Genomic DNA, 230,686 nt, shown 5'->3' on the forward strand with positions numbered 1-230,686 from the left:
AGATACAAAAACGATTCTTACAAAAGTTCTTGATGATAGTAATCTTGCAGATTTCGAGGAAGATCTTAAAGATGCTGGCATTAAGTTGCCTGATGGTGCAAAGGTCGTAAAGGGTGGTACAGCCTCATATGGCTTTACTTATAAAGAAAAATGGTCTGGTACTACGCGAGTCCGTATTGGTTTTGCAGCTGCTGATCGCATTCTGCCCTATGTTGCTGGTGGTATTGCTTATGCACAGATGCAAGGTATCTCTACCGTTACAGGAACAATAGCAGTGATAGCACCAGCAGTGGCAGCACCATATGATGATCCAGATGTAGCAAATAATAAACTAAAAACGGTTTCTGGTACTTTGCTTGATAAAACAACAATGATGATTGGCTACACCCTTGGTGGGGGTATTGATTATGCAATGACTGATAATGTTCTGGTGCGTGCGGAATACCGTTATTCAGATTTTGGTAAAAAGAAATTCCAAGATGATGGTGCTGAGTTTAACTACAAGACTAATGATTTCCGTGTTGGTGTAGCCTATAAATTTTAATATAGAGGCTTAAATTAAGGAGAAGTTCCATCCGTGTGGTGGGACCTCACATGTTTTTCTGTTGCTATATTATTACATAGCCCATATTCTTATGCATGTGGAATGGTGTTATTCATCGATTTTGGTAAAAGAAAATTCGTAAATTAAAAGTAGAAATTTAAACTTAATTTCAGTAATTTGAATTTATATAATAATAAATTATAATTATAAACTGTCATGCAAATAAAATTATTAAGAAGCTTAAGCTTCTCAAGAGGGTTTCTGTTTTGTGTAATTGTGTCGTTTTTACTACAGATTTTTGCCAAGGTGTATAATATTGCATCCTAAAATAAATAGGAGCAAATAAATAGGAGCAAAATTTGTGAAAAATATTTAATGGCAACTGCTGTTATCATTTTGATTGCAGCTTCTGTGGCGTAGCCTGCTGATGTTATTGTTTCGCATGAAGTAACACCAGCAGTTATAACTGCTTCTACCTTTTCTTGGACAGGTTTTTAGATTGGTGGTCAGATTGGTAGTTTTTTGAGTAAAATTGCCTTGAGTTATAAAAGGATAATGACACTTCAATTTATAAAGATCTCTCACCTAAATTTTCAGGTTTGATTGGTGGTCTGTATGCAGGATCCAATTTTTGTCTTGGAAGAAATCTTGTCTTGGGTGTTGAAACGGATCTGGTTTGGTCTAGAAAAAAATACAGTAGCGCTTGAACAACCTGCAAAACTTGAAGCTGGAAATGCAGGAGCCGGAGTTGAAGATGTAGAAGTTGTGAAGCTCTTAGCTGTTTCAGATTCAGTTCAAGGTACTATATTGTAAAAACAAAGCGTTGAATTTAAACAGAACTGGTCTAGTACTACATGCGTGCGTATTGGTTTTGCTACTGTTGATCCCATTATGCCTTATGTTTCTGGTAGTGTTGCTTATATGCAGCTAGCGGTCAAGGGTGGAATGCTGGAGAAAAAAAGAACTCATCTTCTGAAACAGGGACAATGGTTGGTTTCACTATTGATGTTGATTTTGTAATGACTGATAATGTTCTGTTGCGTACAGAATACCGTTACTCAGATTTTGGTAGAAAGAAATTTTTTAAAGAAGAAAAAAGAATATAATTTCAAAATCAATGATTTCCGTGTTGGTGTAGCTTACGAATTCTAATTTTGTAAAAAATAGAATTACTAAGAGGTTCTGTCTTTGACAGGGCCTCTATTTTTTTGTGAATGTGATATTTTTGCTACAGATATTTTAAAACAGATTCACTATATACAATCCGTTTTGGATATTTGGAGATATTTTATGAATATGAATCGTTTACTAACAACATCTATTTTTGCTCTGATTTCAGCTTCTGCAGTGCAGGCAGCTGATGTGACTGTTCCTCGCCAACCAGCGCCAGTTGCTTCGTCAGCTTTGGTCGCTCCTAATTTTACATGGACGGGCTTTTACCTTGGTGGTCAGATTGGTGGTTTTTCAAGTAAAACGGATATGGGTATTATTAGTAAAGATAAAACTGTACCACTGAGTAAAGATTTATCACCTAAACTTTCAGCTTTTGAGAGTGGTTTTTATACAGGTGCGAATATTGATCTTGGCAATAATTTTGTTTTTGGTATCGATACGGATTTAATCTGGTCTGGACAAAAATACACAAAGACTGTTACTATAGGGGCCTCTGATAATGCTGTAGTAGACAATTTAGTAGCAAGATCTCGTAGATCAGCGCGATCATTATCAGGGACTCCATCATCAACAACACTGGCGCCAACATCACAAAGAACAACACAAACGAATGCAGTAGCGGGACCAAAAGCAGCAAAACCAGCAGCACCAAGGCCAGTACAAGCGAAATCAGTAGTAGGAAGAACGGTATCAGTAAAAGCGGTAATAAAACAGCCAGAAGTTGCAAGATCAGAGACAGAAACAGCTCCAGTGACAGTTCCAGTAGCGCCAACACAAACGCAAACGCCAGCTCCAGCAGCGTCAAGAACTCCAGCGAAGGCAGCGCAAGGTCCAACAGCTCCAGCAGAAAAACCGGTAGCTGCAACAACAGAAACAACAGTATCTGCGAAATCAACAACAGGAGAAACAAAAACACCAGCCGTATCACCGGGATTAGGTGAAGGGAGATTATTATTGCTAGGACGATCAAGAACACAAGCAGCATCAGAACCAGAATTAGTCCTGGCAAGATCAGGATCTTCATCTGCAGCAGTAACAACACAAAAAGAAGGACTATTACCAGCAGCAAAGCAGACAGTACACACTGTCAACGGGACAGATCGCACAACCTACAGTTATCATGGTCATGGTGCATCTCATGGAGTTGGACATGGTGCTAGTGCTAATCCCCAGGTTACTAATTCGCGCGCCTCTAATCCGCATGGTGCACAGAATGGAGCTGGGCATGGTACGCAAGGTACACAAGCTGGGGATCAGAACGGTTCCAGTGTATATGGTATAGAGCAAATAAAAGAGATGGTCTCTGAACTTGGTCTTGAGTATAGTGATAGCGCTGAAACTTTCAGCCATACTTTGAAGCAAAATTGGGCAGGTGCTACACGGATGCGTATAGGTTTTGCTTCTGATCGCTTTATGCCTTATGTTGCTGGTGGTATTGCTTATGCGCAGCTCCAAGACACTGTATCCATATCACTTAAGAAAGAGGATGGAACAGGCCTTTCTTCTAAGAACTTAACCGATGAAACGAAGACAATGGTTGGTTATACTCTTGGTGGTGGAATTGATTTTGCAATGCTCGACAATGTCATTGTGCGTGCGGAATATCGTTACTCTGATTTTGGTAAAAAGAAATTTGCAAAGGAAAAACTTGAAATGAAATATAAAACCAATGATTTCCGCGTTGGTGTCGCTTACAAATTCTAATTTGCCTTAAGAATAAGTTGCTAAGAGGCTCCACCACTAGTGGAGCCTTTATTTTTTGAGAAGATTATTTTTGGGTTTCCTTTCTTGATAATTTCATGATAAAGCCCATAAAATGTGACAATATATCTTCTTGATCGCTGCTTAATACGAATGAAAAGCTCGGCTTTCCCTATAGATCAAAAAAACAGAGTTGCAGGGTTCAGGGAAGTTATGCAAAAATGAAATCGTAAAAGTGGACAGGAATTTCACAATGACTGTGAAAAATGAAACAAGAGATTATTCGAAAACCCTTTATTTACCACGAACAAATTTTCCTATGCGTGCGGGGTTGCCGCAAAAAGAGCTTGAATTGATGGCGCGGTGGGAAGATATGGGGCTTTATACGCAGTTGCGCCAACAAGCAAAAGAGCGCCCACTTTATATTCTTCATGATGGTCCACCTTATGCAAATGGCCATATTCACATTGGCCATGCTTTGAATAAAGTTCTAAAGGACGTGATTGTTCGTTCATTCCAAATGCGCGGTTTTAACGCAAATTATGTTCCTGGTTGGGATTGTCATGGACTCCCCATTGAATGGAAGATTGAAGAAAAATATCGTGCGAAAGGGAAAAACAAAGACGATGTACCCCTTCACGAATTTCGTCAAGAGTGCCGTGAATTTGCACAACATTGGATAACTGTTCAAAGTGAAGAGTTTAAACGCCTTGGCGTTATCGGAGACTTTAATACTCCTTATACCACAATGGCTTTTCATGCAGAAGCACGCATTGCCAGTGAGTTGATAAAATTTGTTATGTCTGATCAGATTTACCGTGGTTCAAAACCTGTAATGTGGTCTGTTGTTGAGCGCACGGCTTTGGCTGAGGCAGAGATTGAATATCATGATCATGAATCAGAGGTTATTTGGGTCAAGTTTCCAGTTTCTGAAGCAGATTCTAGCGATTTATATGATGCCTATGTCGTGATTTGGACAACAACTCCGTGGACAATTCCAGGGAACCGTGCGATTAGTTATTCTTCGCAGATTTCTTACAGTCTTTACGAAGTTGAAAGTGCGGAGAATGATTTTGGTCCTCAAGTTGGGGAAAAACTTCTTTTTGCTGATGCGTTGGCCATGAGCTGTGCAGAAAAAGCAAAACTTGTTTTGAAACATTTGCGTGTTGTTTCGGCTGATGAGCTAAAAACGCTTATCCTTTCTCATCCACTTAAAGGTTTAGCTGGAAGTTATCATTATAAGATTGCGCTGCTTGATGGTTCGCACGTAACAGAGAGTGCGGGTACAGGTTTTGTTCATACCGCACCCAGCCATGGGCGTGAAGATTTTGAAATTTGGAATGCTTATAAGCCTCTATTGGAACAGGCGGGGATTGATACGTCGATACCATTTCCTGTTGATGATGCTGGTTTTTATACGAAAGATATTCCTGGTTTTGGGCCGGACCGTAAAGGAGGTCCTGCACGCATTATTGATGACAATGGGAAGATGGGAGATGCCAATAAAGAGGTTATTGACGCTCTAATTAAAGCGAATCGATTGTTTGCACGCGGTCGTTTAAAGCATTCCTACCCTCATAGTTGGCGCTCAAAAAGGCCAGTTATTTTTCGTAATACACCACAATGGTTTATTGCAATGGATAAAGATCTTGGTGATGGTTCAACTTTACGTAGCCGAGCTTTGAAAGCTATTTCTGTGACGCGTTTTGTTCCTTCTTCTGGTCAAAACCGGTTGGCTTCTATGATAGCGGATCGTCCTGATTGGGTCCTTTCTCGTCAGCGATCTTGGGGCGTTCCAATTTGTATTTTTGCCAATGAGGATGGTGTTGTTCTTAAAGATGAGCGTGTGAATGAGCGCATTTTGCGAGCTTTTGAAGTAGAAGGGGCAGATGCCTGGTTTGCTGAGGGAGCACGTGAACGTTTTTTAGGTGAACGTGCGCATGAGCCTTGGGTTCAGGTTCATGATATTCTTGATGTTTGGTTTGATTCTGGCGCGAGTCATCGTTTTGTATTGGAAGATCGGGCTGATTTACAATGGCCTGCCGATGTTTATTTTGAAGGATCTGATCAACATCGCGGGTGGTTCCAATCTTCTCTTTTGGAAAGCTGTGGTACGCGCGCTTGTTCTCCTTATAAGACAGTGATCACACACGGTTTTACTCTGGATGAGAATGGCAAGAAAATGTCTAAATCTTTGGGGAATACGGTCATTCCTCAAGAGATCATTAAAACATCTGGTGCTGATATTTTTCGTCTCTGGGTGATGACAACTGATTATTGGGAAGATCAGCGTTTAGGCAAAAACGTTCTTCAAACAAATGTTGATTCTTATCGTAAACTCCGGAATGCTATTCGTTGGATGCTTGGAACTTTAGCGCATGATGAAGGAGAAGAAATACCTTATTGTGCACTACCGGATCTTGAAAAATTTATATTGCATCAGCTTTTTGAACTCGATCAATTGATTAATCGATCCTATGACGAGTTTGATTTTAAGAAGATTATGCGTGCATTGTTAGACTTTTCGATCATTGAGTTATCGGCATTTTATTTTGATATTCGCAAAGATTCCCTTTATTGTGATGCACCTTCATCAAAAAAACGTAAAGCTTCTTTGCAGGTTATTCGTGAGATTTTTGAGCGAATGGTAACGTGGCTTGCTCCAATGTTGCCTTTTACTATGGAAGAAGCTTGGTTGGAGCGTTATCCAGAAAGTCATTCGGTACATTTGGAGCAATTCCGCCCTGTGCGAGAAGAATGGCAAAATGAATCTTTAGCGGAACGTTGGAAGAAAGTTCGGCAGGTTCGTAAAGTTGTGACAGGTGCTTTAGAGCTTGAACGTGCTGATAAGCGTATTGGATCATCTTTGGAAGCAGCACCTATTGTTTTTATTTCTAATCCAGCTTTATTGAAGGCATTAGAAAATTTGGATATGGCGGAAATTTGTATCACCAGTGCTCTAACAATTACACAAGGCATACCACCCTCTGATGCTTTTACTCTAAGCGATGTTGAAGGTGTTGGGGTCTATCCGGGGAAGGCATTAGGAAAAAAATGTGCCAGGTCGTGGCGTTATACACAAGATGTTGGATGCGACCCAGCTTATCCTGATGTATCTGCTCGCGATGCAGCTGCTTTACGAGAGTTACAGATACTCGGAAAGATTTAAAATTTGGAGTCAGAAGGGAGAAAAATAGGATTTAAAACAGCATTGTAATCATTTTAATTCTTTTTTTTATGCGTATAGTTTTTTGTAGTACAAAGAACTCTCTTTGTTTTGTCTATATGTGGAGTTGATATCTATAAATCACAAGAATATCAAATCAGCCATATACTGAAAAAAATGAATAAATGATGAGAAGATCTGACATGAAAATATTTTAAATCAGCATCTTAGGTTTATACTTTGTTTTAACGGGATGTAGTATATCTGCTCCCACTTATGGTACAGGTAAAGCGGCTTTGTTACAATTTTTTGGAGATATTGCCAACATTACTTCGCTAACACCTACAAACAACAAGAGTCAGATTGTTATAAAGCCCCATCCAGAACTCCAAAGCTTGACTCACGCTTAGTTTTACCACTACCATCAGAAAGGTGGAGTACATACAAGATAGTTCTATTGTTGGGACAGTAACACTAAAGAAATATTTTTGTGATGGCAGAGTTTCTGTTTTTCCAAAAAAGTATTTTTAGATAATGACCATTAATAATCTCTCTGGTTTGCAAAGTGTTTCTTGGTTCAGTAAAAAACAGTGACAGGAATATTTCTGCCATCAGAGAGCACGAGTGGAAAGTGTGCAGTATCGTTGATATTTCACCGAGTTGCTTTTAAGTTATCGTCAACCGGCAAGGATTGTACTTTTTTGTCAACAGAGTAAGGCGAAGTGCTAAAAAAGCGTCAGAGAAAAAGTGCTTGGAAAGCAGGTGCTGGAAAAAGAGCTGGTAATTTTTTAAAGGGAATTGAATATTGTTTTAAAAGGGGAGGTTATAGATAAGAAGAGGAGTTGTTTTTAACGCCGCTTTTGTGCAAAAAAATCTTTAAGAAGTTGAGTAGCTTCTTTTTCTTTAAAACCAGAATAAACCTCAGGCCTATGATGACAGATTGGTTGCTGATAGAGGTGTGGGCCGTGTTCGATAGCGCCTCCTTTAGGATCGCTTGTTGCATAGTAGAGACGCCTAATACGTGCGAATGAAATAGCTGCAGCACACATAGCGCAAGGTTCAAGCGTTACATAAAGGTCGCAATCAGGAAGCCTTTCACTTTGGCTTGTTTCACAAGCCATACGGATAACACGCATTTCTGCATGTCCTGTAGGATCATATGCGGCTTTTATATAGTTCCCAGCGCGTGCAATGATTGTTTTACCGCGTGTGATAACAGCGCCTACCGGGACTTCATCTTTTTTTTTTGCCCATTGGGCTTCTAAGAGGGCTATTTCCATGGGAGTCAACGTCATAAAGTTCTTTCTGCAAAAGCGTAGAGATTCGAAAGGTTTCTCCGTAGAGAAGAGTAATATAAAATGAGTGAGCTATGATCCTTTTATAACAAAGGGGCATCATTTTTAAAATGTTTAAAACGAACTTGCAAGTAAACCGATACATTATTGTTGTTAAAGGATAGAAAATGATAAATGATTGTGTTACTCCCTCCCTTTTTAGGATAAGCGGTATGGTACGGGGCGACGATTTGCTGAACGTACGGGAAGAGATTGGTATAAAAAGCAAATGAATGAAAACAGTGAGAGTGAGCGGATTGCCAAAAGGTTAGCGCGTGCTGGTGTTGCTTCACGGCGTGATGCTGAAATGATGATTTTTGCAGGTCGTATTGTTGTTAATGGTAAAGTTGTAACGACACCCGCTTTTAATGTTACCCGCTCTGATGTTATTAAAGTTGATGGCAAACCTTTATCTCCCATAGAACGAACGCGGTTATGGCTTTATCATAAGCCTGTAGGATTTGTCACCACTAACCGTGATCCTGAAGGTAGATCAACAGTATTCGAAAATTTGCCGAAAGGAATGCCTCGTGTCCTTTCTGTGGGGAGGCTTGATATTAACACAGAAGGGCTTTTGCTATTAACCAATGATGGTGGTTTAGCACGTGTTTTGGAACTTCCGTTAACGGGGTGGGTGCGCAAATATCGGGTTCGTGCTTATGGAAGAGTAAAACAAAGTACTCTTGATAGCCTTAAAAATGGTATCGCGGTTAATGGTATTTTCTATGGTTCGATTGAAGCGTCGATTGAACGTGAACAAGGGGCAAATGTATGGCTTTCTGTGGCTTTGCGTGAAGGAAAAAATCGTGAAATAAAGAACGTTTTAGGTGCATTAGGATTATCGGTTAATCGTTTAATTCGTATATCTTATGGTCCGTTTCAGCTCTCTGACTTGGAAGAAGGAGCCGTTCGTGAGATAAAGGGTCGGATGCTGCGTGAGCAATTGGGTGAGCGTTTAATTATGCAAGCCAATGCAAATTTTGATGCTCCTATCCTTAAGCCGTTTTCAAATTCTGCAGTTGTTGCGGAAAAACGAAGCAGTAAAGATTCTTCTGTCACAAATGATAGTTGGGTTTTTTCAAGTGGGGGAGGCACACAACGCAAACAGCGAGACGGTTCTGCTAAGCACACTCAATCACGATTAGATACAAAATCTGATGAAAAATTTATGTGCAAAGGCCAGGGTAAGGATGGAGAAGCGGAGCGTTTTTTGCCTCGTTACCGTCGTTCTAATGTTTGGATGGCTCCTGGTGCACGTCCACAAAGTGCGTGTAAGAAGTCTTCCTATAATGAGAAGTCCCCTCATGAACGTAAAAGTAATTTAGCTGGTCAGAGATCTTTTCATCGAAGCAAGGAAAAGCTATCAGACGTTCAGTTGCGGAAAGAGAAGGGTGCTCCTTTTGATCAAAAAGGTGGTAAAAAACCTTTTAGTAAAGCGCATGTTTTTGGCAAGAAGGAGTGTTTTTTTAAGAAAGAAGAAAAGGTTATGAAAGGCAATAATGATGCGCGTTCTTTTGAGAGTAAGCGTAGGGTTAAATCATTTGATGGTGCCATGAAAAAATCTAAAGCGTATCGTGGTGATGCGAAAGCAGCGAAGAAATTTGGAGGACCACGTGCGAATCGTCGGCGGTAAATTTGCTGGACGTGTGTTGTTTGCGCCTATGGGGCAGTCGATTCGTCCAACGAGTGATCGTACACGCGAAAGTCTTTTTAATATTCTTGCTAGCCGAGAAGAACAATTTTGGACCAACAAACGTATTCTTGATCTTTTTTCTGGAACTGGTGCTTTAGGTATAGAAGCTCTATCACGTGGTGCAAAAGCTGCTGTTTTTGTTGAAAGTTCTGTTGAGGGACGTGGACTGCTGCAAAAAAATATTGAAGCTTTTGAATTACAGTCTATTGGGCGTATCTTGCGTCGTGATGCAACAAAACTGGGTAATATTGGGACAATGCTTCCATTTGATGTTATTTTTGCGGATCCTCCCTATGGCTATTCTTTAGGTGAACGTGCTTTTGTGGAGGCGCTAAGGGGAGGGTGGGCAAAAGCTGATACGCTCTTTGTGCTTGAAGAAAAGAAAGATGCAATTATTCATTTACCTGATGTATTTTGTCTCGATGATGAGCGTTTTTATGGTGAGACAGCAATCCGTCTTTATAAACTACGATGATAGCTTCAGGTTTGAAAAAGTTCTCATTTTTATCCGATAGGATGAGAGATATTATTTATAGATCTTTTTTCACTGCTCTTTTTATGGAGCGATTGCTTTATGAATCAACAGTCGTTTCTAAAACCAATCAAAAATGGGGAAAGATTTTATACGACTATTTTTATCACTAACATACAATTTCTTATTTCTACACACGATGCATCTAAAAATATATGGCATGGTTTAAATGAGCTTTTCATGATCATTACAATAATTTAATTTTAGGCCAGCAATATAGGCAGTATAGAAAGTGTAACTGCTCTTTCAATGTTGCTGTATTATCCAAATTTTTGATAATATTATACCAAGTTGCAATCTTTAAAATCGATGATGCGATAACTTTCTATGCTTTTGTAAAAAATATCTACGAAGTGTAACGATGAAAAAATACATAAAAATATTTTAAAATAAATAAATCTGCAATTTGCTACATCATTGATATAATATCAGCCTAAATTTTATCAGATTCAGTATCCTCTTTATCATGCAAATTATCTTATACGTTCAAAATAAGGGATAAGTAAGATATAAAATTGCGATTTGCGGGTTCTATTTTAACCTTCTGAGAGGGGAGACAGTATGGCTTATGCAACCTAATAAAGCAGATATTTACGATGCAATCTAAGCTCTCCGTTTGCGTCTTAAAATACTTGATCTCATTAGAAAAGCAAATTCCGGTCACACAGCTGGGAGTTTTTTCCGTATTGATTTCATTTATATCTTATACGAATATATTCTTCAACTAAATCCAACGTGTATCCATGATCGCAATCACGATCGATATATCCAAAGTAAGGGACATGCGGTCGATGCGTTGCATGTTGCATATTGTATTATCAGAAATGGGATATTTAATCCTCAACTTCTTGATACTTATTTAAGCTTTGTGTCAAATTTTATTGGTCATGTCACCAAAAAAGTTCCTGGCATTGAGCAAAGCACAGGTTCTCTTGGTCGTGGCTTGTCTCCCTGTGCAGGAATGGCTCTTTCTGGACAGCTTAATTCTCAATTCTACCGTGTTTTTGTGCTTCTTTGCGATGGTGAAATGACAGAGTGATTTATCTGGGAGGTTGCATTTTTTCGGCGCGCTATAAAATCAGCAATCTCATTGCAGTTGTTGATAGAAATCGGCTCTAAATTATACTGACACAACGGATGTCTTAATGAAAACAGAGTCCTTGGCAGATAAATTTACAAGTTTTGGCTGGCATGTTGTCGAAATTGATGGTCACGATATAACACAACTGAAAACATCATTAGAATCACTTCCCTCCCATAAAGACAAACCAACAGCAATAATTAGGAACACAATAAAGGGGAGTGGAATTTTCACCATGGAAAATGAAATAACCTGCACAATAAAGTTCCAACAGATGAGGAATATAATCTTGCTGTCAAGGAAATTGAGTCAAAAATTCAATTAATGGGGAGCATAGCCGTGGATAATCTTCATCACCAGACACAAACTGCCGTGAAATTTTCAAACCTCGAAATTTTAAATCAGACTCTTATAAAAGTAGCGCAAGATATTGTCGTTTTGACGGCTGATTCACGCCTATCTGGAAAGATTGATCAATTTGCAAAGCTCTATCCCGAACGTATCATAGAAGTTGGAATTGCTGAACAAAATTTGGTAGTTATTGCTGCTGGTCTTGCTTTGTGTGGAAAAAAACATTTGTTGTTTCGCAGGCTTGTTTTTTAACAATGCGTGCACTTGAACAAATAAAGGTAGATGTTGCTTATTGCAAAAATTCTGTTTGACTGATTGGTATTAATACTGGGATTAGCTATGGGCCGCTCGGGGCAACCCATCATGCTATTTCCGATTTTGCTTCGCTTTGCGCTATTCCTAACATACGCATCACATTGCTCCTGCAGAATAATTAAAGAAACAGAAGCTGCAATTCTATCGACACTAAGTAATTCTAAGCCTGCTTATATACGTTTAGGAAAGCATGCTATTACAAATATTCATAGTAATGCTGTAAAAATCGATATCAGTAAAGCTTCTGTTATAAAAAAGGGAAAAGATCTTCTCTTGCTTGCCACTGGTGAGACTGTTCAGATTTGTCTCGATGTCATTGAAGAACTCCAAAAATATGAAGTTATACCAACGATTGTTAGTGTACCAACAATTCGATCTTTAGATAATGCATCTGTGCTAGAATTCTGCAAATCTCACAGATCTGTTATTGTCTGTGAAGAGCAGAGCATCAATGGAGGGCTTAGAGAAGCAATTGCTAGATTGCTTATGTAACAGAACATTGCGTGTAAATTTGTATCGTTAGGAATAGCGAATGATCCGATCTGCAATTGAAGCCAATAGGATGTTTTGGCAAATTATGGAATCAGTCGAGAGAGGGTATAACGAAAACTGCTTTAGTGCTGAAATAAGAAATAACAGATAAAACATTCAATTGTATCTGAATATGTTCGCACATGAAAAATATCATAAACCATTGAGGAGATGAAAAAATAAGAGGCATATAAACATACTAAACCGCGCTTTTCCAGTTTTCAATGAACGAGTAGTTTCTCTTTTCCGAAGAGAGTAAGCGTGCTTTCTTCATTGCTCGAAAGTAGTTGTAGTTGCTAAACTCTCACGTGTGATTTGTTTAATTGCGGGTACACCAGTCAATGTCATAGCGACTCGCATCTCATTCGCAAAAAGATTAAGGAGGTGTGTCACACCTTTTTCACCCGCTGCTGCAAGCGCATAAACAAAAGCACGACCAATCATAACGGCATCCGCACCTTGTGCTATCATCCGTACAACATCAAGGCCAGAACGAACACCAGAATCTGCTAAAATAGTCAAATCACCCTTCACAGCCTCCGCAATTGCTGGCAAAGCTCTTGCAGTTGATAAGACACCATCAAGTTGACGCCCTCCATGATTGGAAACGACAATACCATCCGCACCAAATTGTACCGCTTCTCGTGCATCTTGTGGATCAAGAATACCCTTCAAAATCATTTTTCCTTTCCAAAAATCTCGAATCCATTGCAGATCACGCCAACCAATTGATGGATCAAAATTTGCACCAAGCCAACCAACATAGTCTTCCAATGAAATTTGCTTTTTTAGATAAGTAGAAACATTTCCAAGATCATGGGGACGTCCCATAACACCAACATTCCAAGCCCAATGTGGATGGGTAAAAGCTTGTAAAATACGGCGTAACTTAGCATAAGGTCCAGACATTCCCGAATGCGCATCACGATAACGTGCACCAGGAACCGGCATATCAACTGTAAAGACCAGCGTCCGCACACCAGATGCCCAAGATCGCTCTAATGCATCACGCATGAACCCGCGATCTTTGAGAACGTAAAGTTGAAACCAAAATGCACTTCCAACCGCTTTTTGAACTTCTGCAATGGGGCAAACTGAAACTGAGGATAGGGTAAAGGGAATACCTTTTGCAACGGCTGCACGTGCGGCTTGTACCTCACCACGGTGCGCATACATGCCAGTTAATCCAACGGGTGCAAGTATAATCGGCAAATCAAGTGTTTGATCAAAAAGCTTGGTTGAAAGATCAACTTTACTCATCTGCCGTAGAATCCTTTGACGTAGTGCAAGTGCTTGAAGATCTGTATAATTGCGTCGCATTGTTTCTTCAGCATAAGCCCCGCCATCAATATAATGAAAAAGAAAAGGTGGAAGCCGACGTCTTGCCGCTTCGCGATAATCAAGTGTTGAGGAGATAATCATAACGATACCATGATTCCATAAACGAAAAACTGAAGCACTTTCAAACTAACAAGTCCCAACCCACGCGTCTCTTCTTAGACGCCCCAATAGAATGCTCCATTCAGTAGATGGAGGCAATTAAGATTACAACATAAAAACATCCATAAGAACAACATTTTATTGTTCTTATCCAGTTATTGTTCTTATCCAGATTAAGAATCTAACGGTGATAAGTCTTATCAATAACTTACAAATGCATAGGTTGTTAGTATCCAAGAATTAAGACATGATAGCCTTGTTATAACAACTGCTCTTTAAGAGACTTTTTGGGTCATCGATTCCAATTTCAAAGCGATATTCTTTCTTCTGAATGATAAAGATATTTCACATTACAGTCAAAAAAGTTATAGAGCCAACTATTGAGTATAAAACATGAAATCCTCCCTATAAATATGAAAAAGAGCATTAATAGACGAACGCAACGTTTCATATGAATCCAGTGCTTTCTTTCGCGGGTTTCGGACTGAGCACAGTTTATAAAAAGTACATTCTTTGATCTATTTAGGGATTTTGAAAGAACTTTAAATAAATATGAATACAGATAAATAAAAAAATAGCATATTTGATAAAACTATTTTCTAATCATACTATAAATTGATTATACACAAAGAGCCTGATTTATATAAAATTATCAAAATTTTATTTAAATCAAAGATAGGATACATTTAAAAAATTATAGATAATGCTCCATTGGAAAAATTTGTTATTGTTCTTTTCCTGAAAACTTACTTTTTTACCGTTTAAGGATATTCTTTGTGAAATAAAATACATGATAGCTTTATTTAAAATTTTTAACATGGAGAAAATGTGGCAACCATTCATTTTGAGAAACAAACAAATTGACAGTGCACGCCCTCTGCAAAAAACTGAAGCTCTTCCTTTGCTCAAATATGCTTTTTGCAAATATTTTATCAGAGTTTGTGTTTTCAAATCATTTAAAATGCTTAGATAATTTTAATCCCTGCGCTTGATAATGTGATCCAGCATCATGCCCATAAAGTACTAACGGCCGATTAAGCATATGTTCATATACTAAACGGCCGATAATTTGACCATGCTCCAAAATAAACGGAACTTCATGGCTGCGCACTTCCAAAACCGCTTTTGCTCCATTTCCACCTGTCTCTCTATGCCCAAATCCTGGATCAAAAAAACCTGCATAATGCACTCTAAATTCACCAACTAAGGGATCAAAAGGGGTCATTTCAGCTGCGTAAAGTGGAGGAACATGGACCGTTTCTCGCGAAACTAAAATATAAAACTCATCAGGATCAAGGATCAGTTCCTTTTGACCACGGTCAAAAAGAGGTTCCCAAAAATCTAGAACGTGTGCAACAGCACGTTTATCGATATCAATAACACTTGTATGACGTTTACCACGATAGCCTACAAGCCCATTTTTATCTCCCTTCAAATTAATAGAAAGTCCAATACCACTTGCACTAATATTAGGCAGATCATCCGATATTAGCAATTCTTTCCTATGTAGAGCATGCAACTCAATTTCATTTAAATAACTGTGTCCCTTGCGAAATCGAAGCTGAGATAAACGTGAACCGGTACGTACCAAAATTGGAAATGTCCTTGGACTAATTTCAAGATAAAGTGGACCATGATAACCGGCATAAATCTTATCGAATTCCTGAGCATTATCGGTAATCACACGCGTAAAAACATCTAATCGTCCGGTAGAACTTTTAGGATTGGCAACTGCTGATAAAATTTCCGGTAAAGCCAAATTTTCCAAAAGAGGAACAATATAAACGCAACCCGTTTCCAAGACTGCTCCGTTGCGCAAATCAAATTCGTGTAACTTTAACCGTTCGAGTTTATCTAAAACTTTTATATCTGATCCTGGCATAAAGGAAGCACGTATACGATAAGCTTTCTCTCCTAAACGAAGATCAAGACTTGCCGGCTGTATTTGGTTTGTATCAAATGGCCAAAGAGCCTTGAGAATGTCATTCTCAATCAAAGTTTTTATATCCCTATCTGCTAAAATACCGCTTATACGCACCATATATTTTGCCTTCCATTTTTACTTCATTTCTTTTTGGCTCAAATGATTGATTGGTGCAAGCTATTTGGAGAAATCAAAACTATTCTCCTCTGATTTTTCCAATCAATTAGCTGCTATAATTCATATGAGAATGATACAAATAATGAACCAGCAATTGGTACAATATTCTTTGAAAATACAGAATAGTTATTTTGAGAATAAAACCTTTCCCATATTCTCATTCTTGAATGTTGGATAAATAATGCTATCATAATTGAAAACTTCTATAGAATCCGCAGGAATCTTGTTAGAATTTATTATGATCATACGTCATCTTAGCGAAAATATTATTAATCAAATTGCTGCCGGTGAAGTTATTGAACGGCCAGCAAATGTTGTCAAAGAACTTGTTGAAAATGCCATTGATGCTGGAGCAACCCGAATCGAAATTGTTATAGCAAACGGTGGAAAAAACTTTATAAAGGTGAGCGATAACGGCTGTGGTATCCCTGCAGATCAGTTAACATTAGCAGTTTCTCGTCATTGTACCTCAAAAATCACTGATGATGTGCATAATATTTGCTTCCTAGGGTTTAGAGGAGAAGCCTTACCCTCCATTGGTTCTGTTGCTAAACTTAAACTAACTTCACGAACGCAAGATGCTGATAACGCTACTGAAATTATTGTCACAGCAGGAAAGATTGTCGGACCAAGACCAGCGGCGGCGAATCCTGGAACGATTGTTGAAGTTCGTGATCTTTTCTTTGTTACTCCAGCACGGCTAAAATTTATGAAAACTGATCGTGCTGAGGCGAATGCCATTACCGATATGATTAAACGAATTGCTATCGCATTTCCACAGATCCGTTTTTCTCTTTCAGGTCCAGATAGAACTTCTATGGAATTACCTGCTACGGAAAATAATACCCAAGGACAATTACAACGTATTACCCAAATTATGGGCAAAGAATTTGCTCCTAACAGCATCGTCCTGAATGCTGAACGTGAATCAGTTCGTTTGACTGGGTTTGCTTGCTTGCCATCGTTCAATCGTAGTAATAGCCTTCATCAATTTGCTTATGTTAATGGACGCCCAGTGCGTGATAAATTTCTCTGGGGAGCAATTCGAGGAGCCTATGCTGATGTCATGGCGCGGGATCGTTATCCTGTATCCATTCTTTTTATTGATTTACCCCCCGCTGATGTGGACGTTAACGTCCATCCGACCAAAGCAGATATACGCTTTCGTGATTCAGGGCTCATTCGCGGTTTAATCATTGGAGCAATTCGTGAAGCATTGCATCAAACTGGTGTTCGTCCTACTTCAACGTGTTCTGAAGCAATTTTGGCCGCATTTCAGACCCAACAGCCATTGAAAACTTTTAAAACCACGAATTCGCTTTCTTCTTACAAGCCACCATCCCCTTATTTTGCATCCGCATCAACGATTCATAAACCATTAGATATTACCAGTTCTTTTGGTTTAAAAGAAGATGCTACTTCTCTTATAGAGGGTTTAGATACACCAAGTAGTGATGCTTATATTCCAAATACAGCACCTTCATCAGAAGAATTATCTTATCCACTAGGAGCTGCTAGAGCACAAATTCATAAGAACTACATTATCGCTCAAACTCAAGATAGTTTGGTTATTGTTGATCAGCATGCTGCTCATGAACGATTGGTTTATGAAGCACTTAAGAATGCGCTTTATTCCAAGCCACTTTCTTCACAATTATTGCTTATCCCTGAAATTGTAGAACTCTCTGAAGAAGATGCAACATGCCTTTTAACGCACAAAGATGCTTTGCAGAAATTTGGTTTGGGTATAGAACCATTTGGACCTGGAGCAATCGTTGTGCGTGAAACACCCTCAATGTTAGGAGAGGTTAATGTACAATCTCTCATTAAAGATCTTGCAGATGAAGCTGCTGAATATGACACGACAGACAATTTGAAAGCAATGCTTGATTATGTTGCAGCCACTATGGCCTGTCATAGCTCAATAAGGTCAGGACGTCTTTTACACCCAGAAGAAATGAATGCACTGTTACGACAAATAGAAGCAACACCTAATACAGGAACGTGTAATCACGGTCGTCCTACTTATATTGAACTCAAATTGGCTGATATAGAAAGGCTTTTTGGGAGAAAATAAATTACCATTTACCGTTACGGAAAAAAATATTTTTTAATTTGCTCTCGACTTTATAATGTACCTTATGGCACTTTACTTGTATAACCTCTCATAAAAATAGAAAGGGAGTATAAAGCAATGTTTTCCAGTGATGAACGCGAAGCGAAAATTCATTATTCTAATAATGGATATAAAATCATACAATATGGAACCTATACCCTTTGTGCCGTCAGCGGACAAAAAATTCCAATCGAGGATTTAAAATATTGGAATCATCACCGCCAAGAAGCCTATGCTAGTTGTGAAATTTCCTATCATCGCGAACTTGAATGCAATCCGTATCTCAGTCAATTATTAAAAACGCAGAAAAAATGACCCATTGAAAACTATAAATTCAATTCTTTAAAGGAGATATTTGCGCTCTTTAAAACGAGTCGTGACCTTCTCAAGGACTATACGGCAGAAGTCTTTTTGAATAAAATCGACTTTAACATCAAATACAATAAGATTTTTTAAGCTTTTTTGTGCACTGCTTGTTTGTATACGTGTATAATCCTTAGCAGTTGTAGCCAGCCATAAATTTTGAGTTTTAGCTTTTTGTGCAAGATTTTTTAAATCTGTATCACTAAAAAAATAGTGGTCAGGGTAAGAATAAGTTTGCACAACATGACCGGATAGTTCTTTAATGGATTTAAAAAATTTATCTGGATTGCCAATACCTGCAAATGCCAAAAATGATTTTCTTGCAACTTCATCAGACGCCAATGATTGAAGGTGCGCATGATGTAAAGGTTTTTCAGTATGCCTGACAAGGAAAGTAATCTTATCACACTTATCCGAATGACCAATCAATAAAACACTGTCCGTTAAAGAAAGCTGTGTTTTTAACGATACACGCAAAGGCCCTGCTGGAAAAACAGCTCCATTTCCAAAACCACGCATCGCATCTACAACTAGCAATGCATAATCCATATAAAGACGGCGGCTTTGAAATCCGTCATCCATTAAAATCAAATTACATCCTTTTTGCTTGAGTCGTTGTGCTGCTGCATAACGATCGGCTGATAGAGCAACAAAAGCATGCCGTGCAAGTAAAAGGGCTTCATCTCCAACATCACGCGCATTATCATATTCCTCATTGACAAGATGCACTCCCTTAAATGCTCCACCATAACCACGCGATACAACACCAGGCACGAAACCAAGCTCTTTAGCCACTTGAGAAAAAGCAATAACAACAGGCGTTTTACCAGCACCACCACATGTAAAATTGCCAATACACAAAACTGGAAGATCAATAACGGGGGGCTGTCTTGCCATACGGCGACGTGAAAAATAACCATATACCCAGGAAACTGGCGTTAACAAAACACGCAAAAAGCTTCTCTCTTTCCACCAAAAATGTGGCGCGCTAATGGGCATATCTACTCCGATGCTGACTTAAACCTGTTTGTATCACGAGAGGTTGCAAAAATGGATCAAGAACTTTTAATGTGCGCTCGAGTGCACCTGCCATGTCTGTTGCAACTTCATAGGCTTTATCAACCATTTCTTGTCGTAATGCTTCATTTGTTAAAAGCTTATACACTTGAATAGCAAGCTGTTTTGTATCTTGAATCATATAGGCTGCATCACGGGTTAAGAATTGTTCAAACATCTCTTGAAAATTTGAGATATAAGGTCCTGTCAAAATGGCTGAACCAAGAAAAGCCAATTCTAATGGATTGTGTCCACCATCCCCACACAACGACTTACCAATAAAAGCAACTTTCGATAAACGAAGAAAAAGCCCCATTTCTCCAACGGTATCTCCCCACAAAACGTCCGTATTTATATCTGGCTTAGCATTGTTGCTTCTGCGAATAAAACGCAAACTCTTATTGACGCATTTTTTAATGAGATCTTCTACCCGTTCAGGGTGACGGGGAACAATGATTGTTAATAAATCTGGCAAATAATTTTTAAGAATCTTATGAACTTCAAAAGCAATTTCCTCTTCCCCTTCATGGGTTGAAACAGCTGCCCAAACTGGGCGATTGCCAATAGCACTGCGATAATGTGTAAGCAATATTTGATCTTCAACCGGTAAAACATCAGCCTTAAGATTGCCAGAAAATGCAACAGATTTTACCCCAAGCGCATGGTAGTAAGCAACATCTCTTTCATTTTGACCAATAGCCAAGTCGATATGTTTAAAAATATGTTTGGCAAGAACATACCGTCTTTGCCAAGCTTTAAAAGAACGTTCGGACATATGGGCATTAACTAAAATCTGTGGAATCTGCATTTTGGCAAGTTCTTTAATACGTAGAGGCCAAATCTCCGATTCACAAATCAATACCAAATCAGGTTTCCAATGACTGATAAAACGACGCACTGCTAAATTTAAATCCAATGGAGCATATTGATGAATTAACCGATTACCAAACTGCTTTTTCACAAGGGAAGCAGATGTTACAGTGCATGTTGTTAATAATATATGGATTTCCAATGATAAAATATAATTAATAAGCGGGACAAGGGCAAGCGTTTCTCCAACACTTGCCGCATGCAACCAAATTAATGGACTTTGAGGACGTGTTTTATGACTTTTACCCAAACGCTCTTTTTGGCGACCACGCTCTTCTTTTCCACGGATAGTGCGAAGAAACAAATAAAAAGGAATAACAGGACGTAAGCAAAAGCCAATCATCCGATAGATTAAAAGAGCCATATGTGCCTTTAGTTCCATCATGAAAACCACCTCATTCATTTGTTTTGAGACGTTTATCAGCTTTTCCTATTAAATGATTCATTACCCCTGTTTATTACATTTGTTTTTTCTATCGAATAGAAAAATATCCTTTGCATTTTAATTCATGAAAAGTGCTTTACTTATGAGAAGATTGTAGGGAAGTAAAATCGCAATTTTATCCTATATTTTTTAAGAATCTTCTCCTATAAGAATGCATGTACACAAAGTATAATAGGATAGGTAAATAATTTAGCTAATAAAACAGTCTTTTTTTATTTTACGCGCTTTATATCTACAATTATAGTATCTTTTGTCAGATTTAAGAACATTTTGAACATTAAAAATTTCCATACGCATCATTTTATGAACGTGGAATATTTTCTCGTTCTCACGAACTCTACATCAATTTAAGCTCTCACTTTTTTACAAATTAAGCATTGATTTCTAAATAAACAAAATGAAAAAATATGACCACAACTTTTTTATTTTGAAAAAGAAGAAAGGATTCTATAATATGCTATCCATGCAAAAAAGTGATAAGAACATAAATTATAAATACTCTGTGTTTTCATAAACATTATTTAAAATTTTCAATGATAAATTTATCCAAGAGACGAAATGCGAATAAGCTAGCCACACAGCAAAAAACTATACAATTTTTTTTCCAATAAGTATTGTTCTCTGATCAGAAACACTAAAATACACTGCTTTTGTTCTGATTTTTTTATTCATTCTGATATTCAATCTTTCTGCTCGCGCAAAACTTAAGAAAATGATGATCGGATATTCAAATTCTATTATGTATCGCTTGTTTCAGTGTCAAGAAGTCGATGCAAGTCTAGGATGTAATAACGTTGTAATGCATTATCTACACTGCTTTGTGCTTTTGCTTGCCATGTCTCTTGAGCTGATTTGTAATCTGGGAAAATACCAACCACATCTAAGTCATCAATATTCTTAAATTGATTACTGTTAAGATTTTTTAACTCCCCGCCAAATACAAGATACAAAGATTGTTTTTTTTTGTTGATTTCAGTCATATATGCCTCCATATCATTAAAAAACGTTAGCCCGATTTTTATGTGATTAAACTAACTTTACTTTACGAACAATATCTAGCATATCTTTACAGCAATTATTTTTACCAGCAATTAAAAGCCCATACTGATAAGGTACAATCCCGTAAGATATAAAAGATGCATCAAGCGATAGAAAACATCCTCCGCATTCTCGTAAAATAAGATCAGCCGCAGCAATATCCCACGCATGACAATTGGGACGAACTAGTACGATATCGATCTCATTTTGAGCAGCAAGAACAATACGATACGTAAGGGAGGGAATGTCTTGGTAAAAACTGACTTTATTACGAAAATCATCCGGCAATTTTTGTGCTAGCGATTTATCAAGTGAGATTTTGTATTTTCTATTAATCTGAGATGCCAAAAGAGGGAGCTCTGTGCCATTTAATGTTGCTCCTCCACCAGCAACAGCTGCATAAATATCTCCCTGCGCTGGACATTGTACAACACCTACGATAGGATACTTATTTTCAATAATAGCAATCGAAATACACCAATAGGTACTGCCAGAAAGAAAACCACGCGTTCCGTCAATAGGGTCAACGACAAAGTAGCGTTCATAAACTTCTTGTCCCCGATCATCTTTTGTTTCTTCTGAAATCCATCCGTAATTTGGGCGTGCTCCAAGAAGTTTTTCCTTCAAAAAGTGATCAACTGCGAAATCTGCTTCACTGACAGGTGAATTACCTTCCTTGATCCAGACGTTCAGTGCACTTCCAAAATACCCCATTGCTAAATCTCCTGCTTCTCGACAAACATCAAGCAAAAGGTTTAAATCAGAAGAATGATGCGTGTTATTTTCCTGCAAGTGTCATCCCTTCAATTAATAATGTTGGAGCTGCTATACCATAACGCCGATCAATATCGTTTGCAGGTGTTAAATGCGCTAGCATATGGAGTAAGTCAGAACCTAGTGTCACTTCACTTACTGGATAAGCGACTTCGCCATTTTCGATCCAAAAACCAGAAGCTCCACGACTATACTGCCCCGTAACAAAATCAATGCCATGTCCGAACAGTTCGGTGACATAAAACCCCCTTTGCAAATCTTTTATCATATCACCAGGTGATATTAAACCCGGCTCAATAGAAAAATTGGTACTGGACGGCTGGACCAATGACGCTGAACGCACACCGTGACCATTGGTTTTAAGTCCTAATTCACGGGCTGAAGATGATGAAAGAAGCCAGTATTTTAAAATACCATTTTCAATGATATTTAATACTTTCCCCTCTACTCCCTCTCCATCGAAAGGACGAGAAGCATTCCCACGCAATCGCAAAGGTTGATCTATCACATTGACATGTGGTTTCATCACCGGTTTTCCTAAGAGATTTTGTAAAAGACTTGTTTTGCGAGCCACAGATGCTCCATTCACCATAGATGCGATATGTCCAGCAATTCCGCGAGCCGTACGCGGATTAAAAATAACATCAACCGTTCCTGTAGCAGCACGAACTGATCCCAAACGTCGAACTGCTCCAACACCTGCATTTTTTCCCACAGTTTCTGCTGCTTCCAAATCAGAAAAATGTAAGGCCGTGGTATAATCATAATCCCGCTCCATTGCTGTACCCTCACCAGCAAGTGCACTGCAAGAGCGTGAAAAATAACTGGAACGATAACTCCCACAAAAACCATCGCTGGTTACAAGAACAAATCCGCTATGGCCGTAAGCTGTTGCGGCTCCACCAGAATTGCTCACTTCTTTAACATCAAGGGCTGCAGCTTCTATTTTTAAGGCATCTTCTGTTAGAAACTGACTGTGCGGAACAAAATCATCAAAAAGATCGAGATCTTTAGGATTTTTAACCAAAGATTCTTTATCTGCTAAACCTTCAAATAAACTGTCAGGAGAAGCTTTTGCCATCGCAACAGCGCGTTCTGCAAGTTCTTGCGGATAAGATGCTAAATTAGCAGAAACACTTGCTACTTTTTTGCCGACAAAAACCCTTAATGTAAAATCATTGCTCTCTGAAGCTTCTGTCGATTCGACTTTCCCAAAACGAACAGCTACACTGGTAGAATGTGCGCTAACAATAACAGCATCAGCAGCATCTGCTCCAGAACGCTTTGCCGATTCAACCAATGAAGCAGCTTTATCAATCTGGTTCTTGTCAGTCATCATGGACTCCCTTAAGTATTAATTCGTTCAGATGGGTAGGTAATTAACAAGTTTACACAAAATGTAGTTCTCGTATGTTCACCCATAAAAAACTATGCGTCATTAACGCATTCTTTTTCTTTCAATGAATTGAGCAATTTCTCTTTTAGCTTCTTTTCAAAAAGGTGCAAGATCTTATCAACTTTTTAGGTTTTAATCATTCCAATCTACTTCATGTTATTGTACAAGAAAAATACGTCTTTATAATCAAATTAATAGATAATCAAATTAATAGAAAATTGTGCGATAACACTTGACTTTAACCTCAAATTTTTAAACGCTTCAAGAATTGAAAGATGTCTAAAACCATATGCTCCTTGGCCATGAAGTACTAAACCGATTTTTATGTTATCTTCCCTATAGATTCTTACGCAGACATAAGGAAGGTTTTCACTATAATATGCCTTCTTGACATTTATAAGCTTTTTCTCCATGAGCTCAATAATCTTGTCAATGAAACAAACTATAGACAGCGTAAAAGATAACTTTTTTATTATTGGTTTTATTGCGATTGAGATAAGCAGGCATAAATTTCTTTGACTTTGCATGCACGATATCAGTACAAGCTCTCTTTTTATATCTATTGAAAATAAATTATAATTATGACATATTTTTTCGCTGCTAGTGCGTATAAATAATAGCATCTTATCATTTTTATACGCGTAATAAATTGGCTTATTTTTCATTAAACAGAAAAATCTGATGTACTTCCCCTGTGTTTAACTCTCAACTTAGCTTGAGAGTTAAAGTCTTGATTCAGTTATTCCTACAGAAATCATAATTTATAATTTTTTTAACAACTAAAGAGCTTTTTACCAGTAACGAACCATCTCTACGCATAAAAAATCAATCGTTTTTGAAGAAATGCAAACAATAGAGTCAGGTCAATTTTTATAAAGCAGGTATTGCGCTTATTTTATTACCTCGGACCTTTCAATTTCACCCGCTAAAAGTATTACTAAAGAAGAAATTATTTAGCTTTTTACGCTTTTTATAGAATAACAATTAATAGCTACAGCTTTCTTATTTTCAATAAAAAAGCATTTTATCAATTTTTTACGATAAAATAGAATCCAGTGCTTTTTATATAAAAGCTTCAGGGTACAATCGATTTTACACAATGGTCTCATTAGGTTTAAACAAATAACTCTAAGATGCTTTGTGGGTGTATTGGTTTGTAAAATACCCATGGTTCAAAGACTTAATTCTCACGTGGGGTATGATGCCTACATCATTTCTTTTTGAAAAAATATCAATTTTCTTTATGAAGAGGTATCATTACGCGATAGTTTTATTTCCAGTAAGAGATGCCGGCTCATTTCAACTATTGCATCGCGACGGTGTCGCTTAATTTTTGTTCCAATAATCATTCCAAATAAGGGAACAAGTAAGCCAGACAGAGTTACCGTATGACGAATTTTATTTTTTGAAGAATCAGACTCCGTTGAAGCAATATACTCATGATTAAAACTCATGCGTGTAAAAGGGAGTTTAGCATAATCAGAAAACCAAATATTTTTTATAACTTTATCAAGTGTAAAAGTTACTTTTGGTCCTTTTTTAGGTTTCATTTACCCTGTAGCTCCTTCTTTGAAAGCACCAGGAAGCTTCTACTCACTCAAGTTCGTGGTCCCAACAAGGCCAAGTTGCCGCGTTTTCCCACATAGCCCAAATTTGTTCAGAACTTGCTTCTGTATTAATTTCTTCGCTATGTATCCATTTAAACATGAAAGTTCTCCTTATTTTACAAAAAAATTCCCGTTTCAGTAATTAAATACATAATATTCAGGCTAAAAGAAATTTTTAAATTTAAGGCACTTCCTCCTGTTGCAGTTGAGCTCTGAACAGCAGTGTCATTACAAATAGTGAGATGATACCAACACATTATTTTAGACCATGCTTTAATTAAACAAAGCCCCTCAGTTTCTAAAAGAAATCTTCTTTAGATACTTGATCAAAAATAAGAAATAACCAAAACAGTTGAATAATTAGACATAAGGAATCCCCATTGCTTCGCGAATGAGCGTCGCATTGTAAGCTGTCATTTCAAAAAACTCGTTGCGCTAACATTCCTCCCGTGGGGATTGGTTAAAAATTCAAGACCTTGACTTCTTTTAAAACAAAAAGTTGTGCTTGTTTATTAAAAATAACATCTTTTCAAAAAGATATGAAATTAGGCGCTTGCTCCACTTGATAAATATGGTTACCCTTAAAATAATTGGAACTCTATTGGTTTGAAGAATCTGCCTAATGCCTATTGTGATCGTGGACAGTAAATAAAAGTTTCATCTTCCTTAAACGTTTTTCGAAGTGGTTCAGCCTTATCATGATAGATTTGAAGAAAGTTGAATTCGGTCGCAAGACATATGTGCTCTCGGGAAATCACTGCTATCCAATGTTTGATTTTATGTTCACTTTTTCATAAAGTAAGCAATATTTTCTCTACTAAGTGCAGTATCTCTTTTAAAGTTATTCGAGAACCAAGGTGGGCTTTCCTCACCTTTGACTGTATAGGTGAAATTGAGTAAATTAAATCTGTAAACTTCTGATAAGCTGTTAATAATCCTGTCTAGGTAAAAAGAAATTTAACAACAAGAAGTCATAACACTTGTCATAAAGTGTCATCCCTCAATGAGAAGATTCCATAAACAGTTATTGAGTAAAAAGTAGGCTTCAGGATTACTAAAAACTCCAAGAAATAAAACACTCTTCAGTACATTCGTTTTTAAAAAGATGCATTCATCGTTGTTAAACATCTAGCTCACACTACATCTACTACACTTTAAAATATAAAACATAGGAAGTCTGATGCGAGTATCAAAAATATACGAGGAAATAATTTTATTTGAAGTGATCGTAAATCTTTGATGAAAAGATAAAATTTTAACGATTTTTTCTGCAGCTTGTGCCAGTGAGCAAATACAACTTATATGTACAGGCAATTTTATGGTATTACGCAATTGAAAATCATGCAATAGTCTGAACGACAGTTTTCAAAATCCTGTTGACATAATTCTGATGGATACATCACAATTAAAACAAGTTTTTTTGATTTTCTCATTCATAATAATGTGAATTTGCTAACAGTTTTGTATGGTATACAGCAGGATTTAATCATATATCAAAAGGTGGATGAGTAGGTAAGTTAAAATAACTAAAGGTGAACAACCTGTCATCTATTTCAACGTATTAAAAACACAAAATGGTGCCGCATGCCGGATTCGAACCAGCGACCCCATCATTACGAATGATGTGCTCTACCAACTGAGCTAATGCGGCATAGGCTTGTACATTAATTAAAAAATTCAGTTCGAGCGTAATAACCAAAAATACGCACAAAAGCAAGTATGCATTTTTTTCAGTAATTTATAAGATGCGGTAATTATTGGGATAGGAGGGTGAAGCGTGAAGATCAGGAGCAGAACAGTATTTTTTGATCTTGATACTATAAAATGCTTTCCAATTTGCAGCCGTGTTCAACGTTGGAAGTTTGGCTGAAAAGCGCCTTTTTAAGGTGGAAAATGATGACAAGATATCTTTGTAAAGATAAACATATCTGCAGCTTCTATGGAAAGGAGGAAATTTATTGGGCAAGGATTGGGGGAATAAAAGATATCATCAACCACGCCGTGAAGATAAGATCCGTGGAATTGGTAGAAAAGTTACTTCTCATTCTTATAGAAATGGGGATAAAAGGGATGATTTAATAAAATTAAACACGTTTTTCTATTTAAAATGGAGTAAGAACCATGTCGGATGAAAATCGGCTGATAGAACTAGAAACGAAGCTAACTTACCAAGAAAAGCTTATTGACGAACTTTCTTGCGTGGTCACTGATCAATGGAAAAGTTTAAATGAGATATCTAAAAAATTGGATATCTTAACGAGGCGATTTTCGGATTTAGAAGAACAGGGTGTGTTTGAAGCTATTATTCCATCATCTCTTCATCGATAGGTATGCTGGATACTTTTTTGAAGTTTTCAAATTTCTTCTAGTAATTGCTTTTTGGATTTTTTAAAAATATGACGGGCAGTAGGTTTCAATGGTGGGTATTTTTATCACAATTATCGTTGTTTACTGCTCAGTTTTTCCTTGTAGGCATGTGGTATAGTTTTTATAAGGTTTAGAATTTTCCTCATCATCATTTCAAGAATTTTCAATTATATAAAAATGCTGATATTATTAGAAAGCCTTTTTGAGGAGATAAAAAAGCAATCATAAAAAGGTTAATTATTTCAATATATTCGAGCTTCTCTGCGCAAATTTTTTATAAGTAGGATGAGAGCTTAAACTGAATAGCTAATTGCTTTTAATTGATAAAAAATTGATCCCGTAGTCGTTTATAGCAATCATGACTTTAATGTAGATGCTTATAAGACGGTACTTTTAATCTGTTCCTATTAATAAAATAGCTTTCCGTTATTTTGGTAAGATAAAGTTTTCTAAAGTGTAACAATTGTATGTATTACAATGGACTTGAGAAGAATCTTTGCAATAGAAAAATCAAATATATTCTTCTTTTAAATATACGATATTTTATGAAAAGGCTTTTGTTTTTCGTGATTCAAGATACAAAATGCTATCGCCAAAGCACCAAAGATAGACCATGCTGGCAAATAAGTGAGGGCAATGCAAATGGAGGACAAGAAAGTTGGTATGATATTACGTATAGACTGATTAAGCTCAGAGGTATCTGTTTGCAAAAGGTTTGCCAATATTTTATTCAGGGGGGTCGTCGTCCAATGTGCCGTGCTCACAGAGTGTACGCTATCAGTGACTAATACTATAATTGTTAGCGTAACGAAAATGAAAGCAATTAATTTGCGTAGAGGATGGAGCATATTTCTTCCCACAATTTTAATGGAACATTTGCATAATGCATAGAAAAACAGGGAGTTGCATTGTAACCAGAAAATAAATTTACGTTCGTTTTATGTTTTTTTTGAAAAAGATTCATAAAAACAATGTGTATTTTACTGCAATAAAAATTTATGTTGAATCCAAAAAAAGTAATGAGGGATGATGTTTAAGGGTAAGAATGATGAATTGAAGCGTAGCCTTCAAAATCGCCATATTCAAATGATTGCTTTGGGTGGTGTTATCGGAACGGGTCTTTTTTATGGATCAACAGAGGCAATTCAATTGGCTGGCCCTTCAGCTATTTTAGCTTATCTTTTTGGGGGGCTTATTATTTATTTTATTATGCGAATGCTTGGTGAAATGTCTGTAGAGGAACCAATTTCAGGTGCTTTTAGTTTTTTTGCCTATAAATATTGGGGAAACCTTGCTGGTTTCATAACAGGTTGGAATTATTGGTTTCTTTATATTCTTGTGAGCATGACCGAGCTTACAGTGATTGGATTTTATCTTGATCATTGGATTTTGATTGATCATTGGAAGGCTTCTTTTATTGTTCTTTTGTTTGTTACATTCATTAATTTATTTAATGTTCGTTTTTACGGAGAATTTGAATTTGGTTGCGCTTTGATCAAAGTTGCTGCTGTTATTGGTATGATTATTTTGGGGATGTTTCTCATTGTAACTGGAATGAATGATAGCCAAGCGAGTGTTCATCATCTTTGGAAGCATGGCGGTTTTTTTCCTTATGGAGCGATAGGGGTTATCTTGGCTACTTCTGTAGTGATGTTTTCTTTTGGTGGAACAGAACTTATTGCTATTGCCGCTGGAGAGGCATCTAATCCGCAAAAAACAATTCCAACTGCTATTCGTCAAGTTATGTGGAGGATTATAATTTTTTACATTGGTTCTATTAGCGTGATTATGATGATAAGCCCATGGAATATGATTGGTAAAAATGGTAGTCCTTTTGTCACAATTTTTGAAACTGTAGGAATTCCTGCTGCTGGTCATATTTTAAATTTTGTGGTCATTATGGCTGCCATTTCGGTTTATAATAGTGGCATTTATTCCAATGGTCGTATGCTTTATAGTTTAGCTATACAAAAAAATGCTCCACATATTTTTAGTAAATTGAGTATTGCTCGGGTTCCTTATGTTGCTATCCTTTTTTCATCGATCTGTACTGCGTTGATTATCGTCGTTAATGCTCTTGTTCCTGATAATAGTTTTATGCGGATCATGGCTCTTGCAACTGCAGCAGCTGTTATTACTTGGGCTATTATTGTTATTGTTCATTTGAAATTTAGAAAGGCCCATAAGGACAGAAAGGAAACGTTTATTTATACGTTTGGCTTGTATCCTTACGCCAACTATTTTTGCCTCTGCTTTCTTGCTTTATTATTTTGCATTATGTTTTTAAGTGGCTTTAGGCAAAATGGCTTAATGATTCAACTTTTTGATATGATAGGAATAAGGGTATCTTCTCTTGAAATATATATCCCTGTGCAGATGCCTGATATGAGTTTGGCAGTTATGATTATTCCTATATGGTGCTTGTTTTTACTCTTGGGCTATAAACTTAAGCGACAGTGATAGAAGAGGTAATATAGAGGGATTGATTAAAACAAATGTTGGGGATGATAAAGTTTGATAAAGTGACACAAGTTTTTGGTGATTTGTGCGTTTTGAGGGATATTACTGTACAGCTTACCGAAAGACGAATCGCCATTATTGGTGCGAATGGTTCTGGAAAAAGTACATTTGTTCGTCTTATCAATGGGCTACAATTACCATCGCATGGTTGTGTAAGCGTTGATGGGCTTGATACAAAGCGTGATGCAAAAGCAGTAAAGCGTAAAGTAGGATTTGTTTTTCAAAATCCTGATAATCAAATTGTTTTACCATTAGTGGAGGAAGATTTATCTTTTGGTCTAAAAAATCTAAAACTTAGTAAAGATGAAATTAAGGAGCGTGTAGATGAAATTTTACAGCGCTATGATCTTCAAAATTTCAGAAATCACGCAGTTCATTTATTAAGTGGTGGACAAAAACAACTCGTTGCCATTTCCAGTGTCGTAGCAATGAAACCAGACTATATTGTTTTTGATGAGCCAACGACGTTACTTGATTTGCGAAATAAGCGTCGTGTTACGCAAGTTATAGAGGAATTATCTCAAACGGCGATTGTTGTATCGCATGATTTGCAGTTTCTAGAAAAGTTTGATAGAGTGCTAGTCTTTGATAAAGGGGAGATAATTATTGATGATATACCTTCTGTTGCGATCAAAGAATATGTAAGAAGAATGTCGTGATCGGATTATATCTTCCTGAGGATACGTTTGTTCATAGACTGAGACCAGGGGTTAAGCTTTTATTGCTCACGGTATGTGCAACTATGCTATTGATGGTATCATCAATACCTATTCTGTTACTTTTTTTGTTGTTTATGGCTTTATTGTATAGAGTTGCTAAGATTCCTTTTAACAATGTATTAAAGCAGCTTAAATCAATAGGCCTGTTTTTAGTCCTTATATTTGTTTTTCAAGTTTTTTTTAAGAGTTGGATTACAGGTTTTGAAATCATATTGCGTCTTATTTCTCTTGTTTTTTTAGCATCACTTGTGCCTTTAACGACTAAAGTTTCAGATATGGTGAGTACAATTGAAATGTGGCTTCAACCATTTCGACGTTTTGGTATCAATCCATCAGAATTTAGTATGGTAGTCTCTATGGCAATCAGATTTATTCCGGTTGTTAGTGAAAAATTCAATGAAGTACGTGAAGCACAGCGAGCGCGCGGATTTGATACCAACATTTTTGCTCTTGCAATGCCGTTAATTATACGAACGATAAGAATGGCTTCAGAGGTTGCTGAAGCACTAGATGCGCGTTCTTATAATAGTGATCCTGATGATAAAATATCTAACGATGATACAACTTTCATAGTAAAGGAATAATTCAATGAATACAAAAGATCTCGTCTATATTGCATTATTTGCTGCTATTTATGCAGTTTTAGGCCTTTTCCCTCCTATTCTTCTTCCTATTTTTCTTGGAATTCCTATTACAGCCCAGTCTATGGGACCGATGTTAGCAGGGTCTATCCTTGGAGCGAAAAGAGGGGCTTTAGCATCGATTCTTTTCCTTGTACTTGTTGCTATTGGATTGCCACTATTAGCTGGTGGGCATGGAGGCATTGGCGTTTTTTTAGGACCTAGTGCTGGTTATTTAATTGGTTTTCCAGTTGCTGCATTTTTTATTGGCTTCATGGTTGAGTTATTTTGGCAGCGATTAAATTTTATAATATTATTTGTGATAAATACTGTGGGTGGTATAGGGATTGTCTACGCTTTTGGAATACCATGGATGGCATATATTACTCAAATCCCTCTCTTAAAGGCTTTAATGATTTCATCAGGTTTTTTGATTGGCGATTTTCTGAAAGTATTGATTGCATCTTTTGTAGCACTTACAGTTAAAAAATCCGTTCCTCTCATTTCGTTAAAGGAAAAGACTCGTTCCTAACTTTAAATGAGATTTTCTATTGCGATACATTTGAAGATAAAAAGGGGAGAAGTGATAACATGAGTTTCTTATTTCATTTTTTGCGCTTTAATGAAAGAGAATATGCAGGATAAAAGAAGTTTATTGTATGTCATCTAATTGATCATCTCAAAAGACAGTACAATACGATCCCTTGATAAGCTGCGAAGCCTATTTATGCTTTATTGGGGATGATATTATTGCTGAAAATTTAGATGATGTGTTGAACGGAAATCGTGCAAATCGTTCTTTTTTTGTGAGAAGATTTGTAGGCTTTTTGTCGAAAGGGGAAAGTAATGATTGGCGCTCTGGTAGTATTTTTATTTATAGTTTTTAATTTTATTTAGATTTTTTAAATAATTATTTATTATATACACAACAAAATGGGATGTAACATTGTTTATTTCAAGAATATTATTTTAATTTTTATAGTTATATTACTTATAATATCTATACATAAAATAAATTTGTGGTAAAATTATTACTTATATTTTAAAATAATAGAAATAAATATATCAATATAAGATATTGTTTTGTTATTTGCACTATGCATAAGAATGGCATCAGAAGTGGCTAAGGGATTGGAGCTACGCTCTTATAGGCTGATATTGTTGTTAAACTATCTGATGATAAAAAAACACCTATAATGAAAGAATAATTCAATGAATACAAAAGATCTCGTCTATATTGCATTATTTGCTACTATTTATGCGGTTTTAGGCCTTTTTCCTCCTATTCTCCTTCCTTTTTTTCTTGGGGTTCCTATTACAGCCCAGTCTATGGGACCGATGTTAGCAGGGTCTATCCTTGGAGCGAAAAGAGGGGCTTTAGCATCGATTCTTTTCCTTGTACTTGTTGCTATTGGATTGCCACTATTAGCTGGTGGGCATGGAGGCATTGGCGTTTTTTTAGGACCTAGTGCTGGTTATTTAATTGGTTTTCCAGTTGCTGCATTTTTTATTGGCTTCATGGTTGAGTTATTTTGGCAGCGATTAAATTTTATAATATTATTTGTGATAAATACTGTGGGTGGTATAGGGATTGTCTACGCTTTTGGAATACCATGGATGGCATATATTACTCAAATCCCTCTCTTAAAGGCTTTAATGATTTCATCAGGTTTTATGGTTGGCGGCTTTGTCAAAGCGTTGATTGCATCTTTTGTAGCACTCGTGATTAAAAAAACAATTCCCCTTATTGTGCTCAAAAAAGGATAGTTTTTTGCTTTGAATGAGGGGTTTATATAGTGATATACTTAGAGAAAAATGATAAAATTCTCTATCTTGTTTTTTTGCATTTTAATTGAGAGCAAATATGTAAGATAAAAGAAGCTTATTATATGTTATCTAAGCGATCATCTCAAAAATAAGTAATATACAATTTGTATCTCTTCTTATTAAGAGATATTAAAAGAACAACATTATCATTGAAAATTTAGGTGACGTTTTGAAAACAAGTCGTGGAGCTTATTAGTTTTATATAAGAAAATTTTCATGATTTTTTTCGAAAAAATGGAGTAAAAACTAAAACTCTGGTCATATTTTTATTTAAATCCTAGGAATGATTGATTTATATGCGAATGTATAGGGTATAATATATTTCAATATCTGTATTATAATAAATTATAAAATATTTTTTTATTATTGTAATTATGTCATTTCTAATATATAAATACATATTAATACTTATATTAAATCCATTTTAAATTATTTAATAATCTAAATTTGTAAAATTAAAGCCATGAATGTAAGATATTTTTTTGCTGTATTCGCTATTATTTTATTTATTTCTTCTGATGTGAAAGCATCAGATCGTATTATTATTCAAGAAAAGACACATTTTATTACATCTCTTACTGTTTATAAGATAAGTTTATTTCATAGTAAAAAGGTTAGTCCTTTATTGAATAAAGTTTTTCTACCTGCTCATCCAGGTAATCATGCTGTACTTTGGAAAAGTTTAACGTCATTTTGGGGGAGAGTGGGGGTTGTGTACGCTAAGTTATGGCGATATTTATGTGCATCCATATTTTTTATATTCAAGTAAGGATAGAAGAGTATAGTATTCTTTGTTTTAGTTTTTGCATTAAAAATATGAAAAATATGCTTTAGGGAATGCTCAAATCTTTTTGAGAGAGGAACTTTAGGATGCCTATCAAGGTAAAAAGTTGGGGATGTGCACAGTATGTATACATGAATTTATGTGTTATAATCTGGTGCATTAAACAATGCTTTGCAGGCATAAGTGATTACAGGTTTGCAAGTAGAAGTGGTTACAGGTGAGATCACTAAGCTTTTCTAATAGTTCAGAATAATTTTGCTGATCTGGCAAAAAAAAATAGAATGGCTCATTTGTTCAAAAAAATATTTTTTATTTTGCACAAATTGGTTCTGGTGATTTTCTTTTTGTAAGAGTAACACGTTTTTATTGTTGCAATGCTGTTCTATTTAACAAAAAGACTAAAAATATTTCAACTTTTCTAAAAAAGATCAGTTACTTTCAATCCAGAAGAGCTTTTAAAAAAAATGAAGTGGGTTAAGCAAAATCACTTTATATAAATTAAAATTTTTTATGGGAACGTGTTGTTGATTTTTATATCTTTATGATGCTTCAGAGAATTTATTTATTTAGATCTTCTGTGTTTTTTCAAGGGTGATTACTCTTCTTCGAGTGCAGATGATATTCATCAATATAATGCGTATGCGCAAAGTGATCCACAAGGCAGTTTGTGTTAGATTTTAACGATTATGATGTGATATGAGAGATCTTAAAATATTTTTATTTTTTAGCAACCAAAAAAGTTTGGAGGTCTGGTACAACTAAAAATGGCTTAAAAAGAAGTTTTGATTCAAAATATGACGTTTAGGTGAATTGCTATGTGTTACGGCATAACGGATCCAAAACCATAATTTCCGCAAAAATTATTAAAAATCTCGTTCCATAGTAGACATTATATAACACATAATGGAGCTTTTATTATAGGTACAATGCACGTCAATGAACGCGTTAAAAAATATCGCAATGTACAAAGAAAAGTGGGATTGCGCTTAATGCAAATTTGGGGGCTAGCTACACATCAGCTGAACTTTGCAGAAGAGTGCCATTGCCAGTGTCGCTTAGTAGCAAAATGGATAAAGCTGAAACATCTATGCAATTGTTTATGGATTAATCTTTAATGGTTATAATAGTTTGACAGAATAATGTGTGGATCTCTCGTAACAACTAGCTATGCAGGATGAGTTTGGTAAACCAAACCAGCATTGATAATTCAGGCTAATCATTTGAGTGAGCATACAATCGTAACGGTTTTACCAATTACATGTACACTTGTTATGGTGTTATTATTCCCCATTCCTCTTCAGCCAGATAGCAAAAATAGTTTAAAAAGCCTTCGCAAGTAATGGCTGATAAGATTATAACGGTAAGGTGTGATAAAGTAAGTACAAGTTTTAACTCTATTCATGCAGATAAAATGATAAAGATTGAACGTTGTTTGGTTGTTTTTTAGGGATAGTAAAATGAAAACGAATGTCTTTTCCTTTTGGATAGGAATATACTTTTACCAATTATAGCCATAAAGGAAATAAAAATGGAAATCACCAAATTTAATACAAGTGAATATTTCAAAACATTTGAGACTCAAAAATTCTTTTACAAGATGCTCTTGAAAGAAAAGATAGCAAGTATCTTGCACATGTTCTTGGCGTAATAGCTAAAAACCAAGAAACGAAAAAAATTGCTTAAAACTCAGGGCTATCAAGAGATTCTCTCTATCGTTTTTTAAGTGATAAAGGTGATCCACGGCTTTCTATTTTTCTTAGTGTTTTTTGAGTGCTTTAGATTTTTAAATCAGTTTAACACATAGCTCAAATAATTATAAAGAACGAACAGAGTTAGAAAAGGCATCTCAACTCCCTTACCATTTTAAGAACGGGAAGGGGGATTTGTCGTCACTTAAACTTAAGCAGTTTTTATGGTCTTTTTTGCAGACTGAACTGCATTTATGATTGAAGCCATAATTTATAGAGTGAGAGCGTTTGCTAAACTTCCTTCTTTATCATAATGATTTTTTAATTTTTTGAGAACCATTACTTCAAATGCACATAGATGTTATTTGGTTTTTTGTTCACGTTTCCACCCACATAGACGCTCACCTTGTTCGTTATGCTTTAGAATATCTCTCGCCAAATTTGGGCTAATCACATTGATATCTTGCCGATTCAAATAAATTGGCAGTCACCCAACACAAGAAGTTCGTTCATTCATTGCGCATCCAGTCAGAAAGTTTAGCACGCACATCAGCATCACTTTTCTTGTTAATTTCATTTTCTATCTCTAATCGTGTTTTAGCTGTCTTTAAAACCTTCTCTGTTTATTTTTGCTACTCAATTTTTTTCCCAAGGAAAAAAGCTCTCATTAAAGCCACAAAAAAAGCTGCTAAGACTGTTACTGTTATCATGAAATATTTTTTATCCATAAAATCATAGACGATGCTTCTGAAAGCGTTTAGCAATATACACCAAGCTGTACAAGCAGCCAAAACCATAATGCCTGCTAAAGCCCATTGAACAGGACCATTGCCTGCGAAGAGTTCTCCAAGTCCCGAAAAAGAACCAATGATTGGTGCAAGAGCTTCTAATTTACAAATACCCGTTACACCTTGTGATTCTACTGTTTGGTAATTTGGAGATACATAAGTACTTTGAGCCCATAACTCTGCTTCGGCTGCTCGACGATTAACAAGACCTTTGTGACGCTTTCCTCCTACTTTTGTCCATTTATGCAATTCAATAGGTACAGCTTCATAATTCCCTTCATTAAGTTTTTTAGGAGTGTAGAGCGACGAAAAGCTTCTGTTCCAACATTATAAGAAAAGGAAACAAGCGCGATAAATTGTTCATCAGTTAAAGGAACGGTAACAGTTTTTTCAACAACGCTTTCAAATTGTTTCAAGTCTTGACAAAGAATCTTTTTCGACTCCTTTTCTGTAATCTGCATGTCTTTGTGGACATGAGGAGCCCCAGCGGCGCTTGGTGTGTCCATAACCAATGGTCCATATACCGCCAGAATCCTCGTAGGCTCGTAACTTCAATCCCTCCCACCGCTTAATCAAGACAAGCTCTTCTTTTGATATTCTTCGTATTACTTTTATCCTATAAAAAAGCCTGATACAAAGCAGGACATAAATAAAAATTAAAAAACACCCTCGCCCATTCTAAAGAGTGGGACAACAAAGTGGTTGAGTAGAGCTAAAACACCCCTACAGTAAAGTTTGTTAAAATCTATACCGCTTTTTCATTAGAAAAAAGATTAGATTAATTACTATTTACTCTGTAACAATCAGTTTTTTCTCTGCTTAAAAGACGATGATTTCCAATAAATCCAATCTCAAATACCTATTGTTTAAAGGAGAAATCATTCTTCAATAACACATCAAAAAATATGAAAAGCAGCTAAAAAGCTGTATACATTTTACAGCTCTCAAGGATAATTTTTACTCCATGTCAGATAAATGGAAATTCACAGGTTACACCAATAGAGAGACCATTGATTTTGTAGCTAATCTCAGTTTTTTTCTTTGCAAACTTTTTTAACAAAAAACTGAGTAATAATACTCCGTGCACACAGCAATATTACCGATTATCGTAAAGTTAACACCAATGCAAAAGGTATAATCAACCATCATCTTCCCATTATCCTCTTTACCAGATTACATTCACATCTTCACCAACATTCGAAATAAAATCATTTCCAACGTTGATATTAAAAATTATACAAAAACCACCTCTAAATTATAAAGGTTTAGGTAACAAATTTTTATCAACTCATCTCCATCTTCCAGCACTAACACTTTTAGTGTCATCGAACGCAATCTTACTTGAAAAAATTTATCTTTCTAGAAAAGTAAAAATCTACCCAAGGAACAAGTAAGGATTACAATACCTATTGCTTACAATACAGGAGCTGTTGTAAAAGCGAAAACAAATATTAGAGTTAAACATTTTGTACTCATAAAGTACTTTATAATCCACATTCAAAACACATAACGTTTTATACATGTCTTAATTGAAAAATCTACAATTAACAATTAATTTGATTATTCGTTATTTTTCTCTTTAATCGCCGCAAAAAATAAATTCATTAAGAAGTCTAAGTAAAATTCTTTATAAACCAATATATAAAATAAAAAAACTTAATGGATATTTTCTATTCATCTTTTATGATATTTTTTTATGATATTTTTTTCAATTAAAACAATTATTTTGTCGGGAAGTAAATAATATATATGCCAATGATAATTTCAAAATAGTAATATCACTTATAAATAATATATACCGTAATGGTATTTAAAGGACGACAGTTTTGTTTATCTATCTTCTTAATTCATATAGATGACACCTTCACTTTCATCGTATGATGCATCAGGTGGAGTGTTTGATCAATGGTATAGTCTTTTTGTCTGGTATTGTGTTTACAACTTGCCCAATTTATTTGGATAGGCAAGATTTATTGTCATCAGTTCGAACTTAGCAAGAGAGATCTTAAAACATAATACGCAACGTGAACGCTTGTGTGGGTGTAAACATGGTTAGAAAAAAAACGAAAAAACATACCGAGCTTACAGAAGCAGAAAAAGAAATGCTGCAAGAAACGATCATAACCGACCAAAATGTGAAAATGATGTCTTGTTTTATGAAATGGGGTACATTATTTATCTTTTTGCTTATCCTTGATTTTGCCCGTCTCATGGATGCGATAGACAATATCTTTGCCCATTTAAAACAGTGGTTCTCAAAGAATTAGTTTCTCCATATCTCTCTCAAAATTGCTAAAATGCCCCGAAAAGAAGCCCTGATTCGTAATAACTGGGAGAAATAGTTTTTTCAAATATGCTAGAATAAGAATGAAATAATTATAGGATTTTTTAGATGCTCACACCCTCTGGTAAAACATTATGCAAGCTTCGTATTGATCACTCAGAACGTATTTTAGATATGGCTAAGAATTAGTTAGCTATATCTGTACTATTTTTATCTTCTGTAGAGATTGGCAAAAAGCCTGTTCCAGTTGGCATGGAAGAAAAGATCATAAAAGTCTATGCTTTAGATCAAGAGACTGCAGCTAATTTAAGAAAAGAAGCTGATGCTTCTCGCGAAAATTCTTACAATAAAACCTTCTGATCCATTGAGTTGTGAGATTGTTGGCATGTTTGTCAGAACGTTGAAGTGTTTTTCATACCAAAATTTAGCAGAATTCAAACAATTATTAGAGAAAGTTGGCAAAAAAAGCGCGCTTTGTCGAGGTATATTTAAAAATCTTATTCCCTCACTTTAATTTATGCATCCCTCACCTTAAAAAAGATTAATAAAAACAAAAAATTATGCGCAATGAAAAAGAGAATGGTGCCCAGACGCGGATTCGAACCACGGACACGCGGATTTTCAGTCCGCTGCTCTACCAACTGAGCTATCTGGGCACGTTTCACAAAACATGTGAAACGTGTGCGGTTATAACATTAAAATTTTCTCTGTCCAGTCATCAAAAGAAAAATAATTGATTTTTTATAATTTTATCTCCGTAGTCTAGGCAATTATAATTACTCTTTTCATAAAATAAACTTGATAGCTATACCACGATACGTTACGGTATTTTTATCAAGAAATTGTCTTATCGTGGAGATGATTTGGGTGAAGCCTTTTAAAAGACCAAAATCTAGAATCGTGATTGAGAGGGACTTTTAAAAGGTTGTGCGTATTTTAAGCTATGAAATAAATAGAAAACATTTTTGATTTTGTCTTACAAAGACTATTGGCACAGTCTTTATAAGAATCTGTTTTTCTTTAAAGAAAGGCAAGCCATTTAAAAGGGGAGAAATAATGTTACGAAAACCAAATTATCGTCCAAATAATTCTAATTTTTCTTCGGGTCCTTGTAGCAAAAGACCTGGTTGGACTCCGGAAGTGCTTAAAAATGCATTAGTTGGACGTTCTCATCGGTCTAGAGAAGCAGAATTAAGACTTGCTGAAGTTGTTAATTTAACTCGTGAGATTCTTGAAGTGCCTTCCGATTATCGTATAGGGATTGTGCCTGCTTCAGATACCGGTGCTGTTGAAATGTCTTTATGGTCTTTATTAGGTGAGCGTGGTGTCGATATGGCGGCATGGGAAAGTTTTGGATCGGGGTGGATTGCCGATGTTGTTGAGCAATTAAAACTTTCTGATGTGCGTCGTTTTGAAGCACCTTATGGTGAACTGCCAGATCTAACACAAATTGATTTTGATCGTGATGTTGTTTTTACGTGGAATGGGACAACTTCTGGTGTACGAGTCCCAAATGCAGATTTCATTCCAAAGAGGCGAGCAGGACTGACAATTTGTGATGCAACATCAGCAGCTTTTGCACAAAATCTTGATTTTTCAAAATTAGATGTTGTTACTTTTTCATGGCAAAAAGTTTTAGGAGGTGAGGCAGCCCATGGTATGTTGATTTTAAGTCCTCGTGCTGTTGAGCGGCTTGAAAGTTATGTTCCGGTTTGGCCCATTCCACAAATTTTCTGTATGACACAAAATGGAAAGTTGAATGAACGTATTTTTAAGGGGGTAACAATCAATACACCCTCTCTGCTTTGTGTTGAAGATTTTCTTGATGGCTTAAAGTGGGCAAAGTCGCAGGGTGGTTTGCAGGCATTAATGGCGCGCGTTGAGAAAAACTTTTCTGTACTTGATGCTTTTATTCGTAAAACACCATGGTTAGAATATTTGGCAAAAGATCCTCAGGTGCGTTCTAATACATCTATTTGTTTAAAGATTGTGGATCCAGTTATTACTGCTTTGGATATTGAAAAGCGAACATCTTTTATAAAAGCGGTAGTGAATCGTCTTGATGAGGAAGGTGTCGCTTATGATATTGGTTCGTATCGAGATGCTCCTCCAGGACTTCGGATTTGGACCGGTATAACAATTGAGGCTTCCGACCTTGAAATTTTAACAGAATGGCTTGAATGGGCATTTCAGGTTGAAAAAACTCGGCTTTAAGGTACTATTAACAATTTTTATAACGCAGCTAAGAGAAGTTGAGGGAATGTGAGAGATTATAAGAATTTTCCATATTCTTGTATTAGACAAACGGTCTTCAAATAGCGCATAGATCACAAAAATTACGAAGCTAGTCTAAACAATTTTTCAGATGTTGGTGAAGACAGAAAATAAAAGCGCTAAGTTTTTTTACTTTTTACAGAAAAATGACCGATCGAGAATGAAGATATATTTTATATCCTAATATTGCTTTTATTATCAAGAATATAAAAATTTAATCGCTTGAAGATTGGGAGAAAGCTGAAATGAAGAGTCGCACTTGCTCTAAGGTTTCGTTATAAAGAAGCATTTGTTTTTAAATGCTGGTTTTATTTGACCAAACACGACGGAGAAAGTTATGGCCAATGTAGTAGTTGTTGGTACACAATGGGGCGATGAAGGTAAAGGTAAAATTGTAGATTGGTTGTCTGAGCGGGCAGATATTGTTGTAAGATATCAGGGTGGCCATAATGCCGGTCATACATTGGTTGTTGAGGGAGCCAGTTATAAATTATCACTTTTACCGTCTGGTTTAGTTCGTGGGAAGTTATCAATTATTGGTAATGGTGTTGTCGTTGATCCCCATCATTTTGTAATAGAATTAAAGAAACTGCGTGATCAAGGTGTGAAAATTACACCGAAAATTTTACGTATTGCTGAAAATGCTCCCTTGATTCTTTCTTTGCATCGCGATCTTGATGCAATTCGAGAAAGCAGTTTATCAGGTTTAAAAATTGGGACGACAAAGCGTGGTATTGGTCCGGCTTATGAAGATAAAGTGGGGCGTCGTGCTATCCGTGTGATGGATTTAGCCGAAACTGATACGCTTATGGCTAAGATCGAACGACTTTTAGTACATCATAATGCTTTACGGCGTGGGATGGGTGTTACAGAGATTGATTCTCAAGCGCTTTATGATGAGTTGATGCAAGTGGCGGATGAAATTCTACCCTTTATGGATTGTACGTGGCGTCTTTTAGATGAAAGTTATAGGATGGGAAAGCACATTCTTTTTGAAGGTGCGCAAGGTGCTTTATTAGATAATGATTTTGGGACTTATCCTTATGTTACATCATCAAACACAGTTGCTGGCCAGGCATGTACTGGTTCAGGTATGGGGCCTAGATCAATTCACTATGTTTTGGGCATTGCGAAAGCTTATACAACACGAGTTGGAGAAGGGCCATTCCCAACAGAGCAGATAAATGATATTGGCGAATTTATTGGAATGCGTGGCAAAGAATTTGGGGTTGTGACTGGTCGAAAACGTCGATGTGGTTGGTTTGATGCTGTCTTAGTACGTCAGATGGTAGCCATTTGCGGTGTTCAGGGTATAGCATTGACAAAGCTTGATGTTTTGGATGGTTTGGATGAAATTAAAATTTGTATTGGGTATGAGCTTGATGGGAAAAGAATTGATTATTTACCCTCTTCTATGGGAGCACAAGCCCGTGTGAAACCCATTTATGAGACATTGGAAGGTTGGAATGAAGCTACAGCGCACGCATTGAGCTGGGAAGATTTACCGGTGCAGGCTATCAAATATATAGGCTATATTGAAGAACTGATTGGCACACAGGTGGCTTTATTATCTACTAGCCCTGAGCGTGAAGATACAATTCTTATTACTGATCCTTTTGCAAATTAATTATTATTTTGAAGTTTCCGTATAAGCATTCAGTTCGTCTCTTCGTGTTTTTCTACGAAGAGAGACTTAAAAGCGAGTGAGAGCAAGGTGCACAAAATAACATTGTTTATTTTTCATATTCATTTTAAACTATTACAATAGTTATACCAAGATAAAATGACAATTAATTTAGCAGGCTAAAATAAAGGCATTTTTGGCCTTACGGCTGGGATTTTTCTCAGCTTGAGAAAGATTATAGAGGATATGGTAGATTTCGTTGGAATCTTAAAAAAGGCAATCAATGCGCAGAATAGTACCACATCGCAAATGCGTAAACGGATTTATAGACGAGCTATCGAAACACTAGAACATCAGTTTGTAGTAGCGACAGTATCACAAGCAATGGCAGATGAGCAAAGGAAGGTTTTACAAAATGCTATTGCAACTGTTGAAGAAGAATATTTAGCGATTGAAAAGAAGTTGCTTTCTTCAGTTATTGGGTGGAGCCCTACAGCTATAACTGAAGATGACAGGTCCACACAAAGTTCTATCTCGCAACAAGGTAATATATTTTTAGGACGTGAAATAGAAAAAAAACAGGGTTCTATTACAAGTCCAAAGGACAGCAAGGCGTTTGATGAGTCTTATGTATCAGGGATGCCAGATGCAGAGCTTGTCAATATGGAAGCTTATTTGGCTTCTCAGAATGTTGACGACAGTGTGTTAAAAGTAGCTTCTTTAGAAGCTTCTTCGCAAAGGGATAATCCGCACATTGTTTCGTATATTTTTTCTCAAGCCGCACGTCGTGCTAATCGGTCGTCGATGCAAAGGCGTATTGTGATAGGTTCTGCTGTTGTTGCCAGCTTTGTCATCTTAACTTTTAGTATTTGTTTTGTTGGTGGACGTATATTTGTATCAAATGATCATCAGTTTCCGGGCGAAAGTCTTCAATTGTCTCATACGTTACCAAAGGCACTTTCGATTCACCGAAAGTTAACGAAACGTTTATTAGAGGATGGGAGTGAAATTGATGTCGGTTTAGATCAAATGGTAAATTCTTCAAATGAAGAAGGAACTTCAAAAGCTGTTGTTAGCAATTTGCAGTCAATTGAACAGTCAGGCGAAGCTATATTTTATCAAGCGCGGACAAACTATGATGCAGAAAAAGTGGCTACGGGGAGTGCTCGTTGGACGCTTATAAAGGAATCTCCTGCGAAAGGAGCTCCAGAAGAGTCGGCTATACAAGGTGATATAACAATTCCGGATGAAGGGTTATCATTACGGTTAATTTTACGTCGTAATACCGATCTGTCTTTTTCTGCTGCCTATATTATGGATCTTATTTTTATTCTTTCTGATAAATTTTCAGGGAAAGCTATAAGCAATGTTCAAGCATTAACTTTTAAAGCAAGTGAACACTCCATTGGACAGACTTTAGCAAGAACCGTTGCAGAAAAGATTAACGATGATTTTTTTCTTATTGCATTGAGCGGCAATCCCCAAATTCTTGACCGCAATTTACAATTAATGAGAGAGTTGGATTGGATGCGTTTAGTGTTAACGGATAAAAATGGACGTATAAACGAATTAACTTTTACAAAAGGTCCAACAGGTGAATCTATTTTTAATCAAGTTATTGGGCAATGGCTTGCACCATCAGATAAACTAACAGTTCTTGGTCAGAAAAAATAAAGCATCGAGGCTGATAATATAAAAGATTGTAAAGAGAACTTCAACCGTTAAAAAGTTTTTGTAGATTGATTTAAAAGTATAGAGCCAATACATATTCGCTTTTCTTTACTTTAAAAGTGCGCATGCAATTGGCTTTACACTTAAGTTTTTCAAGCACTATACTTTAATTTGGGATAGAGCAGACGCTTTGATAGAATTTTGTACTTTTTCAAAAGCACGCATTTCAATTTGCCTTACACGCTCCCGACTGATATTAAATTCGCTTGAAAGCTCCTCTAGCGTCAGTGGGTTATCACTTAAACGACGTGCTTTGAATATACGCTTTTCACGCTCATTCAGATTATCCATGGCGTTTATAAGCATAGAACGGCGGTTTTCCAATTCACTTTGCTCGATCAAAGTTTGTTCCTGATTGTCCGATTCATCTACCAACCAATCTTGCCATTCACTACTTTCACCTGTTTTTGTGCGAAGAGACGCATTGAGTGAGGTATCACCCCCAAGTCGTCGGTTCATTGAGACGACTTCATCTTCTGTGACATTCAAACTTGTAGCAATTTCTTTTACTTGTTCTACATTAAGATCACCATTATCAAGTGCTTGAAGTCTATTTTTTACCTTACGGAGATTGAAAAATAGGCGCTTTTGATTGGCTGTTGTTCCTATTTTCACTAAACTCCAAGACCGCAATACATATTCTTGAATTGATGCTTTAATCCACCATATGGCGTAGGTTGCAAGACGAAAACCACGTTCTGGCTCGAAACGCTTGACAGCCTGCATAAGCCCTACATTGCCTTCTGAAATGACTTCCCCAATGGGTAGTCCGTAGCCCCGATATCCCATTGCGATTTTAGCTACGAGGCGCAAGTGACTGGTTACCAATTTATGCGCAGCTTTTAGATCATTATGTTTACGATAACGTTGAGCCAGCATATATTCTTCCTTTGGCTCAAGCATTGGAAAACGACGAATTTCTTCTAGGTAACGATTCAATCCCCCGTCACCTGTAATCACTGATAGCATATTCATATGGGCCATATAGCACCCTCCTTTTGCATGAATTCCCTGATAAGGCGAATTCCATTTCTAGATAATATAAACATCTCTCTAATTTTATCCTAGCATAATTTTTAATTTTTTTCAAAAAGAGATATTTTATTGTGAAATCTTGAAAAGGCTAAAAGTTTCAATTTATTTTTTTTAAATGTTTGATGAGTTCAGCCATGTCTTGAGGAAGTGGTGAGGAAAAAGACATAACTTTATCTGTGGCAGGGTGTTCAAAAGTCAGACTTATTGCATGGAGTGCATGTCGGTTGAATTGGTCGATTCCATTTTTAATAATAGGATTAAGCGTGTTTGATTTTGTTTTAAAGGCATTGCCATAAACAGTATCACCTATGAGCGGATGGCCTATATGTGCCATATGAACACGGATTTGGTGCGTACGTCCAGTTTCCAAACGACATTCCAGAAGGCTAGCAACAGGTGTGGGATTTGCATGAAGTCTGTATTTTTCTAGGAGAGAAAAATGTGTAACAGCATGGCGAGCATGAGGATGGCTGTTCTGGACAACAGCTTGTTTTGTTCGGTTATTGGGAGAACGGCTAAGGGATGCATCAATTGTCCAAACATTACGGCTAGGAGCTCCCCAAATTAAGGCGTGATAACGTCGATCTAATGCACGGGTACGTCCATGGTCAGAAAATTGGGCACTGAGGCTTTGATGAGCAAGGTCATTTTTAGCGACTACCATGACTCCACTTGTATTTTTATCGAGACGATGGACAATGCCTGGACGTTTAACACCGCCAATACCAGATAAACTATTACCGCAATGATGGATAAGGGCGTTCACTAATGTTCCTGTCCAATTGCCATTGCCGGGGTGAACAACAAGACCAGCTGGTTTATTGATAACAATAACATAATCATCTTCAAAGAGAATATCCAATGCAATGTCTTCACCGCTAGGCTCTGCATCACGAAGGACAGGCATTGTTAATTCGATGATTTGGTTGGGTTTTAATTTCGTTTTTGGCTCTCTTATGGGATGACCATCAACTTTAAGATGGCCTTCACGAATGAGTGCTTGCAGACGTGAACGTGACAGTGCATTGCGGTATTGTTGAGCAAGCCACTGATCAAGTCTTTGTCCAAGAGCACTTTCATCCGTTATTTGCTGTGTTACCATAAGATTCCTATTAAACTTTTATAAGGCCCTTTTACCAGTATGAAATTGCTTTGGTATCAAGAAATTCTTTAATTCCCCAGTGACCGCCTTCACGGGCTCGTCCAGAAAGTTTGACACCTCCAAAATAACTTCCACCGGGTAATCCATGTCCATTAACTTCTACCATACCAGACCGCACTTGCGCAGCGATACGACGACATTTATTACGATCTTGTGATTGTATATAGTTTGTAAGACCATATTCGGTGTCATTGGCTAAGGTTACGGCTTCATCTTCTGTTGTAAAGGGAAGAATCGAGAGGACTGGACCAAAGATTTCTTCTCGAAAAATACGCATACTTGGTTTTACATTGGCAAAGACTGTTGGGCGTACATAGTAACCGCGCTCCATTCCCATTGGTAAACCAGTTCCACCCGTGACAAGAGTTGCACCTTCATCAATTCCGGATTGGATAAGATCTTGAATTTTGTCGTATTGTTGTTTTGAAACTACTGGGCCAATATGATTTCCTGGTTGGTAGTTTGGGCCTACTTTTGTTTTTTCGGCAATATCTTTAGCTATTTTGATAGCTTCGTTATAGATGGTTTTTTCCACAAGCATACGTGTTGGTGCATTACAGCTTTGTCCACTATTATAAAAGCAGTGTCGTACACCACGTTGAACAGCGTCTGTATCGGCATCAGCAAAAATGATGTTCGCTCCTTTGCCCCCAAGTTCCAAACAGATCCGCTTTAAAGTGTCGCTGGCATTTTTAGAAATGTCTTTTCCTGCTCTGGTTGATCCGGTGAAGCTAATCATGTCGAGATCTGGATGAGCAGAGAGGTAAGAACCAACATTAGCACCATCTCCGTTGATTAAATTAAAAACGCCAGCTGGGAGGGCGGCTTCATCTAAAATTTCAGCAAAGAGCATGGCAGAAAGAGGCGCAATTTCAGAGGGTTTTAGCACCATAGTGCAGCCAGCCAAGAGAGCAGGAATAACTTTAAGCGTTACTTGGTTCATGGGCCAATTCCATGGAGTAATCAATCCTACGACACCGATAGGGTCATAATGAAGAATCGCTTGTTCATTTCCTTCTATTAAAACCTTTTGAAAGGAAAACTCTTTGTAAGCTTTAATAAAGTTGCGAATATGAGAACTGCCGGTTGCAGTTTGTGCATTGAGTGCCATATCAATAGGTGCTCCCATTTCCATTGAAATGGTTTTTGCCATATCACTTGAGCGTTTTTCATAGATTTCTGAAATTTTTTCAACGAAGCCAAGACGTTCACTAGGCGTGGTTGTTTTCCAGGTTTGAAAAGCTGTTTTGGCAGCGTTAATTGCTTTATCTGCGTCTTTTGTGTTGCCAAGGCTAATAACAGCACAAGCCTCTTCTGTTGATGGATCGATGACGTGTAGATCATAAGGAGTGCTTGGGTCGTCCCATATACCATTGATATAAAATTTCCGCTTATTAAACATGATTTGCTTCCTATTTTTTAAATTTTTGTATGATTAAATTTCATCCTATTAGATCCTTTTTACAAAACAATAACAAGGGTAAGCTTAATAAAAGAAAGAGAAACGAGCTTATTTTATAACAATTAGGCTGGAGAGTTAAAAGAGCACTTCTTATACTAATTGCTTGTATTATTTATACTAATAATTTTTATGAAATGCGAAAGACAGAGAATAATCGGCAGTTTTTCTGTAATTTTTTATCATAGAGTTCTTTGTCATAAAAAATTGAGGACAACTGTATGAAACTATGAATTTTACAGTTTATTCAATATTTTTGGAGAAAATTTCATTGAGAAGAATTACAGCATTATTTTTTTGTTAAAAAATGACAATCAGCAAAAGGTTATTAACCTTCATACTATAGCCTTTATGCATTCTTTTTGAAAAAGTAATTGTTCTCGTTGCCATAAATAAGTTGTTGGATATCATGCATAATTCGAAAACAAAATCTATTTCTTCCTCTTCTTTTTCTGATAAAAGTACACAAAGTGCATCAGAAGGAAATTCGTCTGCCAAAATTGCTGAGATATTTCCTTATCCGGAAGTGTGGAAAAAGGCATTCACCCTTGGACAAAACGTACGTTTTACGCGAACACCAGAAGTTGAAATTTTGCGTCGTCGTATAGAAACAGACCCAGTTTTTGCGAAACAGTTTAAATTCTTTAAAGAGAAAGAGCGTGAAAATCTTATACATCTTGTAAACTGTAATAAAAACACAAAAAATTCCTCCTTACCAACAAAAAGGGTCATTAATTCTCAATCGATAGAAAATAAAACGTCAGTCTGTCATACAACAGTCTTGAAGGAATTGCCACGGCAAACTGGTTGTCAGCCGCTTGAGGATGATCCAGGAGAGCATAAATTACAGCTAGAAAATGTGGCGCAAAAAACAAGGCCTATTTTGCATCTTTCTGATGATATATTTTTTGAGTGTGGGTCCTTTATATTAGAACAGGTTAATACTAAAATTTCAAGAGAGGATAGAACATCAATTGATTGCAGGTGTAATAAAATTATACCGAGTACAGCTTCTACCTTTGATGAGTCCATTACTACTCTTTACCGTGTTCTTGAGTATCGCTTTCCACAATTTTACGATTCCATTACATCAGAATCGTCAACAGAGAAGGTTCCAGATGTTGAGAAAACGTCTAATTTAATGCATGCAAAGAATGATACTATTAAAGAAGCTCAAAAATGTCATTCTAAGCCCGTTGTAGAAGATTCTACTGATACGTTGTTACGCGATAGAGGAGCTACAGGGGTAGGAGTTGCTGTAGAAACCAAGAATACCAACAATATTGCCGGTTGTGTAACAGAAGAAATCAAAAAACATTCAAAGGGTTTCTCTGTAATGGAACCGAAAGGCAAAACATTGCGATCTGCTAGCATGTCGTTAGGTAGTGATAATTCTGCTTTTACGTCAAATGTTCAATCTCTTGATTATGAGAACTATGAATTTCCTCCGATCAGTTTATTGCAAGAACCTGTTTTTCATGAAGGCACGATGATTCCACAAGAAACATTAGAGCGTGGTGCTGGACTTTTGGAAAATGTTTTGGAAGATTTTGGCATTAAGGGTGAAATTATCCATGTTCATCCAGGTCCAGTGGTAACAATGTACGAATTTGAGCCTGCAGCAGGAGTAAAATCATCGCGGGTCATCAATCTTTCCGATGATATTGCTCGTTCTATGTCTGCTATTTCTACACGCGTTGCTGTAATTCCTGGACGCAATGTTATTGGGATTGAGCTGCCAAATGCGGTTCGTGAAACCGTTTATTTGAGGGAATTAGTTCAAACAAGTTCTTTTCGTGAAAGCCAATTTAAACTAGCTCTTGCTTTGGGGAAGGGGATTAATGGTAAACCTGTCATTGCAGAATTAGCAAAAATGCCTCATTTATTGGTTGCGGGGACAACAGGGTCGGGTAAATCGGTTGCGATTAATACCATGATTTTATCGATTCTTTATCGAATGACACCACAGCAGTGTCGTTTGATCATGGTTGACCCTAAAATGTTAGAACTCTCTGTTTATGATGGTATTCCACACCTTTTAACGCCGGTAGTGACGGATCCTAAAAAAGCGGTAACAGCTTTAAAGTGGGCGGTTCGTGAAATGGAAGAGCGTTACCGCAAAATGGCTAAGTTAGGCGTACGTAATATTGATGGTTTTAATGCACGCGTTGCACTTGCAGCACAAAAAGGTGAAACAATCATGTGTACTGTACAGTCGGGTTTTGATAAGGAAAGTGGAGAAATGCTTTATCATGAAGAAGCAATGGATCTAACGCAGCTTCCTTATATTGTTGTGATTGTTGATGAGATGGCTGATCTCATGATGGTGGCAGGTAAAGAAATTGAAAATGCTATTCAGCGTTTAGCACAAATGGCACGTGCAGCAGGTATCCATCTTATTATGGCTACACAGCGTCCTTCTGTTGATGTCATCACTGGTACGATTAAAGCAAATTTTCCTACCCGTATTTCTTTTCAGGTAACATCGAAAATAGACAGTCGTACAATTTTGGGAGAACAAGGTGCTGAAACACTTTTGGGCCAGGGAGATATGCTTCATATGATGGGTGGTGGGCGCATCGTACGTGTTCATGGGCCTTTTGTTTCTGACGAAGAAGTTGAAGCCATTGTTGCACATCTTAAAATGCAGGGAAAACCTGATTATTTAGCAACGATAACGGCTAGTGAAGGCGATAACAAAGGGGATGAATCTGCTGATTCAGTTTCTGGAGTTTCTACGGAAGAAAATCTTGGTGAGGATGGTGAGGAACTTTATCTGCAGGCTGTAAAAATTGTTATGCGTGATAAAAAATGTTCAACATCTTATATTCAGCGTCGGCTTGCAATCGGTTATAATAAAGCAGCTTCTCTTGTTGAGCGCATGGAAGAAAAAGGCGTTGTTGGGGCCGCTAATCACGTTGGAAAACGTGAAATTTTAATAAGTGAGTCCAATCATAAATAAAATAATTTTAAAAATGCATAACAATCATTATTAGTGCTTATTTTATTATAAGGACTGTTGTTATATCGTGCTTATTTTTTACTTTAAAATATTAAATGGGGAATGATAAAACAGAAGTGATATTTTTTATTAAGGCTGCTGATATGTAGTGTAGAGTGATACAAAGAAGGGTTGCAGATGTCTTTGACATTTTTAGATTATCTGGAATGTAAAGAAATTAAACAAACCTTTATGCAAGGAAAAATAGCTTTTGTTCTTTCCTCTGATTGTAGAAATGTTCTTTGGTCAAATGGTGCCGCTGCGTATTTTTTTGGTTTTTCTTCTGTCAAGGCTATGATGGAAGAAAGATCTTTTTGTGACCAAGTGGAGCATTACAAGATATTGACGGATGTGCGATCTGCAAGTGCTGTCGCATTGAATGGTTTAAAGCGTAGCGCTGAATTTTCTATAGTTTCTGTTGATATTATGAGGTTTGGTAAAGCGTTTTTGTTAGAATCTTTTTTGGAAGAAGAGATTTCTCTTATAGCTGGTTTGGATGACACAACAATTTCTTCTGCAGTAATCGATGAACATGGGACAGTGTTAGAGGCTTCCTCTCATTTTTCTTTTGTTGATGAAACGGTTAAAATTTTACTACAGACGATTGATAGTGAGACGCCAGTCAAAACTATTTTACCCATAGCAGGTGTTTGTACACAAGTTGGTATTATTCGCTTGAAGGTAAAGCCGGCAAGTTTTTTGGTTTTATATGTGTCATTAAAATCGGAGGAGTTACAGAGTGAACAACAACCTTTTCGTTTTATGCCAGAACTTTTACCACGACGTTTTACTTGGAAAATGGATAAAAATGGTCGATTTTGTGATGTTTCAAAAGAGTTATCTGAAACTGTCGGTCCCCTATCTTCTTCTATTTTAGGATCTGATTTTTGTGAAATTGCCAATCAATTTAATGATGAGCGATATCAAGTACTTAGCAGTTTTATTGCAAAGGCTAGATCTTGGAGCAAACAGACTGTTCAATGGCCTGTTGATGATTGTTTAAAGTGGCTTGATGTTGAATTATCTGCTGTGCCAATTTTTGATTCCAAACAGCGGCTTAAGGGATTTCGAGGCTTTGGTATTTTGAAGATACAGGAAAAAGGACGAGAGGAAAAAGATGAAAGTCTGTATACAAAAACATCAAGTCTTTCAGAGAGTGAACGTTCAGCTTTTCGTGAGATCGCAGAACGATTGCGTAGAGGGTTGGATTCATCTGTAGGATGTGAGCATTTGATTAAAGAAACTGCAGTTCTTTTGCCGAGTGCACAGATATTGCCGACAAATGCTATAGAACAAACTCCCATAAAAGAACCAGCAGTTGTTCTATCATTGTTGGATACAGTGCCTGATGGTGTTTTTTGGTTGGATGAACAGGGGTTAATTCAATCGGTTAGCAGTGCTGCTCTAGCGTTAACGGGTTATGAAATAAATGAATTATTGGCACGACCATTATCGTCATTATTTACTTTACAGAGTCAATTTTTGGTTGAAAAATATTTTAAGTCGATCCGTATGAAAGAAAAAAATCAGGTTTTTAATCATGGTGAGACAGCTGAGTTAGTGACGAAAAGTCGTAAAAATATAATAGTCTCTATGACGATTGTATCTTTAGCACGGCAAGACGATTATACTGTTATTGTTATATTGCATGCCATGACAGGAACAGTTTTACCAGCAGATAAAAAAGCAGAAGAGAACAAAACAATTGGAGTTGTTCATGAAATGCGGACACCTTTGAATACTCTCATTGGTTTTGCAGAAATTATGAGAGATGGCCGTTTTGGTCCGATAGACAATGAACGTTATCGTGGGTATTTATGCGATATTATCTCATCTGGAAAACATATATTATCACTGGTTAATCAATTACTAGAATGCTCGAAAGCAAATTATTTGAGCTCAAATAATCAGATCACCCCTCCTCTTATAGCTGAAGCATTTGATGTGATCGCTTGTTTGCGTGCGAGTATGGCTTTTCTTGAAACACAGGCTAATCATAATGGTATTACCATGCGCGTTGTTGCTCCGGCTCATGTGCCATTTATTGGTGTGTCACAACAGATTTTTCGGCAAATTATATGGAATCTTCTTTCCAATGCTATTCGTTTTACGCCATCAGGCGGGCAAATTATTGTTCATGTTGCTTATGGAAAAAAAGAGCGCGTAAAGATTTCAGTAAGTGATAACGGTATAGGGATGAGCGATGAAGAAATCGTACAAGCACTCCAACCTTATGGTCAAGTAAAGCGCAAAGATGGACGATCTGGTGATAGCGCGTTTGTTGGAACTGGTTTAGGACTCCCAATGTGCAAGGCAATGGTAGAAGAAGGAGGGGGCCAGTTTTTATTATTTTCAAAACCCAATCATGGAACAACTGTGGACATGTTTTTTCCTGTGTTCCATGAGGCAAACCACACATAAATTCATTTCTTAGCCAAAAGATCTCTGATTTCTGACAAAAGTTGTTCTTCTAGAGACATCTTTGTGGTGCTTTTCTCTTCTTCTTGTTTGCGGCGCACTTTATTCATAGCTTTAACAAAGAGAAAAAGAACCCAAGCAATAATGAGAAAATTGATAAGTAAAGTGATAAAGTTACCATAGCTAATGGTTGCTCCAGCTGCTTTAGCAGCACTCAATGTAGCTTGTTTTTCACCTGCAAGCTGAATAAACATGTTAGAAAAGTCGATCCCACCTGTGATAAGTCCAATGATTGGCATAAAAATATCATTGACAATTGAATTGACCAATCCACCAAAAGCTCCGCCTATAATCACACCGATAGCGAGGTCAATCATATTCCCTTTTAGGGCAAATTCTTTGAATTCTTTAAGCATTGCATTTTCCCCTTTCATATAGGCAATATCCTGTAATTTTAATTACCGCTTTTAATAAAAAAGGAAAGGGCGATTTTTATTTTCTTGGTAGGTGTTATATTACAAAGCCTAGAATTCTTTTCCAAGAGTGTTAAGGCATATTAAAAAGTCTAACGAAGGGCTCTCTTTGATTTAAGACAGGAGTATCTCATAGAATTCAGAATGATAGAAAGCTTTTTGAGAAAAATAGGAAACCATGCTTAATTTATAAAATTTTTATGACAACATATTGAAAAAAAATTATTTTACCAAACATTTGTTGCTCTTGTTTGCAAATGATTGCAATTTTTACTGTTTGAACAATTGCGAAAAGGTAGAGAATTTTTTTCAAGAACGAAAGTTTTTTTCTGTACAGTCGTGTGTAAACATAAACGTGAATGGCGATCATTTTATGAACTTTCTTGTAGTTCTATTATGAGCTTTCTTGTAGTAGGTAGGGGGGCGTTCTTATTTGGATGATGAGTTATCTTTATTGGCAGTCTTTTATGTTAAAAGATTTACTTGAAATGTAGGGGATTCATTTTATGTGTTTGGAGAAGGATTGATGAGTTTCTTTCGTTGTATCGGCCGTTCTGCTTTCTTTATGTTAGACCCAGAACATGCGCACCGTTTAGCGATTATAGGGCTGAAAAGTGGATTGAATAGTTGTCAAAAGATTGTTGATAAACGTTTGTGTGTGACTGTTGCAGGCCTTGAGTTTGAAAATTTTGTTGGTCTTGCTGCCGGTTTTGATAAAAATGCAGAGGTTGTCGATGCTGTTTTTCGTTTAGGTTTTGGTTTTACTGAAATTGGTACAGTAACACCAAAACCTCAGGCTGGAAACCCTAAACCACGACTTTTTCGCTTACAAAAAGATGAAGCGATTATTAATAGAATGGGTTTTAATAATGATGGACATAAAATTGTTTATAACAGAATTCGTGCATGTAAACGGTCTGGTATTCTAGGAATTAATCTTGGTGCCAATAAGGATACAGTCAATAAAATTGACGATTATACTGCTGGTATTGCTTATTTTTATGATATTGCTCATTATTTTACAGTTAATATTTCTTCCCCTAATACGCCAGGTTTGCGTAATTTACAGGCACGTGACAGTTTACATCTTTTGATGAATGAGATTTCGCGAGTACGAAGTGAGCAAAAGAAAAAGCATGGATTCTCTGTTCCTATTTTTTTAAAAATTGCTCCGGATTTATCGGAAAAGGAACTGGATGATATTGCTGAGGAAATGAAGTTTTCCAATTTTGATGGTCTCATTGTTTCTAATACCACTCTTTCACGTCGAGATCTTACGGATAATTTGCTGAGCAGTGAGGAAGGGGGGCTTTCTGGACGCCCACTCTTTGAGCGTTCAACGATTGTGCTTGCAAAGATGCGTCAAAAATTGGGTAAGGAGATTGCAATTATCGGTGTTGGTGGCGTGCGGGATGCACAAACAGCTTTGGAAAAAGTGAAAGCTGGTGCAGATTTAATCCAACTTTATAGTGGGATGGTTTATGAGGGCCCCGATCTTGCTACAGTCATTCTGAAAGAGATTTTGCAGTTTATGCAGCAAGATGGTATTGATACCATCAAGGCTTATCGTGACCATCGTGTTGACTATTGGGCAAAACGTGCGTTTCCTTTGTGATAAAATGATTTTTTCTTGATAAAAATTGCGGGATTTTTTTAAGGGGGCTTGCAAATTCTTCTGATCTTCCTTATGTCACACAAACAGAAAATAAGTGTTTACAAAAGAGTAGACAGTTATGATATATTGACTTTATGCGGTTGTAGCTCAGTTGGTTAGAGCGCTGGTTTGTGGCACCAGAGGTCGTAGGTTCAAATCCCACCAACCGTACCAGTTTTCTCACTCTAATTTGATATGATAAGCAGTTTGTGGTAATTGTAAGGTCTCTTTTACCTTGATGGAAGTTGTAACATTTTTTTAAAAAATCAGTTGATAAAGTTTTTCGTGACGTTCATGTATGGGATGATATCCTAACCAGCGGGACTTGATTGTTTTTTTAAGTTGGTATGTTATGGTTGTAAAAAAATGGTAAACAAATGAAAAACAAAAGTTCTAGGCCTGTTTCTGGTTTTCTCAAAAATTTACGTGGCGTAAACAATTGGGAGCAAGTTTCGCAGTGGCTTGCTTTCCGTAATGTAGAAGATATTGAATGTATTACGCCTGATCAAGCGGGGGTTCCGCGTGGCAAGATGATGCTTTCTAAAAAATTTACTTCCGAAGCATCGTTAGCATTACCTTCAGCTGTTTTTGTGGCAACAATTTCAGGAGATTATCCTGAAGATGGTCATGGTTTTGAATATCCAAAAACAGATGGAGATCTACGGCTTGAGCCTGATCTTTCTACGTTAAGTATTGTGCCATGGGAAGATGCTCCTACTGCACAAGTGATTTGCGATCTTGTCTATCAAAATGGGCAAGTTGTAGATTATACACCACGGAATGTTCTGCGAACAGTGATTGATTTTTATACGCAAATGAATCTAAAGCCAGTTGTTTCACCAGAAATTGAGTTTTATTTGGTACAAAAAAATCCTGATCCTGATTATCCTTTAGTTCCTCCAGTTGGTCGTTCTGGACGTTCAATTGGTGGAGGACAGGGCTATTCAATTGCCGGTGTGAATGAATTTGATGAGTTCATTGATGATATTTATCATTTTTCGGAAGCACAAGGGTTGGAGATTGATACGCTCATTCATGAGGAAGGGGCTGGCCAGTTTGAAATTAATTTGCGTCATGGTGATCCGATAGAATTAGCTGATCAAGTTTTTATGTTTAAACGAACAATTCGTGAAGCGGCACTTAAACATAATATGTATGCAACTTTTATGGCTAAGCCTATTCAAGGGCAGCCGGGTTCTGCTATGCATATTCACCAATCGATTGTTGATAAGAAAACGGGTTCTAATATTTTTACAGAAAAGGATGGCAGAGAAAGTGCTTGTTTTCGCCACTTTATAGGGGGATTACAAAGACATATGCCTGGAGTTCTTGTGATGCTTGCCCCTTATGTGAATTCTTATAGGCGCCTTATGCCAGATCTTTCAGCACCTGTTAATTTGCGATGGGGGTATGATAATCGTACCACAGCGTTTCGTGTGCCCCGTTCTGCTCCGCAGGGACGGCGCGTTGAGAATAGGCTTCCTTCGTCAGATGCGAACCCTTATTTAGCACTTGCTGCTTCTTTGGCTTGTGGCCTTATCGGTCTACAGCAAAAGCTTGAACCGGATGAGCCGGCAACAAAAACTGTCAATGCTGACAATATTGAATTACCTCGTGGATTGATTGAGGCGGTTAATTTGTTTGAGCAAGATACAGAGATACGTGCTATTCTAGGAGATGTGTTTGTAAGTACTTATGCTGCTATCAAACGACAAGAGTTTGAGACTTTTATGGAAGTGATTAGTCCATGGGAGCGTGAATATCTTCTGCTTAATGTTTAAGTTTTATCGCGATGATTGATTATAATCGAATTTCTCCAGGAATTTCATGGTATGAAGATACTTTAAAAGAGCGCCCCTCTTATCCATTTTTAGACGAACAAATACAGTGCGATGTGGTTATTATTGGAGGCGGATTTACCGGGCTTTCAGCTGCTTATCATTTAGCTAAGGCTGGAGTGAGTGTTGTTTTGTTTGACGCTTCACGTTTTGGCGATGGTGCTTCGGGGCGCAATGGTGGCCAGTTAGGAACAGGTCATCGACAATGGGTAGAAACTTTAGAGAAACAGTATGGTTTTGAGCGAAGTAAAGCGCTGTTTGATTTAGCAGAGGAAGCTAAAAGGGATGTTTTGTCTTGGTGTGCTATGCCTGATTGTCAGTGCGACTTTATGGCAGGGCAACTTTCTGTGATTCATAAAAAACGTAGGCTTGTAGCTTATCAACAACATGTTGAAACGATGCAGCGTTATGGTTATCATGGTCTTACTTTTATGGACAAGGATGAAACAGCTAACCGGCTTGGATCATCTTTTTATTATGGTGGTATCCATGATGCCGACACGGGTCATATAAATCCCTTGAAGCTAATTGTTTGGTTGGCAAAAAAAGCAAAAAATGTTGGTGCTCAGCTTTATGAAAAAACACAAGTCACTGCTGTAGAGCGCGGTGGTCGCTATTGGAGAGTGATAACAGAACAAGGAAATATAAAGACTGAGCATGTTTTATTGGCAACCAATGCCTATAAACTTGGGCTTCAGCGTTTTGTTGAAAAAAATATTTTTTCTATCCGCTCTTATATTGGAGCAACGGAGCCGTTACCAAAGCATACTCCCATCCTTATGGGAAATGAAGCGGTGGATGATTCTCGTTTTATGGTTCGCTATTTTCGTAAAAGCATTGATAATCGTTTATTATTTGGTGGAGTAGAAAGTTACGATAATCAGTATCCTATAAATTTAGACGAACGTATACGACGGCAGATGACGGAGATTTATCCTCATCTACAATCTATAAATCTCACTCATTATTGGGGGGCAACGGTCGCTATCACTGTTGAACGCATGCCTTATGTTCGTCAACTTCTACCAGGTATAACTTATTGTGGTGGTTATTCAGGGCATGGAGTGATGCTTGCACCTTTTATGGGAAAATTATACGCTGAATGGCTGATGGGGAAGCGTGAGCGCTTTGCGTATTTTCAGGATTTAAAGATTTCATCCTTTCCGGGTGGAAGAGTTTTACGTTCCTCACTTGTATTTTTAGCAATGCATTGGTTTTCTTTTATGGATCGTTTTTAATGGAACATTGTTTGAAATGAAGAAAATTAATGGCTTATTTAGTATCTATCTGGCTTTAATGATTGGGAGTTCTATAAATTAATTTTAGCTTTCATAATCGAATGGGAAAATAAACAGGTTCATGGTGCATAAAATTATTCCAGTCTCTCCCTTTGATTGTATTGTTTTTGGTGGTAATGGTGATTTGGCATCACGCAAACTTTTCCCTGCTCTGTATCATTGTCAGTGTGTTGGGCAATTTAGTGAGCCAACGCGTATCATTGGGGTCTCACGTTCTTTCTGGAGTCATGAAGAGTATCAAAATTTTGTCCGCACTTTTTTAGAGAAATATGTTCATCCAAAAGACCTCAACCAAATTGAACTCAATCGTTTTCTTGCACGCTTAACTTGTGTTTCTGTTGATGTTACCTCAAACCGAGGGTGGCAAGATCTTGCTTTCCTACTGTCAAAAGATCCAGCCGATATTCGGGCTTTTTATTTAGCGGTTGGTTCACCACTTTTTGGTGATGTCGTGAGGAGATTAAAGCAAAATGATTTGGTGACGCGACAAACACGGATTATCATTGAAAAACCTATTGGCCGTGATGTAAAAACAGCAGTTGAACTCAATGATATATTTGCAGCAGAATTTCATGAAGATCAAATTTTTCGCATTGATCATTATCTTGGCAAGGAAACTGTTCAGAATTTGATGGCATTGCGGTTTGTTAATACGCTTTATGAGCCATTATGGAATTCCAACTATATTGATCATGTTCAGATAACGATTGCTGAATCACTTGGATTGGAAGGGCGTGCAGAATATTATGAGAGTACAGGTGCGTTGCGTGATATGGTACAAAACCATATGCTGCAATTGCTCTGTTTGGTTGCTATGGAAATACCATTTACTAATAAAGCAAATGCTGTGCGCGATGAAAAACTGAAAGTTTTACATTCTTTAATGCCTCTTGATATTCATAATATCAAGCAACATACTGTGCGTGGGCAGTATCTTTCTGGTCTATTGAATGGTGTTTCTGTAGGATCTTATCTTGATGATCTGGGTAAAAAGGTCAGTAAGAGTGAAACATTTGTGGCGTTGAAAGTTAAGATTGATAATTGGCGTTGGGCGGATACCCCTTTTTATTTACGAACCGGTAAACGGATGTCTATGCGGATGTCTGAAATAGTTGTCGTTTTTAAACCCATTCCCCATAATATTTTTGATACCGAGTCAGATGAAATTTTTTCTAATCGGCTTATTATTCGTCTCCAACCTGATGAGGGTGTAAAACAATGGTTGATGATTAAGGATCCAGGTCCTGGTGATATGCGATTTCGTCATATTCCATTGGATATGAGTTTTGCGTCTGCGTTTTCTGGGCGTAATCCTGATGCTTATGAACGCTTGCTGATGGACGTTATTCGTGGAAATCAAACACTATTTATGCGTCGTGATGAAGTTGAGGCTGCTTGGCGTTGGATTGATCCGATTCTTGAGGGGTGGAAAACAATAAAGCAGCCTGTTCATGGCTATAGTGCTGGTTCATGGGGCCCATCTGCTTCGACACTTTTGATGGAACGTGATGGGCGTATATGGAACAACTTAATTTAGAGCAATAAATATGCATGGAATGAATATTGATCGTTTAAATTTTGAAACACCTGCAATCTTAGCTTTAGCATTAGCTGATCGCGTTGCAGCGGAACTTAGTGTGTCTGTTCTTGAACGTAAAAGAGCAACTTTAGCAGTTTCTGGTGGGAAAACACCAGAACTGTTTTTTCATTATTTATCAAAAGCTGATATTGATTGGCAAAATATTATTATTACTTTGGTTGATGAACGTTTTGTACCCACTCATCATGAGCGTTCAAATGAATATATGGTACGGTGTCATTTATTACAAAACTTTGCTGCTAAAGCGCGTTTTGTAGGACTTTATCATAAAGCAGTTACTGCTGAGCTTGCTGCTTTTTCAGCAGCTAGTCGTATCAATACTTTGCCTAAACCTTTTGATGTTACTGTTTTAGGAATGGGGACTGATGGACATACAGCCTCCTTTTTTCCTGATGCTGATCGTTTGAAGCAAGCGCTTGATCTTCAAACGCAAGCCCTTGTTTTACCACTTCATGCAAAAAGTGCTTTGGAGCCAAGACTCTCGCTGACTTTGCCAGTCATAATACAATCTCGTTGCATTGTTCTCCATTTTGAAGGTACTCAGAAACGTGATTGTTTTGAAACAGCTTGTCAAGATGGGTCTGAAATAGAAATGCCTATTAGAGCAGTTTTGCGTCATGTTCATCATCTTGTTCAGGTTTATTGGTCACCGGATGAAAATGAAATAAGCAAAGTGGAAATATAATACCGATGTAAATGATACAAAATCTCTTTAACGAATGATGAGATACGTAAATGCAAGGGGGAATATATGGCACTTTTTAAAATAATTGCTAAGGTTACACGAAGGATTTATGAACGTTCTCTCCCGACGCGAGAAATTTATTTAGATCGGATTGCTAAGGCACAGGTAAATCGTCCCAAGCGAAGTTTTTTAGGATGTGCCAATCAGGCTCATGGGTTTGCGGCTTGTAGCCCAATAAACAAAGAGCGTTTAAAGCATAATATCGTTGGGAATATTGGTATTATTACTGCGTATAATGATATACTTTCAGCACATCACCCTTTTGAATCTTTTCCTCACTTAATTAAAGAGGCTGCTCGTGTGGCGGGTGGTGTTGCACAAGTGACCAGTGGTGTACCTGCAATGTGTTATGGTGCAACACAAGGGTATGCTGGGATGAAGCTTTCTCTTTTTTCACGTGATGTGATTGCAATGGCGACGGTTATAGGCTTATCACATGATATATTTGATTGCTGCACTGTCTCTTGGGGTTTGTGATAAAATCGTACCTGGTTTAGTGATTGGGGCCCTAATATTTGGTCACTTACCAGGTATTTTTGTTCCTGCGGGTCCCATGACAAGTGGTCAAGATAATGATGAAAAAATGAAGATACGCCAGCTGTACGCTGAAAATAAGATAGATCGCCAAACATTGCTAGAATCAGAAGTACGTTCTTATCATGGGCCAGGAACCTGTACATTTTATGGAACTACTAACTCAAATCAGATGATATTGGAGATGATGAGGCTACATATGCCTGGAGCCTCTTTCATGAATGCGAGTATGCCATTACGAACAAAGGAAGCCACTCAGCGTGTACTTGAAATGACAGCTCTTAGTGATGATTATAGACCACTTGGTATGATCATTGATGAGCACTCTTTCGTGAATGCTATTGTAGGATTAGATGCAACAGGAGGATATACTAATCATGCGATTCATTTGATTGCTATGGCTGCTGTTTGTGGTATTCGGTTGACATGGCATGATATTGCAGAAATTTCACCAGTTGTACCTCTTTTAGTACGGATTTATCCTAACGGTTTGGCTGCTATGAATCATCTTCATGCAGCTGGTGGTATGGGCTTTGTTATTCGTGAGCTCATTGAGGTAGGTTTAGTGCGTGAAGATGTTTGTCCAGTTTTTTGTACCGATCTCAATGCTTATGCAACTGAAGTAAAGCTTTACGCTGATGGTTGTGTGGTCCGTGAGCCAGCTCTCAATAAAAGTGGTAACCATAAAATATTGCAGGGCGGAAAAAACCGTTTCAAGTTGATGGTGGTATTTGTGTTTTGTCGGGAAATTTGGGCACAGCTATTATTAAAGTTTCATCTGTTAAGTTTGAGTATTGGCGGATTGAAGCTCTAGTTCTTGTTTTTAATGATCAAAAGGAATCGCAGGAATCTTTCAAAGTTGGAGCATTGAATGATAAAAATTTTATCGCTGTCATTTGTTACCAAGGACCAAAAGCTAATGGTATGCCAGAGTTGCATAAGTTAACAACTATTTTAAGTGTTTTACAAGATCGAGGTCAAAAGGTCGTGTTGGTAACGGACGGTCGTATGTCAAGTGTATCAGGAAAAATTCCTGCTGCAATCCACGTGACACCAGAGGCTTTGGATAATGGTCCCATTGCGCGTTTACAAGATGGTGATATCGTTTGCCTTGATGCTCATGTGGGTAAATTAACTATTTTGGAAGACTTGTCAAAATTTAACGCACGAATGATCATTTCTCCTGACTTTTCAAAGAATGAATATGGCGTCGGGCGGGAGCTCTTTCATGTTTTTCACCAATCCGTTAGTTTTGCAGATATTTGCAGATAAGAGGGCATCTATTCTGTGAGTATGAGGAAAGTGCGAAAAGAATGAAAGTGATATTCATTGCAATAAATATGAGTAAAACTTCTTAGAATTTTGGCACGGGTAAATTATGTGCTCGAGCGGCTGCTTTGAGCGTATTAACCATCAGCATAGCAATTGTCATCGGTCCAACTCCTCCCGGAACAGGGGTGATTGCTCTAGCTTTTCCTTTTATTTCTTCAAAATCAACATCACCGACAAGACGCGTCTTTCCCGCACCTTTTTCTGGAGCTGTAATGCGGTTAATACCAACATCAATAACCACGACACTATTTTTAACCCAGTCTTTTTTAATCATTTTTGGGTGGCCTACAGCTGCTACTAAAATATCGGCGCTACGACATACGTCATCAAGATCACGGGTCCGGCTGTGCGCTATCGTCACAGTAGCATTGGCTGCTGTTAAAAGGGCTGCCATAGGTTTGCCGACAATATTAGAGCGTCCAACAACAACGGCATCAAGACCAGATAAATCTCGTCCACATTGTTGTTCAATCATCATCATGGCACCAGCTGGTGTACAGGGAATGATAGCATCTTCAAGGTTGCCAGCTGCCAATTTTCCTACATTGATATAGTGAAAGCCATCCACATCTTTTTGGAAAGCAACGGCTTGTGTTATGCGGTTTGTATTAATATGGGCAGGGAGAGGAAGCTGTACCAAAATACCGTGAATCTTAGGATCAGAATTTAATGTTGCAATGAGTTGGAGGAGTTCTTGTTCTCGTGTTTCTTTTGAAACCATATGTTTGATTGACAAAAAACCACATTCTTCGGCTTTTTTGCTTTTTGAGCTGACATACACCTGACTTGCGGGATCGTCTCCAACAATGATAACGGCGATACCAGGTTGTACATTGTAGTTATTACGGAGTCTTGTTGTTTCAGCTTTAACTTTCACAATAATTTCTTCAGCGAGCTTTTTTCCGTCAATAATATGATTCATGAGAGAGGTCCTTTCGGTAGGGCTGTTTGTTTTTTTGTAAAGCATTTGCTGATAATACGATAGAGCTTTATAGCAATACTTATATGAGACGGTGAGAATGGTTTGATAGTGTTTATGTGTTTTAAGTTTCTACAGGACTTTAAAGTAATTGCTTTGTAAAGGAGTAGTGACATTGCTGTTCTCATAAACTTTGGATAAGAACAACAATACTTAAGTTATTAAATGAGACATAGCAAACTTTAGGATTATAAGAAGTTTTTTTAACAATCATCTAAGTTTTTTTAATCCGTTATAGGGATGAAATTTTATAGGAATATTGTACGCATCAGAATAATAAAATTTTTGAGCGGAATTTTATTACAATTATTTTTTTATTTGAAATTAGTATTCTCATTTTACCTTATTTTGTGTCTACAGATGCGATTCGTATTTGTTTAGCGCAGGATTTGAGTGCTTGGACGAGTTATAATGTGCAATTGCATGATCCACCGCGGTTGAATCTTTTCCCTTACCCTAAAGCATATCTTTCCGGTATTACTTTTACATCAAAAGAGAATAATATTGTACCATTGATGAAAGCTGAATCAATAGAAAGTTGATCTTTCTTTTGTAGATCTTCTTCGAATGTATGTTTCTTTTTCAGAGACGCGAGTTGTGTATCCTCAATTTGCTATGGAAAAGCCCAAAAACAATCACGGATTTTTCGGCAGGTTTTCACGATCACAGGGTGCATTAGGATTAGTGATACGCAATGCTCGTGAAATATTGAACCATAACCCTGATCATACAAATAGAGAAAATCTTTAAAACCAACCTTTTGGGCGGATTGTTATTGAGAACGGTGTACTCGTATATTATGATAATATTTCCCGGTATAGCAGAAAAAATGACAGGATTAAATGCGACTTTAGATTGGCCAGAATCGACCCAAGAAGCACGATCTCGTGCAGATATTCGTTGGTGTGGAGAGTTGACAAAACTATCAATTGAAGCCGATCAAGCGTTGCTGTTTTTAGTAGGAGGGGAAAGCCAGGTTAAGTCAAATCTCAATCCTGTGCGTAGTGGTATAATCTTTATCGGGCAGGCACGGTTATCTGAATATTATATTTTGACGGAAAAATATCGGTGCGTTCTCCTGGTTGGAATCAAACATTAGTTTGGGTTGGAGGCAATCAGTTTTGGAGGGCATAGATTAAAAGCACCTATCGTATGGGAGTCCGATTTTTTAGCATAGCCAATGCATACCCAAATGAATAATGTTGCATTTACGATGGGTAGAGCAAATGCGCGTGGAGCTTTAGAGTTGGATTATTGGGACTATATACCAATTGTAATTGGATCTTTAGCATTTGATAATCTAGATTTTAACTTCTTGAGGTCAGTGTTTTCTTCAGTGAAAGAAAAGAATCCATTCCTTGATCTGACAATTTTTTATCATATTGGGGTAGATGTGGGGCTTTCGACGCCATAAGCAAAAATAGGGAAGATTGCGCTCACAAATTTAGCGCTGCGATACAAATAAGAAATAGGAATGGTATTTTTTATCTTGGATATGCGAATGTTTTTGGCGGATTCACTTCAAAGCAATATCGAAGTTGTACTAGCTGGTCAGAAAGTCCGACTTGAAGGACGTGCTTCAGGAACTTTCGTTGATATACAGACTGCTTCAGAGGCTTTAAGTGTTACCCCATTTACACAGGGCAAAGCGGATCTACTATGACGATATAAACGCTTCCTCGTTCTTAGTCAGAAATCTTTATGAAAATGCAAGGTGATTTAGCATTGAATGTGTTGTCTGGCCGATTATTAGGATATGATTTGAATAATTTTCAGATAAGGCTTGCAAAAAATGAGCAATTTCTTTTAATGGGTCACAACACCCTTTCAATAGTTTTTGGTCTCTGGAATATTAAAGCGAGCTTTTCAGATGGTAAGATAAAGGTAACAGAGTCATTGATACATACGGCAGATTGGAGTCGATCTATTTGGGGAATAATTACATCTGCTATCGCTCAAGATCAGCAGGGTGAATTTACATTGCAGGCACAATTGCGGAAAAGTCATAGCTCAGAAATTCTATGCCGAGATATCCAATGTTTTACTAACAGCCTTGCACGACCTTTTACCGTTTCTCTTAGCTCTCAAGGGTAAGATCGCGGCAATTTTTGGATTACACGGGATATCGATGCAGATTGATTATTGTTTCTTTAATTATTAGCACTGGTGAGAATTTGAGAAAATTTTTAAAAAACTTTTAAAATACTGTGTTGTTATAAAGTTTTAGAGATAAGCTAGGTGGTTTTTATTTAAGTTCAGAAGAAATACCATAGCCATCTTTGGCGATTGTATGTTTTCCATCTGCTCTAAGAGAACCAATGCCTACAGTAATCAGAATAAAAGCTAACAGAGAAGAAACTGTAATAATTGTGGCTTTTTTAGCAGACATATTTTTCCTCCAAGCATGCGGTTCAAGCATGCGGTTAATGATTGAATACAATGATGAACAGTGTGTATTTATAAAGCTGTCGATAAACAGAATCACTTCATGTTTAATTTGTTCCACTATTATCCCATAAAGTTAAAAAAACTCTATATTTCTTTATACGCTATAGTTCTATAGATATAATTTTTTCTTTTTGTTATATGTTTTTCTTCATTTTTTAGATGATTATAGTTAGCTTTGGCACAATTTTTATGCGCATAAATTATAAACTTAAAAGATTATTTATCCGACAGCCACTCGCTTTGAATGACGAAATAAAGATAGAGGGAGCGCAAGCTTCTTATCTTGTCCGTGTTTTGCGGATGCAAGAAGGAGCTAAAATTTTGCTTTTTAATGGACAGGATGGTGAATGGATTGCTAAACTCATCACCATTAAAAAGAAATTTGTTGTGGCTCAGCTTATCCATCAAGAAAGATTGCAAACGACGCATTCGAATCTCATTTACTGCTTTGCTCCACTCAAAAATGCGCGTTTGGATTATATGGTGCAAAAAGCTGTTGAAATGGGGGTATCGGTTTTGCAGCCTGTTGTAACGGATCATACACAGGTTACGCGTATCAATATGTCTCGGATGGAGGCTAATGTTATTGAAGCTTCTGAACAGTGTGGCATTTTATCTTTGCCTGAATGTATTGCAGCTGTCTCATTATTAGAACTTTTAGAATCTTGGGATGAGACAAGACCTTTGTTCTTTTGTGATGAAGCACACGAATCTTATAATCCACTCAATCTTTTAAAAAAGCACAAAGTCACGACATCTGGTGTTCTCATTGGACCAGAAGGTGGGTTTAGTGAAAAAGAGCGGAATTTTTTAAAAAAATATCCTTTTGTGATACCGATATCTTTGGGGCCGCGTATTTTACGTGCGGACACTGCAGCTGTTGCTGCTTTGGCTCTTCTTAATGTTACCGTGGGGAATTGGCCAATGAATTGAGAAGTTCGTAAAATCGTTCTAAACAATTCATTTAAATGATTGGGACTGATGAGAGGATATAATAAGTTATGGCGCTTGATATAAATGATGAAAGTGAAATTTATAACTTAGATTCTTTGGTTAGCTATTTCCAAGGGGGAGGTAAGGCAGAGCATAATTGGCGTATTGGTACAGAACATGAAAAGTTTCCATTCTATAGAGATGGTTTTTGTCCCGTCCCTTATGGAGGTTCAAGAGGAATTCGCGCACTTTTAGAGGGAATGCAAGAAGTTTTAGGATGGAGACCTATTGTAGATGAGGGGAATATTATTGGGCTTGTAGGATCAGTTGGCCAAGGTGCTATTTCTTTGGAGCCTGGAGGGCAGTTTGAATTGTCTGGTGCACCACTGAAAACAATTGGTCATACTTATCGCGAGGTGATGGAGCATTTAACACTTCTCAAGAAAATTTCAGAGCCATTGGGTATTGGTTTTCTCGGGATGGGTGCTAGTCCAAAGTGGACCTTAGCGGAAACTCCGCGGATGCCTAAGTCACGTTATCAGATTATGGCCAATTATATGCCCAAAGTTGGTCATAGTGGACTTGATATGATGTATCGTACATCGACTGTTCAGGTTAATCTTGATTTTTCATCTGAAATTGATATGCGGCGAAAAATGCAAGTGTCCATGAAGTTACAATCCGTTGCAACAGCATTATTTGCTAGTTCACCTTTTACGGAGGGGCGTCCAAATGGATTTTTATCTTGGCGCTCTGAAATTTGGTGTGATACCGATAATCAGAGGACTGGAATCCTTCCCTTTGTATTCTCGGAACGTTTTGGTTTTGTAGATTATGTTGAATGGGCACTTGATGTACCAATGTATTTTGTCATACGTGATGGTCGTTATTATGATTGTACACATATAACTTTTCGTCAATTTATGAATGGAGCATTAAGAGGACAGGTTGCAAATTCAATCCCCACTATGGGAGATTGGATCAATCATCTATCGACTTTATTTCCCGAAGTGCGCTTAAAAACATTTTTAGAGATGAGAGGTGCTGATTGCGGTTCTTGGAGGCATATCTGTGCTTTATCGGCTTTTTGGGTTGGGCTTCTTTATGATAGTGAAGCGCTTAATGAAGCAGAGGTTTTAACAAAGGATTGGTGTTTTGAAGAAGTTTTAGAGTTGCGCAAACGTGTCCCTAAAGAGGGATTAAGAACACCTTTTCGTCAGACCACAATTTTAGAAATAGCCCGTCAAGCTGTCGCTATTTCACGCAAGGGTTTAAAAAACCGTAGACAGTATGATGATGATGGTTTGGATGAGACACGTTTTCTCGTTCCCTTAGAAGAGATGATTGCGATAGGTAAAACAGATGCTGATAAATTTTTATCTCTTTATAATTCTATTTGGAGTGGTGCTGTGGAACCTCTATTTTTAGAGTGTGCCTATTAAATTTAAAGAAGAAACTACATTGCATTTCCCAAAAAATATATTATTGCGCTGCTAATCTACAGATTTTCTTGAAAGAGATTTGTCATTTTTTTCAATCCCATTTCGCTGGATCGTTCATGAAAGGGAATAATGCGAGGTTTATTAGATATGTCCATCTTTACTTATGTAATTAACATATCTGCACCATATGATATTGAATCAATAAAAAGTTTTGTATTTTCTCTTGCGTTAAGATGGAGTTTAAAAGAGAGAAATTGAGCGAGCGTATTCAAAGTTCTTGCTCAAGCTACAAAACAGTAAATTATTTTTATTTATCAATATATTGTTTTAACAAATCGCTTTTTATATGCTTTCAACATTTATGCATATTTTGTATTTGCCTTATAATTGCTTCTTTTTTATATTAATCTCGCGATATTTTATATCGCTATAGATACAAGAGGTTCTGTTATTTGAAATAAAAACATAAAAGCTAGCTTGTTATGTTGATAATGTAGAAAACATTTTTGCTATTAACTAAAGGCAGAGATTGCGTCACTTTTCTCTCTTTAAAAAGGCAATATCTTACTAGTGTTTTCTTTCTTTTGCCTCATGATATGCTATATCTCTATAGCAAGAATACAAACAGGAGCTGTATTTTAAAATGAGCTACAGAATTACGCTTTATTATTCTCTCTGTACTATGTTTTCTCTTCTCGACGAATGCTAGGTGGAGAATCTAAGGATTTTTTTGCGTACTCAGACTTTGGATAAGAAAGTCTTTAGTCAAGTTTTATTAAAAAAATTTCTTCTAAATTCTTTAATCAGCATTGTGTTTTTAAGAATACGGATAGCACGAGTGATACTGCACTTTCACACGATGTTGTGAACTCTAAAAATTTCGTGTTTTCAGTTTTTTTTTTATTTAGAGGGAAAAAGAAAAACTTACAATAAAGGTTTTAAATAACAAAAAGAGGCTTTACCTACAAGTAGGACTGGATGTGTAAAAGCTATTCCAATAAGGTAAGGTTATTTAAAAGAGGTAGTGATAAAAGTTGTTGAGGGTGCTAGTAATAAAATGGGGTCAGGACGGTTTGATCTTGTATAAATAAGCTATGGGATTGGCTGGGAGTTTATCTATTGTTGCTAGGAAAGTTCTTATTGCTTCAAGTCCAAGAGAGAATGATAACATCCTTCACATAATCGATGTATTTAAATTATTTCTTGTGACTTAGGAGTTGTTTATATTTTATTCCGTATTAGAGAATTTTATGAATAATAGAAAATGAGCTCCTTTGATTTTTTATTTTCGAGTTATTAAGAGATAAAAATTCTCTTTTAATCTATAAATTAAAAAACAATGATTTTGTAATAATGTCGTAAGATTTATACTTAATTTTAGATATTACGCGTTAAATTTGAGCAATACGTTATATTTTCAATATTAAGTACAAAAACGATCGTGGGCAGAAACAATGGTATTCAACTTCCTTATCAATTTATTTTTATTTGTTATTTTTTTATTATGGCTTGCTCAAAGCAAAAAAATGAACATGAGTCTCTCATGGCGTGTTATGTTAAGTCTTATTCTTGGCTTGGGTTTTGGAAGTGTTTTGCAGGTTATGTATGGGGAGGGGGAAGCTACATTGTTAAAATCTGTTGAATGGTTTAACATTGTAGGGGATGGCTATATCTTGTTATTGCAAATGGTTGTTATGCCATTGGTTTTTATCTCTATCGTTTCAGCAGTAGCTCATTTGCATTCTGTTTATGCTGTTGGCAAAATGAGTATAATAACAATTTCATTATTACTCTTTACAACCGCTCTTGCAGCATTGGTTGGCGTTTTAATCGTTAATGTCTTTGGATTAACGGCAAGTGGTTTGGTACATGAAGAGAACAATGCTTCTGTTATTCTTGAGAATCATATTTTTCAGCTTGGAGATATGAATATTCCAAAGATGATTTTATCCTTGATACCTAAAAATCCATTTGCTGAATTAAGTGGAGCTAAACGTACATCCGTTATTGGTGTTGTTATCTTTGCAGTGTTTTTAGGGGCCGCGGTTATTCTTTTAAAGAAAGATGATTTAGAAAAAGGGGAAAAAGCTCTTTTCTTTATTCAAGTGGCACAATCTTGGATTATGCGGTTAGTCCGTATAGTAATTTCTTTGACACCTTATGGTATTTTTGCACTTATGACTAAGGTAGGAGCGATCTCGCGTATTGGAGATATTTTAAGTTTAGTGGTTTTTGTCATCGCTTCCTATATTGGTATTATTCTTATGTTTGGAATTCATAGTGCGTTGCTCGGCATATCAGGAATTAACCCGCTCCGTTTTTTCAAAAAGGCTTTACCCGTTTTGATATTTGCTTTTAGCAGTCGTTCAAGTGCTGCAAGTATTCCTTTGAATATTGAGGCTCAGGTGCAATCGATTGGTGTGCCACAATCAATTGCAAGTTTTGCAGCCTCTTTTGGGGCAACGATTGGGCAAAATGGTTGTGCAGGTCTTTATCCAGCAATGCTTGCGACTATGATAGCACCCTCTATGGGTATTAACCCTCTTGATGCTGCCTGGATTGCTACTCTTGTTGGCGTTGTAACTTTGAGTTCTATCGGTGTTGCTGGTGTTGGTGGTGGTGCTATCTTTTCTGCATTGATCGTGTTGCCAATTATGGGGCTTCCCGTTTCTTTGGTTGCTGTACTTATTTCTATCGAACCCATAATTGATATGGGGCGTACTGCTCTAAATGTCAGTGGTTCAATGCTAGCTGGAACGATAACCAGTCAGGTGTTACGGACAACAGATAAAAGCATTTTTGACAAATAATTTTCATACAGATTAACTTTATGGTTTTGAGAGTTGTTTTCCTAACACATCTGCAAGCGATATTTGAGCTGAACCTGGTTGTATAGGCTTTTGCTGATTTGGATGAGGAGCCCAACCAGAAAGCCAGATGAAAGAAAAATGTGCGCGAATGCGGCCATCGGGATCGCTAAATCTTTGTGCATAGATTTCAGCTGCACGTATGAAAAAGCGCTTAGATACGGGGCGTCGGGAGCGATTAATGAGTGCATTTTGCATTCCCATAGCTTTAAGGTCATTTATGAGATCAAACATTGTATTATAGCGTATAGTAACATCTTCAATATCTGCTACGGGTAAAGCAAAACCAACACGCTGTAGAAGAGCACCGACTTCACGAATGTCGGCAAAAGGATAGATCCTAGGGCTTGCTCCGCCATAGATTTCAATTTCAGCTTGTAGGAGGCATTCACGTAATTCTACCAGTGTACCGGCTCCAGCCATCACAGCTAAAAATAAGCCGTCTGGTTTAAGGATATGTTTTATCTGACTAAGAACACCAGGGGTATCATTGGTCAATTGTAATGAAAGAAGTGAAACAATAAGATCACAATAATTTTGAGGAAAATCAAGAAATTCTCGATGACGTAAATGAAACTTTTTGCCATGACTTTGATAAAGCATGTCGGTTTCAACTCGTTCTATAGAATGGACTTTTCCAGACTTCAGTAGAGTTTGCATGGCAAGATCTGTATGGCTGTGTAAATCAAGAGCTAATGTAAAGAGACGATCAACAGTACCAAGACGTTTATAGAGATCCTCAGCCATGTATGACAGTAGAAAGTCATATCCTTTTTTTACTTTTTGGAAAGCACGCTTGCGAAACTGTTCAATGCGATCGTGATCAAAAATTAAAGGATGTGACATATTGTTAAGCTCTTTCGATCTGTAATGCCTATATTTTGAGATGGTTCATTTTTGCGTAAGCTTTGTCAAGTTTATGATGTGAAAAAAACAGATTTATAAGACGTAACAATTTTTAAAGGAATTAAAGTTAAAAAATATAGAAGATCTTTTTGTACAGGGAAGCGATAAAAGCCTAAATTAATGATGTTATGCTTTCAAGAAGTAGCTTTAAGTGGCGGGAATATATTAAGTAAGTTCATTGAGCGGTTGTTAACAATTTTGTATCCGCCGATGTGCCCTGGGTGTAAGCAAAGCGTTTCTGCTTGTGGTACCATTTGCTCTGAATGTTGGAAAGATCTTCAATTTATCACAAAACCTTATTGTCCTGTTATGGGAACTCCTTTTGTTTGTGATATGGGGGATGGTTTTCTCAGTGGTGAAGCTCTTAAAAAATCTCTTCCTTTTTCGCGTGTTCGTTCGGCTATTATTCATAAAGGGGTAGCACAAACTCTGGTAACGCGATTGAAATATGGTGATCATATAGAATTAGCATCGTTTATGGCTAATTGGATGATATTTGCTGGGCGCGAGATTATTGAGGATTGTGATGTTATTATTTCTGTTCCTTTGCACTTTCGTCGTTTTTTTAAGCGACGCTATAATCAATCTGCTGAGCTTGCACGTTATATTGCAGCAGCGCAGAAAAAAATTTTTAAGCCCGGTTGGCTTGTGCGTTGTCGACATACCCGTCCGCAAGTGCGTCTCTCTGCTAGAGAAAGAAAACTGAATGTGATGAATGCTTTTGAGGTGCCACGTAAAATAAAAAAATATCTAAAGGGGCGTTCTGTTTTGTTGATTGATGATGTTTTCACAACAGGTGCGACCGTGACAGCAGCTGCAGCAACATTAAAGCATGCAGGTGCTCGGCAGGTTGATGTGTTAACATTTTCACGTGTTCTAAAAGAATCTTCTATACTTCCTCATTCTTGAGAGGATCTTAAAGTTGACACTATTTTAAAAACTTGGAGAATAACACGATGAAAGAGATAGTACTTTACACACGTCCTAACTGTCCTTACTGCGCAAAAGCACGTGATTTGCTGGATAAAAAAGGGGTAAAATATACAGATATTGATGCATCAACTTCTCGTCGCCAAGAAATGGTGCAGCGAGCGAATGGGCGTAATACATTTCCACAAATTTTTATAGGAGATTACCATGTTGGCGGTTGCGATGATCTATACGCTTTAAAAGATGCAGGGAAGCTTAATGCTTTGTTGCAAGATGTACAAAAATTGTAAAATATGCTCAGCTAGAACTTTTTTGCCAAAAGCAAATAATTAACGTCCGTGTTTTTTGAAAGATTCCAACTGTCGTTTAATGGATTATAGGTAATACCCATCTCATCAATGACAGTCAGAGTATTTTTCGATAAGAAATTTTTAAGTTCCTGAGGTTTTAGGAACTTTTTATAGTCATGGGTTCCTTTGGGAAGCCAACGTAAAATATATTCAGCACCTATAATAGCGAGCCCCCATGCTTTCCATGTCCGGTTGAGTGTTGAGACAAACATCAACCCTTGTGTTTTAAGCATTTTTGCTGTGGCCTTTATCAAGAGGTTAACATCAGATACATGTTCAACCACTTCCATATTAAGGATGATATCAAACTGCTCTCCATCATTGGAGAGTATTTCTGCAGTCGTGGTCCGGTAATCAATTGAAAGACCATTTTTGGCTGCATGGGTTTTTGCTACTTCAATATTTGTTTGTGCAGCATCAGCTCCTACAACCGTAGCACCAAGACGTGCCATTGGTTCGCACAACAAACCACCTCCACAGCCAATATCAAGAATTCTCAGATTTTCGAAGGGCATAAGTGAAAGAGGATTACGATTAAATTCTAGACAGATTTTTTCTTTAATGTAAGCAAGACGTGTTGGATTGAATTGATGAAGTGGACGAAATTTTCCTTGTGGATTCCACCATTCAGCTGCAATACGTGAAAAGTGATCAATTTCATTTTGGTCAATTGTGGTACGCGTTTCATTGTTTTTCATGTCTCTTTCCTTTTACTTTTTTATGATCAAGTCAGGTAGATTTTAGCTAAAGTCAAGAGAAATTAACATAAACATAACTAAACTTGCACCAATGGTAGATATTCTGTATGTGAGAAAGTGATTTTTTATAAACCCTTATTCTCACCATTATTTGAGATAAGAAATTAAAAGTAAGAGTGTTATTTATGGCGCGTATTGTCATGAAATTTGGTGGAACATCTGTGGCAAACATTGAGCGTATTCATAATGTTGCACGGCATGTCAAAAGAGAAGTAGATACAGGCAATGAGGTTGCGGTCGTGGTCTCCGCAATGGCCGGAAAAACCGATGAGTTGGTTCAGTGGGCGCGTGATGCTTCACCGACACATAAAGATGCTTGCGAATATGATGTGATTGTTGCTTCTGGTGAGCAGGTAACAGCGGGTTTATTAGCTCTTACACTCCAGGCAATGGGAGTGAATGCGCGTTCATGGCTTGGTTGGCAAATTCCTATTCATACGGATAGTGCGCATAGTGGTGCACGTATTACAGATATTGATGGATCTTTTTTAATACAGCCTTTTCAGGAAGGTCAGGTAGCAGTTATTGCTGGTTTTCAGGGGATAGCTCCAGATAATCGCATTTCTACCTTAGGGCGTGGTGGGTCAGATACGAGTGCTGTTGCTGTGGCGGCAGCTATACAAGCTGATCGCTGTGATATTTATACAGATGTGGATGGCGTATATACAACAGATCCGCGTATAGAGCCTAAGGCACGTCGTTTACCAAAAGTTGCTTTTGAAGAAATGCTGGAAATGGCTTCTCTTGGGGCAAAAGTTTTACAGGTTCGTTCTGTTGAATTGGCTATGGTTCATAAAGTCCGGACCTTTGTGCGCTCAAGTTTTGAGGATCCTGATATTTTAGGCATAGGGGATCCAATAAATTCTCCTGGAACACTTATTTGCGATGAGGATGAAATCGTGGAACAACAGAATGTTACTGGTATTGCTTTTGCTAAAGATGAAGCGCAAATTTCACTCCGTCGACTTGCAGATCGCCCAGGGATCTCTGCAGCAATTTTTGGTCCCTTGGCTGAAGAGCGAATTAATGTCGATATGATTGTGCAAAATATTTCTGAAGATGGTTCAAAAACTGATATGACTTTTACTGTACCATCGGCAGATGCAGAAAAAGCCGTTGCGCTTCTTGAGAAAAATCGTAAAGAGATTGGCTTTGATGTTATCCAATCTGAAAGTGGTCTTGCCAAGGTATCTGTTATTGGTATTGGAATGCGCAGCCATGCAGGTGTTGCGGCTACAGCATTTAAGGCTTTGGCTGAGAAAGGCATTAATATTCAGGCAATTACGACTTCAGAGATTAAGATTTCTATTTTGATTGATAGCGCTTATACTGAACTTGCGGTCAGAACATTACATGCTGTTTATGGGCTTGATAAAGGTTAAGTATTTTTTAACACTGAAAAGATTTTCAAATAACATGAAGCATCAATATGTGTAAGGGAGTGGAGAATTCCTACGTAAGCGTTTCCTAGGAAAGAAGAAATGCATCCCTCGTTTATAAATAAACATGTTATGTAGGAATCTTCGTAACTGCTCAAATTGTAGAGATATGGATTTGATTTCATTGGATTATTCACGCAATTGCGTAAAATAGAGTTGATAAAAGATATTTCATTGATGTTTTACATGTTTTCACATGACTGTTGAGAATTTTATGTGTATGCTCCGTGGTTTTCATTTTATTCTTTTCTAAAAATGAATAAAAACCTAAGATAAAAGTTAGACAATAATTACCCATAACGAAATATTTTCAATTTAGAGAACCGCAAAAGCTTTCTTTTTCTTTGGCATATTGAATTATGGCTCTTAATTTAGCTTCTCTTTTAACTTTTGATATGGGTTCATTTCTTCTAAAGGGAGTAAAGAAATCCTCATAGTTCTTAATAAATCAAATAACATGGGCTTTGTTATGGAAACTACAATTTGCGCAATTATAATAATGATGCATTAAGGGGCTTAAAAAATTGCCATAAGATTTTGGTACAAACGTTTACAAATGCACAATTTGTTTTGTACTTCTTTTCTGTCAGTTATCTAATTCATGTCATCCATTTGTATTGATCAGACAAGGTTATAATATTTCACTAGGTGAACACATATTATTTTATGGAAATTACGTATTATTTTTTGATGAGTCTCTTACATAAAGTTTATCAGTGGAGTTAAATAGCTTTTACAAGGAATAAGCTTTTTTCATTTGTTCATTGGTGCAAGAATAAAGTACGTTAAAATAGTTCTTTTTAATTTATTTTTGTCATTGTTATGAACCATAGCGCGACAAATGAGCAAAATCACTTTTGAAAAGTTAGCATAAAAGTACATTGTCATTTTGTTTGTGGGGGACTATCAGGTTTATTACGCTTGATGTAAATGAATCCATATCCAAGGCCGAGCAGGGCAGATAAACCAGATCCACAAAGGACACCAATTTTTGCAGAATCAAGCAGAATCATATCTTTAAAAGCGAGCATTGAAACAAAGATAGACATTGTAAAGCCAATTCCTGCTAAAAATCCAATGAGCAAAATGCCTGTCCATGTCATCTGAGGAGGCAAACGGCATAGTCCTGACTTTACTGCTAAATAACTTGCAATGATAATACCAAAAGGTTTGCCAATAAAGAGACCAATAACAACACCGAGTACAATCAAAAATGATTCATGAGAAGAAAGATCAAAATTTGCAAAACTAACACCAGCATTTGCAAAGGCAAAAATTGGCATTACGCCGTACGCAACCCATGGATGCAATGTTTGCTGAACACGGGTTACTGGTGCAATCAGATCGCGTTGTCCTTTGCGCATTTTTTTCAATGCAGTCGAGATATGATGCGGATCTGTTTTTGTGTTTTTTTCTTGAAGAACTTGCATTGCATTGCTTAACATGGTGAGTGGCGCTACAAGGGTACGGGTAGGAAACACCGGAGTCATCATGCCCAAAATCACGCCCGCGAGTGATGGATGAACACCTGTGCTCATTAAACCCCACCATATAATTGCACCAGGTAGAACGTAAATCCACGCCGATGCCAGTCCAATCCATTGAAAAAATAGCACCAAAGCAATCCCTGCAGATGAAGTAATTAAACCACTAGTATCAATATTTGTTGAGTAAAAGAAAGCAATGATAAGAACAGCGATAATATCATCAATAATTGCTAAGGATAAAAGAATGATATGAAGGTTAGAAGGAATTTTTTTCCCAAGAAGAGCAAGAATACCTAGTGCAAAAGCAATATCTGTTGCCGTTGGTACAGCCCAACCATGGGTATGTCCTCCGTTAAAGTTGAATATGAGATAAATAAGTGCAGGAAGACAAACACCTCCTATTGCGGCAACAATTGGCAAAATTGCTTGTTTAAAATTGGTGAGAGCGCCTTCATGAATTTCGCGTCGGATTTCCATTCCTGCTACGAGAAAGAAAACAGTCATAAGAGCATCGTTAACCCAGAAATGTAAATCCCATGAAATGCTAAAATGACCAAAGTTAATACCAAAAGGTGTATGCCAGAAAGATTCATAGAGAGAAGCATATTGAGAATTAGCGCAAATAAGTGCGGCAGTGGCGGCTAATAAAAGAACAACACCGCTGAGAGCTTCAATATGCAGAAAGCGCTCAAGAGCAGAAAATGCACGATTTGTGACAAGAGAGGCGCGATTTGGCAATCGATTTGAAGACATAAAAAAACTCCAAGTATCAATAATTCTGCTAATAGATATCTCGTAACCTGTTATGCATTACTTTGTTGTTCATACAAAAGAAAAAAGAGGAATCAATCGCCTAATTTAGACAGTATTATTCTGTTTACAGCTAAAAATATTTTTAGGATGATGGTTCATTTTTGATGGTTAAATGTACTTTATTCAAAACAGTGGATAGATCATTTTGTAGTGCGGTTTCTAGATCAGTCATTGTGATTCCGTCGTTATTTTTTGCTTTGACTTTAATGGTCAACGTTTGGGGATGTTTAGCAAACTCACCAAGAGCTTTTGAAATATTTTCAGCTTGATCATGATTTTTTAGAAATATTTTGGGGCTTTGTGTCATTATCAGATAGAAATCGTCGTAGAGTTCCTTCTTGAGGTCATGGGTTTTATCGTTAAGATTTTGTGCAAGATACGAAAAAAGTTGATCAATGAAACCTGTATCCGCATAGCGTATGTCAACTTCATTGAAGCTAAGATCTTGAGAGGCGGCGAGCATTAATTTTTTCTGACCAGAGAAGAGTTTTTCATCAACATTAATAATTTTAGCTGATATTTTCCCAGAACCACCATCTTTTATATTGAAAGACATTGCATTAAGGAAGAGTGTACGCTTTTTCTCATCATAAGAAACATCAAGTTTTCCTGAAACATCAAAGCGTTCAAAATTCACTTTTTTGAGGAAATCTAAGTCTTTTCCTTCCACTTTTTTAGGTAAAATCGAAAAGTTCTCGAGAGAAAGAAAAAGCTTTTTCGGTATAGGCTTTTTCCACAGACTTGGCTTGAATTGGAATGATTCGAGAGTTGCTTTCAGTTGTGGTATATCGACGGTAACGTTATCAATTTTTGCGTCAGCTGAGGTAATGGCAAGCACTGTGTTTAAGAAAATATCATTTCGTACTGTTTTTTCGGCAACCTGATTATTTTCTTTTCTGGCGTTAAGGTAAGCTTTAATTAATTTTTCAGGCGTTTGTTCGAACGGTTTCATCTTGAGACCAGATGTTGTAAATTTTCCAACAAAGAAAGAGGCATTCTTTTCTTTTTCTTCAAAGATATTAACTCTTATATTATTCAAAGAAATAGGACCTGTAACGGTTCCCCCTTGACTGAGAGTATTGCTTTTCCCGAAAATGATAGAATAAGCGTAATTGATGTCAATATTATGCGCTTTTACTGTATCACTCTTAGCAATAAGGCGCATCTGTTCGGTATCATTTGCGGCTATTTCTGTAAGATTCATGTTTTTGATGCTAACAGAACGAATATAACCGTTTTTAAAGTCAGAAAGCTGAAAATTCTTTAACTCAACTTTTTCGGTTAATTTATTATTTTCTATAGAAAGTCGTATATCCGGAGCAAAAACTGAGGCAAGTTCAATACGCCTAATGGATTGTAAAAGACGTGATGCAAGCTTGGTATCCTTCTCTTTTAAGGAGACTCTATTAAGAGAGATTTGGGGAATTTGTACATGAATATTATTATGTTTTAAATCAACGTTATAAAGTGTAAAAGCACCAGGAATAAAGGAAATAGGAGGACGGGCTGAAATGGCACCAATCTTAAGTGATATGCCTGCAGGGACTGGGAATGTAACATTTGTCAAATTGACTTTGCCTATGATGCTGACTTCAGATGTCTCTGCTTTTATGGAGTGACGGGCTATTTCTCGTCGGACAAAACTTTCAAGATAGGGCTTTGTCATATAAAAAACACCGACGACGATAACCGCCAGAATAGCAACAAATCCAATAATGTACGTCAACCAGTATTTTAGAGTACTTTGGTATCCACCATTAAAATTGCCCATCATTTCTTCTTTCGCTTTTATTACTCTCTGTGAGAATGGAGATAAATTTTTTTAAGCAACAATAAAGGTTCAGATATAGTATGCACCAGCTTTAACAATTATCTGCTTTTACTCTCTTTTACATGTAGAGTCATTTTTTTTGCAATACGCTTTTATCAACATTCACCAATTTTCTTTGGTTTCAGCATTTTATATAAAAGCCTATAGGTAGAGGAAGTCTATGTTGATCATAATTTTACTCCTTAAAATCATGCTAGAATATATACATGTTTGCTTTTATCTTGCTGCTGCTTATCTGAATAGTTAAAACACAAAAGATATGTTGTTGTTCATTATAATCTAATGGGGAGAGATGGGTATCATGACAGAAAATCAAATAATGGCTTTTTCTATCATTGGTCTCATGATGGTTGTTTTTATTTGGGATCGATTCCGTTATGATCTTGTTGCTATTTGTACATTATTGATTGCTTGCGCTGTTGGCCTTGTCAGCCCGAAGGAGGCGTTTAGCGGTTTTAGTAATGATATTGTTATTATTGTGGGGAGTGTGTTTGTTGTCAGTACGGCTGTATCGCGTTCTGGCATAATGGAATTTATCATCCAACGGATATGGCCAGATGTGAAATCGGTGCGTCTTCAACTGGCTTTTTTAGTTATTTCCGTAGTGCTTTTGTCAATGTTTGTTAAAAACATTGGCGCTCTTGCTATCATGATTCCGATAGCTTTTCAATTTGCTCGTCGTTCTCAAGTTACACCCTCTGTTTTTTTGATGCCAATGGCATTTGGTTCTTTATTGGGTGGTCTTATGACACAGATAGGGACGTCCCCCAACGTTGTTGTTTCAGCCATGCAAGAACGTTTAACGGGGGTTCCTTTTTCCATGTTTGACTTTACGCCGGTTGGTGCAGCTGTTGCGACTACTGGTGTCTTATATTTGATCTTTTTTTCTTGGCGTTTGCCTGTACGTGTGCGTTCAGGTGTATCGTTTGATGATGCTATTGATATTCGTAATTATGTTTCGGAAGTGCATATTCCAGCGAGTTCACCTATTGTGGGAAAAACCATAGTTGATCTCGTTAAGCCGTCAGGTGGTGATGTCATGGTGATTCAAATCATCAGAAACAAAATATCTATTTCGCCATTGCCAGATTTTGTTTTGTCTGAAAACGATATTGTTTTGCTGGAAGGTTCTCATACAGGTTTAGACAGTGTGATGAATTCTGCTCGTTTGGAATTTTCTACTGATCGAACTATCTCTGCTGGTGATAAGGACAGCGATATTAATATCATTGAGGCAGTCATTACACATAATTCTCCTCTTCTTGGTATCAGTGCGAGAGAATTTTCGCTTTTTGATCGCTATGATGTGAATTTGCTTGCATTAAGTCGTCAGCATGAAAGGGTGCGGGGAAGGCTTGGTGATATTGTTTTCCATCTTGGAGATGTGATTGTTTTGCAGGGACAGGATATGCTTATTCCGAAGTTGTTACGGGAACTAAAATGTTTGCCCTTAGCAAAACGTAATATTGTGTTTGGTAATTTACGGCATGGTTTTATCTCTTTAGCTATTTTACTTATAGCGATCATGTTTACAGCTTTTCATATTGTTCCAGTCGCCTTTTCTTTTTTTTTCGCTGCTGCTGCAATGGTTATCTTTCGCGTTTTGCCAGCGCGTGACTTGTACCAGGCATTAGATGGCAAAATATTAGTGTTATTAGCAGCTCTTATTCCCGTGAGTGAAGCGCTGGAAAAAACAGGGTGTACGGATCTTATAGGCCAATGGCTGAGCCAATTGGCGGTATTTTTTCCACCATCTGGTGCATTAGCACTAATGTTGGTTACAGCCATGTTGGTAACGCCATTTTTAAATAATGCAGCGACAGTTATGATGGTCGCACCAATCGCATCAAGTTTTGCTCATTCTCTTCACTATAAGCCGGAAGCTTTTCTCATGGCTGTTGCAATTGGTGCAGGATGTGAGTTTCTTACACCTATTGGACATCAAAGCAATATGCTTGTAATGGCGCCAGGAGGTTATCGTTTTAGTGATTATCCACGCTTTGGTGCTCCACTAGCATTACTGATAGTCATTGTTGCTGTTCCGATGCTTATGTGGATTTGGCCATTACAATAGAGCATTTTCAGAAACTGTCAGTCTTACTCAAAAAAGGTTATCAATGGGATGACAATAAATTGAAGAGATACATTTTATACTAAGTTTTTTAGAGTTTTTGTTTTGAGTTTTCTCATGGAGTTTCAGCATTTATTCTAGATAACAAGACTTGTTTATTTTGTTCCAGGTGTTTTTAATCATGAAAATTAAGGTATACTTTTTTGAAGATTTTTTAATGAATAAGCTTCCCATTGTAGATCTGTAGTCGAGGGTTTTAAAAAGTACAATAAAATTGTTGTTTTTAAGGTGTTTAAAGGTTGTCCTCGTATAGATAACGAGAAGGCGTTTAAAAGAGATCTGGAGATTATAGGCAAGTATACATGGTGAACATTAAGGCAGTTATAAATTTTTTATAAATTTAAAGAAATATAAAAACTGTAATATGAATCAAAAGGCAGTTATATCGTTTTTAATTGATACAGTTGCAAAAGTTCAAGTGTTTCAGATATACACTGATTTTAGACGAATGGGTTAGAAATTTTAAGGTTTTTAGTTAATTGGGGCTACCATCTTTGTTTATTTATGCGTAAAAGTACAAAAAGTGATTTTTTTCCAAGGTATGATCTATGTCGTATGATAGTTTTATTGCTGAAGTGAATGCAGAGTTTCGTCAGGAAAAGGCTCTTGCTTTTTGGAAACGTTATGGTTTTCGGGTTATTGTTGCAGTCGTTCTTTTTTTGGTGATGATAGTTATTTATCAAATTTACCATCATGAGCAAATAAAGAAGGCCAGCCATATTGGTGATACATTTATAAAAAGCCTTGATTTTGCGAATACAGGTCATTTTGATGAGGCGATGAAACAATTGGAAAATGTGAAAGCCTCTAACTTTGGGGGATATCCTTTTCTTGCTCGTTTGCGTGAAGCATCTTTACTCATGGAACAAGGTGATATCATTAAATCAGTGGAGCTCTTTGATTCTGTTGCGTCTGATAAACAGGCACCGCAAATTTTGCAGAAAGTTGCAAAAATTCGTGCTGCTTATATTTTAGTTGATACAGGGACTTTAGACGATGTCAAAAAGCGCGTTAAAGATATGGCAAATGATACTGATCCTATGCGTATGTCTGCCAGAGAGGCCTTGGGCTTAGCAGCATATAAAGCAGAGAAGATGAATGAGGCGGTTGGTTATTTCCAAAAAAACTTTGAAGAAGGTACTCTAGGGTCAAGAATAACAGATCGGGCTCGGATTATGCTTGAGCTTATCCAAGCTGAGGGTAAGGCAAATAAGGAATAAATTTATGAGCCTTACCATTGCTATAATTGGTCGCCCCAATGTTGGGAAGTCAACGCTTTTTAATCGTTTGGTTGGGCAAAAATTAGCTTTGGTTGATGATAAGCCCGGCGTTACACGCGATCGGCGTATTCATGCAGCAAAACTTCAGGATTTGCGTTTTGATGTCATTGATACGGCAGGGCTAGAAGACGCGGGTGATCATACACTTGAAGGTCGCATGCGTTCTCATACAAAAGCTGCCATTGATGAGGCAGATCTTATTTTATTTGTGTTTGATGCGAAGAGTGGAATAACGCCGAGTGATTTGAATTTTGCTTCCCTGGTCCGCAAGGCAGGAAAACCGATTGTGCTTGTTGCTAATAAGTCTGAGTCAAAAGCGGCAACAGGAAGAGGGTATGAAGCGTGGTCATTAGGTTTGGGGGAGCCTTGCCCAATATCTGCTGAACATGGTTTAGGTCTTACCGATCTTCGTGATGCAATTCTGGATGCTGTTGGCAGAGAGCGTGCTTTTGGAAGCAAAAGTGAAGAAGAACCTATTGCTGTAAAGCCGGTATCTGTTAGTGATGATGTGGGAGACTGGGAAGAAGAGGGGCCCCCCGTTTACGATGAAAGTAAACCCATTCGTATTGCGATTGCTGGTCGCCCAAACACAGGAAAATCGACCCTCATTAACAGTATGTTGAAACAAGATAGGTTGTTAACAGGTCCTGAAGCGGGGCTGACACGTGATTCTATTTCTGTAGATTGGGAATGGCATGGCCGTTATATTAAACTTTTTGATACTGCAGGCCTGCGTCGAAAATCAAAAATTCAAGAAAAATTAGAAAAACTTTCTGTTATGGATACTTTGCGGGCAATTCGTTTTGCAGAGGTAGTGGTGATCGTGTTGGATGCAACTGCACCTTTTGAAAAGCAGGATTTACAAATTGCTGATCTCGTGATTCGTGAAGGACGGGTTCCGCTTATTGCTTTTAATAAATGGGATCTTATTGAAAATAGTCAGGCGACATTGATTGATTTGCATGAAAAATGTAACCGCCTTCTCCCTCAGGTACGTGGTTTGAGAGCCGTTCCTTTATCGGGCCAATATGGTCAAGGGATTGATAAACTGATGGAAAATGTCACGATGATGCATCGTGGGTGGAATCGCCGTATTTCTACAGGCAAATTAAATCGATGGCTTGAAGCTGTCGTTGTGCATCACCCACCACCTGCAATTTCGGGGCGCCGACTTAAGGTTAAATATATAACACAAGTTAAAACACGCCCTCCTGGATTTATGATTTCTTGTTCGTGCCCAAAGGCAATACCTCAATCCTATTTGCGTTATCTTGTCAATGGATTACGCGATACGTTTGATATGCCCGGTATACCAATTCGCATGTCATTACGGACATCGGATAATCCTTTTGCAGCACGTTCCAAAAAGAAATGATTTCTCTCAAATTTTTTAGATGCGTGAAATCTACATTTAAGAACAAGTTTTGAAAATAAGCTTTGTCAGAAATCATTAGATTTTAATATCGAAAGTTAATTGCTTATTATCAACAGATAATGATCACCTTTAATAGAAGAAAAAATATTTTTTATTGAACAATGAAGTGATTTATAAAATAATTTATTATAAAAGAATGAGCGATTGAATACAGTGGACACTCTCTTTTTTCGACTTTTCTTATTCTGGAATCAAAAAAAGCGTTTATTCATGCTTTATGAGAGACTGCAGCGTGTGGATCAAAATCGTTTGAGAAAGAACACAGTTCTTTTAACAGATCATCTTAAATACGGAGAACATATAACAACAGGGGGTAGGAGAACTATAATGTACCGGCAGAATCCTTTAGTATGTTATATATAATTGTTATACAGAAATGCTAATTTGCGGTGGTCTATTCAAATAAAAAGCGGCACTATTTTCAAATCTATCAATATTCAAATGTAAGGAAAAGAATGTAAAAAGTTGATTACAGTGATAAAAAGTGCTGTAGTTTTGATATTTAAAGCCCTGTTTATTTAGTTCTATTTGCATAACATGTATGAAATCACAGGCGCATAGTGTACATTAAAAATATAGGAAGCTTCATCGATGCTGATTTTTATTTACGAATGATAAATGAAATGTACAAAGATTGATTTTAGAGGATATTTAAAAATATATTTCTAAAACTCTGACATGAGAACAGATATGGTTTGCTAAAGATGAGGCAGTAACGCATTATTCGCAGGTTACGATTGTTATTTAAAATGTATGTAAGGGTGGCATTCATAAAATTGAAAAACACATTCTTGATATTTATGCGATAAATTGTGATAGATATCTTTTAGCGTCTTGACGAATAAATTCCAGAACAATATGATACGTAGGGTTTCATGAGATACTTTTCTACTTTGCTTTTCTACTAAGGAGTCAGTTATGGCGAAGGGCGATAAACCCATTATGCCGCTGAAGGAAGCTGAAGGCAAAAAGCAGGGTGGTTCTTTCCGTTCAGAGGATTTGGAATATCGGAGTCAGAACTTAGGTTTAGCTTTAATGCGTAGACAAGCATTAAAGAAGCGGAAGTACGGAAATGAAGGAGGAGAACCAAAAGGAAAGATGGCGCATGCAATTAAGCTTTCCAGTGAGTTTCTGGCAAGTATTATTGTAGGCGCTGTTTTAGGTTTGGGGTTTGACAAGCTAGCAGGTTCATTGCCATGGGGATTGGTATTTTTTCTTTTTCTTGGATTTGCTGCTGGTGTATTGAGTATTCTTCGGTCTGTGGGGTATATTGCCTCCAGTCAATTAAGGCAAAAAGGCGTATCGCGCCAAGATAAAGGGGCCGATAAAAGGTCCGATAAATGAGGTTGAAGTGACATCGCACGCTCCGGATCCTGTTCATCAGTTTGAGGTTTCACGGCTGATTAAAATTTCCATAGGAAATATAGATTTGTCCTTTACAAATGTATCGTTTTTTATAGTCGCTACAGTTGTTATAACTTCAGTTTTTCTTTTCTTTTCATCATCAAGTCGTGGGTTGGTTCCAACACGGATGCAGTCTCTTTCAGAAATGGCATACGAATTTGTAGCGTCGACTTTGCGAGAATCATCTGGTGTGCAAGGAATGCAATTTTTTCCGTTGGTTTTTTCCCTGTTTAGTTTTATTTTGGTTGCTAATTTTATTGGTCTTTTCCCCTATTTTTATACGATTACTTCTCAGATTATGATTACGTTTTCGTTAGCGATGTTAGTAATTTTAACAGTGATTGGCTATGGTTTCTATAAACATGGGGCTGGTTTTTTGAGGCTATTTGTTCCCAGTGGTGTCCCTGTTTTGATTTTGCCTCTTGTGACGATGATTGAAGTTATTTCTTTTCTTTCTCGTCCTATCAGTCTCTCCCTTCGTCTTTTTGCTAATATGCTTGCTGGTCATATTACCCTCAAAGTTTTTTCTGGTTTTGTTGTTTCAATGATTGGGGTAGGAGTCCTAGGTGCTGGTGGTTCAATTTTGCCACTTATCATGACTGTAGCGATTACTGCTCTTGAATTTTTGGTTGCATTTCTTCAAGCTTATGTCTTTACAGTTTTAACTTGTATGTATCTTAATGATGCGGTTCATCCAGGACATTAATAAAACTGGCGGTTTTCCGTCGAATGGTATAATTTTGCTTTAAAGGAGAATAATATGGAATTAGTGCTTGCAGCAAAATATATTGGCGCTGGTCTTGCTTGCTTTGGTATGGCCGGGACAGCTTTAGGCCTTGGGAATATTTTTGGTAGCTATCTTTCTGGTGCATTACGCAATCCATCAGCAGCTGATAGTCAGTTTGGCCGCCTTGTCTTTGGTTTTGCTGTGACAGAGGCTTTGGGTATTTTTTCATTACTCGTTGCTTTGTTGCTTCTTTTTGCGGTTTAATCAGTTCCAAGAGGGTATGTTCGTTTCTATATTAAGAGGCAGACCTACCCTTAGTTTTGGTAGAAGAAACGTTAGTCACTTGTCATAATTTTAAAGAGCTTTAATAAGTTGTTTGAAGGATAAAAGAGGATGTTTGTTTCCAGCGCTTATGCACAAACTACTGAAACGTCGGTAGAGCATATCAAAAATGTGGCAGGGCATGCCAATCGTGTATTTCCACCTTTTGATTTTGTGCATTTTGGTTCACACCTTTTTTGGTTGGCAATTTCTTTTGGTTTTTTTTATCTCTTTATCTCTCGTGTTATTGTACCGCGTATTGGTGGTGTTATTGAAACACGTCGGGATCGGATTGCATCTGATTTGGATCAGGCACTGCGTATGAAGCAGGAAGCAGACACTATGGTTGAAATTTACGAGCGGAAATTAGCAGAAGCCCATTCTCGAGCGTATGTTATAGCGCAGGCCGCTAATGAGGAGATAAAAGAAAAAGCTGAGCTTGAACGAAAGGAAATTGAAGCAGGTTTAGAGAAAAAACTAACAGACGCTGAAAGAAAGATTGCGAAAATACGGGATAAAGCTATGCAAAACGTTGGCTCAATTGCTGAGGAACTATCCCTTGAAATTGTAAAAAAATTGATTGATGTTGATGTTGAAAAAGTGTCTGTTCATTCGGTTGTTAAAGCTGCAGATTACTAAAGGATACAAAGATGACTGATACTTTTTGGGCCTTTGTTGGGTTAGTTCTTTTTTTAGCTCTTTTGGTTTATTTCAAAGTTCCGCAGATGGCTGTACGCCATCTTGATGTGCGAGCAAAACGTATCAAAGATGAGCTTGATGAGGCTCTTCGTCTTCGTGAAGAGGCACAGGAAATACTGGCCGAATATCAGCGCAAACATGCGGAAGCAGAGAAGGATGCACAGGAGATTATTGCAGCAGCTAAACATGAAGTTGCCACTATTATCGCTCAAACGCGTGCAAAAGCAGAAGAATATGTAAAGAATCGTAATAAATTGGCAGAGCAGAAAATTGCTCAAGCAGAAGCTGATGCGATACGTATGGTTTCTTCATCTGCTATCGATTTAGCGGTTTCCGCTGCTCGGACGCTTATTGAAAAGGAATTAGATTCTGATAAAGCCAATGAACTTATTAAGAAGTCTATTTGTGAAAAGTCCTTGAGTCAAATGAAAACATATCTTAATTAATAGCAGTTTGTGGTGTTCAAAAAACTAGTTTTTCAGAAGCGGAATTTCTTTTCAGGGGTGGATGTTTCATTTTTTTAACTTCATTTTGTGCGAAGAGTTTACGTATTTATTTTAGAGAGACATCTCTCCATCTTTTAAACTCATTTTTCAATGTTTATTCGTTAGGAGTATAATACAAGGTGATAGGGTGGCACTATTTTTAGCTTTATAGAAACGAAGCTAGGATTTTCATTTGGCTTATTAGCTAAAAAATATTGCGATTTCTTTTATATTTAGACACTTTATGAGAGGTGTATTTACCCTTTTTTCAAAGAATTTTCTATCCCCATGTTTATATCTCTTGCAAGGTGAAGAAGACAGTTTTCTATTCATAATGAGAGAGTTTGAAGAAGGGGATTCTTTATTTTTTATTCTAATTTAATATGTAAAATGATAAATTATTAGGAATATGTCAATGTGGTTCGTTTGAGAGGTTATGCAATTTTTTGATAAGTTATTATAAATTGTTATTTATGCTATGAAGTTACAATTATTTAAAATTGCTTCAAACTTCATGTTGAAATTGTCTCGTAATGTTTTAATGTTCGGTGACAAGAAGAGAAAAATTCTATTTTATTTATTACTTTTTCAGTTTATAGCGCGTTTAAATTTTAGACGACAAGCTTTGAGAAGTCAGCGGCCGCTTGTGTTATGATATTGATACGTTGGAGAAGAGCAAGACGATTAGTGCGAATATTGTGATCTTTATCGTTTACCAATACTCTTTCAAAAAATGTATCAATAAACTTTCCCAGTGGCGCTAATGTATTGAGTGCAAGCGATAAATTTGTTGCATTAATGTGATCACAAACTTTTCTGTCTGTCTCAATGACTGCATGATAGAGCTGTTTTTCTTCTTTTTCAATAAAGAGTTTAGGGTTAATTTCGTTTGCTATTATTGTACCTTTTTGAAATTCATTCTCGAGAATGTTTACAGTACGTTTTACAGCAGTTAAAAATTTGCTTCCATCACTTGTATTAATAAAAGCGATGAGTGCCTCGATGCGACGTGCGATTAATAAAAAGTCATCAGCATCTTTATTTAAGACTGCTTCAATAGCATCATAACGAGCGCCTTCCTCTTTTAGATAAATTTTTAAACGTTCATGAAAAAACAGTAAAAGATCTGATAAAATATATTCTATTTTTTCTAGAAGTAGATTTTGCGGTTGTGTATCTTTTCTTTGAAATGTCTTATATTTAGTTTTTTGTTGTAAGAAAAGATTCGCTGCCAGTCTAAACAGTGGCATAAGATTAATTTTCCAGTCATGCAAGAGTAAAATCTTAATAATTCCCAATGCTGCTCGTCTTAACGCGTAGGGATCTTTTGAGCCAGTCGGTTTTTCATTAATGAGCCAGAAGCCAACGAGCATATCAATTTTATCGGCTAGCGCAATTGTTATAGCTAGAGGTTCTTGCGGAATGCGATCTTTTGGTCCTAGAGGTTTATAATGGTCTTCAATTGCTTCAGCTACGCGAGGATCTTCTTTCTGAAGAAGGGCATATTTTCGTCCCATGAGTCCTTGCAATTCAGGAAACTCTCCAACAACTTCTGTTTGTAAATCAGCTTTTGCGAGTACTGCTGCACGTTTAGCTAAGAGAGGATCTGCTTGTACCAAAGGGGCAATTTTTTGTGCTAAAGCAACGATGCGCTCTACTCTTGCACCCTGTGTGCCTAATTTTACATGGAAAGTCACATTCAAATGATCAAGCCGCGCCATTCTTTGATCGAGAGGTTTTTTTAAATCAAGATCAAATTTTTCAACGGAGGATTTCAAATTTTCGATATTGGGCAAGTCATGCTGATCCGTTTGCCAAAAATAGAGTGCATCGGAAAGACGAGCACAGACAACTTTACTATTTCCCTTGGAAATTTTTTTGCCTTCATCGCTTGCAAGGATATTAGAAACAAGAATAAAATGATGAGAGAGTTTGATCGTTTCGCCTTGTTTGCGCGTTACAAAACATTTTTGATTAACTCGAATGGTCAAGCGAATAATTTCTGGAGGAATATCAAGGAAGGATTTATCAAAATTTCCTAGAAGCACAACAGGCCACTCAACCAGTCCTGCGACTTCTTCCAAGAGAGCACTATCTTGAACAAGTTCTAAGCCGTTTGCAAAGCAAAGATTTTGAGCATCTGCCAAAATGATATTCTTTCGCCTTTCGGCATCTAGAATGACTTTATGGGCTTCAAGTTTGGTTATATAATCATCGAAACGACGAATTTGAATTGGTTTCCCATCACTTAAGAAACGATGACCATAGGTTACATTATTGCTTTTGAGCGAACCAATGGTAAACGGAACAACATGTGTTTCACCAATTTCGGGTCCGAAGATGCAGAGAATGTTCTGTAAAGATCGGATCCACTTTAATGCTTCACTGTTGGCTGAATCTTTCCCCCAACGCATAGATTTAGGCCATGGAAAATTGCGAATAATATCCGGTACAATATCAGCAATAATTTCTTCCGCACTCCGCCCTTTTTTGATGATTTTAGCAATATAAAAATCACCTTTTTTATTGTCATGCGCAATGTGCGCTTCAGAAATATCACTTAGTCCTGTTGAGCGTAGAAAACCATCAATCACATTTTGTGGTGATTTTATACTGGGGCCTTTGCGCTCTTCATGGATATCTTTTGAACGCATAGAAAGACCACGTATATCTAATGTTAGTCGACGGGGTGTCCAATATTCTCGAGCAGCTTTATAGGTCAAGCCTGCATTCACAAGTCGATCCGTAACAGACCTTTTGAGATCAGCAGCAGCTTTTCGTTGCATGCGTGCAGGGATTTCTTCGCTGAAAAGTTCAAGAAGAAGATCAGACATTAGGCTTCTCCTTTTTGTATTTGACCAGCTTGCGTGCGTAAGAAGGCTTCTCCACAGCGGCGTGCAAGATCGCGAACACGAAGAATATAACTTTGTCGCTCAGTCACAGAAATAACGCCACGTGCCTGCAAAAGATTGAAGATATGGCTGGCTTTAATACATTGGTCATAAGCTGGAAAAATACACCGATGTAAGCCATTTTCTTTATTTGGTTTTCCAGCCTCAAGGAGTGCGATGCATTCACATTCTGCATCGATAAAATGCTGGTATAGCAGTTTTGTATTCGCAAATTCGAAATTGTAATATGAATATTCCTGTTCTGCTTGTAAAAAAATATCTCTATAGCTTATTTTATTTTCTCCATCTAAACCATTAAAGTTAAGATCATAGACGTTATCAACACCCTGGATATACATTGCTAGACGTTCAAGTCCGTAGGTGAGTTCTCCCGAAACTGGGGCACACTCAATGCCGCAAACCTGTTGAAAATAAGTAAATTGCGAAATTTCCATTCCATCGCACCAACATTCCCATCCAAGTCCCCAAGCACCCAAAGTTGGACTTTCCCAATCATCTTCGACAAAACGAATATCGTGAAGCTTTGTATCAAGACCGATGGCTTGTAGCGACTTAATATAAAGTTCTTGTAAATCGGAGGGAGAGGGCTTGAGAAGCACTTGGAATTGATAATAATGCTGTAAACGATTTGGATTTTTACCATATCTTCCGTCTGTTGGGCGTCGAGAGGGTTGGACGTAAGCCACTTTCCAAGGGCGTGGTCCCAGTGAGCGCAGTGTTGTGGCTGGATGAAAAGTTCCAGCTCCAACTTCCATATCGTAAGGTTGCAAAAGTGCGCATCCATAATGAGCCCAATAATTTTGCAGAGTTAAAATAAGTCCCTGAAAAGAGCGCCTTGGATTAAGATGTTCAGGTAGTTTCACGCTTTATACTCTTTAATATTTTAATCAATAGATAGTAACCAAAGGAACTTCAGACTCTATAGTTGTCTATTGTTTCATGTGCTTATGGTCAAGCATCATTGTTTACTGTAAGCCAAATTTTAATTTTTCTTGGATTCTCTTGGCGTTTTTTGAGTTTTTTTCTTCCGCATCAACTGCATGATTCCACTGAAATAATGCTTCACGTTTACGCCCAACTTGCCAATAGGCATCGCCTAAATGCTCATTTAATGTTGGATCTGCAGGTTGCAGTTTGACAGCATTTTCTAACATTTGAACAGCTTTGTTATATTGTTTAAGTTTGTAATAGGCCCACCCTAAAGAATCCAAGATATAACCATTTTGCGGTTGTAACGTGAAAGCTTTCTGCAGCATATGGAGTGATTCTTCAAGTTTTTGACCACGGTCAACAAGTGAATAGCCTAGATAGTTAAGAATTTGTGGGTGATTGGGAAAAAATTCAAGTGCTTTTCGCAGGTCAATCTCGGCTTTTTGCCATTGATCTAAACGTTCAAAAGCGATCCCACGTTGATAAAAGAGCTTCCAATCATCTCGTTGAAAGTTTTTTATTTGTGCGATAGCACGGTCCAGAGGTTGGATAGCTTCGAAAAATCTATTATTTTGCATATAAATAGCAGCGAGCGTTATCAAAGTGTGACGGTCATTGGGGAATTTTTTCTTTAATGACGTAAGGAGTTTGATAGCTTCATTATAATTATTGTTCTTTGCAAGAAGGAACGCAAGGTGAAGCTGTCCGTCCCTATAATAAGGGGATTTAGGTGGTAAAGCGTAGTAAAATTTAATTGCCTGATGTAGATCCCCCAATTTAGAAGAAATCTGTGCGAGTTGAAACAGTATTGCATCATTTTGAGGGTATAAAGTGAAAGATAACTGTTTGAAAATACGTGAAATTGTTCCTGAGCTCTTGTGGTTGAGGGCTGTTCCAAAGTTGTATAATACTTCGCCTGCTCCCTGTTGAGAAGTTTTAACCAACCTTTCTAAGGGAGCGCCTTTTTCAATTTTTTCTCGGATGTTTTTGAGCGCTTCTTGACCTGACAACATTTTTTCGCCATGCTTAATAGTCTGAAGAGCTTGATTGCGCATGTTATGGCGCAATTGGAATGAGGCGTAGGCTATGATAATACGTTCATAGGTATTAGGGGCTATCAGAGGACTTTGTTTGTTATTAAGTGCTTGAATAAAATACTTTTTTGCATTTTCTGTATGTCCTGCTAAGTCGTTCATAAGTGCGAGGTGATAACTTATAAAAAGGTTATACCAGACAGTTCCTTTGATCTTTTCAAGATCAGAGATTGCTTGAGATTTTTGTCCAGATCCAAATGTCACCCACGCTCCGATGAGCTCAATGACTGGATTATTACGTGCAGGAAGTGCTTTTAATTGTAAAAGAAGTTTAGCATTTCTGTAGTCTTTTTTGATAAGACTGTCTACTGATAATGTCAAGGAAACGAAGGGAGTTATAATACCTTGCTCTTTTAGTTTTTTTGCTTGCTGAACAGCTTCTTTGAAGGATCCCACGGAGAGCAAGGCTTCAAGGAGTTCTTTTTGTGTTTCGATGTTATCAGGTTTATAAACGAGCGCTTTCTTTAAATAATTGATAGCAAGAACTGTTTTATTTTCGTGATTTGCAACTCTTCCAGCTAGATAAGCACCTGTAAATGAGGTTGTATTTATAGTGGCGTTTGTTTTGCTGTAAGTACCTGATATCATCAACATGATGCCCGCGACCAAGAAAGTGAAAAAGCGGGATGCTGCAGCACTACACATAGAGCTAATCCTTTTGAAAATAATCAATCGACTGTATGGTTTATATCATATTCCGATTACTTTACTGAGAAATTATTGTGATTCTTTCAAAGAATCAGTTTACGCGTGCAATACAAAAAGCAACAGTTTCAATGAGAGCATGGTGAGCAGGGCTTTTGTCAATTGAAGCGAGAGCATCAATTGCACGCCTCCCATAGATGCGTGCTTGTTCTATTGTATCTGTAAGGCTATCATATTTTTCGATTAAATGTTGCGCATGTGCGAAGGCTTCCTCATTGTTATTGCTGTTTTCGAGAGCTTGTTTCCAGAATGCTTTTTCTACTGTATTACTCCGTGCATATGCGAGTATAACAGGCATTGTGATTTTTCCTTCTCTAAAATCATCGCCTATATTTTTTCCCAAATTTTGAGTAGCACCACCATAGTCAAGTGCATCATCAATCAATTGAAAAGCTAATCCTAGCAATGTTCCGTATTCACGTAATGCCGAACGCTCTTTATCTTTATAGCCAGCAATAATTGGTCCAACTTCAGCGGCAGCTGAAAAAAGTGCTGCCGTTTTTGCATTGATGATTTTAAGATAGTCTGAAATACTGGTTTCTATATTTTTTGCTGTAGAAAGTTGCATAACCTCTCCCTCGGCAATAATTGCAGCAGCGTTAGCTAGGACAGAAAGAGCTTCTATAGAACCAACCTCAACCATCATTTTGAAAGCTTGTCCCAACAAAAAGTCACCGACAAGTACACTTGCTTGATTTCCCCAAATCACTCGTGCAGTAGATTTTCCACGTCGTAAATTACTTTCATCAATCACATCATCATGTAATAAGGTTGCTGTATGCATAAATTCAACGGCTGTTGCGAGTTTTACATGCCCATCGCTTTGATAACCGAACATATGAGCGGAAGCTAACGTGATCATTGGGCGTAACCGCTTTCCACCTGATGAAATGAGGTGGTTGGAAATTTCAGGGATCATTTCAACCTCTGATTTTGCCATAGAAAGAATAAGCTGATTTACGCATTCCATATCATTTTTGGTAAGGTTGATCAGGGATTGAAGAGACATTTGACTATTTCTTGTTTGATCTGATTTGGTGGCTACACTCAATATGGTTACTCCTAGAGTATTGCGATGAACGTATATGAATTCTATTTTGTGTACTAGCATAAAGGGGGTTTTGTTTTGACTCAAGCTTTTGATGCTACGAAGTGGAAGTCTTCGATGATATTGGCAAAGAATATTTTTAAAAGCTTGTGTAATGTTGTTATTATGAAGTTATGGAAAGAATTTGAACAAGCGTTGTTTAAATAACAGATGACAGACATAAAGTGCAGTTTATAAAGGTGAACATTAGGCTTTCAAATGGATGAAATAACGAATCAGAGTGATGAAACAATTGATAGTTTTCATCGCGGGAAGTTTTATTTGGTTCAACCACGTAAATATGGCCATCGTTCTGGTATGGATGCTATGTTATTAGCCAGTTTGGTGCCGAATGATTTAAAGGGTAAGGTTGTTGATTTAGGTGCTGGTGCTGGTGCTGCAGGGTTGGCGGTTGCTTCGCGTTGTCTAAAAGTTTATGTTACTTTGGTTGAACGATCAGCTTTTATGGCATCTTATGCTCAAAAAACGCTGATGCTAAAGCAGAATGAAAAGCTTGCTGAGCGAATTTGTTTGTTAAGGGCAGATGTTACTTTCAAAGGTAAGGAGCGCTTAAAAGCAGGACTGGAAGATAATTCTTTTGATTTTGCAATTATGAATCCACCTTTTAACAATCCTGCAGATTGTAGAACACCTGATAAACAAAAATCTGAGGCACATGTAATGTCTGAAGATATGTTTGAAAATTGGTTACGGAGCGCAGCAGCAATTGTAAAGCCAGGTGGGTACTTAGGGCTCATTGCGCGTCCACAGTCGTTGACTAATATTTTGAACGCGTTAGAGGGCCGCTTTGGCGGTATCTGTATAATTCCTGTTCATGCACGTGCGACAACGGCAGCAATGCGTATTTTGTTTTATGCAAAACGGGGAAGTAGAGCAGCTTTATCCGTATTACCCGCGTTGATTATGCATAATGAGGAGGATCAAGCTTTTTCACCACAGATTGATGCCATCAATAATGGACGTATAAGTTTGTGGGAATTTTTTAAATGATATCTTGTGTTTTCCAGTTTATTATTTAAATTCAGATTTGATCTTTTATTTTTAAAGGATTTTAATTATGGATGAAATCGGGTTTTGGTTTGCATTTTGGGCTTTTTTGGGCACTGTCGTGTTTAGTTATGGTCTTCCTCATTTATTACCTTTTCTTTTCTTCTAATAATTTATAAGGAAATTTCGTTTTGATGGATGTTATCAAGAATCTTGTTCCGCGCCGTTTTTATTCTAGTAAACTTGAAATTCCTGTGGTGCGTCTTTATGGAGCTATTATGGATTCAGCTTCGCCAGTAGCGCGTACGCTTTCATTAGCCAAGTGTGCGAATCTTTTAGACAAGGCTTTTGCGTACAAAAGAACACCAGCTGTTGCACTTATTATCAATTCTCCTGGTGGCTCTCCTGTGCAATCACGTTTTATTTTTAAGCGTATCCGCGATTTGGCAGAAGAGAAAAATAAACAGGTTCTTGTATTTATTGAGGATATAGCAGCATCAGGTGGTTATATGATTGCTTGTGCTGGGGATGAAATTTTTGCTGATCCTTCTTCGATTGTTGGTTCTATAGGGGTTGTTTCAGCGTCCTTTGGTTTTCCAGAACTTTTGAAAAAAATTGGTATTGAGCGGCGTGTTTATACAGCAGGAAAAAATAAGGTTACTTTGGATCCATTTCAGCCAGAAAAGAAAGCGGATATTGAGCATTTGAAATCTTTACAACTTGAAGTTCACAAAACTTTTATCGATTTAGTTAAAGAGCGACGTGCAGCGAAATTATCGAACGATTCCAATATTTTTACAGGAATGTTTTGGAGTGGAAGGAAAAGCGTTGAGCTTGGCTTAATTGATGGACTGAATGATGTGCGCTCTGTTATTAAGGAGCGATTTGGTGATGATACAAAACTTCGGTTAATAGCTCCTCCAAAAAGTTTTTTAGGACCTAAAACCGCTTCAGGAATTACGGCTAATGCGGTTTATACTGCAGTTGATAGTCTGTTAATGACAGCACAGGAGCGGGCACTTTGGCAGCGTTATGGTTTGTGATAGAAAAAGTGGTTCGATAAACGATGAGTTTAGTTGATAATTTTACTTAAAAACGTTTGTTAGAAAGAAAGACTTAAAATGATACGGATGGTTGCGTTCGGTTTATTTTGTATCATAGCTTTCCATATTTATTATTTATTTAGGAAACGATTACAGAAGACATTACAGGGCTTTTGTCGTGTAGAGGCTGAGTCACATGTGGGGAAAAGAAGTACTTTGGTAAAAGATCCTTGTACAGGTGAATATTTCGTCAGATGATATTGGATGTACAAGCTTTCTTCAAAGAGCATTCTTAATTTATTTACACCTGTTAAGTTGAATTTAGCTTTGCATGTTGTGGGGCAGCGTGCTGATGGTTATCATTTAATAGAAAGTTTGGTCTATTTTAGTCTCAGCGGTGATTATTTAGGCTATGCACCTTATGAAAGTGACCACTTCGTGTTAACAGGTCCGTTTGCGGATGGACTTGCTTCTGATACAGGAAATTTAGTTATTCGCGCACGTGATTTTATGCGTGAGAAATTTCCTGAAAGTGCTAAACCTGCTTTTTTTCAACTTATTAAGATGTTACCTGTTGCTTCAGGCGTTGGTGGTGGTTCAGGCGATGCTGCTGGTGTTTTGAGCATATTGCGTCGGCAATGGAATCTTGATTGCTCTTGTGAAGAATTGGCGGAAATGAGCTTAGCACTTGGTGCTGATGTGCCAATGTGTCTTTTTGCATTGGAATATCAGCAGCCGCTTCTTGTGAAAGGAATTGGCCAAGATATTGCTCGACTAAAAGATGCCTGTTCTTTGGCAGTAGTGTTAGTGAATCATGGTCAACAGATTGCAACGAAAGCTGTTTTTAAGGCTTTGGAGAAGCGCAATCATCTTCCTTTGAAAATTGATCCAGCAGCTCTAACGACGGTTGATTCATTGGTTGAAGCTTTACAAAAGACGCGTAATGATCTTTTTTCTTCTGCATTAAAAATTGCACCTCAATTAATTGAAGTGTTAGCTACATTAGATGAGTGTGGTTCTCTTTTTTCTCGTATGTCTGGGGCAGGGGCGACTTGCTTTGGTATTTTTAAAGATCAACAAGCAGCCCAAAAGGCTGCCCTTTTGATAAAGTCGATGCATCCAAGTTGGTTTGTGAAATCTATCATAACTTTAGGAAGGGTTTGATAGATAAACATAAAAGTAAAAGATTTTATTGAGAAACGGTTCTGTTATGTGCGATGGGGTGTGTATTTTTTGTTTTTACGATTAAATTTGTGCATGCTAGTATAACATTTTAGCAAAATAATCGAAAAGTAGTGTGGAATAGTCGGTAATCTAATTTTTTGTTTCTGTGTTTGTATAAGAATTCACTAGGACGTTTGGTGAACTATTTTGAATAGGGCTTGCAGAAAAAGGCAAGCTATAAAAATGGATGTATGTTTCCTTGTATTTGTGATTTATCAAAGATGTTTAATTTACCACTTCAGCCAAATTTTTCATGCGAATTAGATTTGCAGAAACAGGGTTTTTTGCATATAGCGGGTGTTGATGAAGTGGGACGTGGTCCTCTTGCGGGTCCTGTAGTAACGGCAGCAGTTATTTTGGATAAAGACCATATTCCTGAAGGGCTGAATGATTCAAAAAAACTCTCTATCCAACGACGCAATGAACTTTATGATGAAATTTTGCAAAATGCATTAGCGATTTCGATTGCTAGTCTTTGTGCTCATACGATCGATCAATCTAATATTAGAAAAGCAACTTTAGAAGCAATGCGTCGCTGTATTACAGGACTAGCAGTTCCAGCTAACTATGCTCTGGTTGATGGGCGTGATATTCCCTCTCATTTGCCATGTTCAGCAACTGCTTTAATTAAAGGCGATCAACGTTCCATTTCAATTGCAGCAGCATCTATTATTGCCAAAGTAACGCGGGATCGGATGATGGAATGTGCGGGGCAAGTTTATAAAGGTTATGGTTTAGAGAAGCATGTAGGTTATGCAACGCCAGCGCACCGTGCAGCTCTTAATACATACGGACCAATTATGAGGTTACATCGTTATAGTTTTTCTCCACTCAAAGAGCGCTACAGGGATGATATGTCATGACGATTTTGCCTTTCAATAACGCTTCGTTAAAAGAGGCAGTTGCACTTCTTGAACAGGGGAGGTTAGTGGCTCTACCGACAGAAACTGTTTACGGATTGGCGGGTGATGCGACCAATGAGAGGGCAGTATCTTCTATTTTTTCTATGAAGAGGCGTCCACAATTTAATCCTCTTATTGCCCATGTAAGCAGCATTGATATGGCAGAACGCTACGTTAAAATTGATTTTCTTTCACGTCGATTAATGGAGGTATTTTGGCCAGGACCTTTGACATTAGTTTTACCTTTAAAGGCGCAGCATAATATTCATCCTTTAACCACTTCCGGTTTGAATACATTGGCTGTCCGTTTTCCAGAGAGTTGTTTTGCAAAAGTTGTACAATGTTTTGGTCGACCGCTCGCTGCTCCTAGTGCGAATCAATCGGGACGTCTTAGTCCTACTTCGGCTAAAGCTGTTTTAGAATCGTTAGGGGAATCTGTTCCTTTGATACTTGATGGAGGCGCTTGTAAAATAGGATTAGAATCAACAATTATTAAGGTTTGTGGTGAAGGTATTTATCTTTTGCGTCCCGGTGGGCTTGCCGCTGAAGAGATTGAAGAAATTGCAGGGTTATCACTGAAGCGGATAGATCAACGGGCTGCGATTGAGGCACCAGGTATGTTAAAATCACATTATGCACCCAATGCCTCGATTCGTTTAAATGTAAAAGAAGTGAAAAGCGGTGAAGCACTTTTGGCATTTGGTCGAAAACGCATTATCGGGGTTGAAAATGCCGTTTCTGTTTTAAATCTTAGTGAGAGTGGACAGTTGGAAGAGGCGGCCTCTCATTTATTTCAATACATGAGGGAATTGGATTCATTCAAGGTGAGATCTATTGCCGTCGAACCTATTCCCTCATACGGATTAGGTGAGGCCATTAATGATCGTCTCATACGTGCTGCGGCTCCAAAGGAGAAATGAAGATGGAGCAGGAGTTAATTGAGAAGTTTACAAAAATTGTTGGCGATGCATACGCTATAACCGATCAGGCGTTAATTGCACCCTATTTACTCGAACAACGCGGACTTTTTCATGGAAAAACACCATTACTATTACGGCCATCTTCTACCGCAGAAATATCGTCAATTATGCGGTTAGCTAGCCAAACATGCACACCGATTGTACCTCAAGGGGGAAATACAGGTCTTGTGGGTGGTCAACAGCCAGATGAGAGTGGAAACAGCGTTCTTTTATCCATGGAACGATTGAACAAGATAAGATGTATGAATCTTGAAGGTAATATTGCTGTGGTGGAAGCTGGTGTTATTTTACAGGACTTACAGAAAAAAGTCGATGAATCAGATCGTTTTTTTCCTCTTTCTTTGGCTTCGGAAGGCTCTTGTCAGATAGGAGGAAATCTTTCATCTAATGCTGGAGGGACGGCTGTTTTAGCTTATGGCAATATGCGTGAACTTTGTCTTGGTTTGGAAGTCGTTTTGCCTGATGGTCGTATTTTGGATGATTTGCGTTTTGTAAAAAAAGACAATAGCGGTTATGATTTGAAAAACCTTTTTATTGGTGCAGAAGGCACTTTAGGAGTTATAACAGCGGCAGTTTTAAAGCTTTTTCCAAGACCCAAAGGAAAAGCAGTTGCTTTGGTTGGTTTATGTAGTCCAGCTAAGGCTCTTGGGTTTTTATCTCTTGCACAATCTCATGGAGTGGGGATGTTGACTGGTTTTGAGCTCATGGGAAAATTCAGTTTGCAAATGGCTTTAGACTATAAGATGTGTGAAAAATCTCCTCTTGAACATGAGCATGAATGGTATGTATTAATTAATATTTCATCATTACAGAGCGAGGATGAGGCATTATCAGTGCTCAGTATTATTTTGGAAGAAGCTTTAAAGGATACTGTGATAGAAGATGCGGTTATTGCGCAATCGTTAAAGCAGCAAGATTTTTTTTGGCAATTGCGTGAAAGTATATCATCTGCGCAAAAATTAGCGGGAGGGTCCATTAAGCATGATATTGCGGTCCCTACTGCTTCAATTCCTGATTTTATCGCTGAGGCAACACTTATTGTTGAAGATATTATTCCAGGTGCGCGGGTGGTTTGTTTTGGTCACATGGGCGATGGAAATTTGCACTATAATATTACACAGCCTATAGGAGCTGATTCTGCAGCCTTTTTGCGTCTATGGGCACAAATCAACCATAGCATTCACAGTTTAGTGATGCACTATAAAGGTACGTTTTCTGCTGAGCATGGAATTGGTCAACTTAAGCGTGAGGAACTGCGCACTTTCAAATCACCTGTTGCGTTAGACATTATGCAAGGGATTAAGAAAACACTCGATCCTTTAGGGATTATGAATCCTAGAAAAATATTATAATTCAAGAGAGATGAATTTTATTATGTGTTTTTGTTTATATTTCAATAACCAAAAAAGAAACCAGTTGTTTTTTTTAAAATCTTTTAATAATTCAATGAAGGAAAGCTGTTAAAGAGTGTATATTATTAAGATAAATTGGGACACTATATATGGCTCATCAATGCTTTAATCAGGCAAAAGCGGTGCTTGAATTTCGGTTAGATCCGTGCCATTTGCCACAAACAACAACATATTTCTCATCCAAAACGGGCGATCAAATCGTTTGTTCGTTAAGTGAGCGCGGTGTTTTTTTTAAAACGGAGACTCTCTCAAGTTTATCACATTTAATGCCGCCTTATCATTTCAAAGGAATTGCAGCACGTACTGTAAAAACGCGCTCAGGAGAGAGAGCTGTTGCATTAGAACTTTTGCATGCAGATGAAGAAGCTTGTATCCCGCTTTTAGTTTCTAGAGACTTAAATAATGTTCTTTTAGATTGGCGATTATGGGCGGATACTTATGACCTTCCTATGCTTATGATTAATGAAGATAACCGCCTTATGGTTGTCAAAGATCGTTCTGATCTACGTCGATTTTTTTGTACAACACTGCATTCTAAACAAAAGCGCTTTTCACTTCGTTATAGCAATCCATTGGGTTTGCGTTTGATTATCGCGAATCGAATTACGCTACAGTAAGTAGTATTGAGGTACATTCATTTTTTTGCTATTGCACTACTATGTGCGTTTATTTTTGCTATATTTTGCACTTTATTGACTATAAATGAAAGCTTTGTTAGCTCTCAATACTGCTACAGTTTTTGCCTTTAATCAGTTCATAAGAGGCATTTTTTAGTCTTTTTAAAAAGGATTTTATTTGCTTGTTGATTTTGCTTATGAGATGCAAGTAGGTGGTTTTTACTAATTTATCACAAACAGGATTGAAATGAGAGAGTCTTACTATATTCGGGACTCTCATTGGATATGCGAAACGATGAATTATTTTTAATAAATTAATGTATTATCTCTGTTTAACAATAGTGCATTTGCAGTAGGAGACGATTGACATTAGATACTTCTTCTATTGTTGTTATAACAACAATGCTTTTTTCCGAGGTAGCTAAATTTCCAACTTTAATGACAATAGGAATAACTTATAAATAAATCGAGTCTTTATTATTAAAGCATTGGTAAGTCATAGTAGGCAAAATTTTATGCTTTTCTTTAGGCAAAGATCATGACAGTAGGCGATACTTGTTTTCAAGTTTGGATAAAAAACTTATTTGTGAAAAGAAGTAAGCAAGTGAATTTTAGTGGGCACAGCAATAAGATAATTATGGGGGTGTGATCACAGTTTCATACTCAGGCAACTTTCTTATTTTTTGTTTTGTGATGGATATGAATAGCGCATTTGTAGTGTTTTATTTTTCAGCGGAAAATCAGATATTCTTCTCCAAAATTATTAGCGTATCGAGAACAGTGAACAAAATTATGCATCATGCTATTAAAATCTATTATAAAATTGTGAAAACTAAGCTACAAAAAATTTAGCTTTCTCGCGCAATAGCGCGCCATCCAATATCGCGGCGAACAAAGCCATCTGGCCAATCAATACAATCGACAGCTTCATAGGCACGTTTTTGTGCTTGGGTAATGGTTTCTCCTGTCGCTGTTATATTTAAAACGCGTCCACCATTAGCAATGAGTTCTCCATTGCGTAATGCTATACCAGCTTGAAAAACTTTGACATCAGGGAAAGTATTGACCTTATCGAGGTTGCGGATAACAGTACCTTTTTGGGGAGAATCCGGGTAACCTTTGGCAGCCATAACGACAGTCAAAGCAGTTTTTTCAGACCATTTAAGGTGTTTTTGTTTCAGATTTCCTTGAGCAGCGGCAAGAAGAAGTGGCAGAATGTCTTCCTGTAAGCGCATCATTAAAACTTGACATTCAGGATCACCAAATCGCACATTAAATTCAATTAATTCAGGTCCTTTTTGCGTTATCATCAATCCGACGAAGAGAATACCTTTAAAGGGAGCTCCCATTGCGTTCATACTGCGTAGAGCTGGTTCAACAATTTCTTTGAGGGTACGATTAATCATTTCTTCGGTCATGATAGGAGCAGGTGAATAGGCACCCATGCCGCCAGTGTTAGCTCCAGTATCACCGTCACCCACACGTTTATGATCTTGTGCTGATCCAAAGGGAAGGGCAACTTTACCATCACAAAGACAGAAAAAGCTTGCTTCTTCCCCTTCAAGAAAGGATTCTACAACAATTTTTTCTTTTGCATTGCTTGATGCATTTTTGAAGCAGGCCTCAACTGCATTAAATGCTTCTTCTCTTGTTGTTGCGACCACAACGCCTTTACCAGCCGCTAAACCATCGGCTTTAATGACAATGGGAACACCTTGTTGACGAATGTATTCTTTGGCTTTTTCAGCATCATTAAAGCATTGGTAAGTTCCTGTGGGAATGTTATTCTTATAGCATAGATCTTTTGTGAAAGCTTTTGAACCTTCTAGCTGAGCCGCTTTTTGAGTTGGTCCAAATACACAGATATGAGCATTGTTAAGAGAGTCTGTTATACCTGCAACGAGTGGTGCTTCTGGTCCAACAACTACAAGATCAATAGAGTGTGCTTTACAAAAATCAATGACAAGAGTATGGTCATTAATGTCTAAATCAATATTTTCACCAAATTCTATGGTTGCAGGATTTCCGGGAGCGCAATATAATTTTTTTAGCAGTGGTGATGCTGCTATTTTCCATGCTAAAGCATGTTCTCGTCCACCTGAGCCGATAAGAAGAACGTTCATTACTTACTCCTATTACAGAAGATGATTCATACAGTCTTCTTGTCATAAGAATGAAATGTCTCTATCGCAAGATTAAAAGTGAAACCACTTGATGAAAAAGAATAAAAATAGTGCACATATTCAATCCTGTGAAAGGCAGGGAAGGGTTGTGGATGCATCTTCCAAACAATGGGTCTACCGGTTTCTTCCCCCTTCTTTGTGGTTTTATGCTCAATTGGCACGTTGGGACCGACCTATCGGATGGCAATTGTTGATGTGGCCTTGTTTCTGGTCAACAACAATGGCTTTTCTTTCTTACGAAATGGACCAATTGCCTCTTTTATCAACGTTATTCCATTGGCTCTGGTATCTCTTTCTTTTTCTTCTAGGTTCTATAGCTATGCGAGGTGCAGGGTGCACTTGGAACGATCTTATTGACCATAAAATTGATTCTCAGGTGGAGAGAACACGTTCTCGTCCATTGCCAACAGGCCATGTAAGTCGGTTTCAAGCAAAGGTTTTTATATTAGTGCAATGCTTGGTTGGTTTAGGCGTTTTATCGCAATTTAATAAATACAGTTTTTTTCTAGGTATTTCGTCATTGGTAGCAGTTGCCCTCTATCCTTTTATGAAACGGGTAACATATTGGCCACAGTTTTTTTTAGGTATTGCATTTAATTGGGGAGCATTAATGGGATGGGCAGTTGTGTATGGAAGTCTGAGTTGGGCACCGATTTTGCTTTATGGAGGATCTATTTTGTGGACCATCGGATATGATACAATTTACGCACATCAAGATAAAGAGGATGACGCTACAGTTGGCGTAGGTTCTACAGCGCTTCTCTTTGGTAAAGGCACCAAGCGAGCTTTAGTATTTTTATATAGTGGTTTTGTGGTGTTTGTCAGCTCAGCATTTTATTTGGCAAAGGTTCCTATGCTTAGTTTTTTTGGGATTCTAGTCGCAAGTATCCATATGTTTATACAAATTAAAGTCATTGATATAGATGACAGTTCACAATGCCTAAAGCTTTTCAAATCGAATTCGTTTATTGGTCTTGTGGTTTTTGCTGGTTTGGTATGTGGCGGTGTATGGATGATAGTTTATCCTACTGTTTAACAAAAAGTTAAAAATAAAATCATGTGTTATGTATGTGATCCTGAAAGGGCCATGTGCTGTGTGATTTTGGAAAAGAAGAAAATAAAAGCCTAAGGATGCTTTTATTGAATTTAAAACTTTTCTTCCTTTGCAACTTTTATAGTCCGTTTGCATTTTACGTTTAAGCTTTTTTATTTCGGCTTTAGAGCTTTTTCTCATGCAAAGTTGCAGGCGTGCCGAACTTTACCTATTTCTAGGATAAGCTGAAAAAGATTTTCGTTAGAACATTTAACTCAACAACTTTTTCTTTAATTTAAATTGCTTACATATATTTACGTCACGATGATCAAAATACGTAAGGTCATTTTATCGTGTTACGCTCTATTTTAACATTGCTTATCAACTTATTGGGTTTCTGTTAAATAAAGTTTTTCTTTTATGAGCTTGTGACTGTAACCTTTTTAAAGCGGTACAGCAGGCAAAAGATTGCTATCAATCAAGTTTCACAGTGAAGATGTAATTCTCTCATTTAAAGGGGAATCAATGAGTTATTTTTAGTTTTGGAAAGAGTTTTTTAATCATCATAAAGATGCAATCTTCATGCTTAAAAGATTAGGGATAAAGTTTTTGCTTTTGCCAATTACTCTGTTCAACGGAGTCGCGTGTAAAGAGCAGACGGTCATGTAAACGAAACGGGCGATCACGCCAGAATTCGATAGAAAGGGGTTTAACGCGAAAACCGGACCAATAAGGTGGGCGTGGGATATTGCCTAGTGCATAACGTGTAGTATATTCAGCAATTGCCTTTTCGAGGGCAAAACGATTTTCCAGTGGTTGAGACTGTTTAGATGCCCATGCACCAATTTGACTACCGCGTGGTCGTGATTGGAAATACGCATCTGCTTCTTGAGCACTAACTTTTTCAACTATTCCGCGGATTCTAACTTGGCGGTGAAGCGATTTCCAATGAAAACCTAAGGATGCTTTCATTGATTTTAAAATTTCTTGTCCTTTGCGGCTTTCATAATTGGTATAAAAGACGAAACCTTGAGAACTATAATCCTTGAGAAGAACCATACGAACATTAGGCAAGCCTGTTTCATCAACTGTTGCTAATGCCATAGCATTAGGATCGTTTATTTCACTCACTGCTGCTTCTTCAAGCCACTTTGCGAAAAGCTCAAAAGGTTTTTGCATTTGCATAAAATCATTGTCGGTTTGTCGTTTATTGCTCATAGTATCTCCGAGGATCAGTGAGTATGAGTGGGAAGCTCTTTATTTACTTTGCTATCAAGAAATAAAGCGTTGTTTTTTCTTATTTCAAAAAGCTAACGTCATCATATCTCTCAATTTATGGTATTTTAATCATCTTTGTTTTTAGAATAGAATGCAATGCGCTATTATTAAATAAAATATCTCTTTTATCTGGTATTTTAATTTCTTTATAGACATATAAAGAAAGGAAAGGTCATTCTTTAGAAGAGATTGATGGGGCTTTCAGGAATATTGGATGACATATCAGTTGATATTTTGAAAACAAAAAAATTGAAAAGAGGGCAATATGCGTGATCCGTACGCAATTCTGGGTGTGGCACGTACCGCAAAACCGCAAGAGATTAAATCGGCATTTAGAAGATTAGCAAAGAAGTATCATCCAGATCACAATATGGATGATACAAAGGCTAAAGAGAAGTTTTCTGAAATTAATCAAGCTTATGAAATTATAGGTGATAAAGACAAAAGGGCACAATTTGACCGTGGTGAAATTGATATGGAAGGAAAACCACTTTATCAAGCCTATGGTGCGGGTGAAAATTTTAGCAATAGTCGCAATCCTTTTTCAGGAAGAGCGAAGGGATTTGATTTTGGTTCTTCAGGTGGTGCCGGCTTTGATGCAAGCGATATTTTTCGTGATCTGTTTGGGAGAGGAGGGGGCTTTTCAAATTCTACGCGGTTTAATCAACCTCAACAAGGGACGCATGTTCGTGCCAATCTTTCTATTACATTAGAGCAGATGGTTGGTGCAGAAAAGGTGGAAGCTATTTTTCCTAATGGAAAAAAGTTACAAATTAAGCTTCCAGATTATGTTGAAGATGGTCAAATCATTCGTTTAAAAGGCCAAGGAGAAGAGGTGGCTTATGGACAGGCAGGAGATGCGTTGGTCACCATTCAGATTCAAAAACATCCTCGTTTTCGGGTTGAAGGAAGGGCGCTTCATCTTGATCTACCTGTTTCCCTTAAACATGCTGTTCTAGGAGCAAAAGAAGAAGTTGAGACTTTAGAAGGGCGTGTGGTTTTAACTATTCCCGCTTGGTCAAGTTCTGATCGTGTTTTGCGATTGAAGGGAAAAGGACTTCGTTTAAAAAATGGCAAACGAGATGATCTTTATGTACATATCCGTATTATGTTGCCAGAAGATAGACCTGCGGGATTAGAGCAATTTTTGCAAATGCAAAAAAGTTAACTTTTGTGTGATATAAAATAAAAGCGTAGTTTTTGTTTGACTTTAAACCAATTGCTTGAAGAAAAAGTTGACCTATGCCATAGGCAGGTAAATAATATTCATTTCAAGTAACAATGGGGCAGTGCTCATGGCTAAGGGTAATAGTTTATTGTACGGCAAGCGTGGTTTAATTTTGGGGCTGGCCAATAATCGGTCTATCGCTTGGGGGATAGCTAAAGCAGCGAGTAGTGCAGGAGCAGAGCTTGCTTTTACCTATCAGGGTGAAGCGATGAAAAAGCGGGTTGAGCCTTTGGCTGAGGAAGTAAAAGGATTCGTTTGCGGTCATTGTGATGTTTCTGATAATGCATCTATTGATGCGGTTTTTAGAGCAATAGAGAAGAAATGGGGCAAACTCGATTTTTTAGTTCATGCTATTGGTTTTTCTAATAAAGACGAATTAAGCGGTCGTTATATTGATATTAGTGAATCGAATTTTATGATGACCATGAATATCTCCGTTTATTCCTTAACAGCTTTGGCGAAGCGTGCAGAGAAATTGATGTCGGATGGCGGTTCAATTTTAACACTGAGCTATTATGGTGCAGAAAAGGTTGTTCCCAATTATAATATGATGGGAGTTGCAAAAGCAGCTCTTGAAGCAAGCGTAAAATATCTTGCAGTGGATTTGGGGCCTAAAGATATTCGTGTTAATGCGATATCTGCTGGACCAATCAAAACGTTAGCCGCTTCTGGTATTGGTGATTTCCGTTATATTTTAAAATGGAATGAGTATAATGCCCCTTTACGTCGTACAGTAACAATTGAAGAAGTGGGTGATTCTGCTCTTTATTTTCTTTCAGATTTGTCTCGTTCTGTTACAGGAGAAGTGCATCATGTGGATTCAGGTTATAATATCATAGGCATGAAAGCGGTTGATGCGCCAGATATTTCCGTCGTTAAAGAATAAAGTTTGTTTTATAAAGCTTATATTCAACCACGGTGATTTGACCGATTTTAAAACAGCCAATGATATTTTGGGATAGAGGCTGTCTCTACACAACTCAACAGAGTCTGTGGTTGCCTATATTTGACGGAGAAACGGATCATTTTTCATGTCGCATAATACATTTGGTCATTTGTTTCGTGTAACAACATGGGGTGAAAGCCATGGGCAAGCTCTTGGCTGCGTTATTGATGGTTGTCCTCCGGGGATTGTTTTTACTCTTGCAGACGTTCAAACTTATCTTGATAAGCGTAGACCAGGACAATCTCGATATACAACACAGCGTAAAGAGTTGGATCAAGTAGAGGTCCTTTCAGGGATTATTGTTCGTGATGATGGGACAACATTGGTGACAACGGGAACACCAATTTCTCTCTTGATTCGAAATATGGATCAACGTTCTAAGGATTATGGTTCCATTGCCCATCAGTATCGTCCTGGTCATGCAGATTATACTTATGATGTTAAATATGGCATCCGTGATTTTCGAGGTGGTGGACGTGCTTCAGCGCGTGAAACGGCAGCACGGGTTGCGGCAGGCGCTGTTGCTCGTCGGATTGTTCCTGGTTTGATTGTACGGGGCGCTGTTATAGCAATTGGTCCCCATACGATTAACCGCGATCGTTGGAACTGGTCAGAGGTTGATAATAATCCTTTTTTTACGCCTGATGCACAGATGGTACAGGTTTTTAGTGATTATATCGATAAAGTCCGTAAAGATGGCTCATCTGTTGGTGCTGTTGTCGAGATTGTCGCAGAAAATGTCCCGGTAGGTTTAGGAGCACCTATTTATGCAAAGCTTGATCAGGATATTGCATCATTACTCATGTCGATTAATGCAGTGAAGGGTGTCGAAATAGGTGATGGTTTTGCAGCAGCCCGCCTAACAGGAGAAGAAAATACAGATGAAATGCGAATGGGAAGTGATGGAAAACCCCTCTTTTTATCCAATCACGCAGGCGGTATTTTAGGCGGAATATCGAGTGGGCAGCCAATAGTCGCACGTTTTGCTGTAAAGCCTACTTCATCAATTTTAACACCTCGTCGTTCGATTGATGTTGATGGGAATGATGTAAACGTTGTAACGAAAGGACGTCATGATCCCTGTGTTGGGATTCGTGCTGTTCCTGTTGGTGAGGCGATGGTCGCTTGTGCCATTGCTGATCATTATCTAAGGCATCGTGGTCAGGTTGGGTAATTCGAAAGGTGGGTAATGGCGTACGACGAAAAAAAAATTGTTTCTGTACTTCGTGCTTTTGAACGCGGTGAGATTATTGTGGTTACCGATGATGATGACCGTGAAAATGAAGGTGATTTAATTGTTGCTGCTGTACATTGTACCGAAGAAAAGATGGCATTTATCATTCGTCATACAACGGGTATTGTTTGTGCTCCTATGGCAAAGGAAGAAGCTGAGCGATTTCATCTTGTTCCTATGGTGTCAGATAATAACTCCGCGCATCGTACCCAATTTACTGTTACTGTTGATTTTAAACATGGAACAACAACGGGGATTTCAGCGCACGATCGTACATTAGCAGTGCGTAATCTTGCGAATTCAAATGCTGGTCCGAACGATTTTATTCGTCCAGGACATATTTTTCCTTTGATTGCGAATGAAGGGGGAGTCCTTATGCGTTCAGGCCATACGGAGGCAGCTGTTGATTTATGTAAATTGGTTGGTTTACCGCCAGTTGGTGTTATCGGTGAGTTGGTCAATGATGATGGGACCGTTAAACACGGAGATGAAATTACAAAGTTTGCACGAGATCATCAATTGCATAGAATAACGGTTGCAGATTTGATTGCTTATCGCCAACGTAGAGAAATCCTGATCAGGTGTGTTGGAGAAATGCCTCTTGAAACTTCGGTAGGATCAACTTTTGTTAAAAGTTATCAACTTCCTTGGGAAGCTGTGCAGCATATTGCAATCATTTTTGGTGATATTTCTGATGGTGAGAATATTCCTGTATGTTTGCATCATGAAAATATTTTGAGTGGTATTTTTGAGCAATCTTCAGATGTTACACTTATCATGCAGCGTATGATGGAAAAAGAAAAACGTGGTGTGTTTGTTTATTTGCGTGAAGAGTCTGTTGGTATACAATCAGCTATAGGCACTCAGGAGATGGTGAGAGAAGGTTTAGAAAATCATGTGCAGGCAATTAAACGCGAAGAAGAATGGCGTCAAATTGGTTTAGGATCACAAATTTTGAGACATTTGGGAATTCGTTCTGTTATTGTGTATGCTCCTAAGGAGCATTATTGTGTAGGTTTAGAGAGTTTCGGGATTCGTATATCCAGAACAGATACTTTGTGAGGATAACATGAAACAAGAAATAAAAAAGGAAGATATTCCCACGTTAAGTTTTGAAGAAGCACTTAAGCAGCTTGAAGTAATTGTCGAGAATCTAGAACGCGGCGATGTTCCTTTAGAACAGTCAATTGATATTTATGAGCGTGGTGAAGCTCTAAAAAAACACTGTGAAAAACTCTTGAAAGTAGCTGAAGCTAAAGTTGAAAAAATTCAGCTTTCAGAGGGAGGTTCTCCAGTAGGTGTAGAGCCTCTTGATTCTGAATAATATTGCATAATTGGGGGGTATTTATTGCAAGAGGAGATGCGGTAATTTAAGGGAACGCTTTTATCGGTTTCTTTTGTGTGAAATAGATGAGGAAAATTATAAAGCATCACCAATAGAAAGCATTTTTCAGTAAAAAAATGAAAATTATAAATGGAAGATGGAAGGAGGCATATTCTTACCATTTCATTTTCTTGATGAGATAATATTAAGGAGTTTTTTTTGTCTGGGACATTGACGCCATTACTTGACCGTATTTGTTTACCACGAGATTTACGGGCATTGCCTGAGTCTGATTTGGTAAGGTTAGCTGATGAATTGCGGGCGGAAACAATTGATGCAGTTTCCGTAACGGGTGGTCATCTTGGAGCGGGGCTTGGTGTCGTTGAGCTTACTGTTGCGTTGCATTATGTTTTTAATACACCTGAAGATAGGATTATTTGGGATGTTGGTCATCAAGCTTATCCGCATAAAATTTTAACAGGGCGTAGAGATAGAATTCGCACATTGCGTCAAGAAGGCGGATTATCAGGTTTTACGAAGCGTTCAGAAAGTGTATATGATCCATTTGGTGCAGGTCATTCTTCTACTTCTATTTCAGCTGGCCTTGGCATGGCAGTGGCGAGTGTTTTGAAGGCAGAGGAAAGGCGGAACATCATTGCCGTCATTGGTGATGGTGCTATGTCTGCTGGTATGGCTTATGAAGCGATGAATAACGCTGGGGCTTTGGATGCGCGTTTGATTGTTATTCTTAATGATAACGATATGTCTATTGCACCGCCTACAGGTGCTATGAGTGCCCATCTTGCACGATTGGTTTCCCGTCCTGCTTACCGCAGTTTGCGTGAACGGGTAAAGGCACTCGGTAAAAAATTGCCTAAATTCTTTTTAGATAAGGCACGTCGTTCAGAGGAATTTGCACGTGGTTTTTTGGTTGGGGGAACCTTATTTGAGGAACTTGGCTTTTACTATGTTGGACCAATAGATGGCCATAATTTAAGGCATTTATTGCCTGTTTTAAAAAATGTTCGCGAATATCCTAGTGGTCCTGTTTTGGTGCATGTGGTTACGCATAAAGGCAAGGGTTATGCGCCTGCGGAAGCATCATCTGATAAATATCATGGGGTTAATCGTTTTGATATTATAACAGGTAAACAGGTTAAAGTGCAAAGCAATGCTCTTCCTTATACGAAGGTATTTTCTAAGGCTTTAATAGAGGAAGCGACGCATGATGATAAGATTGTGGGTATAACGGCGGCAATGCCAACTGGAACAGGCCTTGATTTTTTCGGGGAAAAATTTCCTGAAAGAATGTTTGACGTTGGTATTGCTGAGCAGCATGCAGTGACTTTTGCGGCAGGGCTTGCTTGTGAAGGGTACAAACCTTTTGTCGCAATTTATTCCACCTTTTTACAGCGTGCTTATGATCAGATTATTCATGATGTGTCGATTCAAAAATTACCCGTGCGTTTTGCGGTTGATCGAGCAGGTTTTGTGGGGGCAGATGGTGCAACACATGCTGGCAGTTTTGATATTGTTTTTTTGGCTACTCTTCCTGAATTTGTTGTTATGGCGCCTTCTGATGAAGTCGAACTGATGCATATGGTCCGTACTGCTGCAGCTTATGATCAGGGGCCAATTTCTTTTCGTTATCCGCGTGGTGAAGGTATTGGCATGGATTTACCGCAGCGCGGTGAGTTGCTTGAGATTGGAAAAGGGCGTGTTCTGCGTGAGGGAAACAGGATAGCTTTGGTTTGTTTTGGAACGCGGATGTCAGAAGTATTGGTGGCTGCTGATGAGCTGGTCGCAGAGGGGTTATCTACGACGGTGGCGGATGCTCGGTTTGCAAAGCCTTTGGATAAGGATTTGATACGTCGTTTAGCACGTGAGCATGAGGTCTTAGTGACAATTGAAGAAGGTGCCATAGGGGGATTTGGAGCACACTTACTACAATTTTTGGCGCAAGAAGGGCTTTTAGAATATGGTTTGAAAGCTCGGACATTAACATTTCCTGATGAATATTTAAACCATGGTTCACCAGAGAAAGTTCTTTCACGCATAGGGCTTGATGCAGTTGGTATTATCAACACGGTTTTTACTGCTTTGGGACGTGAGATTCGGACCGTACAGAAAATTTGAGTGTGAGATGGCTATTAGAAAAAGGCTTAATATTCTTTTAGTTGAAAAAAACTTTTTTACGACACGCTCATGGGCACGTGATGCGATTTTACGTCAAACGGTGAAGGTTAATGATGAGATCATTTTAAAAGCTGGGCAAATTATTTCTGATGATGCAGAAATTATCGTTTGCGATCCTGCACAGAAATATGTTTCACGTGCGGCGTTAAAATTGATCAGTGCACTTGATGCATTTCCAATTGTAACGGATAAAGTGACTGTTATTGATATCGGTGCATTAACAGGGAGGTACGCAAGTTTTGTTAGAACGTGGAGTAGCTCATGTTATTGCTGTTGAGGTTGGTCATCATCAATTGGATACACGTTTATCTAGTAATAGTGCGATAACCTTGTTAGAAGGCTTAAATGTTAGAGATTTGAAAGAAGAACATTTAGGTGGTCGGGAAATTGATCTCATTGTTTCAGATGCCAGTTTTATTTCTCTCAAATTGGCATTGCCTCCTGTTTTGTCTTTAGCGAAGAAGGGAGTCCAAGCTGTTTTATTGATAGGGCCTCAATTTGAGGTTGGTCGTAAGCATATTGGTAAGGGTAGGGTATTGAAGATTCATCAGTAGCGAAAGAAACTGCTGAAAGACTTTTTGATTGGCTGAATACGCAGAGTGAGTGGAATGCAAAAGGCCTGCTTCCTTCGCCTATTGCAGGTGCTGATTTGAAATATTTGTTATTTGGAGAAAACAAGAGTGAGTGACAATGTCATAATCGATCATATTGGAGCGAATGGCAATGGTGTCATCAAAACATCGCATGGCTTGGTTTATGTTCCTTTTACTTTACCAGGAGAGCGTGCCGAAATCATCGTTGATGGAAAATACGCTAAACTCATAGTATTAAAGGAAAAGTCACCAGAACGTATTGATGCCCTTTGTCAGCATTTTGGAGAATGTGGGGGGTGCACACTCCAACATTGGCATGCTGGTGCTTATCGCATATGGAAAAGACAACTGGTTGTTGATGCACTGAAAGAATATGGGCTTGATATTGTTGTTTCACCTTTAATTGAATGTAAGCCCTATAGCCGTCGGCGAATTACTTTAACGGCAGCCATGACACCGCAAGGCTATAGAGTTGGTTTTAACCGCCATGTTGCTCATGATATTGTAGCTCTTGAGGAATGTCCAGTAAGCCGTTCAGAGATTATATCGAAACTCGATGATATTAGGATGCTATGTGCTTTTCTAAGTAATCATGTAAAACGGTTTCATATTACGATAACACACGTTGAAAATGGTTTAGATGTTGCTTTAAGCGGTTGTGTTATAGGCGATGAATCACTTCGTCAGAAAATGATCTGTGCAGCCCTTTCATGTGGGATTACACGATTGTCTGTAGAAGGTGAAATTTTAGTTGAACAAGAAAAACCATTGATTTACTTCGGAGATGTCTGTGTTGAATTTCCGGCTGGTGGATTTCTCCAAACGACGTCTGAAGCAGAAAATATCATGGGTGATATTATTTTGACTCATTTAAAAAAAGCAAAGAATGCTGCTGATTTGTTTTCAGGAGTGGGAACATTTACGTTGCGTATGGCAAAAAAGGTAAATGTTCATGCGGTCGAAAATGATGAGGGTGCATTAGCAAACTTAGATTCAGCAGCACGTTTTGCGACTGGTTTAAAAACAGTAACCTGTGAAAAACGTGATCTTTTTCGCCGTCCACTTTCTGCGAAGGAACTTGAGCGTTTTGAGTGTGTTGTTTTTGATCCTCCACGCGCTGGTGCACAAGAACAAGTACGTGAATTGGCGAAGACAACAATCCCACGCGTGATAGCTATTTCCTGCAATCCTGTTACGTTTGCTCGTGATTTATCTCTTCTTGTTGCAGGGGGGTATACGGTAGAACAAATCATACCGATTGATCAATTCTTATGGTCACCACATGTTGAAGTTATTGCTGTTTTAAGCAAGCGCAAAATAAAGGTAGGTTGGAAGTTTTAGTCGCAATTGAAAAGATCTTTTGAATTCCATTGAAATTCTTCAATCAAATTGATTTTATTATTCATAAAATAATCAACCATTTGATTAATAACAATACTTTATTTCGTTTTAGCTTGAGTTAGAGCACTGAGTACAATAAAATTTTCTTGTTTTATTTTCCTTATTATTGGAACATAAAAACACCTATTTGACTCTTATAAGAGAAAGTGGCGTTATAGATAAAAACCATTTGAAAAAGGATGAATATCTATCCTTTATGAATCCTCTTAATGCAAAAAGTATATGACAACATTGGGAGTTGGTAAATATAACGTTGCCACTAGCTTATTACGTCATAAGCACTGTTCCACCAATTGTCATATTATTGATTCGCAAATGGGGTTGTCCAACACCAACAGGGACGTTTTGTCCAGCTTTTCCGCACATTCCTATACCATTATCAAGTTTGCTATCATTGCCAATCATTGTGATACGTTTCATAGCATCAGGTCCATTTCCAATAAGGGTTGCACCTTTGATTGGCGCTACAATTTTGCCATTTTCTACTCTGTAAGCTTCGGTACATTCAAAAACGAATTTTCCAGAAGTAATATCAACTTGTCCTCCGCCAAATGAAACAGCATAGATACCGTTTTTTAATGAAGATAGAATTTCTTCAGGCGTTTTGTCTCCTCCTAGCATGAGCGTATTGGTCATTCTTGGCATTGGCGCATGTGCATAGGATTCACGCCGTCCATTTCCGGTTGGCTTAACCCCCATAAGTCGTGCATTCAACCTGTCTTGCATAAAACCAACGAGCTTTCCATCTTCAATAAGAACGTTATATCCTGATGGAGTCCCTTCATCATCAATGGTGAGTGAACCACGGCACTGGGGAATTGTACCATCATCAACAACGGTTACACCTTTTGCAGCAACTTGTTGGCCCAAAAGTCCAGAAAAAGCAGATGTTTTTTTGCGGTTAAAATCCCCTTCTAAACCATGGCCTACTGCTTCATGAAGCATAACGCCGGGCCATCCATTGGCTAAAACAACATCAAATGTTCCTGCTGGTGCTGATTCTGCTTCTAAATTTATGAGAGCCATACGCAAGGCTTCATCAGCAGCTTTTTTCCAATTTTCTTCACTAATGAATTGGCTAAATGTTTGCCGTCCACCACAACCATAGAAGCCATTTTCACGCCGATCTCCCTCAGCTGCAACGACAGAGAGAGAAAGTCGTACAAGAGGACGAATATCACGAATCAGATGCCCGTCTGCGCGTAAAATTTCAACATGCTGTAGTGAACCGGAAAGAGAAACCGTCACTTGATGCAATTTATCATTTTTTGCACGTAAATAGGCATCAATTTTTTGTAAAAGTGCACTTTTTTCTTCAAATGACGGAGTATTAAGAGGGTTATGGGGTTGATAAAGCCTTTTGTTTGTTTTTTGAGGTGGTGCACTATAAGGTCCTGCATGATTATTATAGGTTACAGCTTTCGCTGCTTTACTAGCACGCTTGAGTGCAGCAGCTGATAATTCACTAGAATGTGCATATCCGGTAGCCTCTCCAGCAACAACGCGCAGACCGAAACCTATATCTTGGTGAAATGAACCATTTTTAAGTTGTCCATTATCAAATACAAGCGTTTCGCTTTCTGTATACTCAAGGTAAAGTTCGCCATCATCAGCATGATGAAGGGTTTCTTGTACAAGTGATTGCACTTTAGATGAAGCAATATCAAAATGGTCAATCAGCGATTTCATAATAGTGATCCTATTTTCATGAGTCCTTAGAAGATTTCTAGTTGCTAAATTTAAGAAGCGGCGAAGTGTGCACTATAAGGGTTTAATTATTTAATGTGCGTAAATTTTATTATGTTGGTAAGGTTGCATAAGCATCACTAAGACCATGAAGATCAATACGGCTTCCCACTCCTTGCTCGGGAGTTGTAAAAATGAAATAGGTTGCTGTTTTACCTTTTAAAAAGACTTGTAGGATATCTTCTTTAAGAATGGCTTCAGCAACGCAGTTATCACCGAGACAGCGACGGTATTCGACTTTTCCTATATTTTGATCGTCAATTTTAAGTCCAACACCAGGACGCAACTCAACGCGGATTGGAACAAAAACACGCATCAAAGCGCCTTGATTTTGAGGGAGTTTATAAAATGTAACACGCAAGGTAATATCATGGCGATTTTGTGTGTGGACATTTTGTACAACTTCACATTGTAGATTAGGTGTACCCAGTGGAAGAGAACAAACTTTTGTCCATGCACCATAGGTTTGGGGGGAAGGGACATTTTGTGCGTTGGACGTTTGTGCAAAAGCATGGTTTGTCGAAGCGTTATAGAGTGTGTAAATAACAGCACCAACAAAGAAAGTTTTTTTTAGTAATTTATAAAATATCACAGAAAATCCTAACCATCTCAGCATTACGCTTTTACGCATAGCTTTGCATAAAAATAAACTCTTAAATTAAATATAACACAAAACCATTATGGTCCCAAACATATTAATCCATATGCACAAATAAAAAAGGAGACAAACAATCTGTCATAGAAGACAAAGTCTTTAGTGTTGTTTTATGAGTTTAGTATGAGGTATTTTTATGGTACATTTGGTGTTGAAAAATGTATTTTTGTTGCAAGTATCTCTGTCTGTTTTTAGGGGATACATATAAGAGGGATCTCCTACTATATTCTCAAAAATACTATGATGTTAATTAGTCATTCTTATATGCTAGATAGTATTTATTTGTCGATGATGAAAGTAGAAAGGGTATTTGAACGGAATGTCTGTTTCAGGAGAATTAACGGCTGCAAGGGATAAACCAATTCTGCCAAAATCCAGTATTGGTGATTATATCACTTTATTAAAGCCACGCGTTATGTCACTTGTTGTATTTACAGCTCTAGTTGGATTGGTGATATCGCCCGTTCGTATGAATCTATTTTATGGTTTTTTAGCAATTTTTTGTATTGCTATAGGTGGTGGTGGTGCAGGGGCACTGAATATGTGGTATGATGCTGATATTGATGCAGTGATGGAACGTACCAAAAATCGTCCTATTCCTACCGGTAAAATCAGTCCCAGAAAGGCATTTGTTTTTGGTATGGTCCTTTCTATGCTGTCAGTGTTGATTATGGGCAGCTTCATTAATTGGTTTGCAGCATTTCTGCTTGCGTTCACAATCTTCTTTTATATCGTTGTCTATACAATTTGGTTAAAGCGTAGAACGCCACAAAATATTGTTATTGGCGGTGCATCTGGGGCCTTCCCACCTATGATTGGATGGGCTGCGGCAACGGGGACAGTGAACATTGAGAGCTTTTTATTATTTTTAATCATTTTTATGTGGACACCACCACATTTTTGGTCTCTTTCTTTGTTTTCATCTCTTGATTATGATGCGGCAGATATTCCTATGATGCCTAATGTGCGAGGTGAACGGTCAACAAAAAAACAGATTTTAGTTTATTCTATTATTATGGCGATATGTGCTACGGGACCTTATATTACCGGTTTTGCTCAGATTACTTATGGTATTTTTTCAACAATTTTAAGCATTACCTTCATTTATTTTGCTTATCGGCTTTGGAAAACTGATACGCACGAGAAAACTATTCTACGAGCAAAGAAAACGTTTTTCTTTTCATTATTTTATTTGTTTGCTATATTCGCAGTTCTTTTGATTGAAGCTCTGGTTTGATTTTTATCATCTTTTAATCTTGTTAAATAAGGAGTAAAAATTAAAGGGTTTTTCATTAAAAAAACGCACTAACAGCATACCATCAATACAATGCTTTTGTATATTATATACAAACTAATGTTTTCAATCTTTCTTTTACGCACTTGTACAGGTTTATAGGGGTAGAGTGGGTATCTGGTCCAAGTTTTAGAGATGAAAGGATAGGTTATGTGTATACTCCCTTCTTTAACAATGCGCCTTTGCAGTCCACGTGGATTTTGCGCGGGGGTTGATCGTGCGATTCAAATTGTTATTCTTGCGTTAAAAAAATATGGGGCTCCAGTCTATGTTCGTCATGAAATTGTCCACAACCGTTATGTAGTTGAGGGGTTACAGCAGCGTGGTGCTATTTTTGTTGAAGAGCTTTATGAGATTCCAGAAGAGTATCGTAGTCAACCTGTTGTGTTTTCTGCTCATGGGGTACCAAAATCAGTACCAGAAGAGGCGCGTCAATATAATCTGTTATATCTCGATGCAACATGTCCTTTGGTTTCTAAGGTTCATAAACAAGCGATAAGACATCAACGTCATGGTCGCCATGTCATATTGATTGGTCATGCTGGTCACCCAGAGGTAATAGGAACAATGGGACAGCTTGAAAAAGGAGCTGTTACATTAGTTGAAACAGTAAAGGACGCTTTATATTATCAACCAGATGATCCTAAAAAATTAGGATTTGTCACGCAAACAACACTTTCTATCGAAGATACGGCAGAAATTATTGAGGTGTTGCAACAGCGTTTTCCTGCGTTAGAAGCACCAGCTGCTGAATCAATTTGTTATGCCACCACGAATCGACAAGATGCTGTTAAGGCTGCAGCATTAGGGAGCGATCTATTTTTAATTGTCGGTGCACCAAATTCTTCTAATTCACGACGTTTGGTAGAGGTTGCTCAGAGAGCTGGTGCGCGACAGGCTATTTTAGTGCAAGGCGTTCATGAAATTGATTTCGATCAGCTTGGAGTTCTTTCTGTCGTGAGTCTCTCAGCTGGGGCATCTGCCCCTGAAGTTATTGTTAATGAAATTATTACAGCTTTTCGTAAGCGTTATGACGTTAAAATAGAATTAACTGAAACTGCAGTAGAAACGGAGACATTTTTAGTGAATCGCGAATTGCGCGATGTCATTTTAACCCCTAAAGATATGGCTTTCGTTAATGGTCAGGTTGAGACGTTAACAAATGAAAATGATGATAGATAAAAGACTGAAAACGAAAGCAAAATAATGGCAGTTTACACTGATATTCATCGCAATGATTTGGAAGCATTTTTGACGCGTTATTCAATCGGTTTACTTTTATCTTATCAAGGGATAGCAGAAGGAATTGAGAATTCCAATTTTATGCTTTATACAACAGAAGGGAAGTTTATTTTAACGCTTTATGAGAAGCGTGTTTCAAAAGATGATTTGCCTTTTTTTTGTAGTCTTATGCAACACTTGGGGCAGCGTGGAATTCCTTGCCCTCAACCGATAGTTCAAAATGATGGGACAATGATTGGTGAATTAGCAGGACGTCCGGCTGCTATTATTACTTTTTTGGAAGGGGTGTGGGTCCATCATCCCAATGTATGTCATTGTGGCGAAGTAGGGTCTAGCTTAGCGCAATTGCATTTAGCAGGACAAGATTTTTCACTTAGTCGTAGAAATACTCTTTCTATCGTGGATTGGAAACTATTATGGAAAAGTTGCCAAACGGGAGGAGATACGTTGCTTAAAGAGTTTGGGCAAAAAATTAATACCGAGTTGGCTTTTTTAGAAGAAAATTGGCCGTTGAATTTGCCAACGGGTATTATTCATGCTGATTTGTTTAATGATAATGTATTTTTTTTAAACCATCATCTTTCTGGCATTATAGATTTCTATTTTGCTTGTAATGATTTTTTAGCTTATGATTTGGCAATCTGTCTGAATGCTTGGTGTTTTGAATATGATCATTCCTATAATCTTACCAAAGCACGTAGGCTATTGGAAAATTATCAAAAAATGAGGCCATTGGTGCCTTTAGAATTGGACGCGATTCCCCTGTTAGTGCGTGGGGCGGCTTTGCGTTTTTTACTCACACGTCTTTATGATTGGTTTCATACGCCGTCTGCTAGTTTTGTCGTGAAGAAAGATCCATGGGAATACTGGTACAAGCTTTGTTTCTTCAGTGATGCGCCGTCGCTGCGTGAATTAGGTTTTTAAATTTTATGTTAAATCAGCAGAAAGTCGTTGAAATTTATACAGATGGTGCATGTTCAGGGAATCCTGGCGTTGGAGGTTGGGGAGCAATTTTACGCTGGAATGGCCATGAACGTGAGCTTTATGGTGGAGAAGCGCACACGACCAACAATCAAATGGAATTGACAGCAGCGATTTGTGCATTGAAGGCACTTAAAGAATCCTGCTCGGTCGATCTTTATACGGACTCAATTTATGTACGCAATGGTATTTCTATGTGGCTTGAAGAGTGGAAGAAGAATAATTGGCGTACTGTATCAAAAAAGCCTGTGAAAAATAGAGAGTTATGGCAAGCTCTTGAAAACGCCTGTTCTCGTCATACTATTAGATGGCACTGGGTAAAAGGGCATGCTGGTCATCCGATCAATGAGCGTGCAGATGCACTTGCAAGGAAAGCAATTACAGAATATCGCGAAAATGAATATTTTTTAAAATAGTCTTTTTTGCAAGATTTTCTTTTTTATCGCTCAGTAGGAACAGTATTGGGTTGCGTGTGGAGTATGAATGTTCCGCTTAAAGCATGACCTTTAAAAGAAATTGTATAAAAAATTGTGTAGTTTTCTTCATCAGGTATGAAATAAAGTGGAGCACTAAAGAGTGTATATTCTGCGTTATGACTTATTTTTTTTGCTGGTCCAATTTGCATTTCTCCTCCATCTAAAAAGAGAGAGGAAGGTATGATTTTGTTGTTATTCTGTATTTTGATGAAGAGGGTGTTTGTTTCTTTTTTAGCACTTATTTTAAAGTCATGATGCGTTGTATCGGGTAGAGCAGCTTGGGCATCTTTTAATAAAGAATCAGGAAGATGTTTATTGTGTGGAGCAGATGGTGAAAAATTAAAGTTAACGGTGAATGGGAGGCAGATCTCATTACATAATCCAAGAGTTAAAGTACCACTTAAATTTTTGTTTGAACCGGAAATCTTGAAGGGTAAGACTACTTTATCTTTATAGCCTAGTGACCAGTCATTTTCTGTTTCATAAAGCTGTGGTGCGGGGTAAAATATTTCATAAGAAACCTGTTGGTTGAAGTTAAAAAATGGTGCCATACCTGAATTACCTGGATTACGCCAATAGGTTTTCCATCCTGGTTTAAGAACAATTTCAATAATACCATCTCTTATTCTAGAAAGAGAGGGCTCGGTAATCGCTAATCTGATACGGCCACCCTCTGAGTTATACCAGGATGTTGCAAGAAGATATGCGTTTTGTTTTGTTTGGGCGCTGATAGAGGGGGCGGGTAATCCTAAAAATATGAATGTTAAGATTAAAGTAACTAAAAGTTTTTTATAAAGGGAAATGACGGTATTTTGTAAACTTGTAAATATTTGAAGTTTTTTCATTGGATTTTTATTTTCCTGTTGTACTAACTAAAGTGAACTTTATCATGTAAATTATGGAGAATAACAGATTGATGAAGCAGTGTAATGGCTTTTTGAGTGGGCAGTTGCTCATAGCAATGCCAGGGATGAATGACAAACGCTTTATTCGTTCTGTTGTTTATATTTGCGCGCATTCTGATGCTGGTGCCATGGGGATTATTCTCAATCAATTGCACCATATTGATTTTCCAGAGCTTTTGCTGCATCTTGGCGTCATAAAGAGTGGTCAAAAAAAATATCTTTCTGAACCAATAAAGAAGTTTCCCGTACGCTATGGTGGACCTGTTGATCCTTCACGTGGTTTCGTGCTGCATTCTGATGATTATACCTGTGAAGAAACTGTTTCTATTGCAGATAAGATCTGTTTTACTGCGACGATTGATATATTAAAAGCAATCAGTTGTGAACGAGGCCCACAACATGCGTTGATAGCATTAGGTTATGCTGGATGGAAAGCCGGACAGCTCGAAGCAGAAATCTCTACGAATGGTTGGCTTATTAGTTCTACATCACCTAGTTTTCTTTTTGAAAGCGATTTAAGTCGCAAATATGATGAAAGCTTGGTTCGCATGGGAATCAATCCGATCTATCTTGCTTCTGAAATGGGGCACGCGTAGAGTTTCAAATATTTTCCGAGTTTTTTATTTTACACAACGTCCTGTCCCTTGTTTTACCTATCCGTTATGTTTTTTTGTATAAGGAAAATGATTGTGAACGAGAGTGATTAATTCTTCGATGGCGATTGGTTTAGTGACAAGTGTACTTTGAACATATTGACAACCTTGTTGGCGTAGAAAGAGTGCTTCTTTTTCATTTTCAACGCCTTCTGCGATAATTTGCAAATTAAGGTCTGTTGCCATGTTGATGATGGATTTCAGAACAAGTTTTTTCTTGAGAGAATCGATTGAGACGAGTGAGCGATCTAATTTAACTATGTCGAAGGGATAACGGACAAGATAGGCAAGTGATGAATAACCTGTTCCAAAATTATCAAGTGCAAGATTCATTCCGAGTGTTTTAATTTGTTCAAGAAAGTGCGCTGATTGTTCAGGATTTTTTCGTAAGACAAATTCAGATATTTCTATCATCAAGCTCCCTTTGTTGAGGGGATGGCGAAGTAGGGTAGAGCGCAACTGACTTATGAAGCGAGGATGAATCATTTCTGTGCTTGGTAAATTGATTGAAATAAAGAAAGATTTTTGAGAAAATTTTTCTTGTACATTTGTAAGATCAATAACAGCATTATCGACAATAAATTGTGCCAAATCCATAACGATTTGTTCGTTTTCTACGACCTTGATAAAATCAGAGACATTTAAGTGTCCATAATTTGGATGATGCCATTCTACAATTGTTTCAAAACCAATAATGTGTCCATCTGATAAATTAAGAATAGGATGGTAGAGGATTTTTATTTCATTACGTTTTATAGCATAATGAATGTCTTTCCCCATTGTATTATGTTCAATGTTTAACGCGCGAAAATTGGGACGAAAAGGTTCAATATGGTTGCCACCCATTTGTTTTGCACGGATCATTGCAAGTTCGCTATCGTTTAAAATATCTTTAGCGGTCGATCTATTTTCACTCCATGTGACCAGCCCAATTGATGTTGAAAGCGTTATTTTTTTTTCTGTAAGCGAAATAGGTGCTGAGATTGTTTTGTGCAGATGATCTGCAAATGCTGCAATTTTCTGTGGTTCAGTTTCACTGAGCAAAATGATTGCAAAACGATCGGCAGAAAGGCGTGACAGGGTATCTTGAAAATTAATAAGACGGCTCAAACGGCGTGCTATGATGAGCAGTACGGTGTCACCAACAGCTATACCTAATTTGTGGTTAATTTGGTGGAAATTATCAAAATCAATCATAAAGACTGTTGGTCTAATTTTGATATTCGCTTTAGCTAAAGAGGTATAGTTTTGTAATCTGTCGAGGAAAATTTGTTGGTTAGGAAGTCCTGTTAAGCTGTCGTGAATTGCATCATACAATAAGCGTTCTTCGGCCTTTTTATGGTTGGTAATATTAACGATGGTTCCAATGACACGCGTAATTTTTCCCTCTTTTTGCATAGCCGGACGTGCACGAAGAGAAAACCAATGATAATAGCCTCCACCAGAAGACAATCGAAAAATTTGATCGATGCGTCCCTTTTTATTTTTAAGAATGATATCCAGTACGGCTTGAAAGCGCTCACGATCATCATGATGCAAGGCTGAAATCCAGTTGCGCATAGGACCATTGAGTTTATGGGTTCCAGGACCAAAAAGAGTTGTTATATCTGGCTGTATAAAAATGTGGTCACGTTCGACATTCCAGTCCCAAATAATATTTCCAGCTCCTTTTGCGGCAAGCACTTGTTGTTCAAGATCGGAAAATATCCCTTCATGGAAAGCATCATTGGAAAAAGTTTGTTGCATGACAGTAAAACTAATGAGAAGAACAATGAGCACTAATCCTCCTGCTAATGCTGGCTGGATAATATCATTGTTTAAATACCCTGCTATACAGGCATAGGCTCCAATACACCAGAAACTAATGAGCAACCATGTAGGGATAAGCATGATCGCACGGTCATAACTTCGGCTCGAAAAATAGCTGATTAAAACTATACCAAGCATAGCAGTGAGACCGAATGACAGACGAGCGATTCCAGCTGCCCTAGTTGGGTCGTAAATAGCAAATGCTCCCAAACTACAAAAAGCGATGATCCATGCAATTGCACCATAATTGAAATGATAATGCCAGCGGTTAAGACATAGATAGGTAAAAAGGAAAATGAAGAGTGTAGCGGCAAGCGCTACTTCTGTACCAGCACGCCAGATCGGTTGCGTTGTTAGAGTAATTGCAAAGAATTTATTCAAAAAGTTAAAATCGATGCCAATATAAAAGAGAACTGCCCAAGCGACAGCAGCCGTTGCAGGAAAGAGGCTTGTTCCACGAACGACGAAGAGAACAGTTAACAAGAGGGCTAAAAGACCTGATATCCCAAGAAGAATACCATGATAGAGCGTATAAGAATTGATTGCGTCCTTATAGGCTTCAGGTTGCCATAAATAAATTTGCGGTAGATTTGCAGAATTAAGCTCGGCAACAAATGTAACGACAGCACCAGGGTTAAGTGTAATACGAAAAATATCAGAATTGGTACTTGCTTGACGGTCGAGCGAAAAACCTTCACTCGGAGTGATTGATTGGATGCGCGCTGATCCAAGGTCTGGCCGAAGGAAGCCAGAATGAGCCATACGATAATGAGGGGCAACGATGAGACGATCAATTTGTTCATCTGTTGGGTTTGCAAGAGAAAATACAGCCCAGTTTCCAGAAAATTTTTCACTTTTTGCCTGCACTTCAATACGCCAAACAATACCATCTGGTCCTGGTGCTGTACTTATTTGAAAGATGGAGTTATTTGTATGATGAATTTCTATTGCTTTTGAAAGATCAAGAGCAGCATCTTGAGAAGAAATTTTAACGGGCTCAATTGCTTGTGCTGACGTAAAGTGGACAAAAGAACTGACAACTACAATAAAAATGATGTTAATGATTTTACGCAAACTTTTCACAATGTCCCACTCTCAGTATTTTAGGGTGTTTAATTTTAATTTAGATTTTCGAGAAAAAACAGCTACCCTTTATAATTTGTTTTATATAACAAGCGGTCATCATTTTTTTGAAAAGTTGTATGCTATTTATACAAAAATAGATCAGATATATATCTGCTTCAATGGAGCTTGAAACTGATAGAATCTTATATTTTTGTAGGATAAAGCTAAACCATGAACTTTCAGATTTCACAGAATATCCCTTTGCTTTTCAAATTCTATTTATCACATGAAATAAGAGTTGGATAGTTTTGTACACTTATTTTATAAGTATTTCCCAAACTTATGTAACCAGAAAAAAGTTTGTGGTAAATTTTATCATAAAAACTACACGTGCTATTATGTTTCTAAAGTTAAAAATAGTTTTTTACCTCTCTAATATGCACGAAAGCATTGGGAAAAGTTTTGTTTAATTTTACTTTATTTTGTAGGAAAGATTTGATGTTAAATCATCAAAATTCATGAGGGAGCCAATAGGTCCGACAGCGGCTAATGTTGGAGTAGAATTGATAAAAAGACGATGCGCTAAATCAGTTAATCTTGCGGGGGTAATAAGATCTAAGCGTTCAATTGTTTCAGAGATTGGAATTGGTCGACCATAAAGAAGCATTTGGCGGGCAATGAGATGCGCTTGACTAGATGGACTTTCCTGCGACATTGTAAGGTTTGCACGATATTGCGCTTGTGCTCGTTGAAGTTCATTGGGATGAATATTTTTGCTTGCCTTAGCAAGCTCATCAAGAATCACAGGAAGTAGTTCTTTTAGTCCTTTTTGTCCTGTAGCGGCATGAACACCAAAGAGCCCGGTATCTGAAAATCCCCAATGAAAAGCATAAATAGAATAACACAATCCACGCTTCTCTCTCACTTCTTGGAAGAGGCGTGATGACATGCCTCCGCCAAGAATAATTGAAAGCATTTGGGCAGCATAAAAGTCACGTGCATGATAAGGGCGCCCTTCGAAACCGAGAACAATTTGTGTATCCATTAAATCGCGATATTCACGAAAATCACCGCCGACATAATTTGCAAGATTGGTGAGGGGCACTGTTGAATGAGAACGAAAAGTGCCAAGACGGCTTTCAACCTCTTGCAGGAAGTTTTCGTGCTGGACAGCTCCTGCTGCAATTACGATCATACGGTCTGCACTATATTGTTTGTTCATGAAATTGTGAAGGTCAGCAGAGGTAAATGATTGAATTGTTTTGGGTGTTCCTAAAATGGAACGACCAAGAGACTGGTGACGAAAGGCTGTTTCCGTAAAGTGATCAAAAACAATATCATCAGGAACATCATGAGCGGCACCAATTTCCTGCAGAATTACTTTTTTTTCTCGTTCTAATTCCTCTTCATCAAATTTTGAAGACGTCAAAATATCGGCTAGAATGTCAATAGCAAGTGAGATATCATTTTTGAGTACGCGTGCAAAATAGGCGGTTGTTTCAGTACTAGTCGTGGCATTGATTTCACCACCAACATCTTCAATATCGGTTGCAATTTGAAATGCTGTACGGTTTTCTGTTCCTTTGAAAGCCATATGTTCAAGAAGATGGGCGATACCATGTTGTGTTAAGGTTTCATTGCGTGATCCAACTTTAACCCATATGCCAAGTGCTACACTGTCAATTTGTGACATTGTATGTGTGGCGATAGTCAAACCATTGCTAAGGCGACTGATATCTACAGTCATGTGTTTACGACTCCATTAAACAAGCCAAATACCTCATAATAGGGACATTGGAATATTCTTGATTTGAATTAATGCAGCTAACTTTAATAAGATGCATGCGATTTTAAAGAAATATAATCTTTTACTATTTTTTCATCATTAGCAAGACCTATAAAATGTTCTTCGCGTTCCATTAAACCGTCGAGACAAGATGTCCGCGGGGTATTAAGTCCACAGGCACTTTTGATAGCATCAGGAAATTTGGCAGGATGAGCAGTAGAAAGGACGATCATTGGAATATGTGGTTGTTTTTTTTCGCGAGCTACTTTAAGCGCAACAGCGGTATGTGGGTCAGCTAGATAGCCGCTTTCTTTGTAAACAGTTTCAATTGTTTTTGCTGTTTCATCCATGTTACTTTTCCCAGCAGAAAATAGAGAACGGATATTTTTAAGCTGCTTTTCGTTAAGGTCAAAACATCCTGATTTTTGCAAGTTTTCCATCGCATTGCGAATCCACAGTGAGTCGCGATCACTACTTTCAAAGAGTAAACGTTCGAAATTAGAAGAAATTTGAATATCCATCGAGGGTGATGTTGTATGGGTTATTGGCCGTATTTCATAAGTACCATTCGTTAATGTACGTGCGAGAATGTCATTATCATTTGTTGCAATGATGAGTTGGGCGATGGGTAATCCCATACGGGCAGCAACATAACCTGCAAAAATATCACCGAAATTTCCTGTAGGAACAGCAAATGAAACAGCTCTATCAGGAGCGCCTAAGCAAAGTGCGGATGAAAAATAATAAACAATTTGCGCCATAATACGCGCCCAGTTTATAGAATTAACTCCTGAAAGCGCTTTTTTTTGACGGAAATTATGGTCATTAAACATTGCTTTGACAAGTGCTTGGCAATCATCAAAATTTCCTTCAATGGCGATGGCATGAACATTTGTACTTTGATTTGTCGTCATTTGCCGTTGCTGAATAGGTGATATGCGTCCTTTAGGAAACAAAATAAAAACATCTAAATGTTCTTTTCCCGCAAAGGCTTGTATTGTAGCACCACCTGTATCACCCGATGTGGCAGCAATGATGGTTGCCTGTTTATTTTTTTTAGTGAGAATGTAATCCATCAGTCGAGAAAGAAACTGCATTGCGATATCTTTAAATGCCAAAGTAGGACCGTGAAAAAGCTCAAGAATAAATTCATCCGTTTCAGTTTGCCGCAGTGGACAGATTGCTGGATGATGAAAAGAGGCATATGATTCTGCAATCATATTTTCAAAAACGGTATATTCGATTTCATTATTCACAAAAGGCCAAAGAATTGTTTTAGCAATTGTCGTATAGGATTGTCCGCGAAGCTCTCGTAATGCATTGAATGATAATTGGGGAAATTTTTCTGGAAGATAAAGACCTCCATCACTAGCCAGACCAGTCATGATAGTTTCAGTAAAGCCTAAAACAGGAGCCTCACCTCTTGTGCTGATATATCGCATAAGCTTTTTCTTTCATTTATTTTTAATAAACCGATAAAATTGTATATTTCATGTTTTTAATAATATTAAACTTATTAAATGAATGAAAGTTTGTTTGCTTATTATTATAAATAATGAAAAAACAAAGGCATTAGTTTTTTTATTATTAAGCTATTGATATTAAATATATTCATATATGAAGGATTTATCGTGAATATTCGTTCGTTTATTTTATAATTTATACTCCTTTATTCAGCTACCTGAATATTGGCAAATAAGATAGAACATGGCATTTCAAGAAGACCATTTTTGCAGAAACGCGATTGCTTATAATTGTTTTTCTACTCTTATTTGTGTAGTCAAAAACGCATATGATAATCAAGTTCTTCTAGCTATGACATATGTTAGAAATTTTTCAGGGAACTTATAGTATTACGTGCGTCTATTGGGCATCCGGAGTTATCTTGTTTAGTGTAAATGATCAATTTTTTGCCGATAAGTATCTTATTTGTGCTACAAACTATTGTCGATAACGAACAAAGTTACCATGGACAGCACAAAAAACAGCTTGCCTAATTACTTTAAGGCAAGCCGCAATTTAAGCACTACTTTGTTTAATAAAAAATAACCGGATAGCTTTGAACTCTAGCGTTTTTTAACAGCACTTATTGCCCATCCAATTACCGCACTAAATATAGACATAACAAATCCAGTTAAAAAACCAAAACCTAAAGATCCTACTGTCGTAAAAATTCCTAGTGTAATGGGTTCAAACACTTTCTCGATTTTTCCTTCAATGGTAGCTTCATTTCCCGCTCCATGATTTATATCTGGAACATAGAAAGCAGCTATATTGATTGTTTTCTTCTTTCCCTGTTCCATTACGGAAACAGGAATATTCTCGTGTTGAGGATCGTTTTTCAAATGATTTGCATTAGCATTAACAACTTGTGAAAGAAAAAAAGCAGCCATTATAAAAATACGTAACATATGATTTTTAAGTAATTCTTCCATAATTTTACCTCAAATAATTTCTACTTTTACAGAAGTGAGCGAATATATCAGTACAGTTTGTAAACGCAGAGAGAGGTATACAAAACTGTTCCGGTCTTTCCTCACCCAAATTTAGTTAGTTATATGTTTTTCATATACATAACGTATTATATTTAGTGTTTTATTTTGATGTATTTTATGAAATCCATATTTAAACAGGGAATTTGATCAAGGATCATTATTTTTTGAAGTATGATACTATCGCACTTATTATAAGCCCTAGGAGCATGCCAATCATACTTGTTGCATATCCAGCAGCAATCCCGACACTAAAGGTTCCTAGTGTAATGGGCTCAAACACTTTCTCAATTTTTCCTTGAGCAACAGAGTTATTTTCCACTCCATAACTTAAACCTGGAACATAGAGAGCAGCTATATTAATTATTTTATTCTCTCTCTGTTCCATTACGGAAACAGGAATATTCTCGTGTTGAGGATTGTTTTTCAAATGATTTGCATTAGCATTAACCACTTGTGAAAGAAAAAAAGCAACTGCTGTAAAAATACTTAACACATAATTTCTAAATAATTTTACCATAATTATTACCTCAAATATTTTCTACTCTTATCGTAGGTGAGTGAATGCAATAGACTAAATGGACGCAAAGACTAAAATCTACCGCTTATATTCATCTACCTAAGATGGTGGAAATTTGCTACATTGTGTATTATTATAAATACTCATTTCTAGAGTATAATGCAGCTTTTTCTTAAAAAATTATACTTAACGGTTTTTTCTTAGACATGAATATTATCTCCTTTATCCATGCTGTTAGTGCTCCTATGAGATTTATTGCATATGTAGCAATCACCAACCCTGTTACTATCGTTACGGGTTCAATTACTTTTTCAATTTTTCCTTCAACGGTAGCTTTATTTTCTACTCCATAATTGACAGTTGAAACATAGAGATCAGTTATACCAGTTATGTTAGAAATTGGATTTCCCATTTGTTTCAGTATGTAATCAATAACATCTTCTTTTTGAGAGCTATTTCTCAAATGATTTGCATTAACATTCACAACTTGTGAAAGAAAAAAAGCAGCCACTATAAAAACACTTAATACATTGTTTTTAAAAACTTTTACCATAATTTCACCTCAAATATTTTTTAATTTAACCCAAATAGATAAATTCATTGAGTATAATTAGTAAGTCCAAAGGATGGTTGTCTTTGTAATAGTGTAAATAGTGGGTGTTTCATTATGCATCTTTGTAAAAAACAGAAAAACATATAATAGTTTCATTTTCTGGTCGTTTACGCTAAAATCTTTATTTATTTAAACAAAGAATGACACAATTTTGATTATCCAATCTATTAACGTGCTTATTGTATATCCACCTACCAAAATTCCAAATCCTAGGGCGAGAGGTCCAACTATTTTTTCAACATTTCCTTCAACGGCTGCTTCATTTCCTATTACGTCATTAAAACTATGGGTATAGAGAGCAGCTGTATTGAACACCTTATTTTTTTCTTGTTCCACTAAAGATACGGAGAAAGTTTCTTGTTGATAGCTACTTTTCAAGTAGTTTGCATTAACATTCGAGATTTGAAAAAGAGAAAAAGTGGCTGCTAGAAAAATACCCAACACGCGATTTTTAAATAAATTTACCATAATTATTACCTCAAATACTTTCTTTAATTTATATAATTAAATACGTTATTAAATTAATAAGCAAATATATAAATAAAATATAATTACTTTATAAGTTGCAATGTACATCATTATGTAATTTTAGTCAATAATAAAAATACATAATGATATATAATTATATTTGATTAATATGATATGTATTTATAAAAATAATTTTATTATTATTAAAAATATGTATTATGCTACTTACATGTAGTTATTAAACAATAGCATGGACAGAAAAATATTAATTATTATAATAATAAGCACAAAAAGGTTATTTTGTTTATTTATAAAATTTTTAATCTTTTCAAAAAGAGGGGGTATCGGGATTGTTATTGCAGGTTCTATGCGTTTTTTGATACATGCAGCTGTAAAATTGATTTTATAGGTTATACTTTAAAATCTTGATGGGATAAATTGATAGATCTTTCGTTCGGTCTTGAGTTAGTGTGCAGTGAGAAAGTGATATTGAGAATGAGAGTTTTTATGGGTTGATTGATTAAAACCATTCTCAATAAATCAAACACTGATTTTTTTATTGATGGAGTTTTTTCTATGACAATAGTTATTATGTGTTATAGGGGCTCTAAACTATATCACGTTATTCAATTTTTTTACTTACTTGTGTTCTTATTGCCGAAAGGAGCATGATTCATCCTCAATTATATCAGTTTCGAGTGATGTTATGGAATGGATCCGAAACAAAATGTATAGTTTATTTCAGAATAGAATTGGATAAGGATGAAGATCTTACTGAATTATAATAATGGTGTTGCATACTGTTCATCATATGCAGCTAATATATTATATTTTAATGTCTAAGATTTTGTGGGTCACTTTAATCGGAGCAAGGGAATTTTGGTAAAAAGATTATTGAGGGAGTTTATAAGCTGATATACACGTAAGAGATTTTTTTATGGTAAATCTCGCCATACTGCCATTGCCTCTAAGACTTCTCCTAAATGAGCATGTTTAGCAATAACCGTTTCAGCACCCGCCTCTGCCAGTACATTAGAGTGCCCAAGATAGCTATGTGATCCTCCAGTAAAGCCTATGACGCGCATACCTGCTGCTGATGCAGCATGTACGCCATGTAGTGAATCTTCTATAACAATAGTATTTGTCGGCTTTACATGTAATTGTTGTGCGGTAAAAAGAAAAACATCCGGCGCTGGTTTCGTTTTTTTTGTTCCAACTTCGGGAGCAGAAAATATTTTGTCTTTACCATCAAAAAGATCGTAGAGATCAACGGTGGTGAGCATTTCTTTTATATCAGTGCTCTTTGCATTAGAGCAGATACAGTAGGGATAGCGCGTTTGAATGATTTCTATTGCTTCTCTTATACCATCAATAGCATGTAATTCGGTTTTTATCTGTGCTCGAAAAAGATCTGACATTTGATCTATGAGATGCGCAGAAATCGGTTTTTCTGTTTCCTTTTCAATTTGTTTAAGGATATCGCAAAAAATAAGTCCCGCATAACGCTTACTCAATTCTTCAGGAGATATTTCATATCCTGTTTGTGTAATTAATTGAGATCCAATTTTTGCTGCGAGGTACTCAGAGTCTACTAGAACTCCATCACAATCAAAAATAATGAGATCTATCTGAGGCATGAGATATTCCTTTACACATGATTTACAGTTCAAAAACTTTTATGAAAATACCATTGAGAGTACTTTATTTCATAAAAATATGCTTTGAAAGTGATTCTTATTCATTTGATACAATAAAGGTTATGAGAAAGTACATTGAAAGGAAGAAAAATAAGTATTTGTCAGTATAAAATTTCTTTAAGTTTTATGAAAGAATAAAAACGAACATTAATTTTGCAAGGATTTAACGATACGTTTACTCTATTTTGTAAATATGAGCTGGTCGTGGTGAGCCTATAAACCATTTTAATTTATTATAGGGCAAATTCAGTTCATTTTTTTGGGTTTTTTATGACAGTTATTCAGCTTCAAAAAGATTTTGTTCGTACTCCATCACAGATGTTATGGCGCAATAAAATTTTTAAAGGGGATTGTGTTGCGGTACTGGAAAAATTTCCAAAACATTCAGTTGATGTGATTTTTGCAGATCCTCCCTATAATTTGCAATTGGATGGTGCTTTATATCGTCCAGATCATTCGCTTGTTGATGCGGTCGATGATGCATGGGATCATTTTGAGAATTTTGCTGCTTATGATGCTTTTACGCGCGCATGGTTGCTTGCGTGTCGTCGTGTTTTAAAACCGAACGGGACACTTTGGGTTATAGGATCTTACCATAATATTTTTCGGGTTGGTACGGCATTACAAGATTTAGGTTTTTGGATACTTAACGATATCATTTGGCGTAAAAATAATCCCATGCCTAATTTTCGGGGACGCCGTTTTCAAAATGCCCATGAGACACTTATTTGGGCTGTTCGAGACCAAAAAGATAAAAAATACACATTTAATTATGATGCTTTAAAAGCTGCGAATGAAGATTTACAGATGCGTTCAGATTGGCTTTTCCCTCTCTGTACTGGAGCTGAACGTTTAAAAGATGAGGCAGGGCGTAAATTGCATCCAACCCAAAAACCACAGGCGTTATTAGCCCGTATTATTATGGCTTCTACTAAGCCTGGCGATGTCATTCTTGATCCGTTTTTTGGTTCGGGAACAACAGGCGCTGTTGCCAAACTTTTAGGGCGTGATTTTGTGGGTATTGAACGCGAGCAAGACTACATTGATGCAGCATGTGAGAGGATTGCTGTGGTTAAACCTTTAGAAAAACCAGAATTAGCAGTTTTGGATAGAAAAAAAGCAGAACCACGGGTAGCATTCAACAGTTTGATTGAGGCAGGCTTACTCCATCCAGGAGAAGTTCTTTATGATCGCAAAAAGCAAGTGTCTGCTATTGTAAGGGCCGATGGCACAATCATGCATGCTGGTGAAGCTGGTTCTATTCATGCAATGGGGCGAAAAGCTCAAGATTCACAAAGCTGTAACGGTTGGACTTTTTGGTATTATCAGGAAAATGGGCGGTTGAAATCAATAGATAATTTAAGAATGATAATACGCTCACAGATGTTAAAAACTGGTGTTCTATGAAATACTAAACCGACAGTATCTTTATATAGATCAACTTCCAATATGTGCTTTTGTACTTAGACGATTGATAAAGAGGAGCAGTTACTCCTTTCTTCAACGTTTTTTATTCACACACTGAGCCCGCTTGTAACATGCGAGTGAGCAATTTTTTCGTGATCCATTATAAAAGGGACTGAAATGAGAAAATCTCACTATATTCGAGGTTTTTATTTAAACCGTGAAATAGTGAATGATCATTAATCAATTAATGCGTTTTATAAAAAATGAAACATTGCATCTTAAACTAAAAATTCATTTTTTGGTGACGAGGGTTACTTTAATCTAAAGGAATTTGGAATCGCTATGGAAATAGCTTTTTTCATAACTGTAGGAAGTGCTTCTTCGGCAAGGTGCTGGATATCGCACCACCAGCCATTTTTAAGATTCATTTCATGAACACTGTTGATATAGTAAACGTTAAGTTTCAGAGAAAAGTGGGTAAAAACATGTGTAATTTGTCCTTTAAATTGCCAGTCGGCGGTGAAAGGAGCGTTTTGAAGTCCGTTTTCGTTGTTTATTCCGATATCATTAGGAATTTGGGTCATTCCACCGAGTAGTTTTTGCCCCTGTCGTTTTTCCAAATAAATTTGCTTATTTTCATTAAGGATAACAAAAGCAGCACCAGTTTTTAAAGGGCGTTCTTTTTTAGGAGTTTTGACTGGAAAAGACTCAGTTATTTGCATCTTGGCAGCTTTGCACAAACTTTGAAGAGGACAAAGGTAACAAGATGGTTTTCTTGGTGTACAAATGATTGCTCCTAGATCCATCATTGCTTGAGCAAAGTCGCCAGGGCGATTTAAAGGAGTAATTTCTTGTGTTTTTTCTTTAATTTCAGTTTTTGCTTTTTTTAGTATTGAGGTAATTGCAAATAAGCGGGTTACCACACGTTCTACATTACTATCAACAACTGCTACAGGATGATTAAAAGCAATTGCGGCAATCGCTGCGGCAGTGTAGTCTCCAATACCCGAGAGAGTCCGTAATGCTTTTACGGATTGTGGAAATTGTCCTTGGTAGTTTTCCACAAGCTGTTGAGCACAACTTCTAAGATTACGTGCACGTGAATAATAACCAAGTCCAGCCCATGCTTTCATAATATCATCTTGTGAGGCTTTTGCTAAAGAAGCAAGGTCAGGCCAAAGTTTCAGAAATTTTTGAAAATAAGGTTTCACGGCTTCGACGGTTGTTTGTTGAAGCATGACTTCAGAAAGCCAAACGCGATAGGGATCAGGGCGGATGCCTTGTGCTTGTTCTTTAGGGGTAATACGCCATGGTAAATATCGTTGCTTTTGATCGTACCAAGAAAGGAGGTGCGAAGAAATTTCATGCATGGTTGCTTTCAATCATAGGCAGATATAAAATGCAAAAGAAAAAAATTATTTGCTTTGCTAATTCATGGTTCATTTTGCTTCTTAAACGAGAACTAGATTTTGTTGATAAAGGATGCGTTTTTCAGGTAAGAGTTTTTATATAAAGAAAAAATTTCTATAATGATATGATTGAAAGATAGCCTAGAAAAATGAGCAAACAAGTTAAGAAACGCCATTTTTACTCTCTTTCTGAGACGGTATCTAAAATACTTGATCCGGTTCTACGCAAACGGACAGGACTCAATGTAGCGCTTATAGAAAATTGGCCCCAAATTGCAGGTTATGATATCAGTGAAAACACCATGCCACTTAAAATTATTTGGAAATCTCATGCCGATCAAGATGAAGTTTTTCGACCAGCAACACTTATTGTGGCATGTGAAGGATTTGCTGCCTTAAAATTGATGCATGAAACAGATGAATTGCTCCGTAGAATTAATGTTTTTTTTGGATATATTGCTATTGACCGTATCAAGATTGAGCAAAGGTATAGATCTCTCTTGACGAATCACTTGCCAATGAAGCTACCTCCGAATGAAAAAGATAAAAAGCGTCTAGAAAAAATGCTTCAGGAAATTGAAGATAAAAGTTTACGCCAATCACTTTATAAACTTGGCTGTTGCATTTTTTGGGAAAAAAATAATAAATAGCAAGATATTTTATATGTTTTCTTTTAGTATATATGGGCAAATGTTCAATTCTTCTTCGTTTATAACAACAGAAAAGTATTATCTATGATAAAATTTCGTTCTTTTTTGTCTTTCGGGATCATTTTTCTCTTAATGGCAGCTCTAAAAATTAGTGCAACGGTTGTTGTCGCTAGTAGCGTCAAACCACCAGCTGCAACTGTCGATATGGCTAAGCTCCTGCAATCGGGAAAAGTGAAGGATCGGTTTGAGGGAGAGGTGAATGCACCAGTAACAATTATTGAATATGCTTCTTTGACATGTATTCATTGTGCGCATTTTTATAATGATATCCTTCCTCAGCTTCGTAAAAAATATATCAGAACAGGGAAAGTAAAACTTATTTTCCGCGAATATGCTTTTGATCCTCGGGCGACAGCAGGTTTTATGTTGGCGCGGTGTGCACCAGAAGATCGCTATTTTCCTTTGATAGAAGTTTTATTTCAAAAACAGCATGAATGGGTTTGGGGACGAGATGCTTTGATACCATTGAAGAAAATTAGCTTAATGGCGGGTTTTACGGATGAAAGTTTTAATACTTGTTTGAAAAATCAGACCATTTTAGATGAAGTGAATGCATCTTTTGAGCGTGGTAAAGAGCTTGGTGTTACAGCAACACCTACTTTTTTTATCAATGGTAGTAAATATGAAGGGGCTATGTCAGTAGAAGACTTCTTTTCGGTGATTGATAGTTTTCTTAAAAACTAAATTTTTCTTACAAAAGATGTATCTTGATACTTGTGAGCATTTCCCTTTTTGGAGGGGTGGTTTTTGTGCATTTCTGGGGCAATATTTTCTTTGGTTTGACCAATTTTGAAGAGAATTATTACTTTTGATGGTGGGCTCGGATCAAATGGTGTTTTAGTGCTGATATGAGAGGACTTGTGTGATGACAAAGTGGGTTTATAGTTTTGGGAATGGCAGTGCAGAAGGAAGTGCAAGTCAGCGCAGTCTTCTTGGTGGCAAAGGGGCTAATTTGGCCGAAATGAGTAATCTTGGCCTGCCTGTCCCGCCTGGATTTACCCTTACAACAGAAGTTTGTAATTTTTATTATGCACATGACAAATCATATCCAGAAGAATTACAGAAAGTTGTTAAGCAAGCACTTAAGCGCGTTGGTGAACAAACAGAACGTGAATTTGGAAATGAAAAAAGGCCACTTTTACTTTCTGTTCGCTCAGGAGCTCGGGCTTCTATGCCAGGGATGATGGATACAGTGCTTAACCTTGGTATGAATGATAAGACTGTAAAAGCAATTGCTTTACAAGCCAATAATGAACGTTTTGCTTATGACAGTTATCGCCGTTTTATCCAAATGTATTCTAATGTTGTTTTGGGATTAGACCATTCGTATTTCGAAGAGATACTTGATGAAACAAAAGCACGTAATGGTTATATTGTTGATACAGAAATGACAGCAGATGATTGGAAAGATGTTATTATTTCTTATAAAGCATATGTTGAAGAAAAATTAGGAAAGCCTTTTCCACAAGATCCTGAACAACAGTTATGGGAAGCGATTGGAGCAGTTTTTTCAAGTTGGATGACAGCGCGTGCAGTTACTTATCGCCGTTTACATAATATTCCTGAAAGTTGGGGCACGGCAGTTAATGTGCAAGCCATGGTTTTTGGCAATATGGGTGAAGATTCGGCAACAGGTGTTGCTTTCACACGTAATCCGTCTACGGGACAAAAAGAGCTTTACGGTGAGTTTTTAGTGGATGCGCAGGGTGAAGATGTTGTGGCAGGCACTCGAACTCCCCAAAATATTACAGAAAATGCACGTATTGTTGCAGGCTCAAATAAGCCATCTTTAGAAGAAATCATGCCAGAAGCTTTTGGAAAACTGTGTCAGATCGCGCAGAAGCTTGAACAGCATTATCGGGATATGCAAGATCTGGAATTTACAATTGAAAAAGGCAAATTATGGATGTTGCAGACTCGCTCAGGAAAGCGAACAGCTCGTGCAGCTTTAAAAATGGCGATTGAAATGGTTGAGGAGGGATTGATAAGTCGTGAAGAGGCGGTGATGCGAATCGATGCAAAATCGCTTGATCAACTTTTACACCCGACTCTTGATCCCAAAGCAAAACGTTTTGTCATTGCTCGTGGCTTACCTGCTTCTCCGGGAGCGGCAATGGGTGAGATTGTTTTTACTTCGGAAGAGGCGGAAACGGCATCGGCAGAAGGCCGCAAAGTTATTTTGGTGCGTGTAGAGACAAGTCCAGAAGATATTCATGGGATGCATGCTGCAGAAGGGATTTTAACAACGCGCGGTGGTATGACAAGTCATGCTGCTGTTGTCGCGCGCGGTATGGGAAAGCCATGTATTTCTGGTGCTGGTAATATACGGATTGATTATAATACAAACACAATGTTTGCTTCAGGACAAAGTTTTAAAAAGGGTGATATTATTACGATTGATGGTGGAAGTGGGGAAATTTTAAAAGGAAGGGTTGCAATGTTGCAACCTGAGCTTTGTGGAGATTTTGCAAAATTGATGGAGTGGGCTGATGGAATGCGGCGTCTAAGAGTTCGCGCCAATGCTGAGACACCATCTGATGCACGTATGGGGCGTTCCTTTGGGGCTGAAGGTATTGGACTTTGCCGTACGGAACATATGTTTTTTTCTGGTGAACGTATTGTTGCCATGCGGGAAATGATTTTAAGTAATGATGAAAGTGGTCGTCGTAAAGCATTGGATAAACTTTTGCCAATGCAACGCTCAGACTTTACGGAATTGTTTGAAATTATGTGTGGTTTACCTGTTACTATCCGCTTGCTAGATCCACCACTCCATGAATTTTTACCAAAAACGGATGCTGAAATTCTTGATGTTGCAACGGTTATGGGAGTTTCTGTTAGAGTGCTTTCTGAACGCGCACAGCAGTTGCACGAATTTAATCCTATGCTTGGATTACGAGGATGCCGTTTAGCGATTACTTATCCAGAAATTGCAGAAATGCAAGCGCGGGCGATTTTTGAAGCAGCAGCACAAGCTGCTGAAAAAACTGGATCTCCTGTTATGCTTGAAATTATGGTGCCGCTTATAGCCCTTAAATCTGAACTTGATTTTGTTAAAGCTCGTATTGATCAGATAGCTGATGAAGTGATGAAAAAAAAAGAAATCACTATTCAGTACATGGTTGGAACGATGATTGAGCTTCCAAGAGCAGCTCTTCGGGCAGATGAAATTGCACAAACTGCTGAGTTTTTTTCATTTGGTACAAACGATTTGACGCAAACTGCTTTTGGAATTTCACGTGATGATGCCGCTCCCTTTTTGGAAACCTATTTTCAAAAAGGGCTTTTAGAACAAGATCCTTTCGTATCTATTGATCGTGATGGGGTAGGGGAGCTTATTGCTATTGCTGCACAGCGTGGTCGTTCACAGCGTAGAAAACTTAAACTAGGAATTTGTGGTGAACACGGAGGCGATCCTGCTTCTATTACTTTATGTGAAGAAAATAATCTGGATTATGTGTCATGTTCTCCTTTTCGGGTACCGATTGCACGTTTAGCAGCAGCACAATCGGCAATTACAAAAAAGACATAAAGGTTTTGGGGATATTTTCATTGTGTGGCCGCTGTTCTTACATGTAGACTCTTCATAATAAGCATATTTATTTGTTTCTTAAATATTTTTATTCATACCTAATCCCTCTTGTAATGTGCAAGCGAACGATCTTTTTGATTTATGATAAGGGGGGAATGATAAGGAAATATTGCTGTATTAAGCACTTTTTTCAAGTTGCAAAAAAGAAGAGTTATCTTTGTAAATCAATGTGTTGATTGGGAGACGCAGAATAAATTGTATGTATTCTTCTTTTTCTTCAAGAAAAGGATAAAAATACAGGACATACCATAATTGTATATGTGGGAGATGGGACAGTGTACTTTGATGTATTCATAGGAAAAGGGATAAGGTGGGATAGTAAATTATTGCCATAGTTTCAGTGTTTGCTTTATAAGATAGAGGCTTATCTTCAATTTAACAAACCAACTTCACGCATTTTCATCAAAACTGTATGATCAATCTTACCTGTTATGGGAAGATCAAACATTTTTTGAAACTGTCTTAAGGCTTCTATTGTCTTTTGGTCCTCTACACCTGTGACAATAACTTCCTGATTACCAAAAAGACGTAAAGCTTTTTGCACTTGTATAATATCTGCAACAGGAGGCACTAAAACAGTTTCTTTTGAGAGAGATATATCTTTAGTTTTTGTTGTCTCATTTGCCATTTCCATTTCGCTACGCTTAATTAATACCGCAATTTCATCTATTTCCGGTTTGGATAAACTATTGTTTTGTTTTTCCTGGGCGGCTTGTTGTTTCCATAGTGCTATGGCACGAAGCATTTTAGGTCCTTCTAACCCATCTAAAGGACCATTATAAAGCCCTAGTTTTGCCAGCTTTTTTTGTATTTTTAGGGTATTTTCTGTGGGAGAATGTGAAGATAAATTTGTGCGTAGGTTGTTTGGAAAAGGTACAGAAGTAGCACGAGAAAGTGTGTGAAGTGTTTCTTTTTTTGCAGATAAAGTAGAGTTTTGCTCAATCTCTGGAGCAAATGTGAATTTCGTTTTAGGAAAAACATCCTGATACGTTGTTGTTTGCAAAAATAAAGCATTAACAGAAAAAAATACAAAACTAATATTAAAAAGAAAGAATCCAACAAAAAACAAAGCATTTTTGCGTGTATAGAAGTAAAGTGTTTTTGCTATCCAAAAAAGAAAGCGACCACTGATAAGAAGAACTGTTATAACAATACTACTGTGGTATTTACGCTTTTTTACGTTTTTTGTTCTGCGAGTCTTTCGTTTTTTTGTCATTATTTTTATTTTTTATTTCCAATTGTGATTGTTTCTTACATAGAAACAAAAATAAATTATTCTCACTTTCAGAGAGAGGAAGATATATGTCGCATTGTTGCCTCTTTTTTCAAATTGTTAAAATGAGAAGGTTTGGCGTATCAATGTCTAAGCTGATAAATCAATAATAGCCCTCATCCATTTTTCTTAATTTCATATTCTGAAGCATTTTTAGAATGTATAAAAAGAGCATCCACCTCTGCAATATCATCTTTATGCTTGCAAGTCATATCGTCATCTAAACTGAAAGTGCTCTGTCATTTCCTCATTTTTTGCAATAGATTTTGGAGTATGTGAGATCAATTTGAAACAAATTTGCCTATCACGTTGCAGAGATTATGGTAGTGCATATCTCTTTCAAATGTCTTACATATATGATGTTATGAGACATCATTGTCTTCCAATATCATATCTACTCTTAGTATAAATCTACTCTACTAATATTCAATAAATTTTATAAATATCAACTGAAGTGATTTTTAAAAATCTGCAAAAGAATAGATTTCTTGCTTCATCTTTGTAATTTTATATTTATGCTTTTTTGTGAAACAGGAAATTGCAACCTGTATTGGATAGTAACCTAACCATCACGCATTACCATAGTTATCAGCTATTGTTTTTTACGTAGTATCTTTGTTCTCAATGTATGTAATGAGAGTACAGGTTCACATATTTTCAACGCTTTTATTTTTTACGGTATAATTCTGATTTTCACGTTCTAAGGAAAGGATAAGACGTCTCGTTTTTGTACAGCTGTATCATATATTATAATGACATCATTAATACTACGAACATTAATACTACGAACGCTGATAAGCGATTGCTCAATTCTATAAAAGACTAATTTTATAAATTTTTTATAAAGAAGAAGAGTATAGACTGCTTTTCTGTTTCATTTATAACTGCGGTAAATTGGCTGCTCATGATACGTTTTTTGATCAAATTATCATTTTTTTTGTTTTTTGTTTTTGTCATTGTTTCATTTTTTGTAGCAAAGCCGAGCACTAATCATTCTTCTCCTCAAAGAAATAGTGAAACAACAACGAGTGAAGCGATTATTGCTTTTAAGGAATTTTTAAATGATTTAGGAACGTTCTGTGACCGTAATGTAAAAGCCTGTAAAGTTGGGAAGTCCTTTTTAAGTTCACTTGGCGAACGCGCATATTATGGTGCAAAGGTAGCTTACGAATATTTGGGACGCATATTGAATGACAAAAATATGGCAGCTCGCCCAAATGTTAAGTCTAAGATGGGAACACAAGAGTCGGTACGACAACAGAAACATACTGCCTTACCGTTGAAATAAAGATTTTTAACGTTCATCATTGGTGTTATGTTAAGAAAATAAGCACTTATCTACCATCTAAATACATACAGTATGATCATTAAGACAAAACAGGACTGAGATTATGGCAGAAACGATCGATAATATTATAGAGAACTTTTCTCTTCTGGATAATTGGGAAGATCGTTATCGTTATGTGATTGAACTTGGCCACGAACTACCACCTTTTCCGGAAAGTGCTCGAAATGATTCTCACAAAGTGCCTGGGTGTGTTAGCCAAGTATGGCTTTTATCTTCACGTAGTAATTCAGAAAATCCAATATTAACCTTTCAAGGTGATTCTGATGCCCATATTGTGCGTGGGCTTATCTACATTCTTCTTGCCTTCTATTCAGGAAAAAAAGCTTCTGAAATTCGCAATGCCAATGTTGAAGAACTCTTCGAAAAACTTGGTTTAAATGAAAACCTTACACCACAACGATCAAATGGTCTTAAATCGATGATTGAACAGATTCGTAAAGAGAGTTATGTATAATATAAAAGAGCCCCCTCGTCGCAAACATTAAACAAAAACTCCATATGAAATCTAACTGTTAAAAAGTGCTTTAATATACTACAGATAACCATTTTTGAAAAACAAAATCACTTGGTTTTCTTCCCTTTGCTTTTACGTCCAAGCCCCATTTCCTTCGCCAAAGCTGAGCGTGCTTTTGCATAGTTAGGTGCAACCATAGGATAAGAACTATCTAACTGCCACTTTTCACGATATTCTTCTGGCAACATTCCATAATGTGTCATAAGATGACGCTTTAAAGATTTAAATTTTTTACCATCTTCAAGACAGATGAGATAATCCGGGAAAATTGAACGTTTTGGGTTAACGGCTGGCCTTTGCTTTTCAACTTCGATTTCTGTTAATTCTACATTCCCCGCTTTACAAAAAGCGGCATGAACATCAGCAATTAAACTTGGCACCTCAGTCGGTCGGATAGAATTGTTACTTACATAGGCAGCAACGATATCAGCAACCAATGTAATAACTAAATTGCTTTCAGTCTCTAAGACTGGACGATGTTCCATTCTTGTTTCCTTTAATTTAAAATTGAGTAATTTAAAATCGAGATATAGCACATATACTCATAATACAGAGATCGCATGCACATAGATCTCATATTGTACAAAAATCTTTTTTGTCAATTCAATTATTCTATAAAATTGCCAAAACACAAAAAAATCAAACAAATACCTATTTTTAGTCATAATATTCGATAAGAAGAGCCAGTTTCTTACCTATTGAAAGATATCCTTATTCTATAAAAAATCATGTACAAATAAAAGTATATAACGAATGTAGAAAATAATATAGCATAAATATATTTATTTACATAATAATATAGAAATAAAAAATAAAATATACATTAAAATTAGATAATATATGAAATAATATACAATAATATATAAATGCAAATAAAAAATATTTTATATTACCAATTTATAATACTGATATAATAAAATTTTTCTAAAATAAATTTTTATTGTATATATTTGAAAATCAACTACACAGTTTAAAAAAATTCAATTTCCACTGCCAAATAGCTTAATTTTTTCTGCCTGTCACTTCAAAAGTAGCATACTTCTCATAGAAGACGAGAGTTGTGATATGCAATGAAGGGAGTGCAAAATATTATTATAGGAACTGTTACAGCTTTATTTGGGCAAGTAAACGGAATTTACAGATTTACGCACTTGCATAAATGATATGATTCTAAATATAAATGAAACCCTCAATATCTTTTAATAGGATCGTGTATGACCTGCTCTTTTGTACTTCCCCCTAAAGCACCCAAAATTGCTTATCAAGAAAAACATCACGGTATTTGTCGTGATGATCCTTATCATTGGCTACGTGCATCTAATTGGCAGGATGTTTTTAAAAATCCGAACTGTCTTGATGCAAACATTCGGCATTATCTCGAAAATGAAAATGCTTATCAAGCTACTCAAATGGCTGATACAAAATCGTTACAAGATTTACTTTTTACCGAAATGAAAGGTCGCATCCAAGAGACTGACAGTTCTGTTCCTATCAAACATGGACCTTTTGCTTACGGATTTTCTTATGTCACGGGAGGTCAACAACCACATTATTTTCGTACACCAAAAAATGGCGGGGAAAAAAACATTTACCTGAATGGGGATGCTTTGGCTGAAGGTAAAGAGTATTTCAATTTTGGTTTAGTTCAAGAATCTCCCGATCATACACATGTTGTATGGACTTATGATGACAAAGGATCAGAATTTTACACAGCTAAAGTTCGTAATTTGGAAACAGTATCTGACTGTATGGACATAATTACTGATACATCTGGACAGATTGTGTGGGATGCTAAATCGGAAGGTTTTTTTTATACTAGAATGGATGAAAATCATCGTCCTTCTGAGCTCTATTATCACCGATTAAACACTGACCAATCGCAAGATAAGCTTATTTTTCGTGAAGATAATCCAGGTTTTTTTTTACATGTAAGCGGTTCCAAGCTTAATGATGTTATTTACATTAATATTCATGATCATGAAACATCCGAGATATGGTTGATTCCTGCTGAATCACCTTTTACTGCTCCCCAATGTGTACGGAAGCGACAAAAAGGTATTGAATATTCACTTACAGAAGGTGGTGATGTTTTTTATATTCTGACCAATCTAGATAATGCAAAAGATTTCAAGATTATGGTAGCGCCTTATAAAGCTCCACAATCAGAAAATTGGTCTGAACTTGTGCCACATCAACTTGGGTGCCTGATATTGTCCCATGATGCTTATCAGGATTTTCTTATTTGGCTTGAACGTTTTGAAGGGCTTCCTCGCATAAAAGTTATGGAGCGTACTACTAAGAAAATTCATTCCATTTCTTTTTCTGAAGAGGCTTATTCTTTAGGTTTACAAGGTGCTGCAGAATATAATAGCCCGACCCTTCGCTTTTCCTATTCGTCTATGACAACACCTGATCAAGTGTTTGACTATGAGATGAAGAGTCGTAAACGGACGCTTCTAAAAACGCAAATAATTCCTTCTGGGCATAGTAAAAATGAGTATGTCACACGACGTATTACAGCAATAGCAGACGATGGTGAGAAGATTCCTATTTCACTTTTTTATCACAAAACAACAGCTCTTAATGGAAGTGCACCCTGTTTACTTTACGGTTATGGTGCCTATGGAATTTCTATTCCAGTCAGTTTTAATAGCAATGTTCTTTCTTTGGTTAATAGAGGTTTTATTTACGCTATTGCTCACATTCGTGGAGGAAAGGAAAAGGGAGTTGAATGGTATGAAAAAGGAAAGCACCGCTTTAAATGTAATACATTCACAGATTTTATTGCTTGTGGCCGTTACCTTGTAAACAATAAATTCACTTCGCATGATCGATTGATTGCTCACGGTGGTTCAGCAGGAGGAATGTTGATGGGGGCTATTGCCAATATAGCTCCACAGGATTTTGCTGGAATCGTAGCCAATGTACCTTTTGTTGATGTTTTAACGACCATGTTAGACGATTCATTGCCGCTAACGCCTCCAGAGTGGCCTGAATGGGGAAACCCTCTTGAATCAGAAGAGGATTACAACCTTATTGCCTCCTATTCACCTTACGATAATGTTAAAGCTCAAAAATATCCTCCTATACTTGTAATTACAGGATTAACAGATCCTCGTGTAACCTACTGGGAACCTGCAAAGTGGGTAGCAAAATTACGAGACTTAAAAACAGATGATAATGCAATTTTATTTCGCGTTAATATGAACTCAGGTCATGCAGGTGCAGCTGGACGTTTTTCAAAATTGGAAGAAGTCGCATATATCTACGCATATATCCTAAAGCTTGTGGGAAAAAACCACGGTTAATTTAAACATTTTTATCTTCTTAAAAGTTAAAAGGCTCCATAATTCATTCACTTATGAAGCCTTTGATAAAGAAAATGAAAGAACTAAGTTTAAAATCCACAATCTTCATAAAGTTTCAAAACATAATCCCAATTAATTAAATGATCTACGAAAGCTTCGATATATTTGGGGCGTGCATTGCGATAATCAATGTAATAAGAATGTTCCCAAACATCTACACCTAAAATAGGTCGGGCATCGTGAATCAAAGGATTTTCACCATTAGGTGTTTTCATAATTTCAAGCTTACCATCTTTGACAGCAATCCATGCCCATCCAGAACCAAATTGGGCAACGGCAGCCGCAACAAAATCAGCGCGGAATTTATCATAACCACCTAGGTCAGTTTCAATAGCCTTTGCTAACTTTTCAGGCAGATTTTTACCACCACCGCCTTTTTTCATCCAAAGCCAAAAATGGTTATGATTGTAATATTGCGCTGCATTGTTAAACAAACCAACATTTTTTCCAAAATTTTTTTTAATAATATCTTCAAGGCTTTCATTTTCTAAGCCTAAATCTTTCACAAAATTGTTAGTATTTGTAAGATAAGCAAGGTGATGCTTATCATGATGATATTCCAGTGTTTCGCGTGACATATAAGGCGAAAGGGCGTCATAATCATAAGGCAACTCAGCCAATTTAAAAGCCATTAAAAATCTCCTCGATTCTAATTGTTAAGCTCACTCCACAAATCTAATTTGCCATTTAAAGTATCTAAAAGCAAATGTTGAATATCTATTTGTATTAAATTAATTTTGATGACCACTTCTTTATAAAGGTGTTTTTTCTGTATGTAGGTGCTTAATCAATTCAAATATTATTGATTTATATAATATTTCTTTTGAAGAAATTTTTACATACGTAGACTAACAAAAATACATTTTTTAAAAGAATGATGTACTATTTCATTAAAAGGCATCAAAAGCAATTTAGATAGCTGTCAGCTCTTGTTTTTGTTACCTACAATATTTTCCACACAAAATGTCTCTCATGTTTGAAAGTTCTTCTCAGCTTATTCATAGGAGTTTATTACTGCTTTTATCACAGTTTTTGCACAGACTTTAGAAATATCGCATAAGATCAATTATAATTAAAAGTTTGCACATATTGACCAAAAATGTGCTTATTTATGATAAGCTAATCGTATTTGTACGCATTATTGCTCCAATTTGTAAGTGGGGAAGAGGCGTATTGTATGATAAAACGAGCCAACATCACAGATGTGGTTAAGAAAACAAAAAGCTTTTGACGCACGAAGCACCTCTGTTCTCCTACTCATCTAAAAGACTTAGATTTTGATATATCAAGAAAAATGCAATCCACAAAGAATCCATTAGATACATAAAATATAGAATTATACAAAATAAATGATAGAGAAATGGCTGTTTTTTTTGTGTTAGGGTTGTGAAGAGATGCAGATTCTGTTACAAATTTTTTACGAATGCAATATTAATAGGCTTTCAAAACTTTATGATAAAAAATTAAAAGCTTTAATTTTCAGATATTGCGCACAATTACAGGAATCGCTATAAGGTTACAGAGGTAGGTGTGGGCATGTTTCTCTTTTGGGGTATAGCCAAGCGGTAAGGCACCGGTTTTTGGTACCGGCATTCCCTGGTTCGAATCCAGGTACCCCAGCCAGTCTTTAATGAAATTAAATAAAGATTCAGCAATTTGAAGAATTTGATTCAACAAATTTACTTTTTATCAATCCCAAACCTTTTTATAACTTTTTCATTTTGATTTTTTTGCTAGCTGTTTTCTGTTATTTGAAAAGAAAACAGAGTAGTAACATAGAGATTGTCTATATGCTGAGAAAGTAAGATGCAGTTGAAAGTTTGCCTGAAAAATAAATGACGCGATCTAGTGCATGTGCACAAAATGATAGCAATGAGACTGAGTTCAATGACAGTATAAATATATTTTTTAGATCTTTATGAAGATGTAATTTTCTGCTCTTATTGTAAACATAACTCCGTACGGAATTTTTTTAGCTTATTGGGTCAATCCTATTTTCTAACTTTGTGATAAGATTTCTGATAATATAATTAATTTACTATTGGTGTTTAAGTTTAGAATTAAAATGCAACTATTTCAACTATGCTTCACGTACTAAAAAGATTTAACAAATTGCTTTGGAGACGGTCAACAGTTTAGTCAATATGCTTATGGGGGTGGGAAGTAATAAGCTATTTGTTTGTTTCTATACGTTAAAAAATTTATTTTGAAAATAAACGGTATTACTAAATAGAGTGGATAATATTTCTAAGCTTTTATTCATTTTCTTGAGAAAGAGGAAGTGAAGCTATTTCTGTATCAAGTGCATCCATGAAATCAATAATAAACGCCGCATTAGACCCCAAGTCTCTTGGTAAATAACGCGAAGCTGAACGCATATCGACAAAAGTTGTATCGCCTTCATCAGTTAAGCGTATCACAACGTCTGAAATAAAACCAAGGTAAAAGGTTTTTGCTATCGTTTCAATATAAATCTCATTCTCTTCGCCTTTAAATTTTCGTTGAGCCATAATAGGCCAATCATAAGTAGCTAAAACATTGAGAACGGATTGTAGAATATGATCAGGAGAACCATCATAACGACGTCCTGAAAGTTCTGGCCATTGTGACATTTGTAATGCCGTTTGTTTAATCAAAACACTCTTAAGCGGTAAAGCATCATTGGGACGTAGTGTGCGAAAAAAAGCTGGTGGTCTTCGTGTATCCGTAGAAATGTCATGAAGAGCTGGTAAAGAAAACCAAAAAAACCAAAAAAGCACCAATGGTGTGGCAGTTATCAATGAATAAATGATACCTTTTAAGGCGTTCATTCCGCCTCGAGCACCACATACCCACAAACTGTAAAGTGCTTTGAGTGCAAGAAAAAGAGACACAGTAACACAGCAGGCAGAAATGACCATTAAAATGATGAAATTGACCACATCAATCACAGAAAAGCGCTGTAAAAGGATTGAAAATAACAAAATAAAGAACGCCAACCCGCCAAAACGAGGGGACCATACTGCTGCCCTTGAAGTTAACCGAACATATTTTTTTTTCATGAAGTTTTCTTTCCCTCAACTTTGAATCTTAGGTAAAGTACTCATTAGATTTTATATCTTTAAAAAGCTTCTGGTTTTACACCAAAAGTAAAGCACTTATTTTTAAGGTCAAGGATGCTTAATGTTCAATCAAGTTCTGGTAATTATTCTAGCTCCTTCATTGAGGGCAATAATCATTCTCTCTATAATATTGTGTAATCTTTCCAATTTGATGAGAATAGTTTGTAATCACAAAGAAATATAAATTCAGATGACTAGCTGTCCGTTTTCTACAATTCTGTTTGTCCAGAATTTTGAGCTCTCTGTATTACTCCTTGGTCAAAGGGATTTTTCCCTATTGAATATTATATGATCATGTGCAACAAAGATCGTATTCTCTTTGCATATTTATAATCAACCCGTTGATTTTTTCTGTACTTGTGTAGTGATTTATGTTTCAATAGGAGATCATTATGAATGATTGTTTTCAATAAAAAGTTCAACTTTTTTAAAGTTATAATAAAGAATTGTATTTTCATTTAGACATTCAATTGATTAAAGCTGAAAATAACCATTTTGATATGTTCTTTTTCACTCTTGTAGAAATAAGCATTTGTGCAGTTGGAAATCGCCTTCCTTTATTCACTCAACCTGCGACAGGTTGCAGATGAAAAGAAGACTTCGCTTTCTTTCTTTGCAAGGAAGGAAGGGGCAAAGATGCGTAAGAGTGCAAAACCTTTATTCAAATTTTTAGCGACCAAAACTGAATTGACCTTGTTTTTAGGCTTTGATTGTTTAAGTTCTATGATTTGTACTGGTTTTCCAATGATGAGGTCGAGTGTAGCATCAGGGGCTGTGTGATCATTAAGGGTGTAGAAAATAATTCCGTCGTATGTATAGGCTGCGAGTGACCAAAATTGTGTTGTCTTCAAAGCTTTTAAATGAACAGGGCCATTTTCGAGATCAAATCTGCAAACTTTCAGGAGAAAGAGTGGATCAGTAGTCTGCTGGATAGAATTATTTACATCCAAGTCAAAAAATTGATAAGGAGCTCCCGATTTTTTAAGTCCTGTCCATATATTATTTTGCGTCCAATAGGGTATCAAAAATAGAACACAAATATGGACAATGATAGCACCAATGATTGCAAGAAGTGCAGCGTAAATGAATCTAATCACAGTTTATTTTTCCTGATGGAATTTGTTCAACAGATGGCATTGTAAGCTTTTGCAATGCCGTTGCCGAGATGATTGAGGTATCGTATAAAGTAAGAAGAAGCCCGAATTCTTTTTGACTAACCGTTGCAAGCCAATTGCCAGCTTGGGGTGTGGGTGCAATGTTAACCCGTAATGAGCCATCATTTTCATAGGTAACATTGTCGGTGTAGAGTTCGAAGGGTATTTCCTTGGATGCAGTATAGGGTTTGAGTGATTTGTCGGCTGTATAAAGTGTGAAGAGGCGGGCTTCAGGGATGTGACCTTTGAGTAAGTAATGGCAATGGGAGCGTAGCGGATGCCCGTGGTTATCTTTCCAGATTTGAAAAATAAGGCCTTCTGTGCGCCCGATTGAAATGTCACCCCGTTTGGCAGTGCGTGCACGAGTGTAGGGATCACTATTGGATGTTCCCACTTGAGGGTAAGCACTCCATTTTCCAATTGTGAAGCGTCCAAAATTATTAAAGGAATTGAGTATATAATCGACACTCAATGTCCCACATAAAATGGAAAAGGCAAAAGTGAAAAAGAGAATTATGATCTTAACAAACATTCTAGGCTATCTCGAGTTTAAAGTTTTGAAGTCCTGATAGTTTTCCTTTTCAAAGAGATTGTAGGTGCTTTTTTAGCGCGTTGTTAATCAGACCGACGATATTCAAAGTTTCAGGTGAGAGCGTATAGGGTATTTGGGGTGCAAATCCAGAATCATTGTGAGAAGGGGATGGTGGTGGCTGGTAAGGGAGCAGAGAATCTTTGACACCATAGAGTTGTTTGAGCATGATATTTTTGTGTGCAGAAAGCATGATACGGTGCCATATCATGGCAGGAACACCGCCGCCAAAAGCGCGATTCATTGGTGAAAAGTTGTCATTTCCCATCCATACAGCTCCAGTATAATTACCCGTAAAGCCAACAAACCACGCATCCCGATAAGATTGTGAAGTTCCAGTTTTGCCAGCAACAAGAGTCATGGGAAGAGAAGCTCGTTTACCGGAACCTCGTGTTGTGACACCAACCATCATTTGATTCATATAAGCCGCTGATTGTCCACTGAGGACTCGATGTGGTTTATTCCCGTTATGCTCGAAGTTCCAAATGACATGTCCATCTGTTGTTTTAATTTGCGTGAAACCATGGCGATTTCCAGCTATGCCTCCATTAGCAAAGACATTAAAACCGGTTGCTTGATCCATGGGTGTCATATTGGATGTGCCAAGAACCATAGTTTTGTGTGATAAAATATGTGCCTTGATCCCCATATTTTTGATCAGATCTATGATGGGTTGGGTATCGCGGTGGAGATATTGATAGGTAAGATAGACAGGCACTGTATTGATTGAAAAAGCTAAAGCAGTTGCTAAGTCAATTTTACCAAGATAACGACCAGAGTTATTTTTGGGGGACCAACCTCCCCAATTGATGGGGGCATCTAAGACTATTGTTGAGGGAGACAGACCATGTTCCATTGCGGCTGCGTAAACATAAGGTTTAAATGAAGAACCAGGTTGCCGGCCGCCTTGTGTTGCTCTATTAAATTGGCTTTTATTATAATCCACTCCTCCAACAATTGCACGTACAGCGCCGTTATTGTCAAGGATGACGGTAGCGGCTTGTGTGACACGATAGTGTTGACCATATTGGTGTAAATAATACGCGATTGATTCTTCTGCTACTTTTTGAATATCTGGATCGAGAGTGGTTTGAACAATTAAAGTATGGCTTGGAAGTTGGTCACTTATTTTTTTGATTTCATCGAATGCCCAATCAAGAAAATACTCAGGTTGACTATCTTTTACTTTTGTAAGAGCTTTAGCAGGATGATGATGGGCATTAATAATTTGACTTTCAGTCATAAAACCGCTGCTAACAAGATTAGCAAGTACCACATTGGCTCGTGTTTGGGCGGCAAAGAGGTGGTTATGAGGAGCATATTTGGTTGGAGCTTTGAAAAGTCCTGCTAACATAGCAGATTCGCTAAGGGATACATTGCGTATATTTTTTCCAAAATAAAATTTTGCAGCTGCTGCAATGCCAAAATTATTTCCTCCCATGTATGCGCGCTCAAGATAAAGTTGCAAAATTTGTTTTTTGCTGAAATTTGCCTCTAACCAAAGGGCAAGGTAGGCTTCTTTGATTTTGCGTGTTATGGTTCTTTCATTTGTTAAGAATAAATTTTTAGCCAGTTGTTGTGTAAGAGTTGAGCCACCTTGGACCACACTCTTAGCCTGCATATTTTGTGAAATTGCCCGCGTGAGACCGTAAAAATCAATTCCCCAGTGATCAAAAAAACGACGGTCTTCTGTTGCAAGAACAGCTTTAATGACATAATCAGGCATTTCTTCAACGGGGACAGGCACAGCCGGTAGTCCACCACGGTGTCCTATAGGATTTCCGTAGCGATCTAGAAAAAGAATGGAAAAATTTTTAGGAAAATACCAATCTTTTTTGGTTAATTCAAAAACAGAAATGCCAACGATGGTGAAAAGGGTAAAACCAATCAATCCTAATGTCAGTGTTTCATCGAGAATTTCAACTATAAATCTTTTCCATCCTTGTGTATGAAAATATTGTGAGATAATTTTTGATCTTTTCCAGAAAAAACTGTTAGCAGAACAGATGCGATAAAGTACTGTATCGAAGCGTGCATCTAATTCAATAAGTGCAGGACTGTGGAATGGCTTATTATGTTTTGTTTTCTTTTTTTTTAAAAGATTAAACATTTAAAGAGAACCTATAACAAAGTAATGCGACCAGAAAAATTTATAATGATTATATGGAGCACAAGCGATTTTTTGCTATAGTGTTAACAGAGTAAAGAGTTTAGTTCACGATTACAATGATTTAGTTAATTATAGACTCTATTTATATTCAAATTTTATGTTTTTTTAACTTTTTCTTTTTCAGTTATTTTTACAATATTTAAAAACATTTTATTTTGAAATTCCTAAATTTTGGAGTAAAATCCGCTCATTATGTCTATGACAAAGGATATGTTATTCCTCATGCGTGATTTTGAATAGATAAAAAGTCATTATTCACTTTTACCTTCAAAAGAATAGATTATGAAATATCGATGATAAAAAAAGTTTTTTTGTTTGCAATGATAGCAGTTTTTTTGGGAGCGAATCCTATGTTGGCTTCTGGTTGTGCCGAATTGGGGAGGAGGGTTGCTGCCCAGGAGAATGGGGTATTAGTACGTTTAAAACCAGTTGTTCAGGATGGGAAAGATATGTGTATGGTTGTGGTTGTTGTGCCTGCGCGTGATGGTAAAAAACTGCGCCGTGTTGAGGTTTTTGTTCCCGCCGATTAGTATTTGGCAGATGTGGTGATGCGTATTTTAATTGTTGAAGATGATCGCAATCTCAACCATCAATTAGCAGAGGCTGTGAAGAGTGCGGGTTATGTTTCGGATAGTGCTTTTGATGGTGAAGAGGCTTATTTTTTAGGAAGCACAGAATCTTATGATGCTGTCATACTTGATATTGGTTTGCCACGTATCGATGGCGTTCGTGTTGTTGAAAAGTGGCGTCAAGAAGGATGCAACATGCCTGTTTTGATGCTAACAGCGCGGGACCGTTGGTCTGATAAAGTGCTTGGGATTGATGTAGGTGCGGATGATTATGTAGTTAAGCCATTTCATTTGGAAGAAGTGATGGCGCGGTTGCGGGCGTTAATTCGTCGAGCAGCTGGCCATGCGACAAGCGCGTTATGCTGCGGCAGTGTTGTGTTGGATACCAAGACCTCTCGTATTTTTGTTGATGATCAATTAATTAAATTAACCTCCTATGAATTCAGACTTCTTTCATATCTCATGCATCATTGTGATAGGGTGGTTTCGAGGACGGAGCTTACCGAACACCTCTATGATCAGGATTTTGATAAGGATTCAAACACAGTTGAAGTTTTTGTAGGTCGGCTCCGTAAAAAGCTTGGAGTAGATTTAATTGAGACCATTCGTGGAATGGGTTATCGTGTGAGAACGCCAGGTGATCAATGAATGTTTAAAAAAGAATAACTGGCTTAGGGAGCTCTTTTTTTTCGTCAGTAAGTCTCTCAGTTTACGCGTTATGATCTTATCGACATTATGGGTCGTTATTTCGCTTTCATCGATTTCTGCTGTGAGTATTTTATTTTATAGGCGCTCAAGTGAACAAAGCTTAGAGCGTATTCTTTCTGCTCAGCTTTATAGCCTCATTGCAACAGTAACGGTGTCACCAGAGGGGAATTTAAGAGAAGGTGTTGGGATTGATGATATTCGTTATTCAGATCCAAAAACGGGATGGTATTGGGAAGTTATTGCTACATCACATAATCTAAAAGGAAGGTTGACATCCCCATCATTGGGAACGGGAAAAATATTTTCACCAAGCGATGTTGATATACCTTTCGATAATAAGTTCTTTCGCTCCTATAGGATAAAAGGAAACAACGGTCAGAAGTTACAAGTCATTGAAAGTGATGTTGTTCTTGATGATCAGAATCATATTGCGCGTTTTCGCCTTATTGGGAATATCGATGAAGCACATGCACAAGTACAGGAATTTAAGCAGACTTTACAAATTTTTCTTTGGAGTTTTGGTATAGGCAGTGTTCTTATCAACATTGCTATTATTTTCTTTAGTTTCCAACCATTAAAGCTGGTCCGACAAGCATTAAATGATATTCGTGAGAGCAGAGTTCATTATATGAATACGGATTTAGTGAGCGAAGTTACGCCGTTAGCACAAGAGATGAACGCTCTCATCAATAACAATCAGCGTATTATTGAACGGTTTCGCACACAAGTTGGTAACCTTGCGCATTCATTAAAGACTCCTCTGTCAGTAATTATGAATGAGGTTGATAAGATGTGTGGAGAACAGGCTCTTTTATTAAGAGAGCAAACGGAAATAATACAAGCTCAAATAAATCATTATCTTCAGCGTGCACGAATTGCAGCACAGTGTGACAGTATCGTTTATCACACATCTGTTCGCAATGTGGTTGATCGTTTGGTGCGGGTTATGAAAAAGCTTAACCCTGAAAAACAGTTTCAATTTGTTATGGAGGTTGATGATATTGTGTTTTCTGGTGAAAAGGAGGATTTAGAGGAAATAGTGGGAAATTTGATCGAAAATGCTGTTCAGTGGTCTCGCACAAAAGTTATGATCTCTTGTCATTTGGAAGAAAATATTAACGAAACGAAATGTTTTAGTATCCTCGTAGAAGATGATGGTTTTGGTTTAAAAGAAGACCAAATTAATGAGGCATTAAAAAGAGGTTGGCGATTTGATGAAAGCAAACCGGGAACAGGTTTAGGATTAGCAATTGTTTCAGACATGGTCAATGAATATGGAGGAAGTCTTTTTTTATCGCGTTCTGCTTTGGGGGGGCTGTGTGCAAAAGTTTTATTACCAAGATGAGGATAGATTATTTTTTCTTTACTTAGAGCATATATACATTGAAATTTTTAAGCATACCACAGTGTTTTTACAGGAGTATAGAGGGCAAAAAATCATTTCAGAATTTTAAAAGATAGATGTTTATAATCAAAATAGAGAAATAAAGTTTGTTTTTATGCTCTTGTGCCTATGAGAAAAATTAAGGATAAACTTTATAATGCTATTCATAAAAAATGGGACTATCATTTTATGTCAGCATTTTTGTGAATAAGAAAGAAGGGTAAATTGGCTCTGTGCTTTGATTTTCGTATTGGTACAAAATGATATGCTATTACTAGTTTTGGCAGCACTTTTTCTTACTTTTCTAGCAGGTATTCTTTTTCTTTCGCTCCATAAATATGGAACAAAAAAAAAGTGGAGAGCTAGTGCTCTTGATAGTTATAGAAGTCATCTGTATTCGGTGTATTCTGATAAGATTTCCACGTCTTATCAAAGAAGATATATCCTTAAAACTTTGAGTATCTTGTTTGTTCTTCTTATGACTTGGAGCATCTACAGTTTAAGAGGCAATCCAGGAGTTAAAAGTTATTTTTTTAGCGAATTAATGGATAAGCATCCAAAGCTACTCAGTAAGCATGAACAGCTTGTTCGTTTACAAGTACTTTTTTTTCGTTCACCTCATGATGGCATGTTAGCAGATGCGTTAGCAGTAGTGTATCTCGAGGAGGGTTATTTTCAAGACGCAGTAAACGTTTATTTAGATGCGCTGCGCTTGAATGGAGAAACGGCTCCAAGACTTGTTGGATATGGGTTAGCATTGGTTGGTTATGAGGAGGGAATGATTACGCAAGAAGCACAAAGTGCTTTTCAAAAAGCAGCAGATTTAGCGCCAAATGATTTTTATCCGCGTTTATTACTCGCTGAAGCGCTTCATCAGGCTGGCAATTCTGTGCAGGCAGTGCAGTTTTTACAAAATTTTCTTGATACAATGCCTGAGAATTTTACAGGACGATCACGTATCGAAGCCATGATCATTCAGTTACGTGACGCACCCAATTAGAATACTAAGAAAAATGATTTTTGCCAGTTTAGCTTATAAAATCAGAAGGGGTGCTTGAAAGTGGTAAAGATCTTGGATAAAAAGTTTACGTTCGTATGTAGGGTATGCCAAGCTTTCTTTGAAAGCTAAGGTCTGTGAATAATAAATGTTTATACACCGCATTTGTAAAAGAATTTCTGTAGAGTGTCTATGAACAATCAATTTCTCCATAATCCTTCTTCATTGAGCATCATTTTAAAGCAGCGGAAGCAAAAACGATTGCTGATAGCCTTATTGTCTTGTTTTGTTATAGCAATTGCAATGAGTCTTATTATATATGCAATGCGTAATACGATCAGTTTTTTTCGAATGCCATCTGAAATTACAAGAGAAGATATTCTAACAGGTCGCTCTTTGCGTTTAGGCGGTTTTGTTGAAAAGGGAACTGTTGAATATGTTGGAGAGATGAGCGTCGTTTTTTTCGTAACGGATAATACCAAACATGAAAAAGTGATTTTCAACGGTGTTTTACCGGATCTTTTTCGTGAAGGTCAGGGGGTTATCGTAGAGGGATATTTTGATAAACAAGGTTTTTTTATAGGTACACGTATTTTAGCAAAACATGATGAGACCTATATGTCTAAAGAAACAGCTGATCGCTTAAACAAACATCACAGCATGGAGAAATAATTCGATTGTGCTTGTCGAACTGGGTCATATTTTTTTAGCTGCAGCTTTTGCCGTGAGTTTATTAGAGGCATTTTTACCCGCTTTAGGTTTTTTATGGAGGGATCGTTCGTTAATGGAAACAGCTGTTCCCCTAACATATATTACTTTTACATTATTGTTCTTATCTTTTTTGATTATTGTTCACGCCTATATCGTGTCTGACTTTTCTGTCTTAAATGTTGTTGAGAACTCTCATTCGGAAAAACCGATATTGTATAAAATCACTGGTGTTTGGGGAAACCACGAAGGATCCATGTTATTATGGGTTTTAAGTCTCGCTTTTTTTAGTACATTGATGGCGTTGTTTAGCCAACATTTGCCAGAACAGTTTAGGGCATTAATTTTAAGTTGCCAAAGTTGGATTACCAGCACATTTCTTTTCTTTATTCTTTTTGTTTCCAACCCATTTTTACGGGTTAATCCCCCAGCATTGCAGGGAAAAGATCTCAATCCTCTTTTACAGGATATCGCGTTAGCAATTCATCCACCACTTCTTTACTTAGGCTATGTTGGTTTTTCTCTTTGTTTTTCTTTTGCCATAGCTGCATTGATTATAGGACATGTTGATGGGCTATGGGCGCGTTGGGTTCGTCCTTGGCTTCTACTTTCTTGGTGTTTTTTAACATTAGGTATTATGGTTGGATCCTATTGGGCTTATTATGAGCTAGGATGGGGTGGTTATTGGTTCTGGGATCCAGTTGAAAACGTTTCGTTTATGCCCTGGCTTTCAGGAACGGCTTTTTTGCATTCTGCTCTTGTTCTTGAAAAGCGGGAGGTATTAAAAAGTTGGACTTTATTTTTAGCCCTTCTTACTTTTTCTCTTTCTCTTATGGGAACTTTTCTTGTTCGTTCTGGTCTTTTAATGTCTGTTCATAGTTTTGCTGTTGATCCAGCACGGGGGCAGGTAATTCTTGCACTTTTGTTTTTCTTTACGGGAGGGGCTTTTCTTCTTTTTGCTTTGCGTGTACCTGTTTTGCAAACAGGGAAATTATTTCAGCCAATTTCGCGTGAGGGTTTTCTTGTGTTAAATAATTTGTTGCTCACAACAATAACAGCAACAGTATTAATTGGTACCCTCTACCCTTATTTTATTGAGGCATTAACAGGGCAAAGAATTTCTGTAGGTGCTGCCTTTTTCAACCTTACCTGTGGACCTTTAATGATGTTACTGTTGTTCTTGACCCCATTTGGATCAATGATGGCATGGAAACGCGGTGATTTTCTTGCAGTTTGTGAAAGGCTATGGTTTGTTTTTGCATTCGTTTGTATAGCCTGTTTTATAACATTTTATGCTACGTCCTTGCGTGATATTTTTGCCGTTTTAGGAATTGGACTTTCAGTTTTTGTTTTCTTTGGTAGTTTAGCTGATCTTTGGGAAAAGAGCGGACATCGCAAGATAGCCTTTGGGCTTCGGGTTAAGAGATTTTTAGGGTTACCATGGTCCGTTTTTGGTGCGGCAATGGCGCATATGGGGTTAGGTGTTACATTATTTGGTATTGTTTGTGTAGCAACTTTTGGGCAAGAGCGTATTCTTACTATGCAGATAGGAGATATGGTAACAATAGCGGGTAAAACGCTTCATTTTGATGAAATTCGCGATAACGCTGGCGCGAATTATTCTGCAACAGAGTTTTATTTTACAATCGATGAAAATAAAAATGCTGTGCGCAATGTAACAGCATCAAAGCGGTTTTATTCAAGCCAAAATGCTTCAACAACGGAAGTAGGTATTCAAAATCATGGCTTATCCCAGTTATATATTGTGCCAGGACGTATCGATGATCGGGGACTTGTTTTGCATATATGGTGGAAGCCTTATATAATATGTGTTTGGTTAGGGGTATTAATGATGGCTATGGGTGGATGTCTTTCTCTTTTGGGTTATTGGTTCCGCATTGGGGGACGAAGAAGGATACTTCAAATTTTCTAAAAAGACATTGAGATGAAAAAGGGACTGTTTTGGACTTGGTTTTTTTTTGTCACTGTTTTTTTTCTATCGTTAGCTATAGCAGTGGAGCCGGATGAAATTTTACAGGATACAGTTTTGGAATCGCGTGCGCGTAAGATTTCATCACAGTTGCGTTGTCCAGTCTGCCAAAATCAATCAATTGATGATTCAGATTCTTCATTAGCACGTGATTTACGGCTGTTGATCCGTGAACGATTGAAAATGGGTGAGAGTGATCAGCAGGTTATTGACTTTCTTGTTGAGCGATATGGTGGATTTATCCTCTTGAAACCACCATTTAATAAAACGACTTGGTTTTTATGGTTATCTCCTTTTATAATTATCATCATTGGTGCAAGCATCGTTTTTTTCCGGATAAGACGGTACAAGCACGAAAAATAATGACTTAAATATTGATAAAGAAAAACAGCCAGAAATCCTGTTAAGTTGAAAGAGATATGACATGAAAAAAATTGAAGTCGTTTTACTTAGCCATTCAACCTTATTGATAATGATGCGTTGTTTCGTACTTAAACCTTACAAAACTTTAATAATTTAGACAGAAAATGGTAAGGTCATTTGTTTTACAAGTGACCGGAATCTGGATAAAAAGTATGATTGAATAGGAGCATATACCAAATGGTTAAAAAAACTTTCTTCACAACATTGGCCGCAGTAAGTTTTTCTGCTGCTTTGGAAACTGCACTATTTTTTAGTGGATGTGGATCAAGCTTGTGGATGACAGAGGCGCATGCAAATTCTGTATTTACTTCATTAGTGCAGCAGCCAGGATTTGCGGATATTGTTTCTCAAGTAAAATCTGCGGTTGTTTCAGTACAAGTGAAGAGCAATAAAAAGAAAAAAGAGTGGTTCTTTAGTGATTTTTTTAGCGGTCCGGGTCTTGACCAATTACCAGATCAACATCCGTTGAAAAAGTTTTTTGAGGAATTTTATGATCGTGATAAATCTAGAAACAAGTCTTTAAAACGTTCGCAAAAACTTCGTCCTATAGCTTTTGGATCGGGCTTTTTTATTTCGTCTGATGGTTATATTGTAACCAATAATCATGTGATTTCTGATGGCACAAGTTACACTGTTGTTCTTGATGATGGTACAGAACTGAATGCAAAGCTCATTGGGATGGATAAGCGAACCGACCTTGCAGTCTTGAAAGTAGATGAAAAAAGAAAATTTTCATATGTTGATTTTGGTGATGATTCAAAACTTCGCATTGGTGATTGGGTTGTTGCTATCGGTAATCCATTTGGTCTTGGTGGAACTGTGACAGCAGGGATTGTTTCGGCACGTGGGCGTGATATTGGCACTGGTGTTTATGATGATTTTATTCAAATTGATGCTGCTGTTAATCGAGGAAACTCTGGCGGTCCAACTTTTGATCTTAACGGAAAGGTTGTTGGAGTTAATACAGCAATTTTTTCTCCCTCTGGCGGAAATGTTGGGATTGCTTTTGCTATCCCGGCAGGGACAGCAAAGCAGGTTGTGCAACAACTTATTGAAAAAGGTTCGGTTCAGCGTGGTTGGCTGGGAGTCCAAATTCAGCCTGTAACGAAGGAAATTTCTGAATCAATGGGTTTGAAAGAGGCCAAAGGTGCTTTGGTTACTGATCCATTAAAAGGACCAGCAGAAAAGGCTGGTATCAAGGCAGGTGATGTAATTATTTCTGTGAATGGTGAAAAAATTACGGATGCTCGTGATTTAGCAAAGCGGATTGCGAATATTAGACCAGGAGAAACAACGACCATAGGTATTTGGAGATCTGGCAAAGAGGAGAATATCAAGGTTAAACTTGATTCAATGCCTGAAGACGAAGGTAAAAAAGAAGGCTCAAAGCATTCAAATAGATCCAGTGATTTGGATGAAACATTGGAAGATTATGGTTTGATTGTTGCTCCTTCTGATGATGATTTAGGATTGGTTGTAACTGATGTCGATTCAGATTCAGATGCTGCAGACAAAGGAATACGCCCTGGTGATGTGATTATAACAGTGAATAATAAACAAGTTAAAAAGGTATCTGATATTATTGACGCAATCAAGAGTGCTCAAAAGCTAGGACGAAAAGCTATACTTTTACAAGTGCGGACAAATGACCAAAATCGTTTTGTCGCTCTTCCAATTTTCAAAAAGTAACACTTAATTAATTGTAGGGCAGAGGTTTTGTAGATCTCTGTTCTACAATGGAATTTGATAAAATAACGGAGATACGTTTTATGAGGATACTCGTTATCGAAGACGATCATGAAATGGGGCGTTATCTCGAAAAAGCTTTTGGGGAGGCAGGGCATACAGTTGATGTTGCGTATGATGGGGATACTGGGTATGCTTTAGCTGACACGGAAAATTATGACGTTATGGTTGTTGATCGGATGCTTTTGCATCGTGATGGTCTTTCTATTATTGCGGAATTGCGTGCTAAAGGTAATGAAACACCAGTTCTCATCCTTTCAGCTTTAGGACAAGTGAACGATCGTGTGAAGGGTTTGCGTGCAGGGGGTGATGATTACTTGACAAAGCCCTATGCTTTTTCTGAACTTCTTGCTCGTGTCGAAGTGCTGCAACGACGGAAAAATCCTAAAGAGGCAGAAACTGTTTATCGTGTGGGCAATCTTGAGCTTGATCGGTTAGCACACACAGTAAAACGGGGGGACCGAAATATTGCATTGCAACCCCGCGAGTTTCGTTTACTTGAATATCTGATGCGATATGCAGGTCAGGTTGTTACACGCACGATGCTTTTAGAAAATGTTTGGGATTACCATTTTGATCCACAAACAAATGTCATTGATGTTCATATATCCCGTTTGAGAGCAAAAATTGAAAAAGATTTTAATACTCCACTTCTCCATACTGTGCGTGGAGCTGGATATATGTTGAAAGCTTCAGATCACAAAATATGAATCATTTGATCAATATAATGCGCACAACTGCGCTAAGGCTTTCAGCACTTTATATCTTATTGTTTGGGTTAGTTGCAACAGGACTTTCTATTTATATGACAGCGTTTTCTGCTTCATTATTAACAGAGCAAACGGAACAGGCTTTACATGAAGAATTAAGCTATATCGAAAATGCTTATAAGTATGGTGGAGTCCCTTTATTAATGCGTACTATTGATTATCGTTCACGACAACCAGGGGCTTTTCTTTATCTTGTCACTGACTCTATGGGGCGTATTTTAGCAGGCAATGTGGCACGTATTGAATTAGGTCTTTTGAATCAGAATGGCTTTATTTCAAATTCTTTTTTGTATTCACGTTTCGGAGAACATGGCAAAACAAGTGAACATCGCGCTTTGGCAATTATTGTTGAGTTGCCCAATGCTATGAAAATTCTTATAGGGCGGGATTTGGATGAACCAGAACGTTTTGCAGCGGTTATTCGTAAAGCAGTAATGATTGCTCTGGCAGCAATGGTTGGAGGGGCTCTACTCATATGGTTTTTTGTTGGTAGGCGTGCATTGCAAAGGATCGATCATGTAACAGCTGCATCACAGCGCTTGATGGACGGTGATTTCAGTGGGCGTTTACCTGTTTCTGGAGTAGGTGATGAGTTTGATCGATTGTCGGCTAATCTTAATGTTATGTTAGACCGCATTGAAGAATTAAATATTGGTTTGCGTCAAGTGTCGGATAATATTGCTCATGATCTTAAGACACCGCTGACACGTCTTAGAAATCGCGCTGAAGAAGCGCTTTCGGGGCAAAAAACCAAGCTTGAATATCGTCAGGCACTTGATGGTGTCATTGCTGAATCAGATCAACTTATTCGTACTTTTAATGCTATTTTAATGATTTCACGTCTTGAAGCCAGCAGTGCAATTGAGCATCTTGAGATAATGAATATGAAGCTGATCCTTGAAGATGCCGTTGAACTTTATGAACCTTTTGCTGAAGAATCAGGTGTTTTACTTCGGTTAGGAGATACATTTGATAAAGAGCTTAAATTGAATCGTGAGCTTGTTGCACAATCGATTTTTAATCTTATTGATAATGCAATTAAATATGCATCTAAAGATGGAAGGAAGGCGGAAGTTTGCTTGTCGATGGAATATCGTGATGAGCATTTATTGGTTGTCGTTAGTGATAATGGTCCAGGAATTGCAGTGGCTAAACGTGAAAAAGTAATAGAACGATTTGTTCGCCTTGAAGAAAGTCGTACGCAGCCCGGTTTTGGTATTGGTTTAAGTATAGCAAAAGCTGTTATGAAACTTCATGGGGGAGAACTTTTACTTGAAAATGCAAATCCAGGGCTTAGGGCTGTTTTATTATTTCCTTAAAGGTGTTTTTGCTTCATTTTTCTACTTTTACAGGGAACGACTATTTCTTTTTTTGAGTATGATGCAATAGAAGGGGAGGCAAAGTGCTTTTCAAGGGAGTGTAGATGAAAAATGCTTTTTTAAAAACACAGCTTCTCCCTTTATGTCCCCTTGATGAGAATGGTTCTCAATGGTTGAATGACATGGAAGAGCAAGCGAGAAACGAAAATTTAAAATCGCTTGTTTCCTATATTTCAGACAAGGGAAAGCAAATTGATTTTGTAAGCGCAGTTATGACCTTATCACCTTTTTTGCGTGGGGTCTTAATCACCAACCCATCCTATCTCAGTCCCTTATTGAATGTCGATATAGAAACGAGGTTAAGCGAAATTATAGATGATATTGTGGTTCTTGATAAGAGTGAGTCTATTCATGAAACTGCATTAATGGCGGCTTTAAGACAAAAAAAACGGGAAGCACATGTTCTTATTGCTTTAGCTGATTTGAGTGGTGTCTTTACTTGTGAAGTTTCCTGTGCTTGGTTGACACGTTTGGGTGAAGTAGCATTAGGTGTAGCTCTACGTTTTCTTTTAAGAGAAGCACATGATCATGGTAAAATAAGTTTATCGAGCCGTGATGATCCAGAAAAAGACTGTGGTTTAATCATTTTAGGGATGGGAAAGTTAGGAGCAGGAGAATTAAATTATTCTTCTGACATTGATCTTATTGTTTTTATTGATGAAATGTCACCTCATATTGGGAATCTTTCTGAGAGTGTCGATTTCTTCTCTAAGATGGTACGCCGATTAATTCACATCATTCAAGAACGTACTGTGGAGGGATATGTCTTCCGTCTTGATTTTCGGCTTCGACCAGATCCAAGTTCAACTCCTTTGGCCTTACCAGTAAGGACTGCGTTGCGTTATTACGAGGGGCGTGGACAAAATTGGGAGCGGGCAGCTATGATTAAAGCACGTCCAGTTGCTGGCGATAAAAAAGCAGGTTTTAACTTTCTTAAAGAGCTTTTTCCTTATGTGTGGCGGAAATATTTAGATTATGCTGCTATTGCTGATATCCATTCAATCAAACGTCAAATCCATTCTTATAAAAATTATGGTCAAATTGCTGCTTATGGCCATAATGTAAAATTAGGGCGTGGTGGTATTCGTGAGATTGAGTTTTTTGTCCAGACACAACAACTTATTGCTGGTGGGCGCTTTCCTCAATTACGTGGGCGTCAGACAGTTGCAATGTTGAAAGAACTTCACACACTTGGCTGGATCAGTCAAAAAACGAGAGATAGCCTTATAAAAAGCTATGTTTTTTTGCGGAATGTGGAACATCGCATTCAGATGCTTGCAGATGAACAAACGCATCTTCTACCAAATGATGTTTCTCAATTCACAAGTGTTGCATATTTAATGGGCTATCAAGAAACTAGCAGCTTTATCCATGATTTATTAAAAACGCTTCAAGTTGTTGAAAAGCATTATGCAGCGTTGTTTGAGAACGAGCAAGAGCTTGGTTTAGAAATTGGCAATTTAGTTTTTACGGGTGAAGAAGATGATCCAGAGACATTAATAACATTAAGCCGTTTAGGTTTTGAAAGAGCGAGTGATATTTGTCGTATTATGCGAACACTTCATTGTGGTCGTTATAAAGCTACTCAATCTGCGGAAGCACGTGAGAGATTAACAGAATTGACTCCAGCACTTTTAAAGGCTTTTGGTGCGACAAAACGGGCTGATGAAGTGATGTTGTGTTTTGATAGTTTTTTACAGGGGTTACCTTCAGGCATTCAGCTTTTTAGCCTTTTACAATCGAATCCCTCTCTTTTGGATATGTTGGTGCTTATTATGGGGGCTGCTCCGCGTCTTGCGGAAATTATTACACGTAAACCACATGTTTTTGATGGGATGTTAGACCCAGCAATTTTTTCAGAATTGCCCACAAAAGCTTACCTAAAAAAACGCCTTGAATGTTTTCTTGAAGGTGTTTCTTCGTATGAAGAAATTCTTGATAATTTAAGGATTTTTGCTGATGAGCAACGTTTTTTGATTGGTATTCGGATTTTGAATGGGGCAATTACGGGAGAAAGAGCAGGTTTTGCGTTTACTGCACTTGCGGATCTTATGATTGCAAAAACGTTTACTGCGGTTCAAAAAGAGTTTTCTCGTCTTCATGGCAATGTTAAAGGAGGCCGTGTTGGCATACTGGGTATGGGTAAGCTTGGAAGCCGTGAATTAACTGCTGGTTCAGATGTTGACCTTATTTTGCTTTATGAACATGATGAAGATGCCGAAATATCTGATGGAGAAAAACCTCTTTCTATTCCTCAATATTATACTCGTTTGACACAGCGTTTGGTTGCAGCTTTATCTACTCTCACAAGTCAAGGCATTCTTTATGCAGTTGATTTAAGATTACGGCCATTAGGCAATAAGGGACCCGTTGCTGTTTCTTTTCAATTTTTTAAGAAATATTATCGCAATGAAGCGTGGATATGGGAACATCTTGCTTTAACACGGGCGCGGGGTATCACTGGGGATCCTGATTTTTTACAAAAATTAGAAAATGAAGTTTGTGCAATTATTGCTTTTGCTCGTAATAAGAACGATGTAGCAAAAGCAGTATGTGAAATGCGTACTTTGATTGAAAAAGAAAAACCGCCAGAAAATCGATGGGATTTTAAAACGATGCCGGGTGGTATCATGGATCTGGAGTTTATTGCCCAGTTTGCTCTGATTACGCATGTGATTGAGTTTAAGATTGGAGCAACTACAGCGGATATTTTGGCCCACTTACCGAATAGTTTTCTTCATCAGTCGTTTATTTCTGATTTACATCACGCCTATGTCCTTTATACAAATTTGAGCCAAATTATACGACTTTGTCTAAATGATTCCCTTGACCCTGATGATATGCCACCTGGATTAAGCGACCTTTTATTAAGCAGTGTTGGAGAACCTGATTTACTTCGTATTGAAAAATTAATTGAGGAAATTGGGCAATCAGTATGTTCAATTTTTACACATGTAATGAAATATTGAATATATTTTATAGTACTTTATGAAATTTATTGTATGGGATTGTTAGATAAAATATTACGATATTTTAGGTACACGTATTCTTTCTTACTACATTGACAAAGAAATTATAATGAGAAAAAAGAATAAAAATCTCTATTTAAAAATTTTTCTTTAAAAAAATAATACAATAAATCTACACCTAATTATAGAATATGGGAAATGATGAGAAATATTACAGCAAATCATAGAAAATTTTATAAATTATTTATTAATTTCTTGTGTTTTTCAATATATTTTTTATATTACTGTATCATTTTTACTACAGATTTTTTGAAAAAAATATGAAAATATTTAACTATTAGTGTCACATTAGCTTTTAGGGGAGCAATTATGACTAAAAAATATTTAATCACAACATCTATTTTTTCTTTAATTTTAGTTTCTGCGGTACAGGCTGCGGATGTTATTCTACCAGAACAGCCGGCACCTGTTGTTTCTGCACCTGCTTTTTCTTGGACAGGGTTTTATCTTGGAGGCCTAGTTGGTGGTCTTTCAAGTAGCACTGCTTTGAGTTATTTAGAAGATGGGGATACAGGAAAATGGATACCTGTGGGAAAGGAATTATTGCCTAAACTTTCTGGTTTCACAGGTGGCATTTATGCGAGTTCTAATCTTGATATTGACAGTGGCTTTGTTATAGGTATTGATACGGATATAATATTGTCTGGTCAAAAAGATGCCAAAGATATCAAGCCGTTGCAAGGAAGTAAAATGAAACTAAGGCGAGATAGTCTAGAAGGAACAAGTTGGGGAATAGAGTCCAGGGATTCTCTAGGGACGTCTTCTGATATTGTGCATCATACTTTAAACCAAAAATGGTTTGGTGCTACACGGTTACGAGTTGGTTTTGCTGTTGATCGTATGATGCCTTATATTGCGGGGGGGGTTGCTTATACGCAGCTTCAAAATATTTTTACGAAGGCAGCAGATAGAACAAGTAAAAAAGCTGTTAGTGTTTCTGATTTACTGCATGATGAGAAAAAGACTATGATTGGTTATACCCTTGGGGGAGGGGTTGATTTCGCAATGACTGATAATGTTATTGTGCGTGCGGAATACCGTTACTCAGATTATGGTAAGAAGAAATTTGCACAGGAAAAAATTGAAATGGGTTACAAAACGGATGATTTTCGCGTGGGGGTAGCTTACAAATTTTAAGTTATCGTAGGATTAAATTATTGAGAAGTCCCATTTTGAATGGGACTTTTTATTTTTTATATGTGCTGGAGAGTATTTTAAAAGAGAAATATTGTATATATTTTGAGTATTTCTGCTGGTATTTTTCTCTATTTTTTCAATGTCATAAATTGTTTTATTGAGGAAATAAAAAAGAGCACAAATGCAAAGAATTTTAAGATAATAAGACTACGCTCAGAATATAATGGATATTAGGAAAATTGAATATTTTATGCTTTGTAATAAATAATATAGAGTGATTTATTGGCACAAAAGTAAATATTAATCTAAAACTATGATTGAAACAGAGAAAGCATAATTATCTCAATTATTTTTAAACAGACCTTATAACTTTTTATATTGAATATAATAGCAGAGAATAAACTTAATTGTTTATTATTTCTATTAGATATAAAAATTGGTTATTTGTGCATTGCAATAGGGATCTTTGTGTGGCTAAAGACCTATTTTGGAACGATTTGAATATAGTTTTATAGAGCATCTTAATACGAGATTTGTAGTAATGTTAGGGAACGAGAAAATACAATAACGGAGTTGGTTTCTTACTTCATAAGAATAATAAGAGTGTGGTATCAGTGAGTTTTATGCGTAGTGGGCTTATAGTACTAGAAAGAGGATTCGATAAAAGGTAAGGTATTTTTTTCAAGTAAGTCTATGAATCAGGAATATAATGAATATACACTTTTTCGAAAATTTTATGATACTCATTAAAAACGTGAAGAAGAAAAACAAAAGGTGTTCTGCAATCTATTTTAAAACAGTACTAAGAATACTCTAAAAACCATGAAGTCGAATGAAAAGGAGATTATTATAAGACTGTAAACCGTTTTTTACCCTTGTAGTTTCTATTCTTCTTCAATAAGTGTGTTTGTTATCCGAGATAAATCAGATCAATATACAAAATTCTTTTACTTTAAATTTAGCAGACAAAGTCAATACAATATGTAAAATATTCGATTGTTTCAATCCCTGTTTCAAATAAGGTGAAGTTTCTTAAATCTAAAGTGTATGCTTTTATAAAAATGAGCCGTTGAGAATATTAAGGGTAATATATAGTGAATCAATAAAATGCGCTAATAAAAGAACTTCGCTTTTAAATGAAAACAGTGCGTGGATTTTTTTAAAGAATAAGATCCTATTATAGGAAAAATTAATAAATCTAAATCTGTGAAAGAAGCTCTCCAACTGTTTGCATCATTTATGATAAATTTATAAAAATTTTATGTTTATTATCTAGAATATTCTTTGAGCTATGGCCTATAATACAGAAAGGCATTCTTGGAATTTTCATTTACGTTTTCTTTCAGAGATTTTTTATATTTTCCTATGTCGCTCAGGTTGATATTTTTCTATCAAAAGGTAAACATTTTTTTGGACTTTAGGTTAAAATGTCTACTGAATTTTTTCTAATATGTCGGAATTATACGTTTTATGGTGGCCACCATTTGATTTCTTATAGTCATTAGGATTGAAGCATAAAAGAGAGTTCAGCTTTTTATTGTTTTTTTCATCATTCCATGAAAATTGTTAAAGAATGTATGATTAGGGGATAGGGTGATTTTATCTTACCTTGTAAGCTTGTGATGAAAAAATCCCTTTTCTTTATTTTGTTTATGGGGTTCAAAATTTTTTAAAATATAAAGAAAGTGAAAGCGGATGAATATTTCTCAAAAAAGAATATTCTGTTTGAAAAATATCTCAATAGGAGGGCTTTTGGTAGCAAAGTCTCATAAAGGGATTTGTAACATAGCATTGGGAGATACGACAGAACAATTATTACAGGAATTCACCGTACGCTTTGGTGAAGTACAGAAAGTAGATGAGGACAGCATTTTTAAGAGAGAAATTGCACATATTGTTGCAATGATAGAAACGCCTCAGTTGGTAAGGAAACATGATTTCCCCTTAGATATAAATGGCACAGTTCTTCAGAAACAAGTATGGGCAGCATTATGTGAAGTAGCATGTGGCAAAACAGTTTCATATGAAGCCTTAGCGCAACGTATTGGTATGCCAAACGCTTTTCGTGCCGTTGCTAATGCATGTGCAAGTAATGAATTGGCATTAATTATTCCTTGCCATCGTGTGGTATACAAAAATGGTTTTATCTCTGGATATCGTTGGGGTATTTGGCGGAAAAAGATTTTACTACAACGGGAAAAAAATGGAGGTATTTAAAGAAGATTTAACTTTGTTGAATTGGCATTGTAAGGATTACAGTTGTCCCTTTCATTTCTTTAGAGATAATTTCAAGTTTCCCTTTGTGTAATTCTAGCAAGGAGCGTGAAATGGCTAAGCCAAGGCCTGATCCAGTATGGGTTTTCGTAAGTTGATTTTCAACTTGTTCAAAAGGCTGCCCAAGTTTTTTGATTGCTGATTGGGGAATGCCAACGCCTGTATCTTTAATTCTACAGATAAGGTTATTTTTTTTCTTGAAAGCACAGATATCAATACTCCCACCAGAAGGTGTGAATTTAACAGCATTAGAGATAAGATTAAGGAAGATCTGTTTCATAGCACGACCATCAACTTCTGCATGGAGTTCCGGCGCAATATTTGTTGTAATAGAGATATTTTTTTCTTGAGCTTGGGGGGTAAGTGTTCGTGTCGCTTCACTGATGATTGGCCCAAGATCGGTATTTTTACAATCAAGGGTAAACCTTCCAGCTTCGATTTTGGACATATCAAGGATATCATTGATAAGGGTTAAAAGATGATTGCCTGAATTATAAATATCATGCATATATTCTTTATAGCGTTGCGAGCCAAGAGGACCAAAGGTGGACTGCAACATGATATCGGAAAAGCCAAGAATGGCGTTAAGGGGAGTACGCAATTCATGGGACATATTGGCTAAAAATTCTGATTTAGCTTTGTTAGCACTTTCAGCGCGCTCTTTTTCTGCTTTCAGACTTTTATTAAGTTTTTCAACTTCTGTTGCACGTTGTTGAGCACTTCCTCGAGCACGTTTGAGCTCTTGAATGAAAGAAAAAAGGCGTCTTTCACTATCTTCAAATTTTTCCTGTTGTTGTTTAAGTTCAGAAATATCTGTACCAACACAAACAAGCCCTCCATCTTGGGTGCGCCGTTCATTAATTTTGAGCCAATAACCATCTGCAGTTTGGCAAATACTGGTTAGATTACCAGTACCATCGTCTTTAAGAGGATATTCATTGATTGCAGGGCGGGCCATGGCTTCGACAGTTGCGCGTTGGATTCCTGGTTGTAAGACTTGTTTAGGGATAGCCGCATATTCGCAAAATTTGCTATTGGACATGACTAAACGCTCTTCTGAATCCCATAATACGAAAGATTCTGAAATATTTTCAATCGCGTCGCGGATACGAAGATCGGCTTGCGCTGTTTCTTCTGCAAGTTTATGTTGTTCACTAATATCGAAAGCAATACCCACCAAATGAGGTTCTTCTTCATCTGTCACTTCAGCACGAATGCGCATCCATACATAATGATCATCGGCATGACGCATAGGGACATTAATATCGATATGCTTTTTTTTACCACTCATTAATTCTTGAGCAAGATCAAAAAAATTAGCATCATTTGGATTAATAATGGCGGTAATTTGAGAAATTGAGAGCAGTGCATCTTGAGGCACATAACCCAGCATTTCATAAATTGCTCGTGACCAGTAAACACGTCCGCTTGCCATATTCCAGTCCCACAATCCACAGCGTCCACGCATCATTGCCATGTCGATACGGTTTTGAGTTTTTTCTGAAATAAGATCTGTCCTGCGTGCCCGTACAATTTGATTGTAATAAGCATAGAGGAGTGCTAAAATAATGCCCGTAGTTCCTATGAGTAGGGTTATATTTAACGAAAAAATTTTGCGCCATTCTCTATAAGTATGTTGTGTTTTTTCACTGATGAAGACACCATATTGCCCATTTTCTGTTTGCTCAAACAAAGCGAGAGCAGGGCTATCTTCACCTATGGTGATTTTCATGATTTCAGCCTGTGGGCTTAGAGACCGTAAAGTAATGTTCTTAGAGAGAAAGTCCTGTAAGGGTTTTCCTAAAATGATCTCTGAATTGGATGAAGCGAGAACGTTGCCTTTTTGATTAACTATGGCAATAACAGTGTTGGGATTGATAAGGTTTTGATTGCGAAAATTGGTAAGAATATTTTGCAAATGATCATGAGAAAGGATTGCTGCTTTTCCTTTCTGCATAGCGGCACGATCAATTGTGTTGATAAGCTGAGCAGCTAAGAGAGTGATAGTAGAACGTGTGTTTTTATCAATTGTATTGCGCAAATCATAGATTGATAGGAAACGAATTGCCGTAAGCACAACAAGAAATGCAATAACTACAAATGGAAGTGAACGTCGTAGCCAAGGTTCAATAAAGAGAAGTTTTTTATAGGCTGAGTTAGAAAGCAAATTGATACGCTCTGTCTGCGCTTTGTGCTTTTGAGTGCTCAATTTTGAATCAGCATAGACCTCCGTTGGCGCATTATATGCGTCCAGTTTAGCCATTTCTAGTTCCTTTAATTATAGAATAATATATTTTAAAAACTGCTTCGATACTCATAATAAACCCATAGGGTGCAATGAATCAAAACAGGAGTCCTCTGTCCAGTCTTTTTTTTAAAAAAAAGTAATTTTACTTTTATAAGAGTGGAGTGTGGAAATGCAAAGGAACATTAATCTGACCTATAAACAGGTTTAAAGTTCCTGTTTATAGGCTTATTATTATAGAGCAGCGCATTAATCTTATTTCATAAAAAATGGTATAACATACTGATTATAAATATTTTTTATTTTAAGCAAGCAGACGATTGATGATGTCATTGACATCGCTTGACAATTGGGGAGCTTCTGCAATTGTTTTTAATGCAGTTTCAAGTTTTTGTTGCCGAATAGGCTCTAATTGTCGCCAAGAGCGCATCATTGTTAGTAATCGCGAAGCAAGCTGTGGATTTTTTTTGTCAATTTCTAAAATCATTTTGCAAAGAAAATGATAGGATGCACCATCAGTTCTGTTAAAACCTGTTAAATTATTAGATGCGAAGACACCAATCAAGGCTCGTACACGATTTGGATTATCTTGTGAAAAAAGCGGATGTTGCATAAGCTTTTGAACATGATCAAGTGTTGATGCTCCCGCAACCATTGCTTGAATGGAAAACCATTTATCCATTACTAAAGGATCATGCCGATATCGGTTTTCAAAATCATTTAAAGCATTTTTCGTTTGCTCACTTTTGTTGAAGTGCCGCACTAAAATAGTTATACTAGCCATACGATCAGTCATATTATTAGCTGTTGCATATTGTGTGGCAGCACGGTTTGGTTGCGCTTCAGCAATGGAAAGATAGTCGAGTAGAATATTTCGTAATGCTCGTTTCCCAACTTGTGCAGGGGTTGATGAATAAGGTTCATTGGTTCCCATTTGCATATAAACTTTTGTGAAGAGTTCTTTATGTGTGTGTGCGAGTGAAGCTAAAAACTGCTTGCGCACATGGTGAATACAATCTGGATCAACATTTTCACCGATTATTTGGGCAAGCTCAACTTCGCTCGGTAAAGTTAAACAAAAGGCGCGAAACTCTGGTTCAAGGCTTTCATCTTGAGTAATGGCTCCAATCAGTTTTAGCAAAGGAGAGGGCATATCCTCTTTTGTTTGTGTTTTATCTTGAATGGCGTGAATCAAAGCTTGCGTTATCAAACGGTTAAGCGACTGCCAACGATTAAGTTGATTGCTATCGTTTTGTGCAAGAAAGATAAGTTCACTTTCATTGAATGGGGTTTGTAGATTAATAGGCGCAGAGAAGTCTCTAAGCAGTGATAAAACAGGCTTTTCTCTCAATCCTCTTAATGTAAAGGTCTGGCTTTCCTGGGATAGAAGCATAACATCTGATTGAATATCCGCATCAGCCTCATAAGTGAGAGACTCTCCATTCTGTCCTAACAGGCCAAAAGCGATAGGGATAAGCATAGGCTTTTTTGTGTTTTGTTGCGGGGTTGCTGGAATATGCTGTTTGGCATGGATTGTTAAAGTACCATCGCTGTAATGGTGGTTGATTTCTACATTTGGTGTTCCTGCTTGTTCATACCACAGCATAAATTGTGAGAAGTCTTGATGAGAAATTTCAGCGAAACAGGCGATAAAATCTTCAATTGTGCAAGCTTGTCCATCATGGCGTTGAAAATAGAGATCCATTCCTTTACGGAAGAGATCTTGGCCTAAAATAGTATGTATCATGCGAACAACTTCTGCACCTTTTTCATAAACGGTTGCGGTATAAAAGTTGTTAATTTGGCTATATTGGCGAGGCCGTACAGGATGAGCGAGTGGACCAGAATCTTCAATAAATTGTGTGGCTTTTAATGTTTTTATATTTTCAATTCGCTGTAGACTTCGCAGATTTTGATCTGAAGAAAATTCTTGATCACGGTAGACAGTTAAACCTTCTTTTAAACAGAGTTGAAACCAATCACGGCAGGTAATACGATTACCGGTCCAATTATGAAAATATTCATGGGCAATGACACGTTCAACATTTCGATAATCATGATCGGTTGCTGTTTCAGGATCTGCAAGAACACATTTATCATTAAAGATGTTAAGCCCTTTGTTTTCCATTGCACCCATGTTAAAGTCAGAAACAGCAACAATGTTGAAAACATTAAGATCATATTCGCGGCCGAAACATTGCTCATCCCAACGCATGGAACGTTTTAGGGCATCCATTGCATAGATTGCACGTTTCGTTTTTCCTTTTTCCACATAGATACCAAGTTCGATGTGTCGACCAGAGACGGTGGTAAAATGGTCTTCTAACTTATCAAGATCTCCACCAACTAAAGCAAAGAGATAAGATGGTTTGGGATAAGGATCTTCCCACACGGCAAAATGGTGATTGTTTTCAAGAGTTCCTGTTTCCACGAGATTGCCATTGGAAAGTAAGATAGGGATTTTTTGAGAATCCGCCTCAATTTTTACCTTATAGGTAGAAAGAATATCTGGTCGATCATAAAAATAAGTAATACGACGAAAACCTTCTGATTCGCATTGTGTGCAATAAACACCATTTGAAAGATAAAGCCCCATGAGTTTTCGGTTGCTTTCAGGGTTCAATTCTGTGACCAATTGCAATGTAAAAGGCGTTGTTGGTGGGGTTATAATTTCTAAACGGGAAGGAGTAGCTTTATAAGCATCCTCAGACAATGTTTTCCCATTAAGAGTAACAGAAACTAATGTAAGATCATCACCGGAAAGCACAAGAGGGGCTAAGCCTTTTGTATTGTGACGCGGCTCAATAGAGAGTGTTGCTGTAACAGAGGTTTTTGTTGGTGCCAAACGGAAGTGTAGTTGTGTTTTGGGAATAGTATAAGGCGTTGGTTGGTAGTCTTCTAAATAATAAATGGGTACTGCTGATTGTTGCATAATTTTTCCTATTCGTATTTTAAAAGTTAAAGAATTAAACGAGTGTTTATGTTTTGAGTTAAGGGGGGAGGCAGTGTTAGAGTTTACAAAAGACTGTCTAAGCGGTTTTTTACTTCTAAGAAATCTACCCATGTAAGTTTTTTTTGACTAGGAGTTCGGAGAAGATAAGCGGGATGAAAGGTTGGCATAACAGGTATTTTTATGCTGTTTTCGCTTTCATAGGTAAACCATTTCCCTCGTGTTCTTATAATTCCATTTTGAGAACCCGTAAGAAACTGCATAGCAACTCCTCCTAGTGCTATGAGGATACAAGGATTAGCTAAATAAATTTGCCGTTCAATGAAAGGACGGCATAAGGCGACTTCTCTTGGTGTTGGTGTCCGATTTCCTGGTGGGCGCCAGGGAACAGTATTGGCTATATAAACATCATTTCTCGTTAGGCCAATTGATGCGAGAATTTTATTAAGTAATCTTCCCGCTTTTCCTACAAATGGAACCCCTTGTATATCTTCCTCTCGTCCTGGCGCTTCTCCTACAAGCATGAGCGGGCTTCCTGCTGTTCCATCTGAAAAACAGGTGTTTTTTGCTGTCAACTTTAATGAACAGCCATTAAACGCGAGAAGAGCAGATTTTAATTCATCAAGTGTATTGGCATTTTTTGCGATTTCTATAGCTGAAGATCCGCCTTGTATGGTAAAAGGATTAGGCAATGGGTGATTGTTTAACTTTATAGTTGGGGATATTTGTTGATTATGAGAAATATCAACTTCTTGTGTTGGTTTTTTCTTTAGGGGAGCAAGTTGACTAAAGCGATCAACAGGTAAATCGGTTAGGACAGCATCCGCACCACTTTCTTTATAAAAGCTTAAGAGTTCTTCATAGGAGATTGAATACGGCGTTTGATTTAACATTTTACTTTTTCTAATGACCTATTGACTGTGGATAGATCAGACAACATTACCCTTCAAGCTTTATGGTGTATTCATTAGTCCGTGATGTATGAAACAACGATGGCCTCTTTTCTTTACAAAAAAAAGAAACTGTAAAACGAGATCGTTTACAGTTGTTTGCATTTTTCAATGCCAATCTTCTCTCTTAAGAGATGCTGAATTATTCTATAATAAAAAAATTTTTTACCGAATGCAAGTTGTATAAATTGAGAAAATATAAAAGTGATATTATAAATTAATAAAATAATTTTTTTATTATTAAATTATATTTTGCATATTAAAAACAAATATAAAATATATCTTACTATAAATACTATTTTTATATAATAATATAAGTATTTATCTATTTATATAGAATCATTGGATTTAAAATAAAAATCTACATAAAATGTAATTTATATTCAGAATATTGAGTCATATTGTGATACAATGTTAACCTTTTAACAACATTTTTCCTTGTGATTTAAGAGTCGTGTTTGAATATATGCTTTTGCACTTTTTATGGCTTGTATCATAGATTCATTTAATGCCAAATGTGCTGCAATAGCGCTAGAAAGGATACAACCTGTTCCACGCATTGTTCCCTTTAAGCGCGGAGTAGAAATATTAATGATTTCAGTTTTATCAATGAAGCTATCAATTGCAAAGGGACCATCTGCATGTCCACCTTTTATCAAGATAGAACGTGTGCCAAATGATAGAAGTTTTTTTGCTTGTTGTACTGCTTCTTCACGACAAGACGCTAATGGACTTTGGCTAAGAAGCGCAAGTTCTCCTCTATTAGGTGTTAAAAGATCAACATGAGGGAGAAGTTTGTTGATCATAATGTCTATAATTTTTTCTGTTGTCAGTTTTCCCCCTGAGGAGGCAACAAGTACAGGATCAAGAATAACTGGAATACGGGGATAGTCTTCTAATACATGACAAATCTCTGCTATGATAGCTTGAGTTCCTGTCATACCAATTTTTATTGCGCTTATTGGATTAGCCTCTAGAGCTATGCGCATTTGTGCGGCAATAAGTTTTGCACTCATTGGAACAATTTCAGCAACGTGGTTATTATCTTGTACGTTAACGCAAGTGATGGCTAAATTCGCTTTTACTTGAAAATGTGCAGCTGTTTCGATGTCACAGGTAATACCAGCACCTCCTGTGGGATCGGTTCCTGCTACAATGAGAATAGAAGGCATTAACGCCATGCTTGTGTCACCTTTACCCACTGTAGCATACGCTGTTCAGGTTTTTTATGGAGGATAATATCGGTTACAACAGCAGCACTATTTGCTCCTGCTTTTAAAACACTAATTGCGCGTTCTGGGGTTAAGCCACCAATGCCCACTAAAGGTAAAGTACCAATGCGCTTTTTCCATTGTTTTATTTTTTCTAGTCCTTGAGGTTTCCATTTCATTTCTTTTAAGATTGTCGGATAAATGGGACCAAGTGCAATATAGGCAGGATTAACAGAGAGCGCGATATCCAATTCCTGTTCATCATGTGTGCTAAGACCAAACCTTATACCGTTTTTACGAATTGCAGGAATATCAGCATTTCTTAAGTCTTCTTGTCCAAGATGAATAAAATTGCACTTTTCATCAATAGCGATTTCCCAATAATCATTGATAATTAACTGTGCTCCCAGTTTATCGCAGATGTTTTTTGCGCGTTTAATATTTTGACGGATCATTTTAAGATTTTCATTTTTCATACGCAATTGTATGAGTTTGGTACCCAAAGGAACCAAACGTTCAGCCCAATCCGCACTGTCAACGATGAGATAAAAGGGATCTAGTTTCATGAAAATACTGCTTTTCCAATAACTGGCGTTGAAGGCACAGCTACATCGCGTGCCTCTAACATTCCTGCTGTATATCCCATACGTCCTGCTTGAACGGCTTTAGAAAATGCTTCAGCCATTAAGACAGGATCATCTGCTTTAGCAACGGCAGTGTTAAGAAGCACTGCATCATAACCAAGTTCCATAGCAATGGCGGCATGTGATGGGCGTCCAATGCCGGCATCAATAACAAGAGTAACATCAGGAAGGTAGGCACGAATAGAACGCAATCCATCGGTATTATGAGGGCCTTTGGCAGACCCAATAGGAGCACACCAAGGCATAATGACTTGGCATCCAACCTCGAAGAGTTTTTCAGCGACAATGAGATCATCTGTTGTATAAGCAAAAAGTTCAAAACCTTCACTGTTTAAAATTTGTGCTGCTTCGATTAAGGAAAAAACATTTGGCTGTAAGGTATCAGGATTACCGATAATTTCAAGTTTAATCCAAGATGTTTTAAAGAGATCTCGTGCGAGTTTTGCTGTTGTAACAGCTTCTTTCACAGTGTAGCAACCAGCAGTATTAGGAAGTACTGTTATATCCAGTTCTTTAAGAAATTGCCAAAATTGTCCACTTTGTTTTCCACCTGCTGTTTCTCGGCGCAATGAAACTGTTACAATTTCTGTACCAGATTTACAAATAGCATCCCTAAGAACTATTGGTGAAGGATACTGTGCTGTACCTAACATAAGACGAGAAGAAAATTGTCGTCCATAAAGATTCAGCATAGTTTTAGCCTCCTTGCATTGGGCTTAAAATTTCAATTTTATCTCCTTCATGCAAGACAAATTGGCTTCGTGCATCTACGGGAACAACTTCAGCATTCACAGCAGTCGCTAGCCAATTTCCTTCATAGCCTAATTCTTCAAGCAAGAGATTAAGAGTGACTACTTCAGTTTGGATTGTTTCACCATTGACAAATATTTGCATATTTTACTCCAATGCCAATTTTATTGCTCGTTTTGCCATTTCTGGAGATAAAAGAAAACCATGTCTATAAAATCCATTAATAGAGATATGGTTACCATATTTGTATACAGAAGGGAAGTTATCAGGATAGCATGGTCGTATACCAACGCCTGATTCAATAATTTCTGCTTCGGCAAAAGCAGGATGTAAGGTATAAGCAGCGTTAAGTAACTCCATTATTGATCTCACTGAGATAGCACCATCAAAGTCACTCTCAATCATTGTTGCACCAATCATAAAAATATTATCTTGCCGGGGAACAATGTAAAGAGGAAAACGTGGATGAAGGAGGCGAATTGGGCGAGAAATTTTAATATCCATGCTGCGTACAAGAAGCATTTCACCGCGTACACCCCGTATATTTTTGTCTTTTCCTAAACGTGCTATTCCAGTTGCATCAATGACAACATCAAAATTTGTTTCAGATGTTTCTATATCGACAAAACATGCTCCGTTTTTTATCAGTTTTTCTTTTAAAGTGCTAAGTGCTTTACGAGGATCAAGATGCGCTTCATTTTCATAAAAGAGTGCGCAGTTAAAACGTTCTGCAAGATCCGGTTCAAGCTGCGTTATCTCTGCGTCGGTTATAGTTTTATGCTTATGTGTACGCATTGAAAATCGTTCAAGCTCCACCTTATCCCGTGTAGGTGCAACAACTAAAGTACCTTTCTGTATGACAAGATTGGGAAGTGTTTTTCGCCACCATTGTATGGCCTGTATGCCAAGATCTTCAACGATTTGTTCAGCATTTTCTCTTTCACAATAAGGTGCCAGCATTCCTCCTGCATACCAACTCGCTGTTCCTATAGGAGAATGGGGAGGAGCTGATAGCGTAACAGAAATTCCTTTTTGTTGTAACATAAAGGCAACTGTCAATCCCCCCACGCCTGCACCTTTGATAAGAATATTCTTCAACTATTTACTCTCTTTTTGTGAACAGGGATAGTATCTATATAAAGGTCACCATCCTTTTGATATTTCTCGGCCATGGCGACCATACCTTCATTTTTTATTTTTTTAGTTGCTGCTGCCTCACGAATATCATGGGAGATACGCATAGAACAGAATTTTGGCCCACACATGGAACAAAAATGTACTAACTTATGAGCTTCTTTAGGCATTGTTTCATCATGGAAGTTACAGGCTGTCTCTGGATCAAGAGAAAGATTGAATTGGTCATGCCATCTAAAGTCGAATCGTGCGCGTGAAAGGGCATTATCGCGGAGTTGTGCTCTAGGTAAACCTTTGGCAAGGTCAGCAGCATGGGCAGCAATTTTATAAGTAATCACGCCAGTTTTAACGTCATTTTTATCAGGAAGTCCTAAGTGTTCTTTAGGTGTTACATAGCACAACATAGCAGTTCCTAACCACCCAATTATAGCAGCACCAATTGCTGATGTAATATGGTCATAACCAGGAGCGATGTCAGTAGTGAGAGGTCCCAAAGTATAAAAAGGTGCTTCATGACAAAGATCTAATTGTTGTGCCATATTTTCTTTAATTTTGTGCATTGGAACATGTCCTGGCCCTTCAATCATGACTTGTACATCTTTTGCCCAAGCAATTTTTGTTAATTCTCCTAATGTTTTAAGTTCGGCAAACTGGGCTTCATCATTTGCATCGGCAACAGAGCCGGGGCGCAGTCCATCTCCTAATGAAAGAGAGATATCATATGTGCGTGCAATATCACAAATTTCATCAAAATGTTCATAGAGAAAATTTTCTTTGTGGTGATGCAGACACCATTTTGCCATAATTGAGCCACCCCGTGAGACGATGCCTGTTACACGGTTAATAGTTAGAGGAATAAATGGTAACCTTAATCCGGCATGAATAGTAAAATAATCAACACCTTGCTCTGCTTGTTCAATAAGAGTATCACGGAAAATATCCCATGTTAAATTTTCAGCAATACCTTGTACTTTTTCGAGTGCTTGATAAAGAGGAACAGTTCCAATCGGAACTGGTGAATTTCTAATAATCCATTCACGAATATTATGAATATTCCGTCCTGTTGACAGGTCCATCACTGTATCGGCTCCCCAACGAGTGGCCCAAACCATTTTGTCAACTTCTTCTGCCATAGATGAAGTAACTGCTGAATTGCCAATATTGGCATTAATTTTAACACGAAAATTGCGTCCAATGATCATTGGTTCACATTCTGGATGATTGATATTTTTGGGAATAATGGCACGTCCGCAGGCAATTTCATTACGAACAAATTCAGCAGTATAAAATTCTGGTATTGCTCCACGCAATGTTTCATTTGATGGCACTTTTTTCTGATCTTCTATCGTGAATCCTTCATTCTCTCGTATGGCCACATATTCCATTTCTTCGGTAATAATGCCTGCGCGTGCATAGGCCATCTGTGTAATCGCTTTGCCATTTTTAGCTCGCAAAATGGGTCGCTTTTGTTCAAAGGTTGGTGTAGCAAGGGTATTATAGGTGAATCCGTTATCTTCAGGTTTAACTGATCGTGCAGAATAAGGTTCAGTATCAGCACGTTTAGAGAGCCAAGATGAGCTAACTTCTGGCAAGCCTTTTGCAATATCAATAATCGTATCTTTGTCTGTGTATGGGCCGGAGGTATCGTAGATCTTTAAAGGTTCTTCACCACTGCCATCAGTAAATGAAATTTCACGCAATGGGACACGCACATTAGAAAAGAAAGGACTTTGTTGATAAATTTTGCGTGAGGCAGGAAAGGGGCGGCAACTGATTGATGGAATCTTTTTTCGCATAAACTTTTTCCTTATAAACATGTAGTTTAAGAACAGGTTGTGATGTTAACGGGGATAAGTCCAAATTATCAATCATGTGCGCTTGAATGAATGGTTATATATAATTTTTTATACCGATATATCTTAAATAAAAATCAAGAAGCTTTATTGAAAAATTGATTGCAATATATTTTATAATATTTGCATTATCCCCCATTTAAGGAACTTTTTACTTTTAAGAATATGGTTGACTTAAATCCTTGTATTGTCAATCGCAAAGATATGTTTTTAACGGTTTTTATATTCTCTTTAAAACCGAAAGAAGGTACTATGAAATTGTCAGTGACAATACTAAAGTTTTTTATTTTTTTATAGAGAAATTGTGAAATCAGAATTTTTTTCTAACGCGAAGGGATTTATATTTTAGCATTTCTGTTAATTTTTATTCTTCACCTTTGTGTCGTTCTTGGATTACACTTAGTAAAGTGTATTTAGAAACCAGCCGAGATCGTAGCATATATTATTTTAGTGCATATTTTCTTAATCTGTGTGCTTATTTTTTATTATCTAATTAATTGTAAGCTTTATAAAATATGTCCCTAATACTTTTGGGGATGAGGACCTTATAACTTTATTACGCATAACTGCTTCATCTCCAAGGGAACGAGTTTAGAATATTACGGTTAGTTCAGGTAAACTAAAAAAGCATTTGTTTTTTATTTTTTAGTAGATGGTATGATTTGTATGCTTTTTCAATGAACGTAAATGATATTACTACATCATAACTCTGTGTAAAAAAGAACAGTATCTATATCTGTTCAAGATTCTCTATAAACTACTGCTTATAATATTTTTCTCTATGAAGCTAGAATAATAAATACACTAATATTTATTTTAATTATCAATAAAAAACATTTACTTGTCTGTTTTTTAAAGAAGTGATGGTTATAGTTGTTAAGAAAATCAGTAATGGGGGATGATATCCTAGCTATAAAAATAGTCGGGACGGTATAGCTATATTGCTTTGTGCTCTCTTAATTTCAGAAATCATTTCTCAAGAGCTTTAGGGAGATGATTAAGTGTGCGATTGAAAATTGTCGTTTCGAAAGGATTATTATCAGATTGAGGGACCATTGATAAAACCTTAAAATGTTTGCGTAGTCTTTCAATTTTTAGATCTTTATTACAATATTGCAAATTCGATGATGAAGCGTATTTTTCTATGTTGGTTTAATAAAGCAGAGTTGGTTATCAAAACAGTTTGGCGAATATTTACTGTGGTATTGTAATGAAGAGGAAGAAGACCAATAGTTGCTAGGTTCTACTCAGAAGTGGTTATTGTTCTTGCAAAAAAATCTATCTATAATAGAATAAAAAAGTCATCGCTCTAAGCGTGGGGAGACAGGAGGTGATGAGAGCAGAATTGATTTTCAGAGATCAGTGATGCGCGTTTTACAGCAGGTGAAGGTACAGAATTGCGTTTTTCAATTTGCATAGAAAATGAGACATATCCTTCAGATTTGATGGAGGTATGTGGTGCATCTTTAGTCTATTGAGGATATTATTTCCAGATTAAGTTGAAGAGTGGGGAATCCACTATACTGAACCATCTTATGGAGCGCTGGGCTATGAACAGGAGGTGCTAAAAGGGCACGCTGGTGTTTATCTGATATAAATTTTCAGAAACAAACTTAACTAGGACAGGCTATGTTTTAAGGGGTATCTACGTGTAAATAAAACATGATAAGTAGTGTAAAGAATTTGGAGAAATCTTTTAAAATTTTTTTGATACAGATAATAGTCAAAAAAATCTTAGCTTATTTAAAATGAGGATAGAGAAAAACAAACTATGAAGTTTTGCAAATACAGGTCAAAAGAGAGGGGCTCTTTATTCCAATCATAGAGAGGAAATATAAAAAGAGAAAGCATAAAATATTGCTGACCAAAAAGTTTTAATATATTGAAAATACTATAAAATTTAATATTTTTAGGAATTTCAAATATGTCAGCAGTTTTTATGAATTTGACAAATTATTCCATCTCAATGAGAGCCATATGAAATCCATAGCAAAGGATTTTATGAACGATATTTGTACATTTTGTAACAAAATAGGAAATTCGCGAATATAACCGCATAACTACAGTGAAGCAACAATAGGTGTGCAATGTCAGATGAGTGATGGCATTGCAAGTAAGGGCATTGATGCTTGTGTTATAAAAAACTGTAATGAATTTAGTTTATTTAATTGGAGGGAGTGAAGAAAAATAAATGAGTAAATACGAATAGGGTAGCACAATACATGATGTATTAACGAATGGTGATGGGAAGGTTGCACTCTGGTGCACAGAAGAGAAATTTAGAAAAGCGTTATTGAGAAGAACGGGGGATTATAATGTCTAATATTTATGATTGGTCGCTAAAGGCTGATGAAAATGCGAATTCAGATCGATCATTAATTGGGTAGAAGAGATTATGAAATTTTTTTCGTTAAACGATCTAAAGATATGTCTTTTCGTAAGGTGTTTTTGAAAGTGTATGAAATGTAAAATTGTCCAATGCGGGACAAAAGGAGTATTATATTTGTAATATCTCGCCTTTCTTGAAGCAGAGAACGCCATTGTGTTGGATAACTCATAATCATAAAAAGATTTTCACTTTGCTCCTCATTTTCTTTCTTCGTACACTCTACGAAGCTATAGCACAAAATTCATTATATAGAACCATCCTTACGCTAACGAAGGAAAAGACCAGCGCCATCATTTATTTTATCTCCCTGTTTTGCAACTCTTCTTATATTATAACAGATTACAGGAGATATTAAGTCCATTTTTTAATGAGCTTTATATCTAGTTAATCCTTCTTATGATATGCTCGTAAATGATTATTGCATAATAAGTGGAAGAAAAATGAAAAAATATGACTATATGCGTTGTTCTAATTAAATGGAGAGGGCGGTATAATATCATTAAATCAATATTTAATATTTACCTTGATAACAACAGTTAAAATGCATGTTTTATGAGAGAAAAAAGCTATAAAGTTTTACTATGGATGAGAAAAAGATACGAAATTTCTGTCAAATACTTGGCAAAACAATGATGATAACACATTTGACTTTACCCTGTTCATTACAGAGACATTAGTGTGTATCCCTTTACGTCATGGGAGTGATAGGAATAGAGGGATAAAACCCATGTGTGTTATGAAAAAAGGCATAGCAGCGTAACTAGGTTTTAAAGTTTTTAGCAAGTAAAGTCTTAAAGGTTTTTGAGCACGTGTGTTTTTTCCGAAATATTTTTTATGGAAGCACGGCCTTTTTCTCCAAAATAACATATGACAAATATAAACAAGAATTCATTTAAAAACAAAACGACTTCTAAACTAATCTTCGTAGTTCCTATGTCCGTGAATGCTCTGATTTAAGCAAACAGATTTCTGTAAAATACGCTATTTCATAGGTAGGATGCTGTTTGAGGGAGTATAAATGGAACGTCCGTTTTAGGTAATTCAGAAACGACTAAAGGACAATGATAAACATCACGTAGATTTTGCGTTGTCAAAACGGTAGATGCACTTCCCTCGCAATAAACTTTTCCCTGCTTTAGCAAGATCATTTTATCTGCATAATGCGAGGCAAGATTAAGATCATGAAGGACAGCGAGAACGCCACCACCACAACGGGCAAAATTTTTTGCAATATCCATAACAACCAGCTGATGTTGAATATCAAGGCTAGCAATAGGTTCATCTAATATCATCCAACGAGAAACTCCATTAGAAACCGGTTCCCATATTTGGCAAAGGACACGAGCAAGTTGTACTCTAGCTTGTTCTCCACCTGATAACTGGTGATAATATCGGTTATCATAATCAGCAAGGCCAACACGTTCTAAGGCTTCTTGGATAAGATTTTGCAATTTGATTTTGGAAATGGTGAATTGGTTTAAAGAAAGACCAAGTGCGACCACTTCATGAACTAAGAATGGAAATGTTAGCATTGTTGATTGTGGAAGCACTGCGCGCATCTTTGCCATTTCACAAGTTTTTGTCTGGCTAACATCATAACCATTTAAGATCATTTTCCCAATGTAAGGAATTTCTCCACTCAAAGCTTTGACAAAAGTACTTTTTCCAGATCCATTAGGACCAATAATGACGGTAAGAGTACCGCTTTTAGCTTGAAGGTCTATATGGTTGAGAATCTGCTTTTTTCCGCGTTGAACGCAAATATTGGTTGCCTCAATCATGAAAAATTTGTTCCTCTTTTGCGTATAAGGATCCATAGAAAAAAAGGTGCACCAAAAAGGGCTGTAACGATTCCAATTGGCAGTTCTGCGGGGGCAACAATTAAGCGCGCAAAGGTATCAGCAAAAATAAGTAATGCTGCTCCCAAGAGAGCAGAACAGGGAATGAGATAACGATGATCAGGACCAATTAGCTGACGCAAAATATGTGGAACAACAATACCGATAAAACCAATGCCACCACTGACAGCAACTGCGCTACCACACATAAGGGCAACAAGAAAAATAGCAATATTTTTAACCCGTTGAATATGGAAACCAATATGTCCAGCAACAGCTTCGCCAAGAGCAAGAGCATTAAGCGCTCGCGATAAAAGGGGCGAAAAAAGAAGAGCGATACAAATAAAGGGGAGAACAAGCCAAACTTTTAACCATGTGGCCCCCGCAAGAGAGCCAAGATTCCAAAAGGTAATATCGCGTAACTGCTGGTCATTTGCGATAAAAATTAATGTTCCAACAACAGCACTGCTTAAAGCACCAAGAGCAATTCCCGCAAGAAGCATTGTTGCAATAGAGGTAAAACTATGATGCGTTGCTATTGTATAGAGAACAATTGTCGAGAGAAGGCCGCCCCAAAAGGCACCTATGATAACTTTGTAAGGATCTAGAAAGGGAGCTAATGAAGCAGGAAAGGCAATACCGACAACGATTGCTAAAACCGCGCCTAGGCCTGCACCCGCTGATACGCCCACAATTCCAGGATCTGCAAGAGGATTACGAAAAAGTCCCTGCATGAGAACACCAGAGACAGCTAAAGATGACCCAACCAATAATCCCAAGATAATACGGGGAAGTCTAATGTCGATAAGTACGAGATAATCACGCGTTTTGCTACTCACTGAAAAGTCTTGCGTAAACATTACATGAAGGAAATCAGAAAAAGAAACGCTTGAAGCACCATTCAAGAGTCCAGCAAAAATGCTGAATATGAGGAATATAATGAGATTTAAGAATACAATCTTTCTCAAATTTGCACGATTTACTTTTTTATTCTCTTTTGTTTCAGATCCATATGCTATGGAGGTGCTATCTATCATTTCTATAAACTCTTACCATTTTAGTTGGCACCATAAAGGATATTAATAAGTTCTCTCGATGCACTTGCTGTGCGTGGACCAAACCCTAAAAGATACATAGCATCCATCTGTTTAATGGCATGGTTTTTTGCTGCATTTGTTGCTTGAACTGCTGGTATAGCTAAAATCTTTTCAAGGTTAGAGGATCCCTTGCCATGTTTCACAAGCAAAATAACATCAGGGTTTGATTTTAATAAAGCTTCACCATTTAGAAGCTTGTATCCTTTATAATCGGTGATGACATTGATACCACCTGAAAGTTTTATCATACCATCGGCAGCTGTCCCTGTTCCAGATGCCATAATGCGTCCATTTTGCACGGATAAAACAAAAAGAACGCGCTTTGGTTTTGTCACTTTTGCCAAAAGCGTATCATTGTCTAAAAAATCACGACTCAACTTTTTAATTAATGCAGCTGCTTGTGCTTCACGATGAATGGCTTTACCAACGATGCGAATCTTTTCTATCACACTTTCACGAGAATAATTTTCTGGAACGATCACTATAGGGATCGAAGTTTTTTTAAGAATATCAATTGTTGAAGCCGGACCGCTTCCTTCGACGAGTAATATGCCTTCTGGAGCAAGTGATAAAACACCCTCAGGTGAAAGAGCACGCATATATCCAAGTACAGGAAGTTTGAGTGCTTCTTGCGGATAAACGCTGGTACTATCACGGGCGGCAAGTTGATCTTGGGCTCCTAATGCATAAACGATTTCTGTAAGAGAACCACCAATAGAGACAATCCGTGCATTTTCAGAAAAGTGCGTTGTAGGCTCAGCAATTATTGGTTGAGAAAAGATGGAAAGAGAAAGCAGAATAAAAACAAGAAAAGCCCTTGGTAGTCTACGCAAAAAAAGTGGAACCATATTCGACTTTACCTTTCTAAGCGACTTCTTCTTCTTGACACGGAGGAAGATTACTCAATAATAAGCACCAATCTTCACGTTCTTTCTGACCTTCCTTTCGCATACCGAAGAATTGAATAATCATTTCACCGTTTTTATCGAAAACTTCAAGTGAACTGATATAACCATCACAGGTAGGTTTGCGAACACACCATACGCTCTCAATACCGGAAATGAGTAAATGCAAGTCAAACTTGTGATCAAGAACATTAAGCCATGGCCCCATCTGCTTGATGTTTTTTACTTGCCCACTGAAAATTTGGATGCACCCTCTGTTACCAACAAAGCACATAATAGGTATTTCTTGCTGTGAAACTTGGCTAAGCATCATTTCAATAGCTTCTAACTTTAATTCATTAGCAAACTCACGACCAGCATATTTAACAGCATCGTGTCGACTAATTTTAAATTCAGAAATAATTTCATGAAGTTGATGCACATCAGTCATATTTCGCCAACGGTTCCGGAATTGCTCAACATCCAATTCTGTCGTATCATATTGGGTTGAAATAGGAGTAGGGAGGACGTCAAGAACAGGTGATTGATCTTTATGAAGCAACTTTTCAATAAGTTTCCTCCATTCCTCCATGTTTGTCGTATCTTGAGAATAGATTTTTAAAATGGCAACACCATATTGATCAAAGAATTGCAGACTTTTCGTCGGCTTGCCAAGAACAATTACATCATACTCAAAACCGAATTTCCATTGTTTTGGAAAAATACGCAGATCAATTTCACCAAGTGTTATAGGAACATGCTCGTTTTGAACAATTTTTTCAAAACATCCTGTTATTTCGTGAACAGCATATTCATTGCGTGTTAATGCCATAACTGTTCCAAGCTGAGGAGCACTCTCGAGGAGAGTGGCAACATCAGTTTGTAGTCTTTTTGCTTGTCCCATTATACAATAGGCAGCAACAAGTTCTGCTTCAGATATGCCAATAGAGACTGCAAAATCACGATTGCGCATCGCTTTTTTTTCTTTACGCAAACGAATAATCATGTCGGCTGTATATGACATAGAATTTCCTTATGTTACTTTAAAGATTTAGCTTTTAAAACTTTATAATTCCATGGCTATGGGTTGAACCATTCTCAATGAATGAATCAACCCATCACAAATAAGGTCCTATTATCAAAAGCAGAACAACCAAAAACCGCTAAATCAGGGATAGTTAAAGATTTTCTTTCAAATCTTTGTGCTTCAAAAAACAATGACAATAGAAACACAATAATTTATCCTTTTACCGAGACAATTTTCTATTGATCTTATGACTAATAGAAGTGACTAAAACTTTTGCACGAACGACACCTTAAAGTTACGACCAGGTTGGCTATAATAATCCTTTGGTGTTGTACTTTTACCGGAAGGAAGATCTAACGCATTCCAATATTTTTCATTGAAAAGATTATAAACACCAGCTCTTATAACAGGTCCCTTTTCACCCAGTGGTTTCCACCAACTGGATATATCAACAACCTTATATCCGGGAATTTTTTGGTAGTCAGATCCTTTAGCAACTTTGTCCCGTTTGGCTGACAAAGTAAGTACAACATCTGTTCCCCAAGCTTTTGTAGCATATCCTAATCCAATAATCGTTTTCAAAGCTGGAATTGAGTCAAGATATTCATTTTTATCAAGATCTTTTCCTTGTGAATAAGCAAGGGCAAGATTGCTATGGAACCCACTATAAACAGCCAAATGTATTTTCGCTTCAGCACCTAAAATACGTACGCGTGAACGATTTATGTAATGCCGCCGTGAAAACTTGAACTCTTCTGATGCACCTTTATCTTCGGTATCTATGAAATTCTTATATTGATTAGCAAAAGCACTGAGTGAACCACCAAAATTTGCATTCCCATACCGTATGCCAACATCATATCCATTACTTGTTTCTGATTTAAGATCAGGGTTTCCTTTCACATAATAAAGAGGAGGTTTGATGTAGGAAAGGTAGAGTTCCGAAGCACGTGGTGCACGAAAAGCTTGTGCCCATTGGGCATAGAGCGTTACTTGATCACGAACATCCCATTCCATTCGTAATTTAGGAGAAAAACGCGAACCATTCCTTTCGGGAGGGTGTTTGTCAGAAATGAGTGCTTTTTCATAGGAAGACGTTTTTTGAGGGATATGTTTATACCAATCATAACGAACTCCAGGTGTTACACGGAAACGATTATGAGCTAAACCAATCTCATCTTCAAAAACCAAACCAAAATTGTAGCTATTTGTATCCGGTGAATCTGATCGATTAGCAGGTAAAAAAGCGCACGCATCCGCATTTTCTTTCAAATGACAACTGTCTTTACCAAACATATAATGATGAAATTGAGATGATAAAATATTCGTAACAAACTTTAATGTATGACTTCCGGAGCCAACATTTACTGTTTTGAGAGCATGAGCATTTAAACCATAATTGGTATCACGTACAAGATTATCTCTTAAATAATCCCCTTCTGGAGCCTTAACACGAAATCCACTCATAGTATGATTATTTGACTGTTTTTGCCAATAAATCTGTCCATGAAATGCATCAAAAATTGTATCTCCATTGCCATTATAGTTATAAGAAAAAGACAAACGCTCACGGTGTTTATTGTCCTGATCATAAACAGAACCTGGAGCGTATCTTGTAGACGCATTCAATGAATGCGTGTTTTTGTTATAGCCAAAACGCTCTGCTGTAAAACCAAACCGGTGATTGTCATTAAAGTATTGATGAATTTTAAAAAGCAAATTATTTTGGTCAAAGTGAGCAGGGTTTTTACGTGTACGTTCTCCATAGCCGTCTACAGTTCCCATATTTTTGCGCTCATGACCTTCTACATAAGATCCCTGGAAAAGCAAGAATGTTTGGTAACCACGTACAGCAAAAGCTTGATCTACGCGCCAACTGTTATCAACAGACTGATAACCGCTTTTTATAAGGCTCCCCCAATTCTTTTCTTCTACAAGAATGTCCTCAGGATTAAGGGTGCGCAAAGCAACAACCCCTCCGAGTGCACCGGATCCATAAAGACTAGAATCCGATCCCTGAATAATATCGAACGTAGAAAGCGCTCCAAAGTCAAACGTTGTGTTTCCACTGTTTCCACGTATTATATCCGAAACCCATGGAAGAACAATACCATCCATCGTTGTAAGAACACGGTTTGCATCTAAACCACGAAGCACAAAACTGTTATTGCTTGTATTGTAGTTTATAGACGGGTCAAGACGACTAACGTCATGGGCATCACTTATTTGCTTTTCACTAATATCCTTAGCAGTTTTGCGATTGGTCAAAACGGTTACTGAACCTGAAGTATCCTCTATTTTTTTTCCTTTAATAACAATCGGTTTGAGCTCAGTTACAGTACCCCTGTTGCTGTTTTGAGCAAAAACAAAAGAAGGTATACAGACCGACAATGCACTTAAAATCACACAGGTTTTATGGATATTCTCTCGTCTTATTCGCATAACACATCATAACCTTTTCTTAAAAACATCCCCTCTCTTGCTTGAAACTTTACATACAAAAAACGCTTGACTTACCTATTACAAATAGCCAGCCAAGCAAACGTGATTTGACTTCAGCACAAAATCACACAGAAACCATATTAAACATGATAAAATCAGTCAAGAAAAAAGTTGTAATTTCAAACTAGCTTGTTTTAATGAAGTTTAACATCAATATTAAACCTATAATAGTGGCGGAAAAAACGATGAATTTTGCAAATACGAAGCGGTTATTAACTCTTTGGCTGAGTGCGTTTATTTGCGCTTTCTCTTTACATCTAGCAGTGGGAGCACAGTTTTATTTTTACAATACGGGTGTAAGGAATAGCACACTCTCATCTCCGATTATGCTGACTTTTGCGCAAGAAACTTTCTATCCGGATGTCAACACAGATTTATCGGATATTAATACAGATCTATCGAATATTAGCACAGAGCCAGAAGTTTTGCAGCCTCATCTTTCAGGGCAGGAGTCAAAGATATTGGAATCAGTGGATGAAATTCAACAGGAAGAGTCTCACCATCATATGGAACAAGATGATTTTGCGACTCTCAAGTCTTTGCAAAAATCTCTTTCTCAAAAAGAAGAGCGTAACATTCTGGCCGAAAAACCGATACCAAAGACAGTGGTAAAACAGTCCACTGTAAAGACGATACGTTCGTCTACCACCACTCAGGGTGGCAATGCAGTAGCACGTGAGAATGCGTTGTTAGTAGAATGGTTGGCAAAGGTACAGGCACAATTAGAAAGGCAAAAAGAATATGTTGTGGGACAGCGCATTAGTCGTGCAAAAGGAACAGTGAAGTTAGAATTTAGGGTACATGAGCAGGGACATATTTTTTCTAGTCGCGTCGTAGTTTCTGCTGGTGATCGCGAACTTGATCGGTTAGCTATGACGGCACTTCAACGTGTGGGCACTTTTCCTCCCCCACCCCCATCAAAAGTGAACAAAATCATCAGAGTATCCTTGATATTTAGCTAATTTTCACAGGGTTTTTGATGGATTTTTACATCTTATGTTTATAATTGCTACGGTGTTGTTATATGTGAAGAAAATAGCATGCATTTTTGATCAGGGGGGAGATTCTATTATTTTCATCGTCCGGAAAGAAGGTCAGTTTTTATGTCTGTTTTTCCAGTAAGTCTCGCTTTGTAAACCCCGTAATTTTCCATGACACGCATTACGTAATTGCGTGTTTCTGTATAGGGGATTCGTTCGATCCAGTCGATGACTTTATCTAGAGATTGCCCTCGAGGATCACCATAACGTTGTATCCATTCATGAACACGGCGAGGGCCTGCATTATAACCAATAAGAGCCAATATATAAGATCCATTAAAACGTTCCAACTGTTCGTTTAAAAAATGGGATCCTAAGAGAGCATTATAACTGGCATCACTGCTGAATTTTTTTTGTGACCATGTAATAAAATGCTTTTTTGCGAGTGCTTTTGCTGTTGTAGGAAGCAATTGGAGTATGCCTTGTGCGCCTGCTTTTGATATTGCTGTTGGATTAAATTCGCTTTCTTGGCGTGCAATTGCATAAATGAGTGCTTTTTTTGCTACGGGAATATTGGCGGAGGATGGTATAGCTCCGAGCGGGTAGGAAAGGGCACCAACATTTTTACCTTGAAAAACAGCAATTTTTCCGATTTTGAGGCTGGTATGATAGTCACCATTTTTTTCTGCCATCATAGCTAGAAGAGCTAATTCACCTGGGCTTTCTATTTTTTTTCCGAGTTCTCGATAAAAAAATCGAGCAAAATCAGCATAGCCAGCTGCTTCAAGGCGTTGAATTACTTTAATGACTTCTCGTGCACTAAATCGCTGTCGCTCAGCGGCTGTTGGTTTTGGAAGGAAGACTTTGAGTTCTTTTTTGTTAAGCCGTGAAGCTGCTAATTGACCATAATAAGTTGTACCAAAATGGGCTGCGCGATGAAAATAATTTTTGGCGTTTTTATGTTCACCTAAAACTTCTGCTGTTCGTCCCATCCAATAGTATCCACGGGATTCAGAAAAAGGTGCAGAAGATAATTGAGGGATACGTGAAAAATGTTTCATTGCCAATTGAGGATTATGAAGAAACCGTAGTGCATACCATCCTGCATGAAATTCAGCATCGACTGCCAGTGAAGACGTCATGCCAGTATGTGCTGCAACGAGTTGATAAGCAACTTTAGGTTTATTTAAATCAAGCATTTCACGAGAAAGGGCGCGTTGTTCTATCCACAATGTATGAGGATCCATAAGACGTAATGCTTCTCTTGGTGTTTTCATCAGGAGTACTGTGGCTGCACTATATTGTCCAGTTCGCCGAAGATGGCGAATTTGAGCAAATTGGAAGAGAGGATTCTTTTGCCATGATCGTTTCACAGCGCGTAACTTTTGTGCAGCTTTAGGATCATTTTTTTCGACTGCAATAAAAGCATTACAAAGAGATTGAGCATGGGCTAATTTTGCAACGCGTTCAGCTGAATCGAAGTGACGTGCATAAAGCATAGATTGCATGCGTTTCACATGATCAAAAGGTTTTAATGCAGCATTTGCACTTTTAAGAACAAGTTCCTCTTCTTTTGCATTGAGCTTTGCTTTATGCCACCATGGTGCAATGATTTGCTGAGCCCGGGCGGTTTGTCCAGTTGCAATAAGTGCTTTAGCGAAGAGAGCCATACCTTCCGCTGTGAGGGGGGGATGATGAGAAAATTTTTGGATGATTACGTGTGCGGAATTGGTTTCATTGATAAAAGCGTATTCAGCATTACGTTGCATAGTGTTTATGCCTGGCCACCCTTTTAGCTCTTTGATTGCATTAAATAGTTCATAACTTGGTATATTCGTTTGGCTAGATAGAGCGATTGCCCATGTCAAAATGTAACGATCAAGGCTCTTCTTTTCCATTAAATTACGAAGACTTATTGCTTTTGCAATATTGTTGTCTGAAAGTGCATCTAGTCCAGCTTTAAGTTGTTTGAATGTGGGATTAGCGTGGGGTATCGTATGAAATTTTCTAAGAGGTTTCTGAGCATCTTTTTTTATGGTAAAGGGGGTAGGGCGAACTAGAGGTATTGGTACTTTTCCATGCAAAAGTGGTGTTTGTGCACAAGATGCACTTGAAAATAAAATTGTTGTTGCCAGTAAAATTGTTGTTGCCAGTATAGGTGCAGTAGAAGTGGGGAAAAAAGGGGAAGTAGAAAATGCACGCATAGAGAAAAGGCCTTGAGATTGTATTTCCTAAAACACTCAAGAATTTTTAGAAAAGAAGCATGAAAAACGGGTTAATGGTGGATAATATTTTAAAGAAATATTCAGGATTGAAGGAAGTCCATGTTAAATTTTGAGAATGCTATTGTGAAATTCATCTTGCTTCAATGATCGAGCAAGATTATGCTCTATCATGCGTAATTTATAAAAGGTCATTGAAAAATAAAAAAAACATTACAGGGAGTTTATCATGCTCAAGGGAGCTGTGACTGCGCTTATTACACCGTTTGATAACAAGGGCGCTATCGATGAGAAGGCATTTTGCAATTTTGTTGAGTGGCAAATCGCACAAGGTGTTAACGGTGTAAGTCCTGTTGGAACAACGGGTGAATCAGCAACTTTAAGTCATGAAGAACATAAGAGGGTTATAGAATTGTGTGTTGAACAGGTTGCTAAGCGTGTTCCTGTTGTTGCTGGAGCAGGATCAAATAGCACAAGTGAAGCTGTAGAGCTTGCTCAACATGCGCAAAAGGCAGGTGCAGATGCAGTTTTGGTTGTCACTCCCTATTATAACAAACCTAATCAGTTTGGTTTATACACGCATTTTTCTTCCATTGCGAAAGCTATTTCTATACCTATTATAATTTATAATATTCCTGGTCGTTCTGTTATTGATATGGCTGTGGAAACGATGAGAGATCTTTGTCGGGATTTTAAAAATATCATTGGTGTTAAGGACGCAACGAAGAAAATTGAGCGTGTTAGTGAACAACGTGAAAAGTGTGGTAAGAATTTTGTACAGCTTTCCGGTGATGATTGTACAGCATTAGGTTTTAATGCACATGGAGGTGTAGGATGTATTTCGGTTTCATCCAATGTTGCTCCAAAACTTTGTGCACAGCTTCATGCTGCTTGTTTGCGTGGTGATTATAAAACAGCCCTAGAATTCAATGATCGTTTGATGCCTCTCAATCGTGCAGTCTTTATTGAGCCCAGTCCTGCGGGTATTAAATATGCTGCTGCAAAATTAGATCTTTGTGGTGATGGTGTTCGTTTACCGATTGTTCCACTAGCGGATACTACAAAGAAGATTATTGATGCGGCTCTGCGTCATGCGGGCCTTTTAAAAGAATAAAACGATCCAGTATAACCATGAACAAAAAAAAGAACGCGCCAGTACAAAAGATAATTGCTGATAATCGTAAAGCCCGTTTTAATTATGAAATTCTCGCTAATCTTGAGGCTGGAGTCGCACTTCAGGGAGCAGAAGTGAAGTCTTTGCGTTCCAACCGTGCAAATATTGCTGAAAGTTATGCGAGCTTTGAAAATGGGGAGTTATGGTTAGTAAACAGCTATATTCCTGAATATACACAAGCTAATCGTTTTAATCATGAACCACGTCGTTTGCGTAAGTTATTAATTTCAAAACGTGAAATGGCACGTTTTTTTAATGCGACTTCTCGTGAAGGAATGACTATTGTTCCTCTCAAACTTTATTTTAATGAAAGAGGACGCGCTAAGTTGGAAATTGCTCTGGCACGTGGGAAAAAGCTTCATGATAAGCGTGAAACAGAAAAAAAACGTGATTGGGGGCGTGAAAAAGCAAGGCTTTTAAAAAGGTATGGATAACAGTATCGGTTATTATATTTTTTATAGTACTGCTAAAGAAGTTCTAGCATTGATCAAGATATGTTTTTGCCGCTTCGAAAATCTGATGGAACATGGCGTCCGTTAAGCGGCCGGTATTGGTATTATAGCGTGAACAGTGGTAGCTTGAAAAAATGCGTAATCTGCCAATGTTGTTTATTTTTCCATGTCCGAAAGGGTGGGTTAAAATTTTTGCATTGAGGGCACGTAGTGTTGAATGATGCGCAATAGTGCCGAGGGTGATAACAGCTTTAAGTTTGGGCAAATTTGTTAAAAGAGGCGCAAAAAAGTATCGGCAAGTGTTAATTTCTGTACCAGTGGGTTTATTTTCTGGCGGAACACAACGAACTGAGTTAACAATTGCTGCATCAATTAATTCAAGATTGTCATTCGCTCTTTCTTCAAAGGTGCCTTGGGCAAAACCAAACTTTTTTAAAGTAGAATAAAGCAAGTGTCCTGCATAGTCACCAGTAAAGGGGCGTCCAGTTCGATTTGCTCCCCGTAATCCAGGAGCAAGACCCACAATGAGAAGGCGTGTTGTGGCTGCACCTTTATAGGGAAAGAATGGACGCACTGGTGCGTTATGCCAGCTTGGTTCTTTCATACGCCAGTCGGAGATGAATTTGTGTAAGCGTGGACATAAATTGCAATTTTGTGGTGGTTCTGGGCAAAGCGATGTTAATTGGCTATTCATGGGTGGAGACTCATTATTTTTATAAAAAATTCTTTTGAGTTATTTATGAGGTGTATGACGGATCCTATATTTGTAAATAACGATGATAAATACAAATGAGTTATTTCATTAACATAATTTAACATAAAATTACTGCCAACTCTTTTTCAAAAAGTGACAATCGTTTAGTGATTTATTCGATGAATTAGGATAAGAATGAATACAAGGTTTAATGGGATAAAACTTTTTATTTTTAATGAATACATTATAGAGAGTATGTATGGGGTTATCATTATTGCAAAAGATTTAATAAGTTTTAATGATTGATATGACTTAAAAAGGCAAATTCTCCAAAATTCAGGGATGATTGTGAACAGAAGAGTATACTTTTCTGTTTGATCCAGTACTCTTAAATCCTTTTTTAGACAGTTACTGATAACTAATGTGAATCGACTAGACACTTTTTATAAGCTTCTAAGAAGTTTTTAAAAATGAGTTCTTTGAGCAAAAAACTATTCAAGTCTGTATTGTTTTTCTTGTGTTTTATTTTGTTTCTTGTATATAATCATCTTACATACAAAGTTTTTTAATCTTTAAGAAAGAGGCATAAATGGCCCGCGTAACGGTAGAGGATTGTATTGATAAAGTCGATAACCGCTTTGAGTTGGTGCTTTTAGCTGGGCATCGGGCTCGGCAGATTTCACAGGGTGCGCAAATCACGGTTGATCGTGATAATGATAAAAATCCAGTTGTTGCTTTGCGTGAAATAGCAGAAGAAACGTTGTCCCCTGCCGATTTGAAAGAGGATCTTATTCATTCGTTACAAAAGCATGTAGAAGTGGATGAGCCAGAAGTAGCAAGTGAATTTATTACGCATTCAGGTGAATCTGAAAATGTTTTTGCTACATCTTCGGAAGAAGAAGGTGCTTCATTCGATCATATGTCGGAAGAAGAGCTTTTAGCCGGTATTGAAGGATTGGTTGTTCCTGATAAGAATGACGATTATTAATCGCTGCGGTTTATATTACGGGAGCGAATATACGTTGTCATGTGGAAGCGGTTATTTTTCTTGTCTTTTATTTTCTATTGATGAAGTATTCATGTTCAATAAGGGTTAGATTTTTGAAAAGATAAAGGGTATGCTTGTATGATGCGTCAGTGTGAGCTTGTTGGGCGTGTTCAACGTTACAAGTCTGACGTGGATGAGGCTCTATTAAAGAGAGCCTATGATTATGCGATGCGAAAACATGCTCATCAAAAGCGTGCGTCGGGTGATCTTTATTTTTCTCATCCTTTAGAAGTCGCTGCTATTTTGACAGATATGCGGTTGGATGAAGCGACAATTGCTGTTGCTCTCCTCCATGATACGATTGAGGATACGAGCGCTACACGAGCAGAAATTGATCAACTTTTTGGATCTGAAATTGGTAAGTTAGTTGAAGGGCTTACAAAACTTAATAAGCTTGATCTTGTGTCTAAGAAGGCCGTACAGGCAGAGAATCTTCGTAAGCTTCTTATCGCTATTTCTGATGATGTTCGTGTCCTCTTAGTTAAACTTGCTGATCGTCTTCATAACATGCGCACCCTTGGTGTTATGCGTGATGATAAGCGTCGGCGAATTGCTGAGGAAACAATGGATATTTATGCGCCACTTGCAGGTCGTATGGGTATGCAGGATATGCGTGAGGAATTAGAGGATCTTTCTTTCTCTTATTTAAATCCAGAAGGTTATCGTACGATAACCAATCGGCTTTCTGAATTATCAAAACGCAACCGTGATTTGCTTTTTAGAATTGAAAATGAACTGGCAAAACTTTTTTTCGAGCATGGCATAAAAGCGGATGTTAAAAGCCGTCAGAAAAAATCTTATTCCGTCTTTCGTAAAATGGAAAGTAAAGCATTATCTTTTGAACAATTATCCGATATTTTTGGGTTCCGTGTTATTGTTGAAACAGTGAATGATTGTTACCGTGTTCTTGGTGTTATCCATACGACTTGGCCAATGGTACCTGGACGTTTTAAAGATTATATTTCTATACCAAAGCAGAATGGTTATCGTTCTATACATACGACGATTGTGGGACCTTCAAGACAACGCGTTGAATTGCAAATTAGAACTGCTGCTATGGATGAAATTGCTGAATATGGCGTTGCTGCGCATTCGATTTATAAAGATCACGGTTCCAATTATTCGCCTTCGAAATTATCAAAAGAAACTAATGCTTATGCATGGTTACGTCAAACGATTCAATCTTTGTCAGATGGAGATAATCCGGAAGAGTTTCTAGAACATACAAAGCTTGAGCTTTTTCAAGATCAAGTTTTTTGTTTTACCCCAAAAGGTCGATTGATTGCCTTTCCAAAAGGTGCAACTCCTATTGATTTTGCTTATGCAGTTCATACGGACATTGGTGATTCTTGTGTAGGTGCAAAAATCAATGGGCGTATCATGCCTTTAATGACCAAATTAAAAAATGGCGACGAAGTTGATATTATACGTTCACAAGCTCAAATTCCGCCAGCAGCGTGGGAATTTCTTGTTGTAACAGGCAAAGCGCGCTCAGCTATTCGTAAGGCAACACGTGCCGCAGTGCGTAAGCAATACTCCGGTTTGGGATATCGTATACTCGAGCGTTCATTTGAATATATGGGAAAGCAATTTTCAAAAGATGTCCTTAAGCAAGTTTTGCCACGTTTAGCGCGCAAAGATGTGGAAGATGTTTTAGCCGCTGTGGGGCGTGGTGAGTTACCTTCTGCTGATGTAATTAAAGCAGTGTATCCTGATTATCAAGATCACCGTGTGATACAAAAGTCGTCTTTTAAGCCGGGAGAAGAAGGGTGGTTTAACATTGAAAATGCGCAAGGGATGATTTTTAAAGTTCCAGAAAATGAAAAAGATGAAACTGTAGATAAGAAGCATCAATCCAAAGCGTTACCTATTAGAGGAACCCGTGGGGATATTCCTGTCCGATTTTCTCCTGAAGGAGCAGTGCCGGGAGATCGGATTGTTGGCATTATGCAACCGGGGGCGGGAATCGTTATTTATCCGATACAATCTTCGGCTTTAATGGCATATGATGATCAGCCAGAAAGATGGATTGACGTCCGCTGGGATATTGATGCTCAAATGAGTGAACGTTTTCCTGCTCGGATTAATATTTTAGCTGTTAATAGTCCTGGTTCATTGGCTGAAATTACACAAGTGATTTCTGCCAATGATGCCAATATCCAAAATTTATCTTTTATCCGTACAGCACCAGATTTCACAGAAATTATGATTGATCTGGAAGTTTGGGATTTAAAACATTTGAATCGTATTTTTTCTCAGTTAAAAGAGGCGGGTTCGATTAGTGCAGTAAAGCGAGTTCATGGATAAAAAGAGAGATTTTGCGATGAATACACAAGATGTGATTGATATTTTTAAACAAGCAGATGCTATTTTAGAAGGGCATTTTATTTTAACCTCAGGCCGTCATAGTGCTACTTATATGCAAAAGGCGAAAGTATTCATGCATGCTGATTTGACGGAGAAGTTATGTCGTGGGTTGGCTGAAAAAATCAAAAAATCTATCAATGGCAAAATTGATTATGTGGTTGGTCCCGCGATTGGTGGTCTTATTCCTTCCTACGAAACTTCACGTCATCTTGGTATTCCTTCTCTGTGGGTAGAGCGTGTAAATGGTGTATTTGAGTTACGTCGTTTTGAAATCAAGAAGGGTGCACGGGTTGTGATTGTTGAAGATATTGTGACAACAGGTCTTTCCATTCGTGAGACGGTTGAGGCTTTGATAACAGCAGGAGCAGATGTGGTGGCGAGTGCATGTATTCTTGATCGTTCTGGCGGTAAGGTTAATGTCGGAGTTCCATTGATTACACTTGCGCAATATGAGATAGCGTCTTATGCCAGTGATGCACTCCCTGCTGAACTCGCTACGCTTCCAGCAATTAAGCCGGGAAGTCGGAATATTTAGTTGTCTTTCTATTTTTTATACAAAAGCTTGGAGAAATTTATTTGAATCATACAGATTATTTTATTATCACAAGATGTATATTGAGAGTCCTATGCTTTTTCGCCGTCGAGAACCAGTAGCTTTTATAAAGCGTATTCGATTTTGGTTATGGCCACGTCGTTCATTTTCTCGCTCATTTCACTATATACGTAAACGTATTTTGCGTATATCAGCAACGCCACATAAAGTTGCGTTAGGGTTTGCTATCGGTATTTTTTTAGCTTGTTCGCCTCTCTTTGGGATGCATATTATTTTGGCAATATTTTTTTCTTGGCTTTTGCGTGCAAATTTTGCAGCATCAATCATTGGGACAATTTTTTCTAATCCACTTACATTTTTGCTGATTGTTATGGCCGATTATAAGGTAGGTTATTTCTGTTTATCGCTTTTTAGCAATACAAATGAGATTTCTCTTTCGCAAATTCGCGCTCTGTTTAATGGTTTAACACTGTCAAATGTATCTCTACTTTTTAAAGGTGCATGGGACTCGATCATGAGACCGATGATTTTAGGTGGTACCCTTTTGGGTTTTGTTTTTGGTGGTTTATCTTACATAGGTGTTTACAGAGCGATTGCGCGTTTTCAACAAAAGCGATACCAAAAGATTACACAAAAAAAGTGTGTGCGGCAAAGAAATTCAGGTGATACCTTATGATCATCGGTCTTGGAAATGATCTGATTGATATAAGACGCATTGAGAGAATGTTGATTCGTTATGGTGACCGTTTTGTTCAGCGTATTTTTACCGACGTTGAGCAGATAAAATCTGAAAACCTTCAAAAAAGATCTTCTTCTTATGCTAAAAGATTTGCTGCCAAAGAAGCATGTGCTAAAGCTTTGGGCACAGGAATCGCTTGTGGGGTAGGTTGGAAAGACATGGGAGTGGTCAATTTGCCATCCGGCAAACCAATCATGAAACTAACAGATCGTGCGCAAATACAATTACAAAAGTTATTACCTCCTCGTTATGAAGCTGTTATTCATCTTAGCATAACGGATGATTTTCCCTGGGCGCAGGCATTTGTTATTATCGAAGCGCTTTCACGTGGATAAATATTATGGAAAATTGTGCTTTTGTTTTTTAAACATTATGGTAAAAAAATGAATTATATTCTGTGATGGGAAGGTGTTCTGTAATGATCCAGAAAGAGACAATGCGTAAAAAGGAAGAAAAGGGCGGAATTCTTGAATTCATTTGGGTTTTGATACAGGCTCTGTTTTTAGCAGCGCTTATTCGTACACTTTTTTTTCAGCCTTTCAGTATTCCTTCCGGTTCAATGCGTCCTACTTTGCTTGTAGGGGATTATCTGTTTGTTTCTAAGTATGCATATGGATATTCTCGTTTTTCCATCCCCTTTTCTCCTCCTATTTTTTCGGGACGTATTTGGGCATCTCAGCCTCAGCGTGGAGATGTTGTGGTTTTTCGTTTACCGAGCAATCCAAATATTGATTATATAAAACGTGTTGTTGGGCTACCCGGTGATCGTATACAAGTTCGTCAAAGTGTTCTTTACATTAATGACAAAGCGGTTTCACGTTATTTTATCGGGAGGGTTGATAATTTTGATATAACAGAGGTCAATTACCCCGTTGATGTTTATCGCGAGACAATGCCCAATGGTGTTAGTTACGATACACTTAATTTAGCTTTTATTCCACAAGTTGATGACACGAAAGTCTTTGAAGTTCCACAAGGGCATTATTTTATGATGGGTGATAATCGCGATAATTCAGACGATAGTCGTTTGGATGTAGGCTATGTGCCAGAGGAAAATCTTATTGGTCGAGCAAGTATGATTTTTTTCTCTATCAGCAATGGTTCAAGCGCTTGGCAAATTTGGCGCTGGCCCTTTGATGTGCGTTGGAGTCGTTTGTTTTCTTTTATCAATACTGTTCATGATTTGCCGCTTATTAAGCAAGGAATCAGTGATGAAGTGTCCAGTGATTGATCAGCTTGAAAAGCTGACGGGGCATCGCTTTAAAGATGAACAGATATTAAAAAGAGCATTGACACATTCCAGTGTACAGGATTCAGAACAAGGGAATTATGAACGACTGGAGTTTCTCGGTGATCGGGTTCTAGGGCTTGTGATTGCAGAAATGCTGTATCAATTTTTTCCGCAGGCAAGTGAGGGTGAATTATCGGTACGTCTAAATGGTTTGGTAAATGCGCAGACATGTGCCGATATTGCGCGAGAAATGGGGTTGCCTGATATGATCCATGTTGGTTTTGAGATGAAAAATTTTGAGGGGCGTCGACTCATCAATATGCATGCTGATGTGGTGGAAGCTTTGATTGCTGTCATTTATCTTGATGGAGGGTTGGAGAGTGTTCGGCCTTTTATTCAAAGATATTGGCAAAGTCGGGCAAAACAAATGGATGCTGGTCGGCGTGATGCCAAGACAGAGTTACAGGAATGGGCGCATATAAAGGGCAATGTACAGCCACATTATCGGGTTATAAAGCGTTCTGGTCCAGATCACGATCCTGTTTTTATGGTAGAGGTGAGCATTTCTGGTTTTGCTCCCGAGATTGGACAGGGCAGTTCTAAGAGATATGCTGAAAGAATGGCAGCTGAGAAAATTTTACGACGAGAGGGTATATGGAAAACAATGGGAAAAAGTGATCATGGATGACGTGATTAAAACGCGTTCTGGTTTTGTCGTACTTATTGGAATGCCTAATGCTGGCAAGTCAACATTAGTTAATCAGTTAGTTGGAACAAAGGTTTCAATTGTAACCCATAAGGTACAAACAACACGAAGTTTGATTCGTGGCATTATTATTCATGATAATGCACAAATTGTGTTAATTGATACACCCGGTGTTTTTCATCCTCATAAGCGGTTAGAACGGGCGATGGTATCTGCTGCTTGGGGGAGTGTTAAGAGTGCTGATGTTCTTTTAGTTTTGATTGATGTTCAAAATGGTCTTTCGGATGACGTTTATGCGATGTTGGATATTGTAAAAAATATTAAACAGGATAAAATTCTCGTCCTTAATAAAATTGATACAGTTGCTAAAGAATCCCTTTTAGGATTGACCGCAAAAATTAATGGGCGTGTCAAGTTTTTGCAGACATTTATGATTTCTGCTTTAAACGGTTCTGGTTGTAAGGATTTGCTCCATGCGCTGAGCAGAATGATGCAGGAGGGACCATGGTATTATCCAGAGGATCAAATTTCGGATATGCCAATGCGTCATCTTGCAGCTGAAATTACGCGTGAAAAGCTTTTTCTTCGTCTTCACGATGAACTCCCTTATTCTTCAACAGTTGAAACAGAAAACTGGGAAGAGCGTTCAGATGGTTCAGTTAAAATTAATCAAGTTATTTACGTAGAGCGTGATAGCCAAAAAAAAATTGTTTTAGGAACAAAAGGCGAGACAATTAAAACGATTGGTCAGGCAGCACGGAAGGAATTAATGGAAATCATGGATCAGAAGGTTCATCTTTTTCTCTTTGTGAAAGTACGTGATAATTGGGATGCCGATCCAGAACGTTACCGCGAGATGGGATTAGAGCTTTTTAAATAAAATGAAATGGAAAGAGCAAGCCATTATACTTGGTACACGTCAATATGGCGAAACAAGTGTTATTCTTGAAGTTATGACGCGTCAGCATGGCCGTTATATGGGAATGATAAAAGGAGGACGTTCGCGTCGTATGGCAGCTCTTCTACAGCTTGGCAATTTTGTAGAGGCTGAATGGTGGGCGCGTTTAGATGAACATTTGGGGATTTTTCGGCTTGAAGCGCTTGATTTACATGCAGCACGATTAATCCTTTTACCAGAAGCACTGTATGCTGTGCAATTGATGGCTTTTCATTTACGCCTTCTTCCCGAGCGTGATCCGCATCCCATTTTATATGATATGCTACATCTTTTTATGCAGAATTTTGATGAGCCGTTTGTAGTTGCAGAATTGCTTGTACGTTTTGAAATGCGGCTTCTTGAAGAACTTGGCTTTGGCCTTGATTTGTCTCATTGTGCTGCAACAGGCAATCGAGAAAGACTTTGTTACGTTTCACCTAAATCCGGACGTGCTGTATGTGAGGAAGCGGGGCGTCCTTGGAAAGAAAAGCTTTTAACTTTACCCCAGTTTCTTGTGCAAAAAACGGCCCGTCCTGTAGATTTTAGTGACATAAGAAATGGTTTTATCTTAACACGCTTTTTCTTAATGCGTCATGTCTGGGAACCACGAGATATAAAACAGCCATCTGTGCGCATGAATTTGATACAATTATTTGAAAGGCGATTTCGTACGCAAGCATTAACTTGTTAATTTAATAAAAAATGAAGAAAGTGTGAAAATGCGAATCTTAAAAACAATTGCTGAAGTACGTCAATATATCGCAGAAGAACGACGTTTAGGATTTTCGATTGGTTTTGTTCCTACTATGGGAGCATTACATGATGGTCATCTCGCATTAGTACAGCAAGCAAGAGCAATGTGTGACCGAATATTGGTTTCTATTTTTGTCAATCCAAAGCAATTTGGTCCTTATGAAGATTTTGATAAATATCCAAGAGATTTGATGGGTGATTGTGCTTTGCTGAAGAAAGAAGGTGTTGAATATGTTTTTGCTCCTTCTGTCGAAGAAATGTGGCCACCGGGAAATGAGACCATTGTAAAGGTGGAAAAATTATCACGTATTTTGATGGGGAGGTTACGTCCAGGGCATTTTTGTGGGGTGACCAGCGTTGTTGCTAAGTTTTTTAACATTGTTCAGCCAGATAAGGCTTTTTTTGGTGAAAAGGATTTTCAACAAATTTTGATTATTCGACGTATGGTTGAAGATTTGGCGTTTCCTATTAAAATTATTGGAGTCCCTATTTTACGCGAAGCAGATGGTGTAGCGCGTTCTTCACGTAATCAACTTTTAACATTAGAAGATCGCAAAGCTGCAAAAATTATTCCTAAAAGTGGTAAAGCTGCTGAAGAGCTTTACCGTCAAGGTGAACGATCGGTTGGTAAATTATGCAAAATTGTTCGCAATATTTTACGACAAGAATCGCGTGCGGTTATTGAATCAGTAGATTTACGAGATATGGAAACTTTATCTGTGATTAAGGGAATTTTAGATAAACCTGCAGTTTTATTATTAACTGTTCGTTTTGGTGAGGTCAGACTTATTGATCAATATATATTGCAATAGAAGGGCTTAAAAATGAGTGTACATAAAACCATGAAGCGCATAACGGCTGCTGAAATACGGTCAAGAAAAGGGCAACAACCGATTGTTTCTTTAACAGCTTATCAGGCTTATACTGCACGGATTGCTGATCCATATTGCGATTTACTTTTGGTTGGTGATAGCGTTGGTATGGTAGTATATGGGTTTGAGACAACACTCCCTGTCCATTTAGAGATGATGATTTTACATGGGCAAGCGGTTGTGCGTGGATCTCAACGAGCCCTTGTCGTTGTTGATCTGCCTTTTGGTTCTTATGAAGAAAGTCCAGAACAGGCTTTTTCTAATGCGTCACGTGTTCTTGCAGAAACAGGATGTGGTGCAGTTAAGCTTGAAGGTGGTGCTTATATGGCAGAAACAATTGATTTTTTGTGTAAACGCGGCATTCCAGTTATGGCGCATATTGGCCTTACTCCACAGGCGGTGAATCGCTTTGGTGGTTTTAAGACGCAAGGACGTAGCGAGAGTGATTGGCAAAGGATTGAAGCTGATGGGGCGGCGATTGAAGAGGCTGGTGCTTTTGCTGTTGTTGTAGAAGGGGTTTTTGAACCCTTAGCGGTGAAGCTTACAGAAAAACTTTCTATTCCAACTATTGGTATTGGCGCGTCCAATCGGTGTGATGGACAAATATTGGTTATGGAAGATATGTTAGGTTATGGCACTTCTGTACCAAAATTTGTGCGTCGTTATGGTGTTCTTGAGCAAGCAATGGAGACCGCGATTAGGAATTATGCAGAAGATGTCACTTCTCGTGCTTTTCCAGCGGATAAGGAAGTTTATAAATTGAAATAAAATTCAGTTTAATATGAAAAGTATGACAAGAGATCATTTGTACTGAGCTTTGATAATCAATGCTTACGCGTTCATATATTTCTTGTTTGTGTTCGATTTGAGCTATGTTTTTATAGATCATTGATTCATGAATACACAAGTTTTTAAAGTTCTTATCAATAGTATATTACCAAAAGCTTGAACTTGATGATATGGGCCAAATTATTATAAAGGCGGAAATTGTAGAGTATCAAATATTGATAGGATAGTGGATGGAAGAGAGAGATTTATTCTTTTTATGATTGTTTTCAAAAAAGTTTTAAGAGAAGAAAACGATAACTTAGGATCTTTATTTTTTAACTCACAGAATAAAGGATGAATGTTGTGAAGGAAGATTAGTATGATCTCTGAGTATCAAGGTTACTAAAGCGGGTTAAAAAAGCGTTTTCAATTTGTTGTGTAGAGTGGGGTTTCAAATTGAGATCATCGATTAAAATATTATTGGGAGAACCAAAATAGCGAAGGGCTTCTTCTGTATTAAATCCGGCAAGTGTGGTGGCTTCATAGAATGCAGCAATACGGTCGGCTTGTTTGATTTTTTTTAACAGCTTTTGAGAAGGATCAACGGGAAGAGAAAAGCGTATGTGGATAGCATCTTGTATACGTTTTTCGATCGTCTCGTATTGTCTTCCTATGACAGCTTTAAAAGGTGAAATTATATCACCGATGACATATTCTGGTGCATCATGAAGAAGGGCACACAAGCAGTCATTGCTACACGACTGAGGACAAAGCTTTTGAAATATTTGTTCTACCAAAAGTGAATGTTGTGCAACAGAATAGGCATGTTCTCCTTGTGTTTGGCCGTTCCAGCGCGCAACACGGGCGAGTCCATGGGCAATATCTTCAATTTCGATATCAAAAGGAGAAGGGTTGAGTAAATCAAGTCGCCTACCAGAAAGCATTCTTTGCCAAGCGCGTGCTTCCCCATTTTGTGACAATTCAGCTTTAGCCATTATTAAGTTTCTACAGTGCTTTCAGAGAAGGTAAAGTTCATATTTTCAGCAATGCTTATGGTGACGGGCATATTTTTTACTGTAAATGGAATATTGTTATCCATCGCATCTTTGACATGATCAATACGCATTAAAGCCAAGGCTTTATTTGCAGCACATGTTCTCAAGTAACCAAGAATTTTTTTTTCTGCTTCAATGCTGGAACCTGGGGTTAATTCGTGCTGGCCTTTTACAACCAGGATGCGGCGACGCGCGGTGCGACGGTGATACATTCGTGAAACAATTTCTTGTCCGATATAGCACCCTTTATTGAATGCGAGCCCATTGATTTGATCGTAATTAATATCATGGGGAAAGACCTTCCCTATTTCATAGTCTTGGTTGCTTTCTGCAATTCCATAACGAATACGCAATTGATTCCAATTGTCATGATATTCTGGAGCAGAAAAGGGTATTTTTCCATAGATTCGTATGATTTTTTCTTTTTGTGGAAATCGTTTATCAATAAAACTTGAATCAAAATTGGAAGTATTTGATTCATTATCCCAAGAAACTGTAATAAGATATTGTAATGGTTGTGTAATTTCTATTTTTTTATGTAACTTATAAAGAAGCAAGCGCTTGTAGAGGGTATCCGCTAAAGAATCAGAGATATCAATTAGATAACCGTCATCTATTTTACCGATAAGAAAATCAGCAATAATTTTCCCTTGCGGGGATAAAAGAGCTCCAGGAAAAATTTCTTGTGAGCCGATTTTTGTAACATCTGTCGTGATAAGAACCTGCAGAAAATGTGTTGCTTCTTCTCCAGTAACTTTAATAATTCTACGGTTTTTAAAGAGAATGGCATTGTGTTTTTCAATCATGGTTCTTGCCTTTCTACCCAAAGTTACATAATCGATAAAGACATGGTATGTAAGGAGCACGGCTATGTTTAAAACATTTGATACAATTTTTAAAGGCGCAACAGTTGTGAATCATGATGGAAGTAGTAAGCGTGATATTGGTGTTACAAATGGCCGTATTGCTGAAATTGGTAATCTTTCGCGTGCATCTGCTGGTGAGGTCATTGATTGTACAGGGCTCCATATTTTGCCCGGAATTATCGATAGTCAAGTTCATTTTCGTGAGCCGGGCAATGAACATAAGGAGGATTTAGAAAGTGGCTCCTATTCTGCGGTGTTAGGGGGAGTTACAGTAGTGTTTGAAATGCCTAATACCAACCCATTAACTACATCAGAAGAAGCATTGTCTGATAAGGTGAAACGTGGATTTCATCGGATGCATTGTGATTTTGCATTTTGGGTTGGAGGAACGCGTGAAAATGCCCATGAGTTGGCTGAGTTGGAACGGCTTCCTGGTGCTGCTGGAATTAAAGTATTCATGGGATCTTCTACTGGCGATCTTTTGGTGGATGATGATGAAAGTGTGCGTCTTATTTTGAAAAATACACGCCGTCGTGCGGCTTTTCATTCTGAAGATGAGGAAAGGCTTAGAGAGCGTAAAGTATTACGTATTGAAGGAGATGTATCATCGCATCCAGTTTGGCGTGATGAGGTTGCGGCATTAAAATGTACCCAGCGCTTGGTAAAAATTGCCCATGAAACGAAGTCACGCATCCATGTGTTGCATCTTTCTACTGCGGAAGAAATTCATTTTCTGAAAAAGCATAAGGATGTTGCAACACTTGAAGTTACGCATCATCATTTGACTTTAACTGCTGATGCTTATCAGCAGTTTGGTACATTAATTCAGATGAATCCACCGATCCGTGAGAGTCGGCATCGTGATTCTCTTTGGTACGGTGTTCAGCAGGGTATTATTGATGTTTTAGGTTCTGATCATGCTCCTCATACGCTTGAAGAAAAACGTCAAACTTATCCTGCTTCACCTTCGGGGATGACAGGAGTGCAAACAACAACAGCAGTTATGCTAACACATGTAAATGCAGGTAAGATATCTCTTGAACGTTTTGTTGATCTCACTTCGCATGGTCCTAGTCGTATTTTTGGTATAAGCTGTAAGGGACGCATTACTGTTGGGTATGATGCTGACTTGACCATCGTTGACCTTAAGCGAGAAGAAATTATTACAAATACATTGATTGGTTCACGCGCGGGCTGGACGCCTTATGACGGTAAAAAAGTTAAAGGTTGGCCCATTGGGACCATTATTCGCGGTATGCGGGTTATGTGGGAAGGTGAAATTGTCACACCTTCGCAGGGTGAACCTGTTAAATTTATAGAATCTTCGGCGTAATCAGATTAAAATTGGCGAATCTGATGGAATGATTTTAGTGCGAAAGGATTCATGCCGGTTTTATGAAGTAAAATATTAGGGGGATATTTTTCAGTATTTAAGTATTTACTATATTTATATCAGAGCTGGTTTACTGGGCGATTCATTTTTGAGATTATTGCTATCGGTGTCGCGCAAATTGAGGTTTTGGTATTTTGTACGGGTTAATTGTAAAAATGCATAAGAAGACTTTTGGATAAGGTTCTGCCTTCTTTAACGTATCTTTTTTTTGCTTCAATTGCAGATTGCGTACAACGGTGATAATTTTCTGAAAAAGAACGATACGCTTCATTAAATGCTTCGTAAAAATAAACGCGTCTTTGTGGCATTGGTTGTTCTGCCTCAATGAGTGCATTCATGTACTCATACCATTGGTTTGTTGGTGTACTGCAAAGATTTTGTAGAAAGTGCAGGGATCCCAAAATTTCTGCCAGTCGTAACAATTTTTTTTCATAGGGTGGTGATTGTTGCGCAAAAGTTGGTATTGAAATTAAAAAAAATGTTAAAATAGTTATTTTTATCAATGTATTACGCATTATTTTTTATGATTTCCTTTTATAAATTTCACTGCGATTGCAATCGCAGATAAAATGGTTTGTATATCATTACCAAGAGCAGTCGTGTTATAAAATCTAGGGCGTGAAAGAGAGTAAGGAAAGCATCATGGAGATATTGCAAATTTTGACGAAGTTTTATGTGGTTAAAAACTTCAGGCTTTCTGTATGCAATCTGTTTTTCGTATGAATTTACATTGTATTGCGTATACAGGTTTTCTACAGTGATTTTCATTCAAAAGAGTATAATCTTTATCCATAAATGCTCTTAGCTAACCAAATAAAATCGATTGTTTTTATTATAGATTATGGATACAGCCTAAGTAAAATGGGGGTGGCTATGAGAATTTTATGTAAGATATATAAAAGTTTTAATCTGAACAGTATAACGCGATGATCTTGGGTAAAATTCACTTTAAGAAGCGGCGAGTAATATCGCTGACGGAGTATAATGCATGAGAGAGTTGCAATTTTATAATACGCTTACACGCAAAAAAGAAAACTTTATACCGATAGATGCAACGAGAGTACGTCTTTATGTTTGTGGTCCAACCGTTTACGATTATGCGCACATTGGTAATGCACGTCCTGTAATTGTTTTTGATGTTTTATTTCGCTTATTGCGTCATGTTTATGGTAATGATCATGTTATTTATGTGCGTAATATTACAGATGTGGATGATAAAATTAATGCACGAGCCGCTTGCGAATATCCAGAGCTGGCACTTAACGAAGCTATTCGCCAATTAACGATGCGGACTTATTCTCAATTTCAACAAGACACAATGGCACTTGGCTGTTTATTACCAACCAGTGAACCGCGTGCAACCGATCATTTGGAGGAGATGCGCTCTTTGATTGAACGATTGCTTGAAAAAGGACACGCTTATAGAGCAGAAAATCATATATTATTTTCTGTGAGCAGTATAAAAAAACATCCCCATTATGGATCGTTTGCAAAACGCTCGTTAGATGAAATGAGAGCGGGTGCGCGTGTCGATGTTGCTGCTTATAAAAGGGAGGAAATGGATTTTGTTTTGTGGAAGCCCTCTGTAGATGGAGAGCCAGGTTGGATATCGCCAGCAGGAATTTCTGTTTTGGGGCGTCCGGGTTGGCATATTGAATGTTCTGCAATGTCAATGGCAAAACTATTGGTGCCCTATGGCGGTGGTTTGGCTTGTGATGATCCGGCAGCAAATATTTTTGATATTCATGGTGGTGGACTTGATTTGATTTTTCCTCACCATGAAAATGAGATTGCGCAAAGTTGTTCAGCTTTTGGAACTGAGCGAATGGCTAATCTTTGGATGCATAACGGTTTTTTGCAGGTTGAAGGCAAAAAGATGTCTAAAAGCCTCGGCAATTTCATCACGATTCATTCTATTTTAGAGAGTCATTTTTTTGAATTCAATGAGACTTTAACAAATGAAATGAAAAAGAATTGGGCTGGTTTATCAGCACGTTTTTCGATGTTACAAACACATTATCGTGAACCGTTAAATTGGACAGCTCAGCGTTTAATGCAATCTAGTAGAGAACTGTATCGCTGGTATGAAGTGCTTCGTTGTGAAAGGGAGCGGCCGGAAAACGATGAATTGATGAATAATTCTTTAATAAATGCATTAAGTGATGACCTTAACACTCCAAAAGCAGTGACTCTTTTGCGAAAATTTTATAAAGCAGGCAATGTTGTCGCTCTCGCAAATGGAATGCGTTTATTGGGACTGCTGCGTCAAGAGTGGATTAGAGACGTAGATTGCCCATTGTTTATAAGAAAAGCTCCCCTTGATTCAAAATTTGTTAATCAGCGCATTGCCGAAAGACTGCGGCTTATCCATAATAAAGAATGGGCAGCTGCGGATACAATTCGTGATGAGCTTGCAGCCGAGGGGATTATTTTAAAAGACAAAAAAGATCCACAGACTGGTGAGCGTATGACTATGTGGGAAATGAAGCGATTATAATTTTCCTCTTCCAGCAGCTTTTATAAAAAGGGAGAATGTGATGGAATTTTTATATAGTTATGGATATGTTGCACTTAAGCTATCTGTAGGACTTGTAGCTTTTTTATTCATTTTAAGAACAACGGGTCGAGGTAGCCTTAGTCAAATGACACCAGTTGATTTAGTCAGCAATTTTGTAATGGGGGGTATTATCGGAGGGGTTATTTATAATCCAAACATTAGTAGTGTTCAACTATTGGTTGTTTTGTGTATTTGGCAAACCTTGGTTACATTTCTTAACTTTTTTGCACGCTATTCAGTTTTTTTTCATCGTCTTGTCGCGGGACGGCATGTCTCATTAGTTTTAGATGGTGTATTTCAGATGGATAAGATTAAGGGTTTAGGTATAAGCGTTAATGATTTGATTACAATGTTGCGAATTAAAGGCTGTAGTTTGCATGAAGCAGCTTTTGTTCATTTAGAAACCAATGGCGATTGTTCTGTTATTAAAAAAGAAGAGGGTAAGAAGTCTACCATTTTAGTACAAAATGGTGAAGTCTTTGATAAGGGTCTTGAAGAGATTGGTAAATCAAAGGCATGGCTTCAAGCAGAATTGAAAAAAAAGCATGTAAAGGTTGAGAGTTTATTTGCAGCAGAATGGTATGAATGCACAGACCAAAATAATAAACCTTATAAGGGATTATTTCTTGTTCCTTTTTCAAAAACAGTCTAACTTCAAAAATGAATATGTATCGTTTATAGGAAGTGTATAGACAAGATAATATAACCTATAAACGATAAGGGGGAAAGTATTGTAATGCCTGTTGAATGGATGATAAAGAAGTAAAGGCTTTATGAAACAGAATAAAAGAGTAAAAACTGTATCATCAGATACAGGACAGACTTTGCGCACACTTTATAATTTATGGCCCTACATGTGGCCGGTAGAGCGGCGTGATCTAAAAATGCGGGTAATATGGGCGATATTTTATCTTGTTTTAGCCAAGCTCATTCTCATATCTGTACCGTATTTCTTTAAATATGCTACGGATTCCCTTGATGTAAGCGTTAAGTTTTCTCTGTGGGGGGCAACGAGTTGGATTATTCCTGTTATGCTCGTTTTAGCATATAACATTGCACGTATTGTTCAAGCTGCATTAAATCAGTTACGCGATTCTCTCTTTGCAACTGTTGGGCAACATGCGATTCGTCAGCTAGCCTATAAGACCTTTGTACATATTCATGGATTGTCTTTGCGATTTCACTTAGAAAAGCGAACTGGTGGGCTTTCTCGTGTGATTGAGCGTGGTACGAAGGGAATTGAAGCTATTGTTCGATTTTCAATTCTGAATACAGTACCAACGGTTTTAGAGTTTATTTTGACAGCATTTGTATTTTACATAAACTATGGATGGCATTATGTGTTCATAGTTGTGATAATGGTTGGTTTATATACTTTTTTCACAGTTAAGGCGAGTGATTGGCGTATTCGCATTCGGCAAGAAATGAATGCGGCAGATATGGAGGCCAATACGCGTGCTATTGATTCTCTTTTGAATTTTGAAACCGTCAAATATTTTTGCAATGAGACTCTGGAAGCGCGCCGGTTTGATTCTTCTATGGCAAATTATGAAAAAGCGGCAACGAAAATTTGGACATCATTAAGCTGGCTTAATTTTGGTCAGGCTCTTATTTTTGGTATTGGGATGGCTCTCTTGATGTTGATGTCAGCTTACGAAATTTTTCGTGGGACACAAACTTTAGGGGATTTCGTTTTTATTAATGCACTTTTGATACAGCTTTCCATTCCGCTGAATTTTATTGGTTCAATTTATCGTGATGTTCGACAAGGTTTAACTGATATTGAAGCTATGTTTGATCTTCTAGATGTTGAACAGGAAATCGTTGATAAATCAGATGCTAAACCATTGGTCGTGAGTGGTGGTACCATTCGGTTTAGTCAGGTGAAGTTTTCTTATGATCCGTCTCGCCAAATTCTTAAAGATATTGATTTTGAGGTTCCCGGAGGTAAAAAAGTTGCAATTGTTGGTCCCTCAGGTGCTGGTAAATCGACTATTTCTCGATTACTTTTTCGTTTTTACGATGTTGATGCCGGTTCCATCACAATTGACGGACAAGACATTCGTGATATAACGCAAAAAAGTTTGCGTGAAGCTATCGGTATGGTACCGCAGGATACAGTGCTATTTAATGACACAATTGCATATAACATTTGTTATGGGCGTCCGAGTGCTACAGATGAAGAGATGCGCAAAGCTGCTGAAATGGCACAGATATCAAAATTTATTGAGATGCTTCCGGAAGGTTTTCAGTCTATGGTCGGTGAACGTGGGCTCAAGTTGTCAGGTGGTGAAAAACAACGTGTGGCTATCGCGCGAACTCTCTTAAAAGCTCCACCTCTTCTTATTCTGGATGAAGCAACTGCGGCTCTTGATACCGCAACGGAGCAGGAAATTCAACAAGCATTGGACATTGCCAGCCGTGGGCGTACAACATTGATAATTGCACATCGCCTTTCTACTGTTATTAATGCTGATGAAATTTTGGTTCTCAAAAATGGCCGTATTATTGAAAATGGGACTCATACAGAGCTTTTACGTAAGAAAGGTTTATATGCTTCTATGTGGAATAAGCAGCTTGAAGCATCGCAGGCTGAAGAAAAATTACGTAAAATGCGTGAAGAAGATGAACTAGGTATTGTGAATCATAAAAAATAAGCTGCGCAAAATGTGGCTTCTAGCTTTATATAGAGTGATTAATTCAGTACAAAAATGAGGTGGAACAAAGAGATTTATTGTTTGTTTAAGTTATACTATGAATAGGAAATGATATGAGTATTCTACAGTCTGTCCATAATAGTTTTGTGCCAATTCATAAAGAGGGTTATCCTTTTATTGTAGTGTTTTTTATTATTTCGCTCATTCTTGGTTGGGTATGGATTCCGTTGTTTTGGTGTGGTCTTGTTCTCACGGTATGGTGTATATATTTTTTCCGTGATCCAGATCGTGTAATTCCTTTGAATTCAAATTGGATTGTATCTCCTGCTGATGGAAAGATCTCATTTGTTGAACCCTGTGTTCCGCCTGAAGAGTTGGGGTTGGGGGATAAAGAGATGATCCGTGTCTCCATATTTATGGATATTTTTTCATGCCATATCAACCGTATTCCTATAAGTGGCATAGTAGAGTCTATAGTTTATCGTCCGGGTCAATTTGCCAATGCTGAGCTTGATAAAGCTAGTCAATTTAATGAGCGTAATGGAATAGTGATTGACAGCGAACATGGTAAAATTGGTATGGTACAAATAGCTGGGATGATTGCTCGTCGGATTGTTTGTTGGTCAAAAGAAAATGATTCCGTCAGGACTGGAGAACGATTTGGGTTGATTCGCTTTGGTTCTCGTCTTGATATTTATATACCAACTGAAGTAAAATTGCGTGTTGCGGTTGGCCAAACAGCAATTGCTGGAGAAACAGTTTTAGCTTCTTTTGATGATGAGAGTGCCACAACTGATTTCAGATTTGATTAGGATAAACAATGAAAAATTTTTCGCTCTTTTCTTCATTTAATCCTGAAGGACAGCATGATGATATTGCAAATCGGTGGCGTTCACCTACGCCGATGCGGTATGTCATTCCCAATATCATCACTATTTTGGCGATTTGTGCAGGAATGAGCAGTATTCGTTTGGCTTTTGAGAATCGCTATGAGGCTGCTATTTTAATGGTACTTTTGGCAGCAATCTTAGATGGGGTTGATGGCCGCATTGCCCGTTTGGTGGATGGGAGCTCATCTTTTGGGGCGCAGATGGATTCTCTTGCTGATGTGGTTAATTTTGGTGTTGCACCTGCGCTTATCGTTTACTCTTTTGTTTTGAATCAAGCCTACCAAGTTGGTTGGGTGGCAGCGCTTGTCTATTGTGTTGCTTGTTGCTTACGGTTAGCGCGGTTTAATGTCATGTTAGATAATGTCGATATACCGAAATGGAAGGGGAATTATTTTGTTGGCGTTCCGGCGCCAGCAGGGGCGTTATTGCTTTTATTGCCTATGTATTTAGGAGCTCTTGGTTTAGTACCAAGTTGGAGCTGGGCATTGTTTTTTAGTCTTTATACTGTGATTATTGCTTTTCTTTTAGTCAGCCGGTTACCGGTATGGAATGCAAAAACAGTTGATCAAAATTTAAGGCGTGATATTGTTGTCCCGTGCATGTTGGGCGTTGTTATTTATGTCGGTTTTCTCGCAACATATACATGGTACACTTTGTTAATCACAGCTGTTGGCTATATGATATTTCTTCCTTGTAGTTTTGTGGCTTATAGTAAACGGGCTGCTTTAGAAGAAAAAAAGACCGACGCTAAAACTATTCAACAATCGTAGAGTTCTATGTTTTAGTTTGGGGAAGAAAAGTAGAAGCAGAAAGCAATTTAATTCAGGTTAGTCATTTCTATTTTATATCTATGATTAATGGAAGAACTCTCCTCATAAAGAACAACACGCTATTACGCTGGTAATTTATGAACTTGTTTAAAAGAAACCTCTCTTTGTTGCTCCCAATCTCATTTCACAGAAACAACGATGAAGGTGTAACCCAAAATCCACTGTGCATCACCATCTTTATGCTTATAAAGATATAAGTTGGCATCATTGTTCGGTTTGCAAACTCCCAATGTTTTATGGTTCTCTTGCATTTAGTAGAGGGTTCATGGGGGATGTATTTTTCCTTTTTTAAAGCGGTTTTGTCTACATGTTGATTCCTTTTTTGGTGGACGAGCGAGCGTTTTTTCTGATTTATAATAACAAGGTTTGAAATAAGAGAATCTCATCCTATTCGGAATTCTCATTTAAGTTATGAAACAATCAATTATTTCACAAATCAATGCATTACCTTAATTAGGCACATGATAATCCATAAACCGATTTTTACGGACATTAAAGAGTTTTCCTGTTTCTTTTAAATTAGGTGAGAATAAATGTACTATCTTTGCTGCAACTTCTTGTGGTGAAGGAAGAGTTTGCGGATCTTCACCAGGCATAGCTTGCGCACGCATGGCAGTGCGTGTTGCACCGGGATCAACACAATTAATCTTAATAGGGGTTTGCTTTAGTTCTTCTGCCCAACAACGGGCAATAACTTCTAAAGCAGCTTTAGAAGCCGCATAAGGTCCCCAGAAAGCGCGTGCAACATGCGCAACGCTTGAGGATAACAGAATTGCTCGTCCAGCATCAGATTTACGCAGTAAGGGTTCAAGGGCTTTCATTAAACGCCATTGGCTGATAAGATTTATTTGGAAAACATCTTCAAATATCTTATTTTCGATATGTGCTATTGGTGAGAGTGTTCCAAGAATGCCCGCACTTGCAACCATAATATCGAGTTTTTTCCAGCGCTTAGAAATTGAAATACTAAGAGCATCAATGTTATCCATATGATGCAAGTCAAATGGGATGAGTGTTGCATGAGCACCTTTTTCTCGAATTTTGTTGTCAAGTTCAGTGAGTCCACTAACTGTGCGTGCAATGGCGAGAATGTGAGCGCCACGAGCTGCGAGCTCTAACGCTAAATGATAGCCAATACCTTTTGAAGCACCGGTAACAAGTGCAACACGGCCTAAGAGACTAAAATCAATTTTTTCCACCATTAATCTCTTGTTTTAAGGACAGATAATTGATGAATCTTGGGGACACTTTCTTGATCAACCAGCTGTGTAGGATAATGTCCGGTAAAGTAATGGTCAGTAAATTGCGGATCAGCGTTATTTCGCTTTTCCCCTGCCACAGCGAGATAGAGACCATCTGTTGAGAGAAATTCTAATGAGTCAGCTCCTACAAAATTGCACATAGATTTTAGGTCTGGATACTGATTAGCCAAAAGGCTTTCGATTTTCGGTGTATCAATGCCATAAAAATCGGGATAGAAAATCATCGGGCTAGAAATGCGCATATGAACTTCTTTCGCTCCTGCATCGCGAAGCATTCGTACAATTTTAAGAGATGTGGTTCCACGTACAATGGAGTCATCAACGAGAATAACACGTTTTCCTTCGATTACAGGACGGTTTGCAGAATGTTTTAATTTGACTCCAAAAGCACGAATTTGTTGTGTTGGTTCGATAAAAGTGCGCCCAACATAGTGATTGCGAATAATACCAAGCTCAAAAGGAATCCCAATTTCTTGTGCATAACCAATTGCAGCAGGTGTTCCTCCATCAGGAACGGGAACCACAACATCTCCCTCACAGGGTGCCTCTTGCGCTAAATGAATACCCATATTTTTACGGGTCATGTAAACATTACGTCCCCCAACGATTGAATCAGGACGTGCAAAGTAAACATATTCAAAAAGACAAAGTTTTTCTGGCTTCTCATTCTCTGGTTTTATAATTTTTTTAGTAATTTCCCCATTTTTTTGTATTTCGCATATGATAATCTCCCCATTTTTGACATCGCGCACATATCTTGCTCCAATAATATCAAGAGCACATGTTTCAGAACAAAAAATTGGCTTTCCATCAAGTTCACCCATCACGAGAGGTCGAATACCTGTTGGATCGCGTGCAGCAATAAGCTTTGTGCGTGTGAGTGCTAACATTGCATATCCACCTTCCACTTGCCGAATAGCATCAACAAAGCGATCAGATGACGATTCATAACGTGAACGGGCAATAAGATGGAGAAAAACTTCTGAATCTGATGTCGATTGACAGATGGCACCCGAAGCAATGAGTTCGCGGCGTAATGTAAGACCATTGGTAAGATTACCATTATGTGCAATAGCAATACCTCCAGCGTTTAATTCAGCGAAAAGAGGCTGAACGTTGCGTAGTGCTATTTCTCCAGTTGTTGAATAACGGGTATGCCCGATAGCGCGGTTCCCCGGTAAACGCGCAAGTGTTACAGGGTTTGTATAGTGATCACCAACAAGACCTAGGTGCTTTTCTTGATGAAACATTTTGTTATGATAGGAAACAATGCCAGCTGCCTCTTGTCCACGGTGCTGAAGTGCATGGAGCCCAAGAGCTGTTAATGTTGCCGCATCTTCATGTCCAAGGATACCAAAAATTCCACATTCTTCATGAAGAGTATCATCATCTAATGAAAACTCCTGACAGGAAATGTCACTTTTTATCATCATATTCTTTCAGTTATGATATGAAGAATGATTATATCATACTTCATATGTTATTTGGAACTCTTTGCTATGAAAAAACTATTTTCCATTTTGCCGAGTCGTTTTTTCATGAGAGGGCTGATCTTGTATATCAGCGTTGTCTCTTTTAAAGAATTTTTCTGCTTTTTCGAGAACAGTGTCGAGATCTTTGGGAAGTATTTCCCAAACTTTTTGTCCCAATGAATCTAAGATAGGTTTTGTTATTGCATTTTTTAACCAGTTAGCTTGGTGCTCAGGTTTTATCAGAGCATTAATAAGAAGCATGCCGATAACCATAATAAATAAACCGCGCAGTGCTCCAAAAACAAAACCAATAGTACGGTCAAGGATACCAATTCGACTATCAAGAATAAGATCGGAGATCTTCATCGTAATGATTGAAGTAATAATAAGAATAATAATAAAAATCGTGACCAATGTTGTGATCAATGCAATTATTTTGTTAGAGAGATATTGTTCAAAGAAGGGTAATACAGGCTTGAATAAAAACAGTGTAGCAACAGCTGCGATTGCCCAAGAAACCAATGATAGTACCTCGCGTGAAAACCCTCGGAGCATAGCGAGAAAAGCGGACAACAGGATGATTCCTACGACAATTCCATCAAGGACTGTTATGATCATTTGTTTGTTCCTTATACATAAAGTTGTATCTTTTAAGTTAGCACACAAATGCATTTCTGGTTATGTTATTTTTTGTTCTTATAGCAAGGATCTTTTGTATTTTGTAGAGTTTTTTCTATATTATCATTGTGTGTGATACAGACTATTTTTTACCTGCAGTAATAGCGGCAACCAGTTCAGGAAGGTCGGAGAATGTTTTTTGTTGAAAATGGAGCAATTTCATCGTTTCGTTTGTTGTAGTGGGTTGAACAGCTCCTTGAAAGCCAAGTTTTTTTGCTTCATTGATACGTTGTGCTGAGTGTCCAACAGGCCGGGTAGCTCCTGAAAGGCTGATTTCACCAAAATAGACATAGTCTGTTGGGAGAGGAATGTTTGCAAGAGAGGATACCAAAGCTGCTGCAACGGCTAAATCAGCTGCTGGTTCTGATATACGATATCCTCCTGCAACGTTAAGATAGACATCATGTTGTCCAAATCGAACACCACAGTGAGCTTCTAAAACAGCGAGAATCATTGAAAGACGATTCCCATCCCATCCAACAACGGCACGTCGGGGGGTTCCAAGTGAAGAGGGAGCAACAAGCGCCTGAATTTCTACTAATATTGGGCGTGTTCCTTCCATTCCTGCAAAAACAGCAGCTCCTGGTGCTTTTTCATTCCGTTCACCTAAAAACAGTTCAGATGGATTGATTACTTCCCGTAATCCTTTATCAGACATTTCGAAAACGCCAATTTCATCGGTTGGTCCGAAACGATTTTTTACAGTTCTGAGAATTCGATAATGATGTCCACCTTTACCTTCGAAATAGAGCACACTATCAACCATATGTTCGACAACTCGGGGACCAGCAATTTGTCCATCTTTTGTCACATGGCCAACAAGAACAACAGCTGCTCCTGTTTTTTTAGCAAAGCGGATCATCGCTTGAGCACTGATGCGCACTTGTGTAACGGTACCTGGTGCTGCATCCGCTGCATCTGACCATAGAGTTTGAATGGAATCGATAATGACCATATCAAGGTTTCTATGCTCGCTTAAGGTTGTAAGAATATCTTCAACATTGGTTTCAGCAGCAAGTTTAACCTCTGTATTGGCAGCTCCAAGCCTTTGTGCACGCAGACAGATTTGTGCAATAGCTTCTTCGCCTGAAACGTAGATAACATTATATCCCTTTCGCGATAAAGCCGCTGCTGTTTGTGTCAGCAATGTTGATTTTCCAATACCTGGATCTCCACCAACAAGTAATGCTGATCCACGGACAAAGCCTCCACCGGTAACACGATCAAGCTCAGCAATACCTGAATGGATACGTGGAGCATCTTTAAGAACTCCAGAAAGAGACGTGAGCGCGACAATACGCCCTTTACGAGTATTTTGCAGAGGACCGGTACCGATGCCACCATTCACATTTTCTTCGATAAAGGAATTCCATTCGCCACAGGAACTACATTTCCCTGCCCAACGTGAATGGACGGTTCCACAATTTTGGCAGATAAATTGAATACGGCTACGTGCCATGATGATTTACCCAATTTGTTCTGGCAGATAATTACTATCAGCCAGATCGCTAAAGCGTGTGAAATCAGACTGAAAGGCAAGATGAACGGTCCCTGTTGGTCCATGGCGTTGTTTTGCGACAATAACATCAGCTTTCCCAAAAGCGTTGTCCATTGTATCTTGCCATTTTTCATATTCAAGAGTCCCTATTTTGGGTTCTTCATTTTTGAGATAATATTCTTCACGATAGACAAAAAGAACGATATCAGCATCTTGTTCAATCGAACCAGATTCTCGTAAATCTGAGAGTTGTGGGCGTTTATCTGTTCGATTTTCAACTTGGCGCGAAAGTTGTGAAAGGGCAATAATAGGAATGTTCAGTTCTTTCGCCAATGCTTTTAATCCTGTGGTAATTTCTGTAATCTCTTGAACACGATTTTCCGACGAACGCTTTGAATTGCTTGTCATGAGCTGAATATAGTCAATAATCAAGACATCCAAACCATGCTGCCTCTTTAAACGCCGTGCACGAGCAGCCAGTTGCGTGATTGATATTCCCCCCGTTTGATCAATATAAAGTGGTGCTTTTTGTAATCGATTCATTGCACGGATGATTTTAGAAAATTGCTCTTCTGAAATATTTCCTCGCCGCATATCAGAGGAAGAGACCTCTGTTTGTTCAGAAATAATACGGGTTGCAAGTTGTTCGGAAGACATTTCAAGCGAGAAGAATCCGACAATGCCTCCCTCATTTTCTTGTGTTTTGCCATCATGATTGTAAGCATTAGCAATATTAAAGGCAATATTGGTAGCAAGAGAGGTTTTCCCCATACCAGGGCGGCCTGCAAGAATAATTAAGTCAGAGGGCTGTAAACCTCCCATTTTTTCATCAAGTGTTTTAATGTGCGTAGCTATCCCTGATAAGTGTGAAGAACGCTTTTTTGCAGCACTTGCCATATCAATAGCTTTTTTGACAGCCTCCTTGAAATTTTCAAATCCACCACCGTATTTTCCTTTTTCTGCTAGTGCAAACAACTGTTGTTCAACCGTTTCAATTTGTTGTGATGGCGTGAGCTCTACAGGAGCTTCAAAGGCTGTATTGACCACTTGTGTTCCAAGATTGATTAAGGAGCGTCGGATAAAAAGATCATAGATGACCCGTCCATAATCTTCAGCATTAATAATAGTGACTGCTTCTTTTGCTAAACGGACAACGTAACTGAATACGGTGATCTCTCCGATTTTTTCTTCTGCTGGAATAAAGGGTTTGATGGTAACTGGATCTGCAACTTTTCCTTTTTGGATAATTTGTGAGATCGTATCAAAGATCTTTTGATGTAATGGTTCAAAAAAATGGACTGGTTTGAGAAAATCTGAAACACGATCAAGAGCCTCATTGTTAATGAGAATTGCACCAAGGAGTGCTTGTTCAGCTTCAATATTATGCGGAAGTTGCTTAAAAGAAAAGGTGCTTTCTTTTTGCGAAGAGCTGAAATTGACAATGCTTGTTTCTTCCATAACAGTTTTTTTCCACTAAAATTTCGCGCTTAGCGATTTAGGCAATTTATTGAAATATAGACCAAAAGTATAAGGGATACATCTTCATTTTAAGTTAAAATCATACTTTTATTTTAAAGGGCTCTCTCAATTGTTTACTTAATATTATGTGTATCACTTAATATAGAAGATATTTCTTTTATATTTTATAATATAAAAATTTTAGAGGTCAGGTAAATTTTCAAAGTTGCATTTTCAATCTTTTTAAAAAGCGCTCTGCTATGTTTCGAGTCTTTTGATATCACATAGCTTCAAAACTTCAATATTAGTCTTAATAAGATTACTTTATTTATGATCAAAATTGTTTCAGATGACGTTGGGATGTAAGAAATTATCATCTAGACTGAACGCATTCTTTAAAAAAAATCTTAAATATTTTTTTCTCTTTTGGCAAAGGAGCGTATGAGAGCACTTTATTCATAGTGTTTGCTATTTAATGCTATCACACAATGCATTAAAGATTCTTTTTCCATAAAATTTTAGTTTTGGGGTTGTCGTAATAATAAAATACTCAGCTTTTAAGGCTGAGTATTTTATGAGATATCAATATGTTAAACAACAGAAGAATACAAAAGAGAGGGAAAAAGAGATAGTTAAGCTTCTTCGCTGATATCGCTTGTATCGTTATCATTCATTTGTTCTGTGACTTGTTTTTCCTTATTTTCTGCCAATGATTCTTTTTGAATATCATATATTGCTTCAGCAGAGGTAAGCGTTTCACCTTCTGCTTGGCGTTGTGCTTCACTGGTTGAACGTGCAACATTAATTGTTACAGAAATTTGAACTTCAGGGTGTAGGCTAAGAGCAATAGTATGAAGACCAATAGTTTTTATTGGATGGTTAAGTTCAATCTGATTACGCCCAATAGAAAATCCTTCAGCTGTTATAATTTCAGAAATATCACGTGTTGATACAGATCCATAAAGCTGACCTGTTTCACCAGCTGAACGGACGACAACAAATGATTTACCATCAAGTCTTTCAGCAACTTTTTGTGCTTCACTTTTGCGTTCAAGATTGTGGGCTTCAAGTTGCGCGCGCTGTGTTTCAAAATGTTTTTTATTGGTTTCATTTGCGCGTAAAGCTTTGCCTTGAGGCAAGAGAAAATTGCGTGCATAACCATCTTTAACTGAGACAATATCACCCATCTGACCAAGACGAGGAATGCGTTCCAGTAGAATAATATCCATAGTTTTTCCTTTCGAACAAATAAATTTAGTGAGGTTTGTTGCGTGATTGAAAATTGTATTGAATAGCTGCCCAAATACCCATGAGAAGCATCATGAAAGAAATAGGTGGAGCAAAAACGACGGTTAAAATGGCAATATAGACAAGAGAGAGTATAATAACCCGGCCGTTGATCCCTTTTGTAATATTATGGAGATATGCTAGACCACTGATTGATATGATGATAGTATATGCAGAGCTGAAGACACGCGTCCCCAAATTAACAGTAGCTCCCAATTCAACCATTGATGCTATGCAAACAATAATAAAAATAATAATCCCAGAAATTGGAAGGCGAAGAGTTTGGCTCCAATCATCACGGGGTCTTTTCAGCCACTTCATATGTTGTGCTGTTATCATCGAAAAATAAAGATTACCAATAAGAAAAATCAAACTATAAATCGTTAGGGCAATAGCTGTAAAAGTTGCTGCGTGGGTCATTAGAAGTTCACTAAACGCAGTTATCTCAGCTTCCTTTAGTGACTGCGACTTTCGCATAGCTTGTACTATATTTGCCGTGATTTTTTGTGCCATGAGGGGTGTAGATGGACGAGTTTGAATATAGAGTCCAATGAAGGTTGCTATAAGAGCAATAAAGTTGGTTAAATAAAAAATAACCGATGATAATGGGTACCACATCAGTATATTTTCCTTTTGCTCTAGTCGTGCAAGCCCAAGGAGCCAAGAAGCATAGACAGCAGGAAGAAAAAATAAGAGCATAGAGCCAAGAGCAATATAGAGATCAGTGGTTATAACAAGAACAACAGTTGCACTTATTAGGGCAACAAGGCTGGCTAGTGTTCCTTGACCGAACGCAACAATGAAAATTGGGAGTGAAAGAAAGCAGCCCAGAAGGATAGAAAAATAAGGCGCGATATTTGCGACACTAATGATTGCCATTCCTATCACAACAGCAAACAATCCCGCTAAAACACCGGTCATTATCTTATAAACATGAATATTTTGCATTTATCGCTGTCCTGCCTTTTGCAGTTAGGGGCATTACAATGCCCCAACTTTAGAATATTCTATACATCCCCACAGAATCTACAATCAGATATGTTGCTGAACCATGCAGAAAACGCCTAGAAAAATGTTCCAGCTGCATGGCACATTTAATATTATCTTACCACGTATGGAAGCAGGCCTAGAAAACGAGCACGTTTGATGGCATTAGCTAATTCACGCTGTTTTTTCTGACTGACGGCTGTAATCCGTGAAGGAACAATCTTCCCACGTTCTGAAATATAACGCTGCAACAATTTGACATCTTTATAATCAATTTTGGGAGCGTTAGTCCCTGAAAATGGACATGCTTTGCGACGCCGATGAAAAGGACGACGTGCTGCGCTTTGATTCAACTCAGTCATCATTCTACTCCTTCTATAACATCTTCACGTTGAGGACGTGGCGAGCGCGAACCTGCTTCATCTTGTCCAATGTGACTATTACGATCCAAGCGCGAGAGCATAGCGGACTTTTCTTTTTCGTGTTTTTCTACGCGAATGGTCATGTAACGTAGGATATCTTCATTGATGCGCATTTGACGTTCAACTTCAGCAATTGCTGTAGCTGGTGCATCAATATTAAGCAGTACATAATAAGCTTTACGATTTTTGCGAATACGATAAGCAAGGGAGCGAAGTCCCCAATTTTCTATACGCCCAACTTTTCCACCATACGCTTCAATAACACCTTTGTATACATTCAAAAGTTCATCAACTTGCTGCGGTGCAATCTCCTGTCGGGCAAGGAACATATGTTCATAAAGAGCCATTGTTTTGCCTTTCTTCAATTAAACTTCACCGGTTTTTGGCGCAAAGCCTCTGCGACTTGTCTTTTTTGGAGATCCAAAGAAGAAAGGACGCGTTTACAATTCGAGACATCCGAGAGCGGAGATACGGGAGGTCGGAAACATTGCATTTCCTACTGGTTACTTTCCAGTCCTCCGTTCAACCTCCAGCCAAAGTGCCGGTAACGAACATTCGACATTTACAGCTTATCTTTAAAAATAGCAAGTTTATCCGTATAAAAAATGTGATTTATTGAATATTGATATATTTTATACGTTTCACGCTTCTATACAGAAATGACGTTATAAAGCTGTAAGAATGAAGGAAAGAAGAATGGATTTTTTAAATCAGATTGATTCTGCACTTTTTGAAATGTTTGCAGGCAACCATCAATCATGGTCAGGTTTAATTTTGTTTAGTATTTTTTGTGCAAAATTTTTAATTTATATTATCCCACTACATCTTTGTGCGTTATGGTTTTGCGGTGAAAATCTAGAGCGACGCGTAGCGTTAAGCATTTGCGTGAGCATTTGTATAGCTCTTTTTATAGGTTACCTTATTTCTCTTATTTATTTTCATCCACGTCCATTTGTTATGGAGGGGACAACACCGCTGATTAAGCATCGGCCAACAGCTTCTTTTCCAAGTAATCATGCTTTGACTATTGCATCTTATACGGCGAATCTTTATTTTTATCGGTACAAAGTTTCTTTTAAGCTTGCTGCAATATTTTTATGCTTGATTTGTTGGGCGCGTGTTTTTGTTGGTGTACATTATCCTTTTGATATTTTAGCGGGTACAATTTTAGCAAGTTTCATTAGTTGGGGGGTTATTCAGTTTATGGTTCCATATTTCCCTAAGTTTTTATATCAAATTCCACCATTAAGATATAACTTTAAGAGAGATACGCGTTCCTAATAAGGTGCTTTGTCTTGATTTGTGTTTATGAATAAGATCAAAAGAAAATAATTTAATTGCGCAATTTTAGGAGTTGATTGATGGCAGCAGCTTTTATTTTTCCAGGACAGGGGAGTCAGTTCGTTGGTATGGGTAAAGTTCTTGCGGAGCAATTTATTGTAGCGCGAATGGTTTTTGAAGAAGTCGACGATGCTCTGGGTGAGAAAATATCAAAGATCATTTTTGAAGGGCCAGCAGATGTTTTGACTTTAACAGCAAATGCGCAACCAGCATTAATGGCTGTATCCATGGCTGTTATTCGTGTGATGGAACAATTGGGACTTAACATAAAAGAAAAGGTAAAATTTGTTGCAGGTCATTCATTGGGCGAATATTCGGCTCTTTGTGCTGCTGGTACATTTAGTCTTACTGATACGGCAAGGCTTTTGCGCATTCGTGGAAATGCCATGCAGGCTGCTGTTGCTGTTGATGAAGGCTCTATGGCAGCACTCATTGGTTTGGATGAACAAGATGTGGAAAAAATCTGCGAAACTGTTTCTCGAGAAGGATTATGTCAGATTGCTAATGATAATGGA

At 37.5% G+C, this 230,686-nt stretch carries 180 protein-coding genes, 4 tRNA genes and 8 pseudogenes (1 of these 192 only partly in view); 114 read left to right on the forward strand and 78 right to left on the reverse strand.

From position 1 onward, the window contains the following. The 5 genes from HNQ69_RS02460 to ileS all read left to right on the forward strand — a co-directional run. Positions 1 to 544: outer membrane protein (locus HNQ69_RS02460; RefSeq protein WP_246348462.1), on the forward strand; the 544-nt coding region annotated here is incomplete at its 5' end. Between the two features lie 615 nt (positions 545 to 1,159). Next, on the forward strand, positions 1,160 to 1,357 hold the full coding sequence (locus tag HNQ69_RS08210) for a hypothetical protein (RefSeq protein ID WP_343056812.1): 198 nt from the start codon (positions 1,160 to 1,162) through the stop codon (positions 1,355 to 1,357). A 173-nt stretch (positions 1,358 to 1,530) separates the two neighbouring features. Continuing rightward, the gene (locus tag HNQ69_RS08215) at positions 1,531 to 1,650 is read left to right on the forward strand and encodes a hypothetical protein (protein ID WP_343056813.1); all 120 of its coding nucleotides are present in this window, start codon (positions 1,531 to 1,533) and stop codon (positions 1,648 to 1,650) included. 184 nt (positions 1,651 to 1,834) lie between these two features. After that, the gene (locus HNQ69_RS02470) at positions 1,835 to 3,421 is read left to right on the forward strand and encodes an outer membrane protein (RefSeq protein WP_183228509.1); all 1,587 of its coding nucleotides are present in this window, start codon (positions 1,835 to 1,837) and stop codon (positions 3,419 to 3,421) included. A gap of 250 nt (positions 3,422 to 3,671) precedes the next feature. Then, positions 3,672 to 6,587, forward strand: coding sequence for an isoleucine--tRNA ligase (gene ileS, locus HNQ69_RS02475; RefSeq protein WP_183228510.1), 2,916 nt, complete (start codon positions 3,672 to 3,674; stop codon positions 6,585 to 6,587). A gap of 845 nt (positions 6,588 to 7,432) precedes the next feature. Here the strand turns inward: ileS and HNQ69_RS02480 are convergent. Further along, positions 7,433 to 7,879 (reverse strand): nucleoside deaminase, encoded by a 447-nt coding sequence (locus HNQ69_RS02480; RefSeq protein ID WP_183228511.1) that lies wholly within the window; start codon positions 7,877 to 7,879, stop codon positions 7,433 to 7,435. 268 nt (positions 7,880 to 8,147) lie between these two features. Between HNQ69_RS02480 and HNQ69_RS02485 the strand changes: the two genes are divergently transcribed. The 6 genes from HNQ69_RS02485 (at position 8,148) to HNQ69_RS07805 (ending at position 12,382) form a co-directional block, all read left to right on the forward strand. Further along, positions 8,148 to 9,551 (forward strand): pseudouridine synthase, encoded by a 1,404-nt coding sequence (locus HNQ69_RS02485; protein WP_183228512.1) that lies wholly within the window; start codon positions 8,148 to 8,150, stop codon positions 9,549 to 9,551. Then, positions 9,532 to 10,086 carry a 16S rRNA (guanine(966)-N(2))-methyltransferase RsmD gene (gene rsmD / locus HNQ69_RS02490; RefSeq protein WP_183228513.1) on the forward strand — a complete coding sequence of 185 codons (555 nt, stop codon included), beginning with the start codon at positions 9,532 to 9,534 and terminating at the stop codon, positions 10,084 to 10,086. The genes HNQ69_RS02485 and rsmD overlap by 20 nt, the downstream gene beginning before the upstream one ends. 673 nt (positions 10,087 to 10,759) lie before the next feature. After that, positions 10,760 to 11,182 (forward strand): hypothetical protein, encoded by a 423-nt coding sequence (locus HNQ69_RS07790; RefSeq protein WP_246348463.1) that lies wholly within the window; start codon positions 10,760 to 10,762, stop codon positions 11,180 to 11,182. A 106-nt stretch (positions 11,183 to 11,288) separates the two neighbouring features. Then, complete coding sequence (locus HNQ69_RS07795; RefSeq protein WP_246348464.1) at positions 11,289 to 11,549, forward strand: thiamine pyrophosphate-dependent enzyme; 261 nt, start codon at positions 11,289 to 11,291, stop codon at positions 11,547 to 11,549. A 14-nt stretch (positions 11,550 to 11,563) separates the two neighbouring features. After that, a complete protein-coding gene (locus HNQ69_RS07800; protein ID WP_343056815.1) occupies positions 11,564 to 11,827 on the forward strand; it encodes a hypothetical protein in 264 nt (87 codons plus the stop codon). A 111-nt stretch (positions 11,828 to 11,938) separates the two neighbouring features. Continuing rightward, positions 11,939 to 12,382, forward strand: a complete 444-nt coding sequence (locus tag HNQ69_RS07805) for a transketolase C-terminal domain-containing protein (RefSeq protein WP_246348471.1) — start codon at positions 11,939 to 11,941, stop codon at positions 12,380 to 12,382. A gap of 309 nt (positions 12,383 to 12,691) precedes the next feature. On the opposite strand, the gene lldD is transcribed toward HNQ69_RS07805, so the two are convergent. Then, complete coding sequence (gene lldD, locus HNQ69_RS02505) at positions 12,692 to 13,843, reverse strand: FMN-dependent L-lactate dehydrogenase LldD (RefSeq protein ID WP_183228514.1); 1,152 nt, start codon at positions 13,841 to 13,843, stop codon at positions 12,692 to 12,694. A 970-nt stretch (positions 13,844 to 14,813) separates the two neighbouring features. Next, entirely contained in the window at positions 14,814 to 15,902 is a 1,089-nt protein-coding gene (locus HNQ69_RS02510) for a 2'-deoxycytidine 5'-triphosphate deaminase (RefSeq protein ID WP_183228515.1), read from the reverse strand. 298 nt (positions 15,903 to 16,200) lie between these two features. Here HNQ69_RS02510 and mutL point away from each other — a divergent pair, with 298 nt between their 5' ends. Beyond that, a complete protein-coding gene (gene mutL / locus HNQ69_RS02515; protein ID WP_183228516.1) occupies positions 16,201 to 18,039 on the forward strand; it encodes a DNA mismatch repair endonuclease MutL in 1,839 nt (612 codons plus the stop codon). 117 nt (positions 18,040 to 18,156) lie between these two features. Then, on the forward strand, positions 18,157 to 18,393 hold the full coding sequence (locus HNQ69_RS02520; RefSeq protein ID WP_183228517.1) for a DUF2093 domain-containing protein: 237 nt from the start codon (positions 18,157 to 18,159) through the stop codon (positions 18,391 to 18,393). A gap of 27 nt (positions 18,394 to 18,420) precedes the next feature. Here the strand turns inward: HNQ69_RS02520 and lpxK are convergent, their stop codons facing one another. From lpxK to HNQ69_RS02555, 7 genes are all read right to left on the reverse strand, one after another. After that, positions 18,421 to 19,440 (reverse strand): tetraacyldisaccharide 4'-kinase, encoded by a 1,020-nt coding sequence (gene lpxK, locus HNQ69_RS02525; protein WP_183228518.1) that lies wholly within the window; start codon positions 19,438 to 19,440, stop codon positions 18,421 to 18,423. Then, positions 19,430 to 20,752 carry a lipid IV(A) 3-deoxy-D-manno-octulosonic acid transferase gene (waaA, locus tag HNQ69_RS02530; protein ID WP_183228519.1) on the reverse strand — a complete coding sequence of 441 codons (1,323 nt, stop codon included), beginning with the start codon at positions 20,750 to 20,752 and terminating at the stop codon, positions 19,430 to 19,432. Before waaA ends, lpxK begins: the two co-directional genes overlap by 11 nt. 797 nt (positions 20,753 to 21,549) lie before the next feature. Next, a complete protein-coding gene (locus tag HNQ69_RS02535) occupies positions 21,550 to 21,792 on the reverse strand; it encodes a DUF4170 domain-containing protein (protein WP_183228520.1) in 243 nt (80 codons plus the stop codon). Positions 21,793 to 21,838: 46 nt separating this feature from the next. Next, the gene (locus tag HNQ69_RS02540; RefSeq protein ID WP_183228521.1) at positions 21,839 to 22,642 is read right to left on the reverse strand and encodes a 3'(2'),5'-bisphosphate nucleotidase CysQ; all 804 of its coding nucleotides are present in this window, start codon (positions 22,640 to 22,642) and stop codon (positions 21,839 to 21,841) included. Then, positions 22,629 to 23,960 carry a TldD/PmbA family protein gene (locus HNQ69_RS02545; protein ID WP_183228522.1) on the reverse strand — a complete coding sequence of 444 codons (1,332 nt, stop codon included), beginning with the start codon at positions 23,958 to 23,960 and terminating at the stop codon, positions 22,629 to 22,631. Before HNQ69_RS02545 ends, HNQ69_RS02540 begins: the two co-directional genes overlap by 14 nt. A gap of 1,301 nt (positions 23,961 to 25,261) precedes the next feature. Beyond that, a complete protein-coding gene (locus HNQ69_RS02550; protein WP_246348472.1) occupies positions 25,262 to 25,570 on the reverse strand; it encodes an SRPBCC family protein in 309 nt (102 codons plus the stop codon). Between the two features lie 1,632 nt (positions 25,571 to 27,202). Beyond that, positions 27,203 to 27,278 (reverse strand) — tRNA-Thr (locus HNQ69_RS02555). Between the two features lie 242 nt (positions 27,279 to 27,520). On the opposite strand from HNQ69_RS02555, the gene HNQ69_RS02560 reads away from it, so the two are divergent. Beyond that, positions 27,521 to 27,706 (forward strand): hypothetical protein, encoded by a 186-nt coding sequence (locus tag HNQ69_RS02560; RefSeq protein WP_183228523.1) that lies wholly within the window; start codon positions 27,521 to 27,523, stop codon positions 27,704 to 27,706. 42 nt (positions 27,707 to 27,748) lie between these two features. Next, the gene (locus tag HNQ69_RS02565; protein ID WP_183228524.1) at positions 27,749 to 27,955 is read left to right on the forward strand and encodes a SlyX family protein; all 207 of its coding nucleotides are present in this window, start codon (positions 27,749 to 27,751) and stop codon (positions 27,953 to 27,955) included. Positions 27,956 to 28,521: 566 nt separating this feature from the next. Here the strand turns inward: HNQ69_RS02565 and HNQ69_RS02570 are convergent. Continuing rightward, a complete protein-coding gene (locus tag HNQ69_RS02570; protein WP_183228525.1) occupies positions 28,522 to 28,842 on the reverse strand; it encodes a hypothetical protein in 321 nt (106 codons plus the stop codon). 181 nt (positions 28,843 to 29,023) lie between these two features. Between HNQ69_RS02570 and HNQ69_RS02575 the strand changes: the two genes are divergently transcribed. From HNQ69_RS02575 to HNQ69_RS02600, 6 genes are all read left to right on the forward strand, one after another. After that, a complete protein-coding gene (locus HNQ69_RS02575; RefSeq protein ID WP_183228688.1) occupies positions 29,024 to 30,454 on the forward strand; it encodes an amino acid permease in 1,431 nt (476 codons plus the stop codon). Positions 30,455 to 30,492: 38 nt separating this feature from the next. Then, positions 30,493 to 31,173 carry an energy-coupling factor ABC transporter ATP-binding protein gene (locus HNQ69_RS02580; RefSeq protein ID WP_183228689.1) on the forward strand — a complete coding sequence of 227 codons (681 nt, stop codon included), beginning with the start codon at positions 30,493 to 30,495 and terminating at the stop codon, positions 31,171 to 31,173. Then, positions 31,170 to 31,817, forward strand: coding sequence for a CbiQ family ECF transporter T component (locus HNQ69_RS02585; protein ID WP_183228526.1), 648 nt, complete (start codon positions 31,170 to 31,172; stop codon positions 31,815 to 31,817). Before HNQ69_RS02580 ends, HNQ69_RS02585 begins: the two co-directional genes overlap by 4 nt. A gap of 4 nt (positions 31,818 to 31,821) precedes the next feature. Then, positions 31,822 to 32,385 carry a biotin transporter BioY gene (locus HNQ69_RS02590; RefSeq protein WP_183228527.1) on the forward strand — a complete coding sequence of 188 codons (564 nt, stop codon included), beginning with the start codon at positions 31,822 to 31,824 and terminating at the stop codon, positions 32,383 to 32,385. A gap of 680 nt (positions 32,386 to 33,065) precedes the next feature. After that, positions 33,066 to 33,620 carry a biotin transporter BioY gene (locus HNQ69_RS02595; protein ID WP_183228528.1) on the forward strand — a complete coding sequence of 185 codons (555 nt, stop codon included), beginning with the start codon at positions 33,066 to 33,068 and terminating at the stop codon, positions 33,618 to 33,620. Positions 33,621 to 35,453: 1,833 nt separating this feature from the next. Continuing rightward, the gene (locus HNQ69_RS02600) at positions 35,454 to 35,579 is read left to right on the forward strand and encodes an antitoxin MazE-like protein (protein ID WP_246348477.1); all 126 of its coding nucleotides are present in this window, start codon (positions 35,454 to 35,456) and stop codon (positions 35,577 to 35,579) included. A gap of 1,082 nt (positions 35,580 to 36,661) precedes the next feature. Here the strand turns inward: HNQ69_RS02600 and HNQ69_RS02605 are convergent. The 3 genes and pseudogenes from HNQ69_RS02605 to HNQ69_RS08410 form a co-directional block, all read right to left on the reverse strand. After that, a pseudogene (locus tag HNQ69_RS02605) lies at positions 36,662 to 36,888 on the reverse strand (hypothetical protein). Between the two features lie 295 nt (positions 36,889 to 37,183). After that, positions 37,184 to 37,401, reverse strand: a pseudogene (locus HNQ69_RS08405) (lysozyme); the annotation flags it as partial. Continuing rightward, the gene (locus tag HNQ69_RS08410; RefSeq protein ID WP_484478989.1) at positions 37,343 to 37,516 is read right to left on the reverse strand and encodes a glycoside hydrolase family protein; all 174 of its coding nucleotides are present in this window, start codon (positions 37,514 to 37,516) and stop codon (positions 37,343 to 37,345) included. The gene HNQ69_RS08410 and the pseudogene HNQ69_RS08405, both read right to left, overlap by 59 nt. Before the next feature lie 1,472 nt (positions 37,517 to 38,988). On the opposite strand from HNQ69_RS08410, the gene HNQ69_RS02615 reads away from it, so the two are divergent. Together HNQ69_RS02615 and HNQ69_RS07815 are read left to right on the forward strand one after the other, a co-directional pair. Further along, the gene (locus HNQ69_RS02615) at positions 38,989 to 39,207 is read left to right on the forward strand and encodes a hypothetical protein (RefSeq protein ID WP_183228529.1); all 219 of its coding nucleotides are present in this window, start codon (positions 38,989 to 38,991) and stop codon (positions 39,205 to 39,207) included. A 212-nt stretch (positions 39,208 to 39,419) separates the two neighbouring features. Continuing rightward, positions 39,420 to 39,738: pseudogene (locus HNQ69_RS07815) on the forward strand (XRE family transcriptional regulator). Between the two features lie 66 nt (positions 39,739 to 39,804). Here HNQ69_RS07815 and HNQ69_RS02620 read toward each other — a convergent pair. Then, positions 39,805 to 39,880: transfer RNA gene (locus HNQ69_RS02620), tRNA-Phe, on the reverse strand. A gap of 400 nt (positions 39,881 to 40,280) precedes the next feature. Between HNQ69_RS02620 and HNQ69_RS02625 the strand changes: the two genes are divergently transcribed. The 3 genes from HNQ69_RS02625 to HNQ69_RS02635 all read left to right on the forward strand — a co-directional run bounded on the left by HNQ69_RS02625 (position 40,281) and on the right by HNQ69_RS02635 (position 44,796). Continuing rightward, positions 40,281 to 41,438 (forward strand): phosphoserine transaminase, encoded by a 1,158-nt coding sequence (locus tag HNQ69_RS02625; protein WP_183228530.1) that lies wholly within the window; start codon positions 40,281 to 40,283, stop codon positions 41,436 to 41,438. A gap of 397 nt (positions 41,439 to 41,835) precedes the next feature. Continuing rightward, entirely contained in the window at positions 41,836 to 43,125 is a 1,290-nt protein-coding gene (locus HNQ69_RS02630; protein WP_183228531.1) for an adenylosuccinate synthase, read from the forward strand. A 243-nt stretch (positions 43,126 to 43,368) separates the two neighbouring features. Continuing rightward, the gene (locus HNQ69_RS02635) at positions 43,369 to 44,796 is read left to right on the forward strand and encodes a hypothetical protein (protein ID WP_183228532.1); all 1,428 of its coding nucleotides are present in this window, start codon (positions 43,369 to 43,371) and stop codon (positions 44,794 to 44,796) included. Positions 44,797 to 44,952: 156 nt separating this feature from the next. On the opposite strand, the gene rpoH is transcribed toward HNQ69_RS02635, so the two are convergent. The 3 genes from rpoH to HNQ69_RS02650 all read right to left on the reverse strand — a co-directional run bounded on the left by rpoH (position 44,953) and on the right by HNQ69_RS02650 (position 48,452). Continuing rightward, entirely contained in the window at positions 44,953 to 45,837 is an 885-nt protein-coding gene (rpoH, locus tag HNQ69_RS02640; protein ID WP_183228533.1) for an RNA polymerase sigma factor RpoH, read from the reverse strand. Between the two features lie 148 nt (positions 45,838 to 45,985). Next, positions 45,986 to 46,990 carry an RluA family pseudouridine synthase gene (locus tag HNQ69_RS02645; RefSeq protein WP_183228534.1) on the reverse strand — a complete coding sequence of 335 codons (1,005 nt, stop codon included), beginning with the start codon at positions 46,988 to 46,990 and terminating at the stop codon, positions 45,986 to 45,988. A 31-nt stretch (positions 46,991 to 47,021) separates the two neighbouring features. Beyond that, entirely contained in the window at positions 47,022 to 48,452 is a 1,431-nt protein-coding gene (locus HNQ69_RS02650; RefSeq protein WP_183228535.1) for an aldehyde dehydrogenase family protein, read from the reverse strand. 466 nt (positions 48,453 to 48,918) lie between these two features. Between HNQ69_RS02650 and HNQ69_RS02655 the strand changes: the two genes are divergently transcribed. Beyond that, the gene (locus HNQ69_RS02655; protein WP_183228536.1) at positions 48,919 to 51,471 is read left to right on the forward strand and encodes a DNA translocase FtsK; all 2,553 of its coding nucleotides are present in this window, start codon (positions 48,919 to 48,921) and stop codon (positions 51,469 to 51,471) included. A gap of 177 nt (positions 51,472 to 51,648) precedes the next feature. Continuing rightward, positions 51,649 to 53,931, forward strand: a complete 2,283-nt coding sequence (locus HNQ69_RS02660) for an ATP-binding protein (protein ID WP_183228537.1) — start codon at positions 51,649 to 51,651, stop codon at positions 53,929 to 53,931. 2 nt (positions 53,932 to 53,933) lie between these two features. Here the strand turns inward: HNQ69_RS02660 and mscL are convergent, their stop codons facing one another. Further along, positions 53,934 to 54,344: a large conductance mechanosensitive channel protein MscL gene (gene mscL / locus HNQ69_RS02665; protein ID WP_183228538.1), complete on the reverse strand. Its 411-nt coding sequence runs from the start codon at positions 54,342 to 54,344 to the stop codon at positions 53,934 to 53,936. Positions 54,345 to 54,927: 583 nt separating this feature from the next. Here mscL and HNQ69_RS02670 point away from each other — a divergent pair. From HNQ69_RS02670 to edd, 7 genes and pseudogenes are all read left to right on the forward strand, one after another. Next, positions 54,928 to 56,016, forward strand: coding sequence for a quinone-dependent dihydroorotate dehydrogenase (locus tag HNQ69_RS02670; protein WP_183228539.1), 1,089 nt, complete (start codon positions 54,928 to 54,930; stop codon positions 56,014 to 56,016). A 136-nt stretch (positions 56,017 to 56,152) separates the two neighbouring features. After that, positions 56,153 to 56,229: transfer RNA gene (locus HNQ69_RS02675), tRNA-His, on the forward strand. A 203-nt stretch (positions 56,230 to 56,432) separates the two neighbouring features. Beyond that, the gene (locus HNQ69_RS02680; protein WP_183228540.1) at positions 56,433 to 57,836 is read left to right on the forward strand and encodes a glutamine synthetase family protein; all 1,404 of its coding nucleotides are present in this window, start codon (positions 56,433 to 56,435) and stop codon (positions 57,834 to 57,836) included. Between the two features lie 11 nt (positions 57,837 to 57,847). Continuing rightward, the gene (locus HNQ69_RS02685) at positions 57,848 to 59,131 is read left to right on the forward strand and encodes an NAD(P)/FAD-dependent oxidoreductase (RefSeq protein WP_183228541.1); all 1,284 of its coding nucleotides are present in this window, start codon (positions 57,848 to 57,850) and stop codon (positions 59,129 to 59,131) included. A 121-nt stretch (positions 59,132 to 59,252) separates the two neighbouring features. Further along, a complete protein-coding gene (zwf, locus tag HNQ69_RS02690) occupies positions 59,253 to 60,728 on the forward strand; it encodes a glucose-6-phosphate dehydrogenase (RefSeq protein ID WP_183228542.1) in 1,476 nt (491 codons plus the stop codon). 10 nt (positions 60,729 to 60,738) lie between these two features. After that, positions 60,739 to 61,476 carry a 6-phosphogluconolactonase gene (gene pgl / locus HNQ69_RS02695; RefSeq protein ID WP_183228543.1) on the forward strand — a complete coding sequence of 246 codons (738 nt, stop codon included), beginning with the start codon at positions 60,739 to 60,741 and terminating at the stop codon, positions 61,474 to 61,476. A gap of 66 nt (positions 61,477 to 61,542) precedes the next feature. Continuing rightward, positions 61,543 to 63,342: pseudogene (gene edd / locus HNQ69_RS02700) on the forward strand (phosphogluconate dehydratase). An 82-nt stretch (positions 63,343 to 63,424) separates the two neighbouring features. On the opposite strand, the gene folD reads toward edd, so the two are convergent. After that, the gene (gene folD / locus HNQ69_RS02705) at positions 63,425 to 64,324 is read right to left on the reverse strand and encodes a bifunctional methylenetetrahydrofolate dehydrogenase/methenyltetrahydrofolate cyclohydrolase FolD (protein WP_183228544.1); all 900 of its coding nucleotides are present in this window, start codon (positions 64,322 to 64,324) and stop codon (positions 63,425 to 63,427) included. A 297-nt stretch (positions 64,325 to 64,621) separates the two neighbouring features. On the opposite strand from folD, the pseudogene HNQ69_RS02710 reads away from it, so the two are divergent. Further along, positions 64,622 to 66,475, forward strand: a pseudogene (locus HNQ69_RS02710) (AsmA family protein). A gap of 151 nt (positions 66,476 to 66,626) precedes the next feature. On the opposite strand, the gene HNQ69_RS02715 reads toward HNQ69_RS02710, so the two are convergent. Continuing rightward, positions 66,627 to 66,770: a hypothetical protein gene (locus HNQ69_RS02715; RefSeq protein WP_183228545.1), complete on the reverse strand. Its 144-nt coding sequence runs from the start codon at positions 66,768 to 66,770 to the stop codon at positions 66,627 to 66,629. Between the two features lie 248 nt (positions 66,771 to 67,018). Between HNQ69_RS02715 and HNQ69_RS02720 the strand changes: the two genes are divergently transcribed. The 3 genes from HNQ69_RS02720 (at position 67,019) to HNQ69_RS02730 (ending at position 72,014) form a co-directional block, all read left to right on the forward strand. After that, positions 67,019 to 67,762 carry a 16S rRNA (uracil(1498)-N(3))-methyltransferase gene (locus tag HNQ69_RS02720; protein WP_183228546.1) on the forward strand — a complete coding sequence of 248 codons (744 nt, stop codon included), beginning with the start codon at positions 67,019 to 67,021 and terminating at the stop codon, positions 67,760 to 67,762. Between the two features lie 68 nt (positions 67,763 to 67,830). Next, positions 67,831 to 69,204: a glutamate--cysteine ligase gene (locus HNQ69_RS02725; RefSeq protein ID WP_183228547.1), complete on the forward strand. Its 1,374-nt coding sequence runs from the start codon at positions 67,831 to 67,833 to the stop codon at positions 69,202 to 69,204. 1,454 nt (positions 69,205 to 70,658) lie between these two features. After that, entirely contained in the window at positions 70,659 to 72,014 is a 1,356-nt protein-coding gene (locus tag HNQ69_RS02730) for an L-cystine transporter (RefSeq protein ID WP_183228548.1), read from the forward strand. Positions 72,015 to 72,032: 18 nt separating this feature from the next. On the opposite strand, the gene HNQ69_RS02735 is transcribed toward HNQ69_RS02730, so the two are convergent. Then, positions 72,033 to 72,917, reverse strand: a complete 885-nt coding sequence (locus tag HNQ69_RS02735) for a methyltransferase domain-containing protein (RefSeq protein ID WP_183228549.1) — start codon at positions 72,915 to 72,917, stop codon at positions 72,033 to 72,035. 183 nt (positions 72,918 to 73,100) lie between these two features. Between HNQ69_RS02735 and HNQ69_RS02740 the strand changes: the two genes are divergently transcribed. Both HNQ69_RS02740 and grxC read left to right on the forward strand, forming a co-directional pair. Further along, positions 73,101 to 73,886 (forward strand): ComF family protein, encoded by a 786-nt coding sequence (locus HNQ69_RS02740; protein WP_183228690.1) that lies wholly within the window; start codon positions 73,101 to 73,103, stop codon positions 73,884 to 73,886. A 47-nt stretch (positions 73,887 to 73,933) separates the two neighbouring features. Further along, on the forward strand, positions 73,934 to 74,197 hold the full coding sequence (grxC, locus tag HNQ69_RS02745; protein ID WP_183228550.1) for a glutaredoxin 3: 264 nt from the start codon (positions 73,934 to 73,936) through the stop codon (positions 74,195 to 74,197). A gap of 11 nt (positions 74,198 to 74,208) precedes the next feature. Here grxC and ubiG read toward each other — a convergent pair whose 3' ends face one another. Then, complete coding sequence (ubiG, locus tag HNQ69_RS02750; RefSeq protein ID WP_183228551.1) at positions 74,209 to 74,955, reverse strand: bifunctional 2-polyprenyl-6-hydroxyphenol methylase/3-demethylubiquinol 3-O-methyltransferase UbiG; 747 nt, start codon at positions 74,953 to 74,955, stop codon at positions 74,209 to 74,211. 185 nt (positions 74,956 to 75,140) lie between these two features. Between ubiG and HNQ69_RS02755 the strand changes: the two genes are divergently transcribed. Further along, on the forward strand, positions 75,141 to 76,397 hold the full coding sequence (locus HNQ69_RS02755; RefSeq protein ID WP_183228552.1) for an aspartate kinase: 1,257 nt from the start codon (positions 75,141 to 75,143) through the stop codon (positions 76,395 to 76,397). 941 nt (positions 76,398 to 77,338) lie between these two features. Here HNQ69_RS02755 and nhaA read toward each other — a convergent pair. Together nhaA and HNQ69_RS02765 are read right to left on the reverse strand one after the other, a co-directional pair. Next, a complete protein-coding gene (nhaA, locus tag HNQ69_RS02760; protein WP_183228553.1) occupies positions 77,339 to 78,694 on the reverse strand; it encodes a Na+/H+ antiporter NhaA in 1,356 nt (451 codons plus the stop codon). Positions 78,695 to 78,836: 142 nt separating this feature from the next. Beyond that, entirely contained in the window at positions 78,837 to 80,525 is a 1,689-nt protein-coding gene (locus tag HNQ69_RS02765; protein WP_183228691.1) for a hypothetical protein, read from the reverse strand. A 361-nt stretch (positions 80,526 to 80,886) separates the two neighbouring features. Between HNQ69_RS02765 and HNQ69_RS02770 the strand changes: the two genes are divergently transcribed. The 8 genes from HNQ69_RS02770 to HNQ69_RS02805 all read left to right on the forward strand — a co-directional run bounded on the left by HNQ69_RS02770 (position 80,887) and on the right by HNQ69_RS02805 (position 89,028). Next, the gene (locus tag HNQ69_RS02770) at positions 80,887 to 82,659 is read left to right on the forward strand and encodes an SLC13 family permease (RefSeq protein WP_183228554.1); all 1,773 of its coding nucleotides are present in this window, start codon (positions 80,887 to 80,889) and stop codon (positions 82,657 to 82,659) included. A 605-nt stretch (positions 82,660 to 83,264) separates the two neighbouring features. Further along, complete coding sequence (locus tag HNQ69_RS02775) at positions 83,265 to 83,936, forward strand: DUF2659 family protein (protein ID WP_183228555.1); 672 nt, start codon at positions 83,265 to 83,267, stop codon at positions 83,934 to 83,936. A 4-nt stretch (positions 83,937 to 83,940) separates the two neighbouring features. Beyond that, the gene (der, locus tag HNQ69_RS02780) at positions 83,941 to 85,371 is read left to right on the forward strand and encodes a ribosome biogenesis GTPase Der (protein WP_183228556.1); all 1,431 of its coding nucleotides are present in this window, start codon (positions 83,941 to 83,943) and stop codon (positions 85,369 to 85,371) included. A 978-nt stretch (positions 85,372 to 86,349) separates the two neighbouring features. Next, the gene (locus HNQ69_RS02785) at positions 86,350 to 86,775 is read left to right on the forward strand and encodes an AtpZ/AtpI family protein (RefSeq protein ID WP_183228557.1); all 426 of its coding nucleotides are present in this window, start codon (positions 86,350 to 86,352) and stop codon (positions 86,773 to 86,775) included. A 7-nt stretch (positions 86,776 to 86,782) separates the two neighbouring features. Continuing rightward, entirely contained in the window at positions 86,783 to 87,541 is a 759-nt protein-coding gene (locus HNQ69_RS02790) for a F0F1 ATP synthase subunit A (protein ID WP_183228558.1), read from the forward strand. A gap of 54 nt (positions 87,542 to 87,595) precedes the next feature. After that, positions 87,596 to 87,826 (forward strand): F0F1 ATP synthase subunit C, encoded by a 231-nt coding sequence (locus tag HNQ69_RS02795; protein WP_004855165.1) that lies wholly within the window; start codon positions 87,596 to 87,598, stop codon positions 87,824 to 87,826. Positions 87,827 to 87,955: 129 nt separating this feature from the next. Further along, the gene (locus HNQ69_RS02800) at positions 87,956 to 88,522 is read left to right on the forward strand and encodes a F0F1 ATP synthase subunit B (RefSeq protein WP_183228559.1); all 567 of its coding nucleotides are present in this window, start codon (positions 87,956 to 87,958) and stop codon (positions 88,520 to 88,522) included. A gap of 11 nt (positions 88,523 to 88,533) precedes the next feature. Beyond that, positions 88,534 to 89,028: a F0F1 ATP synthase subunit B gene (locus HNQ69_RS02805; protein WP_183228560.1), complete on the forward strand. Its 495-nt coding sequence runs from the start codon at positions 88,534 to 88,536 to the stop codon at positions 89,026 to 89,028. Positions 89,029 to 89,678: 650 nt separating this feature from the next. Here HNQ69_RS02805 and glyS read toward each other — a convergent pair. From glyS to HNQ69_RS02825, 4 genes are all read right to left on the reverse strand, one after another. Beyond that, positions 89,679 to 91,901 carry a glycine--tRNA ligase subunit beta gene (glyS, locus tag HNQ69_RS02810; protein WP_183228561.1) on the reverse strand — a complete coding sequence of 741 codons (2,223 nt, stop codon included), beginning with the start codon at positions 91,899 to 91,901 and terminating at the stop codon, positions 89,679 to 89,681. Continuing rightward, on the reverse strand, positions 91,901 to 92,842 hold the full coding sequence (locus HNQ69_RS02815; RefSeq protein WP_183228562.1) for a glycine--tRNA ligase subunit alpha: 942 nt from the start codon (positions 92,840 to 92,842) through the stop codon (positions 91,901 to 91,903). Before HNQ69_RS02815 ends, glyS begins: the two co-directional genes overlap by 1 nt. A 102-nt stretch (positions 92,843 to 92,944) precedes the next feature. Beyond that, positions 92,945 to 94,648, reverse strand: coding sequence for a tetratricopeptide repeat protein (locus HNQ69_RS02820; protein ID WP_183228563.1), 1,704 nt, complete (start codon positions 94,646 to 94,648; stop codon positions 92,945 to 92,947). 94 nt (positions 94,649 to 94,742) lie between these two features. Further along, positions 94,743 to 95,819 (reverse strand): polyprenyl synthetase family protein, encoded by a 1,077-nt coding sequence (locus HNQ69_RS02825; protein ID WP_183228692.1) that lies wholly within the window; start codon positions 95,817 to 95,819, stop codon positions 94,743 to 94,745. 195 nt (positions 95,820 to 96,014) lie between these two features. On the opposite strand from HNQ69_RS02825, the gene HNQ69_RS02830 reads away from it, so the two are divergent. The 7 genes from HNQ69_RS02830 to HNQ69_RS02860 all read left to right on the forward strand — a co-directional run bounded on the left by HNQ69_RS02830 (position 96,015) and on the right by HNQ69_RS02860 (position 102,981). Beyond that, on the forward strand, positions 96,015 to 96,806 hold the full coding sequence (locus tag HNQ69_RS02830) for a tRNA1(Val) (adenine(37)-N6)-methyltransferase (protein WP_183228564.1): 792 nt from the start codon (positions 96,015 to 96,017) through the stop codon (positions 96,804 to 96,806). A 191-nt stretch (positions 96,807 to 96,997) separates the two neighbouring features. Then, positions 96,998 to 97,846: a S49 family peptidase gene (locus HNQ69_RS02835; protein ID WP_183228565.1), complete on the forward strand. Its 849-nt coding sequence runs from the start codon at positions 96,998 to 97,000 to the stop codon at positions 97,844 to 97,846. A gap of 264 nt (positions 97,847 to 98,110) precedes the next feature. Next, the gene (locus HNQ69_RS02840) at positions 98,111 to 99,010 is read left to right on the forward strand and encodes a 4-(cytidine 5'-diphospho)-2-C-methyl-D-erythritol kinase (RefSeq protein ID WP_183228566.1); all 900 of its coding nucleotides are present in this window, start codon (positions 98,111 to 98,113) and stop codon (positions 99,008 to 99,010) included. Positions 99,011 to 99,261: 251 nt separating this feature from the next. Next, positions 99,262 to 99,933 (forward strand): ribonuclease HII, encoded by a 672-nt coding sequence (locus HNQ69_RS02845; RefSeq protein ID WP_183228567.1) that lies wholly within the window; start codon positions 99,262 to 99,264, stop codon positions 99,931 to 99,933. Further along, positions 99,930 to 100,892 (forward strand): L-threonylcarbamoyladenylate synthase, encoded by a 963-nt coding sequence (locus tag HNQ69_RS02850; protein WP_183228568.1) that lies wholly within the window; start codon positions 99,930 to 99,932, stop codon positions 100,890 to 100,892. The genes HNQ69_RS02845 and HNQ69_RS02850 overlap by 4 nt, the downstream gene beginning before the upstream one ends. A 2-nt stretch (positions 100,893 to 100,894) precedes the next feature. Next, the gene (locus HNQ69_RS02855) at positions 100,895 to 102,304 is read left to right on the forward strand and encodes an FAD-binding oxidoreductase (protein WP_183228569.1); all 1,410 of its coding nucleotides are present in this window, start codon (positions 100,895 to 100,897) and stop codon (positions 102,302 to 102,304) included. Positions 102,305 to 102,453: 149 nt separating this feature from the next. Next, the gene (locus tag HNQ69_RS02860; protein ID WP_183228570.1) at positions 102,454 to 102,981 is read left to right on the forward strand and encodes a DUF6101 family protein; all 528 of its coding nucleotides are present in this window, start codon (positions 102,454 to 102,456) and stop codon (positions 102,979 to 102,981) included. 848 nt (positions 102,982 to 103,829) lie between these two features. On the opposite strand, the gene purD is transcribed toward HNQ69_RS02860, so the two are convergent. After that, complete coding sequence (gene purD / locus HNQ69_RS02865) at positions 103,830 to 105,104, reverse strand: phosphoribosylamine--glycine ligase (RefSeq protein WP_183228571.1); 1,275 nt, start codon at positions 105,102 to 105,104, stop codon at positions 103,830 to 103,832. Between the two features lie 91 nt (positions 105,105 to 105,195). Between purD and ubiA the strand changes: the two genes are divergently transcribed. Beyond that, positions 105,196 to 106,200, forward strand: a complete 1,005-nt coding sequence (ubiA, locus tag HNQ69_RS02870; RefSeq protein ID WP_183228572.1) for a 4-hydroxybenzoate octaprenyltransferase — start codon at positions 105,196 to 105,198, stop codon at positions 106,198 to 106,200. A gap of 591 nt (positions 106,201 to 106,791) precedes the next feature. Here the strand turns inward: ubiA and pdxH are convergent. Beyond that, the gene (gene pdxH / locus HNQ69_RS02875; RefSeq protein ID WP_183228573.1) at positions 106,792 to 107,415 is read right to left on the reverse strand and encodes a pyridoxamine 5'-phosphate oxidase; all 624 of its coding nucleotides are present in this window, start codon (positions 107,413 to 107,415) and stop codon (positions 106,792 to 106,794) included. Positions 107,416 to 107,740: 325 nt separating this feature from the next. Between pdxH and HNQ69_RS02880 the strand changes: the two genes are divergently transcribed. The 8 genes and pseudogenes from HNQ69_RS02880 (at position 107,741) to HNQ69_RS02915 (ending at position 116,337) form a co-directional block, all read left to right on the forward strand. Further along, positions 107,741 to 108,643 (forward strand): DnaJ C-terminal domain-containing protein, encoded by a 903-nt coding sequence (locus tag HNQ69_RS02880; RefSeq protein ID WP_183228574.1) that lies wholly within the window; start codon positions 107,741 to 107,743, stop codon positions 108,641 to 108,643. A 127-nt stretch (positions 108,644 to 108,770) separates the two neighbouring features. Next, entirely contained in the window at positions 108,771 to 109,589 is an 819-nt protein-coding gene (gene fabI / locus HNQ69_RS02885) for an enoyl-ACP reductase FabI (protein WP_183228575.1), read from the forward strand. A gap of 145 nt (positions 109,590 to 109,734) precedes the next feature. Further along, entirely contained in the window at positions 109,735 to 110,823 is a 1,089-nt protein-coding gene (gene aroC / locus HNQ69_RS02890; protein ID WP_183228576.1) for a chorismate synthase, read from the forward strand. A gap of 15 nt (positions 110,824 to 110,838) precedes the next feature. Next, entirely contained in the window at positions 110,839 to 111,945 is a 1,107-nt protein-coding gene (gene ribB, locus HNQ69_RS02895) for a 3,4-dihydroxy-2-butanone-4-phosphate synthase (protein WP_183228577.1), read from the forward strand. Positions 111,946 to 111,952: 7 nt separating this feature from the next. Continuing rightward, a complete protein-coding gene (locus HNQ69_RS02900; RefSeq protein ID WP_183228578.1) occupies positions 111,953 to 112,207 on the forward strand; it encodes an exodeoxyribonuclease VII small subunit in 255 nt (84 codons plus the stop codon). A 219-nt stretch (positions 112,208 to 112,426) separates the two neighbouring features. Then, a complete protein-coding gene (gene dxs, locus HNQ69_RS02905) occupies positions 112,427 to 114,343 on the forward strand; it encodes a 1-deoxy-D-xylulose-5-phosphate synthase (protein ID WP_183228579.1) in 1,917 nt (638 codons plus the stop codon). A gap of 7 nt (positions 114,344 to 114,350) precedes the next feature. After that, positions 114,351 to 115,091, forward strand: a pseudogene (locus HNQ69_RS02910) (TlyA family RNA methyltransferase). Beyond that, positions 115,084 to 116,337 carry a class I SAM-dependent RNA methyltransferase gene (locus HNQ69_RS02915; RefSeq protein WP_183228580.1) on the forward strand — a complete coding sequence of 418 codons (1,254 nt, stop codon included), beginning with the start codon at positions 115,084 to 115,086 and terminating at the stop codon, positions 116,335 to 116,337. Before HNQ69_RS02910 ends, HNQ69_RS02915 begins: the two are co-directional and overlap by 8 nt. A gap of 327 nt (positions 116,338 to 116,664) precedes the next feature. On the opposite strand, the gene tldD is transcribed toward HNQ69_RS02915, so the two are convergent. Together tldD and HNQ69_RS02925 are read right to left on the reverse strand one after the other, a co-directional pair. After that, a complete protein-coding gene (tldD, locus tag HNQ69_RS02920; protein ID WP_183228581.1) occupies positions 116,665 to 118,086 on the reverse strand; it encodes a metalloprotease TldD in 1,422 nt (473 codons plus the stop codon). 109 nt (positions 118,087 to 118,195) lie between these two features. Next, positions 118,196 to 118,735 carry an invasion associated locus B family protein gene (locus HNQ69_RS02925; RefSeq protein ID WP_343056821.1) on the reverse strand — a complete coding sequence of 180 codons (540 nt, stop codon included), beginning with the start codon at positions 118,733 to 118,735 and terminating at the stop codon, positions 118,196 to 118,198. A gap of 382 nt (positions 118,736 to 119,117) precedes the next feature. Between HNQ69_RS02925 and cyoE the strand changes: the two genes are divergently transcribed. The 4 genes from cyoE to rnhA all read left to right on the forward strand — a co-directional run bounded on the left by cyoE (position 119,118) and on the right by rnhA (position 122,731). After that, positions 119,118 to 120,035 (forward strand): heme o synthase, encoded by a 918-nt coding sequence (gene cyoE / locus HNQ69_RS02930; RefSeq protein ID WP_183228584.1) that lies wholly within the window; start codon positions 119,118 to 119,120, stop codon positions 120,033 to 120,035. 207 nt (positions 120,036 to 120,242) lie between these two features. Continuing rightward, the gene (gene ispH / locus HNQ69_RS02935; protein ID WP_183228585.1) at positions 120,243 to 121,274 is read left to right on the forward strand and encodes a 4-hydroxy-3-methylbut-2-enyl diphosphate reductase; all 1,032 of its coding nucleotides are present in this window, start codon (positions 120,243 to 120,245) and stop codon (positions 121,272 to 121,274) included. A gap of 24 nt (positions 121,275 to 121,298) precedes the next feature. Then, the gene (locus HNQ69_RS02940) at positions 121,299 to 122,258 is read left to right on the forward strand and encodes a homoserine kinase (RefSeq protein ID WP_183228586.1); all 960 of its coding nucleotides are present in this window, start codon (positions 121,299 to 121,301) and stop codon (positions 122,256 to 122,258) included. Between the two features lie 5 nt (positions 122,259 to 122,263). Next, on the forward strand, positions 122,264 to 122,731 hold the full coding sequence (gene rnhA / locus HNQ69_RS02945; protein WP_183228587.1) for a ribonuclease HI: 468 nt from the start codon (positions 122,264 to 122,266) through the stop codon (positions 122,729 to 122,731). 23 nt (positions 122,732 to 122,754) lie between these two features. Here the strand turns inward: rnhA and HNQ69_RS02950 are convergent, their stop codons facing one another. After that, positions 122,755 to 123,636 carry a protein-disulfide reductase DsbD domain-containing protein gene (locus tag HNQ69_RS02950; protein WP_183228588.1) on the reverse strand — a complete coding sequence of 294 codons (882 nt, stop codon included), beginning with the start codon at positions 123,634 to 123,636 and terminating at the stop codon, positions 122,755 to 122,757. Positions 123,637 to 123,707: 71 nt separating this feature from the next. Between HNQ69_RS02950 and HNQ69_RS02955 the strand changes: the two genes are divergently transcribed. Next, positions 123,708 to 124,292 (forward strand): YqgE/AlgH family protein, encoded by a 585-nt coding sequence (locus tag HNQ69_RS02955; protein WP_183228693.1) that lies wholly within the window; start codon positions 123,708 to 123,710, stop codon positions 124,290 to 124,292. A 57-nt stretch (positions 124,293 to 124,349) separates the two neighbouring features. Here the strand turns inward: HNQ69_RS02955 and HNQ69_RS02960 are convergent, their stop codons facing one another. The 8 genes from HNQ69_RS02960 to HNQ69_RS02995 all read right to left on the reverse strand — a co-directional run bounded on the left by HNQ69_RS02960 (position 124,350) and on the right by HNQ69_RS02995 (position 134,739). Continuing rightward, positions 124,350 to 127,241 (reverse strand): EAL domain-containing protein, encoded by a 2,892-nt coding sequence (locus tag HNQ69_RS02960; protein ID WP_183228589.1) that lies wholly within the window; start codon positions 127,239 to 127,241, stop codon positions 124,350 to 124,352. 454 nt (positions 127,242 to 127,695) lie between these two features. Then, positions 127,696 to 128,970, reverse strand: coding sequence for a M16 family metallopeptidase (locus tag HNQ69_RS02965; protein WP_183228590.1), 1,275 nt, complete (start codon positions 128,968 to 128,970; stop codon positions 127,696 to 127,698). 83 nt (positions 128,971 to 129,053) lie between these two features. Next, complete coding sequence (gene thrC, locus HNQ69_RS02970; protein ID WP_183228591.1) at positions 129,054 to 130,451, reverse strand: threonine synthase; 1,398 nt, start codon at positions 130,449 to 130,451, stop codon at positions 129,054 to 129,056. Positions 130,452 to 131,075: 624 nt separating this feature from the next. Further along, positions 131,076 to 131,444, reverse strand: coding sequence for a hypothetical protein (locus HNQ69_RS02975; RefSeq protein WP_183228592.1), 369 nt, complete (start codon positions 131,442 to 131,444; stop codon positions 131,076 to 131,078). Positions 131,445 to 131,661: 217 nt separating this feature from the next. Continuing rightward, a complete protein-coding gene (locus HNQ69_RS02980; protein WP_183228593.1) occupies positions 131,662 to 132,021 on the reverse strand; it encodes a hypothetical protein in 360 nt (119 codons plus the stop codon). Positions 132,022 to 132,193: 172 nt separating this feature from the next. Then, positions 132,194 to 132,574: a hypothetical protein gene (locus HNQ69_RS02985; protein WP_183228594.1), complete on the reverse strand. Its 381-nt coding sequence runs from the start codon at positions 132,572 to 132,574 to the stop codon at positions 132,194 to 132,196. Positions 132,575 to 132,763: 189 nt separating this feature from the next. Then, a complete protein-coding gene (locus HNQ69_RS02990; RefSeq protein ID WP_183228595.1) occupies positions 132,764 to 133,102 on the reverse strand; it encodes a hypothetical protein in 339 nt (112 codons plus the stop codon). A gap of 935 nt (positions 133,103 to 134,037) precedes the next feature. After that, complete coding sequence (locus HNQ69_RS02995) at positions 134,038 to 134,739, reverse strand: HAD family hydrolase (protein ID WP_183228596.1); 702 nt, start codon at positions 134,737 to 134,739, stop codon at positions 134,038 to 134,040. Between the two features lie 378 nt (positions 134,740 to 135,117). Here HNQ69_RS02995 and HNQ69_RS03000 point away from each other — a divergent pair, with 378 nt between their 5' ends. After that, positions 135,118 to 136,206, forward strand: coding sequence for a site-specific DNA-methyltransferase (locus tag HNQ69_RS03000; protein WP_425486673.1), 1,089 nt, complete (start codon positions 135,118 to 135,120; stop codon positions 136,204 to 136,206). Between the two features lie 311 nt (positions 136,207 to 136,517). Here HNQ69_RS03000 and mutY read toward each other — a convergent pair whose 3' ends face one another. Continuing rightward, positions 136,518 to 137,576 carry an A/G-specific adenine glycosylase gene (gene mutY, locus HNQ69_RS03005; RefSeq protein WP_183228598.1) on the reverse strand — a complete coding sequence of 353 codons (1,059 nt, stop codon included), beginning with the start codon at positions 137,574 to 137,576 and terminating at the stop codon, positions 136,518 to 136,520. Between the two features lie 188 nt (positions 137,577 to 137,764). Between mutY and HNQ69_RS03010 the strand changes: the two genes are divergently transcribed. From HNQ69_RS03010 to ppdK, 3 genes are all read left to right on the forward strand, one after another. Continuing rightward, positions 137,765 to 138,265, forward strand: a complete 501-nt coding sequence (locus HNQ69_RS03010) for a DUF721 domain-containing protein (protein ID WP_183228599.1) — start codon at positions 137,765 to 137,767, stop codon at positions 138,263 to 138,265. An 84-nt stretch (positions 138,266 to 138,349) separates the two neighbouring features. Continuing rightward, a complete protein-coding gene (locus tag HNQ69_RS03015; RefSeq protein WP_183228600.1) occupies positions 138,350 to 139,009 on the forward strand; it encodes a DsbA family protein in 660 nt (219 codons plus the stop codon). A gap of 181 nt (positions 139,010 to 139,190) precedes the next feature. Further along, on the forward strand, positions 139,191 to 141,857 hold the full coding sequence (ppdK, locus tag HNQ69_RS03020) for a pyruvate, phosphate dikinase (protein ID WP_183228601.1): 2,667 nt from the start codon (positions 139,191 to 139,193) through the stop codon (positions 141,855 to 141,857). A 430-nt stretch (positions 141,858 to 142,287) separates the two neighbouring features. On the opposite strand, the gene HNQ69_RS03025 is transcribed toward ppdK, so the two are convergent. After that, entirely contained in the window at positions 142,288 to 143,133 is an 846-nt protein-coding gene (locus HNQ69_RS03025; RefSeq protein ID WP_183228602.1) for a peptidoglycan-binding domain-containing protein, read from the reverse strand. Between the two features lie 961 nt (positions 143,134 to 144,094). Between HNQ69_RS03025 and HNQ69_RS03030 the strand changes: the two genes are divergently transcribed. Beyond that, the gene (locus HNQ69_RS03030; RefSeq protein WP_183228603.1) at positions 144,095 to 144,478 is read left to right on the forward strand and encodes a DUF5330 domain-containing protein; all 384 of its coding nucleotides are present in this window, start codon (positions 144,095 to 144,097) and stop codon (positions 144,476 to 144,478) included. Positions 144,479 to 144,581: 103 nt separating this feature from the next. Further along, a complete protein-coding gene (locus tag HNQ69_RS03035) occupies positions 144,582 to 144,992 on the forward strand; it encodes a SufE family protein (RefSeq protein WP_183228604.1) in 411 nt (136 codons plus the stop codon). A gap of 107 nt (positions 144,993 to 145,099) precedes the next feature. Here HNQ69_RS03035 and HNQ69_RS03040 read toward each other — a convergent pair whose 3' ends face one another. Beyond that, entirely contained in the window at positions 145,100 to 145,537 is a 438-nt protein-coding gene (locus HNQ69_RS03040) for a Ros/MucR family transcriptional regulator (protein WP_183228605.1), read from the reverse strand. Positions 145,538 to 146,266: 729 nt separating this feature from the next. Between HNQ69_RS03040 and HNQ69_RS03045 the strand changes: the two genes are divergently transcribed. Continuing rightward, complete coding sequence (locus HNQ69_RS03045) at positions 146,267 to 148,360, forward strand: S9 family peptidase (RefSeq protein WP_183228606.1); 2,094 nt, start codon at positions 146,267 to 146,269, stop codon at positions 148,358 to 148,360. An 89-nt stretch (positions 148,361 to 148,449) separates the two neighbouring features. Here the strand turns inward: HNQ69_RS03045 and HNQ69_RS03050 are convergent, their stop codons facing one another. Further along, entirely contained in the window at positions 148,450 to 149,052 is a 603-nt protein-coding gene (locus tag HNQ69_RS03050; protein ID WP_183228607.1) for a superoxide dismutase, read from the reverse strand. Between the two features lie 916 nt (positions 149,053 to 149,968). Between HNQ69_RS03050 and HNQ69_RS03055 the strand changes: the two genes are divergently transcribed. After that, positions 149,969 to 150,043: transfer RNA gene (locus HNQ69_RS03055), tRNA-Gln, on the forward strand. A gap of 632 nt (positions 150,044 to 150,675) precedes the next feature. On the opposite strand, the gene HNQ69_RS03060 is transcribed toward HNQ69_RS03055, so the two are convergent. From HNQ69_RS03060 to HNQ69_RS03075, 4 genes and pseudogenes are all read right to left on the reverse strand, one after another. Beyond that, on the reverse strand, positions 150,676 to 151,461 hold the full coding sequence (locus tag HNQ69_RS03060) for a DUF1499 domain-containing protein (RefSeq protein WP_183228608.1): 786 nt from the start codon (positions 151,459 to 151,461) through the stop codon (positions 150,676 to 150,678). A gap of 617 nt (positions 151,462 to 152,078) precedes the next feature. Then, positions 152,079 to 152,618: a hypothetical protein gene (locus HNQ69_RS03065; protein ID WP_183228609.1), complete on the reverse strand. Its 540-nt coding sequence runs from the start codon at positions 152,616 to 152,618 to the stop codon at positions 152,079 to 152,081. Continuing rightward, positions 152,611 to 153,207 carry a DUF1214 domain-containing protein gene (locus HNQ69_RS03070; protein WP_183228610.1) on the reverse strand — a complete coding sequence of 199 codons (597 nt, stop codon included), beginning with the start codon at positions 153,205 to 153,207 and terminating at the stop codon, positions 152,611 to 152,613. The genes HNQ69_RS03065 and HNQ69_RS03070 overlap by 8 nt, the downstream gene beginning before the upstream one ends. 17 nt (positions 153,208 to 153,224) lie before the next feature. Further along, a pseudogene (locus HNQ69_RS03075) lies at positions 153,225 to 155,374 on the reverse strand (transglycosylase domain-containing protein). Between the two features lie 353 nt (positions 155,375 to 155,727). Here HNQ69_RS03075 and HNQ69_RS03080 point away from each other — a divergent pair. From HNQ69_RS03080 to HNQ69_RS03140, 13 genes and pseudogenes are all read left to right on the forward strand, one after another. Further along, complete coding sequence (locus HNQ69_RS03080; RefSeq protein WP_183228612.1) at positions 155,728 to 155,964, forward strand: hypothetical protein; 237 nt, start codon at positions 155,728 to 155,730, stop codon at positions 155,962 to 155,964. An 18-nt stretch (positions 155,965 to 155,982) separates the two neighbouring features. Further along, positions 155,983 to 156,651, forward strand: coding sequence for a response regulator transcription factor (locus HNQ69_RS03085; RefSeq protein ID WP_183228694.1), 669 nt, complete (start codon positions 155,983 to 155,985; stop codon positions 156,649 to 156,651). A gap of 70 nt (positions 156,652 to 156,721) precedes the next feature. Next, complete coding sequence (locus HNQ69_RS03090) at positions 156,722 to 158,056, forward strand: ATP-binding protein (RefSeq protein WP_210302663.1); 1,335 nt, start codon at positions 156,722 to 156,724, stop codon at positions 158,054 to 158,056. A gap of 304 nt (positions 158,057 to 158,360) precedes the next feature. Next, on the forward strand, positions 158,361 to 159,095 hold the full coding sequence (locus tag HNQ69_RS03095) for a tetratricopeptide repeat protein (protein WP_183228613.1): 735 nt from the start codon (positions 158,361 to 158,363) through the stop codon (positions 159,093 to 159,095). A 189-nt stretch (positions 159,096 to 159,284) separates the two neighbouring features. Then, entirely contained in the window at positions 159,285 to 159,764 is a 480-nt protein-coding gene (ccmE, locus tag HNQ69_RS03100) for a cytochrome c maturation protein CcmE (protein WP_183228614.1), read from the forward strand. 7 nt (positions 159,765 to 159,771) lie between these two features. Beyond that, positions 159,772 to 161,733 (forward strand): heme lyase CcmF/NrfE family subunit, encoded by a 1,962-nt coding sequence (locus tag HNQ69_RS03105; RefSeq protein ID WP_183228615.1) that lies wholly within the window; start codon positions 159,772 to 159,774, stop codon positions 161,731 to 161,733. 12 nt (positions 161,734 to 161,745) lie between these two features. Beyond that, positions 161,746 to 162,202 (forward strand): annotated as a pseudogene (locus HNQ69_RS03110) (cytochrome c-type biogenesis protein). A gap of 188 nt (positions 162,203 to 162,390) precedes the next feature. Continuing rightward, positions 162,391 to 163,902 carry a Do family serine endopeptidase gene (locus HNQ69_RS03115; RefSeq protein ID WP_183228617.1) on the forward strand — a complete coding sequence of 504 codons (1,512 nt, stop codon included), beginning with the start codon at positions 162,391 to 162,393 and terminating at the stop codon, positions 163,900 to 163,902. Between the two features lie 80 nt (positions 163,903 to 163,982). Next, positions 163,983 to 164,669: a response regulator transcription factor gene (locus tag HNQ69_RS03120; RefSeq protein ID WP_183228618.1), complete on the forward strand. Its 687-nt coding sequence runs from the start codon at positions 163,983 to 163,985 to the stop codon at positions 164,667 to 164,669. Then, positions 164,666 to 166,048 carry a sensor histidine kinase gene (locus HNQ69_RS03125; RefSeq protein ID WP_183228619.1) on the forward strand — a complete coding sequence of 461 codons (1,383 nt, stop codon included), beginning with the start codon at positions 164,666 to 164,668 and terminating at the stop codon, positions 166,046 to 166,048. The genes HNQ69_RS03120 and HNQ69_RS03125 overlap by 4 nt, the downstream gene beginning before the upstream one ends. Before the next feature lie 104 nt (positions 166,049 to 166,152). Next, entirely contained in the window at positions 166,153 to 169,077 is a 2,925-nt protein-coding gene (locus tag HNQ69_RS03130) for a bifunctional [glutamine synthetase] adenylyltransferase/[glutamine synthetase]-adenylyl-L-tyrosine phosphorylase (protein WP_183228620.1), read from the forward strand. Positions 169,078 to 169,446: 369 nt separating this feature from the next. Beyond that, positions 169,447 to 170,274, forward strand: a complete 828-nt coding sequence (locus tag HNQ69_RS03135; RefSeq protein ID WP_183228621.1) for an outer membrane protein — start codon at positions 169,447 to 169,449, stop codon at positions 170,272 to 170,274. Positions 170,275 to 171,969: 1,695 nt separating this feature from the next. Next, the gene (locus HNQ69_RS03140) at positions 171,970 to 172,491 is read left to right on the forward strand and encodes a methylated-DNA--[protein]-cysteine S-methyltransferase (protein WP_183228622.1); all 522 of its coding nucleotides are present in this window, start codon (positions 171,970 to 171,972) and stop codon (positions 172,489 to 172,491) included. 7 nt (positions 172,492 to 172,498) lie between these two features. Here the strand turns inward: HNQ69_RS03140 and HNQ69_RS03145 are convergent, their stop codons facing one another. From HNQ69_RS03145 to HNQ69_RS03210, 14 genes are all read right to left on the reverse strand, one after another. Continuing rightward, positions 172,499 to 174,811: a sensor histidine kinase gene (locus HNQ69_RS03145; RefSeq protein ID WP_183228623.1), complete on the reverse strand. Its 2,313-nt coding sequence runs from the start codon at positions 174,809 to 174,811 to the stop codon at positions 172,499 to 172,501. A 286-nt stretch (positions 174,812 to 175,097) separates the two neighbouring features. Further along, entirely contained in the window at positions 175,098 to 177,725 is a 2,628-nt protein-coding gene (gene pepN, locus HNQ69_RS03150) for an aminopeptidase N (RefSeq protein WP_183228624.1), read from the reverse strand. An 83-nt stretch (positions 177,726 to 177,808) separates the two neighbouring features. Beyond that, positions 177,809 to 178,636, reverse strand: coding sequence for a uracil-DNA glycosylase (locus HNQ69_RS03155; RefSeq protein WP_183228625.1), 828 nt, complete (start codon positions 178,634 to 178,636; stop codon positions 177,809 to 177,811). A 479-nt stretch (positions 178,637 to 179,115) separates the two neighbouring features. Beyond that, positions 179,116 to 179,874 (reverse strand): hydroxymethylpyrimidine/phosphomethylpyrimidine kinase, encoded by a 759-nt coding sequence (locus HNQ69_RS03160; protein ID WP_183228626.1) that lies wholly within the window; start codon positions 179,872 to 179,874, stop codon positions 179,116 to 179,118. Beyond that, on the reverse strand, positions 179,865 to 180,470 hold the full coding sequence (locus tag HNQ69_RS03165; protein ID WP_183228627.1) for a thiamine phosphate synthase: 606 nt from the start codon (positions 180,468 to 180,470) through the stop codon (positions 179,865 to 179,867). The genes HNQ69_RS03160 and HNQ69_RS03165 overlap by 10 nt, the downstream gene beginning before the upstream one ends. Further along, positions 180,467 to 181,240 carry a thiazole synthase gene (locus HNQ69_RS03170; protein ID WP_183228628.1) on the reverse strand — a complete coding sequence of 258 codons (774 nt, stop codon included), beginning with the start codon at positions 181,238 to 181,240 and terminating at the stop codon, positions 180,467 to 180,469. The genes HNQ69_RS03165 and HNQ69_RS03170 overlap by 4 nt, the downstream gene beginning before the upstream one ends. Before the next feature lie 4 nt (positions 181,241 to 181,244). Then, positions 181,245 to 181,442: a sulfur carrier protein ThiS gene (gene thiS, locus HNQ69_RS03175; RefSeq protein ID WP_183228629.1), complete on the reverse strand. Its 198-nt coding sequence runs from the start codon at positions 181,440 to 181,442 to the stop codon at positions 181,245 to 181,247. A 3-nt stretch (positions 181,443 to 181,445) separates the two neighbouring features. Then, positions 181,446 to 182,396: a glycine oxidase ThiO gene (gene thiO, locus HNQ69_RS03180; protein WP_183228630.1), complete on the reverse strand. Its 951-nt coding sequence runs from the start codon at positions 182,394 to 182,396 to the stop codon at positions 181,446 to 181,448. Beyond that, positions 182,393 to 184,228 (reverse strand): phosphomethylpyrimidine synthase ThiC, encoded by a 1,836-nt coding sequence (gene thiC / locus HNQ69_RS03185; RefSeq protein ID WP_183228631.1) that lies wholly within the window; start codon positions 184,226 to 184,228, stop codon positions 182,393 to 182,395. Before thiC ends, thiO begins: the two co-directional genes overlap by 4 nt. Positions 184,229 to 187,660: 3,432 nt before the next feature. Continuing rightward, positions 187,661 to 188,455, reverse strand: coding sequence for a heme ABC transporter ATP-binding protein (locus HNQ69_RS03190; RefSeq protein WP_183228632.1), 795 nt, complete (start codon positions 188,453 to 188,455; stop codon positions 187,661 to 187,663). Then, complete coding sequence (locus tag HNQ69_RS03195) at positions 188,452 to 189,549, reverse strand: FecCD family ABC transporter permease (RefSeq protein ID WP_183228633.1); 1,098 nt, start codon at positions 189,547 to 189,549, stop codon at positions 188,452 to 188,454. The genes HNQ69_RS03190 and HNQ69_RS03195 overlap by 4 nt, the downstream gene beginning before the upstream one ends. A 20-nt stretch (positions 189,550 to 189,569) precedes the next feature. Then, positions 189,570 to 190,457: a heme/hemin ABC transporter substrate-binding protein gene (locus tag HNQ69_RS03200; RefSeq protein ID WP_183228634.1), complete on the reverse strand. Its 888-nt coding sequence runs from the start codon at positions 190,455 to 190,457 to the stop codon at positions 189,570 to 189,572. A 16-nt stretch (positions 190,458 to 190,473) separates the two neighbouring features. Beyond that, on the reverse strand, positions 190,474 to 191,517 hold the full coding sequence (locus HNQ69_RS03205) for a hemin-degrading factor (RefSeq protein WP_183228635.1): 1,044 nt from the start codon (positions 191,515 to 191,517) through the stop codon (positions 190,474 to 190,476). Between the two features lie 267 nt (positions 191,518 to 191,784). Then, positions 191,785 to 193,962 (reverse strand): TonB-dependent hemoglobin/transferrin/lactoferrin family receptor, encoded by a 2,178-nt coding sequence (locus HNQ69_RS03210; RefSeq protein WP_183228636.1) that lies wholly within the window; start codon positions 193,960 to 193,962, stop codon positions 191,785 to 191,787. Between the two features lie 245 nt (positions 193,963 to 194,207). Between HNQ69_RS03210 and HNQ69_RS03215 the strand changes: the two genes are divergently transcribed. Then, on the forward strand, positions 194,208 to 194,984 hold the full coding sequence (locus HNQ69_RS03215) for an energy transducer TonB family protein (protein WP_183228637.1): 777 nt from the start codon (positions 194,208 to 194,210) through the stop codon (positions 194,982 to 194,984). Positions 194,985 to 195,097: 113 nt separating this feature from the next. Here HNQ69_RS03215 and HNQ69_RS03220 read toward each other — a convergent pair whose 3' ends face one another. Further along, entirely contained in the window at positions 195,098 to 197,206 is a 2,109-nt protein-coding gene (locus tag HNQ69_RS03220) for a lytic transglycosylase domain-containing protein (protein WP_183228638.1), read from the reverse strand. Between the two features lie 247 nt (positions 197,207 to 197,453). Between HNQ69_RS03220 and dapA the strand changes: the two genes are divergently transcribed. Together dapA and smpB are read left to right on the forward strand one after the other, a co-directional pair. After that, the gene (gene dapA, locus HNQ69_RS03225) at positions 197,454 to 198,338 is read left to right on the forward strand and encodes a 4-hydroxy-tetrahydrodipicolinate synthase (protein ID WP_183228639.1); all 885 of its coding nucleotides are present in this window, start codon (positions 197,454 to 197,456) and stop codon (positions 198,336 to 198,338) included. A 17-nt stretch (positions 198,339 to 198,355) separates the two neighbouring features. Continuing rightward, a complete protein-coding gene (smpB, locus tag HNQ69_RS03230; protein ID WP_183228640.1) occupies positions 198,356 to 198,832 on the forward strand; it encodes an SsrA-binding protein SmpB in 477 nt (158 codons plus the stop codon). A 43-nt stretch (positions 198,833 to 198,875) separates the two neighbouring features. Here smpB and HNQ69_RS03235 read toward each other — a convergent pair whose 3' ends face one another. Next, complete coding sequence (locus HNQ69_RS03235; RefSeq protein WP_183228641.1) at positions 198,876 to 199,544, reverse strand: uracil-DNA glycosylase; 669 nt, start codon at positions 199,542 to 199,544, stop codon at positions 198,876 to 198,878. A gap of 589 nt (positions 199,545 to 200,133) precedes the next feature. Between HNQ69_RS03235 and rpoZ the strand changes: the two genes are divergently transcribed. From rpoZ to panB, 11 genes are all read left to right on the forward strand, one after another. Continuing rightward, complete coding sequence (rpoZ, locus tag HNQ69_RS03240; protein WP_183228642.1) at positions 200,134 to 200,532, forward strand: DNA-directed RNA polymerase subunit omega; 399 nt, start codon at positions 200,134 to 200,136, stop codon at positions 200,530 to 200,532. A 138-nt stretch (positions 200,533 to 200,670) separates the two neighbouring features. After that, complete coding sequence (locus HNQ69_RS03245) at positions 200,671 to 202,899, forward strand: RelA/SpoT family protein (RefSeq protein WP_183228643.1); 2,229 nt, start codon at positions 200,671 to 200,673, stop codon at positions 202,897 to 202,899. Between the two features lie 16 nt (positions 202,900 to 202,915). Beyond that, positions 202,916 to 203,494, forward strand: a complete 579-nt coding sequence (gene pyrE / locus HNQ69_RS03250) for an orotate phosphoribosyltransferase (protein WP_183228696.1) — start codon at positions 202,916 to 202,918, stop codon at positions 203,492 to 203,494. Positions 203,495 to 203,585: 91 nt separating this feature from the next. Further along, positions 203,586 to 204,188, forward strand: a complete 603-nt coding sequence (locus HNQ69_RS03255; protein ID WP_183228644.1) for a DUF2062 domain-containing protein — start codon at positions 203,586 to 203,588, stop codon at positions 204,186 to 204,188. Continuing rightward, positions 204,185 to 204,586 (forward strand): holo-ACP synthase, encoded by a 402-nt coding sequence (acpS, locus tag HNQ69_RS03260; RefSeq protein WP_183228645.1) that lies wholly within the window; start codon positions 204,185 to 204,187, stop codon positions 204,584 to 204,586. The genes HNQ69_RS03255 and acpS overlap by 4 nt, the downstream gene beginning before the upstream one ends. An 83-nt stretch (positions 204,587 to 204,669) precedes the next feature. After that, entirely contained in the window at positions 204,670 to 205,482 is an 813-nt protein-coding gene (gene lepB, locus HNQ69_RS03265; protein WP_183228646.1) for a signal peptidase I, read from the forward strand. Continuing rightward, positions 205,463 to 206,170 (forward strand): ribonuclease III, encoded by a 708-nt coding sequence (gene rnc, locus HNQ69_RS03270; RefSeq protein WP_183228647.1) that lies wholly within the window; start codon positions 205,463 to 205,465, stop codon positions 206,168 to 206,170. The genes lepB and rnc overlap by 20 nt, the downstream gene beginning before the upstream one ends. Continuing rightward, positions 206,163 to 207,068 carry a GTPase Era gene (era, locus tag HNQ69_RS03275; protein ID WP_183228648.1) on the forward strand — a complete coding sequence of 302 codons (906 nt, stop codon included), beginning with the start codon at positions 206,163 to 206,165 and terminating at the stop codon, positions 207,066 to 207,068. Before rnc ends, era begins: the two co-directional genes overlap by 8 nt. A 1-nt stretch (position 207,069) precedes the next feature. Continuing rightward, a complete protein-coding gene (gene recO, locus HNQ69_RS03280; protein WP_183228649.1) occupies positions 207,070 to 207,816 on the forward strand; it encodes a DNA repair protein RecO in 747 nt (248 codons plus the stop codon). 28 nt (positions 207,817 to 207,844) lie between these two features. Next, complete coding sequence (gene panC, locus HNQ69_RS03285) at positions 207,845 to 208,690, forward strand: pantoate--beta-alanine ligase (RefSeq protein WP_183228650.1); 846 nt, start codon at positions 207,845 to 207,847, stop codon at positions 208,688 to 208,690. A 12-nt stretch (positions 208,691 to 208,702) separates the two neighbouring features. Then, positions 208,703 to 209,518 (forward strand): 3-methyl-2-oxobutanoate hydroxymethyltransferase, encoded by an 816-nt coding sequence (gene panB, locus HNQ69_RS03290; RefSeq protein WP_183228651.1) that lies wholly within the window; start codon positions 208,703 to 208,705, stop codon positions 209,516 to 209,518. Positions 209,519 to 209,892: 374 nt separating this feature from the next. Here the strand turns inward: panB and HNQ69_RS03295 are convergent, their stop codons facing one another. Next, positions 209,893 to 210,513, reverse strand: a complete 621-nt coding sequence (locus HNQ69_RS03295) for a YfbR-like 5'-deoxynucleotidase (protein WP_183228652.1) — start codon at positions 210,511 to 210,513, stop codon at positions 209,893 to 209,895. 2 nt (positions 210,514 to 210,515) lie between these two features. After that, the gene (gene ygfZ / locus HNQ69_RS03300) at positions 210,516 to 211,379 is read right to left on the reverse strand and encodes a CAF17-like 4Fe-4S cluster assembly/insertion protein YgfZ (protein ID WP_183228653.1); all 864 of its coding nucleotides are present in this window, start codon (positions 211,377 to 211,379) and stop codon (positions 210,516 to 210,518) included. Positions 211,380 to 211,443: 64 nt separating this feature from the next. Between ygfZ and HNQ69_RS03305 the strand changes: the two genes are divergently transcribed. Beyond that, positions 211,444 to 212,772, forward strand: a complete 1,329-nt coding sequence (locus HNQ69_RS03305; RefSeq protein WP_183228654.1) for a dihydroorotase — start codon at positions 211,444 to 211,446, stop codon at positions 212,770 to 212,772. A 203-nt stretch (positions 212,773 to 212,975) separates the two neighbouring features. On the opposite strand, the gene HNQ69_RS03310 is transcribed toward HNQ69_RS03305, so the two are convergent. Continuing rightward, on the reverse strand, positions 212,976 to 213,347 hold the full coding sequence (locus HNQ69_RS03310; protein ID WP_183228655.1) for a TIGR02301 family protein: 372 nt from the start codon (positions 213,345 to 213,347) through the stop codon (positions 212,976 to 212,978). A 473-nt stretch (positions 213,348 to 213,820) separates the two neighbouring features. Between HNQ69_RS03310 and cysS the strand changes: the two genes are divergently transcribed. From cysS to pssA, 5 genes are all read left to right on the forward strand, one after another. Continuing rightward, the gene (gene cysS, locus HNQ69_RS03315; RefSeq protein WP_183228656.1) at positions 213,821 to 215,329 is read left to right on the forward strand and encodes a cysteine--tRNA ligase; all 1,509 of its coding nucleotides are present in this window, start codon (positions 213,821 to 213,823) and stop codon (positions 215,327 to 215,329) included. Positions 215,330 to 215,369: 40 nt separating this feature from the next. Continuing rightward, entirely contained in the window at positions 215,370 to 216,041 is a 672-nt protein-coding gene (locus HNQ69_RS03320; protein WP_183228657.1) for a DUF421 domain-containing protein, read from the forward strand. A 121-nt stretch (positions 216,042 to 216,162) separates the two neighbouring features. Continuing rightward, positions 216,163 to 218,046, forward strand: a complete 1,884-nt coding sequence (locus HNQ69_RS03325; protein WP_183228658.1) for an ABCB family ABC transporter ATP-binding protein/permease — start codon at positions 216,163 to 216,165, stop codon at positions 218,044 to 218,046. A 113-nt stretch (positions 218,047 to 218,159) separates the two neighbouring features. Further along, complete coding sequence (locus HNQ69_RS03330; protein WP_183228659.1) at positions 218,160 to 218,858, forward strand: phosphatidylserine decarboxylase; 699 nt, start codon at positions 218,160 to 218,162, stop codon at positions 218,856 to 218,858. 8 nt (positions 218,859 to 218,866) lie between these two features. Further along, entirely contained in the window at positions 218,867 to 219,706 is an 840-nt protein-coding gene (gene pssA / locus HNQ69_RS03335; RefSeq protein WP_183228660.1) for a CDP-diacylglycerol--serine O-phosphatidyltransferase, read from the forward strand. Positions 219,707 to 220,215: 509 nt separating this feature from the next. Here the strand turns inward: pssA and HNQ69_RS03340 are convergent. The 9 genes from HNQ69_RS03340 to rpsF form a co-directional block, all read right to left on the reverse strand. After that, positions 220,216 to 220,968 (reverse strand): SDR family NAD(P)-dependent oxidoreductase, encoded by a 753-nt coding sequence (locus HNQ69_RS03340; RefSeq protein WP_210302664.1) that lies wholly within the window; start codon positions 220,966 to 220,968, stop codon positions 220,216 to 220,218. Next, positions 220,968 to 222,458: an amidophosphoribosyltransferase gene (gene purF / locus HNQ69_RS03345; RefSeq protein WP_183228661.1), complete on the reverse strand. Its 1,491-nt coding sequence runs from the start codon at positions 222,456 to 222,458 to the stop codon at positions 220,968 to 220,970. The genes HNQ69_RS03340 and purF overlap by 1 nt, the downstream gene beginning before the upstream one ends. Before the next feature lie 78 nt (positions 222,459 to 222,536). Continuing rightward, positions 222,537 to 223,118 carry a CvpA family protein gene (locus HNQ69_RS03350; RefSeq protein ID WP_183228662.1) on the reverse strand — a complete coding sequence of 194 codons (582 nt, stop codon included), beginning with the start codon at positions 223,116 to 223,118 and terminating at the stop codon, positions 222,537 to 222,539. A gap of 142 nt (positions 223,119 to 223,260) precedes the next feature. Further along, positions 223,261 to 224,637 (reverse strand): DNA repair protein RadA, encoded by a 1,377-nt coding sequence (gene radA / locus HNQ69_RS03355; protein WP_183228663.1) that lies wholly within the window; start codon positions 224,635 to 224,637, stop codon positions 223,261 to 223,263. A gap of 6 nt (positions 224,638 to 224,643) precedes the next feature. After that, a complete protein-coding gene (locus tag HNQ69_RS03360; RefSeq protein ID WP_183228664.1) occupies positions 224,644 to 226,134 on the reverse strand; it encodes a replicative DNA helicase in 1,491 nt (496 codons plus the stop codon). Positions 226,135 to 226,766: 632 nt separating this feature from the next. Continuing rightward, the gene (rplI, locus tag HNQ69_RS03365; protein WP_183228665.1) at positions 226,767 to 227,363 is read right to left on the reverse strand and encodes a 50S ribosomal protein L9; all 597 of its coding nucleotides are present in this window, start codon (positions 227,361 to 227,363) and stop codon (positions 226,767 to 226,769) included. Positions 227,364 to 227,388: 25 nt separating this feature from the next. Continuing rightward, positions 227,389 to 228,369 carry a hypothetical protein gene (locus HNQ69_RS03370; RefSeq protein ID WP_183228666.1) on the reverse strand — a complete coding sequence of 327 codons (981 nt, stop codon included), beginning with the start codon at positions 228,367 to 228,369 and terminating at the stop codon, positions 227,389 to 227,391. A gap of 152 nt (positions 228,370 to 228,521) precedes the next feature. Further along, positions 228,522 to 228,770, reverse strand: coding sequence for a 30S ribosomal protein S18 (rpsR, locus tag HNQ69_RS03375; RefSeq protein ID WP_183228667.1), 249 nt, complete (start codon positions 228,768 to 228,770; stop codon positions 228,522 to 228,524). Beyond that, positions 228,770 to 229,177 carry a 30S ribosomal protein S6 gene (rpsF, locus tag HNQ69_RS03380; protein ID WP_183228668.1) on the reverse strand — a complete coding sequence of 136 codons (408 nt, stop codon included), beginning with the start codon at positions 229,175 to 229,177 and terminating at the stop codon, positions 228,770 to 228,772. The genes rpsR and rpsF overlap by 1 nt, the downstream gene beginning before the upstream one ends. 349 nt (positions 229,178 to 229,526) lie before the next feature. Here rpsF and HNQ69_RS03385 point away from each other — a divergent pair, with 349 nt between their 5' ends. Together HNQ69_RS03385 and fabD are read left to right on the forward strand one after the other, a co-directional pair. Then, positions 229,527 to 230,111, forward strand: coding sequence for an undecaprenyl-diphosphatase (locus HNQ69_RS03385; RefSeq protein WP_183228669.1), 585 nt, complete (start codon positions 229,527 to 229,529; stop codon positions 230,109 to 230,111). 80 nt (positions 230,112 to 230,191) lie between these two features. Beyond that, positions 230,192 to 230,686, forward strand: partial view of an ACP S-malonyltransferase gene (gene fabD, locus HNQ69_RS03390; protein ID WP_183228670.1) — the 5' portion only. 450 nt of this gene lie beyond the right edge of the window; the window shows 495 of its 945 coding nt (coding positions 1–495); the start codon lies at positions 230,192 to 230,194; its stop codon lies beyond the right edge, outside the window.

Source organism: Bartonella callosciuri (assembly GCF_014203215.1).
GTDB classification, from domain to species: domain Bacteria; phylum Pseudomonadota; class Alphaproteobacteria; order Rhizobiales; family Rhizobiaceae; genus Bartonella; species Bartonella callosciuri.

What these genes read in the sequence shown, in the direction of transcription:
- HNQ69_RS08210 (WP_343056812.1), top strand. Translation starts at nt 1,160, where the DNA reads ATGCAGGATCCAATTTTTGTCTTGGAAGAAATCTTGTCTTGGGTGTTG.
- HNQ69_RS08215 (WP_343056813.1), top strand. Translation starts at nt 1,531, where the DNA reads ATGGTTGGTTTCACTATTGATGTTGATTTTGTAATGACTGATAATGTT.
- HNQ69_RS02470 (WP_183228509.1), top strand. Translation starts at nt 1,835, where the DNA reads ATGAATATGAATCGTTTACTAACAACATCTATTTTTGCTCTGATTTCA.
- ileS (WP_183228510.1), top strand. Translation starts at nt 3,672, where the DNA reads ATGACTGTGAAAAATGAAACAAGAGATTATTCGAAAACCCTTTATTTA.
- HNQ69_RS02480 (WP_183228511.1), bottom strand. Translation starts at nt 7,879, where the DNA reads ATGACGTTGACTCCCATGGAAATAGCCCTCTTAGAAGCCCAATGGGCA.
- HNQ69_RS02485 (WP_183228512.1), top strand. Translation starts at nt 8,148, where the DNA reads ATGAATGAAAACAGTGAGAGTGAGCGGATTGCCAAAAGGTTAGCGCGT.
- HNQ69_RS07795 (WP_246348464.1), top strand. Translation starts at nt 11,289, where the DNA reads ATGAAAACAGAGTCCTTGGCAGATAAATTTACAAGTTTTGGCTGGCAT.
- HNQ69_RS07805 (WP_246348471.1), top strand. Translation starts at nt 11,939, where the DNA reads ATGCTATTTCCGATTTTGCTTCGCTTTGCGCTATTCCTAACATACGCA.
- lldD (WP_183228514.1), bottom strand. Translation starts at nt 13,843, where the DNA reads ATGATTATCTCCTCAACACTTGATTATCGCGAAGCGGCAAGACGTCGG.
- HNQ69_RS02510 (WP_183228515.1), bottom strand. Translation starts at nt 15,902, where the DNA reads ATGGTGCGTATAAGCGGTATTTTAGCAGATAGGGATATAAAAACTTTG.
- mutL (WP_183228516.1), top strand. Translation starts at nt 16,201, where the DNA reads ATGATCATACGTCATCTTAGCGAAAATATTATTAATCAAATTGCTGCC.
- HNQ69_RS02520 (WP_183228517.1), top strand. Translation starts at nt 18,157, where the DNA reads ATGTTTTCCAGTGATGAACGCGAAGCGAAAATTCATTATTCTAATAAT.
- lpxK (WP_183228518.1), bottom strand. Translation starts at nt 19,440, where the DNA reads ATGCCCATTAGCGCGCCACATTTTTGGTGGAAAGAGAGAAGCTTTTTG.
- waaA (WP_183228519.1), bottom strand. Translation starts at nt 20,752, where the DNA reads ATGATGGAACTAAAGGCACATATGGCTCTTTTAATCTATCGGATGATT.
- HNQ69_RS02535 (WP_183228520.1), bottom strand. Translation starts at nt 21,792, where the DNA reads ATGACTGAAATCAACAAAAAAAAACAATCTTTGTATCTTGTATTTGGC.
- HNQ69_RS02545 (WP_183228522.1), bottom strand. Translation starts at nt 23,960, where the DNA reads ATGACTGACAAGAACCAGATTGATAAAGCTGCTTCATTGGTTGAATCG.
- HNQ69_RS02550 (WP_246348472.1), bottom strand. Translation starts at nt 25,570, where the DNA reads ATGAAACCTAAAAAAGGACCAAAAGTAACTTTTACACTTGATAAAGTT.
- HNQ69_RS02560 (WP_183228523.1), top strand. Translation starts at nt 27,521, where the DNA reads ATGATGACAAGATATCTTTGTAAAGATAAACATATCTGCAGCTTCTAT.
- HNQ69_RS02565 (WP_183228524.1), top strand. Translation starts at nt 27,749, where the DNA reads ATGTCGGATGAAAATCGGCTGATAGAACTAGAAACGAAGCTAACTTAC.
- HNQ69_RS02570 (WP_183228525.1), bottom strand. Translation starts at nt 28,842, where the DNA reads ATGCTCCATCCTCTACGCAAATTAATTGCTTTCATTTTCGTTACGCTA.
- HNQ69_RS02575 (WP_183228688.1), top strand. Translation starts at nt 29,024, where the DNA reads ATGTTTAAGGGTAAGAATGATGAATTGAAGCGTAGCCTTCAAAATCGC.
- HNQ69_RS02590 (WP_183228527.1), top strand. Translation starts at nt 31,822, where the DNA reads ATGAATACAAAAGATCTCGTCTATATTGCATTATTTGCTGCTATTTAT.
- HNQ69_RS02595 (WP_183228528.1), top strand. Translation starts at nt 33,066, where the DNA reads ATGAATACAAAAGATCTCGTCTATATTGCATTATTTGCTACTATTTAT.
- HNQ69_RS02600 (WP_246348477.1), top strand. Translation starts at nt 35,454, where the DNA reads ATGCAAATTTGGGGGCTAGCTACACATCAGCTGAACTTTGCAGAAGAG.
- HNQ69_RS02615 (WP_183228529.1), top strand. Translation starts at nt 38,989, where the DNA reads ATGGTTAGAAAAAAAACGAAAAAACATACCGAGCTTACAGAAGCAGAA.
- HNQ69_RS02625 (WP_183228530.1), top strand. Translation starts at nt 40,281, where the DNA reads ATGTTACGAAAACCAAATTATCGTCCAAATAATTCTAATTTTTCTTCG.
- HNQ69_RS02630 (WP_183228531.1), top strand. Translation starts at nt 41,836, where the DNA reads ATGGCCAATGTAGTAGTTGTTGGTACACAATGGGGCGATGAAGGTAAA.
- HNQ69_RS02635 (WP_183228532.1), top strand. Translation starts at nt 43,369, where the DNA reads ATGGTAGATTTCGTTGGAATCTTAAAAAAGGCAATCAATGCGCAGAAT.
- rpoH (WP_183228533.1), bottom strand. Translation starts at nt 45,837, where the DNA reads ATGGCCCATATGAATATGCTATCAGTGATTACAGGTGACGGGGGATTG.
- HNQ69_RS02645 (WP_183228534.1), bottom strand. Translation starts at nt 46,990, where the DNA reads ATGGTAACACAGCAAATAACGGATGAAAGTGCTCTTGGACAAAGACTT.
- HNQ69_RS02650 (WP_183228535.1), bottom strand. Translation starts at nt 48,452, where the DNA reads ATGTTTAATAAGCGGAAATTTTATATCAATGGTATATGGGACGACCCA.
- HNQ69_RS02655 (WP_183228536.1), top strand. Translation starts at nt 48,919, where the DNA reads ATGCATAATTCGAAAACAAAATCTATTTCTTCCTCTTCTTTTTCTGAT.
- HNQ69_RS02660 (WP_183228537.1), top strand. Translation starts at nt 51,649, where the DNA reads ATGTCTTTGACATTTTTAGATTATCTGGAATGTAAAGAAATTAAACAA.
- mscL (WP_183228538.1), bottom strand. Translation starts at nt 54,344, where the DNA reads ATGCTTAAAGAATTCAAAGAATTTGCCCTAAAAGGGAATATGATTGAC.
- HNQ69_RS02670 (WP_183228539.1), top strand. Translation starts at nt 54,928, where the DNA reads ATGAGTTTCTTTCGTTGTATCGGCCGTTCTGCTTTCTTTATGTTAGAC.
- HNQ69_RS02680 (WP_183228540.1), top strand. Translation starts at nt 56,433, where the DNA reads ATGAAAAACAAAAGTTCTAGGCCTGTTTCTGGTTTTCTCAAAAATTTA.
- HNQ69_RS02685 (WP_183228541.1), top strand. Translation starts at nt 57,848, where the DNA reads ATGATTGATTATAATCGAATTTCTCCAGGAATTTCATGGTATGAAGAT.
- zwf (WP_183228542.1), top strand. Translation starts at nt 59,253, where the DNA reads ATGGTGCATAAAATTATTCCAGTCTCTCCCTTTGATTGTATTGTTTTT.
- pgl (WP_183228543.1), top strand. Translation starts at nt 60,739, where the DNA reads ATGCATGGAATGAATATTGATCGTTTAAATTTTGAAACACCTGCAATC.
- folD (WP_183228544.1), bottom strand. Translation starts at nt 64,324, where the DNA reads ATGAATCATATTATTGACGGAAAAAAGCTCGCTGAAGAAATTATTGTG.
- HNQ69_RS02715 (WP_183228545.1), bottom strand. Translation starts at nt 66,770, where the DNA reads ATGTCTGCTAAAAAAGCCACAATTATTACAGTTTCTTCTCTGTTAGCT.
- HNQ69_RS02720 (WP_183228546.1), top strand. Translation starts at nt 67,019, where the DNA reads ATGCGCATAAATTATAAACTTAAAAGATTATTTATCCGACAGCCACTC.
- HNQ69_RS02725 (WP_183228547.1), top strand. Translation starts at nt 67,831, where the DNA reads ATGGCGCTTGATATAAATGATGAAAGTGAAATTTATAACTTAGATTCT.
- HNQ69_RS02730 (WP_183228548.1), top strand. Translation starts at nt 70,659, where the DNA reads ATGGTATTCAACTTCCTTATCAATTTATTTTTATTTGTTATTTTTTTA.
- HNQ69_RS02735 (WP_183228549.1), bottom strand. Translation starts at nt 72,917, where the DNA reads ATGTCACATCCTTTAATTTTTGATCACGATCGCATTGAACAGTTTCGC.
- HNQ69_RS02740 (WP_183228690.1), top strand. Translation starts at nt 73,101, where the DNA reads ATGTTATGCTTTCAAGAAGTAGCTTTAAGTGGCGGGAATATATTAAGT.
- grxC (WP_183228550.1), top strand. Translation starts at nt 73,934, where the DNA reads ATGAAAGAGATAGTACTTTACACACGTCCTAACTGTCCTTACTGCGCA.
- ubiG (WP_183228551.1), bottom strand. Translation starts at nt 74,955, where the DNA reads ATGAAAAACAATGAAACGCGTACCACAATTGACCAAAATGAAATTGAT.
- HNQ69_RS02755 (WP_183228552.1), top strand. Translation starts at nt 75,141, where the DNA reads ATGGCGCGTATTGTCATGAAATTTGGTGGAACATCTGTGGCAAACATT.
- nhaA (WP_183228553.1), bottom strand. Translation starts at nt 78,694, where the DNA reads ATGTCTTCAAATCGATTGCCAAATCGCGCCTCTCTTGTCACAAATCGT.
- HNQ69_RS02765 (WP_183228691.1), bottom strand. Translation starts at nt 80,525, where the DNA reads ATGGGCAATTTTAATGGTGGATACCAAAGTACTCTAAAATACTGGTTG.
- HNQ69_RS02770 (WP_183228554.1), top strand. Translation starts at nt 80,887, where the DNA reads ATGACAGAAAATCAAATAATGGCTTTTTCTATCATTGGTCTCATGATG.
- HNQ69_RS02775 (WP_183228555.1), top strand. Translation starts at nt 83,265, where the DNA reads ATGTCGTATGATAGTTTTATTGCTGAAGTGAATGCAGAGTTTCGTCAG.
- der (WP_183228556.1), top strand. Translation starts at nt 83,941, where the DNA reads ATGAGCCTTACCATTGCTATAATTGGTCGCCCCAATGTTGGGAAGTCA.
- HNQ69_RS02785 (WP_183228557.1), top strand. Translation starts at nt 86,350, where the DNA reads ATGGCGAAGGGCGATAAACCCATTATGCCGCTGAAGGAAGCTGAAGGC.
- HNQ69_RS02795 (WP_004855165.1), top strand. Translation starts at nt 87,596, where the DNA reads ATGGAATTAGTGCTTGCAGCAAAATATATTGGCGCTGGTCTTGCTTGC.
- HNQ69_RS02800 (WP_183228559.1), top strand. Translation starts at nt 87,956, where the DNA reads ATGTTTGTTTCCAGCGCTTATGCACAAACTACTGAAACGTCGGTAGAG.
- HNQ69_RS02805 (WP_183228560.1), top strand. Translation starts at nt 88,534, where the DNA reads ATGACTGATACTTTTTGGGCCTTTGTTGGGTTAGTTCTTTTTTTAGCT.
- glyS (WP_183228561.1), bottom strand. Translation starts at nt 91,901, where the DNA reads ATGTCTGATCTTCTTCTTGAACTTTTCAGCGAAGAAATCCCTGCACGC.
- HNQ69_RS02820 (WP_183228563.1), bottom strand. Translation starts at nt 94,648, where the DNA reads ATGTGTAGTGCTGCAGCATCCCGCTTTTTCACTTTCTTGGTCGCGGGC.
- HNQ69_RS02825 (WP_183228692.1), bottom strand. Translation starts at nt 95,819, where the DNA reads ATGCTAGTACACAAAATAGAATTCATATACGTTCATCGCAATACTCTA.
- HNQ69_RS02830 (WP_183228564.1), top strand. Translation starts at nt 96,015, where the DNA reads ATGGATGAAATAACGAATCAGAGTGATGAAACAATTGATAGTTTTCAT.
- HNQ69_RS02835 (WP_183228565.1), top strand. Translation starts at nt 96,998, where the DNA reads ATGGATGTTATCAAGAATCTTGTTCCGCGCCGTTTTTATTCTAGTAAA.
- HNQ69_RS02840 (WP_183228566.1), top strand. Translation starts at nt 98,111, where the DNA reads ATGTACAAGCTTTCTTCAAAGAGCATTCTTAATTTATTTACACCTGTT.
- HNQ69_RS02845 (WP_183228567.1), top strand. Translation starts at nt 99,262, where the DNA reads ATGTTTCCTTGTATTTGTGATTTATCAAAGATGTTTAATTTACCACTT.
- HNQ69_RS02850 (WP_183228568.1), top strand. Translation starts at nt 99,930, where the DNA reads ATGACGATTTTGCCTTTCAATAACGCTTCGTTAAAAGAGGCAGTTGCA.
- HNQ69_RS02855 (WP_183228569.1), top strand. Translation starts at nt 100,895, where the DNA reads ATGGAGCAGGAGTTAATTGAGAAGTTTACAAAAATTGTTGGCGATGCA.
- HNQ69_RS02860 (WP_183228570.1), top strand. Translation starts at nt 102,454, where the DNA reads ATGGCTCATCAATGCTTTAATCAGGCAAAAGCGGTGCTTGAATTTCGG.
- purD (WP_183228571.1), bottom strand. Translation starts at nt 105,104, where the DNA reads ATGAACGTTCTTCTTATCGGCTCAGGTGGACGAGAACATGCTTTAGCA.
- ubiA (WP_183228572.1), top strand. Translation starts at nt 105,196, where the DNA reads ATGAAAAAGAATAAAAATAGTGCACATATTCAATCCTGTGAAAGGCAG.
- pdxH (WP_183228573.1), bottom strand. Translation starts at nt 107,415, where the DNA reads ATGAGCAATAAACGACAAACCGACAATGATTTTATGCAAATGCAAAAA.
- HNQ69_RS02880 (WP_183228574.1), top strand. Translation starts at nt 107,741, where the DNA reads ATGCGTGATCCGTACGCAATTCTGGGTGTGGCACGTACCGCAAAACCG.
- fabI (WP_183228575.1), top strand. Translation starts at nt 108,771, where the DNA reads ATGGCTAAGGGTAATAGTTTATTGTACGGCAAGCGTGGTTTAATTTTG.
- aroC (WP_183228576.1), top strand. Translation starts at nt 109,735, where the DNA reads ATGTCGCATAATACATTTGGTCATTTGTTTCGTGTAACAACATGGGGT.
- ribB (WP_183228577.1), top strand. Translation starts at nt 110,839, where the DNA reads ATGGCGTACGACGAAAAAAAAATTGTTTCTGTACTTCGTGCTTTTGAA.
- HNQ69_RS02900 (WP_183228578.1), top strand. Translation starts at nt 111,953, where the DNA reads ATGAAACAAGAAATAAAAAAGGAAGATATTCCCACGTTAAGTTTTGAA.
- tldD (WP_183228581.1), bottom strand. Translation starts at nt 118,086, where the DNA reads ATGAAATCGCTGATTGACCATTTTGATATTGCTTCATCTAAAGTGCAA.
- cyoE (WP_183228584.1), top strand. Translation starts at nt 119,118, where the DNA reads ATGTCTGTTTCAGGAGAATTAACGGCTGCAAGGGATAAACCAATTCTG.
- ispH (WP_183228585.1), top strand. Translation starts at nt 120,243, where the DNA reads ATGTGTATACTCCCTTCTTTAACAATGCGCCTTTGCAGTCCACGTGGA.
- HNQ69_RS02940 (WP_183228586.1), top strand. Translation starts at nt 121,299, where the DNA reads ATGGCAGTTTACACTGATATTCATCGCAATGATTTGGAAGCATTTTTG.
- rnhA (WP_183228587.1), top strand. Translation starts at nt 122,264, where the DNA reads ATGTTAAATCAGCAGAAAGTCGTTGAAATTTATACAGATGGTGCATGT.
- HNQ69_RS02950 (WP_183228588.1), bottom strand. Translation starts at nt 123,636, where the DNA reads ATGAAAAAACTTCAAATATTTACAAGTTTACAAAATACCGTCATTTCC.
- HNQ69_RS02955 (WP_183228693.1), top strand. Translation starts at nt 123,708, where the DNA reads ATGAAGCAGTGTAATGGCTTTTTGAGTGGGCAGTTGCTCATAGCAATG.
- HNQ69_RS02965 (WP_183228590.1), bottom strand. Translation starts at nt 128,970, where the DNA reads ATGACTGTAGATATCAGTCGCCTTAGCAATGGTTTGACTATCGCCACA.
- thrC (WP_183228591.1), bottom strand. Translation starts at nt 130,451, where the DNA reads ATGCGATATATCAGCACAAGAGGTGAGGCTCCTGTTTTAGGCTTTACT.
- HNQ69_RS02975 (WP_183228592.1), bottom strand. Translation starts at nt 131,444, where the DNA reads ATGGAAGAATTACTTAAAAATCATATGTTACGTATTTTTATAATGGCT.
- HNQ69_RS02980 (WP_183228593.1), bottom strand. Translation starts at nt 132,021, where the DNA reads ATGGTAAAATTATTTAGAAATTATGTGTTAAGTATTTTTACAGCAGTT.
- HNQ69_RS02985 (WP_183228594.1), bottom strand. Translation starts at nt 132,574, where the DNA reads ATGGTAAAAGTTTTTAAAAACAATGTATTAAGTGTTTTTATAGTGGCT.
- HNQ69_RS02990 (WP_183228595.1), bottom strand. Translation starts at nt 133,102, where the DNA reads ATGGTAAATTTATTTAAAAATCGCGTGTTGGGTATTTTTCTAGCAGCC.
- HNQ69_RS02995 (WP_183228596.1), bottom strand. Translation starts at nt 134,739, where the DNA reads ATGCCTCAGATAGATCTCATTATTTTTGATTGTGATGGAGTTCTAGTA.
- HNQ69_RS03000 (WP_425486673.1), top strand. Translation starts at nt 135,118, where the DNA reads ATGTTATGGCGCAATAAAATTTTTAAAGGGGATTGTGTTGCGGTACTG.
- mutY (WP_183228598.1), bottom strand. Translation starts at nt 137,576, where the DNA reads ATGCATGAAATTTCTTCGCACCTCCTTTCTTGGTACGATCAAAAGCAA.
- HNQ69_RS03010 (WP_183228599.1), top strand. Translation starts at nt 137,765, where the DNA reads ATGAGCAAACAAGTTAAGAAACGCCATTTTTACTCTCTTTCTGAGACG.
- HNQ69_RS03015 (WP_183228600.1), top strand. Translation starts at nt 138,350, where the DNA reads ATGATAAAATTTCGTTCTTTTTTGTCTTTCGGGATCATTTTTCTCTTA.
- ppdK (WP_183228601.1), top strand. Translation starts at nt 139,191, where the DNA reads ATGACAAAGTGGGTTTATAGTTTTGGGAATGGCAGTGCAGAAGGAAGT.
- HNQ69_RS03025 (WP_183228602.1), bottom strand. Translation starts at nt 143,133, where the DNA reads ATGACAAAAAAACGAAAGACTCGCAGAACAAAAAACGTAAAAAAGCGT.
- HNQ69_RS03030 (WP_183228603.1), top strand. Translation starts at nt 144,095, where the DNA reads ATGATACGTTTTTTGATCAAATTATCATTTTTTTTGTTTTTTGTTTTT.
- HNQ69_RS03035 (WP_183228604.1), top strand. Translation starts at nt 144,582, where the DNA reads ATGGCAGAAACGATCGATAATATTATAGAGAACTTTTCTCTTCTGGAT.
- HNQ69_RS03040 (WP_183228605.1), bottom strand. Translation starts at nt 145,537, where the DNA reads ATGGAACATCGTCCAGTCTTAGAGACTGAAAGCAATTTAGTTATTACA.
- HNQ69_RS03045 (WP_183228606.1), top strand. Translation starts at nt 146,267, where the DNA reads ATGACCTGCTCTTTTGTACTTCCCCCTAAAGCACCCAAAATTGCTTAT.
- HNQ69_RS03050 (WP_183228607.1), bottom strand. Translation starts at nt 149,052, where the DNA reads ATGGCTTTTAAATTGGCTGAGTTGCCTTATGATTATGACGCCCTTTCG.
- HNQ69_RS03060 (WP_183228608.1), bottom strand. Translation starts at nt 151,461, where the DNA reads ATGAAAAAAAAATATGTTCGGTTAACTTCAAGGGCAGCAGTATGGTCC.
- HNQ69_RS03070 (WP_183228610.1), bottom strand. Translation starts at nt 153,207, where the DNA reads ATGTTTGTTAAGATCATAATTCTCTTTTTCACTTTTGCCTTTTCCATT.
- HNQ69_RS03080 (WP_183228612.1), top strand. Translation starts at nt 155,728, where the DNA reads ATGATAAAAAAAGTTTTTTTGTTTGCAATGATAGCAGTTTTTTTGGGA.
- HNQ69_RS03085 (WP_183228694.1), top strand. Translation starts at nt 155,983, where the DNA reads ATGCGTATTTTAATTGTTGAAGATGATCGCAATCTCAACCATCAATTA.
- HNQ69_RS03090 (WP_210302663.1), top strand. Translation starts at nt 156,722, where the DNA reads ATGATCTTATCGACATTATGGGTCGTTATTTCGCTTTCATCGATTTCT.
- HNQ69_RS03095 (WP_183228613.1), top strand. Translation starts at nt 158,361, where the DNA reads ATGCTATTACTAGTTTTGGCAGCACTTTTTCTTACTTTTCTAGCAGGT.
- ccmE (WP_183228614.1), top strand. Translation starts at nt 159,285, where the DNA reads ATGAACAATCAATTTCTCCATAATCCTTCTTCATTGAGCATCATTTTA.
- HNQ69_RS03115 (WP_183228617.1), top strand. Translation starts at nt 162,391, where the DNA reads ATGGTTAAAAAAACTTTCTTCACAACATTGGCCGCAGTAAGTTTTTCT.
- HNQ69_RS03120 (WP_183228618.1), top strand. Translation starts at nt 163,983, where the DNA reads ATGAGGATACTCGTTATCGAAGACGATCATGAAATGGGGCGTTATCTC.
- HNQ69_RS03125 (WP_183228619.1), top strand. Translation starts at nt 164,666, where the DNA reads ATGAATCATTTGATCAATATAATGCGCACAACTGCGCTAAGGCTTTCA.
- HNQ69_RS03130 (WP_183228620.1), top strand. Translation starts at nt 166,153, where the DNA reads ATGAAAAATGCTTTTTTAAAAACACAGCTTCTCCCTTTATGTCCCCTT.
- HNQ69_RS03135 (WP_183228621.1), top strand. Translation starts at nt 169,447, where the DNA reads ATGACTAAAAAATATTTAATCACAACATCTATTTTTTCTTTAATTTTA.
- HNQ69_RS03140 (WP_183228622.1), top strand. Translation starts at nt 171,970, where the DNA reads ATGAATATTTCTCAAAAAAGAATATTCTGTTTGAAAAATATCTCAATA.
- HNQ69_RS03145 (WP_183228623.1), bottom strand. Translation starts at nt 174,811, where the DNA reads ATGGCTAAACTGGACGCATATAATGCGCCAACGGAGGTCTATGCTGAT.
- pepN (WP_183228624.1), bottom strand. Translation starts at nt 177,725, where the DNA reads ATGCAACAATCAGCAGTACCCATTTATTATTTAGAAGACTACCAACCA.
- HNQ69_RS03155 (WP_183228625.1), bottom strand. Translation starts at nt 178,636, where the DNA reads ATGTTAAATCAAACGCCGTATTCAATCTCCTATGAAGAACTCTTAAGC.
- HNQ69_RS03160 (WP_183228626.1), bottom strand. Translation starts at nt 179,874, where the DNA reads ATGGCGTTAATGCCTTCTATTCTCATTGTAGCAGGAACCGATCCCACA.
- HNQ69_RS03165 (WP_183228627.1), bottom strand. Translation starts at nt 180,470, where the DNA reads ATGAAACTAGATCCCTTTTATCTCATCGTTGACAGTGCGGATTGGGCT.
- HNQ69_RS03170 (WP_183228628.1), bottom strand. Translation starts at nt 181,240, where the DNA reads ATGCTGAATCTTTATGGACGACAATTTTCTTCTCGTCTTATGTTAGGT.
- thiS (WP_183228629.1), bottom strand. Translation starts at nt 181,442, where the DNA reads ATGCAAATATTTGTCAATGGTGAAACAATCCAAACTGAAGTAGTCACT.
- thiC (WP_183228631.1), bottom strand. Translation starts at nt 184,228, where the DNA reads ATGCGAAAAAAGATTCCATCAATCAGTTGCCGCCCCTTTCCTGCCTCA.
- HNQ69_RS03190 (WP_183228632.1), bottom strand. Translation starts at nt 188,455, where the DNA reads ATGATTGAGGCAACCAATATTTGCGTTCAACGCGGAAAAAAGCAGATT.
- HNQ69_RS03195 (WP_183228633.1), bottom strand. Translation starts at nt 189,549, where the DNA reads ATGATAGATAGCACCTCCATAGCATATGGATCTGAAACAAAAGAGAAT.
- HNQ69_RS03200 (WP_183228634.1), bottom strand. Translation starts at nt 190,457, where the DNA reads ATGGTTCCACTTTTTTTGCGTAGACTACCAAGGGCTTTTCTTGTTTTT.
- HNQ69_RS03205 (WP_183228635.1), bottom strand. Translation starts at nt 191,517, where the DNA reads ATGTCATATACAGCCGACATGATTATTCGTTTGCGTAAAGAAAAAAAA.
- HNQ69_RS03210 (WP_183228636.1), bottom strand. Translation starts at nt 193,962, where the DNA reads ATGCGAATAAGACGAGAGAATATCCATAAAACCTGTGTGATTTTAAGT.
- HNQ69_RS03215 (WP_183228637.1), top strand. Translation starts at nt 194,208, where the DNA reads ATGAATTTTGCAAATACGAAGCGGTTATTAACTCTTTGGCTGAGTGCG.
- HNQ69_RS03220 (WP_183228638.1), bottom strand. Translation starts at nt 197,206, where the DNA reads ATGCGTGCATTTTCTACTTCCCCTTTTTTCCCCACTTCTACTGCACCT.
- dapA (WP_183228639.1), top strand. Translation starts at nt 197,454, where the DNA reads ATGCTCAAGGGAGCTGTGACTGCGCTTATTACACCGTTTGATAACAAG.
- smpB (WP_183228640.1), top strand. Translation starts at nt 198,356, where the DNA reads ATGAACAAAAAAAAGAACGCGCCAGTACAAAAGATAATTGCTGATAAT.
- HNQ69_RS03235 (WP_183228641.1), bottom strand. Translation starts at nt 199,544, where the DNA reads ATGAATAGCCAATTAACATCGCTTTGCCCAGAACCACCACAAAATTGC.
- rpoZ (WP_183228642.1), top strand. Translation starts at nt 200,134, where the DNA reads ATGGCCCGCGTAACGGTAGAGGATTGTATTGATAAAGTCGATAACCGC.
- HNQ69_RS03245 (WP_183228643.1), top strand. Translation starts at nt 200,671, where the DNA reads ATGATGCGTCAGTGTGAGCTTGTTGGGCGTGTTCAACGTTACAAGTCT.
- pyrE (WP_183228696.1), top strand. Translation starts at nt 202,916, where the DNA reads ATGAATACACAAGATGTGATTGATATTTTTAAACAAGCAGATGCTATT.
- HNQ69_RS03255 (WP_183228644.1), top strand. Translation starts at nt 203,586, where the DNA reads ATGCTTTTTCGCCGTCGAGAACCAGTAGCTTTTATAAAGCGTATTCGA.
- acpS (WP_183228645.1), top strand. Translation starts at nt 204,185, where the DNA reads ATGATCATCGGTCTTGGAAATGATCTGATTGATATAAGACGCATTGAG.
- lepB (WP_183228646.1), top strand. Translation starts at nt 204,670, where the DNA reads ATGATCCAGAAAGAGACAATGCGTAAAAAGGAAGAAAAGGGCGGAATT.
- rnc (WP_183228647.1), top strand. Translation starts at nt 205,463, where the DNA reads ATGAAGTGTCCAGTGATTGATCAGCTTGAAAAGCTGACGGGGCATCGC.
- era (WP_183228648.1), top strand. Translation starts at nt 206,163, where the DNA reads ATGGATGACGTGATTAAAACGCGTTCTGGTTTTGTCGTACTTATTGGA.
- recO (WP_183228649.1), top strand. Translation starts at nt 207,070, where the DNA reads ATGAAATGGAAAGAGCAAGCCATTATACTTGGTACACGTCAATATGGC.
- panC (WP_183228650.1), top strand. Translation starts at nt 207,845, where the DNA reads ATGCGAATCTTAAAAACAATTGCTGAAGTACGTCAATATATCGCAGAA.
- panB (WP_183228651.1), top strand. Translation starts at nt 208,703, where the DNA reads ATGAGTGTACATAAAACCATGAAGCGCATAACGGCTGCTGAAATACGG.
- HNQ69_RS03295 (WP_183228652.1), bottom strand. Translation starts at nt 210,513, where the DNA reads ATGGCTAAAGCTGAATTGTCACAAAATGGGGAAGCACGCGCTTGGCAA.
- ygfZ (WP_183228653.1), bottom strand. Translation starts at nt 211,379, where the DNA reads ATGATTGAAAAACACAATGCCATTCTCTTTAAAAACCGTAGAATTATT.
- HNQ69_RS03305 (WP_183228654.1), top strand. Translation starts at nt 211,444, where the DNA reads ATGTTTAAAACATTTGATACAATTTTTAAAGGCGCAACAGTTGTGAAT.
- HNQ69_RS03310 (WP_183228655.1), bottom strand. Translation starts at nt 213,347, where the DNA reads ATGCGTAATACATTGATAAAAATAACTATTTTAACATTTTTTTTAATT.
- cysS (WP_183228656.1), top strand. Translation starts at nt 213,821, where the DNA reads ATGAGAGAGTTGCAATTTTATAATACGCTTACACGCAAAAAAGAAAAC.
- HNQ69_RS03320 (WP_183228657.1), top strand. Translation starts at nt 215,370, where the DNA reads ATGGAATTTTTATATAGTTATGGATATGTTGCACTTAAGCTATCTGTA.
- HNQ69_RS03325 (WP_183228658.1), top strand. Translation starts at nt 216,163, where the DNA reads ATGAAACAGAATAAAAGAGTAAAAACTGTATCATCAGATACAGGACAG.
- HNQ69_RS03330 (WP_183228659.1), top strand. Translation starts at nt 218,160, where the DNA reads ATGAGTATTCTACAGTCTGTCCATAATAGTTTTGTGCCAATTCATAAA.
- pssA (WP_183228660.1), top strand. Translation starts at nt 218,867, where the DNA reads ATGAAAAATTTTTCGCTCTTTTCTTCATTTAATCCTGAAGGACAGCAT.
- HNQ69_RS03340 (WP_210302664.1), bottom strand. Translation starts at nt 220,968, where the DNA reads ATGGTGGAAAAAATTGATTTTAGTCTCTTAGGCCGTGTTGCACTTGTT.
- purF (WP_183228661.1), bottom strand. Translation starts at nt 222,458, where the DNA reads ATGATAAAAAGTGACATTTCCTGTCAGGAGTTTTCATTAGATGATGAT.
- HNQ69_RS03350 (WP_183228662.1), bottom strand. Translation starts at nt 223,118, where the DNA reads ATGATCATAACAGTCCTTGATGGAATTGTCGTAGGAATCATCCTGTTG.
- radA (WP_183228663.1), bottom strand. Translation starts at nt 224,637, where the DNA reads ATGGCACGTAGCCGTATTCAATTTATCTGCCAAAATTGTGGAACCGTC.
- HNQ69_RS03360 (WP_183228664.1), bottom strand. Translation starts at nt 226,134, where the DNA reads ATGGAAGAAACAAGCATTGTCAATTTCAGCTCTTCGCAAAAAGAAAGC.
- rplI (WP_183228665.1), bottom strand. Translation starts at nt 227,363, where the DNA reads ATGGATATTATTCTACTGGAACGCATTCCTCGTCTTGGTCAGATGGGT.
- HNQ69_RS03370 (WP_183228666.1), bottom strand. Translation starts at nt 228,369, where the DNA reads ATGCAAAATATTCATGTTTATAAGATAATGACCGGTGTTTTAGCGGGA.
- rpsR (WP_183228667.1), bottom strand. Translation starts at nt 228,770, where the DNA reads ATGACTGAGTTGAATCAAAGCGCAGCACGTCGTCCTTTTCATCGGCGT.
- rpsF (WP_183228668.1), bottom strand. Translation starts at nt 229,177, where the DNA reads ATGGCTCTTTATGAACATATGTTCCTTGCCCGACAGGAGATTGCACCG.
- HNQ69_RS03385 (WP_183228669.1), top strand. Translation starts at nt 229,527, where the DNA reads ATGGATTTTTTAAATCAGATTGATTCTGCACTTTTTGAAATGTTTGCA.